Origin of the sequence: Streptomyces sp. AM 2-1-1 (genome assembly GCF_029167645.1) — a bacterium.
Lineage (GTDB): Bacteria > Actinomycetota > Actinomycetes > Streptomycetales > Streptomycetaceae > Streptomyces.
On the sequence record NZ_CP119147.1, the window covers coordinates 3,862,501 to 4,087,078 of the forward strand.

Consider the following 224,578-nt stretch of genomic DNA (forward strand, 5'->3'; position numbering starts at 1 on the left):
AAGCCGTAAGGCGATGTATACGGACTGACGCCTGCCCGGTGCTGGAACGTTAAGGGGACCGGTTAGCTGACTTTCGGGTCGGCGAAGCTGAGAACTTAAGCGCCAGTAAACGGCGGTGGTAACTATAACCATCCTAAGGTAGCGAAATTCCTTGTCGGGTAAGTTCCGACCTGCACGAATGGCGTAACGACTTCTCGACTGTCTCAACCATAGGCCCGGTGAAATTGCACTACGAGTAAAGATGCTCGTTTCGCGCAGCAGGACGGAAAGACCCCGGGACCTTTACTACAGTTTGATATTGGTGTTCGGTTCGGCTTGTGTAGGATAGGTGGGAGACTTTGAAGCGGCCACGCCAGTGGTTGTGGAGTCGCCGTTGAAATACCACTCTGGTCGTGCTGGATGTCTAACCTCGGTCCGTGATCCGGATCAGGGACAGTGTCTGATGGGTAGTTTAACTGGGGCGGTTGCCTCCTAAAGAGTAACGGAGGCGCCCAAAGGTTCCCTCAGCCTGGTTGGTAATCAGGTGTTGAGTGTAAGTGCACAAGGGAGCTTGACTGTGAGACCGACGGGTCGAGCAGGGACGAAAGTCGGGACTAGTGATCCGGCAGTGGCTTGTGGAAGCGCTGTCGCTCAACGGATAAAAGGTACCCCGGGGATAACAGGCTGATCTTCCCCAAGAGTCCATATCGACGGGATGGTTTGGCACCTCGATGTCGGCTCGTCGCATCCTGGGGCTGGAGTCGGTCCCAAGGGTTGGGCTGTTCGCCCATTAAAGCGGTACGCGAGCTGGGTTTAGAACGTCGTGAGACAGTTCGGTCCCTATCCGCTGTGCGCGTAGGAATATTGAGAAGGGCTGTCCCTAGTACGAGAGGACCGGGACGGACGAACCTCTGGTGTGCCAGTTGTCCTGCCAAGGGCATGGCTGGTTGGCTACGTTCGGAAAGGATAACCGCTGAAAGCATCTAAGCGGGAAGCCTGCTTCGAGATGAGTATTCCCACCCCCTTTGAGGGGTTAAGGCTCCCAGTAGACGACTGGGTTGATAGGCCAGATGTGGAAGCCCGGTAACGGGTGGAGCTGACTGGTACTAATAGGCCGAGGGCTTGTCCTCAGTTGCTCGCGTCCACTGTGTTGTTCTGAAATAACAATCCGCTGTGTTTTTCCGGTTGGTTGATTTCATAGTGTTTCGGTGGTCATTGCGTTAGGGAAACGCCCGGTTACATTCCGAACCCGGAAGCTAAGCCTTTCAGCGCCGATGGTACTGCAGGGGGGACCCTGTGGGAGAGTAGGACGCCGCCGAACAATTTTTCCGGGAGACCCCCGTGCCTTGTGGCACGGGGGTCTTCTGCGTTCCAGGGCCGAATCGGCAGCGGGCACCTTCCCCTCCGCGCGGGAATGTCCGCGCCGGCGGGAATCCCGTTGAGGGCGCCGGCACGCGCGGGCAGCATGAGTCCATGAGAAGTAGTGATGTGGTGCGACGGGTTCGGGCTGCGGAGTGGCAGTCGGCCAAGGAGCTCCGGCTCGACGCCCTGCGGGATCCGGCGGCGCCGGTCGCCTTCCTGGAGACGTACGAGAGCGCCCTGGAGCAGCCGGACGTCTTCTGGCAGGAGCGCACCGCCCGCGGGGCGGAGGGCGACGAAGCCGCCCAGTTCGTCGCCGAGGCCGCCGACGGGACGTGGGCGGGCACGGTCACGGTCCTCGTCGAGCGGCCCGATCGGGCTGCCCGTTTCGGCGGTGCGGTGGATGCCGTGCAGGGGCACCTCGTCGGTGTCTTCGTACGTCCGCAGGCGCGGGGGACCGGGCTCACCGACGCGCTCTTCCGGACCGCTGTGGAGTGGTCCTGGGCCCTCCACGACCCGTTTCTCACGCGGTTGCGGCTCTTCGTCCACGAGGAGAACCCGCGGGCCGCCGCGTTCTACCGGAGGTTCGGCTTCGTACCCACGGGCAGCACCGTGCCGGGGCCGGCCGGGCCGGACGGCGCTGCCTCGCTCGAGCTGGAGCACGTCCTGGAGCGGGGCTGATCCGGTCGGCGGCCGTGTGCGTTCAGATCACCGGGGGTGTGGTGAGCGGGGTACGCCAGCGAGCGGCCGCCTGTTCGGGAGACCGCAGGAGTGCCAGTGTGGCGAGACCCTGGGTCTCTCCGGTCCTCAGCAGCTCGGGGAGACACGGCAGGGGAGCGACGGCGGCGACGTCGTCGAGGACGAGCGTGAGTGGTGGGTCGAGCCGACCGTCGGTTGACCGTGCGGCCATGCGGCGGCCGTGCTCGACCACGTGCGAGGCGAGCGCGGTGAGCAGGGGCATCGCGCCCGGGTGGTGGCGGGGGTCCTCGATGGACTCGCCGACCACATAGAGGGTTCCCCCCTCGGTGGCGAAGGAATCCAGCGCGGCGGCATCGGTTCGGTTCGGTGCGCACGCCTCGCGGATGTGGACCGTGCCCAGCGCGCCCAGCGCCCGCGCCGTCAGCTCCTGTGCGGCGCGGCGGCGTTCGGGGTGAGCGGTGAGGGCCGACTCGAGCAGACCGGCGAGACCGGACGCCGCCTTCGGGTGGGTGCGGAGCAGCCGTACGCCGTCCTGGGCGTTGCCGCCCTGTGCCCAGCGGTGCACCTGGCGGAACGGCCGTCCGTCCACGGCCGCGGCGTGCAGCCAGCACTGCAGCAGGGTCTGCGCGGTGTCCGCGGTCGCCTCGTCGAGGCGGGCCCGCGGCCGTACCGGTGCGAGCAGGGCCTCGGCCCGGGCCGCGGCCACCTCGGGCTGTTCACAGCCGGAGACGGGCGACCAGTGCAGCCGGGCCGGGGTGTCGCAGAGGTGGCCAGGGTCGTAGACGAGGACGGGCCCGAGCTTGCTGCGGGCGTCCTTGGTCGCGGCCCACACCGCGGGGTCGGACGTGACCACCAGGGCCCCGCCGGAGGCGTTCCGTACGGCCTCGACGGCGGTCTCCCGTCGGGCGTCGGCAGCGGCGTAGAGGAGAGCGGGGGTGGCGTGTGTCCGGGGGGAAGGGAGCAGCGGGGGCGGTGTGACCGGGTACGGGGGCGCGGGATCCGCCGGGGACGCGGGCGGGGCCGCGTACCCGGGCGCGGTGAAGGCAACGGACGCCGGTGCGGGGACAGCGGCCGGTGGGGGGTACGGCGCGGGGGCGGGGGGCGTGAGGGCGGCCAGGCGCTCCTCGCGGGCGCGACGGCGTACGGCACGGCCCCGGGTCACGACGCCCAGCAGGAACACGGCGAGGACCACCAGGATCAGCAGTTCGCTGATGAGGATGCCCCAGAAGAGGCCGTAGCCGGAGAGCTGGTCCGGTGGGGTGGCGGGCCAGGCGCCCGGGAGGTCCTGCGGTGCGGCCGCGAGCTCGCGGAGGGCGCCGGGGGTCCGGGGGAGGGACACTCCTCGGGGCCAGGCGCCATGGGCGAGCAGGCCGCCCAGGCCGGCGGCCGTCCAGGCCAGCACCGTCGCCCCGAGGAGGAAGGCGAGGCCACCGATCAGCAGACCGTCGGGAACACCGCCTCTCTCCTCGCGCCGGACGGGCGGCCGTCCGAAACCGGGACCGGGTCCCGGAGAGGTCGGCGCCATCTCAGGCCACCGTGGACTCGGACGTCTCACCGAGCCGCTGTTGCCGTTCGATGCGGGCCGCCCGCTGTGCCGTCTCCCGCTCGGCCTCGCGCGCGTACTCGGGCAGCAGGCCGTCCAGGTCGTCGTCGGGGTGGGCTGAGGACTCCGTCATCGCGCGGTCGGTGAAGACGAGCGGGCGTTCCGCCTCGGTGATCAGGTGTTTGACCACCTGGACGTTGCCGTTGACGTCCCACACCGCGATGCCCGGGGTCAGTGTCGGGATGATCTCCACGGCCCAGCGCGGGAGTCCGATGACCCGGCCCGTCGCCCGTGCTTCGTCGGCCTTCTGGGCGTAGATCGTCCGGGTGGAGGCCATCTTGAGGATCGCCGCCGCCTCACGCGCCGCCGCGCCGTCCACGACGTCGCTGAGGTGGTGCACGACGGCGACGAAGGAGAGCCCGAGCCGGCGGCCGAACTTCAGCAGGCGCTGGAAGAGCTGGGCGACGAAGGGCGAGTTGATGATGTGCCAGGCCTCCTCGACGAGGAAGATGCGTTTCTTCCGGTCCGGCCTGATCCAGGTGTGCTCCAGCCAGACCCCGACGATCGCCATCAGGATCGGCATGGCGATCGAGTTGCGGTCGATGTGCGAGAGGTCGAAGACGATCAGCGGGGAGTCGAGGTCGATGCCGTCGGTCGTCGGCCCGTCGAACATGCCGCGCAGGTCACCGTCGACGAGCCGGTCCAGGACGAGCGCGACGTCGAGCCCCCAGGCCCGTACGTCGTCCAGGTCGACGTTCATCGCCTCGGCCGACTCGGGCTCGGGGTGGCGCAGTTGCTCGACGATGTCCATCAGGACCGGCTGGCGGTCGGTGATGGTCAGGTTGACGTAGGCGTGGGCGACCTTCAGGGCGAAGCCGGAACGCTCGTCGAGACCATGGCCCATGGCCACTTCGATGATCGTGCGGAGCAGGGCGAGCTGGCCGGTGGTCGCGATCGCGGGATCGAGCGGGTTGAGCCGGATGCCACCGTTCAGGGCGGCGGTGGGGTCGAGCCGGACGGGGGTGATCCCCAGCTCCTCGGCGATGAGGTTCCACTCACCGTGCCCGTCCTCGCCCTGCGCGTCGAGCACCACGACCTGGCGGTCGCGGAAGCGGAGCTGACGGAGGACGTACGTCTTCTCCAGCGCAGACTTGCCGTTGCCGGACTCGCCGAGCACCAGCCAGTGCGGCGCCGGCAGCTGCTGCCCGTACAACTGGAAGGGGTCGTAGATGTACCCCTTGCCGGAGTACACCTCGCGCCCGATGATCACTCCCGAGTCGCCGAGACCGGGCGCCGCGGTGGGCAGGTAGACGGCCTGGGCCTGGCCCGTGGACGTACGTACGGGGAGGCGGGTCGTCTCCACCTTGCCGAAGAGGAACGCGGTGAAGGCTTCCGACAATGCGGACAGTGGGTCGCGCATGAGGTGGCTGCCCTCTCTCTCGACTGCTTCCGGTCGCCCGGAGGTGGGTGGTGCGGAGCGCTTGTCGCGCGGAGCGGTCCGTGGCTTTCCTGGAACGTGGCGGTGATGTCCGGGTGCTCACCGAGAGCCCCGCGCGGGGTTTCTCCCCCGGCCCGCCCGGCCCGGGGATCCCGCGTCAGCGGCGGATCCCGGTCGCGAACGGCAGGGTGTTCACGAAGGCGCGGTGATGCTCGCGGTCGCACCACTCCAGCTTCAGGTACGACTTGCCGGCCGAGGCCCGGATCGTCCGCTTGTCCCGCGCGAGTGCCTCGGGGGAACGCGACGACACGGTGATGTACCCGACGAGGTTCACTCCCGCCGCGCCGCTCGCGAGGTCCTCACCGCGCTGGTCGAGCCTGCCGTGGGCGGCGATGTCACGCGGGTCGACCGTGCGGTTCATCTTGGCCTGGCGGCTGGCTTCGGCGTCGTCGTTGGTCTTCTCGGTCAGCATCCGCTCGATCGCGAGCTCGGTGGGTTCGAGATCCATCGTGACGGCGACCGTACGGATGACGTCGGGGGTGTGGACGAGGAGCGGGGCCAGGAAGTTGACGCCCACCGGCGTCATCGGCCACTCCTTCACCCAGGCCGTGGCATGGCACCACGGTGCGCGCGTGGTGGACTCCCGGGTCTTCGCCTGCAGGTAGGTCGGCTCGACCGCGTCCAGCTCGGCCGGCCACGCGTTCCGCTTCGTCATCGCCTGGATGTGGTCGATCGGGTGGTCGGGGTCGTACATCGAGTGCACGAGCGAGGCCAGCCGGCTCTGACCCAGCGGCTGGCGGACCCGGATGTCGGCCTCGGCCAGGCGGGCGCAGATGTCGGTGAGCTCACGGGCCATCACGACGGCCAGCCCGCTGTCGCGGTCGAGCTTGCGGCCGCCCTGGGGGCGTGCCGCGCGGGCCATCGCGTTGGCCTCGGCACCGAGCTCGCGGCTGTGGTGCATGCAGGCGACGAGGTACGCGCGGTGCTGTTCGCTGGAGGTGGAGACCATCGACTGCAACTGGTCGTACGAGTCCTGGAGCCAGCGCGGCGCGTGGTGGTCGCCCCGCTGGGCCACGTCCTTGGCGTGCGCGTCCGGGTCGGCGGGGAGGGTGCGGGCCAGCATCTGGATGCGGGTGACGAAGCCGTCGCCGTTGGCCACGTGCTTGAGCAGCGTCCCGAAGCGGTCGACCAGGGCCTCCTGGTCCTCGCTGTCGCGCAGCCCCACACCGGGGCCCTCGATCTCGATGGCGGCGGTCACGGTACGGCGGTCGGCGTGCAGGAGGACAGCCATCTCGTCCGGCCCGAACGGGGCGGAGAGCCAGCTGATCCGTCCGATCCCCGGAGGCGGCCCGACCTCGACCTCCCGGCCGTCGCCCCGTACGCCGGCCTCCATCACGGAGGACCGGTAGGCGGTGCCGCGGCGCAGAGACCGCTTGAAGCTGCGGTTGATCTCGAACCACTTGTAGAAGGTCCGGTGCTTGTACGGGAAGTACACGACGGCCAGGGCCAGCATCGGGAATCCGGTGAGCAGCACGATGCGCAGCGAGAGCACCGGGACGAGGAGACCGCTCATCATCCCGAGGAACGCGCCGACGATGATGAGGGCGATCTCGCCGGTCTCGCGGTTCTTGCCGACGATCGCGTTCGGCCGGGCGCGGCCGATGAGATACGTGCGGCGGGGCGCGATCGGGTGGGACTGGATCGTCACCGCCCTCCACCTCCTGTGCTCGGATTACCTGTGCTGCCGGAACCGCCCCGCGGGGAGCGGCTGCTGTGGGGGGTCCCGGAGGTGGGACCGGAACCGCTGCGGGGTGCGGGGGCGGCCCCTCCGCCCCCGGTGCCCCGGGAGCTGTGGGCCGCGACACCGCCGCTGACCGGGTTGGCGGGGCGTCCGCCGCCTCCGCCGCCGCTGTTCTGGTCGTTGCGGCCGCTGTGCGTCTTGATGCCCTGGGAGACGAGTGCGGCGGGCGAACTGACCAGGGCGGCGGCCTGGGAGCCGTCGGTCGCCTGCTTGCGGTTGGTGCGCGCACCCTGAATCTCGTCGCCGAAGCCGGGGACGAAGCGGTAGATCATCGCCGAGGCGAAGATGGCGAGCAGGATGATGGAGAGGCCGGAGACGACGGCGGAGAGCGCGTCGGGGCCGTCGTCGGCGGAGAGCGCGCCCGCGAGGCCGAGGACGATCACGATCACCGGCTTGACCATGATCACCGCGATCATGATGCCCGCCCAGCGGCGTACGTGGCCCCACATGTTCTTGTCGACCAGCCCGGCGTACACCACCACGCCCAGCAGCGCACCGACGTAGAGGAGGGCCGCCCGGATGACCAGCTCCAGCCAGAGGATGCCGGCGGCGAGGAGGGAGACGAGGGAGACGACGATCAGCATGATCGGGCCGCCGCCCATGCCGTCGCCCTTCTCCAGCGCCTCGGCGAACGAGCCGAAGAAGACGTCGGACTGGCCGCCCGTGGCGGACGAGATCACCTCGGTGACCCCGTCGGTGGCCGAGACGACGACGTACAGGATGAGCGGCGTGAAGGCCGAGGCCAGCACGGTGAGCCAGAGGTACCCGACGGCCTCGGAGAGCGCGGTGGTGAAGGGGACACCGCGGATGGCCCGCTTGGCCACGGCGAACAGCCAGAGGACGAGGGTCAGGATGGTGGAGGCGGCGAAGACGATCGCGTACTGCTTGCGGAAGGACTCGTTGGTGAAGTCGACGGTGGCGGTGCCCTCGACTGCCTTGCTGAGCTGGCCGATGAGGTAGGACGCGGCATCGGCGCAGCCGTGGGCGAGGGAGGTGAGGGGGTCCAGGGGGTCGTCGGTGGTGTCGGGAGGCGTGGTGCGTGCGCCGGTGTCGCCTTCGCAGTAGTCCTTGGCGGGGCCGACAATGAGCTCGCACTTACTGTCCCCACTCGGGGAGGGGGATGGCGTGGGTGAGGGCGATGGTGCTGCGGCAGCACGTGCTGCGAAAGTCAGCAGCGTCCCTTGAAGAATCGCGAGCGCGATGCCTGCTTTAGCCGCCAGGCGGGAGCTAACGGGCATAAGTGAACCCTCCGTACTCCTCGACTGCCTTGGCGATTTCATCGGCGCTCGCGGCGGTGCGATCCGTATTCACCGGCGCGGGGCCGTCTTTCTGAGTGAAGCTGTCGACTTTCCACTCGTCGGCCACCCAGTGAAGTTCGAACGTCATGGTGAACCAGTCGTTGCTTACCGGGTTGGTCGAGCTGACCCCTGCGGTGCCGAAGACGCCCGTGCACCACACCTCGACTCTGGCGGAGGAATCCGCGTAGCTGGTCAGCTTCGTTCCCACCGGCGCGGTTCGTGAGACGTACGTGAGGCCACTGGGCGCATTGCCGCTCTTGTCCAGACCGAGCTTGTTCAAAAAGCTCTCGTTGTAGGACTGGTCGAACTTGGCCGCCAGCTCCCCGGCGCGCTCGGCGGTGAACACCTGGCTGATGATCTGCGCTCGTCGGTCCGGCTTGAGAATGTCGGCGGATACCAGAGCCACCGCATAGTTCGCCGCCGCGCTCTGGGCCCCCTGCTCGTCGTGGGCGAAGCCCGAGGCGATGGTGCCGTTCTTGCCGGTGACGGGGTCGGTGCCGGTGGGGGCGGTCGGGGCGGTGCCTCGTGTCGTGTCCGAGCCGCCGTCGGCCGAAGTGCCGGAGGTGGTGGGCGCGGCGTCGTCGCCCTTGTCACCACCGAGGTTCGCGAACGCGATGGCGGCGACGAGCAGCACCACCACGCCGACAGCCATGACCAGCGAGCGGGAGTTGCGGGCGGGCCGCCGGCCGTGGGGCGCGCCGGGGTTGCCTTCGGGGAGGCGGGTGCGCGTCTGGCGGGTGCCGCCCAGCGTGCTGTACGCGCTGTCGTCCCGGCCGCCGGAGTCCCTGCTTCCGTAGCCCTGCTCGTCGTCGTAGCTCATGCCGCGTACGTCCCCTCAGCCGTGTGCGGACTGCCGTCATATGACGGTAGCTCTGCTGGGCGCCTCGCGGGTGCGGTGCGGTGACTCGACATGGGATGACTCGACCTCAGCCGGGGGCGCGACGGACGGATGGTGGTGGGGAGACGGCGGACGACGGCATCCCTGGTGCCGACGGGCCGTCAGACCGCCATGCCGTACACGATGGTGAAGAGGGTGCCGAGGGAGCCGATGATGAAGACGCCGGTCAGACCCGCGACGATCAGGCCCTTGCCTTGTTCCGCGCTGAAGGTGTCGCGCAGGGCAGTCGCGCCGATGCGCTGCTTGGCCGCGCCCCAGATCGCGATACCGAGGCAGAGCAGGATGGCGACCGCCATCACCACCTCGATCATGATGCGCGCCTCGTTGCCCAGCGTTCCGAACGGGCCCCAGTTCGGCGCGATTCCGCCGATGATGGTGGTGATGTCGCCCTTTTCAGCTGCCAGGATCATGTAAGTCACCGCCCCAGTTGGGTACTTCGCCGCCCGCGCCGGCCGGTGCGGGTCATGCCGTCTATCTTCGCTGATGAAACCGCCGTCGTACGACGCCTTCACGGGTCTCTTTACCCGGATCTCGCACACATGACCGGAACCACCGCCCTGACCTGCGGTGCGCTCCGGACCGGCGGCGATACCGCACGATCACTCTGTGTATCACGCTCCGTGACGATGGGCAATGAGGATGGGTGCGGCATTCTGGCGCGATCGCAGCGCTCGTCGGGCCGCCCGTGTTCGGATGCGCTGTTCGAGAGCGGGTCGTACGCCGTCGCGTTCGCCACGGGGGTGACGCAACGTCATGTCCACCTGGGTCACGAGCGCTCGGTCGCGAAGGAGTGCAGAAGCTCACGGCTCCCGGATGCGTCCAGGGCGAGTGACTCGAGACGGTCCAGCACGTGGCGGTAGGTCCGGAGAGGTGCTTCGGCATCCAGCTGCGTCAGGCCGTGCGGCTGTTCCAGATGCACGGTGTCCAGCTCCGGGACGGATCCCCTTACGTACGTGATGGGTTGTCCGGTCACCGGCTGACCGCCGGAGGCGAAGGGGATGACGCGGAGGGTCACGGTCTCCCGCTCGCTCATCGCCAGAAGGTGGCGCAGTTGCGGGCCGGCGATCCGGGGGCCGCCGAGACCCATGTGCAGGGCGGCCTCGTGGATGACCGCGCGGAACGGCACCGCGTCCGTGCGGAAGACGACTTCCTGCCGTCTGATGCGGAAGGAGAGCCGGCGCTCGACTTCGGGTGGGGAGAGTTCGGGAACTGCCTGCGCGAGGGAGTCCCGGGCGTATTCGACGGTCTGCAGCAGGTCGGGGACGGTGCAGGTGGTGGCGGCGCGGAGTGCGGTGCCGTGGTGTTCGAGTTCGGCGAGGTCGAGCAGCCCGCCAGGCAGGTCGCTCCGGTACTCCTCCCACCAACCGCTGCGGCGTTCGCCGGTCATCGCCGCCAGCGCCTCCACGAGAGCGCGGTCGGTGCACGCGTAGTGGCGTGACAGGGCCCGGACCCGGTCGGCGCTCACGCCGTACCGGCCGGCCTCGATGTTGCTGATCCGCGCCTGGTTGCCGCCGAGCAGGACAGCGGCCTCCGTGGCGGTGATGCCGGCGCGCTCACGGAGCTTGCGCAACTCCGCGCCGAGTCGTCGCCGACGTGCCGTGGGAGTCGAGTTGGTCGCCATCGGCCTCCCTTCGCCCAGTCACTCGTACGGGTGTTATAGGGCATGCATTACCCCGAGTGGAGGGAATGTATTACATGGCCCCTCTACCGTGATCGTGGGACAGGTGCCCGCGACGAGCCCGCAGGTCGGCCGGTTCGGACGTCGGGTGCCGTACGGGGCCCGCCAACCGCACCGAACGAACGGGGACTTCCATGCACGCACCCACCGTATCGCCGCCGTGGGCGTACACCCTTCAACTGCCGCACGATCCGCGTTCTCCGGGCGTCGCCCGCTCGGTCCTGCGGGTCGTGCTGCGGGCACACGGGATGACTGGTCTGGCCGACACGGCCGAGCTGATGGTCAGTGAGCTGACGACCAACGCCTACCAGCACTCCTGGGGCTCGTACTCGCTGCGGATGTGCGGCGCCGGCCAGGGGCGGATCCGGCTCAGCGTCTGGGACAGCAATCCGGAGATCCCGCCCCCCTTCCGGGACTCGGGGGAGCACGGAAGCACCCGAGGCGCCAGGGGTCCCGAAGCGTACGTACCGGCGCAGCAGACCTCGCTCACCGAGCGGGGCCGTGGTCTGGCTCTCGTACAGATGTGTGCGGACAGCTGGGGTGGACTCGCTCTGCCGGGCGCCCCGTCGGGCCAGGGCGGCAAACTGCTGTGGGTGGTGTGCGGAGAGAAACCGGAGTGAGCGCGTCCCGTCACCACCGCTCGGGTGGTACGGGTTGACGGTCCGCCCTTCATTCGGGTGAAACCGCAGCCGGATCCACCCGTGTACGCCCCCGGGATACCGGGCCCGCGCCAGGTTGGGTCGAGGAAGGGCGGCGCGTCGCCCTTCCATGATTTGGCACAGTGCTGCCGCTCCACGATCTGAGATCAAGGAACGGGGTGAGGGCGGTGTCCGTGATCGGACAGCCGCAGGGGCGGCAGACACTGAGAGACCTGGCCGAGCAGCCGGTGCACGGCCACGACACGGACGGTCCGGCCGATGGGCCAGGGCCGGGCCGGGGGCCGGGAGGCTCTGTGTCCGGCCACGCGCGGTTGCAGCACAGCGACGGCCCATGGGTCAGGGCCGCGGGTGGTGCGGAGGCGCTCCACACCCATCTCGCACCGGCCCGCGCCGAACTGGAGAAGTCGCACGAAGGGCTGCTGGCCGGCGAATCCGCGGGTCACTTCGCGGTACTGCGTGAGCTCGCGGCCGTCCGTGAGTCCTGGGTGCGTCGCGTGGGGACGGCGCAGGGTGAGTGCGGAAGCCTCGCCGGCAAGTTGCGGGCCGTCGCGCGGGAACAGGGCGCGACGGACCAGGCGGTGCGGGAGAGCTTCGGCCCGCGGACGGACGTCCCGGCGCAGCCGTCGCCGGTACCGCACCTCGCCCCGTCGCCACCGGCCTCGGGGCCGACGCCCCCCTCTGCGCTGTACTTCCTCGGCGGGAGTGACACGTGAAGGGGGAACTGACGTGGTCGGCGCTCCTCTCCGTACCGTGCGGGGAGCTGGACGGCGCGGCCGACGGCTGGGGCCGCCTCAGCGGCAGAGCGGACGCGGCGCGCGACCGGATCGACCAACAGATCATCATCGGCCTGCGGGACACACAGGAAGGTGAGGCGGCGGACGCCGCCCTCGACCGCCTGCGACAGCTGGCCAGGAACTTCCAGTACGTCTATACGGAGACCGGGCTCGTACGCACGGCGCTCAACAGCCTCGCGCACGAGGTGCGCGCGCACCAGAAGTCGGTCCGCGAGGCGTTGGCGGACGCTGCGGGTCTGCAGTTCACCGTGCACCCGGACGGCTCGGTGTCCTACCCGGAGAAGGCCGGCCTGATCGCGGAGACGCCGCTTCCGGGGGGAAGGACCGTCGCCGGCAGCGGATTCCCTGATCTGAGAGGGCCGTCGGGTGCCCTCACCGCTCCCAATCCTCATGCGGCCACCGCGCAGGGCATCGCCGACCGGATCGCCAGGTCGGTGACGATGGCTGCCGACGCGGACGTGCGGTACGCGCGCATCCTCCGTGACCTGAAGGCCGAGGACGGCCTGAACGTCCCGAACGCGGCGTGGACCGACGCTGCGGCCGACATGGCATCCGTGCGGGCGGCCGCTCGGGCCTACCTGAACGACCACATCCCGTACCAGGCGACGGCCGCCGAGCGTAAGGAATGGTGGGCCGGCCTCCCGCAGGAGCTTCGTGACGAGTACCTGGCGACCTACCCGGACATCATCGGGAACCTCGACGGAATCCCCGCTCTTGTACGCGACGCCGCCAACCGGGACAGCCTCCAGCTGCTGATCGGCAAGTTGGAGGGGGTGGGCGGTCACGACGCGGCGGAGAAACTCGAGGCGCTGCGCTTGATCGACGAGCAATTGCAGGCGCCGCTCAAGGCGGGCGACCCGCCGATGTACCTGCTCGGCATTGGCGACGAGGGGAACGGGCGCGCGATCGTGGCCTATGGAAATCCGGATACGTCGAGGAATGTTGCGACCTACGTGCCCGGGCTAAATACATCATTGGACACAAAGTTTTTTACGTCGGATGTTAAGAGAGCCAGGGATACTGCCGTTGCGGCGCGAGAAATCGATGGGTCTAGTTCGGTCATTGTTTGGCTGGGCTACGACGCGCCGCAATCTCCTGACTGGTTCCATTCGTTTGAGGTGGCGGGATCTGCGTCGGCGACAGAGGGTGGAGCTGCTTTGGATGGATTCATGGATGGGATGCTCGTTGCGAATGAGAATGATAATCCGCATCTGACCGCCATTGGCCACTCGTATGGTTCTCGGACCGTAGGCGCTGCCTCGCAACTTGAGGGCGGCATTTCGGGCGTCGACGACATCGTCCTAGTAGGCAGTCCAGGAGTTGGCGTGGATCATGCTAGTGACATGTCGGTGGGTGCTGATCACGTCTTCGTCGGTGCTGCCGATAATGATTTTGTAACCACGTTCCCTTCAAAGACTGAAGTAGCGGCGAGTGTGGTCGGATTCCTTGCCGGTGGGCCAACTGGATCTGTCATCGCAGCCAAGGTTGCTGACCCAAATTCTGACGAAGGATGGTTTGGTAGGGATCCAGCTAGTGGGGCCTTCGGAGCACGGCGGTTCTATACGTCAGACGGTCCGTCCTTCCTTGGGTTCGGATCCGTTGCCTCGCATTCCCAATATTTTGACCCGGATTTGGATAGCGTGAGCGCAGATAATATTGCACTGATTGCTGCTGGCCAGTCCGCGAAGATCAAAACGAAGGATCCTCGTTGATGAGTAGGAAATGCGCAATTTTAATCGCGGTGCTCGTAGCGTTGTGCGGATCGGCATGCTCCCGAGAGTGGCGGCAAGATATGGATATGCAGGAAGCTGCGCAGTACGGTGACAACGCGCTTGATGCCGTTTTCCAAGATATTAAGCCTGCCGTTCATTGGACTCATGGTCCCACAAGCATCGGTAGTTGTGAGGTATCGCGCAGGCGGACAGTCATGACTGTCATTTCGGAAGCGAGGCGTGGCAGTTTTTTGGGGGTCGTAGATCGGTTTTGGCGAAAAAGTGGATATGAAATCACGGCGATCAATAATGATGAAACGTTCCCCGCGATTTATGCGAGGACGCAGGAGAGTTTTACCTTGGTGTTGCGATTCGGAGGATCCGGACAAGCATTTTTCCGCGTAGACAGTCCGTGTGTTGAAAACTCCGAGGTCGTCGATTCAAAAAGCAAGCCCAACACCCCCAGTTACGAGGGCATGGAAAACATTCCGCGCCCCAACATTCACTCCGACTTCTGGTCGGCCACATCCGGAAGTTCGCCGGCCTCCTGAGGCAGTGACCGGGTGGTGGCCGCCGTGAAAGCCTCGTCGGTCAACTGACCTTTCCTGGAAGCTATTTGAGTCCCGGTTTGGGTCCTGGGGCCCATGCCTTGGGCGGCAGGGGTGTGGTCCTCTACGTGCGGTGGCTGGTCTGCCACCGCACGTACTTGTGAGCTGGAGGACCCCCACGTGTCTGGCATACGAGAACTTGCGGTTCCGGGGGGTGGTGCGACGGGCGCCACTCGGCTGGCGGATGGTGGACGCCGCAGACCAAGGGCGTTACAGGCCTGCTTAGTTCTCGTACGACTGGTTTTCGCGAGCACTGTCCTGGGCGTGATCAACGTGCTCGCGTTGGCGTCCTCGGTGGATGCGGTGGACGGGCGGCTACTGGGGTGGCTTCTGTATGCCGCGCTGCCGGGATCCGTCGGTTTTCTGCTCTCGCTCTACGCGCGTATCAGCGGGCGCGGAGTGTGGCTCGGGCTGCTGGGGATGCAGGTCTGGCTCCTGCTCGGTTCGCTGGCGACGTTGGGTCACGCGGGCGCAGGGACGGGAGGCCTTCCGCAACTGGTGCTGCCCGTAGTCGTCATGGTGCTGCTGTGTCGGCCGGCGGTGCGGGGATGGTTCCGGACGCCTGTTGCGGAACGGGAAAAGGGGCCGCGCTTCAGCGTGGGCGGTATTTTCGCTGCTCGCCGGGACAGCGGTCAGAGCGCGATGGAGTACCTCGGCCTCGTGTTGATCGTGGTGGCCTTGGTCGGGGCGATCACGGCGACGTCCGTCGGTACCCAGCTCACCGGCGAGATACGCGGTGCCATCTGCCAGTTGACCGGGAGCGCATGCTCCTCGGCAGGCGGCGACGTGGTCGCCGGAGGAGAGAACGAGAGCCGTACGGCCGGATCTTCCGGCGGGCCCGGCGCTGACGGTGGAAGGCAAGGCGGCACGGACGGCGGGGTGTCCACCGCATCCGGCGGGGGCTCGAACATAGGCGGAAGCGCCGCGACCACTGCCGGCGGCACCGCAACCGGTGCGACCAACGGCGATCAGGGCACCGTTACCGCAGGCGGGACCGGTGAAGGCTCAGCAACCGAAGGCGCCACCACCGAGCGCACCGCCCCGCAGCACGCGCAAGCAGCCGGCACGTCCGGCGCATCCGGGTCGTCGGGCACATCCGGGTCGTCCGGCACATCCGGCTCCCCCACCACCCCCGCAGCCCCCACCACCCCCGCAAGCCCCACCCCCCGCCCGAGCCACGGCGGGTTCTTCCATGGCCTGGTCACCGATGGGCTCCTGGGGGATCTCGGAGGTGCGGCCAGGGCCGTACGGCACCCGCGGGAGAGCATCGCCCGGCTCGGCGACCCGTGGTCCGGGAGGGCCGGGGGTGCCGGGGCCGAGAAGGCGTCGGGGGACTGGGCCGGGGCGATCGGGGCGTGGGCCGAGGCGTCCGGGGGCGTCGGGGTCGGGGGGATGGGGTTGCCCGGGTCCGGATCCCGGGTAACGGCGGCGGTCCGCGAGGACGAACGGCGGTTCCTGAACGACCGGATCCCGGTGAACGCCCCGGCGGCGGCGCGCAAGGCGTGGTGGGACGGGCTGAGCGCGGCCGAGCGTGCGCGGTACCTGGAGGTGTCACCGGAACGGATCGGCAACCTGGACGGGATCCCCGCCTCGATCCGGGACCGAGCCAACCGGCAGAACCTCCAGACCCTGATCACCCGGCTGGAAGGCCGCGGCGACACGAAGTCCAAGAGGATGCTGGAGGGGATGAGGGAGATCGACCGGCAGGTGAAGGAGGGCTCGCAGCCACCGATGTTCCTCCTGGGGATCGGTGACGAGGGCAACGGCCGGGCGATCGTCTCGTACGGGAATCCGGACCTGGCGCAGCACGTGTCGGCGTACGTGCCGGGGCTGAACACCTCGCTGGACAAGGAGTTCGCGCAGAACGACCTGAAGCGGGCGCGGGACACCGCGATCGGGGCGCAGGGGTACGAGACGTCGAGCGCCGCCGTCGTCTGGCTGGGGTACGACGCCCCGCAGTTGCCGGACGGCGACGGGATTGCCGGGTACTTCGCCATCATGGGCACCGGGCGGGCGGTGAAGGGTGGGGCCGCCTACAGCGATTTCTGGGCCGGGCTGACGGCGACGAACACCCACGCGGACCCGCACTTCACCGCGATCGGCCACTCCTACGGCTCCCGGACGGTGGGCGCGGCCACCCAGCGGGAGGGCGGGATCCCCGGCGTCGACGACATCGTCCTCGTGGGCAGTCCGGGGGTGGGCGTCGACCAGGCGGTGGATCTGGGGGTCGGCGCCCGGCACGTGTTCGTCGGCGCGGCGGCGAACGACCCGGTGACCAAGCTGCCGTCGAAGACCCAGGCGGTCGTGGGGTCGCTGGGACTGCTGGCCCTCGGTCCGGCGGGGGCCTACTTCGCGGGGGACCTCGCGGATCCGGGCGACGACGACCTCTGGTTCGGGAAGGATCCGGCGAGCAAGGCGTTCGGGGCCGTCCGCTTTCCGGTGGACCCCGGGCCGCCGTTGATCAGCGGGCACGGCATCAGCGCGGAGGCGCACTCGCAGTACTTCGACCCGGTGCGGGACGCCATGTCGGCCGACAGCATCGCCCTGATCGTCTCGGGGCATTCCAGCAGTCTGAAGATGGAGGAACAGCGATGAGGCGGAGGGTCCGGACAGCGGGCGCCCTTCTGGCGCTCGGTGTCGCGCTGGTCGGCTGCGGCGGGCAGCAGGCGGGGTCGGCCGGTTCCGGCCCCAACGGCCTCAGCAGCCCCAGCGGGAACACCACGGCTCCGAGGGCTGCGGAGACGGGGGCCACGGCGACGAGCGGGAGCACGGAGAGTGCCATGAGCGCGATGGACATGCAGGGTGCCGCCGAGCGCGCCGACGACATGCTCGACCTCACGCTGGGGGCCATCGAGCCCGCGGTCCGGTGGGCGCACGGCCCGACCACGACCGGTTCGTGCGACGTGACGCGCCGGCGCACGGTGATGACGGTCGTCGCGCCCGAGCGGCGGCAGGAGTTCCTGGACAGGGTGGAGTCGTTCTGGCGCGAGCGCGACTACCGGATCAAGGCGGTGAACACCGACGAGGAGTTCCCCGCGGTGTACGCGCAGGCGGAGGGGTTCGGCATCAGCGTGAGCGTACGGGGCGGGGGGCAGGTGTTCTTCGAGGTGGACAGCCCGTGCGTACGGGAGTCGAAGGTGGCCGCGTCCGCGTCGAAACCGAACGGACCCTCGTACGAAGGGGTCTACCCCCTGCCGCGGCCCGATGTGGAATCCCCGTACTGGTCCGAGGGAGCCTCCTGAGCGGGATGTCGCGGAGAGGTGGAGCACCGGTGCGGCCGTCCTGACAGTGCGTCGGGCGGCTTCCCCTGGACGAGTCCCGCAGGTCCGCCCGGGACACAGCCCTCGGACGGCGTCCGGCAGACTCAGCCGCGAACACCGTCCGGCGAACACCGTCCCGCGAACACCGTCCCGCGAGACGCCGTCCGGCGGGCGCCCACTGCCGGGCACCGTCCCGGAGAGCCACGCCCACAGGGGGCCGGGGCGGAGGGCGGGCGCTGGGGGCGGAACGCGGAGGACGTCGGTCGGGGGGAGCACTCTGCGGAGGAGTCAGAGGTGCGTGTGCTTCGGTTGACTCGTACACACCCTCGAAAGGCCATGTGAACCACGGCTCGGTAGGGGATGGTTGAGGGGTGCGGAAATACTGGGTGTTCCTCGGCGGCGGGATCGGGCTGTGCCTCTGTTTCGTGGGGCTGCTCGTGGTCGGTACGTACTCCGCCGCCGCGGGCATCGCGGGGGCGGGCGGGGCGGTCGGGCTGGCCAAGGGAGCGGTGCCCGCGCGCTATCAGCCGCTCGTGGAGAAGTGGGGCACGCTCTGCGCCGCGATCAACCCGGCGCTGCTCGCCGCGCAGCTGTACCAGGAGAGCGGGTGGAATCCGCGGGCGCAGAGCGCGGCGGCCGCCCAGGGCATCGCCCAGTTCATCCCGGGTACGTGGGCGACGCACGGCCTCGACGGCGACGGTGACGGTGACCGGGACGTGTGGGACCCGGCGGACGCCATCCCCTCGGCGGCTTCGTACGACTGTGAGCTCGCCGGATACGTGAAGGACGTGCCGGGCGATCCGACCGACAACATGCTCGCCTCCTACAACGCGGGCGCCTACCGGGTCATCCGGTCCGGCGGGGTTCCCGCGATCGCCGAGACGCAGAACTACGTGAAGATCATCCGGTCCCTGGAGAAGAGCTTCGCGAAGCCGGTCGGCCGGGTGGCGCCCTCGCAGCAGGCGGCCGGGGCGATCTACTACGCGCAGCAGAAACTGGGCACCCCGTACCTCTGGGGCGGGAACGGCACGGCCGAGCAGGGCGGGCGGTTCGACTGCTCCGGGCTGACGCAGGCCGCGTACCGGAGCGTGGACATCGAGCTCCCCCGGGTCGCCAACGACCAGTACAACGCGGGGGCGCATCCCTCGCGGGACGAACTGCTCCCCGGTGATCTGGTCTTCTTCTCCGACGACTTGACCAATTCGCGGGCCATCCACCACGTGGGGATCTACGTCGGTGGCGGGTACATGATCAACGCGCCGTACACCGGTGCGGTGATCCGGTTCGACTCGATCGACAGTCCCGACTACTTCGGCGCGACGCGGGTCACCAAGGACGGCGCGGCGGCGCTTCCCACCGCTCTCCCGCAGGCCTGAGGATCCGACGTGACCCGGGAGGTGGCGGTGGCCGGAACATGGCGGAAGGCCCGGGGTCTGAACTGCGACGACGAGTCACTCTTCGATAACGTCATGGTGATCATTCGGTGGAGGGCGGAACCGTTGCCACCGGTAAGCCGTTCCCTGGGGGTGGGACGGCCGGCGCACTGACCGTGCGGCGGGCGCCCCGTGCCGTGCCGCGTCGCAGGACGCCCCGGCACGCACGCGGTACCGGATCACACCGGATGCGGGGGGTTCGACCACAGGCGGCGCGCAAGGACGCGCGCCGCGGCAGCAGACAAGGCAAGGGGCCTCGGCAGATGGCTGGACTCGCACTCGATGGGTCGAACCCCGACGTCAGCCTGCTCTACGACATCAACGGGCTGGCCAAGTCCGCACCCACCTGGCTCGACCACGTCATGGAGTTCGTCGGTGAGTACGGGATCATGCTCGGCATGGCCCTGGTGGTCCTGTGGTGCTGGTGGAGCGTGCGCCGGCGCGGCACGGCCGAGGACTCGGTGGCCGGGGTCGCGGCGCTCGTCTGGGCGCCGCTCGCCGCGGGCATCGCCCTCCTCGTCAACATCCCCATCCGGGGATTCGTGGAGCGCCCCCGCCCGTTCAAGGACCACCAAGGGCTCGACGTCCTCGTCGACGGCAAGAACGACTTCTCCTTCGTGAGCGACCACGCCACCATGGCGATGGCCGTCGCCGTCGGGATCTTCGTGGCCGGCCGCAAGTTCGGCCTGGTCGCGCTGGGCCTCGCGTTCGCGGAGGGGTTCTGCCGCGTCTACATGGGCGTGCACTACCCGACCGACGTCATCGGCGGCCTCGCCCTCGGCACGGCCGTGGTGCTCCTTCTGGCCCCTCTGGCGACGGCGCTGCTGACTCCGTTGGTGGCCGCGGTGTCGCGGTCACCGCGGGTGGGCTTCCTCGTGCGGTCCCGGCGGGTGGGCCTCCCGGCCGCCGGCCTCGGCTCCGCGCTCGGTGTTCCCGAGCCGAGGACGGGCCGCGACGGCGGAACGAGCGACAAGGATCTCGCCGCCTGACGGAGCGTCGGGCACAGGCACGCACGGCACGCGGGCGCACACGGCGCACGCGACCCACAGCAGGGCGCCGGACGACTTCCCGCAGGGCGTCGGTCTCCGTCAGGGACCGGCGCCCTGTCGCGTACGGCCACGGAGCAAGGCTCCCGTAGCGGTCGGCGCGGACGGGACCGCTGTCCCAGCCGCGGCCGTCCCAGACCCAGCCACGGCCATCACACACCCAGCCGCCGCCACCGCCGTCCCCGCCGCCGCCACCTCCCTCACGGCGTCTGCGGGCCGGCGAAGAGCTGCCCGGGGTCGTACCGCCCGCGGAGTTTGCCGAGGCGGTCGGCCGAGGTGCCGAAGTAGGCGTGACGCCAGTCGGTCAGCGTGGGGTCGGCGTAGTTCTGGTACGCCTCCCCGGAGGCGTGGGGGCGCATCGCCGCATGGGTGTTTTTCAGCCATCCCTGTGCCACGCTGCCGGCGGTGTTCGGCGGCCAGGAGGCGAGGTACTGGGCGAGCATCCGCGAGTCGCGGTGCACGAAGGCGGTCGCGTCCCGGGCGACCCGGTTGACCGCCCCTCCCAGCGCGGTGAGGATGACCGATCCCTCCGAGCCCCCGGCGCCGGCGAGGCGGCTGAACGCCTCGGCGCGGCCGGTGAGGGCGCGGATCCCCTCCGGCGGCAGCGAGCGGCTGAAGAAGTCGGAGGCCGCCGCGTACGTCTCGCGCCCGAGGGCTCCCCGGGCGGTGCGCCCCGGGGTCGTACCGGGCAGGTGGCACTCCTCGGCGGTGAGGCCCGCGCAGCCGGCGTAGAGCAGCATCGCCTCCTCGTAGCCGCGCCGGCGCAGGGAGACGGTGGACGCGGAGGAACCGGCGCGGTCGGCGAGCCGGTCCACCGCGTTCTGGAGGTCGCCGTAGGTGCCGAGGCTGAACGCGGAGAGCGTCACGGTCGGTTCGGCGCCGCCCGGTCTCGCCGAGAGGTGGAGGGAGGACCAGATCTCGTCCGGTTGGTCGGGGCCCCACTCCTGCCAGGCGGCGAGCACCGCACCGGCCCGGGACCACGGCCAGCTGAGGTCGCAGACGACGGTCCGCGGGGCGGGGGAGGTACGGAAGCGGAGGCGGGTGACGACGCCGAAGCCGCCGTTGCCCCCGCCGCGCAGTGCCCAGAAGAGGTCCTGGTTCCGGACGGTGTCGGCGGTCAGGGTGGCACCGTCCGCGGTGACCAGGGTGGCGGAGGTGAGGCTGTCGCAGGTCAGGCCGTACGCGCGGGACGCGACGCCGTGGCCGCCGCCGAGGGTGAGGCCGGATATCCCGACGGTGGCGCAGGAGCCGCCCGGGATCGTGAGGCCGTGGGCGCCGAGGCCCCGGTAGACGTCACCGAGCCGGGCACCCGCGCCGATGGTGCCGTCCCGGTCGACTCCGGACAGGGCCGAGACGTCGACGACGAGGCGTCCGTCGCCGCCGGAGCGGCCCGTGTAGGAGTGGCCGCCGCTGCGGATCGCCACGGGGGTGCCGGTGCGACGGGCGAAGGCGAGGCACTCGCGGATGTCGTCCTCGTGCCGTACGTAAGCGACGGCCGCGGGCCGCTGGGTGTCGAAGCGGGTGTTGTAGACCCGGCGGGCGGTGGCGTAGGCGGCGTCGTCGGGCCGTACGAGCGAGCCGTCGAGGCTGCGGCCGAGCGCGGGCCAGTCCGCCGGGGCGCCGCCGGTGGGGGTGGCGGCCGGGCCGGGAGACCCCGTCGTGCGCGGACGGGGGGAGGCGGCGGAGGGGCGGGGTGCGCCGGGGCGGCCGTCGTCCGGGTCGCCCGGTGCGGAGCAGCTCGCGGCGGCAGAGGCGAGCGCGGCGAGAGCGCCGGCGACCAGCACGGTGCGCCGGGCCGACGGCGACGCCGCGGAGGGCGGAGCCGTGGGCCGCCGGGTCGCGGTCTCCGGGGCGGGGACGGTCCGGGCCGGGGGTACGACCGGGCGCGGGGGACGGGGCTGGTTCATCGGGGAGACCTCCGGGGCCCGGGGCGGTGGTGACACGGCCGACCGGGACGCCGGCGCCGCCGTGTGCGCGGCGGTCCGGTGCGCCGGCCGGGAGGGGGACGGCGGTACGAGGACGCGGTAAGGGGACATCGGACGTCGGTACGGGGACATCGGTACGCCTGGCCGGTCGGGTGGGCTCGGCGCGGTACGCCCGGCCGGTCCGGTGGGCCCGGCGCGGTGGGATCGGGGGGACGGGAGGCAGGGGCGGGGGACAGAGGCCGGGGATCGGGGGCGCGCGGCCGGTCAGGCGGCCGTGCGGTGACGTTCGGCGTCGGTTCGGGCCAGGTCGCGCGAGCGGCGGGCCGGTCCGGACCAGCCGCAGGTACAGCGGGCGAGGCAGAACGAGCCCCGCTCGGTGGTGCTGGTGGTGTGGTCCTGACCAGCGGGAACGGTGGGAGGCGGGGCGGCGGGGCCGTCCGGCCGGGCGGTGCGCGCCGGGGTGCGCCGGACGGGGGGAAAAGCTTCCTGATGCACGCGCCCACGGTACTGGCGGGGCCGTCCGGGCGGGAGGGGTGCCGGGGTGCCCGCCGCCGATCGGGGTGGCCCGCCGTGACGGGGGACGGGGGCCGTCGTTATGCGGAACGGGCGAGGGCCCGGTTCCGGCGTGAGGTCGTTGGGGATTGGCAGGCGATGGTGGTGCGGCAGCACAGGTGCGAAGGCGCGGCACTGGCTGTCCGCGCGCTGGCCGTGGCGGGGGCGCTCGCGGTGCTCGCCGGCTGCTCCGGTGGGGGGAGCGGGACCGTCGAGGGCGCTCCTGCGGGCGAGCCGCCCGGCCAGGTGCTCGACCGGGCCGCGGACGTGCTCGCCGCATCCGGTGGGGCGGAGACGAACACCTCGATGGAGACCTCGGCCGGTGGCACGCGGGTCACGATCCGGGGGCAGGGGGCGTACGACTTCGGCAAGCAGCTCGGCCGCATCAAGGTGGTGCTGCCGAAGGACGCGGCCGGATCGGACGAGCACCGGCCGATCACCGAGCTGCTGACGCCCGGAGCGCTCTACATGAAGAACCGGGGCGCGGGCGTCCCCGAGGGCAAGTGGGTGCGGATCGACACCACGGTGCTGGCGGACGGCAACCTCGTCACCGGCGGGGTCACCGACCCGATGGCCGCCGCCGAGCTGCTGCGCCGGGCGCGGGGCGTGACGTACGTGGGGCGGACGGAGCTGGCGGGCGTCGGGGTCCGGCACTACCGGGGGACGGCCGACATCGGCAGCGCGGCGGGGGCCGCCTCGTCGCTGTCGAAGGCGGCGCTGAACGCGGCGGCGGACGGGTTCCGTACGCACGCGGTGCCCTTCGACGCGTACCTCGACGACGAGGGCCGGCTGCGGAAGGTCCGTCACCGCTTCACCTTCGCGGCCGAGGGACCGGCGGTGACGGTCGTCTCGACGATGCTCCTGTACGGCTTCGGGACACCGGTCACCGTGGAGCTGCCGAACCGGGCGGACCTCTACACGGGCGAGATCCGGCAGAGCTGAGGCGGCGGTGGCGACGGCAGCCGGTGCGGCGGCGGCGACGGCGGCCAAGACACGGGTGGCGAAGGCGGCCGAGACACGGGTGACGACGGCGGTACGGACGGTGGCGGGAGCAGTGCCGGGGGAGCAGCGCCCCCGTCGCCGATGGCTGGTTCTCGCCGCTCGTTCCGTCGTCGGCGGGCCGATTTCCCTCGGCGCCGACCGGGTGCACGGGTGTTCGGCGGGGGAGAGCGGCCCCCTTGGAAGCGGCCGAAATGGCCCGTCCGTGTCATGCGCGCGGCGCTTGACGATCCCTAGGCTTGGAGCCTGTGCGCCAAGGGCCGGCGACGGCAGAGAGAGGTGACGCAGGTGGTGACGCTCAGCGCTCCGAACGCGCAGGAATACGTGGCTCTCGCCGAGATCGAGCTCTGCGGCGAGCTGATGATCGCCGCGGCGTCCAGCCCCGAGGACCGGCTCAGCCCGGACCGCATCGACGAGGTGCTCAACGCGGGCGAGGTCCCCGGCGCGGCCGACGTCCCGCGCCGGACGGAGCGCCGGACGGAGTTCCGGACCGAGCGCCGGACCTGACGGAGAGGGCCCGGCCCCGGATCCCGCGACCCGGGCCCGCGCACCCCGCGTGCACGTCGGGCCCCGGCCCGCTTCTCCGTACGCGGACCTCAGGTACGCAGCAGGCGGGCGATGGCCTTGGTGGCCTCCTCGACCTTCGCGTCGATCTCGTCGCCGCCCTTGACGGCGGCGTCCGCGACGCAGTGGCGGAGGTGTTCCTCCAGCAGTTGGAGCGCGAAGGACTGCAGCGCCTTGGTGGACGCCGAGACCTGGGTGAGTATGTCGATGCAGTAGGTGTCCTCGTCGACCATGCGCTGGAGGCCGCGGATCTGGCCCTCGATCCGGCGCAGCCGCTTGAGGTGCTCGTCCTTCTGATGGTGATAGCCGTGGATGCCCCGGTCATGGTCGGTGACGATCTCCGCCGGGGGCGCGGCCGGGCTCGTGGCGGTCTCCGGGGGCGTGGGTCCCGCGGGCCCGGGGGCCTCGGTGGCGGTCATGGGGTCCTCCCGTTGGTGTGCGAGTCCGGGCCAGCCGGCGGCCGTACGGGCTGACGTACCCGCTCCGACCGGCCCGGACGCGGGGTGGCCGACCCCAGGACTCTCAAGGGCCGGTATACCCCGGGTGGGTATATGGTAACGAATCGAGCCGAAACGTGACCCGGGGGCCGTGCTGATCACGCGGGTCGATGGGCGACACTGAATGACGCCGGTTAGCCGTGGCCGGATGATGCGCCTAGCATCAGCCTGACCGAATCCAAAGCACCCCGAGGACCCCACGTGCGCTTTCGTCTGACCCCCAGGGAGACGAGCTTCTACGACATGTTCTCCGCATCAGCGGACAACATCGTCACGGGCTCGAAACTCCTGATGGAACTGCTCGGAGCGGATTCTTCCTCCCGGGCCGAGATCGCGGAGCGCATGCGGGCGGCGGAACACGCGGGGGACGACGCCACCCACGCGATCTTCCACCAGCTGAACTCCTCCTTCATCACGCCGTTCGACCGCGAGGACATCTACAACCTCGCGTCCTCGCTCGACGACATCATGGACTTCATGGAGGAGGCCGTCGACCTGGTCGTCCTGTACCAGGTCGAGGAGCTCCCCAAGGGTGTCGAGCAGCAGATCGAGGTGCTGGCCAGGGCGGCGGAGCTGACCGCCGAGGCCATGCCGGGGCTGCGGACCATGGACAACCTCACCGAGTACTGGATCGAGGTCAACCGGCTGGAGAACCAGGCGGACCAGATCCACCGCAAGCTGCTCGCCCAGCTCTTCAACGGCAAGTACGACGCCATGGAGGTGCTGAAGCTGAAGCAGATCGTGGACGTGCTGGAAGAGGCGGCCGACGCGTTCGAGCACGTCGCCAACACCGTGGAGACCATCGCGGTCAAGGAGTCCTGAACCTCGTGGACACCTTTGCGCTGATCGTGACCATCGGTGTCGCGCTCGGCTTCACGTATACGAACGGCTTCCACGACTCCGCGAACGCCATCGCCACCTCGGTCTCCACCCGCGCGCTGACCCCGCGGGCGGCCCTGGGGATGGCCGCGGTGATGAACCTGGCCGGCGCGTTCCTCGGACAGGGGGTCGCGAAGACGGTCAGTGAGGGGCTCATCGCCACGCCCGAGGGCCAGAAGGGGATGGGCATCCTCTTCGCGGCGCTGGTCGGCGCGATCGTCTGGAACCTCGTCACCTGGTACTTCGGCCTGCCGTCCTCCTCCTCGCACGCGCTCTTCGGCGGCATGGTCGGTGCGGCGCTGGCCGGCGGCACGCTGGTGCACTGGGACGGAGTGCTGGAGAAGATCGTCATCCCGATGTTCCTCTCCCCGTTCGTGGGCCTGGTCGTCGGTTACCTGTTCATGGTCGCGATCATGTGGATGTTCCGGAGGTCCAACCCGCACAAGGCCAAGCGCGGTTTCCGGATCGCGCAGACGGTCTCGGCGGCGGCCATGGCGCTCGGTCACGGTCTCCAGGACGCGCAGAAGACGATGGGCATCGTCGTGATGGCCCTGGTCATCGCCGACGTCGAGGGCCCGAACGACGAGATCCCGGTCTGGGTCAAGATCGTCTGTGCGCTGATGCTCTCGCTCGGTACGTACGCGGGCGGCTGGCGCATCATGCGGACACTCGGCCGGAAGATCATCGAGCTGGACCCGCCGCAGGGTTTCGCGGCCGAGATGACCGGCGCGTCGATCATGTTCGGTTCGTCCTTCCTCTTCCACGCCCCGATCTCCACCACGCACGTCATCACCTCCGCGATCATGGGTGTCGGTGCGACGAAGCGGGTCAACGCGGTCCGCTGGGGTGTCGCCAAGAACATCATCCTGGGCTGGTTCATCACCATGCCGGCGGCGGCGCTCGTCGCCGCGGCGAGTTACGGCGTCGTCTACCTGCTCTTCGGCTGACGCCCGTAACGGCTGGGTCCGCGAGCGCTGAGCCCGCGAGCGCTGAGCCCGTGCGTGCTGGGCCCGTGAGCGCTCACCCCGTGGACGCCGACGCCGACGACCGCGGACGCCCGTACCGACGGGTTCCGGATGTGGGGCCGCCCCCGTTCTCCTCCAGGAGAACGGGGGCGGCCCCTTTTCCGCCTCGCGGTGGCACCGCCATGCAGCACCGCGAGGCAGTCTGGGGGAAGGCCCGCCGCCGGAGGTGTCCGGGGCGGCGGGGGTTCCGGTCTATCCGAAGCGGCCCGAGATGTAGTCCTCGGTGGCCTGGACCGACGGGTTGGAGAAGATCCGTTCCGTCTCGTCTATCTCGATGAGGCGGCCCGGCATGCCGACCGCGGAGAGGTTGAAGAAGGCCGTGCGGTCGGAGACGCGCGCCGCCTGCTGCATGTTGTGCGTCACGATGACGATCGTGAAGCGCTCCTTCAACTCGCTGATCAGGTCCTCGACCGCGAGGGTCGAGATCGGGTCGAGCGCCGAGCAGGGCTCGTCCATCAGCAGGACCTCGGGCTCGACCGCGATGGCGCGGGCGATGCAGAGCCGCTGCTGCTGGCCGCCGGAGAGGCCGGAGCCCGGCTTGTTCAGGCGGTCCTTGACCTCGTTCCAGAGGTTGGCGCCCTGGAGCGACTTCTCGACGACGTCGTTCAGCTCGTTCTTGCGGTACGTGCCGTTCAGCCGCAGGCCCGCCGCGACGTTGTCGAAGATCGACATGGTCGGGAACGGGTTGGGGCGCTGGAAGACCATGCCGACCGTGCGGCGCACGGTGACCGGGTCGACGTTCGAGCCGTACAGGTTCTCGTCGTCGAGCATCACCTTGCCCTCGACGCGGCCCCCGGGGGTGACCTCGTGCATCCGGTTCAGGGTGCGCAGGAAGGTGGACTTGCCGCAGCCGGACGGGCCGATGAAAGCGGTCACGGAGCGGGGTTCCACGGTCATCGAGATGTCCTCGATGGCCTTGTGGCTGCCGTAGTAGGCGGTGAGGCCGCTGATGTCGATGCGCTTGGCCATCTGAATCACTGCTTCTTTCTGTTGGCCGCGTCAGCGGCCGGCCACGCGGCGGAGCCGCATATTCAGTGCTGCGGGGCTTTCCAGCGGGCGATGCCGCGGGCCACCAGATTGAGGATCATGACGAAGGCGATCAGCACCAGAGCGGCGCCCCAGGCACGGTCGTACGACGCCTCGGAGCCGACCTTGTACTGCTCCCAGATGTAGAAGGGGAGCGACGACTGCGGACCTTCGAAGGGGTTCGTGTTGATCAGCTGGCTGCCGAAGACCAGCAGGATGATCGGCGCGGTCTCACCGGCGACACGGGCGATGGCGAGCATGACGCCCGTGGTGATGCCGCCGATCGCGGTCGGCAGGACCACCTTCAGGATGGTGCGCCACTTCGGGATGCCGAGGGCGAGCGACGCCTCGCGCAGCTCGTTGGGGACGAGCTTGAGCATCTCCTCGGTGGAGCGGACCACGACCGGGATCATCAGGATCGTCAGGGCGAGCGCGCCCAGCATGCCGGAGGGCCCCAGGTCGGTCATGAGCATGATCGACAGGATGAAGAGGCCGGCGACGATGGAGGGGATGCCCGTCATCACGTCGACGAAGAAGGTGACGGCCTTGGCGAGCGCGCCCTTGCCGTACTCCACCAGGTAGACGGCGGTCAGCAGGCCGATCGGGGCGGAGATGACGGTCGCGATGCCGACCTGCTCCAGGGTGCCGACCAGCGCGTGGTAGACGCCGCCGCCCGCCTCGGTGGAGAGCACCCCGGCCATCGAGTGGGAGAGGAAGTAGCCGTCGAGGACCTTCGCGCCCCGGCTCACCGTCGTCCAGATGAGGGAGGCGAGCGGGATGATCGCGAGGATGAAGCAGACCCAGACCACGCTGGTCGCGAGGCGGTCCTTCGCCTGGCGCTGGTTCTCCACCGCGGTGGTGGTGACGTAGGAGATCGCGAGGAAGAGCAGGGCGGAGATCAGGCCCCACTGCACGCGGCTGTCCAGGCCGGCCGCGGTGCCGATGCCGACACCGAGGACGATCGCGGCGACGGCGAACCCGAGCGGCGCCCAGCGCGGGAGGGCGCGGCGGCTGAGGTTGCCGGCGGACGGGGGCGTGGGCGTCGGACGGTCCTGGACGCCGGTCGGTGCGTGGCTCATGCGTTGGCCCCCGAGTACTCCTTGCGGCGGGCGATGATGAGCCGGGCCGCGCCGTTGACCAGCAGGGTGAGCACGAAGAGGACGAGACCGGAAGCGATCAGGGCGTCACGCCCGAGCTGGTTGGCCTCGTCGAACTTCGCGGCGATGTTCTGGGCGAAGGTGCCGCCGCCCGGGTTGAGCAGGTGGAACGAGATGAGGAAGCTCGGCGACAGGACGGTGGCGACGGCCATCGTCTCGCCGAGGGCGCGGCCGAGGCCGAGCATCGAGGCGGAGATCACGCCGGAGCGGCCGAAGGGCAGCACCGAGAGGCGGATGACCTCCCAGCGGGTGGCGCCGAGGGCCAGGGCGGCTTCCTCGTTCATCTTCGGGACCTGGAGGAAGACCTCGCGGCTGACGCTGGTCACGATCGGCAGGATCATGATCGCGAGCAGGATGCCGACGGTGAAGAGCGAGCGGGCGACGCCGACCTCGGTCTTCTCGAAGAGGTAGGTCCAGCCGAAGAACTGGTCGAGCCAGAGGTTGAGCCCCTCCAGGTTCGGGACCAGGACGAGGGCGCCCCAGATGCCGTAGACGATCGAGGGGACCGCGGCGAGCAGGTCGACGACGTAGGCGAGCGGCGCGGCCAGCTTGCGCGGCGCGTAGTGCGAGATGAAGAGGGCGATGCCGACGGCGATCGGGACCGCGATGACCATCGCGACGATCGAGCTGACGACGGTGCCGAAGAGCAGGACCGCGATGCCGAAGACCGGCGGGTCGCCCGCCGGGTTCCAGTCGAAGGTGGTGAGGAAGTTGCCTTCGTCCTTCGAGACGGCGAGTACGGCGCGGTAGGTGAGGAACACGGCGATGGACGCCATGATCACGAGCAGCAGGATGCCCGAACCCCGGGAGAGCCCCAGGAAGACTTTGTCGCCGGCGCGCCCGGTGGACTTCGCCGGAGGGACCTGACGGGCCGGCGGCGCCGGCGGACTGTCTATCGGTGTGGTGGAGGCCATGGTCTTTCCGGTCTGTGTGAGGGAGCGGGGCTCCCCTGGCGGCGGTGCACCGGATGGGATTGCGCGGCGGCCGGCGGCGGGCGCCCCGCGCGGGGCGCCCGCCGGACCGGGAGCCGGTCGTACGGGTCCGTGCGGCCCGGTCCGGCTGGGAGGACCGGACCGCACGGGGTTCCGCCGGAGCGGAGGTGTGGTTACGAGAGGGCGGCGATGGTCTCGCGGACCTTCGCGTTGATCTCGGCCGGGATCGGGGCGTAGCCGGCCTCGGTGAGGACCTTCTGGCCCGCGTCCGAAGCGGTGTAGGTCAGGAAGGACTTGACCGTCGGGAGGGTCTCGGCCTTGTTGCCGGTGTCGCAGACGACCTCGTACGTGACCAGGACGATCGGGTAGGCGCCCTCGGCCTTGGTGGTGTAGTCGAGGTCGAGCGCCAGGTCCTTGCCGGTGCCCTTGATCTTGGCGGCGGCGATGGCGGTGGAGGCGTTCTCCGAGGAGGCCTTGACCGGGGCGGCCGCGCCGGTGTTGATGTCGACGGTGGAGATCGACTGCGAGGTGGCGTAGGAGAGCTCGAAGTAACCGATCGAGCCGTCGACCTGCTTCACCTGGGTGGCGACGCCTGAGGAGCCGCTCGCGGCCTGGCCACCGGGGGCCGGCCACTTCTTCTCGGGCTCGTACTTCCAGTTGTCACCGGCGGTGGCGGCGAGGTACTTGCCGAGGTTCTGCGTGGTGCCGGAGTCCTCGGAGCGGTGGAAGGGCTGGATCGCCTTGTCCGGCAGGTCGACGCCCGGGTTGAGCTTGGCGATGGCCTCGTCGTTCCACTTCTTGATCTTCGTGTCGAAGATCTTGGCGAGGGTGGGGGCGTCCAGCGTCAGGCTGTCGACACCTTCGAGGTGGAAGCCGATCGCGATCGGACCGCCGACCATCGGGAGGTTGATGCCCTGACCGGTCTTGCAGATCTTCTTCGAGTCGGCGACCTCTTCCGGCTTGAGCGCGGAGTCGGAGCCGGCGAAGCCGACGGAGCCCTGGTTGAAGGCGATGATGCCTTCGCCGGAGGAGGAGGACTTGTAGTTGACCTCGACGCCGGGACAGGCGGCCATGTAGTTCTTGACCCAGAGGTCGACGGCGTTCTTCTGCGCGCTGGAACCGGAAGCCAGCAGCTGGCCGGTCGCGCCGTCGCAGGAGATGTCCGAGGCGGCGGGGGCCGAGGCCGCGCTGCTGCTGCCGCCCGTCGTGTCGTTGCTGGTGTTGTCGTCCGAACCGCACGCCGTGAGGACCAGGGCGCCGGAGACGGCGAGGGCACCGAGCGCGGTGGCACGAAGCCGGTTCTTGCGCTGAAGCTTCACTTTCGGGTGTTTCCTTCCAGAAGCCGCCGTGGTCGGTACGTTCTACGACGGCGTGCGATGAGGAGTGGTGGGTTGGCTGAGCGCCTCGCACCGTGTACGTCCGAAATTAGGCAGAACAGGTGAAGCCGCCTACGGGGCGGAGTGAACGGAAGGTGAACCGTGTCGGGCGGTGCGGGGTTGCCCGGGGCGTGCCGCACGCGACGGTACGCCCCGCGGCCCCGACGGCCGGGTGGGGCCGCGGGGCGTCGGGGCCCTGCGGGGCAGGGGCGCCGGTGGAGCGGCGGGCCGGGACGCGGGTCGCGTACCGCTCACGGGCCCGCTGTCCGGGTCAGGCGCCCGGGTCGGACACGGTCCGGGCGGCGCTGATCAGCGCGTCGAGGGGGACCCGGTCGGCGGGACGGGTCAGCCGGGCGCGTGCGGCGGCGGGGGAGAGCCAGGCGATGCGGTCGACCTCGTCGTTGGGCACGAACGAGCCGCCCGTGGCCGGGGCCTCCCAGTAGAGGACCTCCTTGGGGTGCCCGTTCACCTCGTACCGCAGGGTGGGCAGCGGGGTGCCGGGGGTGCAGTGGTGCCCGGTCTCCTCCAGTACCTCGCGGACCGCCGCGTCCCGTGCGTTCTCGCCGCGCTTCAGCTTGCCCTTGGGGTGCGACCAGTCGTCGTACCGCGGCCGGTGGACGAGGCACACCTCCAGCCCGCCGCCCTCGGGTGAGCGGCGCCAGAGCACGCAGCCGGCGGCGAGCACCGGCCCGGGGGCGCTCATGGCGCCGCCACGGCCGGGGCGTAGGGCCAGGTCTCGCGGAAGACGCAGCGGGCGGCGTCCACCTCGTGGCGCTGGTCGGCGTGGAGCACGCCCAGGGCGTACGCGGTGGCGGGGGCGATGCGCGGGGTGCGAGCCGCCGCCGAGGCGGCCGAGGCGGCCTCGGCGGCTTCCCGGTGCAGGTCGAGGGCGCGTTCCGGGCCGGTGAGGACCGGGTCGGGTCGGCCCGCGACCACTTCGCGGGCGTAGCGGTGCAGCCGGAGCAGCAGCCGGATCTGGTGCCAGTGCGCGTCGTGGGCCTCGTTGTAGACGTCGGCCGCGCCGGCGGCCGGCAGGACGTCGACCGCGCCGAGGAGGCGTTGCCGGGCGTGCTCGGCGGGGCCGTGGAGGGTCTCCGCGGCGGGGGCGCCGGCGTCGGGGGTCAGCGGTACCTCGGAGGCGAGCAGGGCGACGGAGTCGGCGACCGCGTGGAAGCGGGAGGAGCCGAGTGCCTGGAGGGCGGCCGAGTGGGCGCGGGTGCGGGCCAGGGTGAGCTGGCGTTCCAGCAGGGCTCCGGCGCGGGCGGCACCGACGTCCAGGGCGGCCCGGTCGGTGGCCGCGCCGCCGGTGGCGGGACCGGTCCCCGAGGCGCCGGCCTTGCCGGTGCGGGCGGCCGGGAGGTGGGCGCCGGAGAGCCGGTGGAGGGCTTCGAGCAGCCGCAGCAGCCGGGTGGAGCAGTCGTGCTCGCGCGCGAGGGTGCCGGAGAGCCAGGCGAGCTCGGCGCGGAGCTGGTCGGCCCAGCCGGGGTCGAGGAGCCCTCTGAACGTGTGCAGCGAGCCGCTGATGCGGCGGGCCGACCGGCGCAGTGCGCGGGCGGCCTCCTCCGCGCCCCGGGGGCCGGAGTCCGTGGGGGCACTCTGTTCGCGGTGCAGGCGCAGACTCCGCAGGAAGTCGGCCGCCTGGGCCCGCAGGTACGGCGCCAGGAGCGCCTCGGCGGTCAGTGCCGTGGCGGTACCGGGCATCTGCTGGTCAGGGCGTCGCACGCCTGCGCCTCCGTGCATCAATGAGCATTTCCTGTACGTGCCGCAGGGGCTGGCCGTCCGCGTCCGTGGAGTGGCGGGTCCACTCGCCGTCGGGGCCCAGGTGCCACGACGAGGTGGTGTCGGCCATGCCGGTCTCCAGGAGCCGGCTGAGTGCGGCCCGGTGGGCGGGGTCGGTGACCCGGACCAGTGCTTCGATCCGGCGGTCGAGGTTGCGGTGCATCATGTCGGCGCTGCCGAACCAGACCTCGGGCTCGCCCCCGTTGCCGAAGGAGAAGAGCCGGGAGTGTTCGAGGAAGCGGCCGAGTATCGACCGGACCCGGATGTTCTCGGAGAGGCCCGGGACGCCGGGGCGGATCGCGCAGATGCCGCGGACCCAGATGTCGACGGGGACGCCCGCCTGCGAGGCCCGGTAGCAGGCGTCGATGATCGCTTCGTCGACCATGGAGTTGACCTTGAAGCGGACGGAGGCGGGGCGTCCGGCGCGGTGGTGGGCGATCTCCTTGTTGACGCGGGCGACCAGCCCGTCGCGGAGCGACTTGGGGGCGACCAGCAGCCGGCGGTAGGTCTCGCGGCGGGAGTAGCCGGAGAGCCGGTTGAAGAGGTCGGAGAGGTCGGCGCCGACCTGGGGGTCCGCGGTGAGCAGGCCGATGTCCTCGTAGAGGCGGGCCGTCTTGGGGTGGTAGTTGCCGGTGCCGACGTGGGAGTAGCGGCGCAGGGTGTCGCCCTCCTGACGGACGACGAGCGACAGCTTGCAGTGGGTCTTCAGCCCGACGAGGCCGTAGACGACGTGGCAGCCGGCCTCTTCCAGCTTGCGGGCCCACTTGATGTTGGCCTGCTCGTCGAAGCGTGCCTTGATCTCGACGAGGACGAGGACCTGCTTGCCGGACTCGGCGGCGTCGATCAGGGCGTCGACTATGGGGGAGTCGCCGGAGGTGCGGTAGAGCGTCTGCTTGATCGCGAGGACGTCGGGGTCGCCCGCGGCCTGCTCCAGGAACGCCTGGACGGAGGTGGAGAAGGAGTCGTACGGGTGGTGGAGCAGCACGTCCCGTTCGCGGAGCGCGGCGAAGACGTCCGGCGCGGAGGCGGACTCGACCTCGGCGAGGTCGCGGTGGGTGCCGGCGATGAACTTGGGGTACTTCAGCTCCTGCCGGTCCAGCGACGCTATGCCGAAGAGTCCGGTGAGGTCGAGCGGGCCGGGGAGCGGGTAGACCTCGGCGTCGGTGACCTTCAGCTCGCGGACGAGCAGGTCGAGGACGTACGGGTCGATGGACTCCTCGACCTCCAGGCGCACCGGCGGGCCGAAGCGGCGCCGCATGAGTTCCTTCTCCAGGGCCTGGAGGAGGTTCTCGGCGTCGTCCTCCTCGACCTCCAGGTCCTCGTTCCGGGTGACCCGGAACATGTGGTGGGCGAGCACCTCCATGCCGGGGAAGAGCTCTTCCAGGTGGGCGGCGATGACGTCCTCGATGGGGACGTGGCGCTGCGGGGACGCCTCCAGGAACCGGGTGAGCAGCGGCGGCACCTTGACCCGGGCGAAGTGGCGGTGGCCGCTGACCGGGTTGCGTACGACGACGGCGAGGTTGAGCGAGAGGCCGGAGATGTACGGGAAGGGGTGCGCCGGGTCGACCGCGAGCGGGGTGAGGACGGGGAAGACGCGCTGGCGGAAGAAGGTGAAGAGGCGGGCCTGTTCCTTCTCCGTGAGGTCGGGCCAGCGGATCAGCTGGATGCCTTCGTCGGAGAGGGCCGGGGCGATGTCCTGCTGGTAGCAGGCGGCGTGCCGGGCCATGAGCTCGCGGGAGCGGGTCCAGATCTGTTCCAGCACCTCGCGGGGCTGGAGCCCGGAGGCGGAGCGGGTGGCGACGCCGGTGGCGATGCGGCGCTTGAGTCCGGCGACCCGGACCATGAAGAACTCGTCGAGGTTCGACGCGAAGATGGCGAGGAAGTTAGCCCGTTCGAGGAGGGGCGTCGTGGGGTCCTCGGCCAGTTCGAGAACGCGTTCGTTGAATGCGAGCCAGCTGCGTTCCCGGTCCAGGAAGCGGTCCGGGGGCAGGCCGCCGCCGTCCCGGCGCGGCTCGTAGGAGTCGGCGTCGGCGTCGAGGCCGGGGTCCAGGTCGGCGGAGGTGGAGAAGCCCGTCGCGCCCCGGGAACCGGAGGAGACCGCGGGCGGGCGGTGTGCGGCGAGCGAGCCGGCCGTCGGCTGGGCCGGCGGGGTCGACTGGGCGGGCTGGACCGGGACCTCGGCGCTGGGCTGCTGGCTCATGGACCCATTCTTCCCGCTGAATGGCCCTATGGGCGCGTCGGAGCCGGGAAAGATCGCGGAAGGTCCGGGAGGGCGCTGAGGCTTTCCGTTGCGGGGGGCGGGCACAGCTGGCTGCATTCCGTGAGCGTCGCAAGCGAGTCTGAATGGCTGGTAACGGCGACATGACATGCAGGGAGCGGTAGGGACGCGGGGTGGGGACGTGCGGGGGCGCCCGCGGGCCGGTGAGCGCCCCTCCCGGGTGACCTGTGCGTACCGGCGCGCGTCCCGTCCGTGCTCTCCCCCGTGGAGCCCGGACGGGACGGCGGTGGTCGCGCCGGATCAGGCGTGCGGGCGGCGCAGCAACCGGTACGCGGTGTACACGGCCAGGGCCGCGACGGCGAGCAGGACGCCGCTCTCGACGAGCTGGAGCGGCCAGCGGTGGGATTCCGGGTGGTAGTCCACGAAGCGGCCGGTGATGCCCAGCGCGTCCCGGCACGCCTCGCCGGCCCCGGAGTCGCCGACGCAGGTGCCGGCGGGCAGGCGCTCGCCGGTGGGGGTGAGGTAGCCGGTGTCCACCACCCACCGGTCCCGCTGGAAGCCGCCGGTCGAGGCGGTGGGATGGGTCGCCGTCACGACCGGCCAGAGGTGAGCGCGTACCGCGTCGAACCCGTACACCGCGATGCCCTGGGCGGCCAGCGCCGCGGCCATGGACCGGAGAGTGACGCGCAGCAGCAGTCCGGCGAGGGTGCCGACGGCCAGGGCGAAGAGCGCGTAGGCGAGGGGGAGCACCCCGGTCGCGCTGCGCAGCCCGTCGTACCAGCTGTCGGAGTACTCCTCCGCTCTTCCCGAGGCCCAGGCTCGCGCGGTCCCCAGGACGAGGGTCGCTGCCACGACCGCCGTCGCGGGGACGGCCAGCTTCGCGGTCAGCCAGCGGGCGGGCGACACGGACTGGGTCCACGCGAGGCGGTGGGTCCCGCTCTCCAGTTCCCGTCCGATCGCGGGGCCCGCCATGAACGCCCCGTACACGGCGGGCAGGAGCGTCAGCATCAGGGCGGCGCAGCGCTGTGCGCGGTAGAGGAGGAACTGGCTGTCCATGTGGTCACGGACGGTCTGCGCGCAGGTGAGGGTCGGGGTCGTGTCACCCGTCGGGCAGCCGGCGCGGGAGAAGACGTCGGCGTCGTGGCCGACCCACAGCGTCACGGCCACCAGCCCGGCGACGGCGAGGACGGTGAGGAGGGCCAGCAGGTGGAACGGGCGCCGGTGCTGACGGAAGACTGCCCGCGCGGGACCGCGCAGGCCCGGTGAGGTGGCTGGGGCGGCGGTTGCGGGTCGGGGCGGGGCGAGGGTGCTCATGGCGCGGTCACCGTCCGGGAGTCGTCGTGGCGGGCGCTGTCGCGGCCGGAGTCGGTGATCGTCAGGGCCGGGGCGTCGGGGGACCGGAGGTGGGCGAGCAGCAGTTCCTCCAGGGAAGGGGCGGCGACCGCCCAGGCGTCACGGTCCACCGGGCCTTCGGGCCTGACCAGTGCGGTGAGCTGACGGCCCGTGGTGCGCGACTCGACCACCGTGTGCGGGGCGAGGTCGGCGGCCTGCCCGGTGAGGACGGCGTGCGCCGCGAGGATCTCCTCGGTGCCACCGGCGAGCCGGATCCGGCCGCCGTCGACGAGGAGGAGGTGGTCGCAGGCGCCCTCCAGCTCGGTGAGAACGTGCGAGGACATGACGATGGTGGTCCCCCGGTCGGCGGCATCCGCCATCAGCAGCCCCATCAACCGGTGGCGCACCAGCGGATCGAGATCGGCCATCGGCTCGTCCAGCAGCAGCAGTTCGGGCCGCTTGCCGAGGGCGAGCGCGAGAGCGAGGCGGGTGCGTGAACCGCCGGAGAGCGTGCGCACCCTGGATCCGCGCGGGAGGTCTTCGACGAAGCGCCCGGCGGCCTTGGCGTCCCAGGTGCCGGGGTTGAGGTCGGCGCCCGTCCGCAGGGTCTCCGCCACGGTCAACTGTCCGTAGAGCGGCTTCTCCTGGGCCACGTACCCGATGCGTGCGCGGGCTTCGGCGGGGGTGGTGCCGAGCACCCTCAGCGTTCCCTCGGCGGGGCGGAGCAGCCCGGCGGCGAGGGCGAGCAGGGTGGACTTGCCGGCCCCGTTGGAGCCGACCAGGGCGGAGACCCGCCCTGCGGGCAGCCGGAAGGAGCAGTGGCGCAGGGCCCAGTGCTCCTTCCCGCGCCGGTAGGTCGTGCCGAGGCCGTCGGCCTCGATCGCGGCGACTGTCATGCGTTCGTTTCCCCCTCGAATGCGCTGTCCAGAAGCGTGCTGAAGAGTGCGCTCATGTCGTCCCGGTCCCAACCTGCGTCGCGTGCCTGGCCGACCCAGTCGGCGAGTGCGGAACGGAGCGGGGTGTCCACCGCGGCCGCCGCGCCGCCGCCCAGGGTGCGCCGCACGAAGGTGCCGAGGCCGCGCCGGGCCTCGACCAGCCCTTCGCGTTCCAGCTCGCGGTAGGCCTTGAGCACCGTGTTCGGGTTGATCGCGGTCGCTTCGACGACCTCGCGCGCGGTGGGCAGCCGGTCCCCCGGCTCCAGCACGCCCAATCGGAGTGCCTGTTTGGTCTGCTGCACGATCTGCAGGTAGGTGGCGATACCGCTGCGCCGGTCGATGCGGAACTCGACCGCTGCGGACCCTGCCATGCGTTCACCGCCCTTTCACTAATTAAGTAGTGAAAGACTGGTGGAAAAGAGGGGGCGGCGTCAAGTGACGCCGCCCCCGGGGCGGTTCGACAGCGCTGCGGACCGTCCGGCCGCCGCGCACAGGAGGTGATGGACCGCCAGGGCAGCGGGTTACGACTCCGTGCGGTACATCAGGTCCACCTCGTGGGTGGTGAAGCCCATCCGCTCGTACACCGTCACGGCCGCCACGTTGTCCGCGTCCACGTACAGCATCGCGACGGGCAGGCCCTCGGACGCCAGGTGGCGCAGTCCGGTGGCGGTCAGCGCCTTGCCGAGGCCGCCGCCCTGCGCGTCGGGCCGGATGCCGACCACGTACACCTCGCCCAGCTGCTCCTCGGCGTGCACCTTCGTCCAGTGGAAGCCGATGAGCTCACCGTCGCGCTCGGCCAGGAAGAAGCCCTTCGGGTCGAACCAGGACTCGGCCTTGCGGTCGTCCAGGTCCCGCTGGGTGAGGGCGCCCTGCTCCGGGTGGTGGGCGAACGCGGCGCTGTTCACCGCGAGCCAGGCGGTGTCGTCCTGGCCGGGCACGAAGGTGCGCACGGTGACGCCCTCGGGCAGCACCGGCTCCGGGACGTCGAGCGGGACCAGGGGGCGCCGGAGCTGGCGCAGTTCGCGGAAGAGGCTGAGCCCGAGCACCTGCGAGAGGTGGCGGGCGGCCGGGCCGCCGCCGTGCGCCCACACCCGCAGCCGCTTGCCGCTGGCTGCGAGCAGGGCGGCGCCCAGGGCCCGCCCGTGGCCGAGGCCGCGCTGTTCGGGGAGGACGACGAGCTCGGCGGCCGGGGCCTCCACGGGGTCGGTGTCCTCCAGCTGCGCGTACCCGGCCAGGACGCCGCCGCTGGTCAGCAACAGGTGGCGGACGCCGGGGCGGTGGCCGCCCCGGAGGTAGAGCCGTCCCTGTTCGGAGACCGCCTGCCGGCCGTCCGTCCGGGCGGCCTCCGCGAGCAGGTCGAGTACGGCGTCGGCCTGGCCGGGGGCGAGCACGTCCAGCGTCTGGATCTCGCGGCCGGGCGCGGGGAGGGGTACGTCAGTCGTCATACGGACGAGCGTACGGCGGACGGCCCGCCCGGTGGCGGTACGGGCGGGGTGACGGCCACCGGGGGCCGTCCCGGGCCGCCGGAATCCGATTGTCGTCGGTCACCGGTTCGGACAGGGAACCGGCATGGTGAGGGGGAGCGAGAACGGCCTCAGGGGCCGGCGCGCGGACAACCTCCCGGTTCCGCGGGCCGAGCTCCACGAGGACGCGGTCAACTCCCCGCGGTCCACCGGCGCCCCGTGGCGGCCGACGGTGACGGGACGTAGGACTCGCGGCTGGTGACGGTCGACGGGGGCGCGACGAAGGCGCCGTTCTCCGTGGTGGAGCTGGGCGGCGGCGCGCTGATCGGGAGTGCGGCGCTCCGGGGCCTCGACACCCACCACCGGAAGGCAACCAGCTCGTAACCTCGAAACCCTGTCGCGCTACGCGCGTTGACCCTAGGCTGCGGCACACACGGCACACGCATGTCAACACCACGCATGTCACCACCACGCACCTCACGCTGGACACTCACAAGGGGACCGATGTCAGCGACTGTGAAGAAGAACCGCGCCGCCCGGCGGCTGATGGCCCTGGCGGCCGGTGTGGCCACGGTGAGCGCGCTCGCCGCGCTGCCGGCCGGCGCCCATGACCGCGGGAACGGCCACGGAAACGGCTCCGGCCACGGCCACGGTCAGCCGTCCCGCACGGTCGACGTGCAGCTGCTCTCCTTCAACGACCTGCACGGCAATCTGGAGCCGCCGACCGGCTCGTCCGGCACGGTCTCCGAGATCCAGCCCGACGGCACCGTGAAGTCGGTGACCGCGGGTGGCGTCGAGTACCTCGCCTCCTCGCTGCGCACCGCCCGCCAGGGGCACCCGTACTCCGTCACGGCGGCCGGCGGCGACATGGTGGGCGCGAGCCCGCTGCTCTCCGGCCTCTTCCACGACGAGCCCACGATCGAGGCGCTCAACGGACTGGACCTGGACGTCACGGCGGTCGGCAACCACGAGTTCGACGAGGGCATCGGCGAGCTGACCCGCCTCCAGAACGGCGGCTGCCACCCGGTCGACGGCTGCTACGAGAAGGGCACGAAGTTCCAGGGCGCGGACTTCCCCTACCTCGCGGCCAACGTCACCGGCGAGAAGACCGGCAAGCCGGTCCTCAAGCCGTACTACGTGTGGAAGAAGAACGGCGTCAAGATCGGCTTCATCGGGGTGACCCTGGAGGGTACGCCGAACATCGTCACCGCCAACGGCGTCAAGGGACTCCGGTTCCACGACGAGATCGAGACGGTCAACAAGTACGCCAAGGAGCTGGACCGCCAGGGCGTCAAGTCGATCGTCGCGCTGATCCACGAGGGCGGGGCCCCGGCCTCCGGCTCGTACAACTACGACTGCGACAGCGCGGGTGCCGGCGCCGGTGTCTCCGGCCCGATCGTGGACATCGCCAAGGGCATCAGCCCGAAGGTCGACGCCCTCGTCACCGGTCACACCCACACCGCGTACGTCTGCACCATCCCCGACCCGGCGGGCAAGCCGCGCATGGTCACCTCGGCCGCGTCCTTCGGCAAGCTCTACACGGACACGACCCTCACCTACGACCGCCGCACCGACGACATCGTGCGCACGTCGGTGAAGTCGGCGAACCACGTCGTCAGCCGCAACCAGGCCAAGGCCTCCGACATGACCGCGCTCATCGCCCGCTGGAACGCGCTGGCCGCGCCGATCGCGAGCCGTCCGCAGGGCTACATCAGCGCCGACATCAACGGCCGCGGCTCCACCGCCCTGGAGAAGCCGCTCGGCAACCTGATCGCCGACGCCCAGCGGGAGGGTCTGGCCGCCGCCGACCAGGGCGGCGCGCAGGTCGCCTTCATGAACCCGGGCGGCATCCGCGCCGACCTCGTCCACGCCAGCGCCTCCGGCGAGGGCGACGGGGTGGTGACGTACGGCGAGTCGTTCACCGTGCAGCCGTTCACCAACATGATGAACGTCGTCGACCTGTCCGGCGCCAACCTGATCGCCGCGCTCCAGCAGCAGGTCAGCGGCTTGAACGAGGCCAGCCCGAAGATCCTCCAGATCTCGCGGGGCCTCACCTACACGCTCGACCTGACGAAGGCGGGCGCCGCCCGCGTCTCCGCGAGCAGCATCAAGCTGAACGGCGAGGCGATCGACCCGGCGAAGACCTACCGCGTCGCGATGAACGAGTTCCTCGCGGGCGGCGGCGACGGCTTCCCGGCCCTCGCCCTCGGCACGAACAAGCTGGTCGGCCCCTCCGACCTGGACCTGTTCAACGCCTACCTCGCGGCCCACTCCACGGCGGCCGCCCCGCTGGCCCCGCCGGCCACGGACCGGATCACGATCGTGCAGTAGTCCGCACGGAACGCTCCGGGGGCGGTGGGCCGAGGCCGGCCCGCCGCCCCTTTGTCCGTGCCGTCTTCAGACCCAGCGGGCCGGGTCACTGCCCCAGGGGGTCGGGGCCTGCCTCCACCTCCCGGGGGCACCGGCGTACTGGACCGGGGGCAGGGCGTGGGAGAGCAGTCCGTAGGACGACGGGGTCTCGGTGAGCCAGGGGGCGGGGTCGTAGCCGTGGCCTTCGGCGGGGACGGCGTCGATGCCGTGCAGCAGCCAGGACGCGGTGCCCGCCAGGGAGAGGCGGAGGTGGCGCCCACCGCCGTCGGCGCGGCGGTCGCTCAGCGCGCGCAGGACGGCGGCGGCGAGCAGGTAGCCCGTCGCGTGGTCCAGTGCCTGCGCGGGCAGTGCGCCGGGGCTTCCGTCGACCGTCGCCTCGACGGCGGCGATGCCGGTACCGGCCTGGACCAGGCTGTCGAAGCCGCGCCGCTTCGACCACGGACCACTCCATCCCCAGGCGCAGAGCTGGGCGACGATCAGTCCGGGGCGCCGGGCGAGGAGTGCGTCGGGGCTCAGGCCGAGCCGGTCGAGCGAGCCGGGCCGGTAGCCGGTGACCACCACGTCCGCCTCCCGGAGAAGCTCCTCGAAGGCCTGCGCGTCGGCGGGAGCCGCGAGGTCCAGCAGCGTCGAGCGCTTGCCCGGCCCGGTGTCGGCGTGCGCGTCCCGGTCCTCCTGGAGCCAGGGGGCGTCCACCCGCAGCACATCGGCGCCGAGCAGGGCGAGCGTGCGGGTGGCGACGGGGCCGGAGATGGTGCGGGTGAGGTCCAGGACCCGTACGCCGTCGGCCGGAAGGGCGGCGGGTGCCAGGGGCCGTGAGCCGCCTTCGCCGACGCGCGCCGTCTCGATCAACGGCAGCCCCGCCGGTGCGGGTTCGGGGGCCACGGCCACCGCGAGGCCACCCGCGGCGTAGACGGTCTCCTGGACCTCCAGCGACGGGCGCACGGCCAGGTCCTTCGCGACCACGTCCACGAGAGCCCGGTCCTGACCGGAGCCCGTGATGCCGAGCGCGCGGATCAACCGGGCCCGGTGGTGCGGGTAGTTGGCGTGCGTACGGACCCAGCCGTCGGCCGTCCGCCAGAACCGGGACAACGGGGCGAAGGAGGTGGGCGTGCGGCCATTGACCCGCAGGTGGCGTTCGCTGACGAACGCGGTCGCCACCGCCGCCTCGTCCACCCGTACGGCCGGGACCGGTATGCCGTTGCGGAGCGCGAGGAGTTCCGCCGCCGCGAGCGAGGCGCTTCCCACACTGGCGCGGGCGAGTTCGCGTACCGGCAGCCGGGACGGCAGGACCGCTCCGGCTCCCAGGTAGGAGACCCCCGGCACCAGTTCGCTCCGGCCCCCCAGTGCAGCCCAGGCATGTGCGGTCGCGGCGTCCTCGGTGTGCGTCATCGGGCCATTATGCGAGAGGGGGCGCGCCCGGAGGGAGGAGATCCTGACCGCCGTGCTCCCGCCCGGGGAGCGCGGCGGCGCACGCCGCAGGTGGGGCCGCGGGCCGGGACCCGACGCCCGGGAGCGGCGACCGCTGACCGACCGCGGACCGGACACGCACCGAGCCCTTCCCCGCCCGGATACCCGGAGGCGGAGGGGTTCGGGGGGCCGTACGATTCCGGGTGGGACGGGGCTCGTAGCGCAGCGGTTGTCGCGCCTTCACCACATGTGGGAGGACGCCGGTTCGAATCCGGCCGGCTCCGTCCCGCCTGCGTCCGGGGCCGTCGTGACGGTGCGGACACCGAGAGAGTGCCGCCGTCCTCGTGCGGCCCGGCGGGCCTCTCCGCTGCGGCGGAGGAGGCGGTCAGCAGCCGATCCCGGGAGGGGGCTGGGGCGCCCCGGGGAGGCGGATGACGGCCTCCGTGCCGTCGCCGTCCGCTGCCGGACGGAGGGAGACCTCGCCGCCGGACTGCTGGATCGAGCGGGCCACGATGGACAGGCCGAGCCCGGAGCCGGGGAGTTGCCGGGCGGAGGGGGAGCGCCAGAAGCGTTCGAAGACGTGCGGGAGGTCCTCGGCGGGGATGCCGGGCCCGTGGTCGCGTACCGTCAACTCGCCCCGGTCGAGGGTGACGTCGATGGTGCCCCGGGCCGGGCTGAACTTCACCGCGTTGTCGAGGACGTTGACGATCGCCCGCTGGAGCGCGGCCGGTTCGCCGCGTACGTACCAGGGGGCCAGTTCGGCGGTGATGGTCAGCTCGGGGCCCCGGAGCCGGGCGCGTCGCAGAGCGGTACGGGTGATGTCGTGGAGGCCCACCACCTCCAGCGGTCCGGGCTGGGCGGCGTCCGGGCGGGCGAGTTCCTGGAGGTCGCCGATGAGGGCGGCCAGCTCCGTCATCTGGGCGGTGACGGAGGCCATCAGGGCCTTGCGGTCGTCCGGCGGAATGGCCCGGCCGGTCTCCTCGCTCCTGGCCAGCAGCTCGATGTTGGTCCGCAACGAGGTCAGCGGGGTGCGCAGTTCGTGGCCGGCGTCGGCGATCAGCTGCGACTGGCGGTCGCGGGAGGTGGCGAGCGAGGCGGTCATCGAGTTGAAGGAGCGGGACAGCCGGGCGATCTCGTCCTCGCCCTCCACCGGGATGCGGACGGTCAGGTCCTCGGTGCGGGCCACGTGCTCGACGGCCAGGGTCAGTTCGTCCACCGGGCGCAGGCCTGAGCGGGCGACCCACGTACCGGCCGCTCCCGCGCCGACGACGCCGAGCCCGGAGACGGCGAGCAGCAGCCAGGCGAGCGCGGAGAGCGGGTCCGTCACTTCGCTCATCGGGCGGCCGATGGTGGCCGCCGCGTCGGTGGGGGGCCGGGTCAGCAGGTGGTAGGTGTAGACCCGCATGCGGACGCCGTTCTCGGCGGTCTCGGTGTGCAGGGCATCCCGCTCCCGGCCCTCGGCCACCGCGATGTCGGCGTCGGTGACCGGGAGCTCGGCGGAGTCGTCCGCAGCGCAGACGGCGCCGCTCGCATCGATGAGCTGGACGAAGACGCCCCCGACGAAGGGCGGCATCTGCTGCTGGCCGCCACCGTTGCAGGAGGCGACCAGACCGGCCACGGAGTTGTCGCTCAGCCGGGAGCCGCGCAGCGACTCGTCCATGCGGTGTTCCAGCTGCTGCTTGGTGACGAACCAGCAGGCCACCGCGACCGCCGCGACCGCGACGGCCACCGCGAGGGCGACCAGCAGGGCGAGGCGGGACCGGAGCGGCAGGGAGCGGAGCCGGCGTACCAGGCGCCTCACCCCTCACCGCCGGAGCGCAGGGCGTACCCCACCCCGCGCACGGTGTGCACGAGGCGGGGTTCGCCACCGGCCTCGGTCTTCCGGCGCAGGTACATCACGTACACGTCCAGGGAGTTGGAGCTGGGCTCGAAGTCGAAGCCCCAGACGGCCTTGAGGATCTGTTCACGGGTGAGGACCTGACGCGGGTGCGCGAGGAACATCTCCAGCAGGGTGAACTCGGTGCGGGTCAGCTCGACGGGGCGGGTGCCCCGGGTGACCTCGCGGGTGGCGAGGTCCATGCGCAGGTCGGCGAAGGAGAGCACGTCGTCGTCGGCGATGTCCGTGTTCGCCGCCGACGCGTAGTGGCTGCGGCGCAGCAGGGCGCGGATGCGGGCGAAGAGCTCGTCGAGTTCGAAGGGCTTGACGAGGTAGTCGTCGGCGCCCGCGTCGAGACCGGTGACCCGGTCGCCCACGGTGTCGCGGGCGGTGAGCATCAGGATGGGCGTGGTGGTCCCGGTGGCCCGGATGCGGCGTGCGGCGGTGAGGCCGTCCATCCGGGGCATCTGGATGTCCAGCACGATGAGGTCGGGGTGGTACGCCTCGGCCTTGGTGAGGGCGTCGTATCCGTCGACCGCGACCTCGGTGGCGTACCCCTCGAACGCGAGGCTGCGCCGGAGCGCCTCGCGTACGGCGGGTTCGTCGTCGACGATCAGGATGCGCTGCGGATCGTCTTCGGCGGGGCTCATCGCTCGGCGTCCTCTTCTCGGTGCGGACCTCGGGGTCGGGGTGTCGTGCGGATGTTCTCAGCCTCGCACGCCGGGCGGGCGGACCGGGGGACACGGCGGCGACCGTCGGCGGAGGCGGTCAGGAACCGTCGCCCGCGCGCAGGGTGTCCAGGTCGGCCTTGACGGTGTCGACCGGGATCGCGAAGCCGAGGCCGACGCTGCCCGCACCGGAGCTGCCGGTGCTGCTCGACGAGGCGGGGGAGTACATCGCCGAGTTGATGCCGACGATCTCGCCGTCCATGTTGATCAGCGCGCCGCCGGAGTTGCCCGGGTTGAGGGAGGCGTCGGTCTGCAGGGCCTTGTAGGTGGTGGTGCTGGAGCCGGTGTCGCCGTTGAACTGCCGGCCGCCGAACTCGAACGGCCACTGCTGTCCGCCGCTGCCGCCCTGGTTCCCGCTGCCGTCTCCGCCGAAGCCGTCCGCGCCGCCGGAGCCGGTCGAACCGCTCTCCTCCTTGGCGACGGTGACGTCCCGGTCCAGGGCGGAGATGATGCCGCTGGTGACGGTGCCGGTCAGGCCCTCGGGCGAACCGATCGCCACGACCTGGTCGCCGACCGCGACGTCGCCGGAGTCGCCGAGGGTGGCCGTCCTGAGGCCGGTGGCGTTCTCCAGCTTGATGAGGGCGAGGTCCTTGTCCGCGTCGGTGCCGACCACCTTCGCGGTGTAGCTCTTGCCGGTGGAGAGGGTCACCTCGATCTGCGAGGCGCCGGTGATCACGTGGTTGTTGGTGACGATCTCGCCGTCCGAGGTGATGACGACGCCCGAGCCGGTGGAGTCACCCGCCGTGGAGGTGGCGCCGATCTCGACGATCGCGGGGGAGACGGCCGCCGCGACGCCGGCGACGGTCCCCGCGCTGCCGGTGGAGACGGTGGTGCCGCTGACGACGCTGCTCGCGCTGGTGGTGCCGGTGCCGCCGTCGGCGAGTTCGCCGACCAGGGTGGCGGTGCCGCCGCCGATCGCGGCCGCCGCGATGGCGACCGCCGCGAGCAGTGCGTAGGGACGCCTCGCCTTCCGCGCCGGCCTCGCCGGGAGGGGTGCGGGGGCCGGGTGACCGGCGTACCCGGGGAAGTCCGTGAACCCTGCGCCGCCGCCGTCCCCGCCGCCCGGCCACACCGTGGTCCGGGAGTCCAGGGCGACCGGTCGCACCGGCTCGTACGCCGGGGGAGGCGGGTACGCGCCGCTGCCGGAGGGGGCGGTGACGGGGGTCCCGGCGGGGCTTTCCGCGGGGTGCGACTCGGTGCCGTACGCGTCGTTGCCGTACGGGGGAAACGTCGGGTACTCGCCGCTCGGGCGGGGGTTCTCAGTCATGGGGAAAGCGTGTCCGGGGAAGATGAGAAGAGGCTGAGTCCCCGCTGAGAAGCCCGGCAGAACCCCGCGGAGCACGTTTTCGAGGCCCTTCCGGGGCTCTCGTCCGCCGGCGGCCGGGGGTGCCGGGAGTGCTACGGCGTGTGCGGTGAGGGTTCCCCGCAGCCGCAGGAGCGGCGGACCACCAGGGCGGACGGGAACTGCTTCAGGCGTTCCCGGCGGGAGCCGGAGACCCGCAGCGAGTCGTCCAGCACCAGGTCCACCGCCGCCCGCGCCATCGCCGGGCGGTCCGAGAAGACCGTGGTCAGCGGCGGGTCGGTGAGCCCGGCTTCCTTCACGTCGTCGAAGCCCGCGACCGCCAGCTCACCGGGCACGTCGATGCGCAGCTCGCGCGCCGCCCGCAGCACCCCGATGGCCTGGTCGTCGGTGGTGCAGAAGATGGCGGGCGGCCGGTCGGGGCCGGCGAGGAGTCCCAGGGCCACCTGGTAGGCGTCGTAACGGTTGTACGGGGCCTGGAAGAGGCGGCCCTCGGTGGAGCGGCCGGACTCGTGCATCGCCCGGCGCCACCCCTCGACGTGGTCGGCGACCGGGTCGCCGACGGACGGGGTCGACTCCATGCCGCCGAGGCAGGCGACGTAGGCGTAGCCGTGTTCCAGCAGGTGGCGGGTGGCGAGTTGGGCGCCGCCGACGTCGTCGGTGACCACCGCGACGTCGTCGATCGCCTCGGGCCGCTCGTGGAGCAGCACGACCCGGGCGTCCCACGCCTCGATCTCGGCGGCGGCCCGCTCGCTGGGGCCCTGGCTGACCAGGATCAGACCGGAGACCCGCATGCCGAGGAACGCCCGGAGGTAGTGGACCTCGCGCTCGTCGCGGTAGTCGGAGTTGCCGACGAGGACCATCTTCCCGCGCTCGGCGGCGGCCTGTTCGACGGCGTGCGCCATCTCCGCGAAGAACGCCTGCCGGGCGTCCGGCACGATCATCCCTATGAGGTCGGTCCGCCTCGACGCCATCGCCTGGGCAACCCGGTCGGGCCGGTAGCCCAGCTCCTTGATGGCGGCGAGTACCCGCTCGCGCGTGGCCGGGGCGACCGGCCTGGGTCCGTTGTTGATGACGTAGCTGACGACAGCGGTCGACGTACCCGCCAGTCGTGCCACATCGTCCCGCGTCACCTTGGCCACGCGCGGCAGTCTACGCGGATGGAACTACCTCTTGACCGGCTCGACCACGGCTTCTTCGGTGACCTCCGCCGCAGCGGCCGGCTCCGCGGGGGCGGACTCCCGGGCCGCCGCGTCCGCGGCCGCCTTCTTCCGGTTCTCGCCGGACCGGTCGGCCTTCTCCGGGGCGACGAAGCGGTAGCCGACGTTGCGGACCGTCCCGATGAGCGCCTCGTGCTCCGGGCCGAGCTTGGCGCGCAGTCGCCGTACGTGCACGTCGACCGTGCGCGTACCGCCGAAGTAGTCGTACCCCCAGACCTCCTGCAGCAGCTGGGCGCGGGTGAAGACCCGGCCAGGGTGCTGCGCGAGGTACTTGAGCAGTTCGAACTCCTTGAAGGTCAGGTCGAGGACCCGGCCCTTCAGCTTCGCGCTGTAGGTCGCCTCGTCCACGGAGAGGTCACCGTTGCGGATCTCCATGGGGGAGTCGTCGGCGGTGATCTGCTGGCGGCCGGTGGCGAGCCGGAGCCGGGCCTCGACCTCGGCCGGTCCCGCCGTGTCCAGCAGGACGTCGTCGATGCCCCAGTCGGCGGTGACGGCCGCGAGGCCGCCCTCGGTGACGACCAGGATCAGCGGACAGCCGGGCCCGGTGGAGCGGAGCAACTGGCAGAGGGAGCGGACCTGCGGGAGGTCGCGCCGCCCGTCGACCAGGATGACGTCGGCACCGGGGGTGTCGACGAGAGCGGGTCCTTCGGCGGGGGCCACCCGCACGCTGTGGAGCAGAAGACCGAGGGCGGGGAGCACCTCCGTCGACGGTTGAAGGGCATTCGTCAGGAGCAGCAGTGAGCTCATCGCCGCTCACCTGCCTCGGTCGTCGGTCGATCGTGGTGCACGTTTCGCTCGCCCATTACGTCGGTCCTCCTCGTTCCCTGCGAGAGGGGCACTCCCGGGTCGGACCCGGGGGAGATGCGGCATCACTTCGTACGGTTGCGCTCCTGTACGACGGGGCCCTGCGGCATTCGTCATACAGGTTTTACGGGTGCGGCCCCGCGCCCTGGGGTCGCTGAGCTTGTTGAAACGTCTCCGTAACAACGCGCGGAAAGCACAAAAGGATCCGGGGGCTGCTCTGCCCGGATCCTCTTCGCAGCAGAATAGCCCACATGAGTTCACTCTCCGAGGGTCGATTCGTGAGTTCTTCTGTTCCCTTGATCACGCGAACCCCGCACCGGGCCACATTGCTCACCGATGACGGGGTGCCGGTGGAGGCGGTGTACGAACCGTGTACGGCCGGTGCCGGGTCCGGCGGGGACGGGGTCGGGGAGCAGACCGCGATCGTGGTCGCCCACGGTTTCACCGGGGCTCTCGACCGGCCGGCGGTGCGGCGCGCCGCAGGGGTGTTCTCGCAGCGTGCGGCGGTGGTGACCTTCTCCTTTCGGGGGCACGGAAAGTCCGGCGGAAAGTCCACCGTGGGGGATCGCGAGGTCCTGGATCTGGCCGCCGCGGTGGCCTGGGCGCGGTCCCTGGGACACCGCAGAATCGTTACGGTCGGGTTCTCCATGGGCGGCTCCGTGGTCCTGCGGCAGGCCGCTCTGTATACGAAAGAATCCGTAGCGAATGAGGGGGCCGTTCGGGGGGTGGTGAAATCCGCCGGCCGGGTCGGCGGGCCCGGCGCGGGGCCCGCCCACGTCGACGGGGTGATCTCGGTCAGCTCCCCGGCCCGCTGGTACTACCGGGGCACCGCGTCGATGCGCCGGCTGCACTGGGTGGTCACCCGTCCCACCGGCCGGCTGGTGGGACGGTACGGACTGGGTACCCGCATCCACGACGAGGACTGGGACCCGGTGCCCCTCTCCCCGGTGGAGGCGGTCCCGCTGATCGCCCCCGCCCCGCTGCTGGTGGTGCACGGCGATCGCGACCCGTACTTCCCGCTGGACCACCCCCGGATGCTGGCGGACGCGGCCGGGGGTGCGGCCGAACTGTGGCTGGAGCGGGGCATGGGACACGCCGAGAACGCGGCCGACGAGGCGCTGCTCGGGCGGATGGCCGCCTGGGCGGTCGGCGGGTGACCCATCATGGACAGCGCGCCGGGACGACCGGCGCGGGCGAGCGGGCTCGTGCGTGCGACACGCACGAGCGTGTGACGGAACGACGGACGGACGACGAGAGGGGTGCCGCCATGGCGGCGGGCACGATCCGCTACTGGGCCGCGGCCAAGGCCGCCGCGGGGACGGCCGAGGAGCCGTACGCGGCGACGACACTGGCGCAGGCGCTGGACGCCGCACGCCGACGGCACCCCGGAGAGCTGGTGCGGGTCCTCATGAGGTGCTCGTTCCTGGTCGACGGCGATCCGGTCGGCAAGCGGAACCATGAGACGGTACGCCTTGCCGAGGGCGGCACGGTCGAGGTGCTCCCGCCGTTCGCAGGAGGGTGAACCGGAGACGATGAGCAACGCACAGAACAGGGACCCGGGCGGCCCCCGGCCGCAGGGCCGGGAGCCGTACGCGTACCGCGACGGCGACCCGTACCCCGAGCACGCGTACCCGGACCGGCCGTACCCGAACGACCCGGCCGGAGCCCCGGCGCAGGGGCGGCAGCAGGGCTACGGGGACGGCCACCACGCCCCGTACACGGCTGGTCAGCAGGCCCCGGGACAGGCCCCGGGGTACGACGACCAGAGCGCCACGCAGACCTGGCAGGGGCAGACCTGGGACACCCGGTACCAGCCCGTGGTCCAGCCGCCCGCGCAGGGCCGGCAGCCGGTTCAGGACCAGCAGCAGCCGCAGTACGGGCAGCCGCAGCAGTACGCGCCGCAGCAGGCGCAGGCGTACGGACAGCAGCAGCCCCAGGGATACGGCCAGCCGCAGCAGCAGTCCCAGGGGTACGGACAGCCGCAGCAGCCCCAGGGGTACGGGCGGCCCCCGCAGGCGGCCCAGCCACACGCGCAGTACCCGCCCAGCGGCTACGAGCGGCCGCAGCAGCCCGCGCAGGCGTACGGCGAGCCGCGACAGCCCGCGCAGGCGTACGGCGAGCCGCAGCAGGCGTACGGGCAGCCGCAGCAGCCGCAGCAGGTGTACCACCAGCCGCTCCAGCCCCAGCAGGCGTACGGGCAGCCGCACCAGGCGTACGCCCCGCAGCAGGGGCCGCAGCAGGTCGTGCCCGACGCGGCGGAGACCGCCTTCCTGCCGCCGGTCGGTGGGGCGCCGGGGCACTCGGGGTCGTACCCGCTGCCGCCCGAGGTGCCGGTGGCGCCCGCGCCCGCTCCGGAGCGGCCCGCCGCGTCCGTACCGGTGGGGCCGGGGGGCGTACCCGGCGCGCCGCAGTCCGGCGCGGACGGGTACGGCGTGCCCACCACGCTCGGCAACACCCGGATCACCGACGCCCAGCGCGCCCGCGCCGAGGGCCGGTCGCCGATCATCGCGCCGGGCATGCGGCCCGCCGCCCTGACCGCCGTGCTCGGCCTGCTGCTCGCGGCCGGGGCCGCGCTCGGTCCGTACGCGCTGGCCGTGCCGCTGGTACTGCTGCAGGCGGTCACCGCGGCCGGATGGTTCCGGCTCAACGGCATGTGGCCGGCCCGGCAGGGCATCGCGCTCGCCTTCCTCGGCGGGTTCGTCGCGGACGTCGCGCTGCTCGCCGCCGGTCGGGAGCACGGACCGGCCGCTCTCCTCGGGACGCTCGGCGTCTGGGTCCTGCTCACCCTCGTGCTCCAGCTGCGGAGCCACGCGGGGGCCGACGAGCGGATGTACGGGTTGATGGCCACCGTCGTCTCGGCGGCCCTGGCCGTCCTGGCCGGCGGGCACCTCGCGGCCGATCCGGACGCGGTGGTCGTGGGCGGGATCGCGGTCGCCGTGGCCGTACTGGTCCGCGCGTTGCCGCTGCCCGGTCCCGTCTCCGTGGTCGCGGCCGCGGCGGCGGGCGCGGTGGGGGGCGGCCTCGCCGGTCCGGGCGGGGTGGGCGCGGCCCTGCTCGGCCTCGCGGCGGGTGGCTGTGCGCTCGTGGGCCTGCGGGCGGCCAGCTACGACTACCCGTCCCGGTTCGTCCACATGACGGCCGGGGTGGCCCTGCCGTTGACCGCCGCGGCACCCGCCGTCTATCTGGTCGGCCGGATGATCGGCTGACCGTTCCGGGAACCGACCGGGTGTCCCGCTTCGTCGCCCACTCCGGGCCTTCCGTAGCCGTCCACGGCTCTCGGGGGGCCCGGATTCCGTCGGTGGGAGTGAGAGAGGAACGGGCATGCGCGCACTGCGAATACTGCTGATCGTCGTGGTGGTGCTGGGGGGCCTGTTCGTGGCCGTCGACCGCGCCGCCGTCCACTTCGGCGAGAAGGAGGCGGCGGACCGCGTCAAGATCAGTGGCGCGACGGCCGCCTCGACCGACGTGTCGATCCACGGCTTCCCCTTCCTCACCCAGATCGCGGGCCGGGAGCTCGACCGCGTCGACGTCACGCTGAAGGGCATCCGGGCCGGCAGCGGCGACCGCACCATCCGGATCAGCGAACTGCGGGCCGAACTCGACCGGGTGGTCATCGGCGAGGGGTACTCCAGCGCCCGGGCCGGTCTCGTCACGGGCACCGCGCTGGTCAGCTACGCGGACCTGACGGCCGCCGCCGACGACGGCGTCACCGTGCAGTACGCCGACAACGGCAAGGTCAAGGTCACGGGCACCGTCCAGGTCCTCGGCAACGACCTCACCCGCAGCGTCATCTCCTCGGTCACCCTCGTCGACGGCCGCACCGTCCGCGTCCGCGCGGACGCGGTGCCCGGTGAGGGCATCCCCGGCCTGGAAGGGCTGGTGCGGACCCGTACGGACTTCGAGCGCAGTGTCGGCGGGCTGCCGGACGGCGTGGTGCTGAGGAAGATCGAGGCGCGGCCGGAGGGCCTGGAGATCTCCGTGCAGGCCAGTGACCTCGCCCTCACCGGCTGATCCCACGAGCGGGACGCACGGGGCCGGGGCGTGCGGGGCCGGGACGCCCGGGGCTGTGGTGCCCGGTCGGGACCCCGGCCGGGTCCCGACCGGACCCCGGCGGATCCCCGCAGCGGGATGGGACCGGATGGTGAGACCGGGTGTCCGTCCCGCAGATGGACCACCGGTCCTGGTCTGTTCCCGGGCCGGGTGGGGGCCGTCGGCCGCTCTCGTCGTCTCGCATCGCGGACGATACCGTCTCATCATCCGACATGCCGGTGACATCCCCGCCTCCTGCTCCCTACGATCGGACCCATGGAACGACAGGCGGACCTCACGAAGCGGCGGGCAGTAGACCTGTGCCGCGTCGCCGCCATGCTCTGTCGTACCGCCTGAGCAGGACGTTCCGTTCCCGTCCCGCTTCCGTCCGGCCCCTCGACCGTTGAACCGTCGGGGCCGGCCCGTGCCCCCGGTACACGCCCCACGCCCGGCGTCCGCGTGTACCCGCGGCACCACTCGCTCCGCACATCACCGCCGCAGACTGCCCCGGAGGAGAACACATGAGCCGCAGTGACGTACTGGTCGACGCCGACTGGGTCGAGGCCCACATCGACGACCCGCAGGTCGCCATCGTCGAGGTCGACGAGGACACCTCGGCCTACGAGAAGAACCACATCAGGAACGCCATCCGGATCGACTGGACGAAGGACCTGCAGGACCCGGTCCGCCGTGACTTCGTCGACCAGGCCGGCTTCGAGAAGCTCCTGTCGGAGAAGGGCATCGCCAACGACACGCTGGTGATCCTCTACGGCGGCAACAACAACTGGTTCGCGTCCTACGCGTACTGGTACTTCAAGCTCTACGGCCACGAGAACGTCAAGCTCCTCGACGGTGGCCGCAAGAAGTGGGAGCTCGACTCCCGCGACCTGACCGACGCCGTCCCGGCGCGTCCGGCCACGGAGTACAAGGCCAAGGCCCAGGACGAGTCGATCCGCGCCTACCGCGACGACGTCGTGGCGGCCATCGGCACGCTGAACCTGGTCGACGTGCGCTCGCCCGACGAGTTCAGCGGCAAGCTGCTCGCCCCGGCACACCTCCCGCAGGAGCAGTCGCAGCGCCCCGGCCACGTGCCCGGCGCCCGCAACATCCCGTGGTCGAAGAACGCCAACGACGACGGCACCTTCAAGTCGGACGACGAGCTCAAGGCCCTCTACGAGGGTGAGCGGGTCGACCTGTCGAAGGACACCATCGCGTACTGCCGCATCGGCGAGCGCTCCGCGCTGACCTGGTTCGTCCTGCACGAGCTGCTCGGCCAGGAGAACGTCAAGAACTACGACGGTTCGTGGACCGAGTACGGCTCCCTCGTCGGCGTGCCGATCGAGCTCGGCGCCAACAAGTAACCGCCGCGACCCCGCCATTCGCAGGACTCCCGACCCAGAAGGACTGAACACCATGTGTGGAGCACAGGCCGGCGGCCCCGACGCCTCGACCATCAAGCCCGGCGAGACGACGATCCAGGGCAGCGTGACCCGCGACGGCGAGCCCGTCACCGGCTACGTCCGTCTGCTGGACTCGACCGGTGAGTTCACCGCCGAGGTCCCGACCTCGGCGACCGGACAGTTCCGTTTCTACGCGGCCGAGGGGACCTGGACGGTCCGCGCGCTGGTTCCGGGCGGCAGCGCCGACCGCACCGTCGTCGCGCAGACCGGTGGCCTCTCCGAGGTGGCCATCGCCGTCTGAACGACATGAGCCGCCGATCGGTGCGGCGCCGGCGCGAACCGGTGCCGTACCGACGAGGCAGGGCCGGAGGGCCGTACCCCAGGGGGTTGGACGCCACCTGTGACTGAAGGGGTGCGGCCCTCCGTGCTGCCCGGCTCCGTGCCGCGCGGGCTCCGGTGCCGCCCGGACTCCGGTGCCGCCCGGGCTTCCGCTCGGCCCGGACCTCCCTGGTCCCGTACCGCCCGGGCGGCGGTCCGGGCGGCCGGAACGGGCCCTTCCGGCCTACCCTGGGGTCATGTACGCCCGGCGCCGGCGCGGCTACTTCTGGCTGATGGGCGGATGCGTCGTCCTCTTCGTGTCCGCCTGGGCCGTCGTGCGCCTGTGGTCGATGCCGGTCGCCGTCGGGATGTGCGTGGTCGCCATGGTCATCCCGCCGGTCGCGGCGATGGTCGCCAACCGGCGCGGCCCCGAGGACCGTTGGTGGGACGAGTACCCGTCCGGCGACCCGGAGTCCGACGCGTGGTGGGACGAGCTGGACGCCAGGAAGCGGCGCCGGCACGACCGTTGACCGTCCGGGGAGGCGGGTGGCGGTGCGTCAGTAGACGAGCGCCTGGGCGCCGTCGGCCATGGCCTCCTGGACGAACACCTGCGCCCCCGCGATCCGTACGCCCTCCAGGACGTCCCGCTCCGTGATGTCCCGCCGTGCCGCGCACTGGGTGCAGAGGGTGATCCGGCCGCCCGCCATGATCGACTCGATGAGGTCGGGCAGCGGTGCGGCGTGCGGGAGCTCGAAGTCGGCGGCGCGGCCGGGCAGGGCGAACCAGGCGGATTCGCCGGTCAGCCAGAGCGAGACCTCCACCCCGCTGGCGACGGCGACGGCCGCCACCGTGAAGGCCTGCGAGCACCGCTCGGCGGAGTCTGCCCCTGCGGTCACCTTGATCACGAGCTTCTTCGGCATATGCCGAACTGTAACCGTCCGCCGTGCGACTCCTCCGGTGCTCCGGGGGTCAGTTGGGTGCGCTGGTGAGGGAACCCGCGCCTCAGGTCTCTTATGGGGGGCCCTTTGGAACCGAAAGACACCGATTCCGGCGATACCGTCCAGCCGTCGGTGGTGCCGCCCGCCGGACGGCACCTCGTCCCGGATCTGCCTGCTCCAGTTCAACTCGGTGGCCCTCGCCACCGACACCGCCGACGAGCTGTCCCCGGTCGGCTTCGCGCCGGTGCTGCCCGCCGGCGTCACCGAGCTGGAGCTCGACGAGTCCTGGCCGGACACCACGTTCCCGGAGACCGTCCTGCCCACCGTCTTCACCGAGACGGAGCCGTACGGGAAGGAGCACGTCCGCATCGCGTACGTCACCGCCGGGGACGTCCTCGCGCTCGTCGTGCACTCCCGCGGCGGCGGTGAGGAGGCGGCAAGGGTGCCGTTCCAGCAGACGCTGAACCTCCAGGACCAGCTGCTGGGCTGAGAGCCCGTGCGGTGCCGCACGGCACCGCACGGACCTGAACGAGAGAGCCGGGCCCTCACCGACTAGGCTGGGGCCCGGCCCTGTATGGGCGCCATGGCCGTCATTCGCTCGTTACGAGGAGCTCCCGTGCTTGAGGCATTCTTCTCCACCCTGCTGGTCCTGGTCTGCGTCGGCGTCCTCGCCTTCGCCGCGGTGACCGTGAAGAAGCTCTACCAGGGCCAGCGCTGACCCTCGTCCCCCTCCGCCCCTCCCTCACAGATCGTCTGAGCCGCTCATGATCTCGATTCCGTCCGACCTTCACCGGGACCTCGTTCCGCTGGCATTCCTGCTGGGCAACTGGGCCGGCGCGGGCGTCGCCGACTTCCCCGGCGAGGAGAAGTGCAACTTCGGCCAGGAAGTCACCTTCAGCCACGACGGCCGCGACTTCCTCGAATACGTGTCGCACTCCTGGGTGCTCGACGCCGAGGGCAACAAGGTCCGGCCGCTGGAGTCCGAGTCCGGCTACTGGCGCATCGACGCGGACCGCAAGGTCGAGATCGTCATGGTCCGCGACCAGGGCGTGGTCGAGGTCTGGTACGGCGATCTGGCCGCGCAGAAGCCGCAGATCGACGTCGTCACCGACGCCGTCGCCCGCACCGCCGCCTCCGGCCCGTACAGCGGTGGCAAGCGCCTCTACGGTTACGTGAACAGCGACCTCATGTGGGTCGGCGAGAAGGCCACCCCCGACGTCGAGCTGCGCCCCTACATGTCGGCGCACCTCAAGAAGGTCGTCACGGCGGAAGAGGTCCAGGAGATGGCGAAGAGCCTCGGCGACCTCCCCGACGACGGCATCGCCTTCTTCAAGTAGGGGACGCCGCGCGCGGGCGCCGTACACTGGCCCCGTGGTGAGCACCGACTGGAAGACCGACCTCCGGCAGCGCGGTTACCGGCTCACGCCGCAGCGACAGCTCGTGCTGGAGGCGGTCGACGCACTGGAGCACGCGACGCCCGACGAGATCCTCGGCGAGGTGCGCCGGACCGCGTCCGGGGTCAACATCTCCACGGTGTACCGGACCCTGGAACTCCTGGAGGAGCTCGGGCTGGTCAGCCACGCCCACCTCGGCCACGGCGCCCCGACCTACCACCTGGCCGACCGCCACCACCACATCCATCTGGTCTGCCGCGACTGCTCGGACGTCATAGAGGCGGACACCGAGGTGGCGGCCGGTTTCACCGCCAAGCTGCGGGAGACGTTCGGCTTCGAGACGGACCTCAAGCACTTCGCGATCTTCGGCCGGTGCCGCCGCTGCACGGCCGTGGCGGAGCGCGAGGACGCCGGCGCGTAGGCCGGGGCTCCCGGCCCCACGTCCCCGGGGCGTGCGCCGTACGCTGGTCGCATGAAGAGCCCGCTGCTGTCCCTGCCCGGCGCCGTCCCCGCCGAAGGCCGCGACGAAGGTGTCGCCGCGCACTACGGTGACCTGTTCCGCGAGCAACGCGCCCTCGCCGACGGTGCCGGGTTCGCCGACCTGTCGCACCGCGGGGTCGTCACCGTGACCGGCGACGACCGGCTGAGCTGGCTGCACCTGCTGCTCACCCAGCACGTCACCGATCTCGCGCCGAACCGGGCCACCGAGGCGCTGATCCTCTCCGCCAACGGCCACATCGAGCACGCCCTGTACCTCGTCGACGACGGCACCACGGTGTGGATGCACGTCGAACCGGGGACCCGGGCGGACCTGGTGGCGTACCTGGAGTCGATGAAGTTCTTCTACCGGGTGGAGGTCGCCGACCGCACCGAGGAGTTCGCCGTCGTGCACCTGCCGGCCGGTTCCATCGCCGAGGTGCCCGAGGGCGTGGCCGTGCGCGAGGAGCCGCACGGCCGGGACGTGTTCCTGCCGCGCGCCGACCTGGAGGCGTACACCGCCGGGCTGGGTCCGGCGGCGGGCATCCTCGCGTACGAGGCACTGCGCGTGGAGGCGCACCGCCCGCGCCTCGGCTTCGAGACCGACCACCGGACCATCCCGCACGAGCTGGGGTGGATCGGCACCGCCGTCCATCTGCAGAAGGGCTGCTACCGGGGGCAGGAGACCGTCGCGCGCGTCCACAACCTGGGGAAGCCGCCGCGCCGGCTGGTCTTCCTCCACCTCGACGGCAGCGAGGTGCACCTGCCCGGTCACGGGACGCCGGTCCGGCTGGCCTCGGACGGGGCGGAGGGCCGTCAGCTCGGATTCATCACCACGTCGGCCCGCCACCACGAACTCGGCCCGATCGCCCTCGCGCTGGTCAAGCGGAACGTCGCGGTCGACGCGGAGCTGCTCGCCGGGGACACGGCCGCCGCGCAGGAGACGATCGTCGAGCCGTAGTCCCGGGACGGCCCGGGGACAGCCCCGGGGGACGGCCCCGGGACAGCCCGGGGGCGGCCCCTGCCGCGGGGGCGCGGGTTCTCAGATCTCGATGAGCACGGTGAACGGGCCGTGGTTGGTGAGCGTGACGCGCATGTCCGCTCCGAACCGGCCCGTCTCCACCCGTGCCCCGAGCGCGCGCAACTGCGCCACGACCTCGTCGACCAGCGGTTCGGCGACCTCACCGGGGGCGGCGGCGTTCCAGGTGGGCCGGCGCCCCTTCCGGGCGTCCCCGTAGAGGGTGAACTGCGAAATGACCAGAAGCGGTGCGTTCACGTCGGAAGCGGACTTCTCGCCTTCGAGGATGCGCACCGACCAGAGCTTCCGGGCGAGCTGTGCCGCCTTCTCCGGGGTGTCCCCGTGCGTGACTCCGACCAGCACGCACAGGCCCTCGCCCATGATCTCGCCGACGATTCCGGTCTCCGGGGCAGCTTCGGTGCCCTCGGACACGGAGACGCTCGCGCCGTCCACTCTCTGTACCACTGCACGCATACAGACCAACCTATCTTGGGCTGAACGGGTACAGAAGCCCTGCGTCGGCCCCGTACAGGGTGGCACGATGCACGATGTCGGTGTGCCGACGCACCGGCCGAGGGGACGGAACAGCATGAGTACCTATGGAACGGGACGATCTCCCGGTGCCGTACCGACGACGCCCACCACCATGCGGCCGCCCGTGCAGCGGAGCGTACCGGCACCGGAAGGAGCCCCCGGGGCGGGGGGCACCGCTGCTCCGGGCCGGTCACCGCTGGCCGCGTCGGCGGGTTCCGTGCCCGAGCAGGGGGCCGGCCATCCGCTTCCCGAAGCGCTGGCCGCGGTCCTGCCGCAGGCGGGCTTCGGCGGGCTCCGGCTTCCGGAGCTGCGGACGCTGCGCCGGGAGGCCCAGCGCGACGAGGCCGACCTCAGCTACGTCCGCCGGCTGGTCCAGGGGCGGATCGACATCCTGCGGGCGGAGCTGGCACGCCGTCGGGCCCCGGAGTCCCCGGTGGTGGACCGGCTTCCGGAGATCCTCGCGGACGCCCCGTCGCGGCACCGCACCTCCGCCCGGCACGTCACCCTCCGGACACCGCGCGGCGACGAGTACGCCCGGCTCGCCGCCGAGACGCTCGCCGAGGTGGAGCTCTCCGACCTCCAAGCGCGTACGGACGAGGAGCTGCACTCCGCGATGGGGCGGCTCGTCGGTTACGAGAAGCAGGTCTCGCGCCGCCGTCACCAGCTCCAGCGCACGGCGGACCAGTGCGGTGCGGAGATCGCCCGCAGGTACCGTGACGGAGAAGCACAAGTAGACGATCTGCTCGCCTGAGGTGATCCTTCCGGGAGCGGGTCCCGCCCCCGGAAGGCCCTCATGACCAGCAACGACGCCCCCGTCCCCTCCTCCGGCTCCGAAGGGCCCGACCCGGCCGTTCCTCCGGTGCTCGCCGAGGTCGTGCGGTCCGGCTTCCTGGAAGGCCGTCACCGGGGTTCGCTCGTGCTCCTGGCGGCGGACGGCAGCGTGGAGTACGCCCTCGGCGATCCGGCGGCGCCCGTCTTCCCCCGCTCCTCCAACAAGCCGATGCAGGCCGCCGCGATCCTGCGGGCCGGCCTCGACCTCTCCGGCGAGCGGCTGGCGCTCGCCGCCGCGAGCCACTCCGGGGAGGACTTCCACCTCGCGCTCGTCGCCACGATGCTGGCCGAGCACGGGCTGACCCCCGCCGACCTGCAGACCCCGCCCGATCTGCCGCTGGACCCGGTGGAGGCGGAGGCGTACCTCGCCTCCGGGCGGGTCCGGGAGCGGATCACCATGAACTGCTCGGGCAAGCACGCGGCGATGCTCGCCGTCTGTGCGCTCAACGGCTGGGACCGGGCGAGCTACCTCGACCCGGCGCACCCGCTCCAGCGCCTGGTGCACCGGGTGATCGAGGAGGCGGCGGGCGAACCGGTCGCCTCGGTCGGTACGGACGGCTGCGGCGCACCCCTGATGGCGATCGGGCTGACCGGTCTGGCGCGGGCCTTCCGCTCCTTCGTCCTGGCAGAGCCCGGTACGGCGGAGCGGCGGGTGGCGGACGCCATGCGTGCCCACCCGGAGTACGTGGCGGGCACCCGGCGTCCGGACACCTGGCTGATGCGGGAGCTGCCGGGCACCCTCTCCAAGATGGGCGCCGAGGCGGTGCAGGCGCTGGCCCTGGCGGACGGCCGGGCACTCGCCTTCAAGATCGAAGACGGCTCGACCCGCGCGCTCGGCCCGGTGCTGGCCCGCGCCCTCGAACTCCTCGGCGTGGACGCCCCCGTCGTCGCCCGCGTCGGCCGGGCGCCCCTGACGGGCGGTGCGGTGGAGGTGGGAGAGGTGCGGGCGGCGTTCTGAGGCGGCGGGGCCGGCCGGCCCGGCGGTCGGCCCCGGCCGGGAAACCCGGGCGACACGGCGAGGTCGGCCACTTAGCGTGGCCGTATGAGCCTGGACATACGCACCCTCACCGCGACCGACTATCCCGCCTGGCTGCGGGCCGTACGGAGGGGGTTCCTGCAGACCGTGCCGGAGACTCCGCAGGAGGTGGCGGAGAAGATGGCCCATGTCGATCTCGCCCGTGCGCAGGGCGCGTTCGAGGGCGGCCGGTGCGTGGCGACGTTCCGCTCGTTCGCCCAGGAGCTGACCGTCCCGGGCGGGGCGCGGGTGGCGGCCAACGCCATCAGCGCCGTGTCGGTCCTCGGGACGCACCGCCGGCAGGGGCTGCTGCGCCGGATGATGGCGAGGGACCTCGCGGCGGCGAAGGAGCGGGGTGAGGTGGCCGCCACGCTGATCGCCGCCGAGTACCCGATCTACGGCCGCTTCGGCTTCGGCCCCGCCACCACGCTCACCGAGTGGGAGGTGGACGTCCTCCGTTCCGGCCTCGACCGCCGCGCGCCGGTCCCCGCGGTGGGACCGGCCGGGGCCGACGGCGGCCGGATCGAGTTCGTGGAGGCGGAGGACGTGACGAAGCTGGGCCCGGAGATCCACGCCCGGCTCGCGGCGCACCGGCACGGCGTCGTCGACCGCCCCGCCCGCTGGTGGGACCTGCTCACCGGCGTGGGTGTCACGGCGGCCGACAAGTGGACCGAGCCCTTCTACGCCCTCTGCCGGTCCGCCTCCGGGGAGCCCGAAGGTCTGGTCACCTACCGCGCCGACGACACCTGGGACGACCGCAAGCAGCCGCGGAACACGGCGACCGTGGCCGATCTGATCGCGGCCACCCCGGCCGCCGAACGGGCGCTCTGGCACTTCGTCTGCTCGATCGACTGGATCACCACGGTCCGCACCGGCTACCGCGCCCCCGACGACCTGCTCCCCTCGCTGCTGCCCGACCCGCGCGCGGCCCGGGTGGTCAGCCAGGCCGACTGGCTGTGGGTGCGGGTGCTCGACACCGCGCGCCTGCTCGCCGCGCGTACGTACGGGCAGGAGGCGTCGCTCGTCCTCGACGTCCGGGACCCGGCGGGTCTCGCGGGAGGCGTCTTCCGGCTGGACGCCTCCCCACAGGGCGCGGTGTGCGCGCCGGACACCCGGAGCGCCGATCTGACGCTGGGGGTGGAGGAGCTGGCCGCTCTCTGCCTCGGTGACGCGTCGGTGGAGCGGCTGGTGGCCCTGGGCCGGATCGAGGAGAACCGTCCGGGGGCGGCGGCGACGGCGGACCACACCTTCCGTACGGCCCGCCGGCCGTGGTGCCCGGACGTGTTCTGACCGGGCACCCGGTGGCTCGGGTGGGGAGCCGGTCAGTTCGTGGCGGTGCGCAGCCGGACGAAGGCGGAGTTCAGACCCGTCTTCAGCAGCCGGGCGAGCGGGCGTTCCACGAAGCGGTGGATGACGTAGGCCAGGACGAGGAAGCCGGCGACGAGGGCCACGAGCAGCAGCCGGGGGTCCATGGTGTCCCGGAGCCGGTTGATCAGGGTGGTGCCGATCGCGTAGTGCACGAGGTAGAGCGGGTACGTCATCGTGCCGGCGGTGACCAGCCACTTCCAGCGGATGCGGTCGGTGAGGCCGAGGGAGACGCCCACCATGAGCAGCAGGAACGCGGTGAAGACGACCGTGCTGCCGCGCCAGCTGGAGACGTGCTCGACGAGGTCGATACGGTGCCCCAGCTCCAGCTGTCCCATCAGCCAGGCCATGGCCAGGATGCCCCAGAGCAGCAGGTCCTGTCCGAACCGGTGCATCAGGTAGAGGGCGAGCCCGGCGATGAAGTACCAGGCGCCGTCGGGCTGCGCGACGAGGACGAGCAGGGGGAAGTGAGAGACCGGCGCGAGCATCGCGACGGCGCCCCACAGGCAGCAGAACACCACGACTTTGCGGTAGGTCAGTCCGGTGGCGACCACGAGCAGGAAGAGCAGGTAGAAGCGGAGCTCCGACCAGAGGGTCCAGTAGACGCCGTCGACGTTGGGGACCCCGGAACCCGACTGCAGCATGGTGAAGTTGATCAGGACCTCGCGCAGCCTGAGCCGCTCCCAGACGCCGGGGACAGCCGCCAGGAAGCCGGTGGTGAGGATGATGGCGACCCAGTAGGCGGGGTAGAGCCGGATCACCCGCGAGACGAAGAAGTCCTTCGGGGTCCTGCCCCAGCACGACATGCAGATCACGAAGCCGCTGATCACGAAGAAGATCTCGACGCCGATCCAGCCGTACGAGGCGAAGCGGAACACCGTCGGCATCAGCTCGGAGGCCGAGCGACCCCAGATCACGTTGCCCGGCCGGTCGACGCGGGCGGTGCCGGCGTAGTGGTGGACGGCCACCATCAGGGCCGCGACCAGGCGGATACCGTCGATGGCGTACAACCGACGGCCCGCCCGGGCGGGGGCGGCTGCGTGCCTGCCGCCCCCGCCCGGTCCCTGCTGCGGGAGGCCGGTGGTGGTCACCGCCTCGATCCCGGCGAGCGGGGGAAGGGGATCCTGCAGCCGGCCCGTGACCCGCTGCCGTAGGGGTATCGACAATCCGCCGTCCGCGCCGCGCATCCGTATCCGACCATCCTCATCAGGGAACTCCGGGGCGGAGCGGCCACCGGACGGCGTCAGGCTACGACCGACTCATCGAACGGATGGGAACAGAATCCCGAGGGGTGACATGTTTCCCGCAGTGCCCGCCCGCACGTCCCGCAACGTTCCCCGAGTGTTCACCTGGGCTCGTCGGGGCGCCGGCGACAGGGGTGGAGGGGCGGCCGGGCAGCCGGAGCAGCGCGGCGGCCCTCTCCCCGGTCCGGCTCACGGGCCCGGACCGGGCGGGGCGGCTATCGTGCGGGCGTGAACGGTCCGGAGCTCCGCCCGCTGCTCTTCCTCGACGTCGACGGCCCCCTCATCCCTTTCGGGGCGACGGCGCGGGAGTACCCGGACGGGTACCCGGTGTACCGCTCGTCCTCCGGCCGGCCGAAGGACGTCGACAACCCGCTGCTGTCGAGGATCAACCCCGCGTTCGGGCCACGACTGGAGGCGCTGGGGTGTGAGTTGGTGTGGGCGACGACCTGGATGGCCGAGGCGAACCTCGTCGTCGCGCCGTGGCTCGGACTCCCCGATCTGCCCGTCGTGGACTGGCCCGAGGACGTGGACGACGAGGACGGGCGGGGTGGTCTGCACTGGAAGACCCGCACGCTCGTGGAGCTGGCGGCCGGGCGTCCCTTCGTCTGGGTGGACGACGAGATCACGGAGACCGACCGGCGCTGGGTGGCGGACCACTGCCACGGACGCCGGCTGCTCCACCGCGTCGGTCTGACGGACGCGGACTTCGCGACGCTGGCGGCGTGGGCGGGCGCGTGAGGACGCGGGGCCGCCCCGACCGAGCGGCGTCCTCTGCCGCGCGGGTGGCGGGTGCCCGACGCCTGCGGCCTGCCCGGACCCCGGTGGGGACGACAGAGGCAGGGAGAGAGCTCCCTGCCACTCTCAACGTATAGCGCACCGGGGGGCTTGCCACAAGGCCCCCGGTGTACCGCAGAATCGCCACCTCCACCGACGGGGCGTGTGTCCGCACGCCGCGACCGCCGGTGGTCCGGCCGGGAAGACCGGTGTCGTTCTCTCATTCAGTGGGGTGTTCATGACGGATGTGACCGTGGTCGGTGGCGGACCGACGGGCCTGATGCTGGCCGCCGAACTCCGGCTGCACGGCGTCCAGGTCGTGGTGCTGGAGAAGGAGGCCGAGCCGACCCGGCAGTCCCGCTCCCAGGGCCTGCACGCGCGCAGTGTCGAGGTGATGGACCAGCGCGGCCTGCTGGAGCGCTTCCTCCGGCTGGGCCGCCAGGTCGTCTCCGGCGGCTTCTTCGCCGGGCTCGGCACGGCCTGGCCCGCGCACCTGGACACCGCGCACTCGTACGTACTCGCCATTCCGCAGGTCACCACCGAACGCCTGCTGGCCGAGCACGCCGCCGAACTGGGCGCCGAGGTCCGGCGTGGCCACGAGGTGGTGGGGCTGGAGCAGGACGGCCAGGGGGTGACCGCCGTTCTCGCGGACGGTACCCGACTGCGCTCGCGCTACCTCGTCGGCTGCGACGGTGGTCGCAGCGCGGTGCGCAAGCTGCTCGGCGTCGGCTTTCCCGGCGAACCCGCACGGGTCGAAACCCTGCTGGGGGAGATCGAGCTGGACGCGACGCCGGAGGAGGTGGGCGCCGTCGTCGCCGAAGTGCGCAAGACGCAGCTGCGGTTCGGGCTGATGCCGCTCGGCGACGGCGTGTTCCGGGTGATCGTGCCGGCCGAGGGGGTGGCCGAGGACCGTGCGTCCGGGCCGACCCTGGAGGAGTTCAAGCAGCGCCTGCGGCACTTCGCCGGTACCGACTTCGGTGCGCGCTCCGCGCGCTGGCTCTCCCGCTTCGGTGATGCGACCCGCCTCGCCGAGCGGTACCGGACCGGCCGGGTACTGCTGGCCGGTGACGCGGCGCACATCCACCCGCCGACCGGCGGACAGGGACTCAACCTCGGCATCCAGGACGCCTTCAACCTCGGCTGGAAGCTCGCCGCCGAGGTGAACGGCTGGGCGCCCGAGGGGCTGTTGGACAGTTACCACGCCGAGCGCCACCCGGTGGCCGCCGAGGTGCTCGACAACACCCGCGCGCAGATGCTCCTGCTGTCGACCGAACCAGGCCCCCGGGCGGTGCGCCGGCTCCTGACGGAGCTGATGGACATCGACGAGGTGAACCACCGCCTGATCGAGAAGGTCACCGCGATCGGCGTCCGCTACGACGTCGGCGAGGGCCATCCCCTCCTCGGCAAGCGGCTGCGGGACGTGGGCCTGAAGCAGGGACGCCTCTACGCACTGATGCACGCCGGGCGCGGCCTGCTGCTCGACCGGACCGGCCGGCTCTCCGTCGACGGCTGGGCGGACCGCGTCGACCACGTCGTCGACGGCAGCGACGAACTGGACGTGCCCGCGGTACTGGTGCGGCCGGACGGCCACGTCGCCTGGGTCGGCGACGACCAGCGGGAGCTGGCCGGCGCGCTGATCCGGTGGTTCGGCGGTGCCGTGACGTCCGCCCCCTAGAGGACGCCGTCGCGGTCCATGCCGCTGAGGAGCCACCCGGCGCCTTCCCCCACCCCGGTACCGAGTTCAAGGATCGGGCCGAGCCGGGCCGGGCCCGGCCCGGCCGGGTGGCGGCGAGCGCGACGAGGAGGCTGCCGGTGCGCTCCTCGGCCGTCCGGGCCCGAGGGCGCCGGTGCCGCCGCCGGAAGGTCGTGCCGGCACGGGCGTACGAACGGCCGGACGGTGTCCTCCGCACGACACGTGCCACACTTTTGCAAGCATCCGCTTGCAATTGTTAGCGCTCATGTCGCACCATCGACTCATGGCATCACTCAACGTCGGCAATCTGGGCGAGTACCTCCGGGAGCAGCGTCGCAGCGCGCAGCTCTCGCTGCGGCAGCTCGCGGATGCCGCCGGGGTGTCCAATCCGTATCTCAGCCAGATCGAGCGCGGCCTGCGCAAGCCCAGTGCGGAGGTGCTCCAGCAGGTCGCCAAGGCACTGCGGATCTCGGCCGAGACGCTGTACGTACGGGCCGGGATCCTGGACGAGCGGGAGCGGGACGAGCTGGAGACGCGGGCGGTCGTCATGGCCGACCCGTCGATCAACGAGCGGCAGAAGAACGTGTTGCTCCAGATCTACGACTCGTTCCGCCGGGAGAACGGTTTCGTCCCCGATACGGACGCTCCCGCCGATGCCGATACGCCCCGCGGCGACGGGGAGGACGGTTCCACCACCGCCGCCGGTGATTCCCGTACGCCCCCTGGCAGCGATGCCGCAGACCCTCACCACGAACACTGATCCGGGAGGACCACAGTCATGGCCATCACCGATGACCTGCGCAAGACCCTCACCGACCCCACCCCCCTCTACTTCGCCGCCGGTACGGCCGAACTCGCCGTCGAGCAGGCGCGCAAGGTCCCGGGCCTGATCGAGCAGCTGCGGGCCGAGGCGCCCGAGCGGTTCGAGGCGGTACGCGGCACCGACCCCAAGGCCGTGCAGGAGAAGGTCTCCACGCAGGCGCGGGAGGCGCAGGCCAGTGTGCAGGCCAAGGTCACCGAGATGATCGGCTTGTTCGACACCGACCTGCGCAAGCTCGGTGAGACGGCGCAGGACTACGCGCTGCGCGGCATCGGCGTGGCCGCCGAGTACGCGGTGCGGGCCCGTGAGGCGTACGAGAAGGTCGCCGAGCGCGGCGAGCAGAGCGTGAAGACGTGGCGCGGCGAGGCGGCCGACGAGATCGTCGAGATCGCCGCCGTCGTGGAGGCGGACGCGCGGGCGGACTCCATGCCCGCGGCGAAGCCGGCTCCGGCCGCCGGGAAGCCGGCCGCCGCGCAGCCGGCCGCCGTCAAGCCCGTGACCACCGCCGCTGCTCCCGCCCCGGCCCCCGCCAAGCCGGCCGAGGCGAAGAAGGCGCCCGCGCCGCGCAAGGCGGCGGCGAAGAAGTCCACGCCACCCGCGAAGTAGCGGTGCGGTACGGGGCGGGCGCCGTGACGGCGTCCGCCCCGGCGCCGGGTGCGGACGGGAGCGCTCGCGCGCCGGTCGTGGACGGGAGCGCTCCGCCGACCGGCGGGCATCGTGACCGGTGGCCGGTCCGTCGTCCCGGTACGGTTGCGGCAGGCGCCGGAAAGCGCTCAACCACTACGAGGCGGTGCACCCCATGTTGCTCAGCGGATTCGGCACATTCATCCAGCTGCTGTACCTGCTCATGCTCGTCCTGGCCGTGGTGGCCCTGGTCTTCGCGTCCCTCGCGCGCGAGGACGCCTACCGTGCGGCCGACAAGAAGACCAAGAAGTTCTGGGTGATCCTCCTGGCCGTCGCCGTGGCGGTGAACCTCTTCGTGCCGATGCTCTTCCTGATCCTCGCGGGGACGGTCGCCTCCATCGTCTTCATGGTGGACGTGCGCCCGGCGATCAAGGCGGTCTCCGGCGGCGGCAACCGCCGCGGCGGCTCCAGCAGCGACGGCCCGTACGGCCCCTACAACGGCGGGCGCTGAGCAGGCACTCCCGGTACGACAGGCACCCCGGGCACGACGGGGAGGGCCGGGGCGGCGGGCGTGACCGCCGCTGACGGGACGGGGTGGGATCGCACGGCGATCCTGCCCCGTTCGTGTGTGCGGGCCCGGTCGCGCCGGCGGTCGCGGTCCTGCTCGCGGTCCCGGTCGCGGGAGAGCAGCAGGACCGCCACGTCGTCGGTGAGCTCGCCGCCGTTCAGCTCGCGCACCCGGGCGACGGCGGCGTCCAGCAACTCCTCGCCGCGCAGACCCCGGCCGAGCTGCTCGTCGACCATCGCGACCATGCCGTCCTGGCCGAGGCGCTGGTTGCCCTCGCCGATGCGGCCCTCGATGAGCCCGTCCGTGTACATCATCAGGTGCCAGGCGCCGCCCAGCTCGACCTGGCGGCGCGGCCACCGGGCGCGCGGCAGCAGGCCGAGCGCCGGTCCGCCGTCGTCGAACGGCAGGAGGCGGGCCGCGCGCCCCGCACGGGAGATCAGCGGCGCCGGGTGCCCGGCGAGGCAGAGCCCGGCGCGCCGCCCGTCCGGGGCGATGTCGACGGTGCAGAGCGTCGCGAAGATCTCCTCGCTCTCCCGCTCGTGCTCCAGCACCTGCTGCATCGTGGAGAGCAGTTCGTCCCCGCAGAGGCCGGCCAGCGTCAGGGCCCGCCACGCTATGCGCAGCTCGACGCCGAGGGCCGCCTCGTCCGGGCCGTGCCCGCAGACGTCGCCGATCATCGCGTGGACCGTGCCGTCCGGCGTACGGACCGTGTCGTAGAAGTCGCCGCCCAGCAGCGCGCGGCTGCGGCCGGGGCGGTAGCGGGCGGCGAAGCCGAGGTCGGAGCCGGCCAGCAGCGGGGTGGGCAGCAGGCCGCGTTCCAGGCGGGCGTTCTCCTGGGCGCGCAGGCGGGACTCGGTCAGCTGGTGCTGGGCGATGTCCGCCCGCTTGCGCTGCACGGCGTACCGGATGGCGCGGCTCAGCAGCCGGGCGTCGAGTTCGTCGCGGAAGAGGTAGTCCTGGGCGCCGACGCGCACCGCTTCGGCGGCCAGCTCCGCGTCGTTCTCTGCGGTGAGGGCGAGGACGGCGTGGCGCGGGGCGATCCGCAGCACGTGCAGGAGGACGGCCAGCTCCTCGGCGCGCGCGGAGTCGCTCACGGCGGGCACCGGGATGTCGGCTGCCCCCGCGGGGGCGAGGGAGCGTGCGCCGGCGCCGTCAGGCAGCGAGAGGTCGAGCAGGATGCAGTCGACGTCGTCGGTGAGGAGCCGCCCCGCCTCGGTGAGGTTGCGGGCGGTACGGACCCGGACCCGGGCGCCCGCCGCCGCGGGGAGATCCGGGAGGGAGAAGGTGCCCGTGGGGTCGTCCTGGATCACCAGCAGGGTGAGGTCGGCTCCATCGGCGGTCTCGGCGGCGGGCACGGCACGCTGCTGAGGTACGGGTGCGGGCATCGGTTCCGGGTTTCCTTCCCTCCCCCCGAGGGCGCGGGCGGGACGACGAGCGACGACCTGCCAGACCGGGACCATAGCGGTCGGCGGCCCGGGAGCGGAATGGCGCCCGAGGACGCGCCGCTGTCATATGCGCAGTCATATGCCGCGTCCTGGCACGGATCCGGCGCGGAGGACCGTCCCGGCCTCGCGGGAACGCCATGACAAACATCACGCGGGCGCGTGCGCGTGCGGGGAGGTGGGTCACACGCCCGCGCACCGGCCGGGGCGCGCGCCCCGGAGTGCGGCGGTCCTCCTCACTCCGGCGCGCCCGTACGGTGCGCGCGGGGCCGGTCGGGAGGGCCGGTGCGTCCCCGGGGACGACGCCTACGCGTCCGGGCGCACCACGCCGAGGATCTCCATCGAACCCGCCCCGGCCAGCGTGACGTTTCGCCCGGGGCGCGGTGCGTGCACCACCATGCCGTCGCCGACGTACATCCCGACGTGGGTGGCGTCGCTGTGGTAGATGATCAGGTCGCCCGGCCGCATGTCCCCGACGGCGATGTGCGGGAGCCGGGCCCACTGCTCCTGCGAGGTGCGGGGGATCGGCCGCTTCGCCGCCGCCCACGCCTGGGACGTCAGGCCGGAGCAGTCGTACGAGCCGGGTCCCTCGGCCCCCCAGACGTACGGTTTGCCGATCTGGGCGAGGGCGAACCGCACGGCGTTCCTGCCGCTCGGGCTCGCCGCCCGGTTGATGTCGTGGAGCGCGCCGGAGCTGAGCCAGGAGGACTGGGCGGCGGCCTGCGCCTGCTTCTCCAGTTCGAGGAGGCGGGCGCGCTCTTCCTCCTCCAACTGCGCTTCGATCGCCTTCGCCTCGTCGATCCGGGCGTTGATCTCCTTCTTCGCCCGCGCCTGTTCGAGGCGTCCGGCCTCCAGCTTCTCCCAGTTGACCTGCGCGTCCTCGGTGTACAGCTCCAAATCGGCCTGTGCGCGCGTCATGTCGGCCAGCACCGCGTCGGAGGCCTGCTGGCTCTGACGCATCTGGTTGAGGCCGTACAGGAAGAGCCGGGGGTCACTGCTGAGGGCGAGCTGGGTGCCCGGCGGCAGACCGGCGTTGCGGTACTGCTCCCGGGCCTGGGCGCCGGCCTGGTCCTTCAGCCGGGCGATCTTCTGCCGGCCCTCGTCGATGGCCCGGCCCAGCTCGTCCAGCTCGGCGGTCTGCTTCTCGACCTTCTCCTCGGCGAGGTTGTACGCGTCGGTCGCCGCCCCCGCCTCCCGGTAGAGCTGGTCGATCTCCTCGCGCACCTCGGCGAGGGACTTCCCGGCACGGGCCGAGGGGGCGGCCGCCGCCGAGGGGATCGGCGCGGGGGAGGCCCATGCCTGGACCGGCAGGGAGACCATCGCGAGCGCGCAGACCGCAGTGAGTGCGGCTGCCGCACAGTGACGTCGTTTCACGGACGAACTCCCCCTCCGGCACCTGGAGCAAAGGCCCGATAGCGCTCATGTGACTTACCGTCAGTAACCTCCCGACGACCTCGCGATCGTGCCACGCCGCCCCGGAAAGCAACAGGGGGGCCGGGGGAGGACGTGCCGGACCGGCGGAACGGGGCACTGCTTTCCCCGCGGATCCGGGTACGACGCACTCCGTACGCCCCGCGCACATGTCGGCGGCGCGCCCCGGGGTTCCCCGCGGGCGTCAGGCCCGGCCACCGCCCGGACGCAGGGCCTCCCAGGCCACCGTGAGTTCGCCCTGCCGCCAGCGGCGTACACCGTCGCACAGCGGCCAGTCGGCTTCGAGTGAGCGCGCGGCGGCGATCCACCGCTGACGCGCGCCGAGTGAGGAGTACGGGGCCGCGGCCGCCCAGGCCCGGTCGAAGTCGCGGAGGAAGGCGTGCACGGGTTCGCCCGGCACGTTGCGGTGGATCAGCGCCTTGGGGAGCCGCTCGGCGAGGTCCGAGGGCCGCTCCAGCGAACCCAGCCGCGCGGCGAACGTCACCGTGCGCGGGCCCTCCGGCCCGAGCGCCACCCACACGTGCCGCCGCCCGATCTCGTCGCAGGTGCCCTCCACCAGCAGGCCGCCCGGGGCGAGCCGGGCGCAAAGGCGCTCCCAGACCTCGGCGACCTGGCCCTCGTCGTACTGGCGCAGCACGTTCGCCGCCCTGATGAGGGCGGGCGGTTCGGCGAGCGGCACCTCGAAGCCGCCGTGCCGGAAGGTGAGCCCCTCGCGCGCGTACGGCTGCGCCGCCGCGACCCGCTCCGGGTCGATCTCGACGCCGACGACCCGGGTGCGCGGCGCTGCGGTGCGCAGCCGGGCGAGGAGTTCGACGGCGGTCCAGGGGGCCGCCCCGTAGCCGAGGTCCACCGCGACGGGGGAGTCCGCGCGCCGCAGGGCGGCTCCGTGTGCGGCGGCGATCCAGCGGTCCATGCGGCGGAGCCGGTTGGGGTTGGTGGTCCCGCGGGTCACGGTTCCGATGGGGCGCTGGGGCATGCGGTGAGCGTACGCGGCACGGACGGACGCCCGCCCGCGCGGGCGGGCGGCGGATCGGCGGAGGGACCGGACGGCCGGAGGACAGGAGCGGCGGGGACCGGGGGTGGCTGTCTTCGGCGGTCCGCGTGGACGAACCGCGAGGGCGCGCAGGTGCAGTGGACGAACCGCGCGGGCGCGCAGGTGCCATGGGTGCGCGGGCGTGCGTACGGACGGCGCGCGCGGGCGTGCGGTGTCGGTTGGGCATCCCCGGCGTCCCCGGCGTCCCCGCACCGGGTGCGCGCCGGTCGGTCCCGCCCCTCGGCGTGCCGGGACGACGGCGCTCGGCACGCCATGGCAATGATTTGGTAAAGCGGAAATGAATCGGCCGCGTATAGCTGTTTTGCCTGCGAGGGGATGCCCGTCCTCTCCATGGCATGCCCCGAGCGAGGAGGTCCGGACGACGTGAGTCGTGACGTCTCCCGCTCCGGCGGCGGCCGGGTGGCACCGCGCCTGCGTTTCCCCGTCGGCCGGGGCGGTGGTCTGACGGCCGGGTTCGCCGGCGGACACCGCAAGCCGCGCCGGGTCGCGATGCTCTCCGTGCACACCTCACCGCTCCACCAGCCCGGCACCGGCGACGCCGGCGGTATGAACGTCTACATCGTCGAGCTGGCCACGCGTCTCGCCGCGATCAACATCGAGGTCGAGATCTTCACCCGCGCCACCACCGGCTCGCTCCCCCCGGCGGTCGAGATGGCCCCCGGGGTCCTGGTCCGGCACGTCGACGCGGGGCCGTACGAAGGGCTGTGCAAGGAGGACCTGCCGGCCCAGCTCTGCGCCTTCACGCACGGGGTGATGCAGGCGTGGGCGGGCCACCGCCCCGGCTACTACGACCTCGTGCACTCCCACTACTGGCTCTCCGGCCAGGTCGGCTGGCTGGCCGCGCAGCGCTGGGGCGTACCGCTGGTGCACGCCATGCACACGATGGCGAAGGTCAAGAACGCCGCGCTGGCGGAGGGCGACACCCCGGAGCCGGCCGCCCGGGTCATCGGGGAGACCCAGATCGTGGACGCGGCCGACCGGCTCATCGCCAACACGGCGGAGGAGGCCGACGAGCTCGTCCGCTTCTACGACGCGGACCCGGCCTCCGTCGCCGTCGTGCACCCCGGCGTGAACCTGGAACGCTTCTGCCCGGGTGACGGGCGGGCCGCCGCGCGGGCCCGGCTCGGGCTGCCGCAGGACGCGCTGATCCCGCTCTTCGCGGGGCGCATCCAGCCCTTGAAGGCGCCGGACGTGCTGCTGCGGGCGGTGGCCGTCCTGCTGGAGCGCGATCCCTCGCTCCGGTCCCGGATCGTCGTGCCGGTGGTGGGCGGCCCCAGCGGTACGGGCCTCGCCAAACCGGAGGTCCTCCACAAGCTGGCGGCCCGGCTCGGCGTCGCCGACGTCGTACGGTTCCAGCCTCCGGTGGGACAGGACCAGCTCGCGGACTGGTTCCGGGCCGCGTCGGTGCTGGTCATGCCGTCGTACAGCGAGTCGTTCGGGCTGGTCGCGATCGAGGCCCAGGCGGTCGGTACGCCGGTCGTCGCCGCGGCGGTCGGTGGACTGCCGGTCGCGGTGCGGGACGGTGTCAGCGGCTTCCTCGTCGAGGGCCACGACCCGCAGGCGTACGCGCTGGCGCTCGAACGCTTCGTCCGCGCGCCGGAGCTCGTGGGCCGGATGGGCGCCGCCGCCGCCGCGCACGCGCAGTCCTTCGGCTGGGGCACCGCCGCCGCCGCGACCGCCGAGGTGTACACCGGCGCGATGCAGGACCACCGCCGCAAGGTCCGCTCCCGCCAGAGCTGAGCGGCTCCGCCGCCGTCGTCCCACCGCTGTACTCGCCGGTAGGTGCGCCCGCGTCCACTGTCGTACGCTCGCACCATGGCTGACGTAGCGGACGAAGCGACAGTGGCACGGATCATCGAGGCGACCCTCGCCGATGCGGACCTGGAGTGGGAGAGCCCCGGACCCGGCAACTACGTGGTGACGCTGCCCGGCACCCGCAAGCTCTCCACCACCTGCTCGCTGCTGGTCGGCAAGCACTCCCTCTCCCTCAACGCCTTCGTCATCCGGCATCCCGACGAGAACGACGCGGCGGTGCACCGCTGGCTGCTGGAGCGCAACCTCCGCCTCTTCGGAGTGAGTTACGCGGTGGACCGGCTCGGTGACGTCTATCTCGTCGGCAAGCTGCCGCTCAGCGTCGTCACCCCGGAGGAGTTGGACCGGCTGCTCGGCACCGTGCTCGAAGCCGCCGACGGCTCGTTCAACAGCCTGCTGGAGCTGGGCTTCGCGAGCGCCATCCGCAAGGAGTACGCCTGGCGGGTCTCGCGGGGCGAGTCCACCCGCAACCTCGACGCCTTCGCCCACCTGACCCGGCCGGCCGGGACGGAGTGACCCCGGCGACCGGGTAGCCCCCGGCGTCGCGACGCGGGACACGCCGCGCCGGCGACGTGTCATCTCCGGTCCACGGGGCAGATGTCGGTGCGTCCGACCCCTTCTGTCCGGAGCCCTCGCGTGCCCAGTCAGCCTCGTCCTGCCGCGCCGCGCGGCTTCCACTGTGAGCACACCCCGGGCGAGAGCCGGGTCCTCGCGCTCGTGGACCTCCCTTCCGGGCCTTCCTCCCTGCACGCCGTCCTGACCTGCCGGAGCCCTGAACTCGCCCACCGGGCGTCCTGCCTGCTCCAGCGCGCCCTCCACGTTCCTGCTGACGCGTGGGACTCCGGCCCCCTGGAGGAGCTGTGCGGGCGGCTCCCGGCCGCAGCGGGCGCCTCGCTGCGGACAGCGGTCGGCCACGCCCTCGCGGGCGTCTGGCCGTTGTCCGCGAGCAGTTCGCCGGACTGGGACGAGAGCGAGGTGCCGACGGGGGACGGGAGCGGTACGACGACGTGGGACCTGAGCGGCGCGCCGGACGAGGGCGCGGACGGAGGTGCCGGGCGGCCCCGGGCCCCGCGGGCACCGGTCGACGCCCGGCTCGCCGACCTCTCCGGCCCGGTTTTCCAGATCGCGATGCTGCGGGAGTTCCACGTCCACGACCCGCAGGCCCTGCTCAAGGCGGCCGCCGACGAGGGCTGGGAGCCGCTGCCGGCCGATCTCCTGCCGGTTCACGACCGGCAGGACCTCATAGGCGCCGTCCTCTGGCTCGCCGAACGCGGGGGCGAGATCGCCGGGGCGGACACCCTCGCGGACCGCAGCCAGGCGTACCGGCTGAGTGCCGAGGAGGACGACGAGGTCGCGAGCTGGACCACGGAAGCGGTGGTGGTGGACTTCGGCTCCGGCTGGCTCCGGGACGCGGCGGACCGACCGCCCCGCTCGATCGTGGAGCGGTCCTGGAAGCCGGACGGGCCGGGACCGGACGGGCCGGGACCGGAGCGGTCCGACACCGGACGCACGGGTCGCGGACGCCCGGACCGCCACCGCGTGGAGAGCGAACAGCCGGACTTCGCGGCGCTGTTCGAGGTGGGCAACGGCTACTGCGAGGATCTGGACTGCGAGGAGGAGCGCTGTCAGTGGCAGCTCACCCCCCGTACCGCCGCCGCCCTCCACGGCGCGCTGCGTCTGCTGGCCGACCGCGCCCGCGGCGAGGCGGAGGCGCTCGGCGACCGTCCCCTCGCGCCCGGGGGGATCGGCGAGCGAGCCGGCGTCTTCATCCGCCTGCCGAAGGTGACCTTCCGTGAGAACGCGGCGTGGCGTCGGCGCTTCGTACGGGCGATCGAGGACATCGCGGGCGATCTGGCGGACGGCTGGTGGCCGGAGCCCACCTGCACCGCGGAGGAGGTGGCCCTGCACCTGGCCGTCGTGGACGCGCGGGTCGTCCACGAGGCGTGGACCGCCACCGGCACCGCCGGCAGTACCGCTGCCGGCCCGGACGACGACTGCGACGGAGTGACGGACGACCCCGGTGGGGTCCTCCCTGCCCACCGCGACGACTACGACTTCGACGCGTGCGTGGAGGCGTTCTTCCAGGACACCGACGTGCTGATGCTCTACGACGCCGGCCTGGACGGCGTGGAGGACCCCGAGGGCGAGGCCAACCTCCGGCTCGGCATAGGCGACCTCCGGCCCACCGCGTGGTTCGAACCCTTCCTCAACGTCACCCCCCGCGTCAGCGAGGAGGAATACGGGGACGGCGGGGACGGCGACGGGGAGGGCGACGGTGACGGGGAGGAGGACGGCGACGGGGAGGGGCCGACGGCCGGGGACCGGCCCGGCACGTGAGTCCGCGCGCCCGGGCTCGCCCCCCGGGGTTCACGCCCGCGCGCGGGATCCTTCGTCCAGCTCCCTGAGCGCCGCCACGAGCCGGGGTGCGACCTGTGCCCGGAGCCACCTCAGATGCTCGTCGTCGTACCCGCGGGGTACGGCCTCCGTCAGCATGATCAGGTAGAGGTAGATCCGGTACTGCGCGAGCCGGAGCCGTGACGACGGGGTGAACTCCGCGGCACCGCCCCCGGCGGCGTACCCCGTGAGGAACGCGGTGTCCTCCTCCAGATCGCCGAGGAGCGCCAAGGACACGAAGTCGGCCACCGGGTCGCCCCAGAACATGCGCTCACCGTCGACGACTCCGCCCAGCCGCCGCTCCCCGGGACCGCCGTCCACCAACAGGTTGCCGTCCCACAGGTCGAAGTGGACGAGCGCGGGCCGGGTGACGTCGTCGAGTGCGGGCGCGGCGCCGGCCAGCACCGCGCGGATCCGTGCCGAGGGGGCCGGCAGCCACGCCCCGAAGGCGTCCGCGTCGGCCAGGACCGCATCCGTCATCAGCGTGAACGCCTCCCGCCAGGTCGCGGCCGGCGGGCCCAGCGGGGCGGCGGGGTAGCCGAAGCCGGCGGTGGAGGAGAGGGCGTGGAATCCCGCCACGAGTGCGCCGAGTTCGGTACGGAGCGCCTGCCGTTCGCCGTACGGGATCCGGCCGGAGAGCGAGGACCAGGGCCGTCCCGGGCAGGCGGTCATGATCAGGTGGGGTCCTCCCGGCGCGGCGGGATCGAACTCGGCGCGGACGACGCGGGGGACTCGCGGATCGTCGGCCGCGCGGTAGAAGGTCACCTCGTTGACCAGGAGGTCGCGTTCGTGACTCAGCCCCGAGGCGTACGAGGGCGGTGTCTTCACGACCCAGGTGCGGCCGTCGGTCAGCGTGACGCCGGTGACGGTGTTGTACGTTCCGCCGGCGAGAGGGCCGCGAGCGGAAATCTCCCGCGCGGTGACCCCGGCGGCCTCCAGGGCGGCCGTCGTACGCGCGGACACGTCTCCCCCGTGTCTTTCGTACCCCTCGGAAGGGCGCGGTCCGGGGCCGGTGGGGGGTGGATCCGGCTGGTCCGAAAGCTGACCGGGCATGAATGCTCCCTAAACGGACGGCTGCTTCCCCGGGTGATCACAGAGGAATCACAATCACACCAAGGGCCACAGCGAAACCACAGGCGAGCAAATTTTCGACCATAGAGTGACCCGAACTGCAATGATCCCGCCGAGATGCCGTGAGAACTGTGCGCAGGAAAAGGGTCGTTGCTCCCCGAATCAGGAGAGATGAACCATGCGCGCTGCTTTTGTCCGCCGATCCGCTCTCGTCGCTTCCGCGGCCTCCCTCGCCCTGCTGGTCACCGCTTGTGGCGGTTCCTCCGACGACACGGACACCAAGGGCAAGGCGGAGGACGCTCCGAAGTCCGCGTCGGCCGAGCCCGAGCAGAGCGCCGTCGAGGCGCTGACCGCGGCCGAGTTGGAGAAGGCCTCGCTGGTCGCCGCCGACCTCCCGAAGTACCAGGTCAAGAAGGCCGATGCGGCGGACGTCCTCAAGGCCGGCGCCGTCACCACGGACAAGCCGGAGTGCCTGCCGCTCGCGGAGGCGCTGTTCGGGGTGGCCCAGGGCAAGCCGGCCGCTTCGACGATGAACCAGGTCATGCAGGTGCCCGATGCCGAGCCGGTGGACCAGTCCGCGGGCACCTCGGAGGAGGACGTGGACAAGGCTCTCGAGAGCCTCGAGGACACGCTGGGATCGATCAAGGAGATGCAGTCCACGATGGTGGGCCTGTTCTCGTACGACGGCAAGGGCTCGGCCGACGCGCTCGCCGCCGTGCGCGAGTCCGCCACCGCGTGCACCTCGGGCTTCAGCGCCACGGCCGAGGGCGAGACGCAGAAGTTCTCCGAGATCACCGAAGGCAAGGCGACCGGCGGTGACGAGGCGGTCTCCTGGTCGCTCCTCGCCACGCAGGAGGGCGTCAAGGTGCCGTTCGAGCTCCTCGCGGTCCGCCACGCGGGCACCGTCGCCACCTTCTCCACGTTCAACATGTCCGGCATGTCGGGCGGGGCCGTCGCGAAGGTCGAGCAGCCGACCGAGGTCGTCGACGCCCAGGTGAAGAAGCTTTCCTGACGCACTGACGGCTGGACCCGACGGCCCGCCCGTGACGCCCGTACGCGTCGCGGCCGGGCCGTCCGGCTGTCCGGGAGGGGCCCGGGGGAAGGGTCCGCGGGAATGGCCCGGGAAGTGCCGGCCGCAAGTGTCCGGGAGGTGATTGTGGTCGCACCCCGTACGGCCGCACCCCGTCCGGTCGCACCCGTACGGCCGCACCGCGACCGGTCTCAGGGCAGCGGTACGAGCCGGACGACCGTGACGGTGAGCACCGAACCGGAGACGTAGTACAGGACGATCGCGCCCGCCACCGTCGCTTCGCGGCGGTCGCGTTCGCCCTTCACGGGCGTGGAGCCGTGACCGTACGGTTCCCGCCCCAGGGTGCGGGCCATCTCGTCACGGAAGGGTTCGACGTCCCGCATCTTGGCCAGGGTGTCGTCGGCCGGCGGGGCGTAGGAGATACGGAAGCTCAAGCCACGCTCCGCCTCTCGGCCTCGTCCCGGGCCAGCCGGTCCAGGATGCGTTCGGCTTCGGGATCGGGGACGGCCTCCAGCATCCAGTGCCGCATGACGGCGTGGATCTGGTGCACCCCCGCCTCGTTGACGGCGCGGTCGAACTCGTCGCGTCTCTCGTCGGGGAGCGCGGCGCGGATGGCCGGGATGCTGTTGGGCACCTCCACCTCGGTACCGTCGACGAAAGTCTTCAGAGACTCGCCCATGGTGCTCTCCCCGATCTCCTTGCTCTCGACGAGCATTGCCGGTCCCGTCGACCGGACCCGGCGCACGTCCGCGCGAGGGGCGCCAGGACGGGCGCCCCCCACGGTAGTGGCTGAGGGACCCAAGTACACGGGTGCGTCCACTCCTTCGGCGGTAGGACGGGCGGTGCGGCGGTCGCCCGCAGAGGCGGGCGGGACGGTCAGGCCGTCGTGACCTCCACCGACATCTCGTTGTCGAGCGTGTAATAGGTGCGCGCCGTAAGCCCGTTGAGAGTGACGGGCGGGTAGACGAAGACCTTCTTCCGGTCCGCGACGTCGTCGAGGAGCCGGGCCACCCGGATCGGCCGTGCGGTGGCGGAGGTACGGACGAGTACGTCCCAGATGCCGGGTCCGTCCCCCGGGATGCTCACCAACTCCCGCTGGGCGAAGGAGAACGAGACGTCGTGGGGGCCGTCGACCGTGAGCGCCGTCTCGCGGACCTCAGCGGGCTTCCCCCGCAGCCGCAGCAGAGCTGCGGACCCCTCGCCGGGCTCGGCGCCGAAGAGCCGCACCCGTACGGTCGTGGACGCGGCGTCGGCCTCGACCCGGCCCGCCTCGGCGTGCGCCGGGCGCAGCCACGTCCGGACCGCGAGGAACCCGTCGCCCGTCGCGTACGGGACGCGGACCGCGAGGGGGAGCGGCGTCCGCGCCGGGTCGCGGTCGGCGAGCAGTGCCCGCAGATCGCGGGTGCCGGGCGTCAGCCGGATACGTTCCGCGCCCGGCGAACTCAGGTAGTAGAGGTCCCACCGGCCCTCCTCCAGGGCGGGCTCCGGATCGAGCACGGCCCGCCGGCGCCGGGCCGGCCGCCGCGATCCCCCGACCGTCCCTGCGGGCTGCGGGTCGGATGCGGCAGGCCCGTCCGGCCCGTCCGGCCCTTCGGGCTCCGGCGCGTCCGGCTCCGGCCCGTCCGGGCCTTCCGGCTCCAGGTCGATCATGCGCGTGATCGACTCCGGCTTCCCCTTGGGCGGGCGCAGCCGCATGAGGAGTCGGGGACGGTCGGCCGCACCCGGCGCCAGCCGTACGACCATGCGGCCGTCGCGGTCCACCGTGCAGTCGGCACGCAAGGGCCGGTCCGGGTCGGGCGCGGGGTGGGGCGCATCGACGGCCCGGTCCCAGTCGTTCGCCGGTTCCGTCGTCGTCATCGCTTCGCCTTCCGTACGGTCCTCAGCAAGGTGCCGGCCGCCGCGAGGGCGGTGTCGCGGGCCGCGTACCCGCGGGGGGCCAGTCCGAGGGCGCCGGCGGGGGCCGGGGCGGCAGGGCGGCCGGCGGCCCGGGCGGCGGCGAGCTCCGTGAAGAGCGCCTCGGCCTGTTCGACGACCGGGCCGGGACCGTACCGGCTGGAGTTCTCCAGCGCGGCACCGCCCATCCGGCGCCGGAGGCCGTCGTCCCGGACGAGGTCCAGCAGGGCGGCTGCCAGCGCGTCGCGGTCCCCGTTCGGCACGAGCCGGCCGTCCGTGCCGTCCCGGACGATCTCGGCGGGACCGTACGGGCAGTCGGTGCTGACGACGGGGAGACCGCACCGCATCGCTTCGACGAGCGTCATGCCGAAAGGCTCGAAGCTGGAGGCGGACGCCGCGATCGAGCCCTTGACCCACTCGGCTTCCATCGGGGTCGCCGTGCCCATCAGGAACACGTTGTTGTGCAGGCGGAGCCGGTCGACGAGGCGCCGCAGCCGGTCGTGCTCCTCGCCCCCTCCGTAGATCCGCAGCTGCCACGCGGGGTGCTCCGCGGCCACCGTCGCGAACGCCTCGATGAGCAGGTCGTACCGCTTCACCCGCACCAGCCGCCCGGCGGCGACCACGACCCGCGCGTTCCCGTCGGCGGGCGGGAGCGAGGGGTCCGGCACGCTGTTGGGCAGCGCCCGCACCCGTACGCCGGGCAGCCGCATCGTGCGCCGGTAGGCGGCCGCGTCCGCCTCCGTGACGGTCGTCAGCGCGTCCAGCCGGGGGTACGCGTGACGCATCGCGCGCCGCAGCGCCGGCGGATGGTTCTCCACGGTGAGGTGCTCCTGCCCGACCCTGACCGTGCGGTCGGGAGCCTGGAGCGCCAGGTGCACGTTGAGTCCGGGCCGCGTACCGATGGCGACGTCCGCGTCGGTCGCCGCCAGGAACTCACCGATCCGCCGGTCCGACAGCTCGCTGTACTGCCCGTACCGGTACTCCGCCCGCGGATACACCTTCGCCGGCCGCCCGAACGACGGGTGGTCCTTCTCGTGCCGCAGATCCACCAGCGGCCGCAGCCGGATGCGCGGATCGAGGGTGAAGGCGGGCGTCTCACGGTGCCGGTTGACGGAGACGATCTCCACCTCGTGCCGTTCGGCCAGCGCGTGAGCCAGGTTGAACGTGGTGGAGATCGTCCCCCCGATCCCGTACGCGTTGTGGATGAGGAAGGAGATCTTCATGAACGTCAAGACTGCTCCGGGGTGGGGGTAGTTGCGGCCGTTACTCCTTCGTGAGAGAGGGATGCGCCCGACTGGCTCATACGCGGGAGCTGTGGCGGGTCCGGGGGACATGGGAAGCGGGGTGCGGCATCCCGTACGAGCGCCGGGGCTCGCCCACGCCCTCGGACCGGCCCGGCACGCGAAAGTGCCCCGCCCCACGCGGTGAGCGCGGGACGGGGCACGATCGTGAGGACTACTTCTTCTTGCCCTGGGTCTTGCGGTAGATCTCGGTGGCCAGGGTTTTTGCAGGTGGGGCCGCTGACCGACGCCGGGTGAGTGGTCGCCATTGGTCGTCATCGGGTGCCGTTGAGCTACCTCGGACGGCCCAGAGACGGCCCAGGCAGACAACCGTCGGCCTAGGAACTGATGGGCAACTCGCGAGCTCGCTGGCGCGCTTGGGTCCGCAGCTCCTTCAGGCGGCTGTGGAATGCGTTGTGGCGGTTCTGGTCGAGGTTCAGAGGAAGGTCGAGTTGGGAGATGAGCTGTGACTCCAGCTCCCACGGTTCGTCCTGCTCTGTCCAGCACACTCGTGCGTTGTCCGCCATCCACTGGCTCAGAGCGGCTTCGCCTGCCTTGCCGAAGGTCATCCGCTTACCGCTGCCCACGCGACGCAGCTCATGTCCTAGCAGGCACCCCAGAGTGAGTCGCAGCGTCGAGCCGGCCGCGTTGCCCCGGTAGTGATAGCGCACCCGCTTGCGCACGTTCTGGGTACTGGTCCGGTTCGCCATGTACCGCGGGGCTATACCGATGTAGAGCAAGCGCCCGGCGTCCAGGTCAGGACGCGGTGGCTGCTTGAAGTGCCACCCGTAGACCCCTGCTGCAGCTGGGAGAGGGCTCGGGCGCACTAAGACCTCTTGTGCCGACCACAACCGGTTGGGATTGACGAGAGGGGTAGCTTCCACGAAGCCTTCAAGCATGGCTGATCGTCGAAGATTACCGGTAGCCGCTGGCATTGCCTTGGTCCGCGTGGGATCAGTTTGAGCGGCATTGGTGATCCAGCGTGGAACGTGCCAGCGGACGGGATGACAGGGAGTGGTACCCCAGGAGGCCAGCCAGGCCGCAGCTCTCGTTGACCGCTGCTCAACGTATGTGGTGCCATGGCTCTGGCGCGGCTGCCTTCTGATCCGTAGCTCTAGCCGGATCGGTCAGTGACGGTCATACCTGCCGCTACGAGGGTCCGGCGAGACGGCAGCGGGCGGGGGCGGTTGCTGCGGTTGCGGTACTCCGCTGCTGTACAGCAGCCCCAGCCACAGGCGGCCCTTCGGATTCACGTCACCCTCGTCATCGCTCGGTTTTGGGCCAACGGGTAATCGGCGGCAACATTTCCCCCACCTCGTCAAGGCGGCTCGCTCCGCTCACCGCGCGCGGCACGGCCCCCCGCCAGGCCTGCGCTCCTGCCTTCGCCCCGCTCCAGCCCGGCTGGCGCCCGTGCCGCGCTCATGGCGATCAGCCGCCTGGACTCAGAGAAGAGCACGGGCGACCTCGTCCTGGGCCGCGATGGCTGGGGGATCGGCTCCACGAGTTTAAGCAGCCACCTTGGCGCGACTCAAAGCCGCTACTCCGACCTTGCCGCCAGCGTCAGCGCCGAAAGTTCTGACAAACCCATACTCGAGCAGGTGCAAGCGATCTACAGTTCCCTCATCAACTTCGGGCAGAAACGACCAACGAGGTGAACCCGCGTAGTGGCGAGTCAGTCTGACCAGACCCCCCTGTTCGACGATGCCGAGGAGGAAGACGTGACTGCGGAGCAGTCAGAGCCCCTCTCGGTGCCACTAGAAGAGCGGCGACTCGTCACCCAACCGTACGACTTGTCACTCTCCACTCTGGTAGATGACATCGAGAGAGAACGACTCCTCTTGAGTATCGAGTACCAGAGGAAATACGTATGGGATAGGTCGAAAGCCAGTCGACTCATTGAAAGTTTCATGCTGAACATCCCCGTCCCTGTCTGTTATTTCGCAGAAAACGAGGATGGATCCTACGAGGTAATTGACGGGCTTCAGCGAATCCAAACAATTAAGGATTTCCTCAGTGGAGAATTTGCACTACGAGGAGTCTCGGTCGTTAGCGAATTCGAAGGCCTCCGCTACAACGAACTCCCAATGAAGGAGCAGCGAAGGCTGAGTAACAGGACAGTTCGATGCATCGTCATCACCGACGACTCCCACCCTGATATTAAGTTTGACGTCTTTGAGCGCCTAAATACAGGGTCGGCAATGTTGGCCGCCCAGGAACTCAGAAATTGCATCTACCGGGGGAATCTGAACACCTTCCTTAAGGAAGTGGCAGAGGATCCACGCTTCTCCCGCATCCTCGGCGGACTTAAAAATAGCCGGATGGCCTACGAAGAACTCGCTTTGCGCTTCTTCTCCTTGCATGAGGATCTGGAGGGATATCGCCCCCCATTGAGGCAATTGCTGAACAAATACATGAGGAAGCATCGCACGGGAATTCCGGATGACGACGCTGTACGCGTATTTGTTGAGACTTGTGAGGTGGTTTACCAAATCTTTGGGTCTGAAGGCTTCAGGCTAGTCAGGGACGGAAAGCTCGGCGCCTTCAATAAGGCACTTTTTGACTCCATCATGCTGCCTCTTGCCTATGCAGATAGAGGCGCTGCTGTAAGCAAGGCAGGCGAGATTGTAGAGCTGCGAACCGAGCTGCTGGATCGCGAGAGCTTTCAGACCGCCATCGGTCGGGCAACAGCCGACCGAACCCGTATGCACGGGCGGATCACAGCGTTCGCCAGAGGGCTGACAAAGCTCGGCGTACGCTGCGATCTCCCCAAGCTTCCGGACTAGGCGGAAGCATGGCCGAAAATTCTCTCGGGGCTCTTCAAGAATTCATCGATAGCCTAGGCGAGGTCGAAACTCTACTTGCCGCAGCACCGTCACAACCGCTGGGTGAGGGCGGAATCTCCGTCCAATCCCAGAATCGCGATTTAGTAAACGCAGTCAATCGCTCTGCCATGGTGATGCTAGTCTCACATTTTGAGGGATTTGTGAAATCCGCCCTCACGGAGTTGATTGACGAGATTTGCGAAGTGCAGCCGCCAACTCGCCGCATCCCGGAAGGCTTGCTCGAGCTGCACACTCGCGAGCGGATACAAGAAATCTTCGGCACGACAGGGCCTGAGAGAATTCACAAAACCCGCAAGCTATTCTCCGCATACGCACCTCTCTGGGATACGGATCGGACGATTAATCCACGGATTCTTTCGGCCCGAGTATTGACGCGACAATTCACCAATGCTCGACCCGAGGTTTTGGATAGCGTTTTCTCCCTCCTTGATGTTCAGGACATCGTGACCCAAATGGAAAGTCACGTGAACCAGGCCATTTCAGACCGCGGGGATGACGCAACGCGAATCAAGGTGAGTGTCAAGCTTGAAGAAATCGTAAGTAGGCGAAATAAGATAGCGCACGGCGACAGATCGGAGAAGCCAACAAGATTTGAGGTGGAGGGCTATCTAATCTTCCTCAAGGATATTGCGGAATGCCTCTCTTCCGTTCTTCAGCAGACGATTTCTCGTTGTTGCTCACTGCGATGATTCCAGGCATCCGTATCCAATGGTGTAAATACGCGTCAGCATCGACCGCCATAAGGTGGCGGCTTAGAGCTCGTAACACGATCTTGCTGAATCGTCCTGGTAGGCCGTTACCGGTGTGATGATTCGGCCGTTCGTGAGGGTGTGGGTACCCGACCGTGGATCGTGGACGATGAGTTGTGGGCTCTGGTCGAGCCGTTGCTGCCGCCGTGGCCGGAGCGGTCGCCGGGGCCCAGGCCTGTGTCGGATCGGCTCTGCCTCCAGGGCATCCTGTTCGTCCTCTACAACGACATTGCCTGGCAACTCCTGCCGCTGGAGCTGGGGTTCGGCTCGGGACAGACATGCTGGCGCCGGCTGGACCGGTGGCAGGAGGCAGGAGTCTTCGACCAGTTGCATCGGGTCCTGCTCGCCGAGCTGAATGCGGCCGGCGAACTCGACTGGTCACGTGCGTGTGTGGACGGTCCCCAACATCCGCGCGACAACAGGGGCGCCGACACCGGTCCGTCGCCGGTCGACCGACGGAAGACCGGCAGCGAGCGTCACCTGATCTGCGACGGACGCGGCACCCAGCTCAAGGTGTCATCACGACCGCGGCCAACGTCAACGACGTCACACCCTCGCCCTGATCGAGGGAACCCCACCCGTCGCAGGCCGAACCGGCCGGCCCCGCCGACGACCAGAAGCCCTCCTCGGCGACAAAGGCTACGACTCCAACGCCCACCGCAACGAGCTCCGTCGTCGACGAAATTCTGCCCGTCATCTCCCGCAAGGGATCACCGAACATCAAGGGCATCGGCAAGCTGCGTTACGTCGTCGAGCAGACCTTCGCCCTGCTCCACCACTTCAAACGACTCGCCGTCCGCTGGGAACGCCGCACCGAACTCCACGACGCCTTCATCTCCCTCGCCTGCAGCCTCATCTGCTACCGACGCCTCAAGAAGACCCGACCATGATCGTGTTACGAGCTCTAAGGGCTGTCAGGGTTGACAGATAAAGCCCGCAAGGTGGACGCCCACCTTCCCGGAATAGACCTCTAGGGCTGGAGGCACTCGACAATGAGAGGAGAGGCCACCACCAGCCTTGATGGGCGGCTAGAACCCATATCCAGGAAGATTCGATTGGTGCAGTCGAAAGTCGCCAGCACCTGAGCGTAGCCGGACAGCCTCGGGAAACTAAGACTCTGCTGCTCGACCCGTTCAGCCATTTTGATTACACCTTCACGGAAACCTGTCATGCCAGCCAAAAGAGTCTCGTCATCCTCTGCTGCCACTGCTTGAATCATAGCAATCAGGCTGTCGTGAGCGGAGTCTAGCTCTTGCACTTCCACCCCCTACTCGAACTCCAGGGGGAGTAGTTAGGTTGCTTGGATTCCCGTAGAGTAGGAGGGCCCCACTGCAGTCTGAGAATCCGAGAGTATCCGATGGTGCCTGGATTCAGTTTGATACAAGGCTAAGCGTTGTCCCGTAAATGATCTCTGAGCGACCTCGTGCATGGTGGACTGCTGCACGGCGGGTGGTCTATCCGGCGAGGGCGAGGTTGTGCATCCGTGCGATGCCGAGCATGGCGTCGTGGACGCCGTCGCCTTTGAGACGGCAATCGCGGAGAATCTTCCAAGTCTTCATGCGAGCGAAAGCGTGCTCGACGCGGGCGCGGACCTGCTTTTGGGACTTGTTGTGGGCCTGCTTCCAGCCGGGCAGCTCCTCGCCCTTTCGGCGCCGGTGCGGCATCACGAGCCCGGTGCCCGGATAGCCACCGTCGGCGATGGTCGTCGTCGTGCCGACGGCGGCCTTCGCCCCGGATTCCTCCCACGCCTTGCAGTCGTTGCGGTTGCCGGGCAAGGGCCGGCCGACCATCACGACGAGGCGGGTGTCGGCGTCGATGACCACCTGGTGGTTGGTGGAGTATCGGTAGTTCTTCGACTGCTCAGCGACGGTGTGGTCGCGGGTGGGCACCAGGGTGCCGTCCACGATGAGCACAGCGTCCTTCGCGAAGCGCTTGCGGGGCTGAAGGGCGAGCATCGGCCCGAGGTGATCGATGATCCGGTCCGCCGCCGACTTGGAAACCCCGAACAGTGGAGCAAGCTGCCGCATGGTCAGATTGGTGGGCCAGTACGTCGCGACCAGCAGTGTCCGATCCTCCAATGACAGGCTCCACGGCCGGCCCCTGCGGGCCGCATCCGCGCCCTGACGCCGCAAAACCGTCACGAGCTTCCCGAACTGCCGCTGACTCAACCCGGTGAAAGGGGCTATCCAAGAGGGCTCCGACGCCGTGATCACACCAGCCACAACAAGATCATCTCATCCGTGGCCAAAGAGACAGCTCAGGTGCGAAGGCTCAACCGCCGGCTGAGCAGGTGGCGTAGACGGGCAGAGGCGCCACGGAGGTTGCCGAGCTTCCTCACTTCGTCCGCCGCAAGTTCCAGCCGGTCTGCGAGAGCTAGCACGGCGGCGTAGGGCCGTTCGCCCTCTTCGAGCTTCGCGGCAACGGCACCGAGGACAGCTCGAAGAACGACGGGGTTCGCGCCGGGATGTTTCGCCAGCAGGCAAAGGAGCCTGTTGTCGTTCCAGACGCTGTCTCGGGCCGTGCTCAGCTCCTGCAGGGCGACGGGCGGGGTGTGGGGATTGGCAGCCAGGGCCTGCCAGACGAAGGGGTACGGACATTGCGCGAGACGCTGCAGCACGACGCTGTCCTTCTCGGCATGCGCCAGTGCGAGGTAGTCGGCGGGCGTGGGCACGAAGATGACCTCTCAGGAGCGTCGAAGCCGTCATCTTGCCACTGGACCTTGTCGCGCCTGCCTCCACCATCATTTACGGGACAAGTCTTAGCCCAAGCCCTCGTGTGGGCCGACGATTTCCGAATGCTCTTCTTCGGCCCTCACCCTCAATCCACCGACGAGGCTCGTCGCGGTCCGGGTTGGAGTCGTAGCCTTTGTCGCCGAGGAGGGCTTCTGGTCGTCGGCGGGGTCGGCCCTGCGACGGGTGGGATGCCGTCGACCAGGGCGAGGGTCTTGTGACGTCGTTGACGTTGGCCGCGGTCGTGATGACCTTGAGCGGGGGTGCCGCGTCCGTCGCAGATCAGGTGGTGCTTGCTGCCTGTCTTCCGCCGGTCGACCGGCGACGGACCGGTGTCGGCGCCCCCTTTTTCGCGCGGATGTGGGAGCCGTCCACACACGCACGTGACCAGTCGAGTTCGCCGACCGTGTTCAGCTCGGCGAGCAGGATCCGGTGCAACTGGTCGAGGGCCTTGACCCCGAATCCTGAAAACGGGTTATGCAGCTTGTGTCAGCGTAGTTGGTGTGAGGTGGAGGGCGTTCTCGAAGGCGATCGGTGATCGTTGTCCGAGACGGGAGTGCCGGCGCCGGGTGTTGTAGCGGTGGAGCCATTGGAAGGCGTCGCGTCGGGCCTGGCGCTCGGTCGGCCAGCTCTTTCGCCCTTGCAGGGTCTCGCGTTTGAAGGTCGCGTTGAAGGACTCGGCGAGTGCGTTGTCCGCGCTGGACCCGACCCCGCCCATGTTTCGCCGAACCCCTGCTGACCGGCAGGCTTCGGCGAAGATCCTGCTCGTGTACTGGGCTCCGTGGTCGGTGTGCATGATCGATCCGGCGAGACTGCCGCGGGTTCGGACCGCCGCGGCCAGGGCGTCGGTGACCAGGTCCGCGCGCATGTGGTCGGCGATCGCCCAGCCGGCCAGACGGCGTGATGCGAGGTCGATGACGGTCGCCAGGTAGCAGAACTTCCCGCCCTCGATGGGCAGGTAGGTGATGTCGCCGACGTACTTCGTGTTCGGCCTGTCGGCAGTGAAGTCGCGGCCGATCAGGTCCGGGGCCTTGAGGCCGGGTCAGAGACGGTGGTGCGGTGCCGGCGGCGCAACCGGACTCCTTCGATCCCGGACGCCCGCATGATCCTGGCGACCCGCTTGCGGTTGACCGCCTCACCGCTGCTCTCGCGGAGCTCGGCGGTGATTCTCGGGGCTCCGTAGGTGCCGTCCAATTCCTGGTGCACCGCCCGTATCCGGGCGGCCAGGCGGGCGTCGGCCACTGCCGGGCGACCCGGTCCGCGGCTGTCCGGCGCCAGTAGTAGAAGCTCGAGCGGCTGACGCCGAGGATGCTGCAGAGCCGCTTCACGCCGTGACGGCGGTGGAGGTCGTCGACACACTGGAAGCGGTTCACCAGCGCGTCTCCCCGGCGAAATACTTCGCCGCTTTGCGCAGGATCTTCCGTTCCTTCTCCAGCTCACGGACCTTCTTCCGCAAGGTGGCGTTCTCCGCCTCGAGCGGGGCCGGCGGCAGGGCTGGTTCCTGTGTCCGCCGTCCTCGGGGACGGCTCACCCCGGCTGCCCGGACCCAGTTCCGCAGCGTCTCCGGGTTGATCCCCAGATCGGCGGCGACCGACCTGATCGTCGCCTCCGGCCGCGACTCGTACAGCGCGACCGCGTCCGCCTTGAACTGCGGCGGGTAGTTCTTCATGACCACGAGATGTCCGTTCTCAGATCCTCAAGATCCAGTGTCTCGTGTGTTCAACATTCACGGTCAAGGCCCCAAGTTGAGCCGCAGCAAGCCGGTCTTTGCTCCGCCCAAGGGCGGCGAGCTGCGGGACGTGCCGCTCCCCGGCCCGGTTCGCTGACGCACTGCGGGCCCACATGAAGCAGTTCCCGCCGGTCGAGATCACGTTGCCGTGGAAGGTCGCGGGCGGCCCGCTGGTAACCAAGCGGCTCATCTTCACGGGCCCACGCAGTGGTCATGTCTGGCGCACCTCGCTGAACGAGGAGGCGTGGAAACGGGCTCTGGCCTCGGCCGGAGTCATCCCGGCCCCGGCGGCCGGAGCTCCGCACGCCGAGTCACGCGAGAACGGCATGCACGCGATGCGGCACTTCTACGCCTCGGTGTTGCTGGACGCCGGGGAGAACGTCAAGGCGCTCGCTGAGTACGTCGGGCACTCGGATTCTGGTCTGACGCTGCGGGTGTACGCGCACCTGATGCCGTCGAGCCAGGAGCGCACGCGTAAGGCTGTGGCCGCAGTCTTCGACACGGCATGATCCAGCACCTGACGGCCCAGACACGGCCCAGCGCACCAAGAAGCCCCCCGCCTCGCGGAGAACCCGCAGGTGGAGGGCTTTTTGGTGTCGCGTTACTTCTTCTTGCCCTGGTTCTTCACGGCCTCGATGGCGGCCTTCGCCGCGTCCGGGTCGAGGTACGTGCCGCCGGGCTTGAGCGGCTTGAAGTCGGCGTCGAGCTCGTAGACGAGCGGGATGCCGGTCGGGATGTTGAGGCCCGAGATCTCCTCGTCGGAGATGCCGTCCAGGTGCTTGACCAGGCCGCGGAGGCTGTTGCCGTGGGCGGCGACGAGGACGGTCTTGCCGTCGAGCAGGTCCGGGACGATGCCGTCGTACCAGTACGGCAGCATGCGGACGACGACGTCCTTGAGGCACTCGGTGCGCGGGCGCAGCTCGGTGGGGATCGTCGCGTAGCGCGGGTCGGCGCTCTGCGAGAACTCCGTACCGTCCTCGAGGACCGGCGGCGGGGTGTCGTAGGAGCGGCGCCACAGCATGAACTGCTCCTCGCCGAACTCCGCGAGGGTCTGCGCCTTGTCCTTGCCCTGGAGCGCACCGTAGTGGCGCTCGTTCAGCCGCCAGGAGCGGTGGACGGGGATCCAGTGGCGGTCGGCGGCCTCCAGCGCGAGCTGCGCCGTGCGGATGGCGCGCTTCTGGAGGGAGGTGTGCAGGACGTCGGGGAGGTACCCGGCGTCCTTGAGCAGCTCACCGCCGCGCACCGCTTCCTTCTCGCCCTTTTCGGTGAGGTTCACGTCCACCCAACCGGTGAACAGGTTCTTCGCGTTCCATTCGCTCTCGCCGTGGCGGAGGAGGATCAGCTTGTACGTCGCGTCGGCCATGAGCCCGAGCGTAATCGAACCCGTACCCCCTCCGCGCGTCCGGCCACTGGACGGACAAACAGGTACACAGGCGAGCGGCGGCGGGCCCACATGAGGCGTCCTCCCGGCTGAGCGGCGGCCGACGATTGACGGCAGCCGTCAATCGGGTGGCGGCCGGCGCGGACCTCTTCGTAATGTTCGTTCAGCCGCCGTACCACTTACCCGTGATGCCTGCGCCGGCTCACCCGCACCGCACCCGTTCCGCACCGCACCGCACCCGTTCCGCACCGCCCTGGGGGTACCCGCATGTCTGTCGCCGGTCTACGGAGAGCCGCACGGGACACGGTCTCCGGGATGCCCCGGGAGTTCTGGTGGTTGTGGACCAGCACGCTGGTCAACCGCCTCGGCGCGTTCGTCGCCACCTTCATGGCGCTCTACCTGACCCTGGACCGGGGGTACTCCGCTTCGTACGCGGGCCTGGTGGCCTCCCTGCACGGCCTCGGCGGGGTCATCTCCTCGCTCGGCGCCGGGGTGATGGCCGACCGGCTCGGGCGGCGGCCGACCATGCTGATCGCCCAGGTCTCGACGGCGCTCTCGGTGGCCGTGCTCGGGTTCATGGAGAGCCCGGTCGCCATCGCGGGCGTCGCCTTCGTCGTCGGCATGGCGAGCAACGCCTCGCGGCCGGCGGTCCAGGCGATGATGGCGGACATCGTCCCGCCGAAGGACCGGGTGCGGGCCTTCTCCCTGAACTACTGGGCGATCAACCTCGGGTTCGCGGTCTCCTCCGCCGGGGCGGGCTTCATCGCCGAGTACAGCTACCGGATCGGCTTCCTCGTGGAGGCGCTGCTGACCCTGTGCTGCGCGGTCGTCGTCTTCCTGAAGGTGCCGGAGTCCCGGCCGGACCACGCCCCGGCGGTCCCTGCCGGGGGCGCTTCCGGTGCTTCCGGCGGCGGGGCCGCGAAGCCGGCCGGGATCCGGCTCACGGACGTGCTGCGGGACGGACGGTTCATGGGGGTGGTCGGGCTGTCGTTCCTGGTCGCGCTGATCACCCAGCAGGGGTACGTGGGTCTGCCGGTGGCGATGGGCGCGGACGGGCTCACCAGCTCGGACTTCGGCACCGCGATCGCCGTCAACGGAGTGCTGATCGTCGTCCTCCAGATCCCCGTCACCCGGTTCATCGAGCACCGCGATCCGCGTCAACTCCTGATCGTGTCCACGCTCTTCGCGGGGTACGGATTCGGGTTGACGGCCTTCGCCGGGTCGGTCGCGGGCTACGCGCTGACGGTCTGCGTCTGGACCCTGGGTGAGATCGTCAACGCCCCGACCCAGTCCGGCCTGGTGGTGAAGTTGTCACCGGCGCACGGACGCGGGCGGTACCAGGGGATGTACACGATGTCCTGGTCGGTGGCGGCGCTCGTCGCCCCCCTGATGTCCGGTGTGGTGATCGACCACTGGGGCGCGGCCTGGCTCTGGGTGACCTGCGCGCTGCTCGGTACGGTGACCGCCCTCGGTTACTGGCTGCTGATGCGGAGCCTCACGGGCGACGAGGAGCCCGGGACGGAAGCGGCCGGAGGCGGCCTGCGGGGCACCGACGCAGCCCGTCCGGCCACCGCCGTTTCCGCCCCTGCCCCCGTCGCCGCCCGTGTCCCCGCCTCTGCCTCTGCCCCCGCTCGTGTCCCCGCCCCCACCGGACCGGTACCCGCCGAGGCGGCCGCCGCGCAGGAGTGACCGGATCCTAGGCCCGGGCCGCCCGTCGCACGTGCGACGGGCGGCCCGGGGCCGGTCCGGATCGGGGCCGTTCAGCCGCCGCACTGACACGGCGAGCCGGACTGGCAGCCGCAACCGCAGCCCGAGCCGCAGCCGCAGGCGCCGAGCACGGTCAGGCGCACCACTTCGGTCGGGGTCTCCTGCTCGGGGTCGGGCAGGGGGGAATCGGCGGCATGTGCCATGAGGTCCTCCTCAACGCGTACCACCGGCCGGCGCACGGGAGCCGCCTCCGGTGTCGTGCACCCGGTGCGCACGACGAGGGCGTACGGGATCGGTCCCAGGCCCCTGTCCATTGGATGCCCAGCCCGGCGGGCGCATCAACGGCGCATGCGTGCAGAGATCCCCGTACGCCGCCCGCACGCTCCGGAGCGCCCCCGCGCGCCGGAGCGGCCGGACCGGAGAGCCGTCCGCACGCCCGGGGAGCCGTCCGCGCGCCCTGCCGCCGCCCGGGGAGCCGTCCGCGCGCCCTGCTGCCTACGCGCCCTCGACCGAGGACGCCGACTGGAGGTCGTCGGCGTGCTCGCCGGTCACCAGGTAGACGACGCGCTTGGCGACCGAGACCGCGTGGTCGGCGAAGCGCTCGTAGTAGCGGCCGAGGAGCGTCACGTCGACCGCGGTCTCGATGCCGTGCTTCCAGCGGTCGTCCATCAGGTGCTGGAAGAGCGCGCGGTGCAGCAGGTCCATGTCGTCGTCGTCCTGCTCCAGCTGGAGGGCCAGGTCGACGTCCTTGGTGATGATCACCTCGGCGGCCTTCGCCATCAGCCGCTGCGCCAGCTGCCCCATCTCCAGGATGGTGGCGTGCAGGTCGTGCGGGACGGCCTTCTGCGGGAAGCGGAGCCGGGCCAGCTTGGCGACGTGCTGGGCGAGGTCGCCCGAACGCTCCAGGTCGGCGCTCATGCGCAGCGAGGTGACCACGATCCGCAGATCGGTCGCCACCGGCTGCTGCCGGGCGAGGAGGGCGATGGCGCGCGCCTCCAGTTCGTGCTGGAGTTCGTCGACCCTCTGGTCCGCGGCGATGACGGTCTCCGCGAGTGTGAGGTCGGCGTCGAGCATGGCCGTGGTGGCCCGTCCGATCGCCGACCCGACGAGCCGGGCCATCTCGACCAGGTCCTCGCCGATCGAGTCGAGTTCCTCGTGGTAGGCGTCGCGCATGGAAGTCCCTCTCCAGTCCTCATGGCCGGGGTCTCTGGCTCGACCCCCACGCTCCCACGGTGGGGGGAGAACGCGTCGGTATCCGGCCGCAGAAGTGAACCGGCCCCATACCCTCGGTGAACTCTGGGCGACGAGTGTTCGAGGAGGCACTCGTATGGCTGGGAGGGGGTGTGCATCGACGCATAACCTGGACGACATGGACGTGAACGCGGCGGTCGCCGCAGTAGCCGGTACCGCCGGGTTGTGCACCGGTGTGATCGCGATGCTGGCGTTCCGCTGGAGCGAGCGCGAACTGAAGAAGCCGACGCGTGCCTCCGTGCGGCCCGAGAGCAACGCCGGTCTGCCGGGCGGAGTGGACACCGTCCTCTCCGTCCTCAGCTCGTCCGCCGTCGTGCTCGACGAGAGCGACGGCGTGGTGAAGGCAAGCTCCGCCGCGTACGCGCTGGGGCTGGTCCGCGGCGGACGGCTGGCCGTCGACGCCATGCTGCAGATGGCGCGGGACACCCGGCGGGACGGCGAGATACGCCAGGTCGAACTGGAGCTGCCCCGGCGGGGTACGGGCCGGGGCGACGCCCTCGCCGTCTCCGCCCGGGTCGCCCCGCTCGGCTCCAGGCTGGTGCTGCTGCTGGTCGAGGACCTGACGGAGTCCCGACGTATAGAGGCGGTACGGCGCGACTTCGTCGCCAATGTCAGCCACGAGCTGAAGACCCCCACCGGGGCGCTCTCCCTGCTCTCCGAGGCGGTCCTGGAGGCGTCCGACGACCGGGAGGCCGTCGAGCGCTTCGCGGGCCGCATGCAGATCGAGGCGACCCGGCTCACCAACCTCGTCCAGGAACTGATCGATCTCTCCCGGGTCCAGAACGACGACCCGCTGGAGGACGCCGAGGCCGTCCGGGTGGACGAACTCGTCGCCGAGGCCATCGACCGCTGCCGCCAGCCGGCCGGGTCGAAGGAGATCACCATGGCCTCCGGCGGAACCCATGACCTCTCCGTCTGGGGCAACCGCGGACAGCTCGCGGCAGCCCTCGGCAATCTGGTCGAGAACGCCGTCAACTACAGCCCCGCCCGCACCCGGGTCGGCATCGCCGTCCGCCGGGTGACCGGCCAGGGGCGCCCACTGATCGAGCTCGCCGTGACCGACCAGGGCATCGGCATCTCCGAGAAGGACCGGGACCGGGTCTTCGAACGGTTCTACCGGGTCGACCCGGCCCGCTCACGAGCCACCGGCGGCACCGGCCTGGGGCTCGCCATCGTCAAACACGTGGCCGCCTCGCACGGCGGGGAGGTCACCGTGTGGAGCTCAGAGGGACAGGGCTCCACCTTCACCCTGCGGCTGCCCGAGACGGGCACCGTACGGGACCGCACCAGTGCCGGCGGACCACTCCTCGTCAACGGTGACGACAAGGGACCGTTCGCGACAGCTACTTTTGAACCCTTTCCTGCCCCGGAGGCTCTTCCGTGACCCGAGTGCTTGTCGTCGAGGATGAGGAATCCTTCAGCGACGTCCTGTCCTACATGCTGCGCAAGGAGGGTTTCGAGGTCGCCGTGGCGGCGACGGGTCCCGACGGGCTCGACGAGTTCGACCGCAACGGCGCCGATCTCGTCCTGCTCGACCTCATGCTCCCGGGTCTGCCCGGTACCGAGGTCTGCCGCCAGCTGCGCAACCGCTCCAACGTCCCGGTGATCATGGTCACCGCCAAGGACAGCGAGATCGACAAGGTGGTCGGTCTGGAGATAGGAGCCGACGACTACGTCACCAAGCCGTTCTCCTCCCGCGAGCTGGTGGCGCGCATCCGCGCGGTGCTCCGCCGCCGGGGCGAGCCGGAGGAGATCACGCCGGCGGCCCTGGAGGCCGGCCCGGTCCGCATGGACGTCGACCGTCACGTGGTCACCGTCTCCGGCGGCAAGGTGGACCTCCCGCTCAAGGAGTTCGACCTCCTGGAGATGCTGCTGCGCAACGCGGGCCGGGTGCTGACCCGCATGCAGCTCATCGACCGGGTATGGGGCGCCGACTACGTGGGCGACACCAAGACCCTCGACGTGCACGTCAAGCGCCTGCGCGCCAAGATCGAGCCCGACCCGGGGGCCCCGCGCTACCTGGTGACCGTGCGCGGTCTGGGCTACAAGTTCGAGCCGTAAACCGGTGGCCGGCGGGACCTCCCCAGGCTGTCTGCGACGGCCTGGGGTGTGTGTTCCGCGCACCCGTGGACGAAGGGCGCCTCCCCTCGGGGAAGCGCCCTTCGTCCATGCACGCGGTCGCGCGGCTCCGCGCCGGGGTTCACTCCGGCGCGGGTCGCGCGCGGTGGGTCACTCCGCGGCGGCGGACTCGCCGTCCGACGGGTTCGCCGAGTCTTCGGCCGAAGCGGAGTCGGACGGGCTCGCCGATGCGTCCGGCGAGGCGGAGGCGTCGGCCGACCCGGAGGCCTCCGGGGAGGCGGCGTCGGAGGGCAGCGCGCTCGGCCCGAAGCCCTCGAAGTACGAGAGGGACGGGACGACGGTGGCGCCGAGGCTGATGTCACCGCTCTCGCTGAGCTGGAAGACGACCTGCTCGACGTTGCCGTCCTGGGTGGCCTGACGGCCGTTCTCGATGACGGCGGAGGCGTTGCCCTCGCCACCGAGGAGCACCTGGCCGCCGGCCGGGACCACGAGCGGCCCGTCACCCTTGGCGGGGTGCAGCTTCACCTCGGTGTGGGACCGGGGCAGCGTGATGCTTTCCAGGGTCTCGTCCTCGGTTCCCTGGTTGAACACGGCTCCGGTGACCACGGCGGGGCCCTCGGCCTGCTCGGGCTGCGTGACGACGTTCACGTTCTGGATCTTGATGTCGCCGACCGAGGTGGCGGCATTGTCCGGCCTGACCTGGAGCGTTGCCGCGTCGTTGCCCGCGGCGCACGCGGACAGCGAGGCGATCGAGATCACGAGGGCAGTGGCGGCGAGAGCGCCGTGTCGAAGGCTGCGGCTCACGGCGGCGGCAACTCCTTGAACGATCGGACTGCGGACTTCGGACGTTGTGCTCAGGTGCACTGCACGACCCGCGCGGGGCGGCGGAACCCAGTGAAGTAAAGCCGCCCTAAGGGTGTGTCAGCGGCCTTAGGCTACCGAGCCGCCGCTCACGCCCCGCACCCGACCCGCCCCTTTCCGCCGCGGCTCTTCACCGGGACCCGGACGGGCCGCCCGGAGCCGCGCCGGTAGCCGCACCGTGAAGGGCTGCGGGAGGGCCGGCGGGCCGGTGCCCGCAACGGTGCGCACGGGCGGCGTGGGCGACGGTGGGCGGGCGGCGTGGGCGACGGAGCGCGGGCAGCGTGGTCGGCGGCGGGCGCTGCGGCCCGGAGCCCGCGTACGCCGCGCCGGAGCCGCGCCCGGGCGTCGGTCGGGTGTCGGCCGGCGTCGTCCGCGGGCCGTCGTTCGCCGGGAGGATCACGCGGCCCCGGGCGGCGCGGCCCGCATCCGGAGTCCCCATAACGCGAATGATCAATTCTCGCGGGTGATGGCGCATTTCGTGGCGGGAAAGTGCACAGGGACCGTTGTCGGAGGCCGGTTGATCAATTCCAATGGATCGGCGAAAGTTCCGTCGATCGTGTGATCGATCTCCGAACGTCTGGGGGAAAGCGCGACTCCTCGAAACCGGCAAAACGGGATCTTTAACCCGTTCGGACAAGGTTCGCGCGCGCGGGAGCGGTGCGTTTCCGGCCGGTCGTACAACGGCTCCGACCTGCGAATACCGTCTCGGCGCGGGCCCGCGCAGCACGTTCCGGATGCTGTTGTCAAGCCCCGAGATATGCCCTGACCTGCGAAAACGCCATTCAGGAGGAGCCGTTCTCGTGTTACCCTGGATAGCCACGGAAGGGGTACCTGTCACATGACGTTCAAGGTTGGCGACACCGTGGTCTATCCCCATCACGGGGCCGCGCTGATCGAGGCTATCGAAACTCGCCAGATCAAAGGCGTGGACAAGACCTACTTGGTGCTCAAGGTCGCTCAGGGCGACTTGACGGTACGTGTGCCGGCGGACAATGCGGAGTTCGTAGGCGTGCGCGACGTTGTCGGGCAGGAGGGGCTGGACCGGGTCTTCGAGGTGCTGCGCGCACCGTATGCGGAAGAGCCGACGAACTGGTCCCGCCGCTACAAGGCAAATCTGGAGAAGCTCGCTTCTGGCGACGTGATCAAGGTCGCCGAGGTAGTACGCGACCTGTGGCGTCGTGAGCGCGAGCGCGGACTCTCCGCCGGAGAAAAGCGCATGCTCGCCAAGGCCCGCCAGATCCTGGTGAGTGAGCTCGCTCTCGCGGAGAACACGAACGAGGACAAGGCCGAAGCCCTGCTCGACGAGGTTCTCGCGTCCTGATCCGGCTCACGCCGGTTGTTTGAACATCGCCGCGGTGCCCGCTGACCAGCCGTCTTGCACGGCGCGTCTCCGGGCACCGCGGCATGTTCGTCTCCGCGTGCCTCGTCCCCTCCGCGCGCACGACTCATCAGCACGCCGTGCGCGCGAGCGGAGCCGCGGCTCCACCGGGGGACGGACCTGTCGTCCGTCGCGCTGTGTGTCTTCTCGCCCACCACGTCTTCTGCTCGCGTGGGCGCTGTTCATGTCACGCAGTCCGGGTTTCCGGAGACCGGTACGGCAGGTTTCCGATGCGGCGGCAACCAGCCGCACCGGCACCGCGTGCGGGGAGCGGACGCGTGGGCGTCCGGCGCTTTCCAAGATTCTTTTTCGGCCACCCGGATACGGCTGAATTCGGCCGGATACCGGGTGGTGGTCGCGCCGGCCCCGGTGCGGCTAGCGTCCCCCTCGGCCGGTCAACGCCCCGGCCGCCCCGCGCCGCCGCCACGACTCGCTCGACCGGGTCACGGAAGGGGTCCGGACCGAGGCAGGCCGTTGGACGGCGGCTCGCTCCGGCCCCTACCCACGACGGCCGTGGCAACAAACCTGTCGAAGCTTCGGAGTGCAACCGATGTCACCCGTGTCACCGCCCGCCATGTCGTCGCCCGACGGACCGCGACCTCCCGCGGGCGCCCAGGCGCCCGCCACGCCCTCCGCATCCGGCGGTCCGGCCCGGCCCGCCCGTACCGCCGTCGTCATCCCGGCGGCCGGCCGGGGTGTCCGGCTCGGACCCGGTGCGCCCAAGGCGCTCCGGACCCTGAGCGGCACGCCCATGCTGATCCACGCCGTACGGGCGATGGCGGCCTCCCGGGCCGTCTCGCTCGTCGTCGTGGTCGCTCCGCCGGACGGCGCGCACGAGGTGAAGAACCTCCTCGACACGCACGCCCTGCCCGAGCGCACCGACTACGTGGTGGTGCCCGGCGGCGGGACCCGCCAGGAGTCCGTCAGCCTCGGCCTGGGGGCGCTGCCCGAGGACGTCACCACGGTCCTGGTGCACGACGCGGCCCGCCCCCTGGTGCCGGTCGAGACGGTGGACGCGGTGATCGAGGCCGTACGCGGCGGGGCCCCGGCCGTGGTGCCCGCCGTCCCGCTCGCCGACACGGTCAAGGAGGTCGAGCCCTCGGCGGTCCCCGGTGACCCGGAGCCCGTGCTCGCGACCCCCGTCCGGGCGAGGCTCCGGGCCGTGCAGACGCCGCAGGGCTTCGACCGGGACACCCTGATGCGGGCCCACGCGACCGTGACGCTCGACGGCGAGGGAGCCACCGACGACGCGGGCATGGTGGAACGCCTCGGTGAGCCGGTCGTGGTGGTGCCCGGCCACGAGGAGGCGTTCAAGGTGACCCGGCCGCTCGATCTCGTGCTGGCCGAGGCGGTCCTTGCACGCCGGAGGGCGAACGATGGCTTCTGACCCGCACTCCCCGCCCCCTCCCGTGATTCCGCGGGTCGGCATCGGGACCGACATCCACGCCTTCGAGGAGGGCCGCGAACTCTGGTGCGCGGGCCTGCGCTGGGAGGGGGAAGGTCCCGGCCTGGCCGGCCACTCCGACGCGGACGTCGTCGCGCACGCCGCCTGCAACGCCCTCTTCTCCGCCGCCGGACTGGGAGACCTGGGGCAGCATTTCGGCACTTCCCGTCCGGAGTGGTCCGGCGCGTCCGGGGCCACCCTGCTGGCCGAGGCCGCGCGCATCGTACGGGCGGCGGGGTTCGAGATCGGCAACGTCGCCGTCCAGGTCGTCGGGGTGCGGCCCAAGATCGGCAAGCGCCGCGAGGAGGCGCAGCGGGTGCTGTCGGACGTGGTCGGCGCCCCCGTCTCGCTCTCCGCCGCCACCTCGGACGGCCTCGGCTTCACCGGCCGGGGCGAGGGCATCGCGGGGATCGCCACCGCGCTGGTGTACCGCGCCTCCTGAGGGCCGCCCAGGGCCCGCCGCCGTGCGGTCGCGGGCCCCCGGCGGGCCGGACCCGCGACCGCACGGTCACGGGCCCGTCAGGGGTTCAGGTCCGGGCGAGGCCGGTTTTCACCCTTCCGGTCGGGGTGTCGGGAAGCAACGGGGCGACGGCGCGGTTGCGGGGTAGGGGTGGCAGATCACCCACCGTCAGAGCCCGTCACGGCCACTCGCAGGAGGACGCAGGTTATGAGCGCCGCACTTTCCGATGAGATCAAGAAGCTGCTGGACACCCCCGTGTTCGTCAACATCGCCACCATCCAGCCGGACGGCAGCCCGCAGGTGTCCCCCGTGTGGGTGACGCGGGACGGTGACGACGTGCTGATCTCCACCACGGTCGGCCGCCGCAAGGAGAAGAACCTGCGACGTGACCCGCGGGTCACCGTGCTGCTCCAGCCCTTCGACGCCCCGTACTCGTACGCCGAGATCCGCGGCGAGGCGACACTGTCGACCGAGGGCGGCCAGGAGCTGATCGACCAGCTGTCGCGGAAGTACACCGGCAAGGGGTACGCGGAGTTCAACCCCGACTCCGTGAACGACGCCGAACGGGTCGTCGTCCGGATCACCCCGCGCAAGGTCGTCGGCCGCATCTGACCGGAGGGCCCGCGTCCTACCCGGGGCCCGTCTCCGATCCGGAGCCCGCATTCGACCCCGGGCCCGTATCCGACCCCGGGCCCCTATCCGACCCCGGTCCGCCTCCGCCCGCGCCGGAACGGGAATCCGCGCGGGCGGGCCCGGCCGGGACCGACCGCGATGCGCGCGCCCCAAGGGCCTCACCAGCACCCCACGCCCCATGAAGGAGCCGCCGGGACGCCTTCCGGAGGGCCGTATAGCAGAAAAGTTACCCCGCACCTCCCCGGAGGTCGCGGGGCACTGGTGCGGGCCTACTACCCTGGAGCCGTGACTATTCGCCTGTACGACACCAGCGCCCGGCAGATCCGTGACTTCGTCCCGCTCACAGCGGGCTGTGTCTCGATCTACCTCTGCGGCGCTACCGTCCAGGCCGCACCGCACATCGGGCACATCCGCTCCGGTCTGAACTTCGACATCATGCGCCGCTGGTTCGCCTACCGCGGGTACGACGTGACCTTCGTCCGGAACGTCACGGACATCGACGACAAGATCATCCGGAAGTCCGAGGAGCACGGCCGCCCCTGGTGGTCGATCGGGTACGAGAACGAGCGCGCGTTCAACGACGGCTACGCCGCGCTCGGCTGCCTGCCGCCCACCTACGAGCCCCGCGCCACCGGTCACGTCCCCGAGATGATCGAGATGATGCGCGGTCTCATCGAGCGCGGCCACGCCTACGCGGCGGACGGCAACGTCTACTTCGACGTGCGCTCGTTCCCCGGGTACCTCGAGCTCTCCAACCAGAACCTCGACGATCTGCGCCAGCCGTCCGGCGAGGGCGAGACCGGCAAGCGCGACCAGCGCGATTTCGCCATGTGGAAGTCCGTGAAGCCGGGCGAGCCCAGCTGGGAGACCCCCTGGGGTCGCGGCCGGCCGGGTTGGCACCTGGAGTGCTCCGCGATGGCGCACAAGTACCTCGGCACCGCCTTCGACATCCACGGCGGCGGCATCGACCTGATCTTCCCGCACCACGAGAACGAGATCGCCCAGTCGAAGGGGTTCGGCGACGCCTTCGCGGCGTACTGGGTGCACAACGGCTGGGTCACCATGGCCGGCGAGAAGATGTCGAAGTCGCTGGGCAACTCCGTCCTGGTCAGCGAGATGGTCAAGGCGTGGCGGCCGATCGTGCTCCGCTACTACCTCGGCAGCGCGCACTACCGCTCGATGATCGAGTACAGCGAGGCGTCCCTGCGGGACGCGGAGTCCGCGTTCGCGCGGATCGAGGGTTTCGCGCAGCGGGTCACCGAGAAGACGGGCGAGACGGTCGAGCCCGCCTCCGAGGTGCCGCCGGCCTTCGCGGAGGCGATGGACGACGACCTGGGCATCCCGCAGGCGCTCGCGATCGTCCACACCACCGTGCGCCAGGGCAACTCCGCGCTCGCCGCCGACGACAAGGAAGCGGCGATCGCCCGTCTCGCCGAGGTCCGCGCCATGCTCGGCGTCCTCGGCCTGGACCCGCTCGACCCGCACTGGGCCGGTGAGGGGGACCGGGGCGAGGACCTGCACGGGGTCGTCGACACGCTGGTGCGGCTGGTGCTGGACCAGCGGCAGTCGGCCCGCGAGCGCAAGGACTGGGCCGCGGCCGACGCGATCCGCGACCAGCTGAACCAGTCCGGGCTGATCATCGAGGACAGCGCGAGCGGTCCCCGGTGGACGCTGGGACCGCGCTGAGCCCTGCTCTCCGCACCGCGCCCACCGGCGCGAATGTGCCGCCCGGCCGTCCGGGCGGCACACTTTCACTTGTAGACGCATGTCTGAAGTAATTCCTGAAGCAATTTCTGAAGCAACGAAACAGGTAGGTCATGGCCGGGAACAGCCAGCGCAGGAACCGCCGCACGTCCAACAAGAAGGGCGCGCAGGTCGGCAGCGGTGGCCAGCGACGCCGTGGCCTCGAAGGCAAGGGCCCGACGCCGCCCGCCTCCGCCCGTAAGGGACACAAGAAGAACCGCATCGCCGGCGCCCAGGCCAAGCAGGCCGCGGCGCGCCGTCCGGCTCCCCGGCGCGGCGGCGTCAAGGGCACCTCGGAGATGGTCGTCGGCCGCAACCCGGTCTACGAGGCCCTGCGCGACGGCGTCCCCGCGGTGACGCTCTACGTCCAGCAGTTCATCGACAACGACGAGCGGGTCCGTGACGCGCTCAAGCTCGCCGCCGACCGGGGCAACGTCAACCTCATGGAGGCCCCGCGCCCCGAGCTCGACCGGATGACGAACGGCCTGAACCACCAGGGCCTCGTCCTCCAGGTCCCGCCGTACGAGTACGCGCACCCGGAGGACCTGACGGCCTCCGCGTACGACAACAACGAGGACCCGCTGATCGTCGCGCTCGACGGGGTCACCGACCCGCGCAACCTGGGTGCCATCGTTCGCTCCGTCTCGGCGTTCGGCGGCCACGGCGTGGTCGTCCCCGAGCGGCGTGCGGCCGGCATGACGGCGGGTGCCTGGAAGTCGTCGGCCGGTACGGCGGCGCGCACCCCGGTCTCCCGGGTCACCAACCTGACCCGCGCGCTGGAGGGCTACCAGAAGGCGGGCCTCACGGTCGTCGGTCTGGCCGCCGACGGCGAGCACACCGTGGAGGACCTGGAGCAGCTCTCCGGTCCGGTCGTCATCGTGATCGGCAGCGAGGGCAAGGGCCTCGGCCGCCTCGTCGGCGAGACCTGCGACTACCGCGTCCGCATCTCGATGCCGGGTGGCGCCGAGTCGCTGAACGCCGGTGTCGCCGCCGGCATCGTGCTCTACGAGGTGGCCCGCCGCCGCGCGTGACCGCGCCCCGTGACCACCGGCCCGGTACCACGCGCCCGGGTCGGTAGGTACGAAGAACGGCCCCGGCATCCCCGCTCGCGCGGGTGGTGCCGGGGCCGTCCCCGTGCCCCGTACCGCCTTGGACCAGGGCGCGGAACCGGGCGGCGGCAGGGCGCTGCCCGGCACCGGACGGGAAGGCCCGGGGTGGAGGGGGCGCCCCGTCGTGCGCCCGGCGCACGCTCCCCGGAGCATTGACCGGGTCCACCGCCGAGACCACCGCCGGGTGCCGCGAGAACGGGCGTGGTGGGAGCCCTTGCCCTTCTGACCGCACGGCTGCTCGGGCTGGGCATTTGGGACACCATGCTCCGGAACGGCGCATTCCCACCCGTCTGTTGACGGTTCTCGGACACAGAGGCGAGGTCGAGGCAGTGTCCTAACGTCACGTCACTCGGTTAGATGAGTGTGGACACCAGAACGCCTCGGTTCGACGATCAACCCGCCCTGAGCATGACCAAGGTGGACAGCGACCCCGCGCAGGTCATCGTCAACCACGCCAGCTTCCGGGTGCGGCTTCCCCCGGGCCAGCGCGCACGGCTGCGGGGCACGCCTCCGGTCGGCGCCGCACGCGTCCCGGCGATGAGCGGAGCCGGAGGGCGCCGGCGGGCCCCGGTCGTCTGGAGCGGGAGGTCCGAGCCCGGCGACCCGGGGGCGACCGGCCTGCTCCAGGCCGTACGCAACTCCACTGCCGGAAAAGCGGCCGCCCCCGGCTCCGAGGGGTACGCGGACCTCCGTACGGCCTCCGGTGCCACGCAGCTCATCCCGCGCCTGGACGAGACGCAGCCCAACCCGGTGCTGCCCTCCCCGCAGCGGGGCGGCCCGCTCCTCCCGCCCATGCGGCAGGCGGTCGGCGCCTACGACTCCGCCGGCCCCGCCCACGAGGGCCCTGCGGGCGGGTACGACGGCAGCTTCGACGGCCGGTACGGAGACGGGTTCGACGACGGGTACGACGACGAGCCGGAGGAGGGCTCCGAGGTCCGCGACCGGAAGCCGTCCGTCGACTCGGTCCGGCACGCCTACTACCCGGGCCGCCGCATGAACCTCGGCGTCGTCCTCTTCCCGCTCCGCCTCTTCCTCGGCTTCCTCTCCATCTACGCCGGCATGGGCAAGCTCTGCGACCCCGTCTTCTTCGACGGCGGCGAGCGCGGCTCCATGGTCAAGTGGCTCCACTCGCTCCACCCGTGGGCGGCGGCCGAGCCGCTGCGCGACGCCGCCCTCTCGCACCCGGTCGGCGCGGGGCTCACCGTCGCCTTCCTCCAGGTCGTCGTCGGTGTGCTCACCGTTCTCGGCCTGTGGCAACGCGTCGCCGCGGCCTTCGGGGGGCTGCTCTCCGCCGCCCTGCTGGTGACGGTCAGCTGGCATACGGTCGCCGTCTACGACGCGCCGGACATCATCTTCCTCGCGGCCTGGAGCCCGCTCGTCATCGCGGGCGCCCCGGTCTACTCGGTCGACGCGCGCCTGGCCGGTGAGGCGTGGCGCCGGCTCGGCCCGCGCTCGGAGATCTGGGACCTCCGCCGCCGCGTCCTGCGGCGCGGATCTGTCCTGGCGAGCGTGGTCGTCGGGCTCACCCTGCTCGTCGGCTCGGTCCTGGGCGGCGCGGTCCGTTCCACCCAGGTCGTGACCGTACCCGGCCCGAACGAGAAGCCGACCAACCAGCTTCCCGGCGTTCCGCTTCCCGAGGAGACCCCGACGAAGCCCGCGGAGCCGAAGAAGCCGGTCCGGGAGACGACTCCCGAGCCGACCCGGTCCGTCGCCCCGACGACCCCGTCCGCCGAGCGCACCGCCCCGAGCACCCCGGGCGGCGGGGCCGGCGCCGGACAGACCTCCGGTACGGGCGCCGAGCCGAGCGCGACGCAGGGCACCGTCCAGGAGCCCCCGCAGCGGGAGACGACCCCGCAGGAGCCCCCGGCCGCCACCTCCGGCCCGACCTCCTCCGGCTCCACCACCGGCGGCGGAGGCGACGGCGGCGGTGCCACCGGCGGGGACACCTCCGACCCGTCCGGCGGCTCCACCGGCTCCACCGACTCGACGTCCGGCGGCGGCCGGAACCCGCTCGGCGGCCTCCTCGGCTGAGGAGCGCCGGGCGGGCGCGGTGAGCCCGCTCCCTGCGCCGCACCCGTAGGCCGAGAAGAGGTCCCCCGGACGACTCCGGGGGACCTCTTCTCGTGCTCGGGTGCTCGGGTGCTCGGGTGCTCGGGTGCTGGCGTACTGGGGTACTGGGGTGTTCAGGGACCTCCTCCGTGTGCCGCGTGGAGGGGTGTCCGGCGCGGGGTCAGTCCTCCCCGGTGCCCAGCTCCCTGGCCGCCTCGGTCAGGTCCTTCGCCGTGTCGATGGCCCGCCAGTAGGCGCCCTGCGGCAGCGGGTACCCGGCGAGCAGCCGCTCGCGGGCCAGCCGGGGGAAGGTGGTCCGCTCATGGTCGCCCCGGTCCGGCAGCAGCCCCGTGAAGGCCGGGGAGAACACGTACACACCGGCGTTGATCAGGTACGGCGACGGCGGTGACTCGATGAAGTCGGTGATGTGCCCGAACGCGTCCGTCTCCACGGCGCCCCACGGGATGCGCGGCCGGGCCAGGGCGAGCGTGGCCGTCGCGTCACGTTCGGCGTGGAAGGCGGCCATCTCGCGCAGCGAGAAACGGGTCCAGATGTCACCGTTCGTGGCGTACCAGGGCTGCTCCGGATCGGGCAGCCGGGCGGCGGCGTACTTCAGCCCACCGCCGCGCCCCAGCGGCTCGGACTCGACGACCGTCGTCACGTTCAACGGGAGAACGGCGGAATCCAGCCACTCCTGGAGCACCTCGGCAAGATGGCCGCACGAGATCACGGCGTCGGTGACGCCCTCGGCGGCCAGCCAGGAGAGTTGATGGCCGATGATCGGGGTCCCGGTGCCCGGGATCTCGACCATCGGCTTGGGACGGTCATCGGTGTACGGGCGCAGTCGCGACCCCTGGCCACCGGCCAGGACCACGGCCTGCGTCGGATACGTTTGCATGCCAGGCACGATATGCGGTGCCGGCGCGGTGGTTCGTACCGCGTGACCGGTCGTGCCGGGCGGCGCGCGGTCAGCTGAACTGGGCGACGCCCGAGGCGAAGGACGTGTCGCAGACCGGCCGCGAGAAGCGGTGCGCACGCGTCGGGCCGTACTGCTCGACGGCGGCCTTGCCGAGCGCCTTGGCGATCGACATGCAGTGGCGGGCCAGCGACGGCGTCTCCTCCACCGCTCGCTGAAGGTCCGTCAGGGCGACGGCGGGGTCCTTCTCCTTGAGCTCGACGAGCAGCTTGTCGCGCAGGATGTCCTGCGGGGCAGCGGGCTTCGCCGTCTTCGACACGGTGGCCGAGGCCGTGGTCAGCAACTGGGTGTCGGTGTTCGGCGCTGCCCACGGCACGCGGGTGACGGCGAGGGTCCCGGACAGGACCATGACGACGGGCAGGACGAAGGCGAGAGTTCGGCCGATTCGGCGCGCGGTGTGGGTCACGCAGCGAGCGTAGCGTTCCGTGAGGATTCGACGACCTTCCGTCACTCTCGTGGGGGAGAGTTCGAGGGGACTTTTCGAATCCCAGGTTGACGAAGAGGCTGAATTGCCCCGACTGGGACGGTTATTCACCGCTGCGTCGGCTCGCCGGTGCGGTGAGCGCCGAACCTCTGCGGGCGGAGGGGCGGTCGTGCGGGCGGCGCACGGGCAGGCCGAAGGGCCGGAGGGGCGCGTACGGCGACGGCCCCGCCTCCTCGGAAGGAGACGGGGCCGCCGGTGTGTCCGGGTGCTGGGGCGGTCAGGCGCCCGAGCGGGGGACGGTTCCGCGGTGGAGCCGGCGGAACGGATGGAGCGGTGGTGCCGCGGAGCGGGTGGAGTCCGTGATGCGGTGGAGCGGGTGGTGCCGTGGTGCCGGTGCGATCCGGTCAGCCGACGAGGCGCTCGCCGGTCGAGGTCGCGAAGACGTGCAGCTCGTCCGGGCGCGGGACGACGTGCAGCGTGGTGCCCTTCTCCGGGACGGCGCGGCCACCGACGCGGACCACGAGGTCCTTGTGGTGGTCGCCGACCTGGGCACCGCCGTAGACGAAGCCGTCGGCGCCGAGCTCCTCGACGACGTTGACCGAGACGGCGAGGCCGGCCGGGGCGTCGGACGAGGCCTTGGAGAGGCCGGTCGCGGCGGCGCCACCGTGCTCGACGATGTCGAAGTGCTCCGGGCGGATGCCGACCGTGACGGTGGTGTCACCGCGGTTCGCGGCGGCGGTGAGCGCCTCGCGGGAGACCGGGACGACGCTGTTGCCGAACTTCACGCCACCGTCGGTGATCGGGACCTCGACGAGGTTCATCGCGGGAGAGCCGATGAAGCCGGCGACGAAGAGGTTCGCCGGGCGGTCGTACATGTTGCGCGGCGAGTCGACCTGCTGGAGCAGACCGTCCTTGAGGACCGCGACACGGTCGCCCATGGTGAGGGCCTCGACCTGGTCGTGGGTGACGTACACGGTCGTGATGCCGAGGCGGCGCTGCAGCGAGGCGATCTGCGTACGGGTGGAGACACGGAGCTTGGCGTCGAGGTTCGACAGCGGCTCGTCCATGAGGAAGACCTGCGGCTCACGCACGATGGCACGGCCCATCGCGACACGCTGGCGCTGACCACCGGAGAGCGCCTTCGGCTTGCGGTCCAGGTAGTCGGTGAGGTCCAGCATCTTGGCGGCCTCTTCGACCTTCGCCCGGATGTCGGTCTTGTTCACGCCGGCGATCTTGAGCGCGAAGCCCATGTTGTCCGCGACGGTCATGTGCGGGTACAGCGCGTAGTTCTGGAACACCATCGCGATGTCCCGGTCCTTCGGCGGCAGGTGCGTGACGTCGCGGTCACCGATGCGGATCGCGCCGCCGTTGACGTCCTCGAGACCCGCGAGCATGCGCAGGGAGGTCGACTTGCCACAACCGGAGGGGCCGACGAGGACGAGGAATTCGCCGTCCGCGATGTCGATCTCGAGCTGGTCGACCGCCGGCTTGGTGGAGCCGGGGTAGACGCGGGACGCCTTGTCGAACGTGACACTTGCCATGCTGATGCTTCTCCTTCACCGGCAGGAACGTGCCGGACGATCCGAGTAAGGGAGTGGATGAGTCCACTCGGGTGAACCCGATGTGACGCTACCTGGCGTTTTAGGTTCTGTCAGTAGTCCACGGCACGTGATTTTCACGTCCTGGACACACGCCGCATTGGTTACACTGCACGGGCACACGCCCACACCCGCCTCCTTAGCTCAGTCCGGCCAGAGCAACGCACTTGTAATGCGTAGGTCGTCGGTTCGAATCCGACAGGGGGCTCGGTGAAACCCCAGGTCACATAGCCCGTGACCTGGGGTTTTCTGCTGTCTGAGGGCGTGACGTGGAGGTGCCTGGGACGGTAGGGGATCGCTTGCGTGAGCGCTGCGTGAGCGGCGGGTCGGCAGGCCCTGCTTCGCGAGCCTCTTCGGCTTCGGCTTCTGCGCCGTCGAGGCCTGAGCTTTTTTGGCGCGCCGGCCCTTCTTCCGGGCCTTCTCCGCCTTGCGGGCGGCTTCCTCCGCCTCGATTTTCCGTTGGAGCGGGACCAGCTTGGCGGTTGCCTCGCCCGCGCTCCTGCCGACGTGGGGGAGGACACTCTGGTAGATGTCCCGGGTGATGCGGGTATCGCTGTGGCCGAGGGTGCCGGAGACGATCTTGACGTCGATGCCGGCGGCGAGCATGAGAGTGGAGCTTGAGGACGGTGGTGTTCTCTACGCCCGAGAGACGATCCAACCGTCGCAGAACTGCACGATTCGGTTGATCGTGCTGAAGGACGGCGGCTCAGCAGCCGCCCGGCAGACCGTGCTGGAGACCTTCCACCGCCTTGGCGCGACAGGCGAGGACATCGAACGTTTCCGCATGGTGGCTCTCGATGCCCCCGGGAAGCCGACCTGCCGAAGATCCGCAAGCTCCTGGAACACGGTGCGTCAAGGAAGTGGTGGCACTGGGAGGAAGGTGTGTCACCCCGCTTGGCACGATGCCGTCTGAGCCAGCAAGGGTCGTGCCCTTGGGGTGGGCGAGCCCATTGCGCCGTCCTGCGGGGCTCTCACGGGCTCGTGGCCAACTCCCGATCGTTTAGGCGATGTTCTTTGTGATCTGCGGTCGCCGAGAGAATCCTTGCCCGCCCCAGCGCGGGGTAGCGTTTCCATGAGGTCGACGGAGAGGACGCTCGCAACCATGCCGATGCCCGCCGGTACCCCCGAACCCACTGCCCCGCGCGGGCTCATCCTGGACTTCGCCGGAGTGCTGACCGCCGATCCCCGGCCGACCCACCGTCTGTGGGCCGAGTCGGAGGGCCTGCACGCGGAGGCGTGGCGCGCCACCCTCAACGACACCGCCGAAGGGCGACGCCTGTATACGGCGCTGGAGATCGGGCAGCTCGGTCAGGTCGAGTGGAACGCCCAGACAGCCGCTCTGCTCGGTGCGGACGTCGACCCGGTCAACCTGATGGGCCGCGCCTGGTTCCACGTGCCGCCAGCAGCACGCATGGCGGCCCTCGCCCGCACGGCCAGGGAGGCGGGCTACCGACTCGCCCTCCTGTCGAACAGCTTCGGCCTCGACCCCTTCAACCCGTACGAGCACGTCGGTATTTGGGACCTCTTCGACGTGCACGTCATCTCCGAAGCGGTCGGCATGGCGAAGCCGGACCCCGCGATCTACCAACTGACCTTGGACCGCCTCGGCCTTCCCGGAACGGCGTGCGTGTTCGTCGACGACCATCCGGTCAACCTTCCGCCCGCCGAAGCTCTCGGGATCACCACCGTCCTCGCGACGGACGAGGACTCCGCAGTCGCCGAGCTGGAGCGCCTGCTCGGGCTGACGGCGACCGTCGCCGTGCAGAGCTGATTCCAGCCACACCTACGGGTCCCCTTTTGGAGAAGGGGTGTTGGCCCTCCTTTAGCTATGGGTACGGTCAACTCCTGGCGGACCGGAAGAGGACGTGGCTGGCATGCAGTGGTCGGAGTACACCACCGCCGAGAGACTCAAAGCGCTCCGCAACGGCATGACGCAGGAGCAGTTGGCCGAGGCCGCCGAGGTGTCGGTCGGCGTCGTAAGGAAGCTGGAACGCGGCGGCACCGCCTCCCTTCCTTCATTGCTCTCCATCGCCTCCGCCCTCGGCACCGACATCGCTGTGCTCTTCGGGCAGCAGGCGCCTCGTCGCTCCATGGACCGCGACGAGCGAGCCGCCCTGCGGTCCCTGTCCGGAGCCACCCACGACGCTGCCCTCGGTATCCCGGCCGAGGTCGAACCGGGGACGGTCGACGAGCTGCGGGCCGTCGTCCAAGACGCCGACGCCGCCTACTGGGCGGGTCGGTACACCGAACTGGGGGTTCTGCTCGGCGCGCTGCTGCCCGAGGCCCGCGCACGGTACGACGCATCGAACACTGATGAGAGGACGGCCGCCGCGGGCGTTCTGGCCGACGTCTTCCAGACCGCCGCCATGGCCGCGAACGTATGGGGCTCGCGGGACCTCGCCTACGCGGCGCTCACCTACGGCCGACAGATCGCCGTCCAGGCGGGCGACGACCTTCGTGACGCGCACCTCGCCGCCACCACCGCATGGGTCAACCTCCGCGACGGTCGGACCGCGCAGGGGTTCTCGTTGGCCGCCACCCAGGCGGACCGGATCGAGCCGAAGATGTCGGAGCACGACCCGGACCGGCTGGCGGTCTACGGCCAACTCGTCACCAACGCGGCAGTGGCGGCTTCCCGAGGTGGCTCCTCCGCCGAGACCGCCCGCGAGTACCTTTCGCAGGCTCACGCCGTCGGTGCACGGCTCGGCTCCGAACACGCCCGTGGAGGACACGCGCAGCCCGACGGCCCCCTCTACGCAGCCACCCAGGCCATGAGCATCGCCGTTGCTCTCGGCGATGTCCCTGGAGCGCTGCGCCTGATGGATACCGTCAAGCTCGACGACACCGTCCCTCTCGCCACCAGGGCCCGATACGGGCTCGATGTCGCCCTGACCCACGTGGAATGCCGACGCTGGGACCGGGCCGCCGACACCCTTGAAGACGTGTGCGGTATGGCGCCCGGCTGGGTGCAGCACCAGATGCTGCCTGGCGTGATCATCTCCCGCCTGGCCGGCGTGTCAGTCGGCCGCCTGCGGGGACTGGCCCATGCCGCAGGAGTACCCCTGGGCGTCCGCTGACTGCCATGACCCGTAGCAGTGGGGCAAGCAGGAGGCGTGAGTGTCACCACGCTTGGTGGCACCGGTCCGCTCCACCAGGAGCCACGGCGGCTACGTGACGTGGCAGCACCCGCCCTTGCGACACGCTCGACAGCCATAGAACGTGCCTGTTCCGTACGGACCGCCGCCAGCACGCTTGGGGCATGCCGAACATCGCGCCCGGCGGCCTCGGACATGTGCCGGTAGCCGTCTACTCCTGCGCCACCTCCACTCATGCCGTAAGCGAGGCCGAACGCCGTGCCCGCCACTACGCCGATGCCCGCCATTGGCACGTGGCCGGTGCGTGGACCGACCGAGACCCGAGCGCGCTCCTGGACAGCCGCCTAGGCTGGCAGGCCATAACGGGCGCTCTGTCGACCGGCCTCGTGCGCGGCGTCGTGGTGGCGGCAATCTCCCAGGTAGTGCTCGACGCGGCGCAGTTCGCCGCCCTCGGCGTACTGGTCAGGGACCGCGGTGGCTTTCTCGTGGAAGCGACTTCCGGGCCGCCGCACCGCACCTTGGGCCAGTCCGAACACCGCCGCACTCTCTTCGAGGGGACCGCCGGACGGTTCTCGTACGGTCACCTTGGGTCAGAGACGTCGTGGTGAGCGTGAGGCGGGCCGAGGTCGGCGACATCGTGGAGGACGCCGAAGGCAGGCAGGCGATCGTGACGGACATCAGGCGGGGCGCGACCTGGGTCCTGCGCCCCAGGCGGGGACCGGCGACGGTCCAGTGGGACACATCCGACCCCGATTCTCTCCGCGTCGTGAAAAGTCGCGCCTCCCGCCTCGCCGAAGAACACGACCTCTGGTGACTGAGCGCGCCCTGCTCGTCGAACCGAGCGATCAGTACACACGCCTACCCCCTGAACGGAAGGAGGCACCCGTGCACGCTTTCGGCCTGCGCACGGACCAGAACCACCTCTCGCCCTGCCTGGTGATGATCGCCGCACTGGCGGACAGCTTGGCCCCGAGGGCCCACCAAGGCGCGATCCCGCGCATCCTCGCAACCGGTCCGGCCCCCGCCCGCGCCGTGTTGTCGGCCCACTCCGCCGTGAAGACCGGCTTCGGGTCCATCGGCGTCGCGCGCCGTACGCCGCTCCGCCCGTCGCGCATGGCGGAGAAGGCTGGCCGATGAGTCCGCGCGCGGTCGTTCGGTTCCACCAGTGGACGCTGCAGCCCGACCGGGAGCCGGACGCCGAGCCGACCAGCTACGCGATGCAGTGCGCGGTGTGCGGAGAGATCTCGCCCACGGACACTGAATTCACGGCCTCCCAGGACTGGGTGTTCGCGCACGGCGGGCGCAATCCGACGCACCACACGTACCGGGAGATCATCACCCGCCCGTGGAGGGCGTGGTGGAAACCGTGACAGGCCGCATCGACGCCCAAGTTGCCGCCAGAGTCACCCGCTACATCGGATCGCTGCTCATCGTGCTCGTGTCCGCCTTCTGCGGCTTCGTGATCGGTGGGGCCGCTTCGACCGTACAGATCACGCACTGACCTGCGCTGAGCGAAGAGACCGATCAGCCCGGGGAGCCCTGGACGTGTCCCCGCACTCGACCCCGCACATCCGACCCGTGGAGGTCCCATGACCGCAATGAGTACCCACACCCAGGAGCCGAGGAGCGGACCGGTTCCGCACCTGGTGGCCAGCCCGTTCCTCGCCCAGTACCTGCTCGTCCAGCCCGGCCGGGCGGCTGGTGTACGCATTCCGGAAGTCCGTTACGAGGAGCTGCGGACTGCCAGCACGGAAGGCATGCCCGCCCCGGCCTGGCTGGCCGACGCGGTGAAGAGGGCATGGGGCGCCGAGCTGCCCGAGGCGCCGCTCGGTGACATCGTCCTGGTCCGCGATCGGTCCCGGTACGGGTACGGCAAGGCGTCCTGGGAGATCAACCTTGGCTGCGACTACGACTGCGAGTTCTGCTACCTCGGCGAGAAGCGGTTCGAGGGCCTGGACTGGGCGGGAAAGCAGACCTTGCTCCGGACGCTGAGGGATGCCGGGGTCCTGTGGTTACAGATCACCGGCGGCGAGGCCCTGATCGACCGGGAGTTCGGCGCGGCCTACGAGTACGCCCACCAGCTCGGGATGATGGTGCAGGTCTCCTCGAACGGCTCCTCTCTGCGCAAGCGACCGATCCGGGACCTCTTCGCCCGCCACCGGCCCTACCGGCTGACCCTGAGCGTCTACGGCGCGACTGCCGAGACGTACGACAAGGTCACGCGGAACCGCGGGGCGTTCGGCCGGTTCATCCAGGGCCTGGACGCCGCCCGCGAGGACCGACTTCCGGTCCGCCTGAACGTGATCGTCTCGGGCGACAACGCTCATGAGACCGACGCGATGGTGCGCCTCGCGGAGTCGTACGGTTTCCCCAACCAGGTCTTCACGAACATTTCGCCGACGATCGACGGCGAGGCGAACCCGCTGGCCACGCAGGCGGAGAGCCACCTCACAGCCCGCAGCGTCTTCACCGGCTGCAACGCGGGCCACACGTTCTTCCACGTCAACCCGCACGGCATCGCGTCGATCTGCAAGGTCGGCCGCGACCCGAGCGTCAACCTCATCACCGAGGGCGTCGAAGCCCTCCCCCGACTCGGCGCGATCGCCGAGTCCCTACAGCTCCGCACCGGTGGATGCTCCGGCTGCACGAAGGTCGGCACGTGCCGCACGTGCCGACCGCTGGCCAAGCTCTACCAGGACGCGGGGGACCGCCGAGAGCTCTACTGCCAACATGGAGGCTACGGAACATGACCCCTTCCACCGCAACCCTCACCCCGCCGCGCGAACCCGTGCTGCTCACCCTCGGACAGCGACCGGCCGCCGGCCGCGTCGGAGTCCTGCCGGTGCCGCTGACCGTCACACCGATCAAGGACGACGAGATCCAGATCATCGCCGACCTGGATGAGGCTGCCGAAGGCGCCGAGTGCAGCTGCTCGGCAGGCGACGACCAGCCTTACTAGACGCACCGCGGGCGGCCCCGGCACTGCCCGTTGCGCCCCTTGAGTGCCGCCCCGGCCGTACCCTGGCCGGGGCGGCATTTGCCCTACCTGAACACCCGAGGAACCGCGCTTGTCCATGTCCCGCATCCCCTTCGAGCAGCTCCCCGACGACGTCCGACAGGCAGTCGTCGACAAGACCGGCCCCGTGCACGCGGCGCGGACCGTGCAGGGCGGCATGAACTCCGGCATCGCCTCCGTGCTGGAGACCGAGACCGGCAGTGTCTTCGTGAAGGGCATCCCGGCCGGTCACCCGCAGGCCGGCGCGCAACGTCGCGAGGCGGCGATCGCCCCGCACTTGCCCGCGTCCTGCCCGCGTCTGTACTGGCATCTGGAACTCGACGGCTGGTCCCTCCTCGGCTACGAGGTCGTCGATGGCCGCCATGCGGACTACACGCCAGGCTCGCCCGATCTGCCGCTCGTGGAAGCCGCACTCACTGAACTGCAAGGAGTTACGGCGCCGCCCGACATCGAGATCAGGGACGCCATGGATCGGTGGGCAGAATACGCCCCACCAGGGGCGTTGCATTATTTCGGTGGCGATTCACTGCTTCACACCGACTTCGCCCCAGACAACGTCCTGATCATCGGCGAGCGGGCGCGGCTCGTCGACTGGGCGTGGCCGACGCGGGGTGCGGCCTGGATTGACCCGGGGGCGCTGGCGCTGCGACTGATGGAGGCCGGGCACTCGGTGGAGTCGGCGGTGGCATTTGCGCGGCGGTTCCCGTCGTGGCATGGGGCCGAGCCGCCGGCTCTGGCAGCGTTCGGGGCGGCTACCGCAGCACTGTGGCGTGAGATCGCCAAGGAGGGCGGGACAACGTGGAAGCGAAGGATGGCGAAGCAGGCGGCCACCCTCTGGCACATCCTCGAAGGGAAGTTGTAAAGCCGCTTGGTCTGTGTCGTAACAAGCGTGGGCCTGCAGCGAGAGCAGTAAACGGGTCCGCAGCGCCCTCTAGCGTTCGGCATAACGCAGGAACTGCCAGCCCAGTACAGCTAGGGCAAGCGTCTGCACGATAGAAACGATCAAGAGCAGCGGATGGACCGCGTGAGAGCACCAGAACGCGATCACGCAGGTCATCGGCAATGCCAAGTAGGTGAGCAGATCGACAGCCGCTTGCAGGCGCTTGCGGGTGGGGCGGTTTAGATCACTGCGGTGGTAGAGCTCCCAACCGAACGCAGTGCCACTGGGCGTACCGCTGAGTTCGGCTAGCCTCGGGCCGAGCTGGTCGCGGACGTAGCGGCCGATCGCCGAAATCTTCTCGTCGTTGACCAGGTAGGTCCAACCTAAGACTATGCAGATCACGGGTACGACGAGCACGAGTTGAGCGTGCCTGTTTTGGACAGTGATCGCCAAGACCGCAGTGGAGGCGGCGAGCGTGAAGTAGAGCAGATTGTCCCGGAATCCGATCCGAGCCTTCTGCTCCTCTTTGATGCGGTCATACTCGGCCAGCAGCAGCCGGCTCTCTGTGACGTCCTCGGTGGCGGCCACGGCAGCCCTCCTCTGAAAATATGAGCGGGATCGCACGGATGCCTAATTTTCTTGCCTGTTAGTAGCGTTGTCCGACCCTGGAGTTACGCTATGACCCGTGCCCCGGGTGCATCGGTGAAGGATTTCACGGTCACTCGGGGAGGCAAGCCATCCTCGCGAGGTGCTACGTGCGTTCGTTCAGCGGAAAGATCGTTGTCTTCACCGCGCTACCCCTGGAGTATCGAGCCATGCGGGCGCGGGTTCAGGGGCCAGAGCGTATCGATCATGAGTCAGGGACGATCTTCGAGCGCGGCCGGATCCCAGGGACGAACTGGGAGGTATACCTCGCTCGAGTTGGTCAGGGAAACCAGGGCGCAGCCATTCTCACTGAGCGCGCTATTCAGATGATTGGCCCGGATGCCGTCTTCTTCACAGGCATCGCCGGCAGCATGAAACACGACATCGCGCTGGGTGATGTGATCGTCGCGACCCGCGTTTTCGCGTATCACGGAGGGAAACAGGAGGAAACTTTTAAGACCCGGCCCGAGACGTGGCCAGCATCGCACCGCCTCGAGCAGGCAGCCCACTTCGCCGTGCTGGACCCTCACTGGGCGCAGGCTCTACTGCCTGCGGACCGAGAAACCCCCGAAGTCCACTTCAAGCCGATCGCTGCTGGCGAGGTGGTGGTGAACGCCCAGACCTCCATGCTGCAGGATCTCCTAGACGTGCACTACAACGGCGTCGCGGCAATTGAGACGGAGGGAGGGGGCTTCGCAGGCGCCGCGTCTATGGCCGACCAAGTTCCGGCACTGGTCATCCGAGGAATTAGCGACCGAGCTGACGGCAGCAAGCAGAGCACGGATAGAGGCGGCTTCCAGCTCATCGCTGCCGACAACGCCGCGGCTCTGACGATTGCCGCCATCCAGGCGCTGACCTACCCCGAGCCAGTCGGGGTCGAGTTGCCAGCTTCACGCTCCGGCACCACGGGCACCCCTCCCATCGCCAGGGCTCTCGTCGGGCATCCGCTTGAAGAGCCTCTGTCGGTCGCCTGGCGCAAAGAGTTGCTACGACCATGGTCAAGTGAAAGCGCCACGATGGAAGTTCACCTACTTCCGGAGGGCAGCCTGCGATTGCCCGTGCGACAGATGAACCAGCTCCGGGACGAGCTTGTCTCCCTGGGGCGGTCGGAGGGGTTCTTCACAGCCACCGAAGAAGTGTCCAGCGTTCTCGAAACCGACTTCGCCGCTGCCTATGTCCGTGACTCAAGGCAGGGGCGCTGCGTCGGTCTGGCAGTTACTCGGTCCGGTCAGCGAAGCTGCTGGGAATCACTGCCTCGATCGAGCGGCATGCACATGCCAGTCCTTGATCCAGACCACACCCAGAAGCGTGTGGCTGAACTGCTTCAGCTCCTGCTGTGTCTCCACGATCTCCCGGGAACCAAATTTGCGCCCGCAGTCGCCCTCGACCCCGCCGAGCTCCTGACCGTGATGAGCCTAGAAGCCGCCAGGGCCTCCAACAGCGCTGTCCTAGCGCGCAACGGCGGCGGTGGCCCAGTGCAAGTCCTGCCCGACGAGGTCTGGGACGCCGCGATCATTGGCGCCGCGGTGCCGATAATCGCTGAGGAACTCACCCTGCGGCTCATGCATCATTTCCGGAGTCCGCACAATTCCCGGTAGTTCTGGGTCCAACTTCTCCCCTAGCCGCGGACGCAAGCCAGATCGGTTCAAAGCCGTTGGCGGGGAACTCACGGGCACCGCTGGCGCCCTCCGTTGCCATCTCGGCTGCGAGCCGAAGCCCTCTTCCCTGAAAGTTCGGCGATGAGCGAGCGACGCGGCTCCGCAGCGCGCCGAACCTGGTCGAGGGCTGCGAGGGTGGGCAAGAGACCTGGATGACGCCCGTCCGACGCTTGATCCGATCGAGCGTCCAGTGGTCCGACAAGCTGTGCGTATCCGGCCTCTTGGCCAGCTCCTGCTCCGGCACGGCGAACAGTGCCTCGCATCAGGTGCAGACCGCGTCGAGAGCAGTGGTGAGGGCAGCTGCCAATGTGAGGGTCGCCCCGAAGGCGACGGCCGCACGTGTCACAGCCTGCGGATAGGTGGCACTGTCGCGGCGGGCCAGATATCCAGCCGCCCCGGCGACCAGCACAGCGACAAGTGCAGTCAGGGTGCAACAGACCACGATCATTCCTGCCCGAACAGACATAGAGGGACTCCTTTTTTACGGCGGTGAGGGCTCCGGTGTCGTGGTTCAACCTGCTCCAGAACGTGTTCGCAAGTGTTCGGCGCGGAGAAGATGAACACCTGCGAACGTCGGACTACCTCAAGCATCGATAAGGGAGTGAGCGTGACCTTGGACGGTCCATCCGAGGGGACGGCCGCGCGCCAGCGGTTGCAGGCGTTCCTGGAAGAGGGCTTGGCCGCCACACGGATGAGTAAGTCTCAGCTGGCGGTGCGCGTGGGTTTGGGACGAACGACCGTAAGCCAAGCGTTCAGCAGCACCGCGCCTCTGCCGTCAGCGCAAACTGTGGCTGTGATGGCGCGTGCTCTACGTCTGGAGGTGCGTCCTCTACTGGACTTGCGTACCGCCGCACTTCATGCGGAATCGGCACGCACGCCGATTCCGGAGATCGCCGGCACCCCGCTCCCTCTGGGAAGCCCCATCCACCACTGGGATCCATACGACTTGGGGGTGCAGCCGACCTCTGACGTGGCGAACGACCACGATTCCTGGGAGTCCAGCGAACCACCCATTTCCCGGCGGCCGGGCGCGGGAAGCATGCCTATCTATGTCAGCCGCGCGCATGACAGAGGGCTAGCCGAAGTGGTGAGGGCCGCAGCTGAGGGGGACAGCGCGATGGCTGTGGTGGTGGGTTGGTCCTCAACAGGGAAGACCCGGGCGTGCTGGGAGGCCGTACGATCGTTGAGCGACGGTGAATGGAGACTGTGGCGGCCCGTTGATCCGATCGAAGCCGAAACGGCCCTCGCTGAATCTTCGCGCGTCGGTCCTCGCACGGTGGTGTGGCTGAATGAATCCCAGCGTTTCCTGGACGCAGGCGGTGGACGGGGCGAGCGTATCGCCGTAGGTCTTCGTCGCTTGCTCAGCGCCCCGGAGTGCGCTCCCGTGTTGGTGCTCGGCACTTTGTGGCCAGTGCACGCCAATCGGTACAGCGCAGTGCCTCAGCACGATGCCGGCGATCTGCACGCACACGCAAGAGAGCTGCTAGCAGGGCGATTGCTCATCGTGCCGGACCAGTTTGATCATGCTGCAATGGGCAAGGCCGAACGACTGGCCGCCGACGGCGATCAACAGCTTGCCCACGCTCTACGGCACGTCACCGGTGGGCAGCTGACTCAGTTTCTGGCTGGAGCACCAGAACTTGTGCGCCGGTATCGCAGCGTCTCGCCGAAAGCGCGGGCCGTGATTCATGCCGCGATCGACGCTCGCAGGCTCGGTACAGGCCAAGATCTCCCCCTAGCCTTCCTCGCGCAGGCGGCCGAGGACTACCTCACAGACGCGGAGTACGACCTGCTGGATGACGACTGGGTCGATCAAGCCGTAACTGAGTCAACGGGGCACGTCCGCGGCTATCTTGCCCCGCTGCGTGTGATGCGGCCTCGTCGAAGCGGCTACACCACCGAGGAACAGCAGTCCCCGCCCGACGTGCACCTGCGCTTGGCGGACTACCTCGAGCAGATCGGTCGACTGGAGAGATGGCCCCTTTGCCCACCCGAGTCATTCTGGGCGGCGGCACATGGCCTCCTCACAAATGCAGATGATCTAGCACAGCTCGCGAACGCCGCCGCAAACCGGCACCGAAGCTACTGGGCCACACAACTGTTGGTCCAAGCGGGCTCTCTCGGTGAGCCCAGCGCACTTCTGCACTTCGCGCACGCACTCAGGAGATCGGGACGCCACGACGTTGCGGAAGAGCTCTACTCGAAGGCCGCACAAACAGGTTTCGAGTACGCCCAGGCGTCGGTGGTCGAGAACCGTGAACAGGCAGGTGAAGCCAGCGAGGCTGAGCGCTTGGCGAGGATATCCGCGTCAAGAGAAGGGGCCATGGCTCTGGAGCGACTCGCGATACTGCGGGGCGAGAAGGGTGACATCGTGGGCGCCGTGCGTTTGGCACGTGAGGCCGCGACGATGGGCCATACGTATGGGTTGGTATCGGTGTCAGCGATGTGCGAGAGGGGCGGGGACAGTGATACTGCCGAGGTTCTTGCATGGGAGGCTGCTGCGATCGGCGAGCCTGCTGCTCTCGTCAGCCTAGTGACACAACGAGTGGAGACCAGTCGCGACGACGAAGCGTATCGCCTGGCTTGTCAGGCCGCCGAGACTGGCGAGCCCGCATGCATGATTATTCTGGGGTTGTTTTGGGCGGAGGCGGGTCATCGTGCTGCAGCACGCGAGTTGTACGAGCAGACGCTGCGCATGTGTCCAATCGGCGTCGGCACTTCAGCACTTCAGCTGAACATCCATGCCACCATGCTGACGGCTCTCGGAGAGTCTGACCAGGCTGAGGAGCTGTACGAGCAGGCTGCCGAACTGGGGCACAGGGACTCTCGGTACAGTCTGCTGGCGATACGTGAGAGATCCGGCGACCACGCCGAGGCCGAGGCAATGGCGCGGCAGGCTGCTGAAGCCGGTGACCCCGGCTTTCTGCTCGACCTCGCAGAACTTCGGGGCGCTGCTGGCGACAGCATCGCGGCTGAAGCCCTCGCCTGGGAGGCAGCCGGATACGGCTATCCGTTGGCTCTGGCCCATTTGGCTCGCATGGCAGAAGGAACCGGTGACACCGCCGAGGCAGAGAGTCGGGCGTTGCTGGCCACCAACGCTGGGGACGTCAACGCCATCCGCTTCCTCAGAGAGACCCGGGCCCGGTTTTGGCCCCATGGCCTGGAGCCCGACGGTACTCCCTCCGGCCCGTGGTGATCATTCATGCAGCCCGGTGCTCAATCGCCTGCACAGCGCCCAGGGGTAGACGCAACTGGAGGGAGTGCCGTATGAGACCGGTTCATCGGTTTGGGCAGCGGTAGCTGGCAGGTTTGGGGAATAAGCGCACCGACCGGTCACCCAGTGCACTAATCAGGGCCTCTGGCCAGCCGGAACGCAGACTTGCTCTGGTCGCATTTCTGGTTACATTCGCCTCTCTACGGCACGGCACGGCACGCCCGCCCGCAAGCTGGATGCGTGCCGCAGGTCAGAACGCTTTTGGTCATTCCCGCACCGCCAGACGACCATTTGAAAGCGTGTGGCTGCAAAGCGGTCATGGGCCCGGAGTGCGTGAGCGCTGCGTGAGCGGACGGGGCGGCACCGGATGGATCGGGTGATACGCGTAGCGAGCGGTTCAGGTCTCCTACCTGGGGAAACGGGATTCACAGGCACTGCACAGCACCACCCGGGATGATCTTGCAGGCCCTTGTAATGCGTAGGTCGTCGGTTCGAATCCGACAGGGGGCTCGGTGAGAAGCCCAGCTCAGACACTGTCTGAGCTGGGCTTCTCCCTTTTCGGCTGCATCTCCGCCGCGATCACCGCAGGCTGGGAGGAACCGCCTGCCGGGTCTCGTCGGGCTGAGGAGCACCCCTATTGCGGGGACATAGTCGGGACGCATCCGGACAACGCCCCGCGCCCCCTCCCGCCGCCCGCGACCGAGCGGCCGCGAGCGGCTGCGGCGGTGTCAGGCGAGCTTGTGGCGGCCGCCGCCCTCGACGTGGATCGTCTCGCCGGAGACGAACCCGGCGCGCAGGAGCCACATCACCGCGTCCACGACGTCGTCGCTCGTGCCGTGTCGGCCGGTCAGGGTCGTCGCGGCGCTTCTGCTCAGCAGGGCGGCCTTTCCTTCGCCCAGGCGGTCCCAGGCACCCGAGTCCACGACACCGGGCGATACGGCGTTCACGCGTACCGGGGCCAGATCGGCCGCCAGATGACGCGCGGCGTACTCGACCGCACCGTTGGTGGTCCCCTTGACGAGGGATCCCGGCCCCGGGCGCCATCCGACCACGCCGGAGAACAGCACCATCGACCCGGTCGGGCGCAGTACCGGTGCGAAGTGCTTGGCCACCAGCATCGGACCGATCACCTTCGCCGTGAACGCGGCCAGCAGCTTGTCGTGGTCCAGCTCCCTCGCGCGCACGTCGTGCGGTGCCGAACCCGTCGTCACGATGTGGTCGACGCCGTCCTTCAACAGCTCCGCCGCGGCCGCGAGCGTCGATTCGTCCTGCAGGTCGCACCGCACGGCTGTGGCGCCGATCTCCCTGGCCGCCCCTTCGGCCGCGGTCAGGTCGCGGGCGCCCACCACCACCTCGAAACCGTCCTTGACCGCACGCCGCGCGATCGCCGCGCCGAGTGCCCGTGCACCGCCGATGACCAGGATCCGCTCCATGGAACACACTCCTTCTCGTGGGGACGGATCCGACGGTATAGATTTGATACCGGTATCTTCAACGCAACCGGAGGCGGCCATGGGTAGGGCGTACGACGTGATGGCGGCGACATGTCCCAGCCGCACGGTGCTGCACCGGATCGGTGCGCGCTGGACCGTGTTCGTCGTGAACGCCCTGGACGGTGGGCCGCGCCGCTTCACCGAACTCAAGGGGCACATCCGCGGCATCACGCCGAAGGCCCTGACCGAGACCCTGCGCTCCCTGGAGGCCGACGGTCTGATCAGCCGTCATGATTTCGGGGAGAACCCGCCCCGTGTCGAGTACGCCCTGACGCCTCTGGGCGACTCCCTGCTCGTGCCGCTGCGCGCGGTGCGGAGCTGGGCCGAGGAGCATGTCCCGGAGATCGAGCTGGCCCGGTCCCGACGGTCGGACGCCGAGACGGGTACCGGCTGAGAGAAGCGTTCCCTCAGTCTTCCGGCGCCTGAGATCCCGTGAGGTCCCCTTTCAGGTCGGCAGCGCCGCGTCCAGGTACTCCCGCACCGGCTCGAAGAGCGCGTACGGCACGTACGCCGGGATCTCCGCGTGGGTGACCCAGGCCACCTCGGCGAGTTCCTCGGGGTCCGCGACGTGGGCGATGCCGTCGACCACGGTGCACGCGGTGTACGACATCAGCCGGCCGGTCTGCGGGTGGACCCGCTCGCCGAGCGGCGTCACCGCCGCCACGGTCAGCCCGGTCTCCTCCCGGGTCTCGCGTACGGCGGCGTCCTCGCGGGTCTCGCCGGGTTCGACCGCGCCGGCCGGGAACTGCCAGGAGAGCGGCCCCTCGCTGACCCGGCGGCGCACCATCAGTACGCGCCCGCCGTCCACCACGACGGCGGCGGCGACGCCCGGACGCCCGTCGGTGCCCTGCTGCTGCGTCACGTCGGCTCCCCGGCTCCCTGGCGTGGCCGTTCCCGCGCGGCACTCCTACCGCTACGCCACTCCATCCCTGCGCCGACCCGCGGCGCGCGAAACGCGAAGGGTGCCCGGCGCGGGGTATCACCCGCGCCGGGCACCCGGAGGCTGATCGCCGAGCGGCCGGTCGACCGGCTACACCACCCCGACCCAGACGTCCGCGCCGAGGCTGCCCTTGATGTCGGAGGCGACCTGGGTGGGGTCGACCTCGAAGCCGAGGGCGTAGACGACCGTCTTGCCCGGGCCCTGCACCTGGAGGCGTACGGGGCTGTCGCCCTTGTGGGCGGCGAGGATGCGCTTCAGCGTCTGGATGGTGGGCTCGTTGATCCGGTGCGAGCGCAACTGGAGGCGGACGGGGGGCTTTCCGCCGCTCTCGGCGGACGACACGTCGAGCACTTCCAGCTCCTGGCCGGCGATGCTGATCGTGCCGTCGCGGTCGTTGAGCCGGCCGGCGACGGAGACGACGCTGTCCGGGATGAGCGCGTGCTGCACCAGCGTGTACGAGGCGGGGAAGTAGAGGACTTCCATCTCGCCGTCACGGTCGGCCAGGTTGACGATCGCCCAGGCGTTCCCCTGCTTGGTCATGCGGCGGTCGACGCTCGTGATGAGGCCGGCGAGCTTGACGATGCCCTCGGTCCGCCCGGATCCGAGGAGTTCGCTGATCGTGGTGTCCCGGTGGCGGGAGAGGATGTGCTCGGTGCCGTCCAGCGGGTGGGCGGAGACGTACATGCCGAGCATCTCGCGCTCGGTGGCGAGGAGTTGCTTGCGCGGCCACTCCGACTCGTCGATCTTGAAGTCCAGCCCGAACGCGGGGGCTTCGTCGCTTCCGCCGAGGTCGCCGAAGAGGTCGTCCTGTCCGATCGCGGCCTGCTTCTTGACCGGGATGACGGAGTCGATCGCCTCTTCGTGGACGGCGGACAGCCCCTTGCGGGTGTGGCCGAGCGAGTCGAAGGAGCCTCCCTTGATCAGGGATTCCACGGCCCGCTTGTTGAGGGCGCCGATGTCGGCCTTGTCGAGGAAGTCCGCGAAGGAGGTGAACTTCCCCTGGGCCTTGCGCGTGGCGACCAGGGACTCGATCACGTTCTCACCGACGTTGCGGATCGAGCGCAGGCCGAAGCGGACGCTGTCGCCGATGGCGGTGAAGTTGCCGATGGACTCGTTCACGTCCGGGGGGAGGACCTGGACGCCCATCTTGCGGGCGTCGGCCAGGTAGATGCCGGCCTTGTCCTTGTCGTCGCCCACGGAGGTGAGGAGGGCCGCCATGTACTCGGCCGGGAAGTTGGCCTTGAGGTAGGCGGTCCAGTACGACACGAGGCCGTATCCGGCGGTGTGACTCTTGTTGAACGCGTAGCCCGAGAACGGGAGCATGACGTCCCACAGGGCCTTGATCGACTCCTCGGAGTACCCGTTGTCCCGCATGCCGCCGTGGAACTTCTCCCACTCGGCGGCCAGCACCTCGGGCTTCTTCTTACCCATCGCCCGGCGCAGCAGGTCGGCGCCGCCGAGGGTGTAGCCGGCGAGCTGACGGGCGATGGCCATGATCTGCTCTTGGTAGATGAGCAGGTGGAAGGTGTTGCCGAGGATGGGCTCCAGCGCCTCGCGCAGCTCGGGGTGGATGGGCGCGATCTCCTGGCGGCCGGTCTTGCGGTGCGCGTAGTTGGTGTGCGCGTTGGCCGCCATGGGGCCGGGCCGGTAGAGGGCGAGGGCGGCCGCGATGTCTTCGAACCGGCTCGGTTCCATCAGCTTCAGCAGGGTGCGCATACCGCCGCCGTCGAGCTGGAAGACGCCGAAGGTGTCACCCCGGGCGAGCAGCTTGTACGTGGTGGCGTCGTCCAGCGGGATTGGCTTGTCGCCGTTCTGCGGGACGGTGTCCGTGGTGATGCTGAGGCCGCGGTTCTCGCGGACGTTCTGGAGCGCCTGGTCGATCACGCCGAGGTTGCGGAGGCCGAGGAAGTCCATCTTGACCAGCCCCATGTTCTCGCAACTGGGGTAGTCGAAGCCGGTGATCTTCACGCCGTCCTTGGCGCGCATGTGCAGGGGGATGCGGTCGGTGAGCCGCGTCTTGGAGAGGATGACCGCGGCCGCGTGCACGCCGGTGTTGCGGATCAGGCCCTCGACGCCCTTCGCGCCGTCCACGACCCTCTTGACGTCGGGCTCGTTCTCGTAGAGGGCCCGGATCTCCCCGGCCTCGCCGTAGCGCGGGTGCGAGGAGTCGAAGATGCCGTTGATGGGGATGGACTTGCCCATCACGTCCGGCGGCAGGGCCTTCGTGATGCGCTCACCGTGGCTGAAGGGGTATCCCAGCAGGCGGGAGGTGTCCTTGATGGCGTTCTTGGCCTTCAACTTGCCGAAGGTGTTCACCATGGCGGTGAACTCGTCGCCGTACTTGTCGACGACGTAGCGCACCATGCGGTCGCGGTGGCGGTCGTCGAAGTCGAGGTCGACGTCCGGCGGGTTGATGCGCTCGGGGTTGAGGAACCGTTCGAAGAGCAGACCGTGTTCGAGCGGGCAGAGTTCGGTGATGCGGGTGGCGTACGCGACGATCGAGCCGGTCGCGGAACCTCGGCCGGGGCCGACGGGGATCTTGTTGTCGCGGGCGTACTGGCAGATGTCGGCGACGACGAGGAAGTAGCTGCTGAAGCCCATCGGACCGATGACCTTCATCTCGGTCTCGAACCGCTCCATGACCGGGTCGGGGATGGGAGAGCCGTACCGCATCTCCAGGCCCCTGATGCACTCGCGGCGCAGGTAGCTCTCCTGGGACTCGCCCTCCGGGACCTCCGGGTACTGCGGCATCTCGTCCTCGGGAGCGAACACCTCCTCGTACGACTCGATGCGCTCGGCGATCAGGAGCGTGTTGTCACACGCCTCGGGGAGCTCCGAGAAGAGCTGCCGCATCTGCTGGGCGGTCTTGAGGTAGTAGCCGGTGCCGTTGAACCGGAATCGGCCCGGGTCGTCCTTGTTCTTGCCCACGCCGATGCACAGGAGGTTGTCGTGCGCGTCGGCGTGCTCCTCCAGGACGTAGTGCGCGTCGTTGGTGGCGAGCAGCGGGATGTCCAGGTCCTTGGCGAGCCGGAGCAGGTCGGCCCGGACGTTGCGCTCCAGGTCGAGGCCGTGGTCCATCAGCTCCAGGAAGTAGTTCTCCTTGCCCAGGATGTCCTGGTAGGAGGCCGCCACCTCCCGGGCCTCGTCGTACTGGTTCAGCCGCAGCCGGGTCTGGATCGCTCCGGACGGGCAGCCGGTCGTACCGATGATCCCCTCGGCGTGCTCGGAGATCAGCTCCATGTCCATACGGGGCTTGCCGGCGGGGAACTGTCCCGTGTAGCTGGCCTCGGTCGACAGGAAGAAGAGGTTCCGCAGTCCCTGGACGTTCCGCGCCCACATGGTCATGTGGGTGAACCGGCCACCGCCGGAGACGTCCTTCGAGCCCTCGCCGTCGGCCGACATGGCCCTGACGCCGCCGGGTCCCCAGAACTCCTGCTTACGGTTGCGGCGCGAGGAAGGCGCGACGTACGCCTCGATGCCGATGATTGGCTTCACGCCATCGAAGCCCTTGGCCACCTGCTGGAACTCGTACGCACCGAACATGTTTCCGTGGTCGCTCATCGCGATGGCGGGCATGCCCTGGCGGGAGACCTCCTCGAACATCGGCTTGAGCCGCTGGGCCCCGTCGAGCATCGAGTATTCGGTGTGATTGTGCAGGTGAACGAAGGAATCAGGCACCGGGTGCGCACCTCCAGAGAGGGATGGGGAAGAGCCCAGTTTATCCAGAGGGGCACCTTCCACGGCGGCTCCTCGTCCTCTCGCCGAGGGATCGGACCAAGCGAAACCGTGACCTCCCGGTATGACTCAAAGTCGCTTTCTCCCTCCCTTCAGTAGTGTGTGCGCGGCCACGCGCAGCGCGCTGGACGAGGCCCCGCGCATCCCGTAGGAGGGGGCGCCCGCCCGCGGGATGCGGCGGCCGTCCGGCCACTGATTTCCACGCCGGAGAGTGACCGGGGGCCGGCCAGGAGTCGCGGGCCTCGGCGCGTGGGTGGGCCGTCCTACGTACGCGTCGCCCGGCCGCACTCCGTGGCCTCGCCCCGGTCGGCGGGGAGGGGGGAGCTCCGGTCGTACGGGTCCACCTCGGGCCCGCGGCCCTCGTGCCCGGTGGCGCGCTCGGCGGCGAACTCGGGGGTGAGGTACCCGGTGCCCGCCGTGCAGCCGCCGTTGGCGGTGTCCACGGAGTAGGAGAGGAGGGAGAAGGTCCCCGGCTCGATCAGCACCTTCGCCGGGTCGTCCCAGCTGACGACGGTGCCGCGGCGCACGATCGTACGGGCGACCTCCTCGCTCCCCGCGGCGGCGCGTACCAGCGGGTAGACGAAAGTGACGTCCGCCGTCACTTCGAGGGCGCCGCGCTTCCCCTCCGTGAAGGTGAGCTGCCCGCGGGTCTTGACGACGTCGCCGGCGGGGCGCACCTCGGAGGGGCGGAAACGGCTGAAAAGCAGGAGCGGGTCGGTCTTCTCGCCGGGCGTCCGCAACGAGCTCGCCACGTACTGCCGGATGTCCGGCTGCCGGGGATTGATCAGCGCGATGGCGGCGGTCGGCCGCTCCCCGCGCAGCACCGCCGGATCGAGGTTGGAGGCGGCGAGGAAGTCCCGTGTGCGCTCCAGTGCGTCGGCCACCTGGGCCCGGGTCATCCAGCCGGTCGCCTTCGCGTCGGGCAGGTGGATGCCCGCCGTTCCGTCCTTCCACGCGACCGCCGGCGATCCCCTGAACGGCTCGTCCAGTGTGGGGTGTTCGCCGATCGGGCTGTCCGGGGGCGGGCCGGTCGGTCGGGCGGTCTCGGCGCCCGGCGGCGTGACCGCGACGTCACCGCCGCCGCTTCCGGAGACCCAGTCGACGACCCGGCCCGGGGCGAGGGCGACGAGCGTCAGGGCGACGGCCAGCAGGATTCCGACGGCGTACCGGCCCTTCCGGCTGCGCCGGGTGGCCGGTTGGTACGAGCGCCAGGCGGCCGGCGGCTCCGGGGCTTCCTTCAGCCGCCGGGTGACCATCCGGGCCCGCGCGGACGGCTCCTGGGGGGCGTCCCGCGACCCGGCCCCGGACTCCCGCAGGAAGCGTTCCCACTCCTCGTCCGGTATGGATGCCCCGTTCTTGCCCACGCCGCTCTCCCCCCCTCGCGCCCCGGTCCCCCCGGAGCCGCTTCCGATGCCCGCGCATCATCACACGGAGGAGTGACAGCAGAATTTTCCGTCGGGCGGTGGTCCGGGGAGCGGACGGGTGGGCGGGACGCGGGGCAGTTCCCTGTTCGGTCGGGCGCGTGCGGTGTCCCGCCCGGTCAGGCGCGGACGGGGGTGGCGGTGAGGTAGTCGGCCAGGGCGTCGAGCAGGCGGTCGGCGTCCTCCTCGCTGCTGTACGGCGCCAGGCCGACGCGCAGCCCGCCGCCGTCGCCGAGGCCGAGGTGGCGGCTGGCCTCCAGGGCGTAGAAGGAGCCGGCGGGCGCGTCGACCCCGCGTGCGGCGAGGTGGCGGGAGGCGTCCGCGGCGGAGCGGCCGGGGAAGGTGAGCAGCAGGGTCGGGGTGCGCAGGGCCGCGCGGGAGCGCACGGTGATGCCGTCGAGTGCGGCGAGGCCGGTCTCGATGCGGACGCGCAGGGCGTCCTCGTGGGTCTCGATCGCCTCGAAGGCGGCGGCCAGGCGCTCGCGCCGGGAGGCGGTGGCGGGGGTGGCGGCGGGCGCGAGGGTGGCGAGGAAGTCCACGGCGGCGCGGGCGGCGGCCAGCGACTCGTAGGGCAGGGTGCCGAGTTCGAGGCGTTCGGGGACCGCGTCGGTCGACGGCAGCAGCTTGTCGGGGTGGAGGGTCTCCAGCAGCTCGGGCCGGCTCGCCAGGACGCCGAGGTGCGGGCCGAGGAACTTGTACGGGGAGCACACCAGGAAGTCGGCTCCGACGGCGGCGAGCTCGACCGGGGCGTGGGCGGCGAGGTGCACGGCGTCCACGTGCAGCAGCGCGCCCGCGCGGTGCACCAGGTCGGCGATCGCGGGCAGGTCGGGGCGGGTGCCGACGAGGTTGGAGGCGCCGGTGACGGCGACCAGCCGGGTGCGGTCGCTGAGCGCGTCGGCGACGTGGTGGGCCGTCAGTTCTGTGCTGTACGGGTCGAATTCGGCCCACCGGACGCTCGCGCCCACCGCTTCCGCGGCCTGGATCCACGGGCGGATGTTGGCGTCGTGGTCGAGGCGGCTGACCACCACCTCGTCCCCGGGGCCCCAGTTCTTCGCGAGGGTGCGGGCGAGGTCGTAGGTGAGCTGGGTGGAGCTGCGTCCGAAGACGATGCCGCGCGGGTCCGCCCCGAGCAGGTCCGCGAGTGCGGAGCGGGCACCGAGGACGATGGCCTCGGCGTTGCGCTCGCCTTCGTTCTGGGTGCCCCGTACGGCGAGCGGGTGGGCCAGCGCGTCGACGACTGCGTCGATCACCGGCTGCGGGGTCTGCGTACCCCCGGGGGCGTCGAAGCGGGCCGAGCCGGACTTCAGGGCGGGGATCTGCGCGCGGACCGCGTGGACGTCGTAGGACATGCGTACTCCGGTGGGTGGGGCGGTGGGCGACGGGCCCGCTGGGCCCGGGGGCGGCGTACGGGTGGCGCCCCGGACATCGATGGTGCCTGGTGGGGGCGGGGTCCGCGCGGGCGGGTCGGCGGCGCCCCCCGGGAGCTGCCATCCTGACCTGCGGAACATCTGAGCGGGAGGGGCGGCGCCAGTGGTGACCGACGAGGGGCGGGCGATCGGCGATGCGCGAGGAAGCGGAGCCGGAGACGGAGCCGCGGACGGGCGGGCGACCGGCAGGGCGTGCGGCGCCGGGGGAGAACCCACGGGGGCGGCGGGACCGCGTACGGGCGCCGATCCGCACGCCCTCGTGCCGCCGACCCGGGCCCGCGGCACGGTCGTCCTGCTGAACGGGGCCTCCAGCTCGGGCAAGTCGAGCATCGCCCGCGCGCTCCTCGCCTCGCTCGACGGGAGCTGGTTCCACCTGCCGGTGGATGCCTTCCACGCGATGCGCGGCGGCAGCCCCCTGGCGGCGGAGGACCTTCCGGCGGAGATCGACCGGACCGTCAAGGGGTTCCACCGCGCGGTGGCCGGGATGGCGGCGGCGGGGAACAACCTCGTCGTCGACCTCCCCCTCAGCCGTCGCTGGCGCCTGCTGGACCTGCTCGCGCTGCTGGTGCCGCAGGACACGGTGCTGGTGGCGGTCCGCTGCCCGCTGCCGGAACTCGAGCGCCGGGAGGCGGCGCGCGGCGACCGCACGCCGGGGCTGGCGGCGCTCCAGTTTCCCGTCGTCCACGCGCACGGTCCGCACGACCTCGACGTCGACACCGAGGCGTACGGCCCCGAGGAGTGCGCCCGGCGCGTCCGTGACTTCCTGCTGGTCCGCCCGCGCCCCACGGCCTTCGAGAGCCTGCGGCGTACGTACCTGCCCGGGCCGGCGCCGACCGGACCGGCTCAGTAGCCGGCGGCCAGCAGCGCCGGCAGGGCGCGCATGTCGTCGAAGACGACGGTGCCGGGGCCTTCGAGGCGGGCCGCCGGGGTGAGCCCGCCGCTGTAGCCGAAGGACCGCATGCCGGCGGCGCGGGCGGCGGCGACCCCGTACGCGCTGTCCTCGATCACCGCGCAGCGTGCCGGGTCGGCGCCCAGGGTGCGGGCCGCGTGCAGGAACAGGTCGGGGGCGGGCTTGCCCCGGGCGACGTCGGCGGCGCTGAAGACGCGGCCCTCGAAGTGGTGGCCCAGGGCGGTGGTGGTCAGGCTGCGGCGGATGGAGCGGTGGGAGCCGTTGGAGGCGAGGCAGTACGGGATGGTGAGCGCCGCCAGTACCTCGGGAATGCCGTCCACCGGGGTCAGTTCGGCGAGCGCCGCGTGGTAGAGGTGCGTGTAGGGCTCGTCCCAGTCGTCGGCGAGCGTCCTGCCGAGCCGTTCCTCCAGCGCCGCCCGCAGCACCTCCACCGAGGAGCCCACGAACCGTTCGATGATCTCGGCCTCGGTGAACGGCGCGCCCAGCTCCGCCATGACGGCCGCGTCCACCGTGACGTAGATGCGCTCGCTGTCCACCAGGACGCCGTCGCAGTCGAAGATCACCAGGTCGAAGGGGTTCGTGGTCATGGCGGCAGCCTACGGCCGCCCCCGGCGGCCGCCCAGGCTCTCCCCGCGACAGGAATCGCGACAGGAATCGCGACAGGGATCGCGAGAGGTCGGAGCGCGACAGGGATCGCGGGAGGTCGGAGCGCGAGCGCGGATCGGACACCCGTGCGGCCCTTCACGACCTCCGGCCCCTCACCACCGCCTCCGGCCCCTCACCACCGCCTCCGGCCCCTCACCACCGCCTCCGGCCCCTCACCACCGCCTCCGGCACCTCACCACCGCCTCCGGCACCTCACCACCGCCCTCGGCCCTTCACCCCCGCCCCGGGCACCTCACCATGCCCGGGGCTTACCCCACCGCCCCCGGCACCTGACCACCCCCGGACCTTCAGCGCACCCCCGCGATCCGGTCCGCCACCCGCGCCAGCGGGTCCGAGTCCGCGCGTGAGGTGGCGGTCTCCCGGCGGTCGGCGGCGCGCCGGGCCGCGTCCGCTCCGTGGACGGTGAGCCAGCGCAGCGGTTCGGGCTCCCAGCGGCGGACGCGGTGGTTCACCCACGGCAGCGCGGTCAGGCCGGTCGGGCCCGCCTGGCCGGAGTCCTGCTGGATCAGGTCGCGCAGGGTGCGGGCGGCGAGGTTGGCGGTGGTGACGCCGGAGTCGACGTAACCGCCCGCCCAGCCGAGGCCGGTGGAGCGGTCCAGGCCGACCGACGCGCACCAGTCGCGCGCGGCGCCGGTCACGCCCGACCAGGCGTGGTCGACGGCGGCCCCCGCGGTGGCGGGGAAGAGGCGGACGAGGTGTCCGCGCAGCGCCTCGACGGTCGCGGGCCGGGTGCGCCCGTCGTCGTCGGTGCGCGAACCGTAGCGGTACGGCACGCCGCGGCCACCCAGCGCGATGCGATCGTCGGCGGTGCGTGTGGCGTGCGGGCCGGTGTGGGCCAGGTCGCCGAGGATTTCGCGGCCCTCCCAGCCGAGCGTCTCCCAGAGGGCGGCGGGCAGCGGCTCGGTGACGATCATCGAGGAGTGGAGCGGGATCCAGGTGCGCCGGTGGCCCTTGACGCCGGCGGTGTACCCCTCGGTGCAGCGCAGGACGTACGGGGCGCGGACCGTGCCGTAGGGGGTCACGGCGTGCTTGGGCCGGATCTCGGTGACCGGCGTCGACTCGTGGACGGTGACGCCGAGCGCCTCGACGGCCGCCGCGAGGCCGGTGACGAGCTTCACCGGGTGGAGGCGGGCGCCGTGCGGGGTCCAGGTGGAGCCGACCGCGCCCCTGACCCCGATCCGTCCGGCGGTCTCGCGGGCGCCGCGCAGCACCCGGTCCCGCTCGCCGAAGGCGATCTCGACGGAGTGGTGGTCCTTGAGCCGGGCGAGCTGGGCGGGGGTGTACGCGACGTCGAGGGCGCCGCCCCGGTGGACGTCGGCGTCGATCTTCTCCTCGGTGACGTCCCGGACGACCTCACCGACCGTGTCGTTCATGGCCCGTTGGAGCCGTACCGCCGCGTCGTGGCCGTGCAGTCGCGCGTAACGGTCGCGGCCCGCGACGCCGTTGGAGAGCCGTCCGCCGTGACGGCCGGATGCGCCGTAGCCGCAGAACGCGGCTTCCAGCACGGTGATGTGGAGGAAGGGGACGGCCTTCTTCAGGTAGTACGCCGTCCAGAGCCCGGTGTAACCGCCGCCGACGATGCACACGTCGGCGTGGGTGTCGCCGGGCAGGGGTTCGCGGGGGGCGGGGATGCCCGCCTGTGCGAACCAGAACGATATGCCGCCGTCGGTGGTCTCCCGGCGGGGCTCGGCGGATCTGCCGCTGCTCATGTTGCCTCTGCTGTCCGTGGAGTTGGGGGAGAGAGGGCCGGCGGCGCGGGGTGGCCGCCTCGCCACCCGCCCGGTGCGGTGCGCCGCTCGATGCGGGACGTTACTGCGCCGGGGCCCGTCCCGTCTCGGGGGCCCGCCGGGTCAGCGGGTAGCAGGCCAGGCCGGCGAGGGCCGCCGTGAAGCGGGCGAGGTCGGTGACGTCGGGGCCGGCGCCCAGCGGCACCCCGCAGAAGACGAGGACCCCGAAGGCGTACGCGTACCGCCAGACGCGCGGCAGCCGGTAGGTGAGCACCGCGGCGACGCCCGCGAGGCCTTGATCGGAGGCGTACACCAGGGAGTTGGTGGCCGAGGGGGGTGCGTGGCCGTGGCGTGCGGCCCAGAGCAGGGCGGTCTCGGCGAGCAGTCCGGCGGGCACGTACGCGGCGGCGACCGCGGCGCACCACCGCAGGGTCCCCAGCCAGTGTTCGGCGGGTGCGTGGAAGAGGGTGAACAGCACCGCGCAGAGCACCCAGTGGCCGCCCTGCGGCAGCCACAGCAGGCCGGCGAGGAAGATGCGGAACGGCCGGTCGGCGAGGGCGTCGAGGCCGGTGGGCGCGGGCAGCCGGACGTACTCCTCGGCGGCCGGGAGCAGCGGGCCCAGCAGGTGGGTGGTGACGAGGAGGACCGTCAGCCAGACGTACGTGCCCGGGGCTCGGGCGATCCAGCGGCCGGCCGCGGAGGCGACGGCTGCTGCCGGGCGGTTTCGCTCCATGGTGCCGATTGACGCACGGTCCTACGATCGTCGGCGTGATCGACATCCCCGAAGAGCTGATCGCCACCCAGACCATGTTCCGGGGGGCCGCCGGAAAGGCGTTCACCGATGCTCTCCCCGGGCTCGCCGCCCGCTACCTGCGGGAGTGGGGGCTGCGGACCGACGGGGCGCCGATGTACGGGATGTGTGCCCTGGTCCTGCCGGTCGTCCGGGAGGCGGACGGCCTCCCGGGCGCGCTCAAACTCCAGTTGCTGGACGAGGAGTCGGCGGGGGAGGCGTGGGCACTGCGGGTGTGGGGCGAGGCGGGGGCCGGGACGGTCGCGCTGCTCCGCCACGACCCGGAGACCGGCGCGATGCTGCTGGAGCGCCTGGACGAGAGCCGTCCGCTCTCGGCGGTGCCCGACGCCCGGGAGGCGGTGGGCGTCCTCGCCGAGGTGCTGGCCCGGCTGGTGGCGGTTCCCGCGCCGCAGGGGCTGCGCACGCTGGGGGAGATGGTCGCGCGGATGCTGGAGGAGACGCCCCGGGCGCTCGCGGTCCTCGCCGACGAGCGGGAGCGGCGGCTGGTCGCGGACTGCGCGGCCGCGGTGCGGGAGGTGGCCGGCGAGCCGGGCGACCGGCTGCTCCACTGGGACCTGCACTACGACAACGTGCTGGCCGGCCGCGCCGGCACGGACCGCGCCCACGCGTGGGTCGCCCTGGACCCGAAGCCGCTCGCGGGCGACCCGGGGTTCGAGCTCTTCCCCGCTCTCGACAACCGCTTCGACCCGGCGGAGATCCTCTGGCGTTTCGACGCCCTCAGCGAGGCGCTCGGCCCCGCCTGCGACCGGGAGCGGGCGCGCGCCTGGACCCTGGGCCGGGTCCTGCAGAACGTGCTGTGGCACAGCAGGGAGGGCACGCACACCCTCGCCCCGGACCATGCCGAGATCGCCCGGCGGTTGCTGGGCCGGTCGTAGCGGGCCGTGCGGGTCGTAGCGGGTCGTGCAGGTCGTAGGGGGGCGTGGCGGGTTGCGGACGCGGGCGGGACGGCAGGTCGCAAGCCCGGTGGGGAGCGGTCGGGCCTTCCCCGCGCGGCCGACTCCCGCGCGGGCAGCGGGCCTTCCTCCGCACCCGCACCGAACTGCGTTCATCCGTCGCACCGTTATGGACACCGTGCGGGGGGCCGTGTTCTGCTGCACACCGAGCAGAGATTTTGCAACGTGAGAAAAAGGGTCGGTGCGGCAGGGACGAGCCGCGGGCCGGCGCAGAGGAGAAGGGAGTCGCGTGTGAGAACCGCATCGATGAGCCGGGGCGGCAGCCCACGGCGTGCGCGCCGGAGAGTGGGTGCCGTCGCCGCGCTGGCCGTGGCCGCGTCGACGACCCTGACCGGTACCGCCACCGCCACCGCCACCGAGAGCCACGGCGCCAGGATCCCGACGGTCACCTCCGGGAACGCCCGCTTCGAGATCCTCTCGCCGACGCTCGTCCGTACCGAGTACGCCGGCGACGGCGCCTTCACCGACGCCCCCACCTTCAACGCGATCGGGCGCGACGGGTTCACCCCGACCGCCTACACCGCGCGGACGGAGGACGGGTGGCTGACCGTCCGGACGAGCGCCATGACCCTGCGCTACCGGGTCGGCTCCGGGCCGTTCGACGCGGAGAACCTCTCCGTCCGGCTCGACGCGGGCGAGCGGCCGGTGACCGCAGCCCCCTGGCAGCGGCTCGTCTGCGCGCTGGGCGCGCTCTGCGAGGCGGAGGATCTCCGGCTCGAAGGGCTCGGGACGGCGTCCGACCACCGCGACCACACCGGCGCCGCCTTCGCCGCCGGCTTCGAGGCCACCGGCAGTTCGGTCGCCGCTGACATCGATGTCAAGGCAGCCGGGAGCTACCGCTTCGCCCTGAAGTACGCCAACTCCACCGGCGGCGACGGCAAGACGGAGACCCGCACCCTCTCGCTCTCCGTGGACGGCGGTGCGCCGCGGAAGGTGGAGCTCCCCGCCACCGCGAACTGGGACACCTGGGCCGAGGCCACCGCCCAGGTGGAGCTGGGCGCGGGGCAGCACACCGTCGCGCTGACCCGGACCGCCGCGGACTCCGGCTCGGTGAACCTCGACAGCGTCGCCCTGCTCCGCGCGGACGACGACACCTACCCCTCCGCCACCACCACCGCCATCAAGGACTGCCGTTTCGGGACGAGTTGCGAGGCGGAGTCCGCCCGGATCGCCGGCACGGCCACCGGTGCACTGGACCACCCGGGGTACGCGGGCCACGGCTTCGTCGCCGAGCTCAACCAGCACGCGAGCCTGACCACGCACCTGGTCGGCGTCCCCGCCGACGGCGTCTACACGCTCCGGGTGCGGTACGCCAACGGGCAGGGCGGCGACGGCCTGCACCGGACGCGCACCGCCTCCGTGACGAGCACCGGCACGGACGTGACGAGCGGCGGCAGGGACCTGACGAGCACCGGCCCGGACGTGACGAGCGCCGGCCCGGACTCCGCCCCCGGCTCCACCGCCACCCTGGAGCTGCCCGCCACGAAGGACTGGAACGACTGGCAGGAGGCGGCGGTCCCGGTCAGCCTCCGGGCGGGCGCCAACGACATCACCCTGGGCTGCCCCGACCCGGCCAGCTGCCACGTCAACGCCGACACCCTCTCCGTGGCCTCCCCGGAGTCGGCCGCCCCGCAGCCGCACCTCGCGCTCGGCGGGTACCGCCGTGGTCTGGACGGCGTCTCCGGCCAGGGCAACGACCCCGTCACCACGCCGGGCCTGCTCAGCCGGGACGGCTGGTACCTCCTCGACGACACCCCGTCCGCCCTGTACGACCCGGAGTCGAAGAAGGTCCGCCCCCGTCCCGCCCGGGGCGGTGCTCCCTACCAGGACGGTTACCTCTTCGGGTACGGCCACGACTACAAGCGGGGCCTCACCGACCTGGCCACCCTGACCGGACCGCCCGCCCTGCTGCCCACCTGGGCCTACGGCGTCTGGTACTCCGAGTACATCGACCGGACGGCCGCCGACTACCAGGACGAGATCCTGCCCGCCTTCCGCGCGGAGGGGGTCCCGCTCGACGTCCTGGTGACCGACACCGACTTCAAGGCCGGTGACACCTGGCGCGGTTGGGAGATCGACCCGGCCAAGTTCCCTGACGCGAAGGGCTTCTTCGACTGGTCCGAGGCGCAGGGACTGCACAACACGCTCAACACGCACCCGAGCATCCAGGGCTCCGACCCCCAGTTCGCGCGGGCCCAGGCGACCGCCAGGGGCAAGCTGGTCAAGGGCGGTTGCCGTGCCGACTGCTACGTCTTCGACTTCGGTGACGCGGACCAGCTCAGGGCGTACATGGATCTGCACCGGACCATGGACGAGCAGGGCGTCGACTTCTGGTGGCTCGACTGGTGCTGCGACGCCTCGCAGTCCTCGCTCGCCGGCGTGACCCCGGACGCGTGGATCAACCAGCAGTACGCCGACGACTCCGCCCGGGCCGTCGGCCGGGGCTTCGTCCTCTCCCGTGCCTACGGCTCGCTCCAGGCCGGCGGGTACAGCGGCCAGCAGGCCCTGCCGACCGGCCCCTGGGCCGACAAGCGCTCCACCGTCCACTTCACCGGCGACACCGCCTCCACCTGGGGCACCCTGCGCTTCGAGGTCGGCTACACCCCGGGTGAGTCCGCGGCGACCGGCATGGCGTCGATCACCCACGACATCGGCGGCCACAACGACACGACGGGTCTGCCCGGTGCGGAGGAGGGCACCCACAAGCTCCCCGACGACCTGTACGCCCGGTGGGTTCAGTTCGGCACCTTCCAGCCCGTCGACCGCCTGCACAGCAACCACAGCGACCGGCTGCCGTGGCAGTACGGCCCCGCGGCCCGGAAGTCCGCCGACGCCTTCCTCAACCTCCGCGAGAACCTGGTGCCGTACACCTACACCCTCGCCGAGGAGGCGAACCGGACCGGCGTACCGATCGTCCGCCCCGCCTACCTGGAGTACCCCGAGGAGCAGGCGGCGTACGCGGCCGCCGGCAGCGAGTACTTCTACGGCTCCGACGTCCTGGTCGCCCCGGTGACCACCCCCGGTGAGTCCGCCACCACCCCGGTCTGGTTCCCGCCGGGCCGGTGGACCGACTACTTCACCGGCGCGACCTACACGGGCGGGGAGGGCGGCACCACGCGGGACGTCACCACCACCCTCGACACGATGCCCGTCTTCATCAGGTCCGGCGGCATCATGCCGACCCGCAGCGAGAACGTCACCGACAACGCCCGCAATCCGCTGACCGACGTCACCCTCTCCGTCGCCGCCGGCGCCTCCGGTTCGTACACGCTGTACGAGGACGACGGCACCACGGCGACGGGGAAGGTCCGGAGCGCCACGACGGCCGTCTCCTACCGGGAGAAGGGCTCGCTCAGGACCGTGACCGTCGCCGGGACCAAGGGCTCCTACGACGGCCAGGTGAAGAACCGCCGCTGGACCCTCTCCCTCCTGGGCACCACCCACGCCCCCACCGAGGTGACCGCACGCGGCAAGCGGCTCGCCCGCGACGCGTACACCTGGGACGAGGCGACCGGCGTGCTCACCGTCACGCTCCCGAAGCAGTCGGTGCGCACACCGGCCGTGGTGACCGTGCGGTAGCCGGTAGCCGGAATCCGGCACCCGGAAGGCGGTGGGGCGGTGGGGCGGGGGCCCACCGCCGCCCGCACCCGTCCGGGTGCGGGCCCTCCACCCGCCGCGTCTACGCTGCCCCCATGATTCGTACCGCCACCGCAGCAGACGTCCCCGCCCTCCACGCCATGGTCCGTGAGCTGGCCGCGTACGAGAAGGCGCTCGACGAGGTGCGGGCCACCGAGGCCCAGTTGCACGAGGCCCTCTTCGGTGAGCGGCCCGCCGCCTACGCCCACGTCGCCGTCTCCGACGAGGACGGCGAGACCGTCGGCTTCGCGCTGTGGTTCCTCAACTTCTCCACCTGGCGCGGTGTCCACGGCATCTACCTCGAAGACCTCTACGTGCGCCCCGAGCGCCGCGGCGGCGGCCACGGCAAGGCCCTGCTGACCGAGCTCGCCCGGATCTGCGTGGACCGGGGGTACGGCCGCCTGGAGTGGTCGGTGCTCGACTGGAACACCCCCTCCATCGCCTTCTACGAGTCCCTCGGCGCCCGCCCGCAGGACGAGTGGACCGTCTACCGGCTCACCGACGACGCGCTGGGGCGGCTGGGCGGCGTGCGGTAGCCGACCCCGTCGGCGGTCTGGCCCGGGACGGCCGACCGCCGTGCGGACGCGTGGCTGTCGGACGCGTACGACACGATGGGCGCATGGCAACGAGCGCGGGCAGGGGCAGGGGCAGGACCACCGGCAAGCCGAAGGACGTGGCACCGGCGAGACGGCCGCAGGTGCGGCTGCCACCGCTCGTCCCGTACGCGGACGCCGGGCTGGAGGCGGACGGGGACTACGACGGGCTGCGGTTCGAGGCCGTGGACCTCGCCGACCAGTCGGGGCGCGGCGCCCGGTTCATGGACTGCGCGCTGGACGGCTGCGCCCTGGACCGTACGGAGCTGGTGCGGGCCCGCTTCCTCGACTCGGTGCTGACCGGCGTGCGGGGTGTGGCGACCGAGCTGGCCGAGGCGTCGCTGCGCGACGTGGAGATCGTGGACGCACGGCTCGGCGGGGTGCAGATGCACGGGGCGGTGCTGGAGCGCGTGGTGGTGCGCGGCGGGAAGATCGACTACCTCAACCTGCGCGCCGCCCGCCTCACCGACGTCGTCTTCGAGGGCTGCGTGCTCGCCGAACCGGACTTCGCGGACGCCCGGCTGGTACGGGTGGAGTTCCGCGACTGCGTGCTGCGGCGGGCCGACTTCACCAACGCCACCATGGATGCGGTGGATCTGCGGGCCGCCGCCGAACTGGACATCGCCCGGGGTGTGGAACGCCTGGCGGGCGCGGTCATCAGCCCGGTGCAGCTGATGGAGCTGGCCCCGGCGTTCGCGGCGCAGATCGGGGTGCGGGTGGAGGCGTGAGACCGGTTGGACCCCCCCGCGCTCAGACGCGGGGGAAGCGCGCCTGGAGGTCCCAGATCACCGGGTTGTCGGCGAGTCCGTCGTGCAGGTCCGAGAGGTCGGCGATCAGGTCCTGGAGGAAGTCGCGGGCCTCGCGGCGCAGCAGGGAGTGGCCGAAGGTGAGCGGCGGCTCGTCGGCGGCCATCCAGTCCGCCTCGATGTCCACCCATCCGAAGCGGCGGGCGAAGAGCATGCGGTCGGCGGACTCGGTGAAGTCCAGCTCGGCGAAGTGCTCGCGGCTGGAGCGGTTGCCGCGCGGGTCCTTGTCCAGCTGCTCGACGATGTCGCAGAGCGCCCACGCGAAGTCGAGCACCGGCACCCATCCCCAGGCCGTGGAGACTTCGCGGTCCGCCTTGGTGTCCGCGAGGTACACGTCACCGGAGAACAGGTCGTGCCGCAGCGCGTGGACGTCCGCGCGGCGGTAGTCGGTCTGCGGCGGGTCGGGGAAGCGACGGGAGAGGGAGTAGCCGATGTCGAGCACGGTTCGATGGTGTCATGCCCGGGGCGGGCGCCGGTACGGACGGCCGCCCGGACCGGGGTGACCTGCGGCACCGGCCGGGCGCCGGGCCGGCCGCCCCGGTTCAGGGCAGCAGGCGTTCCTCGTTGGCTTTGGCGACCGCTCCGGCACGGGTCTCGACGCCGAGCTTGTCGTAGATGCGTCCCAGGTGGGTCTTGACCGTCGCCTCGCTGATGAAGAGCGCGCGGGCGATGTCCCGGTTGCCGAGCCCCCGGGCGAGCTGCCCGAGGATGTCCCGCTCGCGGTCGGTGAGGACGGGCGCGGGCGTACGCAGGCGGGCCATCACCCGGTCCGCGACGGGCGGCGAGAGCGTGGTGCGGCCCACCGCGGCGGCCCGGATCGCGGCGAACAACTCCTCGGGGCGCTCCGCCTTCAGCAGGTAGCCGGTGGCTCCGGCCCCGATCGCCCGTGTGATGTCGGCGTCGGTGTCGTACGTCGTGAGGACGAGGACGTGCGGCGCCGGCCCGCGTTCTTCCGCGCCGTCTCCGGCCGCGTGGGCGGTGATCCGGCGGGTGGCTTCGACGCCGTCGATGCCGGGCCCGAGCTGGAGGTCCATCAGGACGACGTCCGGGGCGAGCCGGGCGGCCAGTACCACCGCCTCCTCGCCGCTGCCGGCTTCGGCCACGACGTCGAGGTCCGGTTCGCTGCCGAGGAGGGCGAGCAGCCCGGCGCGCACGACGGCGTGATCGTCGCAGACCAGGACGCGTACGGTACGGCGGTTCATCCGGACTCCTGTGGGGTGACGGGTTCCCGCGTGAGGGCGGACCGGGTGCCCGGCAGCGGGATCTCCGCCGACAGCACGGTGCCCTCGCCGGGGGACGACTCGATGGTCAGCCGTCCGCCGAGCTGCCGTACCCGGGCGCGTATCGCGGGCAGCCCGTGACCGCGGCCGGACACGGTGCCGTCGGGTGCTCCGCCCGCCGCCGGGCCGTCCGTGGCGAAGCCGCGACCGTCGTCCGCGACGTCGAGGACGACCCGGTCGTCGAGGTGGGTGAGGGTGAGCCCGGCGGTGGCCGCACCGGCGTGCTCGGTGACGTTGGCCAGCGCGCCCTGGGCGATGCGCAGCAGCGCCGACTGCACCCGGTCCGGCAGGGGGCTCCGCGCGGATCCCTCCACGTGGCAGCGCACGGCCGGCCCGCCCGTCGCGGTGGTCCGGGCGGCGAGCGCGCCGAGGGCCGCCTCCAGCCCTTCGCCCGCCGCGAGGTCGGCCGGTGCCAGGTCGTGGACGAAGCGCCGGGCCTCGGCGAGGTTGCGGGCCGCGATGCCGGCCGCCGTACGGACGTGGGCGCGGGCGGTGCCCGGCTCGGTCTCCCAGGTGCGGTCGGCCGCCTGGAGCAGCATCCGCTGGCTGGAGAGACCCTGCGCGAGGGTGTCGTGGATCTCCATGGCGAGCCGCTGGCGCTCGGCGAGGGTGCCCTCGCGGCGTTCGGTCGCGGCCAGTTCGCGCCGGGTCAGGACCAGGTCGTCGATGAGTTGGCGCTGGCGTACGGCGAGTTCCTGCTGCCGGTCGGCCTGGCGGCGTACGTGGACGAGCACGGCGGTCGCCACGGCGGCGACGGCGGGCGGCGCCAGCACGAGGTTGGGGTCGAAGCCGGTCGCCAGCCGCAGCTGTGCGGCCACCACGAACGCGGTGAGCAGGGTGACCAGGACGAGTGCGGCGCGGGGCGGGAGCAGTCGCAGCCCGGTGGAGAAGAGCGGTACGGCGCACCACGCGAAGCTCGGCGCCAGGACGACCAGCACCATCCAGACGGCGACGAGCCCCGCGAGCCAGGCGAACCGGCGCGGGGTGGGCCGCGAGCCGAGCACCGGGCCGAGGGCGTACACGAGGGCGAGGGCGGCGGAGAGCCCGACGATCCACGGCGTCCGGGCCTCCCCGGGATGGCGCATCAGGAACCGGGTGAGCGAGGCGCCCAGCAGCAGGAAGAAGGCGGCGTGCAGCAGCAGCGCCAGCCACCGGGCATCGGGGTCCGGGGTGTGCGCCACGGACGATCCGGGTCCGCGCGGGTCCGCCGCGAGCCTCTCCGCCGGGCTCTCCCGCCCCGGGACGTCGTGCGCCGGGCCGTCGTGCGCCGGGCCGTCGCGCTCCGGTTCCCCGTGCGCCGGGCCGCCTCTCCGCCGCACCGTCCACCTGCCTCGCGCTCGCTGCCCTCGGTGCTCCCGGCCGTGTGCGGCGGCTCGTGCCGCCTACGCCGTGAGCTGGGCGGATGCGCCCATGCCCTCCATGGTGGCCCGGGCGGGCCACCCCCGCATCAACCGATCGGCCGACAGCGGGGTCCACCGGGTGGCACCGCGGTGCGAGCCGGTCCGACGACCGTACGGGCCGGGTTCCGGCCGGAGCATCGATACAGGAGCGCCACCGCCGACCGGCCGGGCGCCACGATCCCCCCGGAGGAACCCGCCATGAACGTCACTCCCCCCGTCACCCCCACCCCCTCGTCCTCCGCTCCCACCGGCCGCGGGTTCTCGCTGCGGGCCCGGGTCCTGACCGGCGCGGTGGCCGTCGCCGCACTGGGGGCGGGCACGTTCGGCGCGGTCTCCGCCAGCGCCTCGGCTCCCACGTCGTCGGCCGCCGCCGTCTCGGCCGACACCGCGGACCGGAATCTCCGGCAGAGCACCCACCTCACCGTCGCCGCCGCCACGAAGGCCGCGCAGGCCGTGCTCGACGCCGCGCGGAAGGAGAACCAGCGGGTCTCGGTCGCGGTCGTCGACCGCGACGGCACCACGATCGTCAGCCTGCGCGGCGACGGCGCCGGGCCGCAGGCGGCCGCCTCCGCCGAGAGGAAGGCGTACACGGCGGTCTCCTGGAACGCCCCGACCTCCGAGCTGGTCGAGCGCCTGGACGGGGCCCCCACGCTGAAGGACATCCCCGGCACGCTCTTCCTCGCGGGCGGCGCCCCGGTCCGGGCCGAGGGCGCCCCCGTCGCGGCGGTCGGTGTCGCCGGCGCCCCGAGCGGCGACCTGGACGAGAGGTTCGCCCGCGCGGGGGTGGCCGCCCTCACCCGGTGACCGCGGCCCCCCACCCGCCCCGCGCGGTACCCGGCCCGCCCCGTGCTCGGTACATAGGATCGGCGCCGTGAAACCGCGCCTCCCCGTACGCCGACGGCCCTCCCGACTACGGTTCCCGGCCCGCCCCGGCCGTGCCGCCGCATCCCTGCTCGCCTGCGCCGTTCTCGGTTCCACCGCGTCGGCCTGCACGGGCGGGGGCGCGGAGGCGGGGGCCGGGGCGACCGGGACACCGGGTGCGGCCGGGGTGGGCGATCCGTACTTCCCGAAGCTCGGGAACGGCGGGTACGACGTCACCCACTACGACCTCCGGCTCGCCGTCGACCGGAGCGCAGACCGCCTGACGGGTACGGCGACGATCACCTCCCGGGCCACCCAGGACCTGAGCGCCTTCGACCTCGACCTCCTCGGGCTCGACGTCGCCGGGGCCACCGTCGAGGGGCGGCCCGCCGCCGTGAGGCGGACGGGCGGCGAACTCGTCCTCCGCCCCGACGCGGAGGTGGCCGACCACCTCCGCGGGGGCCGGACCTTTACGACGGTCGTGCGCTACTCCGGGGCGCCCCGCACCCTGACGGACGCGGACGGCTCCCGCGAGGGCTGGGTGCGGACGGCGGACGGGGCCGTCGCCCTCGGCGAACCGGCGGGCGGTCCGGCCTGGTTCCCCGGCAACCACCACCCGAGCGACAAGGCGACCTACACCGTCGCGGTCACCGTCCCCGAGGAGCTGACAGCCGTCTCCAACGGCGAACTCACCTCCCGCCGCACCGGCGGCGCTCCTGGTTCCCGCACCACCACGTACACCTGGCGCACCGCCCAGCCCATGGCGAGCTACCTCGCGACGGTCGCGATCGGCCGCTTCCGTACGAAGGAGTCGCGCACCGGCGACGGCCTCACGGTGTTCACGGCCGTCGACTCCGAGGTGGCCGCCGAGGCGGAGCCCCGACTCGCCCGGATTCCGGAGATCGTGGCGTGGGAGGCCGGGAAGTTCGGTCCCTACCCGTTCCGTTCGACGGGCGCGATCGTCGACCGGGCGGAGGATTCCGACTACGCCCTGGAGACCCAGAACCGGCCTTACTACCCGGGGCCGCCGACACCCGGGCTGCTCGTCCACGAGATGGCGCACCAGTGGTTCGGTGACTCCGTCACCCCGGCCGACTGGCGGGACATGTGGCTGAACGAGGGGTTCGCGACGTACGCGGAGTGGCTCTGGAGCGAGGAGAAGGAGGGCGTGCCGGCGGAGCGGAGCTTCGACGAGGCGTACGCCGACGACGCGAACTGGGCCTTCCCGCCCGCCCGCCCCCCGGATGCCACCGACCTCTCGCAGCCCCCGGTGTACGGGCGCGGCGCCATGGTCGTGCACCGGCTGCGCCGCGCGGTCGACGACGACGAGGCGTTCTTCGCGCTGCTCGCGGGGTGGACGGGGGCGCACCGCTACGGCAACGCCTCGACGGCCGACTTCACGGCCTACGCGGAGAAGGCGACGGGCCTGGATCTCTCCCGGCTCTGGTCGGTCTGGCTGTACGGCGACGGCCGCCCGGAGGACCCGGCGGCACCGGACCTGCCCGCCCGCTGAGGGACTGCCCGCCTGCTGAGAGACCGCCCGCCCGCTGAGGGACTGCCCGCCCGCCGCAGGGCCCGCCCGCGTGCTGAGGGACCGCCCGCCCGCCGGAGGGCGCGTCCCCGCACACCGGAGAGCCGCCCGCACGCCGGAGAACGCGCCCGTACGCCGGGAGACGCTCCCGCACGCCGGAGCACGCGCCCCGTACGCCGGACGCCGCGCCGCGCGGAGAAGAGCCCTCGCGCGGCGCAGGGCCCCGGCCGCGTGTGCGGCCGGGGCCCTGCGCTCGGGTCCCACCCATCCGGCGTCGGAGGGCTGCCGTCAGGCTGCCGCCCCGGTGTGCGCCGGGCGCGCGGGATGTGGCGCGCTCGGTCAGAGGTTGACGCCGAAGTCCTGCGCGATGCCGCGCAGACCCGAGGCGTAGCCCTGGCCGACCGCGCGGAACTTCCACTCGGCGCCGCTGCGGTAGAGCTCGCCGAAGACCATGGCGGTCTCCGTGGCGGCGTCCTCGCTGAGGTCGTACCGGGCGATCTCGGTGCCGCCGGCCTGGTTGATGATGCGGATGAAGGCGTTCCGCACCTGGCCGAAGTTCTGGCTGCGGTTCTCGGCGTCGTAGATCGAGACCGGGAAGACGATCTTGTCCACGTCGGCCGGCAGGCCCGCCAGGTTGACGTTGATCTGCTCGTCGTCGCCCTCGCCCTGGCCCGTGACGTTGTCACCGGTGTGGACGATGGTCTGGTCCGGCGTCGACTTGTTGTTGAAGAAGACGAAGTGGCCGTCGGAGACGACCTTGCCCGTCGGGTTGACCGCGATCGCCGAGGCGTCGAGGTCGAAGTCGGTGCCGGTGGTGGTGCGGACGTCCCAGCCGAGGCCGACCGTGACGGCGGTCAGGCCCGGTGCCTCCTTGGTGAGCGAGACGTTGCCGCCCTTGGACAGGCTTACTGCCATGGGAAGTCCCTTTCCTCGTCGTGTGCGGGCTTCGTGCCATCACGAAAGCTACCGTCACCCGTCCTAACGCGAGGGGGAGGCCACGAGGTTCCAGGTCCCTTTACTTTCTTTGCCGAACTTTCGTCCCGGTACGTCCCCACGGCCACGGGGCACCGTACTCAGGGGGTACATACCACCTGAAAACACCCTCCTGGCCTCCCTGCCCCCGGACCGCCGTCAAAAGAAGGTGACGGGCGGTCCGGGGGGCGGGGAGACTGGGTGTCATGTCCGGGCCCTATGTCATCCGCGGTGCGGTCTCCCTGCCGGAGGCCGAGCTCATGTGGCGTTTCTCGCGGTCCTCCGGGCCCGGGGGGCAGCACGTCAACACCAGCGACACCCAGGTGGAGCTGCGCTTCGACCTCGCCGCGACCGACGCGCTGCCCGAGGTGTGGAAGGACCGCGCGCTGGAGCGGCTGGCGGGACGCTTGGTCGACGGCGTGGTCTCCGTACGCGCCTCGGAGCACCGCTCCCAGTGGCGCAACCGCGAGACGGCCGCCGTACGGCTGGCGGCCCTGCTGGCGGAGGCGACGGCGCCGCCGCCCGCGCCGCGCCGCAAGCGCAAGATCCCGCGGGGGATCAACGAGCGCCGGCTGCGGGAGAAGAAGCAGCGGGGCGACACCAAGCGGGGCCGCTCCGGCCGCGACTGGTGAAACGGTCCGGCCGGAGCCGGGTGACGGGGGCGGTCCGGCCGTCCGGCCGGCGGGGCCGTGAGCGCCGGACCTCAGCCCAGCGTCCGGTAGTTCCCCTTGAAGTACAGCAGTGGCTCGCCGTCGCCCGTCGGCAGTGCTGCGGTGAGCACCCGCCCGATCACCAGGGTGTGGTCGCCGGCCACCACCCGCTGCTCGGTACGGCACTCCAGCGTCGCGAGCGCCCCGTTCACCAGCGGTGCCCCGGAGACCTCGCCGCGTACGTGCGGGAGGTCCGCGAAGAGCAGCCGGTCGCTGATCCGGCCCTTCATCGAGAACCGGGACGCGATCTGCCGCTGCCCGGCCGCCAGGACGGAGACGGCCCAGAGCGGCTGCTCGGCCAGCAGGTCGTCCATGCGGGAGTCGTTGCGCAGGCTCACCAGCACCAGGGGCGGGTCGAGCGACACCGAGAGGAAGGCGGTCGCGGTCATCCCCGCCTCCTCGCCCCGCTCGTCCGGGTCGTCGGTCGGCTCCTCGGCGGTGACCAGCACCACACCTGCGGCCAGCCGCGCGAGAGCGGCCCGGAACTCGTCGTTGCTCACCCCCTCAGCATGGGGGACGGCGTCGGGGCGTGGGGTGGGGGTCTTCGTCTGGGGCACACGGGCACGCTAGCCGCGGCGGGTGCGGGCCCGCATCGGGCCAGGGGACCAGCCGCGACCTAGGTCTCCGGGCCGAGAAGGTGCATAGCCCACGTATTGCCCTGCGGATCCCCCGCGTATCCGCGCACGTATCCGCCTGCGTGCCCTCCCGCGCATCAGTACGGCCCCGTCCCGCCGGGAGAGTCCGGGTGCGCCGGGCGTGCGCCGGAGCGGATGGGACACCATGGGGAATGATCTGACATACCTTCACGTTCTGTTGTGACATGACTCACAGAGAGCGATATTTGTTGACCCTGTGTACCGGCCGCACAGCTCACTGTGATTCAGTGGCGAGGACACTGCGATAAGTACGTCGATATGACATCTGGAGTTGCTGTCGAGGTCTCGGGGAGAGCGAGCAATGGAGGCCGAGTCGGAGCCCTACGTCCGTCTTGCGACCATGCGGCAGCTGCACCAGGCCGTCGCTGATCTCAATTCGGCGCGCAGTCTTGCCGACACGCTGCAGACCGTGGCGGACGGAATCGTCAACGGTCTCGGCTACGAGCTGGGTTGTGTGAATCTGGTCCAGCCGGACGGTGACCTCGTCGTGGCCGCCTTCGCGGGCAACAACGCCGCCGAGGCGCTCATCACCGGCCGCACCGGCTCCCGCGACGCCTGGGAGCGCCGGCTGAACATGGGCGAGGCGTGGGAGGACCTGCGGTTCATCCCGTACACCGAGGGCTGGGTCCTCCTCGACGACGACGTCCCGCAGTGGCACACCGAGGGTCCCGAACCGCGCTTCGAGGACGAGTGGCACCCGTTGGACCGCCTCTACGCCCCGATGTACGCCAACAGCAACGGCCGGGACTCCCGGGACCGGCGCGACCTGCTCGGGGTGCTCTCCGTGGACCGCCCGCGCAACGGCCGCCGCCCCGGCGCCTGGGGCCGGGAGGCGCTGCGGATGTACGCCTCGCAGGCGGCGATAGCGATAGGCAACGCCCGCCTCCGCGCCAACATGCAGCGCGCTCTGGTCCGCCTCGAACGCGAGCAGCAGGCGCTGAGGGCCAGCGAGGAATCGTTCCGCCAGGCCTTCGAGTACGCGCCCAGCGGGATGGCCATCGCGGAGGTGGGCGGCGAGCAGCACGGGCGGCTGCTCCGCACCAACGACGCGCTCTGCCGGCTGCTGGGCCGCCCGGCCTCGGTGCTGCGGCGCCACTCCTTCGCCGATCTGGTCCACCCCGAGGACATCGGCACCCTGCTCCGTACGTCCGCCGAGGGCGGCCGGGCCGAGCTGCGGCTCGGTCGGCGGGACGGCACCTACCTCTGGGTCTCGCTCCGCAACTCCGTCGTCGCGGACACCGCCGACGGGCCGCGTTTCCTCCTCACGCACGTCGAGGACATAGAGGAGCGCAAGCGGCACGAGCTGAACCTCGCGCACCGCGCCTCGCACGACGCCCTCACCGGCCTGCCCAACAGCGCGGAGCTCCGCTCCCGGCTCAGTGAGCGGCTCTGCGAGCGCCCGCACGCCGCGGCGGCCACCGCGATCGAGGCGCTCGACGCGGCGTACGGCGACGGGGAGGCCCGGGGGCACGGCTACGACCTCGATCCGGGGTCCGGCGGGATCCCGTACGACCACCACGTCCACACGGCGGCGCCGGACCCGGCGCGCGACGACGGGGCGAAGGGCCTCGCGGTCCTCTTCTGCGACCTCGACGGCTTCAAGTCCATCAATGACCGGTTCGGCCACACCACGGGTGACGAGGTGCTGATCGAGGTGGCGCGCCGTCTCAGCCAGTGCGTGCGCGACGGGGACACGGTCGCCCGGCTCGGGGGTGACGAGTTCGTCGTGCTCGCCGACGGGCTCGGCGCCGCGGACGCCGCCGACCTGGCGGTGCGGCTGCGGAACGCGATCATCCCGCCCATCCGGGTGGACGGCAGGGCGGTCCGGGTCGGTGCGAGTTTCGGCATCGGCTGGGCGGAGTGCGGGATGAGCGTGGAAGAGGTCCTGGCCTCGGCGGACCAGCGGATGTACGTGGAGAAGCGGTCGCGGGCGAAGGTTCACCGCAGGGCCGGATGACGTTCACGCGCCGGTTCCCGGCCCCTCGCCGTACGGGGCGCGGGCGGCCGGCGGTGACCGCCTCACCGTCGGCGGATGCTCCGTACGAGGTAGGCTCGCCCGGTCGGCGACGGCTGGCGACATGGTGAGGAGTGACCCAGGGATGACGGCCGGAAACAACGGCGAGAGCAAGCCCGAGGACGACGATCCGTTCGGCTATCTGTACGCGGACGGGCAGGCGGCAGGCGCCCAGGCGCCCGGGCAGGGCGGCTACGGCTACCCGGGACCGGCCGCCCAGCCGGGGGTGCCCCGGACCTCCTACAACCAGGTGCGGGCCGTCGGAGAGCGTCAGTACGGGCAGGTGCCGCAGCAGTACGGCCAGCCGCAGCCGCCCTACGGTCAGCAGCCCTCCCAGCAGCCTTACGGTCAGCAGCCCTACGGCCAGCCCCAGCAGCAGCCCTACGGCCGCCCCCACACCCAGTACGCGGCTCCGGAGACGCTCCCCGGCGGTGCGTCCGCCGTGACGGCGTCCGGTTCGGTCGGCCACGGGGGCGGTGGTTCGGGACGGGCCGGCAACGGCGGCCACGGCGGGCGGGGCGGCCCCAACACCAAGGCCATTCTCGGTGGCGCGATCGCGGTCGTCGCGGTGGTGCTGATCGGTATCACCGCCGCCCTGACCACGGGCGACGACGCCGACGGGAACGACAAGAAGAACGAGGCGTCGGCCTCGTCGTCCCCCAGCTCCGACACCGGCGGTTCCGCGTCGCCCAAGCCCACGGGACCGGCCGAGCCGGCCGAGCTGCCGAAGCAGGACGCGGCGGCGCTCACCCTCGGTGGTACGGCCGCCGTGGAGAACTCCGTCAAGGGTGCCGAGGGGACGAACGAGTCGTACGTCGCCGGGTTCAACCAGGTCGGTTCGTCGGTGACCTGGCAGGCGAAGATGGAGAACGGGGGCTCGTACCGCCTGACGGTGCGGTACGCGATCCCCGCCGCGGACGCCGATGCCACGCTGACGGTGAACGGGAAGCAGAACACGCAGCCCATCGGGCTGAAGAACTTCATCAGCTCGTCCGACCCGGACCTGGCCAAGAACTGGCAGACCACGTGGGCCCCGGTCACCCTGCAGAAGGGCGAGAACGAGATCAAGCTGTCGTGCGAGACCGGTAACCAGTGCAACGTCATCCTCGACTGGGTCGAGGTCACCGCGTCTTCCTGACGTACCCGTGTCAAGAAGCCCCCTGCCCCGGAGATCCCGCGATCCGGTGAGATCCCGGCAGGGGGCTTCCGCACGGCCGGGGAGCCGCGGGAGCCGTGGGGCGGGTGGCGCGGACGGTCTCAGAGCCTCAGGTGCATGATGTGCAGCCCGACGTACCCCTCCTTCGGATGGCGGAAGCCCTCCGGCAGGGTGCCGATGACCTCGAACCCGAGGGAGCGGTAGAGCGCCACGGCGTGGACGTTGGTCTCCACCACCGCGTTGAACTGCATCGCGCGGTACCCCTCGGCGCGCGCCCACTCCACGCTGTACGCGCACAGCGCGCGGCCCACGCCCCGTCCGGAGTGCGCCGGGTCGACCATGTAGCTGGCGCCCGCTATGTGCGAGCCGTTGCCCTGGTGGTTGCGGTTCATCTTGGCGGTGCCGAGCACCCTCCCTGCTCCGTCCACGGCGACCACCGTGCGGTAGGGGCTCGGCAGCAACCACCAGTCGCGGCCCTGCTCTTCGTCGAGGTCGGTCGGAAAGGTGAAGGTCTCCCCGGCGGCGACGACGGTGTGGAAGAAAGGCCAGATGGCCGGCCAGTCCTCTGCGGTGGCTTCCCTGATCAGCATGGGAACAGCGTCGCGCACGGTCGCGGCGCCGCCAACGGTGTTTCGCGGTCAGCGATGTTCCGTCACCGGTACGGGTGGTGCGGGTGTGCGGCGCGCGCCGCGGGCGTGGACGCGCGCCCCCGGCTCACGCCCCCTTGGGCTCGACGACCCACTCGCCCTTGCGCATGACGCCCTTGAGGGCGAACGCCTCGTCCAGCACCACCAGGTCGGCGTCCTTGCCGGTCTCCAGCGAGCCGATCCGGTCGTAGAGGCCGAGCAGCCGGGCCGGGTTGACGGAGATCGAGCGGACGACGTCCTCGACGGGAATGCGGTCGATCGTGACGGCCCGCCGGAACGCGGTGTCCAGGGTGAGCGTGGAGCCGGCGATCGAGCCGCCCTCCACCAGCCGGGCCACCCCGTCCTCGACATCGACCGCGAGGGGGCCGAGCTGGTACCGCCCGTCGCCGAAGCCGGCCGCGTCCATCGCGTCGGTGATCAGCGCGACCCGGGCGGCGCCCGCGTGGTGGTAGGCCATCTCCAGCGCCGCCGGGTGCAGATGGGTGCCGTCGTTGATCAGCTCGACGGTGATCCGCTCGTCCTCCAGCAGGGCCGCGATCGGGCCGGGGGAGCGGTGGCCGAGGGCGGGCATCGCGTTGTAGAGGTGGGTCGCGACGGTGGCGCCCGCGTCGATCGCCTCGACGGTCTGCTCGTAGCTGGCGTCGGTGTGGCCGATCGCGGCGATGACGCCCTGGTCGGCGAGGAGCCGCACCGAGTCGAGTCCGCCGGGGAGTTCGGTGGCCAGCGTCATCATCTTCGCGGTGCCGCGCGCCGCCTTGAGCAGGGCACCGACGGCGGCCGGGTCGGGATCGCGCAGCAGCCCCTCGCTGTGCGCGCCCTTGCGGCACGGGGAGATGAAGGGGCCCTCGAAGTGGATGCCGGCGATCTCGCCCTGTTCGGCCAGTTCGGAGAGGACCCCCGCCCAGCGGCCGAGGAATTCCAGGCTGTCGGTCACGGTGGAGGCGACGACCGTGGTGGTGCCGTGCTCGCGGTGCGTCCGTACGCCCGTCAGTACCTGGTCCACCGAGCCCGCGGTGAAGGACGCGCCGCCGCCGCCGTGGTTGTGCAGGTCCACGAAGCCGGGGACGACCCAGTGGCCGGTCAGGTCGATGGTCCGGGCGTCCTCGGGCGCCCCGTCGGCGATCCGTGTGCCCGTGACGGCCAACCGGCCGTTCTCCTCCGTGCCCCCGGGCCGTACGACCCGGGCACCGGTGAGAACTGTGCTGTCTGCGCGTCCGGCCATCAGACGGATACCTCCGTGGCGAGTAGATCCCAGGCGAGCAGCCCCGCGCCCAGGCATCCGGCGGTGTCCCCGAGGGCCGCCGGGACGATGTGGGGCAGCTTCTGGAACGTGACGCGTTCCTCGACGGCCGCACGCAGTGGTACGAACAAGGTTTCCCCCGCCTCGGCGAGACCGCCACCGATGATGAGCGTGCGCGGGTCCAGCAGGGTGATCGCGGTGAGGAGCCCGGCGGCCAGGGCGTCGACGGCGTCGGCCCAGACGCGCAGGGCGGCCGGATCGCCCGCCTCCACGGCCCGCGCGCAGTCCGCCGCGTCCTGTGCGGGGTCGCCGCAGGCGGCGGCCCAGGCGCGGCTGACGGCGGCGGCGGAGGCGAGTGTTTCCAGACACCCGCGCTGGCCGCAGCCGCACTCCGGGCCGTCCGGCCGGACCACGACGTGCCCGATCTCGCCGGCGTTGCCGTGCGCACCCGCCTCGATGACCCCGTCGATGCCGATCGCCCCGGCGATGCCGGTGCCCAGCGCGAGGAAGAGGAAGCGGTCGGTGCCGCGTCCGGCCCCGCCGCGGCCCTCGGCGAGCCCTCCGGTACGGACGTCGTGGCCGAGCGCGACGGGGATGGAGCCGAGCCGTTCGCCGAGCAGGTCGCGCAGCGGCAGGTCGCGCCAGCCGAGGTTGGCGGCGTAGACCGCGATGCCCCGCTCGGCGTCGATGATGCCGGGGACGGCCACCCCGGCCGCGACCGCGGCTTCGCCGAAGTGCTCCTCGCCGTACGCGCGCAGCTCGGCGGCGAACGCGAGGATGGTCTCGACGACCGCTTCGGGACCGCGTTCCCGGTCGGTGGCCCGCCGCGCCTCGTGCAGGAGGGTGCCGTCGGCTCCGACCAGTGCGGCCTTCATTCCTGTGCCGCCCACATCGAGGGCGATGACATGTCTCACGGGGGACAGTTTCGCCCGCCGGGCCCAAAAGGTCTAGTCCACTATTCCGCTTTGTTTCGTGTGCATACAAAAAGGTGCGGGGGCCGTGGCGGCCCGGTGGCACTGTCCGGGGTGCGCGTTAGGTTGGTCGACATGACCGCCCCCGAGAACGGAAACGGAACCGCCGACGACGAGCCCACCCCCGCCGACGCGAGCGACGGGGGCGCCGGCGGTGCGGATGGCGGCGCGGACGGCGGCACTCTATCCGGCCGGGACCGCGCACTGCTGGCCCTGGAGCGGCGTTCGTGGGCGGGCCCCGGGGCGAAGGAACGGGCCATCCGCGAGGAGCTGGGACTCTCGCCGGTGCGCTACTACCAGCTGCTGAACGCCCTGATCGGCGACCGCCGCGCCCTCGCCGAGGACCCCGTGACCGTCAACCGCCTGCGCCGCGTACGGGAGGCCAGGCGGGAGCGGCGCTGAAGCGGTGGCCCGGGCCGTAACGTCCGGCGCCGGTCACCCGCACGAGCTACCGGTACGCGGCTCCGCGCGGATTCACGGCCGGGGCCAGGGCCGCCCCGACAGCCGCTCGATGTCCGTGTTGAACCGTTTGAGGTAGCCGGCGAAGGTCTCCACGTCCTCCCGGGACCACGCGTCCATCACCTGCCCGAGCCCGCTCGCGTTCTTCTCCCGCTCCTCGTCCAGGCGCTGCGCACCCGCCGCCGTGATCCGGAACTTGCGGGCCATGCCCCCCGACGGGTCCGGGATGCGCTCCACCAGCCCGGCGTGCATCGCGGCGGCGGTCTGCCGGTTGAGGGTGGACGCGTCGAGCCCGAAGGCGTCGCTCAGTTCCTTGATGGACATCGGGCCCTGGACGCGGATGCGACTGAGCAGGACGTAGGCGCTCCGCTCCAGTACGTCGTCCTTGCGTCGTCCGTTCGCGGTGCGCAGGAAGATGTGGCGGCTGAGCAGCATCTGTTCGTACTCGACCTGGTGGATGGGGTCGTCCATGCGTCTCGCTCCTCGTCACAGTCCCTCGGTCCGAGCGTACGGGGCCGCCGCCGGGGCCGGGCCCCGGGCCGGGGCACCGGCGGGAGCGGCCTCGGCACGGCCGCCCCTCCCCCGTTAGGGTCGGAGCATGGGCAGCCAGAAGAACCACGTGCCGACTCCGACCACCGAGGCGGGCCGCGCCGGCCTCGCCGCGATCCTGGCCGATCCGGGCCGCGCCGTCGTGGCGGTCGACTTCGACGGCACCCTCGCCGACATCGTGCCCGACCCCGAGCAGGCCCGGGCCCACGCCGACGTGCTTCCCGCACTCGCCGCGCTCGCCCCGAAGGTCGCCTCCGTCGTGGTGATCACCGGCCGTCCCGCCGCCGTCGCGGTCGCGCACGGCGGTTTCGCGGGGGTTCCCGGCCTGGAGCACCTGGTGGTGCTCGGCCACTACGGCGCCGAGCGCTGGGAGGCGGGCTCGGGCGAGGTGGTCGCGCCACCGCCGCACCCCGGCCTCGCCGCGGTCCGCGCGGAACTTCCGGCCCTGCTGGACGGGCCGGCGACCCTGCTGGGCACGTGGGTGGAGGAGAAGGGGCAGGCGGTCGCGGTCCACACCCGCCGTGCCGCCGATCCGCAGGCCGCCTTCGAGCTGCTGCGCGAGCCCCTCAACCGGCTCGCCGACCGCCACGGGCTGATCGTCGAGCCGGGCCGCCAGGTGCTGGAGCTGCGTCCGCCCGGGGTGGACAAGGGCGTCGCGCTCACCGCGTACGCGGCCGAGGTGGGGGCCGGGTCGCTCCTCTACGCGGGCGACGACCTGGGTGACATCGCGGCCTTCGCGGCCGTCGAGAAGCTGCGCTCGGGCGGTCCGGGCGCGGTGCCGGGCCTGCTGGTGTGCAGCGGGGGCGCCGAGGTGCCGGAGCTCGCCTCGCGCGCCGACCTGATCGTGCCCGGTCCGGCCCAGGTCGCGGCGCTGCTGGCCGCGGTGGCCGCGAGCGTCTGAGAACGGGAGGGCCTCACCCGCGGCCGGCGCCGGGAGGGGTGAGGCCCTCGGGGATCACCCCTCCCGCAGCGCGTCCAGCTGCTGGAGGAACCACTCCTGCGGCGGCAGCGCGGTGGCTGCCTCGGCGAGCCGCGCCGACCGCTCGGCCCGCTCCGTGTCGTCCATGGTCAGTGCCTCGTGCAGGGCCTCGGCCGTGGCGCTGACGTCGTACGGGTTGACCACCAGCGAGTCGGCGCCCAGCTCCTCGTACGCGCCGGCCTCCCGGGAGAGCACCAGGGCGACCCCGTGGTCGGAGACGACCGGGACCTCCTTGGCGACCAGGTTCATGCCGTCTCGGATGGGGTTGACCAGGGCCACGTCGGCGAGCCGGTAGGCGGCCAGCGAGCGGGCGAAGTCGTCCCTCACGTGCAGGACGACCGGCGTCCAGGTGTCGGAGCCGTACGCCTTGTTGATCTCGTCGGCCAGCTCCCGCACCGCTGCCGTGTACTCGCGGTAGACCGCGAGGTCCTGGCGCGAGGGGTAGGCGAAGGCGACGTGCACGACGCGTTCGCGCCACTCGGGGTGGTTGTCGAGGAGGGCGCGGTAGGCGTGCAGCCCGCGCACGATGTTCTTGGACAGCTCGGTGCGGTCCACCCGGACGATCGTCTTGCGGCTGCCGTCGCCACCGATCTGCTCGCGCAGCGCGGCCATCCGCTCGTCCACGTCCGGTTCGTGCGAGCGGGCGAGCAGGAAGTCGCCGTCCGCGCCCAGGCCGTGCACACCGATGCGCGTCCCACTCGTGCCGCCGAGGATCTCGGTGCAGCAGCCGATGAAGGCGTCCGCCCAGCGGCGGGTGAGGAACGCCGCCCGGTCCGCGCCGAGGATGCCGCGCAGCAGCTGCTCGCCGATGTCGTCCGGCAGCAGCCGGAAGTAGTCCACCGGCGCCCACGGGGTGTGCGAGAAGTGGCCGATGCGCAGGTCGGGCCGGAGCTCGCGGAGCATCCCGGGGACCAGCGCCAGGTGGTAGTCCTGCACCAGCACGGCGGCGCCCTCTCCCGCCTCCTCGGCCAGCGCCTGGGCGAAGGCCCGGTTGTACGTCTCGTACGCGGCCCACTGGCGCCGGAACTCGTCGTCGAAGACCGGCTCCACCGGGGTCTGGTAGAGGAGGTGGTGGACGAACCAGAGCACGGAGTTGGCGATGCCGTTGTACGCGTCGGCGTGCACCGAGGCGTCGATGTCGAGCATCCGGACGCCCTCTTCGCCGACCCCGCGGCGGACCGCCTCGCGGTCGCCGTCGCCGAGTGCGGCGCAGACCCACATCTTGTCGTCGACGGCGCTCAGCCCGGAGACGAGCCCGCCCCCGCCCCTGCGCGCGTCGAGGGAACCGTCCTTGTTCAGCGTGTACGAAACGGGGCCGCGATTGGACGCGACGAGAACCTGGGCGGCGTGCTCGGAGACCATGTAGCGGAACCTAGCCCGATACGTAACCCTCCAAACGTGTCCGAGCGCAGCCCGCCGGGCACTCCGTGCGCTCGGTGGCGGCGTCAGGCCGCCGACCGGGCCGCGTACTCCGCGATCTCCCGCACCGGGGGCCGCTCTTCGGTGTCCACGGCGTAGGTGCGTGGCCGGAAGCCGTCCTCGTACCGCTCGAACTGGGTCAGCTCCGGGCGTACCAGGTGGCCCCGGGAGAGCCGTAGCTGCGCGGTCCGGTAGATCGTGGCGGCCATCCGCCCGAGCGCCTGCCCGTCCTGGTGGCGGTGGCGGCGGACCCCGACGTCCACCTGGGCCAGCGCGTCGAGCCCCACGGTGTGCAGCGCGTCCACGAGGAGACCCAGCTCGACGCCGTACCCGACGGGGAAGGGCAGCTGCTCCAGGAGGGGGCGGCGGACCGCGTACTCGCCGCCCAGCGGCTGGACGAAGCCGGCCAGTTTCGGCCAGTGCAGATTGAGCAGGGGGCGCGCGACCAGTTCGGTGACGCGGCCGCCCTGGGCGGGGGTTCCGGCGGGGACCTGGCCGTCCGCCGTCTCCAGCGGCCGGTCGTACATCGCCTTGACGAAGTGGACGTCCGGGTCGGTGAGCAGCGGGCCGACGATGCCGGAGACGAAGTCGGCGGAGAAGTCCTTGAGGTCCGCGTCGACGAAGCAGACGATCTCGCCACTGGTCACGAAGAGCGACCGCCACAGGACCTCGCCCTTGCCGGGCAGGGCCGGTATGCGGGGGAGGATCGCGTCGCGGTGCACCACCCGGGCTCCGGCCGCGCGGGCCACCGCGGAGGTGGCGTCGGTGGAACCGGAGTCGATGACCACGAGTTCGTCGACGAGCGGCACCTTCTCCATCAGCTCGCGGCGGATGGTGCGCACGATGTCGCCGACCGTCTCCTGCTCGTTCAGCGCGGGGAGCACGACGCTCACGGAGGAGCGGCGGGGGTCCCGGGCGCGGGCGGCCAGGAGCCGTTCCAGAGGGCGGTCACCGGCACCCCAGGAACGACTGCTCAACCAGCTGTCGACCTCTTCCAGCACGGGCGAACTCCCTGTATGTGATCCATCTCGCGGGTCGGACGACTGCCTCACCCGTCGGGTGCTTCGGTTACAGTCTTGAACAACGCTCGCCGCCTTCGCATCTCGGGGTCGGGGGGCGGACAAACGCCTGGACCGCACGGTCCAGTGCCATAGCGCTCATCCAGAGGGACTGAGGGAACGGCCCGTTGAAGTCCCGGCAACCCTCCCGCCGGCCGCGAGGCCACGGTGGGGAAGGTGCCAATTCCGTCTTGCGGCGAAACGCGTCGCGAGGAAGATGAGGAGAAAGGGCCTCCGCCATCATGGCTGTTCAGACCGTCGCAGCTTCTTCCGGAACCTCTGTGGACCTCGGTCCCGCCACGGCACTCTCCTGCCGCGAGTGCGGTGAACGCTTCGCACTCGGGCCGATCTTCGCCTGCGCGTCGTGTTTCGGGCCGCTCGAAGTGGCCTACGACCTGCCGAGCGGCTCCCCGGACGAGCTGAAGAAGCGCATCGAGGCCGGACCGGACAACATCTGGCGCTACGCGCCGCTGCTGCCGGTCCCCGCCGACGTCGCCGACAAGCCCAACATCAACCCCGGCTTCACCAAGCTGGTCAAGGCCGAGAACCTCGCCCGTGAGCTGGGCGTCACCGGCGCCCTGTACGTCAAGGACGACTCCGGCAACCCGACGCACTCCTTCAAGGACCGCGTCGTCGCGATCGCCGTCGAAGCCGCCCGCGCATTCGGCTTCACCACCCTCTCCTGCTCCTCCACCGGCAACCTCGCCGGCGCGGTCGGTGCCGCCGCCGCGCGGGCCGGCTTCCGCTCCTGCGTGTTCATCCCGCACGACCTGGAAGAGGGCAAGGTCGTCATGGCCGCGGTCTACGGCGGCGAGCTCGTCGGCATCGACGGCAACTACGACGACGTCAACCGCTTCTGCTCCGAGCTGATCGGCGACCCGCTCGGCGAGGGCTGGGGCTTCGTCAACGTCAACCTCCGCCCGTACTACGGCGAGGGCTCGAAGACGCTCGCGTACGAGATCTGCGAGCAGCTCGGCTGGCAGCTCCCCGACCAGCTGGTCATCCCGATCGCGTCCGGCTCCCAGCTCACCAAGATCGACAAGGGGCTGCAGGAGCTGATCAAGCTCGGCCTCGTCGAGGAGAAGCCCTACAAGATCTTCGGTGCCCAGGCCGAGGGGTGCTCCCCGGTCTCCACCGCCTTCAAGGCCGGTCACGACGTGGTCCGTCCGCAGAAGCCGCACACGATCGCCAAGTCGCTCGCGATCGGCAACCCGGCCGACGGCCCGTACGTCCTGGACATCGCCCGCCGCACCGGCGGAGCGGTGGAGGACGTCGACGACGAGCAGATCGTGGACGCGATCAAGCTGCTCGCCCGCACCGAGGGCATCTTCGCGGAGACCGCGGGCGGCGTGACCGTCGGCGTGACGCGCAAGCTGATCGAGGCCGGTCTGCTCGACCCGGCGCTGACCACCGTCGTCCTCAACACCGGCGACGGCCTCAAGACCCTGGACGCGGTCTCCCCGACGACCGGTCTCACGGCGACGATCCGCCCGAGCCTGGACGCGTTCCGCGCCGCGGGCCTCGCGGCCCACTGACCACCCCAGAACCGAGGAAGGCAACCCCCATGAGCGTCAAGGTCCGCATCCCCACCATCCTGCGCACGTACACCGGCGGCCAGGCCGAGGTCCCGGCCGAGGGCACCGTTCTCTCCGAGGTCATCGAGTCCCTGGAGAAGGACCACCCGGGCATCGCCGCGCGCGTCCTGGACGACCAGGGCAAGCTGCGCCGCTTCGTCAACGTGTACGTCAACGACGACGACGTCCGCTTCGAGGGCGGTCTCCAGGCGGCCACGCCGGACGGCGCCGGCGTCTCGATCATCCCGGCCGTCGCGGGCGGCTGCTGACCCGTTCGCCGGGTGAGGGTGCCCGCCGCACGCCGACGGCCCCGACAGCCTTTCCTCCGCACACCGTTGCCCCCTCCGCGTCAGACGCGGAGGGGGCAATTTCGCAGGGTTGAGCGCGGTACAGTTGGGGAAGCCCCCTCCGCTGCCCGAGCCGCGCGCCTACGAGATCGCGCCGCGGCGCGACAAGATGCAGCCAAAGTACGGATGCCCTCTGCGCCTTAAGTGGCCTTTGTCTGGCCCGGCTTGCCCAGGAATCTCAGCAAATACTCATGTTCGGGCGTTCCGGCACGCCCAGATTTATCGCCCGATTGCCCTGTTGCAGAGGGCAGTTGGGCAGATACATTCGGCCGCGGTCGACGCGTTCCGGCGCACGCACCCTCTCCTGTCGGAGGGTGAGTTCTGACCCGGGTCCGCGAAGTGCGGGCCTGTGCAGGGGCCAGAAATAGGGGAGTTAGGCATGGCTCAGGGCACCGTCAAGTGGTTCAACGCGGAGAAGGGGTACGGCTTCATCGCGGTCGACGGTGGTGCGGATGTTTTCGTCCACTACAGCGCGATCCAGATGGACGGGTACCGCACCCTCGAAGAGGGTCAGCGAGTTGAATTCGAGATCTCGCAGGGCCAGAAGGGGCCGCAGGCGGACATGGTCAAACTCGCCGTCGGCTGAGGTCGGACGCGGTCGGCAACGACACTACTCACGCACGCAGGGCCCGTCCCCGTCAGGGGTACGGGCCCTGCGTGCGTGGGCGTCCGGGGGGCTCCGAGGGCCGGTGGACGGCTCGGAGCTTGTCCGAGCTTGTCCCCAGGACGAGGGAGACGCTTGCACTCGCAGGGGTCGAGTGCTAATCATTGGCGTTAGCACTCTCCAGGTGAGAGTGACAGAAACTTGGACCGGGCCGGTGAGGCCCGCAGGCGCGGCGGGGCAAGGAACCGCCGGGCAAGCAGGCCGTCCGTCGCGGGCGCCTCCCGGTCCGGAGCAATCCACCCCGTCCGGGAGGACCACTTCACATGGCTAAGATCATCGCGTTCAACGAAGAGGCGCGGCGCGGTCTCGAGCGCGGGATGAACCAGCTCGCAGACGCCGTCAAGGTCACCCTCGGCCCGAAGGGCCGTAACGTCGTCCTCGAGAAGAAGTGGGGCGCGCCCACGATCACCAACGATGGTGTTTCCATCGCCAAGGAGATCGAGCTCGAGGACCCGTACGAGAAGATCGGTGCGGAGCTGGTCAAGGAGGTCGCCAAGAAGACGGACGACGTCGCCGGCGACGGTACGACCACCGCCACCGTTCTCGCCCAGGCGCTCGTCCGCGAGGGTCTGCGCAACGTCGCCGCCGGTGCCAACCCGATGGCCCTCAAGCGGGGCATCGAGAAGGCCGTCGAGGCCGTCTCCGCCGCTCTGCTGGAGCAGGCCAAGGACGTGGAGACCAAGGAGCAGATCGCTTCGACCGCCTCCATCTCCGCCGCCGACACCGAGATCGGCGCCAAGATCGCCGAGGCGATGGACAAGGTCGGCAAGGAAGGCGTCATCACCGTCGAGGAGTCCCAGACCTTCGGTCTGGAGCTGGAACTCACCGAGGGCATGCGCTTCGACAAGGGCTACATCTCGGCGTACTTCGCCACCGACATGGAGCGTATGGAGACGTCCTTCGACGACCCGTACATCCTCATCGTCAACTCGAAGATCTCCAACGTGAAGGACCTCCTTCCGCTGCTGGAGAAGGTCATGCAGTCGGGCAAGCCCCTGCTGATCATCGCCGAGGACGTCGAGGGCGAGGCCCTGTCGACCCTGGTCGTCAACAAGATCCGTGGCACCTTCAAGTCCGTCGCCGTCAAGGCTCCGGGCTTCGGTGACCGCCGCAAGGCCATGCTCGGCGACATCGCCATCCTCACCGGTGGCACCGTCATCTCCGAGGAGGTCGGCCTCAAGCTGGAGAACGCGGGTCTCGACCTGCTCGGCTCCGCGCGCAAGGTCGTCATCACCAAGGACGAGACGACGATCGTCGACGGAGCCGGTGAGAGCGACCAGGTCCAGGGTCGCGTCAAGCAGATCCGTGCCGAGATCGAGAACTCCGACTCGGACTACGACCGCGAGAAGCTCCAGGAGCGTCTGGCGAAGCTGGCCGGCGGCGTGGCCGTCATCAAGGCCGGTGCCGCCACGGAGGTCGAGCTCAAGGAGCGCAAGCACCGCATCGAGGACGCGGTGCGCAACGCCAAGGCCGCCGTCGAGGAGGGCATCGTCGCCGGTGGTGGCGTGGCTCTGCTCCAGGCGTCCGTCGTCTTCGACAAGCTCGACCTGACGGGTGACGAGGCCACCGGCGCCAACGCCGTCAAGCTCGCGCTCGAGGCTCCGCTCAAGCAGATCGCCGTCAACGGTGGTCTCGAGGGTGGCGTCGTCGTGGAGAAGGTCCGCAACCTGCCGATCGGTCACGGCCTCAACGCCGCGACCGGCGAGTACGTCGACATGATCGCCGAGGGCATCATCGACCCGGCGAAGGTCACGCGCTCCGCCCTGCAGAACGCCGCGTCCATCGCCGCGCTCTTCCTCACCACCGAGGCCGTCATCGCCGACAAGCCTGAGAAGGCCGGCGCGGGCGCCCCGGGTGGCATGCCGGGCGGTGACATGGACTTCTGATCCCCGCCAGGGATCGGTGGTTCCACCCCCCGCAGCGTCAGCTGTAGCTTCGGCCCCCGGGATTCTTCCCGGGGGCCGAAGTGTTTTCGGTGTGTGGGTGCGCTTGGTGCGCGCGTCGCGGGGTGCGGGCCGCGGGTGTGCGGTCGGCGCGTCGCCGGTGTACGGGCCGCGGGTGCGGGCTCCGGGCCTACCCCTCGTCGAGCGTCGTCAGGTGGCGGACGAGGTCGTCGACGATCCGGCCGAGCAGGCGGCCCGGTTTGCGCCGGTCCTCCTCGGACCAGTCGGCGAGCGCGCCGCCGAACCAGCCGAGCAGGGTGCGCATGCAGCGGTCGGCCCCGGCCGTTCCCCGCGGGGTCGGTTCGATGAGCCGGGTGCGCTGGTCGTCCGGATCAGTCACCCGGCGGACCGGCCCATGGCCGGACAGACCCTCTGCCCGCGCTGCTCGACGGGCCGGGTCGGGCTCGTCGGCGACGCCGCGTACGCACCGTCCTTCTTCTCGGGGCGGGGTTCGGGCATCGCGCTGGTCGGCGCGTACGTCCTGGCCGGCGAACTGGCCGAACGGGAGGACCACACGGCCGTCTGCGCCGCCTACGAGAGCGGGCTGCGGCAGTTCGTCGAGGAGAACCAGGCCCTTCCCCACAGCGGGCTCGCGGTCCTCGCGCCGCGCACGGCGGAGGAGCTCGCGGCGCGTAACGAGGCCCTGGCCCGGGCGACGCTCGCCTCGGGCCGGGAGGGCCGGCCGCAGCGTCAACGCCTCGCTCCGGCTCCGCGCCTACTCGGCGGGGGCGGGGTCACCAGCCTGACCGTCGGGGTGGGCGGGGGGCGTGGTGGATGAGAGGTGCGTGGTGGGGGCGGTCCGCGGCGCCGGGGTGGGGTGTGCGGGCGGCGTGGGGTGGGGGAAGGAGGTGGGCCGCAGCGGCTTGGGCGAGCGACGGACGGTCACCCCCGCACGGCCCCGGGGGCGGTCCTGGCGGGGGATCAGGCCCGCACGGACCTGGGACATGCGGCTGCGGACGTCGTCGTGGGGGATCGCGCCGGAAGGGTTGTCCGGGAGGGCGAGTTCGCCCCGGCAAGGGCGGCAGAGCCCGTCGAGCAGGGCGCCTTCGGGGCCGGGAGCCCGGCATTCACGGCACTCGGCGGTCAGCGGCGCGGGCGTCGCCGACGGGGGCGGCGGGGCGAACCGGACGGGCGGCACCTTGTCCCTCAGACGGGCTGCGACGAGGGAGGCCGGGGAGTGGACGACACTCGGCAGCCCGGCGGTGAGTGCGTGGAGCAGCTCGTTCTCGTCGGCGCCACGCTCGAACCACTCGGCGACCTGCGGTTCCAGCCGCGCGCAGTCGGCGGCCGACAGGGAGAGCGCCGGGTTGGCGCGGCCGAGTGCCGCGAGCAGGATGAAGGAGCGTGAGCGCGTCGGCCGTCGGTGTTCCACCGGAGCCTCGCCCCGGGCGAACGTGCTCCACCACTCGGCGTCGCGCGCGGTACGGGAGAAGTGGGTGCGCGTCACCCAGAGCAGGGTGGTCTCGTTCGCGACGACGATTTCGTCCCGGTGCAGGTGCCCGGCGGCCTGGAGGCGCCTGAGCGCGGTGCCCATGGCGCACTGGCCGTAGGGGAGCACCCGGGCGAGCGTCTTCACGGAGATGTCGGAGCCGTCCGGCAACTGGTCGATGTAGGCGGCGATGGCGGCCTCGCGCGGCGGCAGATGTGCGAAATCACGTGCGGAAGACGGCCTTTGGTTCGGGGCGGAGCGCTTGCCGTAGCCCGGATTGGACATCGGGTGCGCGGTGCGCGCCGAGGAGACGTGCGGGGTACGAGGGGCAGCATTAAGCTGGCCGACAGCCATGGGGATCGCTTCTTTCGATCTTCGTTGGTCAGACCCCTGGTGGTGTGGGAAGCACCGTCAGGGGTCAACTTGTGTGGTCTGGGTGAAGCGAACGCTAGATCTTCACCACCCTGCGTGGCAAGTCGGTCACGAACTGTCAACTTCGCGAGTGAAACGGGCTGCTGGGTTGACGCGGAGGGGCACCGAGTAACCGGCGCCTGGGCGGCGCGCGGGGGCCGGCGGGTCCGTCGGAACGCTTGGTGAGCGCCGGGGAAGGTGCTCGGTCGCGTGGCTGCTGGGGCAGCCGGTCGGGCGGTTCGCCGGGCCGCCGTCCGGGCGTCCGATCTCCCTGCTGGAGGGGCGCCGACGGGGTGGCTGGTGGGGTGCCGTCGCGGCGGGAAACCGGCGGCAGGGCATGGGCGGCTCTTTGCGAATGGCTCTTTGCTGGGAACCGTTCGGGCGGTGGCTTCCTCGTCGCTGTGGCTGTGGCTGTGGCTGTGGCTGTGGCCGTGACAGCGGTGCCGGTGCCGGTGCCGCCGCCGTCGAGTTGCGCCGGAGGGTGGCTGCGAGGGCGCGTGGCGTGCGTGGCGGGTCGGCTCTCAGGGTGGGTGGGTGGGAAAGAAATCCCTTCCGCCCATTCCAAGTAAAGAGCGCTCGAATCTCGACGCTTGAGCTCCGGGGCGGAGGTGCGGAGGTGTGGAGGTGCGGAGAACCGTCTCCCCCGATCGGAGCAGCGCACAACGGGGCGAACGGAGTGCGCGGGCGCTGGCGTGGGCGGGGGGCGCTGTCGGCGCGCACGGGTCGTCTCTGCGGGGGTTGAGAGAGAAGCCCGGAATCATCAGATGGGGGCCATTTCACGGAGAGTTATGGTGACTCTATGGAGTTGCTTGCTACGTTCTGTCATCAGGAGCTGCTGCTGGGCAGCTCGGCGGCGCGTCAGCAGGAGGTGGGTCATGCGGGGCATGCGGGGCGGCGAAGACACGCGGGGTGGCGAAGACACGCGAAACGGCGTGGTCGGGGCGCGGGCGCTTGAAGCGGGCGGGGCGGGACCTGCCGGTGGAAGGGCATCTCCTGCCCGTCCGGAGTCGTCGCGGTCCCTGGCGAAGGGGTCTCCGCCTCGGGGGCCTCCCGATGAAGACCGCACTGGGCAACGCGTCGGAAGCGCCCGGCGCTCGGCGCACCGCTCCCCGGCAGCGAACGGGGCGGCCGGATCACCGCGGCGAGCCTCAGCCACCCTGATGAGCTGTACGCCTGCATCGGCGTCAGTTCGGCCGCGCCGACCGAGGACCGGCGACTGATCCCAGCTGCGCGGCAACGACGGTCTCCGCCGCGTTGACCCGCCGGGTGCTCGTCGCGCTGAGACCGAGCAGGCGCAAGGCCGTCCCGGGCCCGAGCACTGGGTTTCTCGGGTCCCGGGTCTCGGGTTCCGAGCACCGGGGTCTTGGGTCTTGGGTCTCGGGCCCCGGGTTCCGGGTTCCGGGTTCCGAGCACCGGTGCTCTCGGGTCTCGGGTCTCGGGGTCCGAGCACCGGTGCGGGCGATCCGTTGATCCGGCGCTCGGGTCCCGGGTCTCGCGTCTCTGGACCCAGCGCTCGGTCCGTGGCGCCCGGTTCGTGGACGCCGTGCGTCGAGAACCGGTCTCGGCCGGCTCCGCAGGAGAGCGGGTTCACTGCCCGCCCGCGCCACCTACCCGCACGACCCGGAGAGGCAGACTGACCGTCATGACAGCAGCGGAGAACGACGTCCGGGCCGCCTGGCACCGTGTGGGCAGATGGCTCGCGGCCCACCTCCCCGCACGCGCGGCCAGACCGACAACCGATGAGGCGCGCCTGGACGCGTTCGAGGCGGACCTCGGCCTTCCCCTGCCGGCCGACCTGCGGGCGTGGTGGCTGCTGCCCGACGTCGACGCGGGCTTCTGGATCCCGGGCACCTTCGCTCCTTGCTCTCTGGAAGAGGCGCTGGAGACCCACGAGATCTGGTTGCTGGTCGCGGAAGAGGAGGGGGAATCCCTCGACGAGCACGGGCACCCTGAGGCCCGCTACCTACGCACGTTCCTGCCGATCGCGCTCAGCCCCGGCGGTGACGGGCTGATCGTCGATCTCCGGCCCGGTGACACCCACGGCTCCGTGTTCCTCTGGGACCACGAGACCTGGGACCTTGACGTTCCCCAGTGGGCTTCGGTCACCTCGATGCTTCACGACATCGCCCACGCGCTGGAGACCGGGACACCGGCTCTCCTGGACCACGCGTCCCTCGGCGGCTCCGCACCGCCCCGCACGGCCTCGGTCGAAGACGCCCATGACCTCACGTGGCGGACCACCGGCCCAGGGAAGTGATCGGTCCCGCCCGGGGACCCCGGAACGCGACGTTCGCGCAGACGTACGGCTCGGACCGACGGCCCGGCGGGAGCAAGGCGCCCGGTGCGCCACTTGGGCGCTACCGCTGCCTGGGCGCTACGGCTACCTGGGCTCCGCTCCCGCCGGGCCGGGCACCCAACCCCCGCTCCCTCCGGGCCCGGCACTCCAACCTCCGCTCCCTCCGGGCCTGGCACGCCGGTCCCGTGCCGGCCTCGCTTTTCAGCCCAGTCCGCCGGTGGCGCGGATGTTCTGGCCGGTGATCCAGCGGCCCTCGTCCCCGGAGAGGAAGACGATCACGGCCGCGATGTCGGCCGGCGTACCGAGGCGCCCGAGCGGGGTCATGGCCGGGATCGTGGCCACCGCCTCGGCCGGGTTGGTGCCGCGCAGGAGGTCGGTGTCGGTGGCGCCGGGGGACACCGTGTTGACGGTGATCCCGCGCGCCCCCAGCTCGGCCGCAGCTCCTGCGGTGAGCTGCTCCAGGGCACCCTTGCTGACCAGGTAGGGCACGATGCCGGGCGCCGGACGCAGGGTGTTGAGCGTCGAGATGTTGATGATGCGGCCACCGTCCGGCATGTGCCGGGCCGCGTACCGCATGGTGAGGAACGCGGCCTTCGTGTTCACCGTGAGCGCCTGCTCGAAGACCTCCTCCTCGATCGCGGCGAGCGGTGCCGGGGTGAAACTCAGCGCCGCGTTGTTCACCAGGATGCTCACGCCCCCGGACGACTGCTCCTCCGCGGTCTCCATCAGCTTCTCGGCCGTCCCGGCCTCCGCCAGGTCCAGCCTCAACGCACGGGCCCGGCCACCGGCTTCTTCGACGGTACGGACGACGTCCTCGGCCGCCTCGGTGTTCCGCGCGTAATTGAACACGACCTGGGCGCCCTCGCGCGCGAGCCGTTCCACGATGCCCCGGCCGATTCCCCGTGAGCCTCCTGTGACGACGGCGGTTCTGCCTTCCAGCGTTCCCATGGTGGTCCCCTGCCTCCCCCGCACTTCGGACATTGCAGTTCAGTGGTCCGAAGCTAAGGTCGTGCCACCGCCCCGGAGCCGGGTCACGCCGACAGCGAAACGCCCCGCACCGCCCAGCGGAACCTGATGCCGGCACCGCGAACCGGCACGTCGGAGCCCCCACGCGCCCCGAAGACCGTGCGGGCGGGGCGGAGGAGGCCGACAGGGTCAGGAGGGGCTCCGGAGAAGGGCCGGCGAGCCGTCGTCGGACCACATCGAGGAGCGCGCGCGAAGGGGATGAGGCGACATCTTTCACTCGTTCGTGTCGTGGAGGGAGGGCGCGTTCGAGGGTGGTGTGTCGGTCCTCCCCGCCCAGCCCGCAGGGCACTGGGCGTGGTCAGCTGACATGGGCGGTGAACACGCGGCCCGAGTACGGAGGGGAGGCCGCTGTCGACCGTGCGGCGCCGCCGACCGGTGGCGCTCCGCCGGCCATTGCCGATTCGTCCGGCCGGGTGGGCCCACAGCGGAAACGTGACCCCCGTCAGCTCCTCGGAGACGGTCCGGAGCGGCGGGCGGCGCTGCACCCCTGCGTCGTAGGACGCCTGGCCGGCCACCTGCCGGAACTCGGCTACGGCGCACAGGCGTTCTGCCCGCACGCCATGGTCCTGGCCGGCGCGCTCTCCTGCCTCCTGCCCGCCCTCGGCTGCCGTGCTCGCCGTGTACGAGGCCGACCCCTCACCGGCGGCCCTGGGCCACGACCTGCGCGACGCCCTGGGGCTCTCCCTCCACGCGGCGCTGTGGGGCGCTCTGCCCCGAGCCGACCAAGGCAAGTGCCGTAAGCGGACGTTGGGCTTGGCGAGTCCATGAAATTACTCAACTGTCGAAGTCGTTGCTCCCTTCATGACCCAACGACCAGCACCTCGCCCCCTGTCCGACGAAGCCCTCTCCACGTTGCTCGGCCGGCAGCAGTTCGGCACGCTCGCCACCATCAAGCGCAGCGGTCACCCCCACCTGACCACCATGGTGTACGGATGGGACCCCGAAGCCCGCATCGTGCGGTTCTCGTCCACGGCCGACCGGGTCAAGGTCCAGCACCTGCGGCGCAATCCACGGGCGGCGCTGCATGTGCAGGGCGGGGACGTGTGGTCGTTCGCCGTCGCCGAAGGCGAGGCCACCGTCTCGGAGAGTACGACGGTGCCGGGGGACGCGGTCGGGCAGGAACTGCTCGGGATGATCCCGAAGGCAGCAAGACCCGGAGACGAAACTGCGTTCCTGGAGGAGTTGGTCACCGAGCGCCGGGTGGTCATCCGGCTGAAAGTGGACCGCCTGTACGGCACGGTGCTCGACGTGGACGGCTAGGAAGTACCGGGTCCGTGGTGGTCGCAGCCATTCGTTGATGACCGCGACCAGCACGGTCGCCTCGTAGCGCACAGCGAGTCTGTCGTGCCTCGTCGTCACGGGCCGGTGCCGCTTGAGGCGGTTCGTTCCGTGCGTCCGCCGGTGTCCCTGTTGTGACGCCCCGGTCGCGCGACGGGCCGTTCCGCAGCCGCAGCCTCTTCGGACCCTGAGGTCAGGTCGAGGCGGTCGTCGGGCGCCGGGGTGTCCGGCGGGAGGCCGACGGATGCGAGGACCGGTCTCTTCGCGAGGCGCTGCACGCGCGGAGCACCGACCGGCAGCGGTCCGGTGATGCCGGGGGTGAGCCGGTCAGCCGAGGTGTCTCGGGCTGTAGCTGCCATCCGTCAGGTGGGCGACGACGTCGCTGAAGGTGTGGAAGACCATGGAGTCTCCCTCTCCCGTCCACCAGAAGCGCTCCAGCGTGTCATCCCCGTGGTGGAGCATCAGGACGCCGGCCGAACCGCCGCAGTCGACGTACATCGGGAAGACGCGTGTTCCTTCCGGTAGCCCGCTCTCGGCCAAGGGATCGTCGGCCATGGTGTCGCGGAAGGCCGTGGCCCATCCGCTCAGCTCCGGGTCCTCCCAGTCGCGACACCCGAGGAGCGGCATCGAAAGCTGGAATCCGTCGAACCCGTCGGTCAGGGAGAGAAAACTCCGGTACTCCGGGTCCAGCGGCTGACCCGCGAAAGCCTCGAGGCGATCGATCTGCGCCTGAGTCGCCGGGGCTCGGAGTCCGGGCATCGTGAGCGGCTCCAGGGGTGAGCAGGAGAGGTACTCACGCGTTCTCGCCCGCATCAGTTCGCCGAGGAGCATCCACGTGGTCACGAGCGGTTTCTCCCTGAGCAGGATGAGGAAACAGCTCACGATACGGGGGCCGTCGGCGCCTCGTTCGGCTGCTCCTCAGTGCGCGATGGAATCGATCAGTTCCCGGGCGCCCTGGCGGAGGAGGGTGACCGCGACCGAGGTGCCGAGGGTGGCGGGGTCGAGCGGGCCGGCCCACTCGTGGGCGTTCAGCACGGTCTTGCCGTCCGGGGTGAAGACGCAGGCCCGCAGGGAGAGTTCGCCGTTTCCGCGAGCGGTGGCGTACCCGGCGATCGGGCTGTTGCAGTGGCCCTGAAGCACGTGGAGGAACATGCGCTCCGCAGTCATCTCCCGGTAGGTCCCCGGGTGGTTGAGGCCGCTGACCGCGTCGATCGTGGCGTGGTCGTCCTCGCGGCACTGGAGCGCGAGCACTCCCGCTCCGATCGGCGGGCACATCGTCTCCGCGGACAGCACCTCCGAGATCACGTCGGAGCGTCCGATCCGGGCCAGCCCCGACGCGGCGAGCAGCAGCGCGTCGGCCTCGCCCGCCGCCAGCTTCTCCAGCCGGCGGTTGGCGTTCCCCCGGAACGGTACGCACTCCAGATGCGGGTGCGAGGCCGACAACTGCGCGATGCGTCGTACGGACGACGTGCCGATCCGCGTACCTGCCGGAAGCTCGTCGAGCGTGAGGCCGTCCAGGTGGACCAGGGCGTCGCGTACGTCGTCGCGCTTCAGGAACGCCGCGAACACCGTCCCGGTCGGCAGCGGCCGGTCCGCCGGTACGTCCTTCACGCAGTGCACCGCGAGATCGGCCTCCCCGGCGAGCAGCGCCGCGTCGACCTCCTTGGTGAACGCGCCCTTCCCCTCCACCTGGGAGAGGGCACCCATCCACTTGTCCCCGGTCGTCTTCACCGGGACGACCTCGGTGGCGATGCCGGGGTGCAGGTCCGCCAGTTCGGCCCGTACGCGCTCCACCTGGGCGAGGGCCATCGGCGAGTCGCGGGAGACGATACGGATGAGTTCGGGAGTGGCCATGCTTTCACGATAGACCCGCCCGACGGCCTGCCGGAGCACGACGCGTAAGGGCGCGGCGCCCGGCCCCGCGGTGCCGGAGGGCCTCGGTGGCCGGATTCAGCCGGCCTTGAGATCGGTGACGAACGCCGCCCACACGTCGGCACGGAAGACGAGGACGGGGCCGCCGCCCCTCAGCTTGGAGTCGCGGACGGGAACGACGCCGGGGTGCTGGTCGGAGGTCTCCAGACAGTCGCCGCCGCTGGCACCGCTGTAGGTGGACGTGCGCCAAGTGGTGGTGGTCAGGTCGTACTCAGTCCTGAAGATCTTCATGGCTGTAATCCTCCGCCACCGACTCGACCATGGCCAAAGACGCATCCGGTGACATCGCGCTGGCCGCCAACAGATCGTAGGTCAGTTCGTATTGGCGCACAGCGGCTGGGCTGTCCTCCAACCGACCTGTGCCGAGTCCCTGGAGATAGGCAAGCGGTGGTGCATCGGCGAAAGACATGAGCTTGAGCGATCCCTCCAGTGCGGTGTGCGACCCGGCAGAGAACGGCAGGACCTGAACGATGACGCGGTTCGTCCGTGCAAGCGTCACCACGTGCCGGAGGGCCTCTGCCATGACCGCACGACCGCCGGTTTCTCTCCGGAGAACCGCCTCATCGAGAATCGCCCAAAACAGTGGGGTTGTTGGATCGTCCAGCAGTGCGGAGCGTTCGAGCCTGGCCCTTACGAGATGGTCGATCCGTTCCTGAGGTGCCGTGGGCAGCCCACCACGGAAGACGGCATACGCGTATGCCTCCGTCTGGAGAACCCCCGGGATCAGCAGAACCGCGTACTCCCTGATCTCCACCGCCACAGCCTCCGCCTCGGCGGCCTCCGCGAAGTGGTCCGGGTACTTCGACTTCTGGAGCGCCGCGCAGTTGCGGGCGAAGAAACCGTCCTTCGTGAGGATCTCGTCCAGCCGCCGGGCCTGGTCGAGCTGCATGCGCCGGGTGCCCGATTCGAGCTGGCCGATGAACGAGCCGGAGACGAAGAGCGGGGCGCCCAGATCCTCCTGGGTCAGGCCCGCCGCCTCCCGCCGGTGGCGGAGTTCCGCGCCGAGGAAGGCGCGGGGTGAGGACGACGGGTCGAGCCTCTTGGGACCGGGCATGGCAACTCTCCGTCACACACGTGAGGTTGTTGGGGCGGCGCGGCTACCAGGCTAGCCGCGCCTCGGACACTCTGGGTGTGCAATGGCATGACACAGCGTAGGAGTGTGGAAGGAATGAGCCCATGACGGTGACGGAACAGCGCAAGGCTGCCGAGGGGAACATGCGGGTGGCCGAGGAAGCCGTGGCGCGGCTCAAAGCCGGGTTGGCGGGTGTGGGTGCCACGCTGCCGTCGCTCCGGATCGACCTGGTGTCCTGCGCGGGCGACGCTACGCCGCCGCTCGTCGACCTCGGCCGGTGCACCGTCGAAACGGCGCTGCGGCTCAGTGAGGCGCTGGAACGCGTGAAAGAGGAGCTGGACGGGGAGAACGCCCAGGTGAAGGAGGGTGTGGAAGATGCCGGTCGAAGGGCTTGAGCCGTGTGTGCCGGAACGTGGGTCGTTCGCGATCGACGCCCGGTCGGGGAAGGTCGGGCGCGTGATGGGCCGGGTCGGCCCGAATGTTCAACTGAGGCCGCCGGGGGGCGGCCTGGAGTGGGACTGCCCGCCCGATGCCGTACGGCCGGCGTCACCCGGGGTGGTGCTCCGCGCACGGGTGACGGAGATCAACCGGGAAGGTCAGCTGCCCCGTTGAGGGACCGTCCGGCGGCCGCCGTGCCCCGTCGCCCCACCACCCGCCGCTCGTCACCGCGTGTGACGTCGGGCCGTACGCAGAGGGCTCCCGCAGCCGCCTGAGCGGTTCGCGGGCGCACGCGTCGCGGGGCGAACCCTCTTCGGGCCCGCCCCGCTCTGTGCGACGTGCTCTGTTCGTTGCGCTGTACCGCTTCTGCTCTTCACACGGTGGTGGTGATCGGAGGCGTCAGATCAGACGGTGCATTCCGTAGTAGGCGGCCAGGTCCGTGTAGTAGGCCGGGTCGCCCGAGTGCGTCCGGCGTTCGAACTCCGGCGCTCCCTTGATCTGCTCCTTCGTCAGGTTCACGTGGACCTGACGCTCCTCCGTGTCGATCCGGGTGACCGTGCCCGCGGGCAACAGGATCTCCCGTCCGAAGATCCACACTCCGGTGTCCACCAGCAGATGGGCGGAGCCCACCTCCTCCGAGTGGCTGTCGACCTTGCCGACGTGCCCGTCGGTCGCTTCGACCGCGAATCCGGTCAGGTCGATGCCGGACATGTGGCCGCTGGCAGGGTGGTAACCCCACGGGTCGGTGCTCATGGGTCGCTCCTCACTCGGCGGTCCTTCGGTGGCGCTTCCCGACCGGCCGTTCGAGCTACCGGGGAGATGCGCTCTCCAGTTCGCCTGCCCGCCCTCCCCGGCTTCACACACCCGTGTCCGGACGGCCGGGGCTGCGGGGGAGCGGACCGTCCGAACGCGGCTCCGCCCCCTCCCCGTTGACGTGCGGTCCGGGCTGCCGGTCTCATGCCGCCATGAGTGAACTCCGTGTGGATCACGTCGACGACGACTCCCGGGCCGAGGAGTGGCGGTACGTCCACAACCTCGTCATCCCGACCGCGCCCCTCACCGCCGACGAGGTACGGGAGCGGCGGACCCGTAACCGGCTCTTCGTCGCCCGCGCGGCCGGCGTGCTCGTCGGGTGCTCCACGGTGCGCCCGCCGACCGGCGAGGACGGGGTGGCCACGGTCATCGCGCGCGTCCTTCCCGACCACCGGAGGAAGGGGTACGGCACCGAGTTGTACCGGCACGGGCTGCTCGTCGCACGGGAGTGGGGGGCGGCAGAGGTGGAGACGGTCGTGTCGGGCAGCAACCCGGAGGGGCTGGAGTTCGCGCGGGCGCGGGGGTTCGTGGAGGTGGAAACGTATTTGCTGCCGGGGGACACGGTCCCGTTCACCGATCTCCGCCTGGCGGAGCGGGCGGCCGGCTGAGCCGGGTCCCCCCGTGTCCGGGTCCCCCCCGTGTCCGTCCGGGTCCCCCCGTGTCCGGGGCCGCTTACTCAGTACGTGATGAGCATTCGTGCTCATGTTCGGGACGCTCACCCCGGCGAGTATCGGTGCAACGGCGCAGTCGAAGGCGCCGGTCCCGCCGACCCGATGATGGAGACCTCCCATGTCCCGACGTATCGCCCTGTCCGTAGTCGCCGGTGTCGTCGCCCTCGGGGGTGCCGGAGCCTTCGCCCTCGCGTACGCCGGCGAACCGCAGGCGCCCACCCTGACGCACAGCGAGGCGCGTTACGTCGCCCCGGCCGGCGACCGCGACGGCTCGCTGACCTTCACCACGGACGTCTCGTCGGGCACGAAGGTGAAGAGCGTGAAGGTGCTGGCCTGGCCGGAGGACTCGTCCTTCGCACGGCAGAGGCTGACCGAGAAGGACATGGCCGCCGTCGAGTCGGCCGTCTGCGTGCCCGCCGGTAAGGACACCGTGCGCTGCTCCTACGGGGCAGCCGTCACCCGCGACGACGCCGAGGGCTCCCCGCGCGGTCTCTGGCACTTCGCGGTCATGGCCACCACGACGGACGGGACCCGGACCCTGGACACGGAGGCCGCCGACTTCACGATCGGCTGACCCGCCGCACCCTCCCCGCAGACCACGAGCCGCCCTTCACGGAGAAGGGCGGCTCGTGGGCGTGAGGGGGCTGGTCCGGGGCCGGCCTCAGACCTTCGCGGGCGCGGGCGGCCGCTGCCCCGGGTCTGTGGAACCCGGGTCTGCGGAGCCCGGCTCGGCGCTACCCGGCTCGGCGGTACCCGGCTCGGCGGTACCCGGCTCGGCCGGGGACGGTGAGCCCGCCACCACGGTGCTGCCGGCCGCCGCCTCCTGGGACACGTTGAACTCCGCCAGCAACTCCTTGCCGAAGCCGAAGCAGTAGGTGGCGACGAAGCCGGCGACGTATCCGACGAGGAGCCCGCCCGCGTAGATCGCGATCGTTCCGCCGAGACCGTGGTTGCCGTCCAGCAGCGGGAAGAGGGCCCAGCCGGACGGCCCGATCGCGGTCGAACCGACCGAGGTGCCGAGCTGGTTGAAGAGACCGACGAAGCCGCCGCCGAACGCGCCGCCGACGCACGCCGTGATGAACGGGCGGCCCAGCGGCAGCGAGACGCCGTAGATCAGTGGTTCGCCCACGCCCAGCAGACCGGCGGGGAGCGCCGACCTGATGGTGCGGCGGATCGACTGGTTACGGGGGAGGCGCACGTACACGGCCGCCGCAGCGCCGACCTGGCCGGCGCCCGCCATGGCAAGGATCGGCAGCAGGACGGTGTAACCCTGCTGCTCGATGAGGGTGGTGTGGATCGGGATCAGCGCCTGGTGCAGGCCCAGCATCACCAGCGGCAGGAAGAAGCCGCCGAGCAGGAACCCCGCGCCCGCGCCGCCGTGGGAGAGCAGCCAGTCGGCCGCCGTACCGATCGCGGAGGAGACCTCACCGGCGACGTACATCAGGCCGAAGATGGTGACCAGTCCGGAGATCAGCACCGTGAGCGTCGGAGTGACCAGCACGTCCAGCGCCTCGGGCACCCAGCGGCGGCACCACTTCTCCACGTACACCGCGAGCACCGCCGCGCCCAGTGCGCCGAGCACGCCACCCTGGCCGGGCGAGAGCTCCTGCCCGAACGCGGTGATGCGGGCGACCCCGGGGAACACGATGATCGCGGCGACCGCACCTCCGAGAATGGGCGTGCCGCCGAACTCCTTCGCCGTGTTGTAGCCGACGAAGACCGCGATCAGGGCCATGAACCCGGAGGCGATCGAGGCCAGCGCGGGCGTCACCCCGGGCAGCAGCCCGAGGTTGACCAACAGGCCGTTGAGCCCGGCGATGATGCCGCAGCCGATGAGCGCCGGGATCAGCGGGACGAAGATGTTGGCGATCTTCCGCAGGAAGAGCTTGAACGGAGTGGCGTTCTTCGCCTTGCGCGCCGCCTTCAACTCCGCACCCTGAGCGGCGAGTCCATCGGCGCCGACGGGGACGGGGGTGACGGGTGCGGGGGCGCCGGGCGCGGGCGCGGCGGGTGCCGTGGAGGCGGCGGCCGGGGCGGCGGACCGGGCGGTGGCCACCATCGCCTCGAACTCCGGGGTGACCCGGGCGACGGTGCCCGGGCCGAGGACGATCTGGTACGTGTCGTCCTCGACCACGCCCAGGACGGCGGGCAGCGCCTTCAGCGCCTCGTCGTCCACGAGGGAAGGGTCGAGCAGACCCAGCCGGAGCCGGGTCATGCAGTGGGCGACGGTACGGACGTTGGCCGCGCCACCGACGAGCGGAAGGATCGCGGCGGCGGTGGCGCGGTGCTTGTCATCAGTTGCCATGGTGCGTGGCGCCTTGCTGTGCGGGGGTGGGGGGAGGGGTCCCCCGGCGTGGGGCCGGGGGGAGGGGTGGGAATCAGGGGGAGGGGACGGCCGCGAGCGCGGCGCGCAGATGACCGTCCGCATCGGCCAGCAGGGCGGTGGCCGTCGGGCCGTCGACCTGGCCGAGCAGGGTGAGGATCGCGGGCTTCACCTCACCACCCGTGGCGGCGAGGGCTTCCTCGATCTCCTGGTCGGCGGCTCCGGTGGCGAGCGCGACGATCCGGCGCGAACGGGCGTGCAGCTTCTCGTTGGAGGCCCGCACGTCGACCATGAGGTTCCCGTACGTCTTGCCCAGCCGGATCATCGTGAGCGTCGAGATCATGTTCAGCACGAGCTTCTGCGCCGTACCGGCCTTCAGCCGGGTCGAACCCGTCAGCAGCTCCGGGCCGGTGACGACCTCCACGCCGTGCTCGGCGGCGGCGGCCAGCGCCGAGCCCGCGTTGCAGGAGAGGCCGACGGTGAGCGCGCCCCGGGCGCGGGCGTGTTCGACGGCGCCGATCGCGTAGGGGGTACGGCCCGAGGCGGAGATGCCGACGACGGTGTCCTCGGCGGTGAGGCCGAGCCCGTCCAGGTCGGCGGCGGCCAGTTCCTTGCTGTCCTCCGCGCCCTCGACGGCGGTCACCATCGCGGTCGGGCCGCCCGCGATCAGCCCGACGACCTCGTCCGGGTCGGTGTTGAAGGTGGGCGGGCACTCGCTCGCGTCCAGCACCCCCAGGCGCCCGGCGGTGCCCGCACCCAGGTAGATCAGCCGGCCGCCCCGCGCCATGCGTGCCGCGATCGCGTCGATCGCGGCGGCGATCCGCGGCAACTGCGCGGCGACGGCGTCGGCCACGGAGCGGTCCTCGCCGTTCATGAGCCGTGCGATCTCCAGCGTGGGCAGCCGGTCGATCTCGGCCAGCTCGGGGCGGAACTGCTCGGTGGTGAGAGTGGCGAGCTGGGCGAGGAGGTCGTCGCGGTCGGCGGCGGAAGAGGAGGAGGACATGAGGTGCGGCTCTGCTTTCTCGTCGTGCTCGTGCGGAGTGCGGGAGGTGGGGAGGCGGGGACACGGACGGCGGGACAGGGATGGCGGGGGTGGCGGGGAAACGGACGGAGGTGGCCCGGACGGCGGCGACGCGGACGCCGGTGACCCCGACGGCGGGATCAGCGGCGGCGCTGGGTGTGGCGGTGGGCGAGTGCCTCGTACGACGCGGAGAGGGCGGGCGCCGCCGTCTCGTAGGTGCGCTGCGCGACGCCTATGAACAGGCAGTCGACGACGAGCAGTTGGCTCGTCCGGCTGGACATGGCGGCCGGGCGCAGCTCGCTCTCGCGGGAGGTGGCGGTGGTCAGTACGTGGTCGGCGTACTGGGTGACCGCCCCGCCGGGGCGGCCGGTGATGGCTACCGTGGTGGCGCCCCGGTCGAAGGCGGCCCGCAGCGGTTCGATGACGTCGCTGGTCGAACCGGAGTGGGTGATCGCGATGGCGAGGTCCCCGGGGCGCAACTGCACGGCGTTGGTGACCGCGAGGTGCGGATCGGCGTGGGCGTGCGCGATGAGACCGATCCTCAGCAGCTTCTGCGCCAGGTCCTGACCGACGAGCGAGGAGGCGCCCGCACCGTAGATGTCGATCCGGCGGGCGGAGGCCGCGGCGGTCACGACGGCGGAGAGCTGCCCGGTGTCGAGCCCGGCGGCGGTGTCCGCGAGGGTCTGCTGCTCGTCCTGGGCGAGCTTGGCGACCACGTCGGCGAGCGGGTCGTCCACGGCTATGTCGGCGGTGACGGCGGGGGCCCGGCCCGACTGCTGGTGGGCGGCGAGCCCGGCGAGGGCGAGGCGCAGATCGCGGTAGCCCGGGTAGCCGAGCAGCCGCGCCGTGCGGACCACGGTGGCCTCGCTCGTACCCGTCCGCTCGGCGAGACCGGTGACGGTGAGAGCGGCGCATCCGGCGGGGTCCCCGGCGACGGTCTCGGCGACGCGTTGCATGGAGCGGGTCATGGAGGGGGCGAGCGTACGGACCTTGGCGGCGAGGGCGGCCGGAGCGGGTGGAGAGTCGCCGCTGAAACTTTCCTTCAGTTCACTGGTCACTCCTGAAAGGTATTTTCATCACACTCGCCCGTCAACCCCCCATTGATCCCGCTTCCGTGTGTCGTCCGTGCGGGCGTGGACGCACGAGAACGGCTCCTCCTCCGGACGGAGGGGGAGCCGTTCTGTGGTGCGGTCGCGATCCGTGGCCCGGGGGCCGCCGGATCAGGCGTGGCGGTGCGAGTGACGGTTGCCGACGACCACCCGGTAGATGGCCAGCAGGATCACCGAACCGATGATCGCGGCGATCCAGGTGGACAGGTCGAAGAAACCGTCGATCGAGTCGACGCCGAAGAGGACCTTGCCGAGCCAGCCGCCGAGGAGGCCACCCGCGATACCGATGAGCATCGTGATGATGATGCCGCCCGGGTCCTTGCCCGGCATGAGTGCCTTGGCGATGAGGCCAGCGAGCAACCCTATGAGGATCCAAGCGATGATGCCCATGATGCGTCTCCTACCTCGTCGTATATAAAGCCGGTGTCAAAGCTTCGTATTTACCGGTTCGGCCGGACCAAACCTGCTTGTTTCCAGGGAACTTCGCCCGGCAGAACCTTGTCTTCGAAGGGCATACGGACGGTGTGGCGGGGCATACGGGTGCGCCCCGCATGCCCGGGCGGGCGTGCGGGGCGCGGGCTGTTCCGGACGACGTCAGACGGAACGGACCTGCTCGGCCTGCGGACCCTTGGGGCCCTGCGAGGTCGAGAACTCCACCCGCTGGTTCTCGTCCAGCGAGCGGTATCCGGAGGAGTCGATCGCGGAGAAGTGCACGAAGACGTCCGGAGTGCCGTCGTCCGGCGCGATGAACCCGAACCCCTTCTCCGAGTTGAACCACTTCACAGTCCCCTGAGCCATGCCATGCCTTTCCTGGTGGGCGCCGGACACATGATCGTGTCGGCGATGCGGCGATCCTCTCCCAGCCGACGGGAGGAAAAACGGATCGGCACGCGCGGCACACGGACGAGTGACCGGCCCCGCGCACCCTTCCGGTGGCCCGTCCGGTCCACCGGCCCGCGGCCCCCGACGCCTACCGCGCGGAGTCGCGGTCGGGGCGGTGGGCGCCGTGGGAGGGGTTCAGCGGGTGGGGTGACAATGGAGCCATGGAGCCGAACCCCCTGGAACAGGCGTTGCACACCGCCCGAGCCCTCGTCGTGGCCGACCTGGCGGCGGGCGACGTCGCGGACGCCGACATCGTCTCCCTCGTGGAGGACGCGGTGACCCAGCGGCGCTGGTGGGTGGAGCAGTGGCCGGACGGCATGGACTTCCTCGTCGGGCTGATCGCCCAGGACGTCCAGGACGCCCTGCTCGAACGGTACGGACGGTGGCCGCTCTGCCCCGTCTGCGACGAGGGCGGCCCGCACGCGCTCGACGTCGAGCCCGAACTCGGCGCCGACCCGCACTGGGTCTGCACCCGCGCCACCGTCTCCGTGGCCCCGGTCGGCGCGCTCGCCGGAGTGCTGCGACGGTGACCGTCTACATAGACCCGCCGACCTGGCCGGGCCACGGCCGGCTCTGGTCGCACCTGGTCAGTGACGAGTCGTTCGACGAGCTCCACGCCTTCGCCGCCGCCATCGGCTGCCCGCCCCGCGCCTTCGAACGCGACCACTACGACGTCCCGCAGACGCGTTACCAGGACGCGGTGCGCGCCGGAGCACGGGAGATCGGCTCCAAGGAACTGGTCCGCCGCCTCACCGAGGCCGGCCTGCGCCGCCCGAAGGGCCGCCCCGCACCGGGCCCCGCGGCCACGGCCTGAACGTAAGGCGAACGTACGGCCGGCCCGGACGCGAGACCGCCCCCGGAGGACGGGCGTCTCCGGGGGCGGCTTCCCGCGTGCGGGCGGGCTCAGGCGCAGGGGGAGTCCGCGCGCTCGCCCGTGCGCTCGTCCGCGAGCGCGGCCCGGGGACGTACGACCGTCACGCTCTCCACCGGCACCGGCACCGGCACCGGCCCCCCGCCCGTTCCCGCTCCCGCGACCACGCGGGAGCGGGAACCACCGCGCTGGACGCGGAGGGCGAGGGCCACCGCCGCCAGGCCGGCGACCAGCATCGCGGCACCTCCCCAGGCGGGGGAGGCGTAGCCGAGGTCGGCGTCGATCACCGCGCCGCCGAGCCACGGGCCCGCGGTGTTGCCCAGGTTGAACGCGGCGGTCGCGGTCGCGCCGGCGAGCGTCGGCGCGGCACCGGCCACGTCGAACATGCGGGCGTTGAGCGCGGGGGCCGTGTAGAACGCCGAGAAGCCGAGGAGGAAGGCGATGAGGACCACGGCGACCGGGCTCGACGCGAAGAGCGCGAGCGCCACCAGGAAGACCGTGGAGGCAGCGATGCCGCTCAGCAGCACGCCGAAGAGGTGGGCATCGGCGACCCGGCCGCCGACCGTCGTACCGACCAGAGCGCCGGCTCCGAAGAGCGCCAGCACCCACGGCACCCACCCCGAGCTCAGCCCGGCGACGTCGGTCAGCAGCGGGGAGAGGTAGCTGAACGCGCAGAAGACGCCCCCCGCGGCCAGCGCGGTGATCACGATCGCCAGCCACACGTGACGGTCGCGGTAGATCGCGAGCTCCTGCCGCAGCAGCGGGCGCTGTTCCGGTACGGGGATGCGGGGAATCTTCAGGACCACGCCGACCAGCGCCACGGCGGACGCGGCACCCACCGCCCAGAACGCCGACCGCCAGCCGAGCCCCTCACCGAGGAACGCTCCGAGCGGTACGCCCATCACGTTCGCGATGGAGAGTCCGCCGATCATCACGGCCATCGCCCGGGCCCGGGCGTTCTTCGGCACCATCGCGATCGCCACCGCCGCGCCCACCGCCCAGAACCCGGCGCAGGCGAGCGCACTCACCACCCGGGAGATGAAGAGCACCTCGTACGTCGGTGCCAGCGCGCCCGCGACCTGGCCGAGGCCGAAGACGGAGATCAGCGCGATGAGGGTGGTGCGCCGCGGCAGGCGGAGCGTGGCCACGGCGAGCAGCGGGGCACCGACGACCATGCCGATCGCGAACGCCGATATGAGGAGGCCGGCCCGCGGAATCGATACGCCCATGTCGTCGGCGATCGGCGGGAGCAGGCCGGAAAGCATGAATTCGCTGGTGCCGAGAGCGAAGACCGAGAGGCCCAGGATGTATACGGCCAAGGGCATACGGAGTCGGCCGGTGTCGGTTTCAGGCATGACTGTGCCCAACGGGCGCCCGGCCCCGCACATTCCCGTACGTGAGTGTTGATCCACGTTTGTTATCACGGCGTTCACGCCGGACGCCGGAGGTGTGCCTCGATGTGCCGCGAACGGCTCGCGGGGTTCTCGTGGGGTTTGAGATCGCGCGGGGCGGTCACACGAACACTGTTCCTGAAGTCGAGCACAGCAAGGTGGGAGTGATCATGGCTGCCGATGAGAAGACCCAGGCCAAGGTGGAGCAGACCAAGGGCAAGGTCAAGGAGACGGCCGGCCGGACCGTGGGCAACGAACGCCTCACCGCCGCGGGCCGCGCCGACCAGGCCAAGGGCGATGCCCGCGAGGCCAAGGAGAAGACGAAGGACGCGTTCAAGCACTGAGCGTCCCCCGGAGACCCGCATCGAGCGGATCTCGCGCAGTGAGTGCCCTCCGTGCCGCACCCCTTCCCCCCTCAGGTGTGGCGCGACCGTGGCCCGGCCGATACGGCCGGGCCACACGCACGCCCACCGGGCGGGGTTCCTCGGAGGGTGCTCGCATGGAAGAGGACGTGCAGGCCGACCGAAGGAGTACGCGTGGGCACGATCGCCGGCCCCCCTCAGCAGTCCGCCCCCGGGATACCGGAAGCACCGGACGGCGCCGCGCTGCGCGCCGTCGCGGCCGAGCGCTTCGCGTCCTGGGTGCGCGACAGCGCGACGGAGGTCCCGCTGCCCGGGTCCGGGCGCACCTGGGAGAGGTTCCAGGCGCTGCACGGACTGGGCCGGGAGGATCTGGCCCTGGCCCGGCTGGCGGAGGGCCACGCCGACGCGGTGGCCATCCTCGCCGAACTCGGCGCGACCGCCCCGGCCCCGGGTGAGCGCTGGGGCGTGTGGGCCGCCCAGCCCCCGGGCGCCCGGCTGACGGCACGGCCCCGCTCCGACGGACTCTGGTCGCTGGACGGGGTGAAGCCCTTCTGCTCGGGCGCCCACAGCTGTACCCACGCGCTGGTCACCGCCGACACCGAGGAGGGCCGGCGGCTCTTCGCCCTCGCCACGGCCGTACCCGGTTACGCCCCGGTGCCCGGCACCTGGCAGGCGATCGGGATGGCGGGCAGCGACACACCCGACGTGCGGTTCACCGACGTGCCGGCCGTGCCGGTGGGCGAGGTCGACGCGTACGTCCGGCGGCCCGGGTTCGCCCACGGGGGCATCGGGGTGGCCGCCTGCTGGCTGGGCGGTGCGCGCGGGGTCGCCGACGCCCTGTTCGCCTCCGCCGGCCGCCGCGCACCCGACCAGCTCGCCGCCGCCCACCTGGGCGCGGTGGACGTCGCCCTGCACGGGGCGGAGTGCGTGCTGCGGGTCGCCGCCGCCGAGATCGACGCCGATCCTGCGGACCGCGGCGGCGACGCGGCGCTGCGCGCCATGCGGGCCCGGGCGGCCGTGGAACGGGTCGGCGCTCTGGTGCTCGACCACGTCGGACGGGCGCTGGGTGCCGGACCGCTCTGCCACGACGCCCGGCACGCCCGGCGGGTCGCCGACCTCACCGTCTACCTGCGTCAGCACCACGCGGACCGCGACCTCGCCGCCTTGGGCACCGCGCTGGTCGCACCGGAAGGGAGCGCGGGCCGATGACCGCCCCGACCGGCCCCGGCACGGGGGCGGCGCCGAGAACCGGCCCGGACGCGGCGGCCGGACGGGAACGGGCCGCCGCCCTCCTCCGCGCCGACGGCACCCCCGAGGCGGAGTGGGCGCGGTGGGACGGCTGGAAGACGATCGGTACCGCTCCGCGGATCGAGGGGCCGGTGGTCGTGGTCGCCGCCCACCCCGACGACGAGGTGCTGGGGGTCGGCGGCACCCTGGCCCGGCTCACCGCAGCCGGTACCGAGGTGCACGTCGTCACCGTCACCGACGGCGAGGCGTCCCATCCGGGCAGCCGCCGCGTACCCCCGGACGCCCTGGCCCGCCTGCGCGCCGGGGAACTCGCCGTCGCCCTGGACGACCTGGGCGTCGACCGGGGGCGGCGCACCCGCCTCGGAGTGCCGGACACCCGGGTGGACGCGTACGAGGACGAGGTCGCCGGGCGTCTCGCGGACGCGGTGCGGGCCGGCGGGGCCCGGCTCTGCCTGGCGCCGTGGACCGGCGATCTGCACGCCGACCACGAGGCGGCGGGCCGGGCGGCGCGCACGGCCGTACGGGACACCGGGGCCGCGCTCTGGTACTACCCGGTGTGGACCTGGCACTGGGCCGCGCCCGGTGACGACCGGGTGCCCTGGGACTCCGTGCGCCGCCTGCCCCTCACCGCCGGCGAGCAGGCCCGCAAGGCGCGGGCGATCAGCCGGTTCCGCACCCAGACCGCCCCGCTGGCGGACGATCCCGACGACCCCACCGTCATCCTGCCGCCGGCCGAACTGCTCCACCACCGACGCCCCTTCGAGGTGATCCTGCTGTGACGTCCGACCCGACCGGACCGGACACCGGGGCGGCCACCGGACCCGACGTCTCCACGCCGGCGTCGTACTTCGCCCGGATGTACACCGGCACGGCGGACCCCTGGGACCTCGCCGGGCGCTGGTACGAACAGCGCAAGTACGCGCTGACCCTGGCGGCACTGCCCCGCCGCCGCTACCGCAGGGCCTTCGAACCGGGCTGCTCGGTGGGCGTCCTGACCCGGCTGCTCGCCGACCGGTGCGACGCGGTGCTCGCCACCGACCGGGTGCCCGCCGCCGTCGCCGAGGCCGCCGCCCGCACCCGCGACCTGCCGCACGTGGAGGTACGCGCCCTCACGGTGCCCGAGGAGTGGCCCGAGGGCACCTTCGACCTGGTCGTCCTCTCCGAGCTGCTCTACTACTTCGACGGGGCCGCGTTCACCGAGATCCTGACGCGCACGGTCGGCTCGCTGGAACCGGGCGGCACCCTGGTGACCGTGCACTGGAACCACCCGGTGCCCGAACACCGGCTCACCGGCACCCAGGTGGCGCCCCTGCTGCGGGAGGTGCCGGGCCTGGTCGCCGGGCCGGAGTTCCACGACCCCGACTTCGTCCTCACTCTCCACCACCGCCCCCTGGCGGACGGTTCGGCGCCGCCCTCCCCGGCCCGCGCCGAGGGGCTGGTGTGAAGCGGCGCGTCACCGGGCTGGTGGTCGCCATCCCGGCGCACGACGAGGCGGAAGACCTGCCGGAGGCGCTGCGGGCCGTCCGGGCGGCCGACGCCCACGCCCGCCGGCGCCTGGCGGGCGTACCGCCGCTGACCCTGATGGTCGCCGCCGACGCCTGCTCCGACTCCACCGCGGCGGTGGCCCGCCGGGAGGGCGCCGAGGTGGTGGTGACCGGCCACCGCTCGGCCGGCGCGGCCCGGGCGGAGGCCGTCGCGCGCGGGTTGCGGAAGGCGGACACGCCCGCCGCGCACACCTGGATAGCCACCACCGACGCCGACAGCCGGGTCCCGGCCGACTGGCTCGCCCACCAGCTGACCTGCGCCCGCGACGGCTGGGACTGCGTGCTTGGTACCGTCCGCCTCGCCCCGCCCCGCTCACTGGAGGAGTCGGTCGTACGGGACCTGCACCGCGCGCACTACTTCGCCGAGCGCCCGGCCGGCACCGGACGCGACTGGGAGCACCCGCACGTGCACGGTGCCAACTTCGGAGTCGCGGCCGCCGCCTACCTGCGCGCCGGGGGCTTCCCCGCCGTGCCGCACGGCGAGGACCACGCGCTGGCCCGTGCGCTCGCCGACGGCGGAGCGCGTGTACTGCGGACGAACGCCTGTGCCGTGGAGACCTCCGGCCGGCTGACGCCCCGCGCCCCGCACGGCTTCGGCGCGTTCCTCCACGCGCTCCGGACCGGGGCGGCGCTCGCGGGCGACGCGGTGGGAGAGCCGGTGCGCCCCGGAGGCGGCTGAGCCCTCCCGGCCTCCGCGCGGGTCCGGCCCCCCCCGGGACGGTGAGGTGCTGTCCCGGGGGTCCGGCGTGCGGGGGCCCGGCGTGGTCGGCGCCCAGGTCGGTGCGGGGCCGGAGGGGGACCGGTGCGTGGTCGGCGTCGACGCGCGCCGGGTTCGTTCGCGGGGCGGGGCGGGGCGGGGCGGGGGAGCGTGGCGCCGCCGGGCGCTACTTCGCGCTCAGCGAGAAGGCGCCCGAGGGTGTCAGGGAGACGGCGCCGGTCGGGACCGGCGAGAGGGCGTTCGCAGGCGCGGTGGAGGTGGTGCCCGCCGGGGCGGGGGCCGCAGTGGTGCCCGCCGGGGCCGGGGCGGTTCCGGTCGCGGTCTCCCCGGCGTGCTCGACGGGGCGGAAGTCCGGGTTGGTGACGCAGCCCAGGTTCTCGTAGACGTCCACGTTCGTCTGCGGGTTCTGCCCCGCCCAGTGGTACTGGCACGCCCCCTCGATGAAGCGGCCCTGGATCCCGCCGGGGAAGTCGATCTCCTTGTTCCACAGGTACTGCGACTGGATACCGGTCATCCGCGCGGTGGCGTTGACGTCGATGCCGCCCGGCGCCTGGATGGCGTAGACCCAGCCGTTCTTCCCGCCGCCCGTGGCGAAGCCCTGCGCCACCCAGCGGTCGCAACTGGTGCTCAGGTGCGCGGTGTTCTGCCCGCCACCGCCGATGATCCACTTCGACAGCGGGGTGAGGTCCGTCCCGAGGGGCGTGAAGCCGCTCCGGAAGATCGCCCGGGGGTCCGGCCGGGTGTCCCCGCGCCACAGCGTGTTGTCGTCGTGGCGCCAGTACCAGCCCTCGCTGATCGCGGTGGTGTCCACCTGCGCCCGGAGCGCGCGGTTCGTCGTCGTCCGCTCCCAGTCCGACGACCGGTAGCCGCCGGTCGGTCCGCAGGGACCGGTGTCGCGGACCTGCTCCGGGGTGCCGGGGAGCGGGTCGGTGTCGGCGTTCGCCGAGGAGGCGAAGGTCAGCGAGGTGACGACGAAGCAGGCGGCGGATGCGATCCGCAGCGCGGTCTTGAACATGGTCGGGGCAGCCCCTCAGTCGGCGTACACGGCCCACGTTTCATAGCCCGGACCCAGGGTCCGGGCGGGCGAAGACCGGGCCGACCACCCCACCGGTACCGCGTGGTTCACCCGTCCGGCGCAGACCGGCGCGGGTTTCCCGCGGGGGCCCGCGCGCGTGCCGGTCAGGCGGGCGCGCCGGGCGCCTCCGCGTCCCCGGGGACGCCCGCACCCGTCCGCCCCGGCGACGGGACGAGCCGGTGGGCGATGTCGCGGGCCACCTCGGCGATCTCGGCGTCGGAGGCCTCCAGCCCCTGGGAGGCGAGCAGTGCGACGTTGACGCTGAGCAGCGCGGACCGCAGCCGGAGCTGCTCCTTCTTCGAGGCGCCGGGACCGCCCATGATGCGGCTCAGCTCGCCGAACCTCTCGAGGGCGCCCTCCTTGTCGGGGCGCAGATCGCGGATCACGCGGTGGTTGGCGGTGGCGAACCGCATGGCGGGCATGCCCTCGGCGATGACGACGTCGACCATCCGGTCGACGATCCGGTTGGCCAGGTCCGGACCGGGAGGCTGCTCCCTGGCCCACTCCACCAGGTCCGCGACGGCGTCCAGATAGGTGGTGAAGAGGGAGCGGACGATGTCGTCCTTGCTCTTGAAGTGGTAGTAGAGGGCGGCCTTGGTGATTCCCAGCCGCTCGGCGATCTCCCGCAGCGAGGTCGCCTCGTACCCCTGCTCGGTGAAGAGCTCCAGGGCGACCGCTCGGATCTCGGTGCGCGTGTCGATGCCCCGTCGGCGTCCTGCGGCTGTCATGGTTGCGCGTTCCTCTCGCTCCGGGTGTCCCGGCCCGGGAGCGCCCTGCGTCGATCGTGGTCCGCCCGGCCCCCTTTGCCAACTTACCGTACGGCAAGTAATCTACTGACCGGCCGGTAAGTGGGTGGAGATCGTCCGCCCTCCCGTCGTACCGATGACCCGCCGTCGCTCGACGTGGGTCCCCGCCCCGTACTGTCCGGGTCCGCGTGCGACCCGTCCCCTTGACCGAAAGGCATGCGCCGTGACGCAGACCTCCCCCGAAGCGGCCGCCGCGGAGGCGACCCCGGAGCCCTCGCGCTTCACCCACCGCGAGATCATGGTGACGATGAGCGGTCTCGTCATCGCGATGCTCCTCGCGATGCTGGACAACATGATCGTGGCGCCCGCGCTGCCCACGATCGTCGGTGACCTCGGGGGGCTCAAGCACCTCGCCTGGGTGACCACCGGCTACATCCTCGCCTCCACCGTCGCCACCCCGATCTGGGGCAAGCTCGGCGACCTGCTCGGTCGGCGCGTCACCTTCATCGCCTCGATCGTGATCTTCCTCGTCGGCTCCGCGCTCTGCGGGCTCTCGCAGAACATGGGCGAACTGATCGGCTTCCGCGCGATCCAGGGCCTCGGCGCCGGTGGCCTGATGGTCGGCGTGATGGCCGTGCTCGCCGAGATCGTGCCGCCCCGCGACCGCAGCAGGTACCAGGGCGTGATGATGGCGGTCATGCCCGTCGCCATGATCGGCGGCCCGCTCGCCGGTGGCTTCATCACCGACAACCTCAACTGGCGCTGGGCCTTCTACGTCAACCTGCCGCTGGGCGTCGTCGCCCTGGTCGTCTGCTGGTTCGTCCTCGCCAAGCTCCCGCGCAAGACCGCCGCCAGGGTCCGCATCGACTGGACCGGGACCGCGCTGCTGAGCGTCTGGATCACCACCCTGGTCCTGATCACCAGCTGGGGCGGGAGCGAGTACGACTGGGACTCGGGCGTGATCCTCGGCCTGATCGCGGTCACCGTGACCGCCTTCGTCGCGTTCGTCCTCGTCGAGCGCCGCGTCGACGAGCCGATCATGCCGCTGTCGGTCTTCGCCGACCGCAACTTCAGCCTCGCCGGCGCGCTCAGCTTCATCGTCGGCTTCGCCATGTTCGGCGGGATCACCCTGCTGCCGCAGTTCCAGCAGTACGTCCAGGGATCCTCCGCCACCAACAGCGGCCTGCTCCTCATGCCCATGATGCTGTCCGCGATGGTGCTCTCCCTCGCCGGCGGTGCCTACATCAGCAAGACCGGGAAGTACCGCGTCCTGCCCATCGTGGGCAGCGCCTTCATGGCCGTCGGCCTCGCCCTCTTCGCCACCATGGGACCCGACACCACCCGCTTCACCACCGGGCTCTACATGGCGGTGCTCGGCCTCGGCATGGGCGGCCTGATGCAGACCACCATGCTCATCGCCCAGAACAGCGCCCCCCTGCGTGACATGGGGGCGGCCACCGGCGCGGCCACCTTCCTGCGCAACATGGGCGGTTCGCTCGGCGTGTCCCTGCTCGGCACCCTCTACGCGAGCACCCTCACCGACTCCTTCACCACCTCGGGCGCCGCGGCGGGCGGAGCGTCCGGAGCCGGATCCTCCATCGCCGGCATGACCCCCGACGCGCTGCGGTCGCTGCCCGCCGCCGTCCGGCACGCCTTCGCCGAGGCCGTCAGCGACGGCATCGACACCGCCTTCGCCTGGGCCGCGGGCGCCGCCGCCCTCGGCATCGTCATCGCCCTCTTCGTCCGCCAGGTCCCGCTGCGCGGCTTCACCGCCGACGAGGCCGGGAAGACGGACGTCACCCCCGGGGGTGCCGGTACGGCCGCCGCCCCCGTGGCGCTCCGGACCGCCGAGTGACCGACCGAGGCCTCCCCGCCCCATGACCGCATGACCGCACCCCGTACGGAGAACCTCCGTACGGGGTGCGGCCGTCCCGGGTGCCGTCCCGTCAGGGCAGGGTGGCCTCCAGCAGCTCCAGCTCCGTCGTCAGGTTCCGCCGGGCCCTGCTCTCCCACTCGGCGGCCCCGTACGGGGTGCGGAACAGCCGGGGCAGCCCGAGCAGTTGCCGCAGCACCCCGGCCCGGCCCTCCCGGAACGCCTCGTCCGGGACGAAGCCGTACTCCTCGCGCACCAGGGCCGTGTAGTGCGCGTACTCCTTCGGCCCCCCGGCCAGGATCGCCAGATCGGCGTCGCACAGCACCTCGCCGTCGCGGTCGCCGTCGTCCGGGTCGTGCGTCTCGGTGAGCCGCACCAGCCGCGCCACCTCGGCGGTCGCCCCGGCCGGGACACCCGCCTCCGGCAGCGCCCGTTCGGCGAGAGCGGCGCTGCGCTCCTCGTTCTCGGAGCGGTCGGGCCGGTAGACCGCGTCGTGGAACCAGGCGGCGAGCCGGACGAGCTCCGGCGCCCCGGCGTGTCCGGCGAGGACGTCGATGCCGTCCAGCACCGCCGTCAGATGGGCGGTGGTGTGGTACTTGCGCTGCGGCTCGGCCCACCGCTCCAGCAGGTTCTCGGCGTACGGGAGCGGGTCGGGGCCCGACGCGCCGCCCCGGGCGGCCACCAGGGCCTCGTGCCAGCGGATGCGGAGGTCGGGGGTGTGCGCGCTGTCGGACATGGAGGCACTGTAGAAGCTCCACCGGGCCGCGGACACCCCCGGGCCCGGTGCGCGGGCGGGTCGCGGCGCTACGGTGACCCCGTGACCATGGACCTCAACGCCGATCTCGGCGAAGGCTTCGGCCGCTGGACCCTGACCGACGACGAGGCGCTGCTCTCCTGCGTGACCAGCGCCAACGTCGCCTGCGGCTTCCACGCCGGCGACCCGGCGGTGATGCGCCGCGTCTGCGAGGGCGCGGCGGCCCGGGGCGTACGGATCGGCGCGCAGGTCTCCTACCGGGACCTGGCGGGCTTCGGACGGCGCTCGATGGACGTGCCGGCGGCCGAGCTGACCGCCGAGATCGCGTACCAGATCGGCGCGTTGCGGGTGTTCGCGGAGGCGGCCGGCTCCCGCGTCTCGTACGTCAAACCGCACGGCGCGCTCTACAACCGCGCGGTCCACGACGACGCGCAGGCGCACGCGGTGATCGAGGGGGTGCTGCTCGCCGGCGGTGACCTCCCGGTCCTCGGACTGCCCGGCTCCCGGCTGCTCGCCCGCGCTCGCGAGGCCGGACTGCCCGCCGTGCACGAGGCGTTCGCGGACCGCGCGTACACCCCGCGGGGCACGCTGGTGCCGCGCGGCGACACGGGCGCGGTGGTGGAGGACCCGGACGAGGTCGTCCGCCGGGGGGTCGGCATGGCGGTGGAGCGGACGGTCGTCAGCGCCGACGGCACCCGCATCCCGGTCGACGCCCGCTCCCTGTGCCTGCACGGCGACACCCCCGGCGCCGCTGCGCTCGCCCGCCGGGTGCGGACCGCACTGGAGGAAGCGGGCGTCGACGTCCGGGCCTTCACGTGAGCGGTGTCGCCCCCGCGGCGGACGGCGCCGTGCGGGTGCTGCCGGCCGGGCGGGACGCGCTCCTGGTCGAACTGGACTCCGGGGAGGCGGCCGAGGCGTTCCACGCCGAGGTGCTGCGCCGCCGCGACCGGGGCGAACTGCCGCCGGTGCGCGAGATCGTCCCCGGTGCGCGCACGGTCCTGCTCGACGGGATCGGGGACACCGACGCGCCGGACACCCGGCCGGCCCGTCCCGGCCGCGCCGTCGGCCCGTCCCGCGCCGGCCGTCTCGACCGTCTCGACCGCTTCGCGCGCGAGCTCGCCGGCTGGACCGTGCGGCCGCTGCGCGTGGCGGACGGCCCCGCCGTCCGGGTCCCGGTCGTCTACGACGGCCCGGACCTGGAGGAGGTCGCCGCGCTCTGGGGCGTCCCCCCCGGGGAAGTGGCCGCCGTGCACTCCGGCACGGCGTTCCGCGTCGCGTTCTGCGGGTTCGCCCCCGGCTTCGGCTACCTCACCGGGCTGCCCGAGCGCCTGCACGTACCCCGGCGGGCGACCCCGCGCACCCGGGTCCCCGCGGGGGCGCTCGCGCTGGCGGGCCCGTACACCGGGGTCTACCCCCGTGCCTCGCCCGGCGGCTGGCGGCTCATCGGCCGGATGCCGGACCCGGACCGGCTCTGGGACCCGGCGCGCGACCCGGCGGCGCTGCTGGTGCCGGGGGCCCGGGTGCGGTTCGTGCCGGTGCGGGCCGGAGACACGGAAGCTGCGGGGGAGCGGGCGTGAGCGGACTGCTGCGGGTGGTACGGGCCGGGGCGCTGACCACCGTCCAGGACGCCGGGCGCCCCGGCCGGGCGCACCTCGGCGTCCCCCGGGCCGGTGCGCTGGACGGACTGGCGCACCGCCTCGCCAACCGGCTGGTGGGCAACGGTCCGGCCGCCGCCGTCCTGGAGACCACCGCCACCGGCTGCGCGGTCCGCCCCGACCGGCCCGTGGTCGCGGTCGTCGGCGGCGCGGTCTGCCGGGTCACGGTCGACGGCCGCCCGGCGGCCTGGGGCACCCCCGTCCGGGTACCGGCGGGCGCGGTGCTGGAGGCGGGACCCGCGCTCAGCGGGCTCCGGAGCTACCTGGCGTTCGCGGGCGGCCTGGAGCCGGACGCGGTGCTGGGCAGCCGTTCGGCCGACCTGCTCTCCGGCCTCGGCCCGCCGCCGCTGCGCGACGGCGACACCCTCCCGCTCGGCGAACCGGCCGCCGCGGGCCCGGCGCTCCCGGCCGCCGTGCCCTGGCCCGCCGCACCGGCCGCGCCCGGCGGCCTGGTGCTGCCCTTCCGCCCGGGGCCCCGGCACGCCTGGTTCACCGAGAGCGCCCTGCGGACGCTGACCACTGCGGTGTACTCCGTCTCCCCGGCGAGCAACCGCATCGGGCTGCGCACCGAGGGCCCCGCGCTGGAACGGGCGGTGCACGGCGAACTCCCCAGCGAGGGGATGGTGCTCGGCGCGGTCCAGGTCCCGCCGGACGGGCGGCCGGTGGTCTTCCTGCACGACCACCCCACCACCGGCGGCTACCCGGTCGTCGGGGTGGTCCCGGCCCACGCCCTCGCGGCGGCCGCCCAGGCGGTCCCGGGGACGCCGCTCCGGTTCGTCCGCACGTGAGGCGCACAGGTCCCCGGGCATGCGGGCATGCGGGCATGCGTGCATGCGGGCATGCGTGCATGCGGGCATGCGGGCGTGCGGGCATGCGGGCGTGCGGGCGTTCGGGTGGATGTGGGGGGTTCATGGGGGTGGGCGGCCGTGCACCGGGCTGGGCTCCGGGGTACGCCGGTCACCCGCAAGGCCTCGGAGGGCTGCGCCGACGCATGATCGACCGTAGGCTTCCCTATTGGCCTAGACCTCTTGACGTCATCCTGTTGGCGCCAATCCCGAGAAGTGGGGACACATGAGCAACCGCGCACTCCTGGAGGTGATCGCGCTCGACGCCCAGGACGCGGTCGCGGCCCAGGCCGGTGGAGCCGACCGGCTGGAACTGGTCGCCGACATGGCCGCCGACGGCCTCACGCCGTCCCGGGAGACCTTCACCGCCGTCCGCGCGGCCGTGGACCTCCCGCTGCGCGTGATGCTCCGGCAGGAGGACGGGTTCGCCACCGGGGACATCGACCGCCTCCTCGGGCGCCTGCACGAGCTGCGGGAGGCGGGGGCCGACCAGTTCGTCTTCGGCTTCCTCGACCCGGACGGCCACGCCGACCTGGTCGCCGTCGAACGCCTCGTCGCCGAGCTGGACGACTGCCCCTGGACCTTCCACCGTGCGATCGACCGGGCCACCGACCGGGGCACGCTGCGCAAGCAACTCGCCGACCTGCCCGGACTCGACACGTACCTGACGGCGGGCGCGGCGACCGGCGTCGACGACGGCGTCCCGACCCTCGTCGACGAGGCCGCCCGCTCGCGCGAACCGGGGTACGAACCCCGCATCCTGGTCGGCGGCGGCCTGCGCCTCGACCACCTGCCGCGCCTGCGGGCCGCCGGACTCGACGCCTTCCACATCGGCGGTGCGGCCCGCCCGCACGGCTGGTCCGGCGCGGTCGACCCGGCGGCGGTCCGCACCTGGCGCGAGACGATCGACGCGTAGCAGCGGGGGTACGGGCGGCACCCGGGGTCCTGACGCGCACCGCCCGCCCCGCCCCGGGCCGTCCTGGCCGCGGGCCGCCCCCGGTCTCAGCCCGCCAGGGCCTCGGGCAGCGGGGCCGCGTGCACGACCGCCAGGCCCGAGACCGCACGGGTCAGCGCCACGTACAGCCGGCGCAGCCCGGTGCGCTCGTCGGGTTCGCCGTCGACCACGGCCGCCGGCTCGTCCAGCACCACGTAGTCGTACTCCAGGCCCTTCGCGAGCGAGGCGGGGACCAGCGTCAGCCGTGACGCGGCGCTCGTCTCCTCACCCGGCGACAGCACCGTGTGCCCGGCCGCCGCCAGCGCCCCGGCCAGCGCGGGGATGCGGGCGTCGGCGGCGATCAGCCCGATCGACCCCTCCTGCTCCAGCGCCTCCTCGCACGCCGCGACGGCCGCCGCCGTCAGCGCCCCGGCGTCCGCCACCCGGCGGACCGCGAGCGAACCGGGCGACTCGCGCACCGACTCGACCGGTGCCAGCCCCGGAGCGATGGAGGGCAGCAGCCGGGAGGCGTACGCGATCACCTCGCGCGGCACGCGGAACCCGGCGGTCAGCTCCTCCACCACCGCGTCCCCCTTGCCGAGGTGGCCGAGCGCGTCCGCCCAGCTCCGCGTCGACCAGGGCGTCGTGCCCTGCGCGAGGTCGCCGAGCACCGTCGCCGAACCCGTCGAACAGCGCCGCCCCACCGCCCGGTACTGCATCGGGGAGAGGTCCTGCGCCTCGTCGAGCACCACATGGCCCAGCGAATGCGTACGCTCCACCAGGTCCCGGGCCTCGTCGATCAGCACCGCGTCGGCCGCCGACCACCTCGCCGACTTCACGCTGCGGACCGGCTTCGCCCACACCACCGCCTTCTGCTCGTCCTCGGTGAGCAGTCCTTCCGCGTGGACGGCCAGGAACTCCGGGTCGGAGAGGAGCCGCAGCACCAGCTTCGCCGGATCGACGGCCGGCCACACCGCCTTCACCGCCGCCTTCACCGCGGGGGTGCGCGCCACCGCGTTCTGCACCCGGTCGTCCGGCGCCTCCCCCGCCTCCTCCATCCGGACGAGCACCCGGTGCGCGATCCGCTGCGGCAGCGCCTCGTGGGCGGCGCCGTACCGCATCCCGCGCGCCAGCAGTTCCTCGACCAGCTCCGCCACCTCGTACGCCGGGACCCGCCAGCGACGCGAACCGCGCACCACGACGATCTCCTCCGCGGGCGTGCCCACGTGCGAGCGGACCGCCCGGCGCAGCACCTCCGCCATCCGGGCGTCGCCCTTCACCAGCGCGGCGGACGCCTCGTCCACCCCGCGCACCTCGACGCCGGCGGTGACCAGGTCCTCCACGGTCGCCTGACGCACCTCCATCTCGCCGAGGGCGGGGAGCACCTGCTCGATGTAGTGGAGGAACGACCGGTTCGGCCCGATGACGAGCGTGCCCGTACGGGCGAGCCGCTCCCGGTGCGCGTAGAGCAGGTACGCGACACGGTGCAGGCCCACCGCCGTCTTGCCGGTGCCGGGGCCTCCCTGGACGCAGATCGTGCCGCCCAGCTCACCGCGGACGATCTCGTCCTGCTCCGGCTGGATGGTCGCGACGATGTCCCGCATCGGACCGACGCGCGGCCGCTCGATCTCCGCCTGGAGCAGCTTGCTGGTGGTCCCGGCCCCGGCGGCGTCGGCGGGGGCCGTCAGGTCCTCGTCCTCGTACGCGGTGAGCTCGCCCCCGGTGTACCCGAAGCGGCGGCGCAGCCCCACGTCCTGGGGGTCCAGCCGGGACGCCCGGTAGAACGCCTGTGAGACCGGCGCACGCCAGTCGATGACCATCGGGTCGCCGCCGGCGTCGTGGACGTGACGGCGGCCGATGTAGAACCGCTCCCCCTCCGCCCCCTCGGCGCGTTCCGCGCCGACCGGGTGCCGGAAGTCGAGCCGGCCGAAGAAGAGCGGGGTGTGCGACAGGTCGGCGAGCGCCTTGATGCGGTCGTCGATCTGCGCCTGGAGCACGGCGGCGTTCACCCAGTTCGCGGTGACGTCGCGGATGTCGAGGGCCTGGACGTCCTCGCGCATGGCGCGCAGGGCCGCCCGGGACGCGGCGAGATGACCTCGCTCGCGGCCCAGTGGATCGGTGGGGGTGTCACTCTCTGCGGTGTGCGGCGCGGACACGGGTGTTGCCTCCGACAGTTCGACGCAGGGCGACGGCCGCACGGCGCGAAAGGGCGCACGGCCGGGTCCCGGTGGGCGATCACGAGGGGATACGCGCGAAGGGCGCGCGTACCGGCCGCGCACGCGGTGGCGCGCACGGCAGTCGGCCGGTTTCCGTCCGGTCGGCGGCACTCCCCCGGCTGCCGGCGGACGAGGCCGGTACCACGGTGCGGGAGGGCGGGGCAGACCGGAGAGTGTATCCACGGGAGGGGGCACGGGCGAACCGCACGCCGCGGACCGCGGATCCCGGGGGTCGGTGGATCACGCGGTGAGGGTCCGCCGGGGCGCGGGTCCGCCGGGTCGCGCGCTCGCCCTCCTGGCCCGCACCCGCGTGCGAGGAGCACTCTGGAGAGCATGAGCACCGCGATCCTGAACCCCCGCAGGACCGGCCCCGCGCACGGCGCGACCGCGGCCACCGGTCACCTCCGCCCCCACCCCCTCGGCGACGCGCTGCGCGCCGTCCGCGTCTGGATCACTACCGCCTTCGACGTCGTCGTCCTCGGGGAGTACTCCGCCGACTCCGGCATTCGCCGCGCGCGCTGATCCACCGCGCGTTGATCCACTGCGCGCTGACCCAAGGCGGACATTGATCCACCGCGCGCCGATCCCGTCCTGTGCCGGTCCCGTGCGCCACTCCCGCCGTGTGCCACTCCCGCCGTGCGCGCAGGACGCCCACGGGGGAGCCGTGCGGTCTGAGTACGGGGAGAGCGCCGGATGAGTACGCGCCCGGAGTGATCGGCTCCGTTTCCGCGATGGGCTGGGCACATGCCGTCGAGCCGTCGTCCTTCCCGCCCTGCGGGCGCCTCCCGCACCGCCCGTGTCGTCCGCACCGCCCGTGCGGTACGGGCCGCCCATGCCGTCCGTACTGCCACCCGGCCGTCCCGCCGGGGTCCCGTACGCGCTCCGCGCCTCCTCCCCGGCGGCCGCTGGATCGGGCCGGTCCCGGTGGGTTCCGGACCGGCACCGCGCTGGGCCGTCCCGGCGGTCGCCACGGCGCTCGTCCCGCACGTGGCGCCCGTGGTGACCGGCCTGCTCCGGGTGGCCCTGTTCGTGGGTGCCGACTGCGGTGAGGGGTGCGAGCCCGCCCTGCGGGGCCCGCTGCACGTGGTGTCCCTCGGCCACTCGCTCAGCCTCACCCTCACCCCGGCGGCCCTCGTCCTCTGCTGGCTGCTGGTGGTCCGCCGCTCGTGGTCGACGGCGCGCTGGATCGCGGCGGGCCTCGCGTTCGTACCCCCGGCTATGATCGCGATGGGCGTCATGCTGCTCTTCGTCCCCCGGCCCGGGCCCTGACCACCCGCCCCCGTCGTGCGGGGGCCACCGACGCCGCACGGAACGGCCCGGGCCGGACGCCGCACGGGCGGGACACCCGGTGAAGGGTGTCCCGCCCGTGCGGGGGGTGGGGACGCTGGTGCGCCCAGGGCATCGCGGCGCGCGCGGCCCGCTCAGTTCTCGGTGGTCTCCGTGCTCCCCGGACTCCCCGTGCCCTCGGGGTGCTCGGTGAGCAGCTCGTCCGCGTCGACGATCCGGTACGCGTACCCCTGCTCGGCCAGGAACCGCTGCCGGTGGGCGGCGAAGTCCTGGTCGATGGTGTCGCGGGCGACGACCGAGTAGAAGCGGGCCTCGTGCCCGTCCGCCTTCGGCCGCAGCACCCGGCCGAGGCGCTGTGCCTCCTCCTGGCGGGAGCCGAACGTGCCCGACACCTGGATGGCGACGGTGGCTTCCGGCAGGTCGATGGAGAAGTTCGCGACCTTCGAGACGACCAGCACGCTGATCTCGCCCTGCCGGAACGACTCGAAGAGCTTCTCGCGCGTCGAGTTCGGCGTCTCGCCCTTGATGACGGGTGCGCCGAGGTGCTCACCCAGCTCGTCGAGCTGGTCGATGTACTGCCCGATGACGAGCGTCTGCTCGCCCGCGTGCTTGCGCACCAGCGCCTCGGTGACCTTCCGCTTGGTCACCGTGGTGGCGCAGAAGCGGTACTTCTCCTCGGGCTCGGCCGTGGCGTACGCGAGCCGCTCGTGGTCGGTGAGGTTGACCCGCACCTCCACGCAGTCGGCGGGCGCGATGTACCCCTGCGCCTCGATCTCCTTCCACGGGGCGTCGAACCGCTTCGGGCCGATGAGCGAGAACACGTCCGATTCCCGCCCGTCCTCGCGGACCAGCGTGGCGGTGAGACCGAGCCGGCGGCGCGCCTGGAGGTCGGCGGTGAACTTGAAGACGGGCGCGGGCAGCAGGTGCACCTCGTCGTAGATCACCAGGCCCCAGTCGCGGGAGTCGAAGAGCTCCAGGTGCGGGTAGATGCCCTTACGGCGGGTGGTGAGCACCTGGTAGGTGGCGATGGTGACCGGGCGGATCTCCTTGCGGGTACCGCTGTACTCGCCGATCTCCTCCTCGGTCAGCGAGGTGCGCTTGATCAGCTCGTGCTTCCACTGCCGGGCCGAGACCGTGTTGGTCACCAGGATCAGCGTGGTGGCCTTCGCCTCCGCCATCGCACCGGCGCCGACCAGTGTCTTCCCGGCGCCGCAGGGGAGGACGACGACACCGGAACCGCCGTGCCAGAACCCCTCGACGGCCTGCTTCTGGTACGGCCGCAGCGACCAGCCGTCCTGGGCCAGCTCGATCGGGTGCGCCTCGCCGTCCACGTAACCCGCGAGGTCCTCCGCGGGCCACCCGAGCTTGAGCAGCGTCTGCTTGATCTGGCCGCGCTCCGAGGGGTGCACGGCGACGGTGTCCGGGTCGATCCGTGCCCCGACCAGCGGCGCGATCTTCTTCGACCGCAGGACCTCTTCGAGGACCGGCCGGTCGGTGCTGGTCAGCACGAGACCGTGCACCGGGTGCTTGGACAGGGTGAGACGGCCGTACCGCGCCATCGTCTCGGCGATGTCGACGAGGAGCGCGTGCGGCACGGGGTAGCGGGAGTACTCCACCAGCGCGTCGACGACCTGCTCGGCGTCGTGCCCGGCGGCCCGGGCGTTCCACAGCCCGAGCGGCGTCACGCGGTAGGTGTGGATGTGCTCGGGCGCACGCTCCAGCTCGGCGAAGGGCGCGATCACCCTCCGGCACGCGTCCGCCAGCTCGTGGTCGACTTCCAGCAGAAGTGTCTTGTCGCTCTGGACGATGAGGGGTCCGGTCACTCGCTGCGGCCCTTTCTCCGGGGTACGGCCGCGCACGCGGCCAAACGTCCAGTGTGCATCATCGCCGCGCCGCGCGGGGGTGGCGGCGGGTGTGAGGTGAGGTGCGGTGCTCGGGCGCGGGCCGGGGGCGCAGGCGTACGGGATGCCGGGACCCGGACCGTCCCCCCGTTCCCACGGCTCCGCGCCGTGCCCCGCGAACCGGTCGGGCATCCCGCCCTCGCTCTGCCGGCGCGCGGGCAGCAGCGGCGAGTCGTCCCCGTCGAGCGAACCGGCCGGGGCGTGACGCGGGCGTCACGGTCGAACCGGAACACGGACCATGGCTTGTACGGGGCGGCTCCGCCCGGCCGAGCCGGTGGAGCTCAGGCTCCCGGTGACGCTCAGGGGCATGAGGTTGGAGAAGACCGCCGAGCGGCATCTACGGCTCGAAGACGACACCGGCGCGCTCGTCGCCAGCGCCCCGGCGCCCCGGATGTGGGGCACTGGCACGGATTCTCGCTCGGGTGATCCGGTCAAGAGCGCCGAGATAGCCACCACCGTGGAGGAGACGGCCGACGGCACGGTCATGGTGCTCAAGCCGAGCCAGGAGTTCCTCGCGGATCCGGCGGTGATTTACCCGGTCACCATCGACCCGACCACCACGCTCGCAGCCTCGACCGACACCTGGGTCGCCACCAACTACCCTGATTCTCAACGGGGTTCGACAGAGCTGAAGGCAGGAACCTACGATGGGGGCACCACCCGGGCCCGCTCCTACGTCAAGTTCGATGTCGCCAAGTATTCCGGCAGGCACATCCTCAGCGCAGAGCTGCGGCTTCACTCGTACTGGTCTTCCACTTGTGCCACGGACGGCTCAGGGGTTGAGGTGCGCCGGATCACGGGCAATTGGGACCCGAGCGGGGTGACATGGGGTGTACAGCCCGCCACCACGACGACGGGATCCGTGGTCTCCAAGGCCGCCTACGGCTTCAGCTCGGCCTGCCCGGCCAACTTCATGCGCTGGAACGTCAAGGACATCGCCCAGTCGTGGGCGAACGGCGAGGCCAACAACGGCCTGCAGATCCGGGCTGTCGACGAACAGGATTCGAAGAGCTGGCGGAGGTTCCGGTCGGCGAACTACGTCGACGGCTCTCAGGGACCGACCGAGCCGGCCCTGTCGGTCACGTACAACACCATGCCGGGTGCCGCGAGTGCGGTGAGCCCGGCCGCGGGCGCCTTCACCGCGGACACCACGCCGACGCTCCAAGCCAAAGCGACGGACGCCGACGGCAACACCGTGCGCTTCGGCTTCGAGGTATGGAACTCCGCCGGCACCATCAAGGTTGCCTCCGGCACCTCCGGCTTCGTCGCCTCCGGCACCACCGGCAGCTGGACTGCCCCCGTCTTGGCCTCCGGGGCCTACAAGTGGCGGGTCAACGTCTACGACGGCGCTGACTGGAACAGCACCTGGTCCGCCTGGCGCAACCTGACCGTGGACACCTCCGTCCCGGCCGCGCCCACGCTCACGTCGACGACGTATCCCGCGGACGGCCTGTGGCACGGGGACGCGGGGACGGCAGGATCGTTCGTCCTCGTCGACCCCACAGGCAGGGCGGCTTCCGCCGAATATCGCCTCGACGAGGGCCCGGCGCAGACGACGACTCTGGCTTCGGGCAAATCGACGCTCACGCTGACGCCCGTGACGCGCGGCACGCACATCCTGAGCGCACGGGTCAGGAACGCTGCCGGCATCTGGTCGGACTGGGCCGAGTACACCTTCCGGGCCGGCACCATCACCGGAACCCTGCCCGTCCCCTTCGTCAACGAGATCGCGGAGACCCACTTCGCGGACCTACTGCACCCCGCCGACGGGATCGAGGAGACCGACGAACTGGACGAGGAGATCGCGGACGAGGACGACACCCCTGCCGGTTACGTCGAACAGGAGGATCCGGAGAAGCCGGAGACCGAGGACTCCGCGGTCGAGACGGCCACGACGGAGCTGCCGTCGTCCTCCGTCGGCAGTCTGACGGGCAACAGCGCCGACGGAGCAGCTCGGACGCTGATCGACCTCCCGGTGGCCTCCTCGACGACCGCCGAGCTGAGCGAAACAGGTCTGGTGATCTACGCCAACACCCAGACCGACGCCGACACCGTCGCTGTTCGTGGCAGTGCCAGCCAGGTCGAACTCTTCCACCTGCTGCGCAGCGCCGCCGCGCCGAAGACCTTCGTCTACAGCGTCGATCTTCAGCCGGGCCAGGAGATGTCAGCCGTCGCCGACAACACCCTGATGGTCGCCGACGCCAACAGCGACCTGGCCACCTTCCTCAGTGCCCCGGTCGCCGTCGACGCCAAGGGCGCCACGGTGCCCGTCACGATGGAGGCGGACGGATCGGACGTAGAGGTCTCCCTCGCCCCGGCGAACGGCCAGACACTCGCGTACCCGGTATTGCTCGACCCGAGCGGCTCCAGCTACACGGTGACACCGGCCGAGCGCAGTTACTGCTTCTGGAACCCGTACGACTGCTCCAAGGCCCGGGAGATGGCGGGTACCGCCCTCAAGTACGCCCAAGACCTCTACCCGGACAAGACCCTCTTCCAGGGGACCGGCGACGCCTTCCGGCACTGCTACTGGAACGCGTTGATGGAGGTCTTCGTCGATCATGAGACAGCCTTCGAGGTGGCCACCCGCCACGAATCACAGTCCAAGGGCGTGGACAAGGAGATGGACCTCAGGAACAACAAGAAGGGCCGAGAGATCGGCCGATACTACAAAGCGCACTACTCGAAGGCCGAGGCGTGGAAGAAGACCCGGAGCTCGTGCAAGAGTCATGTCACGAAGGGCAAGTTGTGGATCATCAGGAGCGGCCGTCTCGTGAAGAGCAACGCATGACGACTCTGTTTCACCGTCGGGTCGTTCCGGTGCTCCTGCTCGCCCAGGTCGCGTATGTCGCCCTGCTCGAGTTCGCGTTCACCTTCCTTGTGCCCGACACCGCGGAAATCGACCACACCGATCCCGATACCTCCGGCACCGTGCTCTACGCGGTGCTGGTCGTCGCCGCCGTCCTGGTCATGGCGGGCGGCGCCGCCCTGCTGGGCTCGGCGCGAGTCAGCAACAGAACACCTCGCACGGTGCGCGCCGGCTGGCTCGCCCTGCTCGGGCTCGGTGAGATGGCCGCCGTCGTGATGTTCCTGAGAGTGGTCGTCACCGGGGCCTCCGGCCCGGACACCCTCATCGGCGTACTTGCGGGCGTGGCCGGCTGCGCAGTCGCACTGTCGTGTCTGACCGAGGCGGCCACCGGGCTGCGGGGCACTCCGGCCTGAGGCGCGCCGGGCGGAACCGACACCGGCTCCGCCCGACCTGCCGGCTCGTGGTGAACGACGGATGGCCTGGTCCCGCCGCGCGGGACTGGAACAAGCCGACATCGGTCGCGGCGCCTGCCTGCCGGAAACGGCCGGACACGGCCCGGCGCCGCCCCGACCTGCCTTTGATCACGGCTGCAGCAACGCGCCCACAGGTCTTCCCGCCGCCTCCGCCGCCGGTCGGGAGACGTACAGCGCGGTGTGGAAGGAGCCCTCGCTCTCCTTGCCCTCCGGGTCCTCGCCGGCGGCGAGGGTCGCGGCGATCGCGTACCGCTGCTCCTGTTCGCCGGTGAAGCGGCGTTGCGGGTAGGTCTGCGCGGTGTGCTTCTCGGTGGTCAGGCCGTGGGTCGCCAGGGCGCCGGCGATGGGCCCGTAGCCGCCGGTGCGCAGGACGAACGCGGCCACCCACAACGGCTCTTCCGCAGCCGCCAGCAGCGGGGTGAAGGTGTGCCCGGAGAGGAAGCTGGCGCCGCCGGTGACGGTGATCAGGCGGACGTCCCGTGCGGCGCGCAGCAGGGCGGGGCTCGGCGCGCCCGTCTCCAGGTTCTCGGCGAAACCGTCGTCCAGCATGCCGACCGCACGGGCGTAGGCGATGGCGCGGGGGGCTGCGTCGAGGCCGAGGACGGGGACCGCGTCGGGACGCCGGTGCGAGGCGTAGAACTCCTTGTCCCAGGCCATGAGTTCGTCGGTGCTCGACGCGGTGGCCCGCTCGGACGTGTAGTGGGTGTAGAGGTCGCTCAGGGTGAGGTGGTGGTTGAGCAGCGCGGCGTTGATCCCGTACGAGCAGCAGATGTCCAGCACGGTGGGCGCGGGCGCCTCCGGCGATCCGGTGCGCAGGGCGGTGAGCAGGCGGCGGAAGACGCTCTGCGCGTGGTGGGGCGTCTGGTAGCCCCAGGGGCCCAGATCGCGGAAGTACGCCCGGGGATCGGGCTGGTTGTACGCGTCGTCGAACGGGGTCATCGTGTCGGCCGGCTGGGCAGAACTCATCAGGCGTCCCTTCCCGAGCGTGCTCCCTCGCGGCTCCGCGCCGCCGCCGTCCGGCGCGGTCGCCCGCGCCGGGAGCGGTGCGGACCCGGCTTCGTTGCGGGCGAGTCAACGCCGGGAGCGCCCCGCTGGGAACAGGGCGGGGACGAATCCGGCCACGGGCCGCCGGGCGGTCTCCGGGGTAAGGGGCGGGACGGAATCGGCCCGGCCACCCGCGGGGCGGGTGGCCGGGGGAGAGCGGGGCGGCCGTTCCCCGTGCCCGGCCGGGCGCGGGGAACGCGGTCGGCCGGGTGCGAGGAACGCGGTCGGTGCCGTCAGGCGCGGCGGCCTTGTGCGCGCACCGTACGGACCAGCCAGACACCGAGCGCGAGCACTGCGGCGGCGGCGGCCAGGCGGCGGACCCGGGCCGGGTCGGCGCCGAGCGGGACGAGGTCACGGGCGCGGTCGTACGCGCTGAGCGGTACGCCGAGTACGACGTTGCCGGGCGGGCGACGGGGCACCGCCGGGTGGGGGTGGGTGGGAGCGGTGCGGCGGACGGCCTCCCACGCGGCGCCCAGACGCCGCAACTCCGCCGTGTCCAGGGCTTCCTGGAGCCGGGGCAGCAGCAGGTCCTCCTCGTCGCGGATGTCCTGTCTGATCAGGTCGAAGGCCCGGGCGACGACGGCGTGGCGCGCGGGAGCACCCACGGCCGTGCGCTCGATCCCGGCGATGAGCTCGTTGATCTGCTGGTGTTCCTTCTCCACGCGCGCCGTGAGCTCCTCACCGTCCGGGGCGAGACGGCGCAGGGCCGGCCACAGCACGGTCTCCTCCGCGAAGGCGTGGCTGAACGTGAGCTGGACGATCTCCTTGAGCGTGCGGCGTCGCTCCTCGTCCGAGCCGCCGGCGGACTCGTAGGAGCGCATCATCCGGTCCAGCTCGGCGTGGTCGCGACGCTGACGGACGAGAATGCTGTCGTCGCCGCCGAGCGCCTCGTAGCTCTGAGCGGTGAGGGAGGTGGGCATGGCACCTGTTCCTTCCGGGTCTTCGGCCCGGGTGGTACGGGCCGGTACGTCGGGTGTGTGAGCGGGTTCGGTGTGTCGGCGGGGGCGGGCCCCGGGCGAGGCGCGCGGCAGGCCGCCCGGGGGTGTCCGGGTGGTCGTGCGGCCGGGCTGCCAGTGGTCAGGGGGGCCCGCGTCTTCGGGGGGTCACCGGGGCGTCACCCGTCCAGCGGCCTGGCGAGGAAGGGGGCGAGGAGCGCCCGGTAGCTGCTGGAGGGGGCGAGCCCGAGCTCGGTACGCAGGCGGTGACGGTAGAGGTCGTAGTGACGCAGGGCCTCCGCGACATTGCCCTCCGCGAGGTGCGTCTCGGTGACGGCGCGGTGGGCGCTCTCCCGCAGCGGTTCGGCCCGGAGCGCGGTCATGGCGCACTCCATGGCGGCCGTGTTGGCGCCCGCCCGCACGAGATGGCGGCTGAGGGATTCGAGCGCGTGCAGGCGGGTCTGGTGGAAGTGCTCGCGCGCCAGGACCAGCCGCTCGTCGGACCAGCCGGGCAGCAGGTCCTCACGCAGTTCCGCGGGCACGGTGTCGGGAGGTTCGGCCGGTGGTCGCGTCGCGAGCCGGTGGGCCTGGGCCGCGGCGCCGTGCAGGTCCACCCGCACCGCTCCGTGCAGGTGGAGCAGGGAGTCGCCCGCGCCGGTCTCGACCAGGCGCTGACCGCTGCGGCGGGACAGGCGCCACAGGGTGGAGCGCAGGCTGGCCGCCGCGTGCCGGTCGGTGAGGTCGGGCCACAGGAGTCCGGCGGCCCGGGTGCGCGCCACCCCGTCCTGGTGCAGGGCCAGGAGGGCCATGAGGCGCTGGGCCGTGGGAGGCAGGAAGACGTGGTCCGTCCGGGCGAAGAGGTGGAAGTGCCCGAGAAGGCCGAGGTGGGGGCCGTGTGCTGTGAAGTGCTGCTGTTCCATCGGGGCGTCCGCTCGTCGGAGGCGTTCCTACGCCAGGATCCCCGTGGTCCGCCCGGGAGGCATCTCCGGCGGGCCGCGATGGGCCGCGGAACGGTGACGGCGCGAAGACACCGGCGGCCTAGCGTCGTGGAGGTGGCGGAGCCGGCCGGAAACTCCGGACGGCTCCGGGCCCGGATCCTCCGGGTGCCCACCCCGCAGTTCCGAGCGAAGGAGACCCTCGTGTTCGAGCACACCCAGCGCTTGCAGTTCGAGGCCAAGCCGGAGAAGCCCGACCCCGTGTACGCGCACAAGCTGCAGGAACTCGTCGGCGGTGCCTACGGCGAGATGTCGGTGATGATGCAGTACCTGTTCCAGGGCTGGAACGCGCGCATCCAGGGCAAGTACAAGGACCTGATCATGGACATCGCCACGGAGGAGATCGGCCACGTGGAGATGCTGGCCACGATGGTCGCGCGCCTCCTGGAGGGCGCGCCCGCCACGGCCACGACCAAGATGGCCACAGCCGACCCCGCCATCGGCGCCGTGCTCGGCGGCATGGACCCGCAGCAGGCCATCATCGCGGGCGGTGCGGCACTGCCCGCCGACAGCAACGGCTACCCGTGGAACGGCCGCTACGCCATCGCCAGCGGCAACCTCCTGGCCGACTTCTACGCCAACGTCGCGGCGGAGGCGCAGAGCAGGCTGCAGACCGCTCGTCTGTTCAACATGACGGACGACCCGGGGGTGAAGGACATGCTGCGCTTCAACCTCGCCCGCGACACCGTGCACCAGAACCAGTGGCTCGCGGCGATCGAGCAGCTGCGCGAGGACGGCCTGGAGAACGTCGTCGTCCCGGGCGGCCTGGAGGAGGAGGAGTACCGCCAGCACGCCGGAGAGCTCTGGCACCTCTCCGACGGGGACGCGGCGTCCCAGGGGCTGTGGGCCGCCGGGCCGACCCCCGACGGGGAGCACGAGTTCAGCGTGGTGGAGAACCCGCAACCGCTCGGCGGCCTCGCCACCGTGCCGGCGCCCGACCCGAAGCTGTTCGCCACCTACGACGGCAGCAAGGGGGCGCCCAAGGGGCCGGTGCTGGGAACGGAGACCGGCCTCAAGGGCAAGATCAAGGACAAGCTCACCCCGGACGAGTGAACCTGCCGCCGGAGCCCGCCGACCCGTCCGGGGCCGGGCGGCGGGCCCCGGAGGGGTCGGGCCCCTGCCCCGGAAATCCCCGGCCCCAGACGCCCCCCGGCTGTCGAAGTCCCCGGGCCCCCGATGTCCGGCCCCGGCCCTCACCCTCACGGCCCGCCGGCCCGGTCGGCCCTTCAGCCTCCATCCGCCTCCTCCGTACGGAGAGGAACACGCGATGACCAGCACGTCCCATTCGCCCGGCAGGCCCGCTGTCCGTCCGACCGTCCGCGTGGTGACCGGCCTCTACGTGTTCGCCGCGGCGGTCGGGCTGCTCCTGGGAGGCCCGGTGGAGCAGTGGTGCGCCGCCGCCCTGATCGCCGTGGTGGGTCTCCGGCTCCTGCCGTCCCTCCGCAGAACGCCGTCGGGGCGCGGTGACGACGGGGAGGAGGACCGCGGTGTTTGACGCTCGGGCCTACCGGCGTGTCCCGCAGGGTGTCCTCTCGCCTCCCACGGGGGACGAGGCGCCCGGCCGTCCGCCCGCCGAGGGCGCACCCGCGGCCGCACCGGAGGCCCCGCCCGCACCCGAGGCGTCACCGCTGCCGGCGGGCGCGCGGTCCGCGGCGCCCGCTTCGGAGGCGACACCGGCTCCTGAGACGGCACCGCCGCCGTCGGCCGCACCGCCCCGCTCCCGGCCGGGGGCGCTGCGGGTGAAGCTGCTCCTGGCCATGCTCGGGCCCGCGCTCGTGGTCTCCGTGGCCTATGTGGACCCCGGCAACTACGCGACCAACATGACGGCCGGGGCGCACTACGGGCCGCTGCTGCTCTGGGTGGTCGCCCTGGCGAACGTCCTCGCCGTCTTCGTGCAGTACCTCGCGTGCAAAGCGGGGGTCGCCACCGGGCAGGACCTTCCGCAGCTGTGCCGTGCGCACGCCCCCCGGGGCGTCACGCGGGCCCTGTGGGTCCAGGCCGAACTGGTCGCCATGGCGACGGAGTTGGCCGAGTTCGTGGGAGGTGCGGTGGCCCTGCACCTCCTCATCGGCGTGCCGATGTTCCCCGCCGCGTGCATCGTGGCCGGCTGTTCCCTCGTGCTCGTCGTCCTCGCCCCCGAGGGGAGGCGGCGGTTCAACCTCGTCATCGCCTCCCTGCTGCTGGTGATCCTGGCCGGGTTCGTCTACCAGTCCCTGGTCTCCGGCTCCTGGGGCGGTGCGATCGAGGGCATGCGGCCCCGCTTCGCCGACAGCCAGAGCATCCTGCTCACCACGGGCATGGTCGGCGCGACGGTGATGCCGCACGTCATCTACCTGCACTCGTCCCTCGGACGCTCCGCGCCCGGCGCCGCCCCGGCGGAGAAGCGCCGTACGCTGCGCGCCCACCGGGCCGCGATCGTCCTCGCGCTCGGCGTCGCCGGGCTGGTCAACGCCAGCATGCTCACCATCGCGTCGGCGGCCCTCCACGGAGGGGGCGGGGAACGGACGGAGACGCTGGAGGGGTTCCACCACGGGCTCGGCCAGGCCTTGGGCCCGGCCGCCGCGCTCGCCTTCGCGCTGGCCCTGCTCGCGTCGGGCCTCGCCTCCTCCGGCGTGGGCACGTTCGCCGGGCAGGTCATCATGAGCGGCTTCCTCCGCCGGCGTGTCCCGATCACCGTGCGCCGTCTCGTCACGATGACACCACCGCTGCTGATCCTGGCCCTCGGCGTCGATCCGACGCTCGCTCTCGTCCTGAGCCAGGTGGTGCTCTCCTTCGGCATCCCCCTGGCCCTGGCTCCGCTCCTGGTCTTCACGGCGCGGCGCAGCGTGATGGGTGGCCTCGTCAACCGTCCGGTGACCACCGTCGCCGCGGCCGTCGTGGTCCTCGTGATCAGCAGCCTCAACATCTTCCTCGTCGTCCGCGTGGTCGGTGGCTGACGGACGCGGTCCCCGAACGCCCGTCGCGGGAACCGCGACGGGCGTTCTCCGGTCAGGAGGGGAGAGAGCCGCGCCGTCCGTCGCGGCGGCGCGTTCCCCGAGGAGGTACCCGCGTGCGAGAAGGCCCCGCCCCGGCCGGAGCCGCCTCCGAGGACGAGCTCCCGGACGGCCCTTCGCCGGCGGACGCGCCGCCCTGCGCCCCAGGGTGCGGCGGGTACCCGGTGGCGCACCTCGTCGCCGCCGCCGGGGTGTACGCGGCCACCGTGCGGGTGGCGGAGGCGTGGGAGGAGTGCCCGCTCGGGAACGACGCGAGCGGCAACGCCGGACTGACCGTGACGATGACGGCCGTCTGGTTCTGCGTGGCCCTGCTGCTCGGTCTGCTCCAGCTCACCCTGCGCCGGTGGCCGCTGCCGGGCGGGCGGCCCGTCCGGTGGATCGCGCCGCTCGTGGCCGCCGTCGCGCTCCCGGTCCTCTACCGGGCCGGGATGGAGTGGCCGTACCACCCGCCCGGAGGCGACTGCGTGGACGGCTTCCCGGTCTTCCCGTTCACGGGGAAGACCGGTCCGTACTCCGCCGGCTGAGCACCGCCGGGGCCGCCCCCGCGACGCCGGCCGGCCCGGCGCGCCCTACTCGTCCGCCAGTTCGGCCACGCCCGTGATGCGGTGCAGCGGATAGGTGCGGACCTCGTCGGCCGTGTGGTCGTACGCGGTGACGAAACCGCCCTCCACCCGGACCGGGGCGATCACCCGCTGGCTCGCGGAGCCCTCCGCGTTGACGTAGCCGATCCAGAGCGTGGAGCCCGTCATCGCAGCCGCCTGGACGGTCGCGAGGGTGTCCGCCGGCGTGGTGCGGGGGAGCGTGCCGGGGGCGGAGGGGGCGCCCTGTGCGCCGGGTTCCTTGCGGACGACCGTGGCGGCCGTGTCACCGGCCCGGATCGCCCGTACCGCCGCGCCGAGCAGCGTGGCGTCCGGTACCGGCGGTCCTTCGGGTACGGGGACGGGGGCGGCGCGCGGCGGGGTGCGGCGGGCGCCGGCGCGGGTGATCAGCACGTCGCCCTCGGCGGACTCGGCGGCCGGGGCGTACCCGAGGTCGCGCAGCCCGTCGAGCAGCGAGGAGGGGTCGGTCTGCGCGGCGAGGACGGTCGGGGCGAGCCGGCGCAGCCGCAGGACCGCCGAGCGCTTGTCGGCGAGGATCTCGTTGAGCACGGACGCGTCGTCGCAGCGCACGTACGCGGACGCGGCGCCGATCCGGAGGTGGCCGTGGCGCCGGGCCACGTCGTCGATCAGGTAGGTCAGCGGCTGCGGGACCGGGGTGCGGCTATGCGCGGCGAGGAAGGCGTGCAGGTCGGAGGCGCTCTGCCCGGCGTCCAGCGCGCGGCGTACCGAGCCCGGGGTGAAGCGGTAGACCGTCGCGCCGCCCTTGGACTCGACGTCGGCGAGGACCGAGAGGACGTCGGCGAGTGGGCGTTCCAGCGGCCCGGGGGCGACGGCGGTCAGATCGGCCTGGAGCAGGACGTGGTCGAGCGGTTCCGGGAGCAGCGGGGCGAGCAGGGCGGCGGCCTCGGCCGCGCTCCCCGCGCCTTCCCCGGTCCTGGGGGAGGCCGGGAGGAGTGCGCGTGCCTGCGAGGAGAGCGCGCCGCGGCCGGTGATGCCGAGGAGTTCGGCCTCGTTGACCGTCCAGAGTGCGATGCGCGACCGCAGGTCGGCGCTGTCGGCGAGGGCGCCGGCGCTCTCCGGCCGCGGGTGGACGTCACCGCGCGAGCCGCCGCGCAGCGGGCGTTCCCAGCGCAGCCGGTCGAGCAGGGTCGCGGGGTCGGGCGCGGTGCCGGGCGGCAGTGCGGCGAAGAGGGCGAGCACCCGGCGGCGTACGTCGGGTGCGGTGGAGCGGTCCAGTTCGGGGCCGAGCGCGGAGAGCGCCCGCCCTTTGGCGTCCTGGCCGCCGACCAGCCCGGCGGTGCGGGTGGCCGCCAGCCAGGCGAGCGCGAGGCGCGTCCACCGCTGGGCGGCGGGGAGTTCGAGCCAGTCGTCGGACGCGGGAGTGGCGGCGTACCGTTCGTCGCTCTCGCCGTTCGCCGCCAGCAGCCCGGTGGCGTACGCGAGTTCGACCCAGAACGCGGCCACCGGCTCCGTCGTGTCGAGGGCGCTCGCGACGCGCTTCAGCTCCCGCACGCTCAGTCCGCCGGAGCGGAGCACGGTGGGACCGCCGCCGTTCCAGAGCTTCAGCAGGTCCTCGACGGTGGAGAGGGCGAGGAACGCCTGTCCGGCCGCCGCTCTGTCCACAGCCTGTGGATCGCGTTCGGCGACCGCCTGGACGACCGGGGGAAGCGGTTCCGGTACGCGGTGGGCCCGCCCGGCCCGCAGGTGCAGCGCGGCCTCCCGGGGCAGCACGACCGTGCGGGCCGACACCGGGAGCAGCAGCCCGCGGTCGCGCAGCCAGCGGACGGGCGGGGTCGGGTTCGGTGTGATCTCGCCGTACGGCGGCCCCCACACCAGCCGGTCCAGCACCGACAGCGCTTCCACGGGGGCGGAGTCCAGCAGTTCCGCCATCCGCGTCCGGTCGGTGAAGAGCGAGGTCAGCGCGGCCACGGCGGAGACCGGGTCGTACGTGGCGGGGAGCCCGGCGGCGGTCAGGATCTCCTGGAGGCGGCCCGGCGACATCCCGGCGGTGGCCTCGGCGACGGTCGGCCCGAGCCCGGTGGGGGAGGGGTGCTGCGGGGACGGCGCGAGCAGTTCCCGGGCGGTGCGCACCAGGTGCAGCCGCTCGTCCTCGCCCCACACCAGGGCCTGTTCGCGCAGGGTCGCCAGGGCGCCCGGCAGCGCCGCCGTGATCGCCGCCCCGGTGTCGTCGTGCTGCGCGCCGTCGTCCAGCCCGTCACCGGTCAGCAGGCGCAGCAGCGTGTCGTACGGGGCCGGGTCGGGTGCCACCGCGAGGGCCTCGGCGGTCTGCAGCGCGAACCGGTCGAGGTGCTCCAGCGCGCGCACCACGGAGGCCCGGGTGCCGGCCCGGGTGGCGAGCTGGGTGATGTCGCCCGGCACCGGCGTGAGCAGGTCGGGGCGGGCGCGCAGCAGCTCGGCCAGCGCTTCGTCGCCGCGTGCGCGCAGGGCTTCGGCGAGCGTGCGCGGTGGTGTGGTCGTCCCCATCCGTCCCACGGTAGCCCCTGGAACGCTACGGTCGGAGCAGGTCAGCCGGAGGGAACCGAGGGGACGGGTCACGTGGGGATCGAGAGCGACCAGCTCGTCTACGAGTATCTGAGCCGTGTCGGGGACCTGGCGCAGCGACAACAGCTGTCCTCCGGGGCCCGGATGAAGCTCGTCGGCCGGGTGCGCGACGAGATCGAGAGGCAGCGCACGAAGGCCGGTGCCGACTCGCCCGCCGCGGTGCGGCGCATCATCGGACGGCTGGGCGAACCCGGCGAACTGGTCGCCGCCGCCGCCGAGTCGGCCGGCGGCGGGGAGTCCGCACCGCCCTCGGCGCCGCTGCCGCCGCCGCGTTCGGCAACGCCCGCGCGGGACACGGCGGACGGGCCCGGTGACGCTCCGGCAGATCCGGTACCGGGGCCCCGGCGCGGGGTGTTCCGCCCCCGGTCCGCCGCCCCCGTGGCCGAGGGGGCGGAGGAGTCGGCGGAAGAGCCCCGCGAAGAGGGTGCGCGGCGGGGCGCGTCGCCGTTCCGCAAGGAGCGGGAAGACCGGGAGACCCGGGAGGGCCGGCGAGCGGGACGACCGCACAAGCCCCGCGCGCCCCGTGAGCCCCGCGCGCCCCGTGAGCCCCGCGCGTCCCGTGAGCCGCGCGCGTCCCGTGAGCCGCGTGCGGTGGACGGGGCGGACAGGGCGGAAGGGAAGGTCGGGGCGAAATGGGCGGAAGGGGCGGAAGGGGCGAGCGGGGTGGACTGGGCGCAGGAAGCCACCGGTGACACCTACTGGCCCGATCCGTCCGCCCCGCACGTGATCGGCCTGGACCGGCTCGGCGGCCCGGGCGGCGGTGACACCGGCGCGGACCGGGAGTGGTGGCGGGTCGAACCGGGGCCGTTCGGCGAGTTCGGCGACGGCGTGCGGGTACCGGGGTTCGTCGGCGGGATCGAGATCCCCGAACTGCTGCGGCCCCCGCTCCGCCCGCGCGAGGAGGACGACCCCGCGGACCCGGACGCGGCGAAGCCCGGCGCACCCGCCGGTCCCGCGCCCGCCGGTCCCGCGGCCGCCGCGGAGAAGGCGGCCACCCCTCCCGCACCCGCCCGCAGACGCCTGCCGCTGCCCCGGATGCGCCGCCGCGCCCCGGCCCCGGTGGCCGCCGCCGTGGCCGACCCGGTGCCGGCCGGGCGCCGGCTGGGGCACCCCCTGCTGCTCCTCGCCGCCGCGCTCCTGGTCGCCGGCGCCGTGATCGGCTCGTGGCCGGCCCTCGCGGGCGGCTGGCTCCTCGCGTACAGCTCCCGCGCGCTCTCCCGGGCCGAGGCGAAGTGGGTCGCCCTGGGGCTGCCCGGCGCGGTCGCCGCCGGGGCGGTGGTGTGGGTCTGGGGCCGGATGCGCGGGCGCTGGGGCGAACCGATCGCGGAGGGGGCGATGGGTGACGCGCTGACGGACCTGTGGCCGGTGGTGCTCCGCACGGCGGCGGTGGTCTCGGCGCTCTACCTGGTCCGGCGGGCGCGCCGCGTCCGGGGGTGAGGCACCCGCGGACGGGGCCGGAGCAGGGTCACCCGGCCGGTGCGGGGGCGGCACACACCGCCCCCGGCCCCGTTCACGGGCCCGCGGCCCCCGCCCCGACACGGAGTGCGGCCGGGTCGGCACAATGGCGGGCATGGCTTCGCACACTCTGACGGTCGGGTTCGACCTCGACATGACGCTCATCGACTCCCGGCCCGGCATCAAGGCCAACTATCTGGCGCTCTCGCGGGAGACGGGGGTCTCCATCGACGCCGACCTGGTCGTGAGCCGGCTGGGGCCGCCCGTCGAGGACGAGCTGGCCAACTGGTTCCCGGCGGACGTGGTGGCGGCGACCGCCGACCGGTACCGGGAGACCTACCCGCGCCACGCGATCACCCCGACCACCGCCCTCGCCGGGGCGCGGGCCGCCATCGAGGCCGTGCAGGCCCTGGGCGGCCGGGCGATCGTCGTCACCGCGAAGTACCAGCCCAACGCCGAACTCCACTGCACCCACCTCGGCCTCACCCCGGACCTGGTCATCGGGGACCTCTGGGCGGAGGGGAAGGGCGGGGCGCTGCTCGCCGAGGGCGCGCAGGTCTACGTGGGCGACCACGTCGGGGACGTACGCGGCGCGCAGGTCGCCGGGGCGCTGCCGGTCGGCGTCACCACGGGCCCGTGCGACGCCCGGGAGCTGCGGGCGGCGGGCGCCCAGGTGGTCCTCGCCGACCTCACGTACTTCCCGGACTGGCTCCAGGGGTACGAGGCCGGGCGCACCGCCTGAGACCACCGCCGCCGCCCCCGCACCGGGGTGCCCGGCGTCGGGTCAGGGGCGGCCCGCCGCCCTGCGCGGGGAGTTCGACCACACCGAGCGGACGACGCCCGCGGCGGCGATCAGGAAGCCGGCCCCCATGAGCATGCAGACCGCGTACGCGATCGACGGAAAGGGTTCGGTCCCGAGGAAGAGGGGGGCCACCGTGACCAGGGTGGCCAGTGCGCCGACGAAGAAGACGATCGCGCCGATCCGGACCAGCTGGTCACCCGCGCCTGAAGGAGTAGTGCTCACTCCGTAAGGGTAAGGCCGTTCCACGCCCGGTTTCCGCTGCGGGACATTGGCCCGGCGACGTCTTGTCCCGGGCTCGGGGGCCACTAGCCTGAGAAGCGGCGGGTCCTCGCGACCCGCTCTCCTGCTGTCCGGGGCCGTTTCCCGGCGGCTCCCCACGCATCGACGAGCGACGAGGACGAGGACGAAGTGCCCACCGGCAAAGTCAAGTGGTTCAACAACGAGAAGGGCTTCGGCTTCCTCTCCCGGGACGACGGCCCGGACGTCTTCGTCCACTCGTCCGTCCTGCCCGCCGGGGTCGACGAGCTCAAGCCCGGCCAGCGGGTCGAGTTCGGTGTGGTCGCCGGGCAACGCGGTGACCAGGCGCTTTCCGTGACGATCCTCGACCCGACGCCCTCCGTCGCGGCGGCCCAGCGCCGCAAGCCCGACGAACTGGCGTCGATCGTGCAGGACCTGACGACGGTCCTGGAGAACATCACGCCGGTGCTGGAGCGGGGCCGCTACCCCGACAGGGCGGCCGGCGCGAAGATCGCCGGTCTGCTGCGCGCGGTGGCCGACCAGCTCGACGTGTAGCCGCCGCCCGCCGGACGTCCTCACGCCCGGCGCCCGGTACACCCCTCACCCCGCGACACCACCGACGGCGGCCCCGCTCCGGGGCCGCCGTCGGCGTGCGTCTGGCCGGAAACCGCCCCGGCGCGGCGAGGAGCCGGGAGGACCGGGGTGCGGGGCCGGCCGGGAGCGGGCCCGGGGACACGGCTCAGGGGAAGGCGAGCGCGTCCGGGGACACGGCTCAGGGGAAGGCGAGCGCGTCCGGCGCGAGGGCCGGGACCAGCCCTTCCGCCGCCGCCCGCGTGAGCAGCCCGCGGATCGCCGCGTACCCGTCCTCGCCGAGGTCGGCCGTGAACTCGTTGACGTACAGCCCGATGTGCTGGTCGGCGACGGCCGGGTCCATCTCCTGGGCGTGCTCCAGGACGTAGGGGCGGGAGGCCGTCGGGTCGTCCCAGGCCATCCGGACCGAGGTGCGGATGGCGTCGGCCAGCGCGTGCAGGGTCTCGGTGCCCAGCGAGCGCTTGGCGATGATCGCCCCGAGCGGGATCGGCAGCCCGGTGGTCGACTCCCAGTGCCGGCCCATGTCGGCGAGGTTGTGCAGCCCGTAGTTCTGGTAGGTGAAGCGGGCCTCGTGGATGACGAGTCCGGCGTCCACCTTCCCGTCGCGCACGGCCGGCATGATCTCGTCGAACGGCATGACGACGACCTCGCCGACCCCGCCCGGCACGGTCTCGGCCGCCCAGAGGCGGAAGAGCAGGTAGGCGGTGGAGCGCTCGCTCGGTACGGCCACCGTCCTGCCGGTCAGGTCGGCGCCCGGCTCGCGGGTGAGGACGAGCGGGCCGCAGCCGCGGCCCAGCGCGCCGCCGCACGGCAGCAGCGCGTACTCGTCCAGGACCCACGGCAGCACCGCGTAACTGACCTTCAGCACGTCGCCCTCGCCGCGCTCGGCGAGGCCGTTGGTGATGTCGATGTCGGCGAAGGTGACGTCGATCGGGGCGGCGCCGGGGACCCGGCCGTGCGCCAGCGCCTCGAAGACGAAGGTGTCGTTGGGGCAGGGGGAGAAGGAGATCTTCAGCGCGGCGTCCGTGCCGGTGGCGGTGGCGCCGTCAGTCGTTGCGGTCATGGTGGGTCCAACCTTCCAGTACGGGGATGAGCTTCCCGAAGGCCCCGGTGAGCGCGGTCAGCGCGTCGCCGATGCGCCAGGCGTCGCGGTCGCGCGGGCCGACGGGGTTCGACACGGCCCGGATCTCCAGTACCGGCACGCCGAGGGCGCCGGCGGCCTCGGCGACGCCGAACCCCTCCATCGCCTCGGCGAGGGCGTCGGGGTGCGCGGCCCGCAGGGCGGCGGCGCGCTCCGCGCTGCCGGTCACGGTGGACACGGTCAGCACCGCGCCGGTCGCCGCGCCGGTGGCGGCGGCGGCCTCGCGGACGAGCCGGGCCGGCGGGGTGTGGCGGTCCCGGCCGAAGCCGAGTCCGGTGACGGGGACGAAGCCCTCGGGGGTCTCGGCGCCCAGGTCGGCGGCGACGATGCCGCCCGCCACGACGAGCGAGCCGACGGGAGCGGCGGGTGCGAACCCGCCCCCGATCCCCGCCGACACGACGAGGCCGTACGGCCCGGAGGCCAGGGCGTACGCGGTGGCGGCCGCCGCGGCGGCCGGCCCGACACCGCCGGCCAGTACGTCCAGCGGGCCGGTGCGGTGCAGTTCGGCGCCGGGCACGCGGCGCACCTCGCAAGCGGCCCCGGACGCGCGTGTGACCGCGTCCCGTTCGGCGGGGACAGCGGTCACGACGAGCACGCGCACGGGCGGGAAACCTCCGGCCCTCCGCCGGGCGGAGGGGGTGGGACGGGTGGAGAAGCGGATCAGCTGCTCTTCTTGAGCTTGAAGTGCCAGACGCCGATGAGCTTGGAGCCGTCGGTCTCGACCACGCTGACCTGGGTCTCGTTGCTGGTCTCGCCGGTCTGGCTGGAGAAGAACGCGCTGCCGGTGATCGACCGGTAGGTGTTCTTGTACGGCTCCTGCTCGGCCTGCTGGCCGTCGATGAAGAGGGTCCAGCCGTGGTCCGCGACCTCCGGGTCCACGCCGAAGCGCACCCGGTCGTCCATCTCGACGTCGACCGTCTTGTCGGCCTTCTTGTTGAGGCATCCCTGGATGAGGGATTCCTTCAGCGGATCGCCGTCGTTGTAGCAGGCGGCCTCGGTCGACACCGAGGTCGTACCGACCGTCACGGTGGCGAGCGGCGTCGGCTTGTCGCAGGCGGACAGGACGAGGAGTCCCGCGGACACGGCACCAAGAGCGACGCCGATTCGACGGCTCTTACCTGAGAAGAACGCAACGGTCATGGGCCGAAGGCTATCGGTCGCTCCGCTTCACGCCACGCGGGGGTGCGGTGAGCCGCGCCGCGCGGAGGTCAGGAGACCCCGTACGGACGTCGCCGCACCGAGCGCGAGGATTCCGGCGGCGACCGACATGCCCAGCACTCCGTTGAGCGGGAGCGCGATGCCGATGCCGCCGCCGACCACCCACGCCATCTGCAGGATCGTCTCCGACCGGGCGAACGCGGAGGTCCGGACCTCCTCCGGCACGTCGCGCTGGATCATCGCGTCCAGCGACAGCTTCGACAGCGCCTGGGTGAAGCCGGCGACCGCCCCGAGCACGGCGACGAAGACCGTGGAGAAGAAGAGCGCGGCCAGCACCGCGGCGCCCAGCGCCATCGCCAGCACCGTCGCGATGATCACCTCGGGGCCGCGCGCCCGGAGCAGCGAGCCCACCGCCGTACCGCAGGCGTTGCCGGTGCCGGCCGCCACACCGACGATGCCGAGCGAGACGGCCGCGCTCTGGCCCGACAGAGGCTCGTTCCGCAGCAGGAACGCGAGGAAGAAGATGAGGAAGCCGGAGAGCGCGCGGTGCGCGGCGTTGGCCTGGAGGCCGTGCAGCACGGAACCGCCGACCGACCGGAGCCCGGGCGGGCGCTCCCGCTTCTCCCTGGTCCGCTGCCCGTCCACCCCCCGGCGCCCGGTGCGCCGCGCACGGAGCAGGGTCGAGCCGGTCCGGCCTCCGCGGCAGCGGGCGGCGGGGGCGGGACCGGGCGCGGCGGGGGCGGGCGTGGCCTGCTCCTCGGCGAGGCGGGCCCGGCGCTCGCCCTTGGCCGAGTCCACCTTGGGCGGCAGGGTGAAGGCGAGGAAGGTGCCGCCGAGGAAGATCGCGCAGGCCCCGTAGAGCGGCCACGCCGATCCGATCATCTGGAGCCCCGCGCCGATCGGGGCCGCCACCCCCGTCGCCAGCAGCCCGGCCAGGGTGACCCTCGAATTGGCCTTCACCAGGGAGAACCGGGGTGGCAGCAGCCGCGGCACGACCGCGCTGCGCACCACCCCGTACGCCTTCGAGCAGACGAGCACCCCGAGCGCCGCCGGGTACAGCTCCAGGCCCCCGGTGGCGACCGCCGCGGACATGGCGACCGCGAGGACCGCGCGCGCCAGCATCGCGCCCGCCATCGCCGCCCGGCGGCCGTGCGGCAGCCGGTCCAGCAGCGGACCGATGACCGGGGCGAGGAGGATGAAGGGGGCCATCGTGATCGCCAGGTAGAGCGCGACCCGGCCCCGGGCCTCGTCGGTGGGGACGGAGAAGAAGACGGTGGAGGCGAGGGCCACGGTGATCATCACGTCGCCCGCGCCGTTGACGGCGTGCAGTTCGATCAGCTTGCCGAGCCCGGACTCACCGGCGCCGTGGGCGTGCGTCACCCTGCGCAGGGACCGGCCGGTCCCGAAGAACCCCGTGTGCAGCGCACGGCTCATCGACCGGCCCGCTCTGCGGAGGGGGCCGGAGACGTCGTGCGACCGGACAGAAGCCACTTCGTCATACTGCCCCAACCTCTCCGGGACGAACCGACGACCGCGCCCGGTCTCGTCCACGAGGGCGCGGACGGCGGTACGGGACGGGCGTACGGCCCCTCCGGAGCCGGGAACGGACGCGGTGGCCCGGGCCGGAATCCTCCCCGTCACGCATCGAACAGGTCCCGTTTGGGGCGGGCAGGTGGGCGCGGGGCGGTGGAGAGGGTAGCGTGCGTTACGCGCCACCGGCGGTCGGTCCCGGCCGCGCGCCTCTCCGCGATCCCGCAGAATGGGTGGCGAGAAGCACGCCCGAGGCAGGCAACAACGGGTGTGGACGTCGACGCGGTCCTCTGGTCCGCTCCGCCCACAGCCGTGATGGCTGTCATCGGACATCGATGGAGCCACTGGCGCGCTCGTGAGACTGCGTAGGAGAGAAGCGAGACCTGTGAGTGCTGCGACGACGAGTGCTGCGACGACCCGGAGCCGTACGGCCCGTACCCCTGTCCCCGACCGGCTCTGTGCCGAAGCGGTAGATTTCGCGCGCGCCGCGGCCGAGGAGGCGGCGGCGCCCGGCGAGGTCGGCGAGCACGTGGCCGTGGTGTCCGAAGGGGACCGGGTCGTCACGCACTACTTCGAGTGCGAGATGTTCGGCTACCGGGGCTGGCGCTGGGCGGTGACCGTCGCCCGGGCGTCCCGCGCCAAGAACGTCACGCTCGACGAAACGGTGCTGCTGCCCGGTTCGGACGCCCTCCTCGCCCCGGAGTGGGTGCCCTGGAGCGAGCGGCTGCGCCCCGGCGACATGGGCCCCGGCGACCTGCTGCCCACCGAGGCGGAGGACCTCCGCCTGGAGCCGGGGTGGACCGGCGAGACCATCGAGGAGACGGACGAGGACGCCACCGCGGTACGCCTCTCCGGCGAACTGGCCGACCTGGTCGACACCGAGGACGCCGAGCTGACGAGCCGGCCCTCCGCGATCGGCCGGGGCTCCATCGCCTCGGTCGCCGAAGAACTCGGCATGCGGCGTGCGCGGGTGCTGTCCCGGTACGGGCTGCACGCGGCGGCCGACCGCTGGGACGAGGAGTTCGGCCCCAAGACGCCGATGGCCCAGGCCGCCCCCGCGACCTGTGTGAGCTGCGCCTTCCTGGTCCCGCTGACCGGCTCACTGCGGCAGGCGTTCGGCGTCTGCGCCAACGAGTTCGGTCCGGCGGACGGCCACGTCGTCTCGTTGGCGTACGGCTGCGGCGGGCACTCCGAGGCGGCGGTGATGCCGAAGCCGCCGACCCGCGCCCCGCACGCGCTCGACACCATGCGGGTGGACTCCTACCGGCTGCACCCCGAGCGGGACGGCGGCTCCGCACCCGACGGGGCCGACTCCCCCACGGACGACCTCGGCCACTCCTGACCCTTCCGCCCGGCCGGTCGCCCTCCCCACCGGGGAGGCGCCCGGGGCGCCGGCGCGTCCGGCGTCCCGGCCACCCGCCCCCCGGCACCCGCTCCCGCGGCCCGCGCCCGCGTCCCGGCGCGGTACGTTCGGGCGCACACTGGCGGCAACGGCCAGCGGCCGACGGGCAACCGGAACAGAGCGGAGTCACAGGGTGAGCATGAAGGCGACCGAGGGGGCCGATCCGTTCGGGACGGCACGGCTGCGGCGCGGCGTGCTCGACGCCTGGGGAGCCGGGCCCGCCCGGTTCCGCGAGGACGCCAACGCCGAGGAGGACCTCGCCCTCGGCGGCTACCGGGACCGCCTCGTCGTCGAGCTGGCGCAGAACGCCGCCGACGCCGCCGCCCGTGCCGGGGCCACCGGCCGGCTCCGCCTCACCCTGCACCCGGGCACCCCGCAGACTCCCGCCGTGCTGGCCGCCGCCAACACCGGCGCCCCGCTCGACGCGACCGGTGTCGAATCGCTCTCCACCCTCCGCGCCTCCGCCAAGCGCGAGGGCCACGAGTCGTCGGTGGGCCGCTTCGGCGTCGGCTTCGCCGCCGTCCTCGCGGTGAGCGACGAACCCGCCGTCCTCGGCCGCCACGGCGGAGTCCGCTGGTCCCTCGCCGAGGCCCGCGTCCTCGCCGAGGGCGCGGCCGTCGGCAGCCCCGGGCTCGGTGACGAACTCCGCCGCCGCGACGGCCACGTACCGCTGCTGCGCCTCCCGCTGCCCGCCGAGGGCACCGCGCCCGAGGGGTACGACACCGTGGTGGTGCTGCCGCTGCGCGACGGGGTCGCCGAGGACCTGGTGGAGCGGCTGCTCGCCTCCATCGACGACGCGCTCCTCCTCACCCTGCCCGGACTCGACGAGGTCGTCGTCGAAACACCCTCGGGCGTGAGGACGCTGCGGCGCTCCGCCGCGGGCCCGTACACCCACGTCGAGGACTCCGCGCACGGCACCACCCGCTGGCGGACCGTCTTCCACCACGGGCCCGTCGACCCCGCGCTCCTCGCCGACCGGCCCGTCGAGGAACGGCTGCGGCCGCACTGGTCCGTCACCTGGGCCGTCCCCGTCGACGAGGACGGCTCGCCCCGCCGCCCCGGCACCACCCCCGTCGTGCACGCCCCGACACCCACCGACGAACCCCTCGGGGTGCCCGCCCTCCTCATCGCCTCGCTGCCGCTGGACCCCACCCGCAGGCACCCCGCGCCCGGCCCGCTCACCGACTTCCTGGTGGAGCGCGCGGCCGACGCGTACGCCGAACTCCTCGCCGACTGGCACCCCGTCTCCACCGGCACCCTCGACCTGGTGCCCGGCCCGCTCGGGCAGGGCACCGTGGACGGGGCCCTGCGCGGGGCGATCCTGGAGCGGCTGCCCCGCATCGCGTTCCTCGCGCCCGCCGTACCCGCCGACCCGGCCGCCGCCCTCGCCCCGGCCGCCGCCGACTGGGCCGACGACTGGGCGGAGCCGGAGGCCCCGGACGCCGCCCGCCGGCGGGACTCCGCCGCGCTGCGGCCCGTGGAGGCCGAGATCGTCGAGGGCGCCGGCGCCGAGACCGTGAAGGTGCTCGCCGAGGTGCTGCCGTGCCTGCTGCCCGCCGGTCTGGAGCGCCGCGCCGAGCTGCGCACCCTGGGCGTGGGCCGGGTCCCGCTGACCGAGGCGATCGACCGGCTCGCCGGTCTGGAGCGCGCACCGCACTGGTGGCGGCGGTTCTACGACAGCCTCGCCGGGGTCGACCCGGACCGCCTCTCCGGGCTGCCCGTCCCGCTGGCCGGATCGCCCGACGCGCCCGAGGGGCAGCCGCCCCGCACCACGATCGGCCCGCGCCAGGTGCTGCTGCCGCTGCCCGACGCGCTGACCGGCCCGGTCCTGGCGCGCCTCGCCCGGCTCGGCCTGAAGGTCGCCCACCCGGACGCGGCGCACCCGCTGCTGGAGAAGCTGGGCGCACTGCCCGCCACCCCGCGTGCCGTACTGACCACTCCCCAGGTACGAGCGGCCGTCGCGGGATCGCTCGACGCGGGGGAGATCTGGGACGAGGACGCGCTGGACGGCGACGAACTCGTGGAGACCGTCCTCACCCTGGTGCGCGACGCCGAACTGAACCCCGGCGACGAGCCCTGGCTCGGCGCCCTCGCGCTGCTGGACGAGGACGGCGAGCCCGCACCCGCCGGGGAACTCGTCCTGCCCGGGAGCGAGTTCGCCGAGATCATGCGCGAGGGCGAACTCGCCCTCTGCGACGAGGAGCTGGCCGCACGCTGGGGCGAACAGCCCCTCACCGCCTGCGGGGTGCTCGCCACCTTCGCCCTCGTGCGGACCACCGACGTGGTGCTCGACCCGGACGAACTCGACCCCCGTGACGGCGACTTCGCCGAACCCGACGACGCGGGCCTGCTGGACGCCGTGGACGTCTGGTGCGAGGACCTGCTCGACCAGCTGCCGGACACCCCGGTCCCGCCGGTCGCCACCGAGATCGTCGCCGTGCGCGACCTCGACCTCGTCGACGACGACGCCTGGCCGCAGGCGCTCGCCATGCTTTCCCGCCCTCCGTTCCGCGACGCCCTGACCCAGCCGGTCCGGGTGCTGCTCCCGGACGGGACGACCCGCTCGGTGCGCCCGTACACGGCGTGGTGGCTGCGCGACCACCCGGTGCTGGACGGCCGCCGCCCGGCCGGGGTCCGCGCGGAGGGCGGCGACCCGCTGCTCGCCGGTCTCTACGACGCGGTGGACGCCACCGGCTTCGACGACGCCCAGGTGCTCCGCGCCCTCGGGGTCCGCACCACGGTGGAGGCCCTCCTCGACGAGCCGGGCGGCGCCGCCGAACTGCTGGGACGCCTCGCCGACGAGGACCGCCCGGTGACCGCCGTACAGCTGCACGCGCTCTACACCGCGCTGGCCGGTCTCGACCCCGAACAGGTCACCCTCCCCGACGACCTGCGGGCCGTCGTGGACGGCGAGGTGGAGGTGGTCGACGCGGCGGACGCCGTCGTCGCGGACGCCCCCGACGTGCTGCCGCTCGCCGGCGGCGTGCCGCTGCTGCCGGTCGCCCCGTCGCGCGCCGCCGAGCTGGCGGAGCTGTTCCAGGTGCGGAGGCTCGGCGAGAGCGTCGAGGCGGAGGTGGAGAGCGAGGGCGAGGAGCGCCGGGTGCCCGAGCCGGTCCGCCTCCTGCTCGGCGACCGCACCCCCGGTACCTACGTCGAGCACGAGGAACTCCACGCGGGCGGCGTCGCGCTGGACTGGCGCCGCGCTCCCGACGGCACGGTGCACGCCTCGACCCTGGAAGGGGTGGCCGCCGCACTCGCCTGGGCGGCGGGCCAGTGGCCCCGCCGCTTCGAGGTCGCCGCCCTGCTGGAGGACCCCTCGCGCACCGAGGAGCTGGCGCGGGACCGCTGGTTCGACTGAGCCGCGGCGACCGGGGCCGCCGCTCACCCGCCGCTCACCCGGCTTACCCGGCTCACGCGCCGAAGCGGCGGCCCACCAGGCGCCAGACGTACTCCAGCAGCACCGAAGCCGCAGCGGCGACGGCGACCGCCGCCCACGGCATGGTGGTGCCCACCAGCCTGAGCGCGAAGAAGTGCTGGAGCCACGGCACCGCGAGCACGATCAGGAACGCCACGCCCATCGAGGCGACCAGCAGGATCCGCCACCAGGTGTACGGCCGGGCGATGATCGCGAGCACCCACATCGACACCAGGAACAGGGTCAGCGTTGCCGCGCTGGTCTCCGCGTCGAGCGCCCCGGCACCGGAGTAGTGGTTCCCCGCGAGCCTGTACGTGAGGAAGGTCGCCGCGCCCGCGATGAGCCCGGACGGGATCGCGTACCGCATCACCCGGCGGACGAAGTGCGGCTGGGCCCGCTCCTTGTTCGGCGCGAGCGCCAGGAAGAACGCGGGGACGCCGATCGTCAGGGTGGAGAGCAGCGTCAGGTGCCGGGGGAGGAACGGGTACTCCACCTGGAAGCAGACCACCAGGATCGCCAGCAGGACCGAGTAGACGGTCTTCGTGAGGAAGAGGGTCGCGACCCGGGTGATGTTGCCGATCACCCGGCGGCCCTCGGCGACCACCGACGGCAGGGTGGCGAAGCTGTTGTCCAGCAGGACGATCTGCGCCACCGCCCGGGTCGCCTCCGACCCCGAGCCCATCGAGACGCCGATGTCCGCGTCCTTCAGGGCGAGCACGTCGTTGACGCCGTCGCCGGTCATCGCGACGGTGTGGCCGCGCGACTGGAGGGCGGCGACCATGTTCCGCTTCTGCTGCGGGGTGACCCGGCCGAAGACCGTGTTCTCCTCCACCGCGGTCGCCATCGCGTCCCGCTCGGCCGGCAGCCGGCGGGCGTCCAGGGTGTGCTCGGCGCCCGCCAGACCGAGCTTTCCGGCCACTGCCCCGACCGAGACGGCGTTGTCCCCGGAGATCACCTTCGCGGCGACCCGCTGGTCCGCGAAGTAGCGCAGCGTCTCCCCGGCGTCCGGCCGCAGCCGCTGGTCCAGGACGACCAGCGCGGTGGGTACGGACCCGGCGGCGGCGTCCGGTCCGTCCAGGGCGCCCTTCGCCCGGGAGAGCAGCAGGACACGCAGCCCCTGTTCGTTCAGGTCCTCGATCGAGGCCAGCTCGGGGTCGCCGTCCGGGAGCAGCACGTCGGGCGCGCCCAGCAGCCAGACGGAGTCGGTGCCGGTGCTGCCGGTGCCGTCCCGGGGGTCCTCCTCCCGGAAGGCGGCGCCGCTGTACTTGCGGGCCGAGGAGAACGGCAGGGTGTCCGTGGTCCGCCAGCCGCCGGGGTCGGGGAAGGCGTCCACGATGGCCCGGAGGCTCGCGTTCGGCCGGGGGTCCGAGCCGCCGAGGGCGCCGAGCACCCGGGAGACGTACGCCTCGTCGGCGGAGCCCAGCGGCCGCACCTCGGTGACGTCCATGCCGCCCTCGGTGAGGGTGCCGGTCTTGTCGAGGCAGACCACGTCGACCCGGGCCAGGCCCTCGATGGCGGGCAGTTCCTGCACGAGGCACTGCTTGCGGCCGAGGCGGATGACGCCGATCGCGAAGGCGACGGAGGTCAGCAGCACCAGCCCTTCGGGGATCATCGGCACGATGCCGCCGGCCGCACGGGCGACGGAGTCCTTGAAGTCGTTCTCCTTGACCACCAGCTGGCTGATGACGAGGCCGACCGCGGTCGGGACCATCATCCAGGTCACGTACTTCAGGATCGTGGAGATGCCGCTGCGCAGTTCGGACTCGACGAGGGTGAAGCGGGACGCCTCCTCCGCCAGCTGGACCGCGTACGCCTCGCGTCCGACCTTCGTCGCGGTGAACGCGCCGCCGCCCGCGACGACGAAGCTGCCCGACATCACGGGGTCCCCGGCGCGCTTGATCACGGGGTCGGCCTCGCCGGTGAGGAGGGATTCGTCGATCTCCAGGTTGTCGGCCTCGCCGAGGGTGCCGTCCACCACGACCTTGTCGCCGGGGCCCAGCTCGATGAGGTCGCCGAGGACGATCGCGGAGACGGAGATCTCGGCGGCCGTCCCGTCGCGCCGCACGGTGGGTTTCGCCTCGCCGATGACGGCGAGCCCG

Annotated in this window: 209 protein-coding genes, 2 tRNA genes, 2 rRNA genes, 5 pseudogenes and 1 riboswitch (2 of these 219 running past the window's edge); of the genes and pseudogenes, 118 read left to right on the plus strand and 100 right to left on the minus strand. The window is 71.8% G+C overall.

The window, feature by feature from the left end; genetic code table 11:
• The 3 genes from PZB77_RS16770 to PZB77_RS16780 all read left to right on the plus strand — a co-directional run.
• Window positions 1–1,109 (plus strand): 23S ribosomal RNA (locus tag PZB77_RS16770); it begins 2,016 nt to the left of the window's first position.
• Between the two features lie 74 nt (window positions 1,110–1,183).
• Window positions 1,184–1,300: ribosomal RNA gene (rrf, locus tag PZB77_RS16775) — 5S ribosomal RNA — on the plus strand.
• Between the two features lie 152 nt (window positions 1,301–1,452).
• Complete coding sequence (locus PZB77_RS16780) at window positions 1,453–2,019, plus strand: GNAT family N-acetyltransferase (protein ID WP_275493407.1); 567 nt, start codon at window positions 1,453–1,455, stop codon at window positions 2,017–2,019.
• 22 nt (window positions 2,020–2,041) lie between these two features.
• Here the strand turns inward: PZB77_RS16780 and PZB77_RS16785 are convergent, their stop codons facing one another.
• From PZB77_RS16785 to PZB77_RS16815, 7 genes are all read right to left on the minus strand, one after another.
• Window positions 2,042–3,562 carry a type VI secretion protein gene (locus PZB77_RS16785; RefSeq protein WP_275493408.1) on the minus strand — a complete coding sequence of 507 codons (1,521 nt, stop codon included), beginning with the start codon at window positions 3,560–3,562 and terminating at the stop codon, window positions 2,042–2,044.
• Between the two features lies 1 nt (window position 3,563).
• The gene (locus PZB77_RS16790; RefSeq protein ID WP_275493409.1) at window positions 3,564–5,000 is read right to left on the minus strand and encodes an ATP-binding protein; all 1,437 of its coding nucleotides are present in this window, start codon (window positions 4,998–5,000) and stop codon (window positions 3,564–3,566) included.
• Between the two features lie 175 nt (window positions 5,001–5,175).
• The gene (locus PZB77_RS16795) at window positions 5,176–6,726 is read right to left on the minus strand and encodes an SCO6880 family protein (RefSeq protein ID WP_275493410.1); all 1,551 of its coding nucleotides are present in this window, start codon (window positions 6,724–6,726) and stop codon (window positions 5,176–5,178) included.
• Window positions 6,723–8,057, minus strand: a complete 1,335-nt coding sequence (locus PZB77_RS16800) for a hypothetical protein (RefSeq protein ID WP_275493411.1) — start codon at window positions 8,055–8,057, stop codon at window positions 6,723–6,725. The genes PZB77_RS16795 and PZB77_RS16800 overlap by 4 nt, the downstream gene beginning before the upstream one ends.
• Window positions 8,047–8,937: a hypothetical protein gene (locus tag PZB77_RS16805; protein WP_275493412.1), complete on the minus strand. Its 891-nt coding sequence runs from the start codon at window positions 8,935–8,937 to the stop codon at window positions 8,047–8,049. Before PZB77_RS16805 ends, PZB77_RS16800 begins: the two co-directional genes overlap by 11 nt.
• A gap of 179 nt (window positions 8,938–9,116) precedes the next feature.
• Window positions 9,117–9,425, minus strand: coding sequence for a hypothetical protein (locus PZB77_RS16810; RefSeq protein WP_014047394.1), 309 nt, complete (start codon window positions 9,423–9,425; stop codon window positions 9,117–9,119).
• A gap of 356 nt (window positions 9,426–9,781) precedes the next feature.
• Entirely contained in the window at window positions 9,782–10,636 is an 855-nt protein-coding gene (locus PZB77_RS16815) for a helix-turn-helix transcriptional regulator (protein WP_275493413.1), read from the minus strand.
• A gap of 191 nt (window positions 10,637–10,827) precedes the next feature.
• Here PZB77_RS16815 and PZB77_RS16820 point away from each other — a divergent pair, with 191 nt between their 5' ends.
• The 8 genes from PZB77_RS16820 to PZB77_RS16855 all read left to right on the plus strand — a co-directional run bounded on the left by PZB77_RS16820 (window position 10,828) and on the right by PZB77_RS16855 (window position 20,148).
• Window positions 10,828–11,313, plus strand: a complete 486-nt coding sequence (locus tag PZB77_RS16820; RefSeq protein WP_275493414.1) for an ATP-binding protein — start codon at window positions 10,828–10,830, stop codon at window positions 11,311–11,313.
• Between the two features lie 332 nt (window positions 11,314–11,645).
• On the plus strand, window positions 11,646–12,065 hold the full coding sequence (locus PZB77_RS16825) for a hypothetical protein (protein WP_275493415.1): 420 nt from the start codon (window positions 11,646–11,648) through the stop codon (window positions 12,063–12,065).
• Window positions 12,062–13,858, plus strand: a complete 1,797-nt coding sequence (locus PZB77_RS16830) for an alpha/beta hydrolase (protein ID WP_275493416.1) — start codon at window positions 12,062–12,064, stop codon at window positions 13,856–13,858. The genes PZB77_RS16825 and PZB77_RS16830 overlap by 4 nt, the downstream gene beginning before the upstream one ends.
• Window positions 13,859–13,938: 80 nt before the next feature.
• Entirely contained in the window at window positions 13,939–14,409 is a 471-nt protein-coding gene (locus tag PZB77_RS16835; RefSeq protein WP_275493417.1) for a hypothetical protein, read from the plus strand.
• Window positions 14,410–15,252: 843 nt separating this feature from the next.
• Window positions 15,253–17,061, plus strand: a complete 1,809-nt coding sequence (locus PZB77_RS16840; RefSeq protein ID WP_275496092.1) for an alpha/beta hydrolase — start codon at window positions 15,253–15,255, stop codon at window positions 17,059–17,061.
• Window positions 17,058–17,708, plus strand: coding sequence for a hypothetical protein (locus PZB77_RS16845; RefSeq protein WP_275493418.1), 651 nt, complete (start codon window positions 17,058–17,060; stop codon window positions 17,706–17,708). The genes PZB77_RS16840 and PZB77_RS16845 overlap by 4 nt, the downstream gene beginning before the upstream one ends.
• Window positions 17,709–18,097: 389 nt before the next feature.
• On the plus strand, window positions 18,098–19,102 hold the full coding sequence (locus tag PZB77_RS16850; protein WP_275493419.1) for a bifunctional lytic transglycosylase/C40 family peptidase: 1,005 nt from the start codon (window positions 18,098–18,100) through the stop codon (window positions 19,100–19,102).
• A 320-nt stretch (window positions 19,103–19,422) separates the two neighbouring features.
• Complete coding sequence (locus PZB77_RS16855; RefSeq protein ID WP_275493420.1) at window positions 19,423–20,148, plus strand: phosphatase PAP2 family protein; 726 nt, start codon at window positions 19,423–19,425, stop codon at window positions 20,146–20,148.
• 257 nt (window positions 20,149–20,405) lie between these two features.
• Here PZB77_RS16855 and PZB77_RS16860 read toward each other — a convergent pair whose 3' ends face one another.
• Both PZB77_RS16860 and PZB77_RS16865 read right to left on the minus strand, forming a co-directional pair.
• Window positions 20,406–22,112, minus strand: a complete 1,707-nt coding sequence (locus PZB77_RS16860) for an FAD-binding oxidoreductase (RefSeq protein WP_275493421.1) — start codon at window positions 22,110–22,112, stop codon at window positions 20,406–20,408.
• A 282-nt stretch (window positions 22,113–22,394) separates the two neighbouring features.
• Window positions 22,395–22,625, minus strand: a complete 231-nt coding sequence (locus PZB77_RS16865; protein ID WP_275493422.1) for a hypothetical protein — start codon at window positions 22,623–22,625, stop codon at window positions 22,395–22,397.
• Window positions 22,626–22,781: 156 nt separating this feature from the next.
• On the opposite strand from PZB77_RS16865, the gene PZB77_RS16870 reads away from it, so the two are divergent.
• Window positions 22,782–23,624: a hypothetical protein gene (locus tag PZB77_RS16870; RefSeq protein WP_275493423.1), complete on the plus strand. Its 843-nt coding sequence runs from the start codon at window positions 22,782–22,784 to the stop codon at window positions 23,622–23,624.
• A 336-nt stretch (window positions 23,625–23,960) separates the two neighbouring features.
• Complete coding sequence (locus tag PZB77_RS16875) at window positions 23,961–24,188, plus strand: hypothetical protein (RefSeq protein WP_275493424.1); 228 nt, start codon at window positions 23,961–23,963, stop codon at window positions 24,186–24,188.
• A gap of 89 nt (window positions 24,189–24,277) precedes the next feature.
• Here PZB77_RS16875 and PZB77_RS16880 read toward each other — a convergent pair whose 3' ends face one another.
• A complete protein-coding gene (locus PZB77_RS16880) occupies window positions 24,278–24,664 on the minus strand; it encodes a metal-sensitive transcriptional regulator (protein ID WP_275493425.1) in 387 nt (128 codons plus the stop codon).
• Window positions 24,665–24,943: 279 nt separating this feature from the next.
• On the opposite strand from PZB77_RS16880, the gene PZB77_RS16885 reads away from it, so the two are divergent.
• The gene (locus tag PZB77_RS16885) at window positions 24,944–25,564 is read left to right on the plus strand and encodes a DUF47 family protein (RefSeq protein WP_275493426.1); all 621 of its coding nucleotides are present in this window, start codon (window positions 24,944–24,946) and stop codon (window positions 25,562–25,564) included.
• A gap of 5 nt (window positions 25,565–25,569) precedes the next feature.
• Window positions 25,570–26,568: an inorganic phosphate transporter gene (locus PZB77_RS16890; protein ID WP_275493427.1), complete on the plus strand. Its 999-nt coding sequence runs from the start codon at window positions 25,570–25,572 to the stop codon at window positions 26,566–26,568.
• Window positions 26,569–26,838: 270 nt separating this feature from the next.
• Here PZB77_RS16890 and pstB read toward each other — a convergent pair whose 3' ends face one another.
• The 11 genes from pstB to mshD form a co-directional block, all read right to left on the minus strand.
• Complete coding sequence (gene pstB / locus PZB77_RS16895; protein ID WP_275493428.1) at window positions 26,839–27,615, minus strand: phosphate ABC transporter ATP-binding protein PstB; 777 nt, start codon at window positions 27,613–27,615, stop codon at window positions 26,839–26,841.
• A gap of 62 nt (window positions 27,616–27,677) precedes the next feature.
• Window positions 27,678–28,751, minus strand: coding sequence for a phosphate ABC transporter permease PstA (gene pstA, locus PZB77_RS16900; protein WP_275493429.1), 1,074 nt, complete (start codon window positions 28,749–28,751; stop codon window positions 27,678–27,680).
• Window positions 28,748–29,743 (minus strand): phosphate ABC transporter permease subunit PstC, encoded by a 996-nt coding sequence (gene pstC, locus PZB77_RS16905; RefSeq protein ID WP_275493430.1) that lies wholly within the window; start codon window positions 29,741–29,743, stop codon window positions 28,748–28,750. Before pstC ends, pstA begins: the two co-directional genes overlap by 4 nt.
• Before the next feature lie 191 nt (window positions 29,744–29,934).
• Window positions 29,935–31,080 (minus strand): phosphate ABC transporter substrate-binding protein PstS, encoded by a 1,146-nt coding sequence (gene pstS / locus PZB77_RS16910; protein WP_275493431.1) that lies wholly within the window; start codon window positions 31,078–31,080, stop codon window positions 29,935–29,937.
• 328 nt (window positions 31,081–31,408) lie between these two features.
• Window positions 31,409–31,840, minus strand: coding sequence for an NUDIX hydrolase (locus tag PZB77_RS16915; protein ID WP_275493432.1), 432 nt, complete (start codon window positions 31,838–31,840; stop codon window positions 31,409–31,411).
• Window positions 31,837–32,877 (minus strand): CHAD domain-containing protein, encoded by a 1,041-nt coding sequence (locus PZB77_RS16920; protein WP_275493433.1) that lies wholly within the window; start codon window positions 32,875–32,877, stop codon window positions 31,837–31,839. The genes PZB77_RS16915 and PZB77_RS16920 overlap by 4 nt, the downstream gene beginning before the upstream one ends.
• A complete protein-coding gene (locus tag PZB77_RS16925) occupies window positions 32,846–35,116 on the minus strand; it encodes an RNA degradosome polyphosphate kinase (protein ID WP_275493434.1) in 2,271 nt (756 codons plus the stop codon). Before PZB77_RS16925 ends, PZB77_RS16920 begins: the two co-directional genes overlap by 32 nt.
• A 318-nt stretch (window positions 35,117–35,434) precedes the next feature.
• The gene (locus PZB77_RS16930; RefSeq protein WP_275493435.1) at window positions 35,435–36,448 is read right to left on the minus strand and encodes an ABC transporter permease subunit; all 1,014 of its coding nucleotides are present in this window, start codon (window positions 36,446–36,448) and stop codon (window positions 35,435–35,437) included.
• Window positions 36,445–37,362, minus strand: a complete 918-nt coding sequence (locus tag PZB77_RS16935) for an ABC transporter ATP-binding protein (protein ID WP_275493436.1) — start codon at window positions 37,360–37,362, stop codon at window positions 36,445–36,447. The genes PZB77_RS16930 and PZB77_RS16935 overlap by 4 nt, the downstream gene beginning before the upstream one ends.
• Window positions 37,359–37,772: a GntR family transcriptional regulator gene (locus tag PZB77_RS16940; RefSeq protein WP_275493437.1), complete on the minus strand. Its 414-nt coding sequence runs from the start codon at window positions 37,770–37,772 to the stop codon at window positions 37,359–37,361. The genes PZB77_RS16935 and PZB77_RS16940 overlap by 4 nt, the downstream gene beginning before the upstream one ends.
• A 150-nt stretch (window positions 37,773–37,922) precedes the next feature.
• Window positions 37,923–38,846: a mycothiol synthase gene (mshD, locus tag PZB77_RS16945; protein ID WP_275493438.1), complete on the minus strand. Its 924-nt coding sequence runs from the start codon at window positions 38,844–38,846 to the stop codon at window positions 37,923–37,925.
• Between the two features lie 276 nt (window positions 38,847–39,122).
• On the opposite strand from mshD, the gene PZB77_RS16950 reads away from it, so the two are divergent.
• Window positions 39,123–39,248 carry a hypothetical protein gene (locus PZB77_RS16950; protein ID WP_275493439.1) on the plus strand — a complete coding sequence of 42 codons (126 nt, stop codon included), beginning with the start codon at window positions 39,123–39,125 and terminating at the stop codon, window positions 39,246–39,248.
• 120 nt (window positions 39,249–39,368) lie between these two features.
• A complete protein-coding gene (locus PZB77_RS16955; protein WP_275493440.1) occupies window positions 39,369–41,195 on the plus strand; it encodes a bifunctional metallophosphatase/5'-nucleotidase in 1,827 nt (608 codons plus the stop codon).
• Window positions 41,196–41,261: 66 nt separating this feature from the next.
• Here PZB77_RS16955 and PZB77_RS16960 read toward each other — a convergent pair whose 3' ends face one another.
• Window positions 41,262–42,623 carry a CoA transferase gene (locus PZB77_RS16960; protein ID WP_275493441.1) on the minus strand — a complete coding sequence of 454 codons (1,362 nt, stop codon included), beginning with the start codon at window positions 42,621–42,623 and terminating at the stop codon, window positions 41,262–41,264.
• Between the two features lie 228 nt (window positions 42,624–42,851).
• On the opposite strand from PZB77_RS16960, the gene PZB77_RS16965 reads away from it, so the two are divergent.
• Window positions 42,852–42,925 (plus strand) — tRNA-Val (locus tag PZB77_RS16965).
• Window positions 42,926–43,026: 101 nt separating this feature from the next.
• On the opposite strand, the gene PZB77_RS16970 is transcribed toward PZB77_RS16965, so the two are convergent.
• From PZB77_RS16970 to PZB77_RS16990, 5 genes are all read right to left on the minus strand, one after another.
• Entirely contained in the window at window positions 43,027–44,442 is a 1,416-nt protein-coding gene (locus tag PZB77_RS16970; RefSeq protein ID WP_275493442.1) for a HAMP domain-containing sensor histidine kinase, read from the minus strand.
• Entirely contained in the window at window positions 44,439–45,167 is a 729-nt protein-coding gene (locus PZB77_RS16975; protein WP_275493443.1) for a response regulator transcription factor, read from the minus strand. Before PZB77_RS16975 ends, PZB77_RS16970 begins: the two co-directional genes overlap by 4 nt.
• Before the next feature lie 118 nt (window positions 45,168–45,285).
• On the minus strand, window positions 45,286–46,512 hold the full coding sequence (locus tag PZB77_RS16980; RefSeq protein WP_275493444.1) for a trypsin-like peptidase domain-containing protein: 1,227 nt from the start codon (window positions 46,510–46,512) through the stop codon (window positions 45,286–45,288).
• A gap of 131 nt (window positions 46,513–46,643) precedes the next feature.
• Window positions 46,644–47,687, minus strand: a complete 1,044-nt coding sequence (locus PZB77_RS16985; RefSeq protein ID WP_275493445.1) for a LacI family DNA-binding transcriptional regulator — start codon at window positions 47,685–47,687, stop codon at window positions 46,644–46,646.
• 24 nt (window positions 47,688–47,711) lie between these two features.
• Window positions 47,712–48,512: a response regulator transcription factor gene (locus PZB77_RS16990; RefSeq protein WP_275493446.1), complete on the minus strand. Its 801-nt coding sequence runs from the start codon at window positions 48,510–48,512 to the stop codon at window positions 47,712–47,714.
• Between the two features lie 308 nt (window positions 48,513–48,820).
• On the opposite strand from PZB77_RS16990, the gene PZB77_RS16995 reads away from it, so the two are divergent.
• The 7 genes from PZB77_RS16995 (at window position 48,821) to PZB77_RS17025 (ending at window position 54,846) form a co-directional block, all read left to right on the plus strand.
• Window positions 48,821–49,726, plus strand: a complete 906-nt coding sequence (locus PZB77_RS16995) for an alpha/beta fold hydrolase (RefSeq protein WP_275493447.1) — start codon at window positions 48,821–48,823, stop codon at window positions 49,724–49,726.
• 110 nt (window positions 49,727–49,836) lie between these two features.
• A complete protein-coding gene (locus PZB77_RS17000) occupies window positions 49,837–50,091 on the plus strand; it encodes a MoaD/ThiS family protein (RefSeq protein ID WP_275496093.1) in 255 nt (84 codons plus the stop codon).
• A gap of 10 nt (window positions 50,092–50,101) precedes the next feature.
• Window positions 50,102–51,775 (plus strand): hypothetical protein, encoded by a 1,674-nt coding sequence (locus tag PZB77_RS17005; protein ID WP_275493448.1) that lies wholly within the window; start codon window positions 50,102–50,104, stop codon window positions 51,773–51,775.
• Window positions 51,776–51,890: 115 nt separating this feature from the next.
• Window positions 51,891–52,580: a DUF2993 domain-containing protein gene (locus PZB77_RS17010; RefSeq protein ID WP_275493449.1), complete on the plus strand. Its 690-nt coding sequence runs from the start codon at window positions 51,891–51,893 to the stop codon at window positions 52,578–52,580.
• Between the two features lie 539 nt (window positions 52,581–53,119).
• Window positions 53,120–53,959 (plus strand): sulfurtransferase, encoded by an 840-nt coding sequence (locus PZB77_RS17015; RefSeq protein ID WP_275493450.1) that lies wholly within the window; start codon window positions 53,120–53,122, stop codon window positions 53,957–53,959.
• Window positions 53,960–54,011: 52 nt separating this feature from the next.
• Window positions 54,012–54,299: a DUF1416 domain-containing protein gene (locus PZB77_RS17020; protein WP_030590573.1), complete on the plus strand. Its 288-nt coding sequence runs from the start codon at window positions 54,012–54,014 to the stop codon at window positions 54,297–54,299.
• Between the two features lie 274 nt (window positions 54,300–54,573).
• Window positions 54,574–54,846 (plus strand): DUF3099 domain-containing protein, encoded by a 273-nt coding sequence (locus tag PZB77_RS17025; protein ID WP_275493451.1) that lies wholly within the window; start codon window positions 54,574–54,576, stop codon window positions 54,844–54,846.
• A 27-nt stretch (window positions 54,847–54,873) separates the two neighbouring features.
• On the opposite strand, the gene PZB77_RS17030 is transcribed toward PZB77_RS17025, so the two are convergent.
• Window positions 54,874–55,236 (minus strand): DsrE family protein, encoded by a 363-nt coding sequence (locus tag PZB77_RS17030; protein ID WP_275493452.1) that lies wholly within the window; start codon window positions 55,234–55,236, stop codon window positions 54,874–54,876.
• 208 nt (window positions 55,237–55,444) lie between these two features.
• Between PZB77_RS17030 and PZB77_RS17035 the strand changes: the two genes are divergently transcribed.
• From PZB77_RS17035 to PZB77_RS17050, 4 genes are all read left to right on the plus strand, one after another.
• Window positions 55,445–55,744 carry a hypothetical protein gene (locus PZB77_RS17035; protein ID WP_275493453.1) on the plus strand — a complete coding sequence of 100 codons (300 nt, stop codon included), beginning with the start codon at window positions 55,445–55,447 and terminating at the stop codon, window positions 55,742–55,744.
• 274 nt (window positions 55,745–56,018) lie between these two features.
• Window positions 56,019–56,591: an FABP family protein gene (locus PZB77_RS17040; protein ID WP_275493454.1), complete on the plus strand. Its 573-nt coding sequence runs from the start codon at window positions 56,019–56,021 to the stop codon at window positions 56,589–56,591.
• A 34-nt stretch (window positions 56,592–56,625) separates the two neighbouring features.
• Window positions 56,626–57,069, plus strand: coding sequence for a transcriptional repressor (locus PZB77_RS17045; RefSeq protein WP_275493455.1), 444 nt, complete (start codon window positions 56,626–56,628; stop codon window positions 57,067–57,069).
• 51 nt (window positions 57,070–57,120) lie between these two features.
• Window positions 57,121–58,086, plus strand: a complete 966-nt coding sequence (locus PZB77_RS17050) for a glycine cleavage T C-terminal barrel domain-containing protein (RefSeq protein ID WP_275493456.1) — start codon at window positions 57,121–57,123, stop codon at window positions 58,084–58,086.
• An 81-nt stretch (window positions 58,087–58,167) separates the two neighbouring features.
• On the opposite strand, the gene dtd is transcribed toward PZB77_RS17050, so the two are convergent.
• Complete coding sequence (dtd, locus tag PZB77_RS17055) at window positions 58,168–58,617, minus strand: D-aminoacyl-tRNA deacylase (protein ID WP_275493457.1); 450 nt, start codon at window positions 58,615–58,617, stop codon at window positions 58,168–58,170.
• A gap of 115 nt (window positions 58,618–58,732) precedes the next feature.
• On the opposite strand from dtd, the gene PZB77_RS17060 reads away from it, so the two are divergent.
• From PZB77_RS17060 to PZB77_RS17070, 3 genes are all read left to right on the plus strand, one after another.
• Window positions 58,733–59,428 carry an ABC transporter substrate-binding protein gene (locus PZB77_RS17060; RefSeq protein WP_275493458.1) on the plus strand — a complete coding sequence of 232 codons (696 nt, stop codon included), beginning with the start codon at window positions 58,733–58,735 and terminating at the stop codon, window positions 59,426–59,428.
• Window positions 59,429–59,470: 42 nt separating this feature from the next.
• Window positions 59,471–60,466, plus strand: coding sequence for an asparaginase (locus PZB77_RS17065; RefSeq protein ID WP_275493459.1), 996 nt, complete (start codon window positions 59,471–59,473; stop codon window positions 60,464–60,466).
• A gap of 84 nt (window positions 60,467–60,550) precedes the next feature.
• Window positions 60,551–61,813 (plus strand): GNAT family N-acetyltransferase, encoded by a 1,263-nt coding sequence (locus tag PZB77_RS17070; protein ID WP_275493460.1) that lies wholly within the window; start codon window positions 60,551–60,553, stop codon window positions 61,811–61,813.
• A gap of 32 nt (window positions 61,814–61,845) precedes the next feature.
• Here the strand turns inward: PZB77_RS17070 and PZB77_RS17075 are convergent, their stop codons facing one another.
• Complete coding sequence (locus PZB77_RS17075) at window positions 61,846–63,075, minus strand: acyltransferase (RefSeq protein WP_275493461.1); 1,230 nt, start codon at window positions 63,073–63,075, stop codon at window positions 61,846–61,848.
• Between the two features lie 285 nt (window positions 63,076–63,360).
• On the opposite strand from PZB77_RS17075, the gene PZB77_RS17080 reads away from it, so the two are divergent.
• The 5 genes from PZB77_RS17080 (at window position 63,361) to PZB77_RS17100 (ending at window position 67,554) form a co-directional block, all read left to right on the plus strand.
• Window positions 63,361–63,870 (plus strand): HAD domain-containing protein, encoded by a 510-nt coding sequence (locus PZB77_RS17080; RefSeq protein ID WP_275493462.1) that lies wholly within the window; start codon window positions 63,361–63,363, stop codon window positions 63,868–63,870.
• A gap of 274 nt (window positions 63,871–64,144) precedes the next feature.
• The gene (gene rox, locus PZB77_RS17085) at window positions 64,145–65,581 is read left to right on the plus strand and encodes a rifampin monooxygenase (protein ID WP_275493463.1); all 1,437 of its coding nucleotides are present in this window, start codon (window positions 64,145–64,147) and stop codon (window positions 65,579–65,581) included.
• A 301-nt stretch (window positions 65,582–65,882) separates the two neighbouring features.
• Entirely contained in the window at window positions 65,883–66,359 is a 477-nt protein-coding gene (locus PZB77_RS17090) for a helix-turn-helix domain-containing protein (protein WP_275493464.1), read from the plus strand.
• 18 nt (window positions 66,360–66,377) lie between these two features.
• Window positions 66,378–67,025 (plus strand): hypothetical protein, encoded by a 648-nt coding sequence (locus PZB77_RS17095; RefSeq protein WP_275493465.1) that lies wholly within the window; start codon window positions 66,378–66,380, stop codon window positions 67,023–67,025.
• Between the two features lie 193 nt (window positions 67,026–67,218).
• Window positions 67,219–67,554, plus strand: a complete 336-nt coding sequence (locus PZB77_RS17100) for a DUF2516 family protein (RefSeq protein ID WP_275493466.1) — start codon at window positions 67,219–67,221, stop codon at window positions 67,552–67,554.
• Here PZB77_RS17100 and PZB77_RS17105 read toward each other — a convergent pair.
• From PZB77_RS17105 to PZB77_RS17115, 3 genes are all read right to left on the minus strand, one after another.
• Entirely contained in the window at window positions 67,536–68,996 is a 1,461-nt protein-coding gene (locus PZB77_RS17105) for a response regulator (protein WP_275493468.1), read from the minus strand. The genes PZB77_RS17100 and PZB77_RS17105 overlap by 19 nt on opposite strands.
• Window positions 68,997–69,359: 363 nt before the next feature.
• On the minus strand, window positions 69,360–70,427 hold the full coding sequence (locus tag PZB77_RS17110) for an NlpC/P60 family protein (protein WP_275493469.1): 1,068 nt from the start codon (window positions 70,425–70,427) through the stop codon (window positions 69,360–69,362).
• Window positions 70,428–70,668: 241 nt separating this feature from the next.
• The gene (locus PZB77_RS17115) at window positions 70,669–71,460 is read right to left on the minus strand and encodes a class I SAM-dependent methyltransferase (protein ID WP_275493470.1); all 792 of its coding nucleotides are present in this window, start codon (window positions 71,458–71,460) and stop codon (window positions 70,669–70,671) included.
• A gap of 441 nt (window positions 71,461–71,901) precedes the next feature.
• Here PZB77_RS17115 and mshA point away from each other — a divergent pair, with 441 nt between their 5' ends.
• The 3 genes from mshA (at window position 71,902) to PZB77_RS17130 (ending at window position 75,687) form a co-directional block, all read left to right on the plus strand.
• The gene (mshA, locus tag PZB77_RS17120; protein WP_275493471.1) at window positions 71,902–73,278 is read left to right on the plus strand and encodes a D-inositol-3-phosphate glycosyltransferase; all 1,377 of its coding nucleotides are present in this window, start codon (window positions 71,902–71,904) and stop codon (window positions 73,276–73,278) included.
• A 75-nt stretch (window positions 73,279–73,353) separates the two neighbouring features.
• Window positions 73,354–73,866, plus strand: a complete 513-nt coding sequence (locus tag PZB77_RS17125) for a YbjN domain-containing protein (RefSeq protein ID WP_275493472.1) — start codon at window positions 73,354–73,356, stop codon at window positions 73,864–73,866.
• Window positions 73,867–73,986: 120 nt separating this feature from the next.
• On the plus strand, window positions 73,987–75,687 hold the full coding sequence (locus PZB77_RS17130) for a hypothetical protein (RefSeq protein WP_275493473.1): 1,701 nt from the start codon (window positions 73,987–73,989) through the stop codon (window positions 75,685–75,687).
• A 30-nt stretch (window positions 75,688–75,717) separates the two neighbouring features.
• Here the strand turns inward: PZB77_RS17130 and PZB77_RS17135 are convergent, their stop codons facing one another.
• The gene (locus tag PZB77_RS17135) at window positions 75,718–76,707 is read right to left on the minus strand and encodes an aminoglycoside phosphotransferase family protein (protein ID WP_275493474.1); all 990 of its coding nucleotides are present in this window, start codon (window positions 76,705–76,707) and stop codon (window positions 75,718–75,720) included.
• A 286-nt stretch (window positions 76,708–76,993) separates the two neighbouring features.
• Here PZB77_RS17135 and PZB77_RS17140 point away from each other — a divergent pair, with 286 nt between their 5' ends.
• Entirely contained in the window at window positions 76,994–77,827 is an 834-nt protein-coding gene (locus PZB77_RS17140) for a hypothetical protein (protein WP_275493475.1), read from the plus strand.
• 209 nt (window positions 77,828–78,036) lie between these two features.
• On the opposite strand, the gene PZB77_RS17145 is transcribed toward PZB77_RS17140, so the two are convergent.
• The 5 genes from PZB77_RS17145 to PZB77_RS31265 all read right to left on the minus strand — a co-directional run bounded on the left by PZB77_RS17145 (window position 78,037) and on the right by PZB77_RS31265 (window position 81,953).
• Window positions 78,037–78,279 (minus strand): hypothetical protein, encoded by a 243-nt coding sequence (locus tag PZB77_RS17145; protein WP_275493476.1) that lies wholly within the window; start codon window positions 78,277–78,279, stop codon window positions 78,037–78,039.
• Window positions 78,276–78,524: a hypothetical protein gene (locus PZB77_RS17150; RefSeq protein WP_275496094.1), complete on the minus strand. Its 249-nt coding sequence runs from the start codon at window positions 78,522–78,524 to the stop codon at window positions 78,276–78,278. The genes PZB77_RS17145 and PZB77_RS17150 overlap by 4 nt, the downstream gene beginning before the upstream one ends.
• Before the next feature lie 197 nt (window positions 78,525–78,721).
• Window positions 78,722–79,702, minus strand: coding sequence for a transferase (locus PZB77_RS17155; protein ID WP_275493477.1), 981 nt, complete (start codon window positions 79,700–79,702; stop codon window positions 78,722–78,724).
• On the minus strand, window positions 79,699–80,961 hold the full coding sequence (locus PZB77_RS17160) for a glycosyltransferase (RefSeq protein WP_275496095.1): 1,263 nt from the start codon (window positions 80,959–80,961) through the stop codon (window positions 79,699–79,701). Before PZB77_RS17160 ends, PZB77_RS17155 begins: the two co-directional genes overlap by 4 nt.
• A 395-nt stretch (window positions 80,962–81,356) precedes the next feature.
• Complete coding sequence (locus tag PZB77_RS31265; protein WP_343299868.1) at window positions 81,357–81,953, minus strand: GIY-YIG nuclease family protein; 597 nt, start codon at window positions 81,951–81,953, stop codon at window positions 81,357–81,359.
• A 783-nt stretch (window positions 81,954–82,736) separates the two neighbouring features.
• Between PZB77_RS31265 and PZB77_RS17170 the strand changes: the two genes are divergently transcribed.
• The 3 genes and pseudogenes from PZB77_RS17170 (at window position 82,737) to PZB77_RS17180 (ending at window position 85,500) form a co-directional block, all read left to right on the plus strand.
• A complete protein-coding gene (locus tag PZB77_RS17170) occupies window positions 82,737–83,801 on the plus strand; it encodes a DUF262 domain-containing protein (RefSeq protein WP_275493479.1) in 1,065 nt (354 codons plus the stop codon).
• An 8-nt stretch (window positions 83,802–83,809) separates the two neighbouring features.
• Entirely contained in the window at window positions 83,810–84,550 is a 741-nt protein-coding gene (locus PZB77_RS17175; RefSeq protein WP_275493480.1) for an MAE_28990/MAE_18760 family HEPN-like nuclease, read from the plus strand.
• A gap of 141 nt (window positions 84,551–84,691) precedes the next feature.
• Window positions 84,692–85,500, plus strand: a pseudogene (locus tag PZB77_RS17180) (IS5 family transposase).
• Window positions 85,501–85,580: 80 nt separating this feature from the next.
• On the opposite strand, the gene PZB77_RS17185 reads toward PZB77_RS17180, so the two are convergent.
• The 4 genes and pseudogenes from PZB77_RS17185 to PZB77_RS17200 all read right to left on the minus strand — a co-directional run bounded on the left by PZB77_RS17185 (window position 85,581) and on the right by PZB77_RS17200 (window position 89,014).
• Window positions 85,581–85,817 carry a hypothetical protein gene (locus tag PZB77_RS17185; protein ID WP_275493481.1) on the minus strand — a complete coding sequence of 79 codons (237 nt, stop codon included), beginning with the start codon at window positions 85,815–85,817 and terminating at the stop codon, window positions 85,581–85,583.
• Window positions 85,818–86,064: 247 nt separating this feature from the next.
• The gene (locus PZB77_RS17190; protein ID WP_275493482.1) at window positions 86,065–86,832 is read right to left on the minus strand and encodes a transposase; all 768 of its coding nucleotides are present in this window, start codon (window positions 86,830–86,832) and stop codon (window positions 86,065–86,067) included.
• A gap of 35 nt (window positions 86,833–86,867) precedes the next feature.
• A complete protein-coding gene (locus PZB77_RS17195) occupies window positions 86,868–87,281 on the minus strand; it encodes a hypothetical protein (protein ID WP_275493483.1) in 414 nt (137 codons plus the stop codon).
• A gap of 533 nt (window positions 87,282–87,814) precedes the next feature.
• A pseudogene (locus PZB77_RS17200) lies at window positions 87,815–89,014 on the minus strand (IS3 family transposase).
• Window positions 89,015–89,081: 67 nt separating this feature from the next.
• On the opposite strand from PZB77_RS17200, the pseudogene PZB77_RS17205 reads away from it, so the two are divergent.
• Window positions 89,082–89,577, plus strand: a pseudogene (locus PZB77_RS17205) (tyrosine-type recombinase/integrase); the annotation flags it as partial.
• A 92-nt stretch (window positions 89,578–89,669) separates the two neighbouring features.
• On the opposite strand, the gene PZB77_RS17210 reads toward PZB77_RS17205, so the two are convergent.
• Window positions 89,670–90,431, minus strand: a complete 762-nt coding sequence (locus PZB77_RS17210; protein WP_275493484.1) for a phosphoglyceromutase — start codon at window positions 90,429–90,431, stop codon at window positions 89,670–89,672.
• 285 nt (window positions 90,432–90,716) lie between these two features.
• On the opposite strand from PZB77_RS17210, the gene PZB77_RS17215 reads away from it, so the two are divergent.
• Window positions 90,717–92,138, plus strand: coding sequence for an MFS transporter (locus PZB77_RS17215; RefSeq protein ID WP_275493485.1), 1,422 nt, complete (start codon window positions 90,717–90,719; stop codon window positions 92,136–92,138).
• Window positions 92,139–92,209: 71 nt separating this feature from the next.
• On the opposite strand, the gene PZB77_RS17220 is transcribed toward PZB77_RS17215, so the two are convergent.
• Both PZB77_RS17220 and phoU read right to left on the minus strand, forming a co-directional pair.
• Window positions 92,210–92,359 carry a hypothetical protein gene (locus PZB77_RS17220; protein WP_266705998.1) on the minus strand — a complete coding sequence of 50 codons (150 nt, stop codon included), beginning with the start codon at window positions 92,357–92,359 and terminating at the stop codon, window positions 92,210–92,212.
• 292 nt (window positions 92,360–92,651) lie between these two features.
• Window positions 92,652–93,329 (minus strand): phosphate signaling complex protein PhoU, encoded by a 678-nt coding sequence (gene phoU, locus PZB77_RS17225; protein WP_275493486.1) that lies wholly within the window; start codon window positions 93,327–93,329, stop codon window positions 92,652–92,654.
• Window positions 93,330–93,525: 196 nt separating this feature from the next.
• Between phoU and PZB77_RS17230 the strand changes: the two genes are divergently transcribed.
• Together PZB77_RS17230 and PZB77_RS17235 are read left to right on the plus strand one after the other, a co-directional pair.
• Window positions 93,526–94,791 (plus strand): ATP-binding protein, encoded by a 1,266-nt coding sequence (locus PZB77_RS17230; RefSeq protein ID WP_275493487.1) that lies wholly within the window; start codon window positions 93,526–93,528, stop codon window positions 94,789–94,791.
• Complete coding sequence (locus PZB77_RS17235) at window positions 94,788–95,468, plus strand: response regulator transcription factor (RefSeq protein ID WP_275493488.1); 681 nt, start codon at window positions 94,788–94,790, stop codon at window positions 95,466–95,468. Before PZB77_RS17230 ends, PZB77_RS17235 begins: the two co-directional genes overlap by 4 nt.
• A gap of 168 nt (window positions 95,469–95,636) precedes the next feature.
• Here PZB77_RS17235 and PZB77_RS17240 read toward each other — a convergent pair whose 3' ends face one another.
• Complete coding sequence (locus PZB77_RS17240; protein WP_275493489.1) at window positions 95,637–96,290, minus strand: DUF461 domain-containing protein; 654 nt, start codon at window positions 96,288–96,290, stop codon at window positions 95,637–95,639.
• Between the two features lie 895 nt (window positions 96,291–97,185).
• On the opposite strand from PZB77_RS17240, the gene PZB77_RS17245 reads away from it, so the two are divergent.
• The 7 genes from PZB77_RS17245 (at window position 97,186) to PZB77_RS17275 (ending at window position 105,145) form a co-directional block, all read left to right on the plus strand.
• Window positions 97,186–97,668 carry a CarD family transcriptional regulator gene (locus PZB77_RS17245; RefSeq protein WP_006380568.1) on the plus strand — a complete coding sequence of 161 codons (483 nt, stop codon included), beginning with the start codon at window positions 97,186–97,188 and terminating at the stop codon, window positions 97,666–97,668.
• 631 nt (window positions 97,669–98,299) lie between these two features.
• Entirely contained in the window at window positions 98,300–99,112 is an 813-nt protein-coding gene (ispD, locus tag PZB77_RS17250; protein ID WP_275493491.1) for a 2-C-methyl-D-erythritol 4-phosphate cytidylyltransferase, read from the plus strand.
• Window positions 99,102–99,611: a 2-C-methyl-D-erythritol 2,4-cyclodiphosphate synthase gene (ispF, locus tag PZB77_RS17255; RefSeq protein ID WP_275493492.1), complete on the plus strand. Its 510-nt coding sequence runs from the start codon at window positions 99,102–99,104 to the stop codon at window positions 99,609–99,611. The genes ispD and ispF overlap by 11 nt, the downstream gene beginning before the upstream one ends.
• A 225-nt stretch (window positions 99,612–99,836) precedes the next feature.
• Window positions 99,837–100,241 carry a PPOX class F420-dependent oxidoreductase gene (locus PZB77_RS17260; RefSeq protein WP_275493493.1) on the plus strand — a complete coding sequence of 135 codons (405 nt, stop codon included), beginning with the start codon at window positions 99,837–99,839 and terminating at the stop codon, window positions 100,239–100,241.
• A 306-nt stretch (window positions 100,242–100,547) separates the two neighbouring features.
• Entirely contained in the window at window positions 100,548–101,948 is a 1,401-nt protein-coding gene (gene cysS / locus PZB77_RS17265) for a cysteine--tRNA ligase (protein ID WP_275493494.1), read from the plus strand.
• A 131-nt stretch (window positions 101,949–102,079) separates the two neighbouring features.
• Window positions 102,080–103,036 (plus strand): 23S rRNA (guanosine(2251)-2'-O)-methyltransferase RlmB, encoded by a 957-nt coding sequence (gene rlmB / locus PZB77_RS17270; RefSeq protein ID WP_275493495.1) that lies wholly within the window; start codon window positions 102,080–102,082, stop codon window positions 103,034–103,036.
• 435 nt (window positions 103,037–103,471) lie between these two features.
• Window positions 103,472–105,145, plus strand: a complete 1,674-nt coding sequence (locus PZB77_RS17275) for a DoxX family membrane protein (protein ID WP_275493496.1) — start codon at window positions 103,472–103,474, stop codon at window positions 105,143–105,145.
• Between the two features lie 199 nt (window positions 105,146–105,344).
• On the opposite strand, the gene PZB77_RS17280 is transcribed toward PZB77_RS17275, so the two are convergent.
• The 3 genes from PZB77_RS17280 to ugpC all read right to left on the minus strand — a co-directional run bounded on the left by PZB77_RS17280 (window position 105,345) and on the right by ugpC (window position 108,104).
• The gene (locus tag PZB77_RS17280) at window positions 105,345–106,061 is read right to left on the minus strand and encodes a nucleotidyltransferase family protein (protein ID WP_275493497.1); all 717 of its coding nucleotides are present in this window, start codon (window positions 106,059–106,061) and stop codon (window positions 105,345–105,347) included.
• A gap of 70 nt (window positions 106,062–106,131) precedes the next feature.
• Window positions 106,132–106,545: a hypothetical protein gene (locus tag PZB77_RS17285; RefSeq protein ID WP_275493498.1), complete on the minus strand. Its 414-nt coding sequence runs from the start codon at window positions 106,543–106,545 to the stop codon at window positions 106,132–106,134.
• 422 nt (window positions 106,546–106,967) lie between these two features.
• The gene (gene ugpC, locus PZB77_RS17290; RefSeq protein WP_275493499.1) at window positions 106,968–108,104 is read right to left on the minus strand and encodes a sn-glycerol-3-phosphate ABC transporter ATP-binding protein UgpC; all 1,137 of its coding nucleotides are present in this window, start codon (window positions 108,102–108,104) and stop codon (window positions 106,968–106,970) included.
• Window positions 108,105–108,294: 190 nt separating this feature from the next.
• Here ugpC and PZB77_RS17295 point away from each other — a divergent pair.
• A tRNA-Thr gene (locus PZB77_RS17295) sits at window positions 108,295–108,369 on the plus strand.
• A gap of 197 nt (window positions 108,370–108,566) precedes the next feature.
• Here the strand turns inward: PZB77_RS17295 and PZB77_RS31270 are convergent.
• A pseudogene (locus PZB77_RS31270) lies at window positions 108,567–108,779 on the minus strand (site-specific integrase); the annotation flags it as partial.
• Between PZB77_RS31270 and PZB77_RS17300 the strand changes: the two are divergent.
• The 11 genes from PZB77_RS17300 (at window position 108,766) to PZB77_RS17350 (ending at window position 115,134) form a co-directional block, all read left to right on the plus strand.
• Window positions 108,766–109,074, plus strand: a complete 309-nt coding sequence (locus PZB77_RS17300; protein WP_327270638.1) for a DUF4265 domain-containing protein — start codon at window positions 108,766–108,768, stop codon at window positions 109,072–109,074. The pseudogene PZB77_RS31270 and the gene PZB77_RS17300 sit on opposite strands and share 14 nt — an antisense overlap.
• A gap of 189 nt (window positions 109,075–109,263) precedes the next feature.
• On the plus strand, window positions 109,264–109,932 hold the full coding sequence (locus PZB77_RS17305) for an HAD-IA family hydrolase (RefSeq protein WP_275493501.1): 669 nt from the start codon (window positions 109,264–109,266) through the stop codon (window positions 109,930–109,932).
• 103 nt (window positions 109,933–110,035) lie between these two features.
• Window positions 110,036–111,238: a helix-turn-helix transcriptional regulator gene (locus PZB77_RS17310; protein WP_275496096.1), complete on the plus strand. Its 1,203-nt coding sequence runs from the start codon at window positions 110,036–110,038 to the stop codon at window positions 111,236–111,238.
• 182 nt (window positions 111,239–111,420) lie between these two features.
• Complete coding sequence (locus PZB77_RS17315; protein ID WP_275493502.1) at window positions 111,421–111,864, plus strand: hypothetical protein; 444 nt, start codon at window positions 111,421–111,423, stop codon at window positions 111,862–111,864.
• Entirely contained in the window at window positions 111,861–112,070 is a 210-nt protein-coding gene (locus tag PZB77_RS17320; RefSeq protein WP_275493503.1) for a hypothetical protein, read from the plus strand. Before PZB77_RS17315 ends, PZB77_RS17320 begins: the two co-directional genes overlap by 4 nt.
• A gap of 71 nt (window positions 112,071–112,141) precedes the next feature.
• Window positions 112,142–112,393 (plus strand): hypothetical protein, encoded by a 252-nt coding sequence (locus tag PZB77_RS17325; RefSeq protein ID WP_275493504.1) that lies wholly within the window; start codon window positions 112,142–112,144, stop codon window positions 112,391–112,393.
• Entirely contained in the window at window positions 112,390–112,626 is a 237-nt protein-coding gene (locus PZB77_RS17330; protein ID WP_275493505.1) for a hypothetical protein, read from the plus strand. The genes PZB77_RS17325 and PZB77_RS17330 overlap by 4 nt, the downstream gene beginning before the upstream one ends.
• The gene (locus tag PZB77_RS17335) at window positions 112,614–112,757 is read left to right on the plus strand and encodes a hypothetical protein (RefSeq protein ID WP_275493506.1); all 144 of its coding nucleotides are present in this window, start codon (window positions 112,614–112,616) and stop codon (window positions 112,755–112,757) included. The genes PZB77_RS17330 and PZB77_RS17335 overlap by 13 nt, the downstream gene beginning before the upstream one ends.
• An 88-nt stretch (window positions 112,758–112,845) precedes the next feature.
• The gene (locus PZB77_RS17340) at window positions 112,846–114,006 is read left to right on the plus strand and encodes a radical SAM protein (protein ID WP_275493507.1); all 1,161 of its coding nucleotides are present in this window, start codon (window positions 112,846–112,848) and stop codon (window positions 114,004–114,006) included.
• Window positions 114,003–114,215 (plus strand): hypothetical protein, encoded by a 213-nt coding sequence (locus PZB77_RS17345; RefSeq protein WP_275493508.1) that lies wholly within the window; start codon window positions 114,003–114,005, stop codon window positions 114,213–114,215. Before PZB77_RS17340 ends, PZB77_RS17345 begins: the two co-directional genes overlap by 4 nt.
• Before the next feature lie 115 nt (window positions 114,216–114,330).
• Window positions 114,331–115,134 carry an aminoglycoside phosphotransferase gene (locus PZB77_RS17350; protein WP_275493509.1) on the plus strand — a complete coding sequence of 268 codons (804 nt, stop codon included), beginning with the start codon at window positions 114,331–114,333 and terminating at the stop codon, window positions 115,132–115,134.
• A gap of 69 nt (window positions 115,135–115,203) precedes the next feature.
• Here PZB77_RS17350 and PZB77_RS17355 read toward each other — a convergent pair whose 3' ends face one another.
• A complete protein-coding gene (locus PZB77_RS17355) occupies window positions 115,204–115,740 on the minus strand; it encodes a hypothetical protein (protein WP_275493510.1) in 537 nt (178 codons plus the stop codon).
• Between the two features lie 167 nt (window positions 115,741–115,907).
• Between PZB77_RS17355 and PZB77_RS17360 the strand changes: the two genes are divergently transcribed.
• Window positions 115,908–117,395: a 5'-methylthioadenosine/S-adenosylhomocysteine nucleosidase gene (locus PZB77_RS17360; RefSeq protein ID WP_275493511.1), complete on the plus strand. Its 1,488-nt coding sequence runs from the start codon at window positions 115,908–115,910 to the stop codon at window positions 117,393–117,395.
• A 1,591-nt stretch (window positions 117,396–118,986) separates the two neighbouring features.
• The gene (locus PZB77_RS17365) at window positions 118,987–120,651 is read left to right on the plus strand and encodes a hypothetical protein (protein WP_275493512.1); all 1,665 of its coding nucleotides are present in this window, start codon (window positions 118,987–118,989) and stop codon (window positions 120,649–120,651) included.
• Window positions 120,652–121,397: 746 nt separating this feature from the next.
• On the opposite strand, the gene PZB77_RS17370 is transcribed toward PZB77_RS17365, so the two are convergent.
• Window positions 121,398–122,102: an SDR family oxidoreductase gene (locus PZB77_RS17370; RefSeq protein ID WP_275493513.1), complete on the minus strand. Its 705-nt coding sequence runs from the start codon at window positions 122,100–122,102 to the stop codon at window positions 121,398–121,400.
• A 79-nt stretch (window positions 122,103–122,181) separates the two neighbouring features.
• On the opposite strand from PZB77_RS17370, the gene PZB77_RS17375 reads away from it, so the two are divergent.
• Window positions 122,182–122,556 (plus strand): helix-turn-helix domain-containing protein, encoded by a 375-nt coding sequence (locus PZB77_RS17375; RefSeq protein WP_275493514.1) that lies wholly within the window; start codon window positions 122,182–122,184, stop codon window positions 122,554–122,556.
• A 51-nt stretch (window positions 122,557–122,607) separates the two neighbouring features.
• Here the strand turns inward: PZB77_RS17375 and PZB77_RS17380 are convergent, their stop codons facing one another.
• The 4 genes from PZB77_RS17380 to PZB77_RS17395 form a co-directional block, all read right to left on the minus strand.
• A complete protein-coding gene (locus PZB77_RS17380; RefSeq protein WP_275493515.1) occupies window positions 122,608–123,024 on the minus strand; it encodes an NUDIX hydrolase in 417 nt (138 codons plus the stop codon).
• A 168-nt stretch (window positions 123,025–123,192) separates the two neighbouring features.
• Entirely contained in the window at window positions 123,193–126,780 is a 3,588-nt protein-coding gene (gene dnaE, locus PZB77_RS17385; protein ID WP_275493516.1) for a DNA polymerase III subunit alpha, read from the minus strand.
• 320 nt (window positions 126,781–127,100) lie between these two features.
• Window positions 127,101–128,201, minus strand: coding sequence for a hypothetical protein (locus tag PZB77_RS17390; protein WP_275493517.1), 1,101 nt, complete (start codon window positions 128,199–128,201; stop codon window positions 127,101–127,103).
• A 176-nt stretch (window positions 128,202–128,377) separates the two neighbouring features.
• On the minus strand, window positions 128,378–129,607 hold the full coding sequence (locus tag PZB77_RS17395) for a cysteine desulfurase-like protein (protein ID WP_275493518.1): 1,230 nt from the start codon (window positions 129,605–129,607) through the stop codon (window positions 128,378–128,380).
• Between the two features lie 181 nt (window positions 129,608–129,788).
• On the opposite strand from PZB77_RS17395, the gene PZB77_RS17400 reads away from it, so the two are divergent.
• Window positions 129,789–130,535: an AAA family ATPase gene (locus PZB77_RS17400; protein WP_343299869.1), complete on the plus strand. Its 747-nt coding sequence runs from the start codon at window positions 129,789–129,791 to the stop codon at window positions 130,533–130,535.
• On the opposite strand, the gene PZB77_RS17405 is transcribed toward PZB77_RS17400, so the two are convergent.
• The 3 genes from PZB77_RS17405 to PZB77_RS17415 form a co-directional block, all read right to left on the minus strand.
• On the minus strand, window positions 130,529–131,182 hold the full coding sequence (locus PZB77_RS17405; protein WP_275493519.1) for an HAD family hydrolase: 654 nt from the start codon (window positions 131,180–131,182) through the stop codon (window positions 130,529–130,531). The two genes, PZB77_RS17400 and PZB77_RS17405, sit on opposite strands and share 7 nt — an antisense overlap.
• A gap of 366 nt (window positions 131,183–131,548) precedes the next feature.
• The gene (locus PZB77_RS17410) at window positions 131,549–132,970 is read right to left on the minus strand and encodes an FAD-dependent oxidoreductase (RefSeq protein ID WP_275493520.1); all 1,422 of its coding nucleotides are present in this window, start codon (window positions 132,968–132,970) and stop codon (window positions 131,549–131,551) included.
• 100 nt (window positions 132,971–133,070) lie between these two features.
• Window positions 133,071–133,721: a rhomboid-like protein gene (locus PZB77_RS17415; protein ID WP_275493521.1), complete on the minus strand. Its 651-nt coding sequence runs from the start codon at window positions 133,719–133,721 to the stop codon at window positions 133,071–133,073.
• A gap of 35 nt (window positions 133,722–133,756) precedes the next feature.
• On the opposite strand from PZB77_RS17415, the gene PZB77_RS17420 reads away from it, so the two are divergent.
• From PZB77_RS17420 to PZB77_RS17435, 4 genes are all read left to right on the plus strand, one after another.
• Window positions 133,757–134,674, plus strand: coding sequence for an aminoglycoside phosphotransferase family protein (locus PZB77_RS17420; RefSeq protein WP_275493522.1), 918 nt, complete (start codon window positions 133,757–133,759; stop codon window positions 134,672–134,674).
• A 324-nt stretch (window positions 134,675–134,998) separates the two neighbouring features.
• Window positions 134,999–138,331, plus strand: coding sequence for a TIM-barrel domain-containing protein (locus tag PZB77_RS17425; protein WP_275496098.1), 3,333 nt, complete (start codon window positions 134,999–135,001; stop codon window positions 138,329–138,331).
• Window positions 138,332–138,444: 113 nt separating this feature from the next.
• Window positions 138,445–138,924, plus strand: a complete 480-nt coding sequence (locus PZB77_RS17430; RefSeq protein WP_275493523.1) for a GNAT family N-acetyltransferase — start codon at window positions 138,445–138,447, stop codon at window positions 138,922–138,924.
• Window positions 138,925–139,007: 83 nt separating this feature from the next.
• Window positions 139,008–139,709, plus strand: a complete 702-nt coding sequence (locus PZB77_RS17435; protein ID WP_275493524.1) for a pentapeptide repeat-containing protein — start codon at window positions 139,008–139,010, stop codon at window positions 139,707–139,709.
• A 22-nt stretch (window positions 139,710–139,731) separates the two neighbouring features.
• Here the strand turns inward: PZB77_RS17435 and PZB77_RS17440 are convergent, their stop codons facing one another.
• The 3 genes from PZB77_RS17440 to PZB77_RS17450 form a co-directional block, all read right to left on the minus strand.
• The gene (locus PZB77_RS17440; RefSeq protein WP_275493525.1) at window positions 139,732–140,229 is read right to left on the minus strand and encodes a hypothetical protein; all 498 of its coding nucleotides are present in this window, start codon (window positions 140,227–140,229) and stop codon (window positions 139,732–139,734) included.
• A 100-nt stretch (window positions 140,230–140,329) separates the two neighbouring features.
• Window positions 140,330–140,989, minus strand: a complete 660-nt coding sequence (locus PZB77_RS17445; RefSeq protein ID WP_275493526.1) for a response regulator transcription factor — start codon at window positions 140,987–140,989, stop codon at window positions 140,330–140,332.
• Window positions 140,986–142,248: a sensor histidine kinase gene (locus PZB77_RS17450; protein ID WP_275493527.1), complete on the minus strand. Its 1,263-nt coding sequence runs from the start codon at window positions 142,246–142,248 to the stop codon at window positions 140,986–140,988. Before PZB77_RS17450 ends, PZB77_RS17445 begins: the two co-directional genes overlap by 4 nt.
• Before the next feature lie 417 nt (window positions 142,249–142,665).
• Here PZB77_RS17450 and PZB77_RS17455 point away from each other — a divergent pair, with 417 nt between their 5' ends.
• Together PZB77_RS17455 and PZB77_RS17460 are read left to right on the plus strand one after the other, a co-directional pair.
• The gene (locus tag PZB77_RS17455; RefSeq protein WP_275493528.1) at window positions 142,666–143,271 is read left to right on the plus strand and encodes a heme-binding protein; all 606 of its coding nucleotides are present in this window, start codon (window positions 142,666–142,668) and stop codon (window positions 143,269–143,271) included.
• A gap of 67 nt (window positions 143,272–143,338) precedes the next feature.
• Entirely contained in the window at window positions 143,339–144,841 is a 1,503-nt protein-coding gene (locus PZB77_RS17460) for a M1 family metallopeptidase (RefSeq protein ID WP_275493529.1), read from the plus strand.
• Window positions 144,842–145,198: 357 nt separating this feature from the next.
• Here PZB77_RS17460 and PZB77_RS17465 read toward each other — a convergent pair whose 3' ends face one another.
• Window positions 145,199–145,774 (minus strand): TerD family protein, encoded by a 576-nt coding sequence (locus tag PZB77_RS17465; RefSeq protein ID WP_275493530.1) that lies wholly within the window; start codon window positions 145,772–145,774, stop codon window positions 145,199–145,201.
• Between the two features lie 263 nt (window positions 145,775–146,037).
• Here PZB77_RS17465 and arfB point away from each other — a divergent pair, with 263 nt between their 5' ends.
• The gene (arfB, locus tag PZB77_RS17470; protein ID WP_275493531.1) at window positions 146,038–146,463 is read left to right on the plus strand and encodes an alternative ribosome rescue aminoacyl-tRNA hydrolase ArfB; all 426 of its coding nucleotides are present in this window, start codon (window positions 146,038–146,040) and stop codon (window positions 146,461–146,463) included.
• A gap of 71 nt (window positions 146,464–146,534) precedes the next feature.
• On the opposite strand, the gene PZB77_RS17475 is transcribed toward arfB, so the two are convergent.
• Window positions 146,535–147,041 carry a flavin reductase family protein gene (locus PZB77_RS17475; protein WP_275496099.1) on the minus strand — a complete coding sequence of 169 codons (507 nt, stop codon included), beginning with the start codon at window positions 147,039–147,041 and terminating at the stop codon, window positions 146,535–146,537.
• Between the two features lie 457 nt (window positions 147,042–147,498).
• Between PZB77_RS17475 and cdgB the strand changes: the two genes are divergently transcribed.
• Window positions 147,499–149,154: a diguanylate cyclase CdgB gene (gene cdgB, locus PZB77_RS17480; RefSeq protein WP_275493532.1), complete on the plus strand. Its 1,656-nt coding sequence runs from the start codon at window positions 147,499–147,501 to the stop codon at window positions 149,152–149,154.
• 142 nt (window positions 149,155–149,296) lie between these two features.
• Window positions 149,297–150,349 (plus strand): CBM35 domain-containing protein, encoded by a 1,053-nt coding sequence (locus tag PZB77_RS17485; protein ID WP_275493533.1) that lies wholly within the window; start codon window positions 149,297–149,299, stop codon window positions 150,347–150,349.
• Between the two features lie 119 nt (window positions 150,350–150,468).
• Here the strand turns inward: PZB77_RS17485 and PZB77_RS17490 are convergent, their stop codons facing one another.
• The 3 genes from PZB77_RS17490 to PZB77_RS17500 form a co-directional block, all read right to left on the minus strand.
• Entirely contained in the window at window positions 150,469–150,957 is a 489-nt protein-coding gene (locus tag PZB77_RS17490) for a GNAT family N-acetyltransferase (RefSeq protein ID WP_275493534.1), read from the minus strand.
• 124 nt (window positions 150,958–151,081) lie between these two features.
• A complete protein-coding gene (gene nagA, locus PZB77_RS17495) occupies window positions 151,082–152,236 on the minus strand; it encodes an N-acetylglucosamine-6-phosphate deacetylase (protein ID WP_275493535.1) in 1,155 nt (384 codons plus the stop codon).
• On the minus strand, window positions 152,236–153,168 hold the full coding sequence (locus tag PZB77_RS17500; protein WP_275493536.1) for an ROK family protein: 933 nt from the start codon (window positions 153,166–153,168) through the stop codon (window positions 152,236–152,238). Before PZB77_RS17500 ends, nagA begins: the two co-directional genes overlap by 1 nt.
• A 102-nt stretch (window positions 153,169–153,270) precedes the next feature.
• On the opposite strand from PZB77_RS17500, the gene PZB77_RS17505 reads away from it, so the two are divergent.
• Window positions 153,271–153,627: a DUF3263 domain-containing protein gene (locus tag PZB77_RS17505; protein ID WP_275496100.1), complete on the plus strand. Its 357-nt coding sequence runs from the start codon at window positions 153,271–153,273 to the stop codon at window positions 153,625–153,627.
• Window positions 153,628–153,699: 72 nt separating this feature from the next.
• Here the strand turns inward: PZB77_RS17505 and PZB77_RS17510 are convergent, their stop codons facing one another.
• Window positions 153,700–154,155 carry a MarR family transcriptional regulator gene (locus PZB77_RS17510; RefSeq protein ID WP_275493537.1) on the minus strand — a complete coding sequence of 152 codons (456 nt, stop codon included), beginning with the start codon at window positions 154,153–154,155 and terminating at the stop codon, window positions 153,700–153,702.
• Window positions 154,156–154,282: 127 nt separating this feature from the next.
• Here PZB77_RS17510 and otsB point away from each other — a divergent pair, with 127 nt between their 5' ends.
• Window positions 154,283–155,134, plus strand: coding sequence for a trehalose-phosphatase (gene otsB, locus PZB77_RS17515; protein ID WP_275493538.1), 852 nt, complete (start codon window positions 154,283–154,285; stop codon window positions 155,132–155,134).
• Window positions 155,135–155,188: 54 nt separating this feature from the next.
• Here otsB and PZB77_RS17520 read toward each other — a convergent pair whose 3' ends face one another.
• Together PZB77_RS17520 and PZB77_RS17525 are read right to left on the minus strand one after the other, a co-directional pair.
• Window positions 155,189–156,574 (minus strand): trehalose-6-phosphate synthase, encoded by a 1,386-nt coding sequence (locus PZB77_RS17520; protein WP_275493539.1) that lies wholly within the window; start codon window positions 156,572–156,574, stop codon window positions 155,189–155,191.
• Window positions 156,575–156,657: 83 nt separating this feature from the next.
• Window positions 156,658–157,632 carry a glucosyl-3-phosphoglycerate synthase gene (locus PZB77_RS17525; RefSeq protein ID WP_275493540.1) on the minus strand — a complete coding sequence of 325 codons (975 nt, stop codon included), beginning with the start codon at window positions 157,630–157,632 and terminating at the stop codon, window positions 156,658–156,660.
• 153 nt (window positions 157,633–157,785) lie between these two features.
• A riboswitch (SAM riboswitch) is annotated at window positions 157,786–157,913 on the plus strand.
• Between the two features lie 18 nt (window positions 157,914–157,931).
• On the opposite strand from PZB77_RS17525, the gene thrC reads away from it, so the two are divergent.
• The 4 genes from thrC (at window position 157,932) to groL (ending at window position 162,160) form a co-directional block, all read left to right on the plus strand.
• Window positions 157,932–159,224, plus strand: a complete 1,293-nt coding sequence (gene thrC / locus PZB77_RS17530) for a threonine synthase (protein ID WP_275493541.1) — start codon at window positions 157,932–157,934, stop codon at window positions 159,222–159,224.
• A gap of 29 nt (window positions 159,225–159,253) precedes the next feature.
• Complete coding sequence (locus PZB77_RS17535; RefSeq protein WP_275493542.1) at window positions 159,254–159,532, plus strand: MoaD/ThiS family protein; 279 nt, start codon at window positions 159,254–159,256, stop codon at window positions 159,530–159,532.
• Between the two features lie 457 nt (window positions 159,533–159,989).
• Entirely contained in the window at window positions 159,990–160,196 is a 207-nt protein-coding gene (locus tag PZB77_RS17540) for a cold-shock protein (RefSeq protein WP_003967346.1), read from the plus strand.
• Between the two features lie 341 nt (window positions 160,197–160,537).
• On the plus strand, window positions 160,538–162,160 hold the full coding sequence (groL, locus tag PZB77_RS17545) for a chaperonin GroEL (RefSeq protein ID WP_275493543.1): 1,623 nt from the start codon (window positions 160,538–160,540) through the stop codon (window positions 162,158–162,160).
• Between the two features lie 187 nt (window positions 162,161–162,347).
• Here groL and PZB77_RS17550 read toward each other — a convergent pair whose 3' ends face one another.
• Window positions 162,348–162,557 (minus strand): hypothetical protein, encoded by a 210-nt coding sequence (locus tag PZB77_RS17550; protein WP_275493544.1) that lies wholly within the window; start codon window positions 162,555–162,557, stop codon window positions 162,348–162,350.
• 15 nt (window positions 162,558–162,572) lie between these two features.
• On the opposite strand from PZB77_RS17550, the gene PZB77_RS31275 reads away from it, so the two are divergent.
• On the plus strand, window positions 162,573–162,995 hold the full coding sequence (locus PZB77_RS31275) for a hypothetical protein (protein ID WP_343299870.1): 423 nt from the start codon (window positions 162,573–162,575) through the stop codon (window positions 162,993–162,995).
• A gap of 126 nt (window positions 162,996–163,121) precedes the next feature.
• On the opposite strand, the pseudogene PZB77_RS17560 reads toward PZB77_RS31275, so the two are convergent.
• Window positions 163,122–163,931 (minus strand): annotated as a pseudogene (locus PZB77_RS17560) (hypothetical protein); the annotation flags it as partial.
• Between the two features lie 1,768 nt (window positions 163,932–165,699).
• Here PZB77_RS17560 and PZB77_RS17565 point away from each other — a divergent pair.
• The gene (locus tag PZB77_RS17565; protein WP_275493545.1) at window positions 165,700–166,314 is read left to right on the plus strand and encodes an SMI1/KNR4 family protein; all 615 of its coding nucleotides are present in this window, start codon (window positions 165,700–165,702) and stop codon (window positions 166,312–166,314) included.
• A 240-nt stretch (window positions 166,315–166,554) separates the two neighbouring features.
• Here the strand turns inward: PZB77_RS17565 and PZB77_RS17570 are convergent, their stop codons facing one another.
• Window positions 166,555–167,301 (minus strand): SDR family oxidoreductase, encoded by a 747-nt coding sequence (locus PZB77_RS17570; RefSeq protein ID WP_275493546.1) that lies wholly within the window; start codon window positions 167,299–167,301, stop codon window positions 166,555–166,557.
• An 879-nt stretch (window positions 167,302–168,180) separates the two neighbouring features.
• Between PZB77_RS17570 and PZB77_RS17575 the strand changes: the two genes are divergently transcribed.
• The gene (locus tag PZB77_RS17575; protein WP_275493547.1) at window positions 168,181–168,639 is read left to right on the plus strand and encodes a TIGR03618 family F420-dependent PPOX class oxidoreductase; all 459 of its coding nucleotides are present in this window, start codon (window positions 168,181–168,183) and stop codon (window positions 168,637–168,639) included.
• 345 nt (window positions 168,640–168,984) lie between these two features.
• Here the strand turns inward: PZB77_RS17575 and PZB77_RS17580 are convergent, their stop codons facing one another.
• The 4 genes from PZB77_RS17580 to PZB77_RS17595 all read right to left on the minus strand — a co-directional run bounded on the left by PZB77_RS17580 (window position 168,985) and on the right by PZB77_RS17595 (window position 171,643).
• Entirely contained in the window at window positions 168,985–169,500 is a 516-nt protein-coding gene (locus tag PZB77_RS17580; protein ID WP_275493548.1) for an SMI1/KNR4 family protein, read from the minus strand.
• A gap of 75 nt (window positions 169,501–169,575) precedes the next feature.
• Complete coding sequence (hemC, locus tag PZB77_RS17585; protein ID WP_275493549.1) at window positions 169,576–170,511, minus strand: hydroxymethylbilane synthase; 936 nt, start codon at window positions 170,509–170,511, stop codon at window positions 169,576–169,578.
• A gap of 96 nt (window positions 170,512–170,607) precedes the next feature.
• Window positions 170,608–170,820: a DUF397 domain-containing protein gene (locus PZB77_RS17590; RefSeq protein ID WP_275493550.1), complete on the minus strand. Its 213-nt coding sequence runs from the start codon at window positions 170,818–170,820 to the stop codon at window positions 170,608–170,610.
• Window positions 170,801–171,643: a helix-turn-helix transcriptional regulator gene (locus tag PZB77_RS17595; RefSeq protein WP_275493551.1), complete on the minus strand. Its 843-nt coding sequence runs from the start codon at window positions 171,641–171,643 to the stop codon at window positions 170,801–170,803. Before PZB77_RS17595 ends, PZB77_RS17590 begins: the two co-directional genes overlap by 20 nt.
• Window positions 171,644–171,765: 122 nt before the next feature.
• On the opposite strand from PZB77_RS17595, the gene PZB77_RS17600 reads away from it, so the two are divergent.
• Together PZB77_RS17600 and PZB77_RS17605 are read left to right on the plus strand one after the other, a co-directional pair.
• Complete coding sequence (locus PZB77_RS17600; RefSeq protein WP_275493552.1) at window positions 171,766–172,056, plus strand: hypothetical protein; 291 nt, start codon at window positions 171,766–171,768, stop codon at window positions 172,054–172,056.
• Entirely contained in the window at window positions 172,037–172,273 is a 237-nt protein-coding gene (locus PZB77_RS17605; RefSeq protein WP_275493553.1) for a hypothetical protein, read from the plus strand. The genes PZB77_RS17600 and PZB77_RS17605 overlap by 20 nt, the downstream gene beginning before the upstream one ends.
• 225 nt (window positions 172,274–172,498) lie before the next feature.
• On the opposite strand, the gene PZB77_RS17610 is transcribed toward PZB77_RS17605, so the two are convergent.
• Window positions 172,499–172,852, minus strand: a complete 354-nt coding sequence (locus PZB77_RS17610; RefSeq protein ID WP_275493554.1) for a PRC-barrel domain containing protein — start codon at window positions 172,850–172,852, stop codon at window positions 172,499–172,501.
• 212 nt (window positions 172,853–173,064) lie between these two features.
• On the opposite strand from PZB77_RS17610, the gene PZB77_RS17615 reads away from it, so the two are divergent.
• Window positions 173,065–173,520: a GNAT family N-acetyltransferase gene (locus PZB77_RS17615; protein WP_275493555.1), complete on the plus strand. Its 456-nt coding sequence runs from the start codon at window positions 173,065–173,067 to the stop codon at window positions 173,518–173,520.
• 181 nt (window positions 173,521–173,701) lie between these two features.
• Window positions 173,702–174,157 (plus strand): DUF5707 domain-containing protein, encoded by a 456-nt coding sequence (locus PZB77_RS17620; protein ID WP_275493556.1) that lies wholly within the window; start codon window positions 173,702–173,704, stop codon window positions 174,155–174,157.
• A gap of 87 nt (window positions 174,158–174,244) precedes the next feature.
• Here PZB77_RS17620 and PZB77_RS17625 read toward each other — a convergent pair whose 3' ends face one another.
• From PZB77_RS17625 to PZB77_RS17645, 5 genes are all read right to left on the minus strand, one after another.
• Window positions 174,245–175,888: a PTS transporter subunit EIIC gene (locus tag PZB77_RS17625; RefSeq protein ID WP_275493557.1), complete on the minus strand. Its 1,644-nt coding sequence runs from the start codon at window positions 175,886–175,888 to the stop codon at window positions 174,245–174,247.
• A gap of 73 nt (window positions 175,889–175,961) precedes the next feature.
• Window positions 175,962–176,909, minus strand: coding sequence for an N-acetylmuramic acid 6-phosphate etherase (murQ, locus tag PZB77_RS17630; RefSeq protein WP_275493558.1), 948 nt, complete (start codon window positions 176,907–176,909; stop codon window positions 175,962–175,964).
• A gap of 158 nt (window positions 176,910–177,067) precedes the next feature.
• Window positions 177,068–177,985: a MurR/RpiR family transcriptional regulator gene (locus PZB77_RS17635; RefSeq protein ID WP_275493559.1), complete on the minus strand. Its 918-nt coding sequence runs from the start codon at window positions 177,983–177,985 to the stop codon at window positions 177,068–177,070.
• A 162-nt stretch (window positions 177,986–178,147) separates the two neighbouring features.
• Entirely contained in the window at window positions 178,148–178,426 is a 279-nt protein-coding gene (locus tag PZB77_RS17640; RefSeq protein WP_275493560.1) for a GlsB/YeaQ/YmgE family stress response membrane protein, read from the minus strand.
• A gap of 204 nt (window positions 178,427–178,630) precedes the next feature.
• Window positions 178,631–178,834 carry a cold-shock protein gene (locus PZB77_RS17645; RefSeq protein ID WP_275493561.1) on the minus strand — a complete coding sequence of 68 codons (204 nt, stop codon included), beginning with the start codon at window positions 178,832–178,834 and terminating at the stop codon, window positions 178,631–178,633.
• Window positions 178,835–179,079: 245 nt separating this feature from the next.
• Between PZB77_RS17645 and PZB77_RS17650 the strand changes: the two genes are divergently transcribed.
• Window positions 179,080–179,448 carry a hypothetical protein gene (locus tag PZB77_RS17650; RefSeq protein ID WP_275493562.1) on the plus strand — a complete coding sequence of 123 codons (369 nt, stop codon included), beginning with the start codon at window positions 179,080–179,082 and terminating at the stop codon, window positions 179,446–179,448.
• The gene (locus PZB77_RS17655; protein WP_275493563.1) at window positions 179,445–179,732 is read left to right on the plus strand and encodes a DUF4031 domain-containing protein; all 288 of its coding nucleotides are present in this window, start codon (window positions 179,445–179,447) and stop codon (window positions 179,730–179,732) included. Before PZB77_RS17650 ends, PZB77_RS17655 begins: the two co-directional genes overlap by 4 nt.
• Before the next feature lie 89 nt (window positions 179,733–179,821).
• Here the strand turns inward: PZB77_RS17655 and PZB77_RS17660 are convergent, their stop codons facing one another.
• On the minus strand, window positions 179,822–181,114 hold the full coding sequence (locus PZB77_RS17660) for a Cmx/CmrA family chloramphenicol efflux MFS transporter (protein ID WP_275493564.1): 1,293 nt from the start codon (window positions 181,112–181,114) through the stop codon (window positions 179,822–179,824).
• Window positions 181,115–181,350: 236 nt separating this feature from the next.
• Between PZB77_RS17660 and PZB77_RS17665 the strand changes: the two genes are divergently transcribed.
• The 5 genes from PZB77_RS17665 (at window position 181,351) to PZB77_RS17685 (ending at window position 185,013) form a co-directional block, all read left to right on the plus strand.
• Window positions 181,351–181,524: a CsbD family protein gene (locus PZB77_RS17665; protein ID WP_275493565.1), complete on the plus strand. Its 174-nt coding sequence runs from the start codon at window positions 181,351–181,353 to the stop codon at window positions 181,522–181,524.
• Between the two features lie 261 nt (window positions 181,525–181,785).
• Window positions 181,786–182,751 carry an acyl-CoA dehydrogenase family protein gene (locus PZB77_RS17670; protein ID WP_275496101.1) on the plus strand — a complete coding sequence of 322 codons (966 nt, stop codon included), beginning with the start codon at window positions 181,786–181,788 and terminating at the stop codon, window positions 182,749–182,751.
• Window positions 182,748–183,569 carry a PIG-L family deacetylase gene (locus tag PZB77_RS17675; RefSeq protein WP_275493567.1) on the plus strand — a complete coding sequence of 274 codons (822 nt, stop codon included), beginning with the start codon at window positions 182,748–182,750 and terminating at the stop codon, window positions 183,567–183,569. Before PZB77_RS17670 ends, PZB77_RS17675 begins: the two co-directional genes overlap by 4 nt.
• 77 nt (window positions 183,570–183,646) lie before the next feature.
• A complete protein-coding gene (locus tag PZB77_RS17680) occupies window positions 183,647–184,234 on the plus strand; it encodes an SAM-dependent methyltransferase (protein ID WP_275496102.1) in 588 nt (195 codons plus the stop codon).
• The gene (locus PZB77_RS17685; protein WP_275493568.1) at window positions 184,231–185,013 is read left to right on the plus strand and encodes a glycosyltransferase; all 783 of its coding nucleotides are present in this window, start codon (window positions 184,231–184,233) and stop codon (window positions 185,011–185,013) included. The genes PZB77_RS17680 and PZB77_RS17685 overlap by 4 nt, the downstream gene beginning before the upstream one ends.
• Before the next feature lie 205 nt (window positions 185,014–185,218).
• Here the strand turns inward: PZB77_RS17685 and PZB77_RS17690 are convergent, their stop codons facing one another.
• The gene (locus PZB77_RS17690) at window positions 185,219–186,067 is read right to left on the minus strand and encodes a hypothetical protein (protein ID WP_275493569.1); all 849 of its coding nucleotides are present in this window, start codon (window positions 186,065–186,067) and stop codon (window positions 185,219–185,221) included.
• Window positions 186,068–186,231: 164 nt separating this feature from the next.
• Entirely contained in the window at window positions 186,232–186,855 is a 624-nt protein-coding gene (locus tag PZB77_RS17695; protein ID WP_275493570.1) for a TetR/AcrR family transcriptional regulator, read from the minus strand.
• Window positions 186,856–187,096: 241 nt separating this feature from the next.
• Between PZB77_RS17695 and PZB77_RS17700 the strand changes: the two genes are divergently transcribed.
• On the plus strand, window positions 187,097–188,728 hold the full coding sequence (locus PZB77_RS17700; protein ID WP_275493571.1) for an MDR family MFS transporter: 1,632 nt from the start codon (window positions 187,097–187,099) through the stop codon (window positions 188,726–188,728).
• A gap of 91 nt (window positions 188,729–188,819) precedes the next feature.
• Here the strand turns inward: PZB77_RS17700 and PZB77_RS17705 are convergent, their stop codons facing one another.
• Window positions 188,820–189,482 carry a hypothetical protein gene (locus PZB77_RS17705; protein ID WP_275493572.1) on the minus strand — a complete coding sequence of 221 codons (663 nt, stop codon included), beginning with the start codon at window positions 189,480–189,482 and terminating at the stop codon, window positions 188,820–188,822.
• An 87-nt stretch (window positions 189,483–189,569) separates the two neighbouring features.
• Between PZB77_RS17705 and PZB77_RS17710 the strand changes: the two genes are divergently transcribed.
• The 4 genes from PZB77_RS17710 (at window position 189,570) to PZB77_RS17725 (ending at window position 192,916) form a co-directional block, all read left to right on the plus strand.
• Window positions 189,570–190,319 (plus strand): 5-oxoprolinase subunit PxpA, encoded by a 750-nt coding sequence (locus PZB77_RS17710; RefSeq protein ID WP_275496103.1) that lies wholly within the window; start codon window positions 189,570–189,572, stop codon window positions 190,317–190,319.
• Window positions 190,316–191,077, plus strand: coding sequence for an allophanate hydrolase subunit 1 (locus PZB77_RS17715; protein ID WP_275493573.1), 762 nt, complete (start codon window positions 190,316–190,318; stop codon window positions 191,075–191,077). Before PZB77_RS17710 ends, PZB77_RS17715 begins: the two co-directional genes overlap by 4 nt.
• Window positions 191,074–191,943 (plus strand): biotin-dependent carboxyltransferase family protein, encoded by an 870-nt coding sequence (locus tag PZB77_RS17720; protein ID WP_275493574.1) that lies wholly within the window; start codon window positions 191,074–191,076, stop codon window positions 191,941–191,943. The genes PZB77_RS17715 and PZB77_RS17720 overlap by 4 nt, the downstream gene beginning before the upstream one ends.
• A gap of 283 nt (window positions 191,944–192,226) precedes the next feature.
• Window positions 192,227–192,916, plus strand: coding sequence for a copper homeostasis protein CutC (locus PZB77_RS17725; protein ID WP_275493575.1), 690 nt, complete (start codon window positions 192,227–192,229; stop codon window positions 192,914–192,916).
• A gap of 86 nt (window positions 192,917–193,002) precedes the next feature.
• Here the strand turns inward: PZB77_RS17725 and PZB77_RS17730 are convergent, their stop codons facing one another.
• Window positions 193,003–195,090 carry an ATP-binding domain-containing protein gene (locus PZB77_RS17730; protein WP_343299871.1) on the minus strand — a complete coding sequence of 696 codons (2,088 nt, stop codon included), beginning with the start codon at window positions 195,088–195,090 and terminating at the stop codon, window positions 193,003–193,005.
• A gap of 393 nt (window positions 195,091–195,483) precedes the next feature.
• On the opposite strand from PZB77_RS17730, the gene PZB77_RS17735 reads away from it, so the two are divergent.
• Together PZB77_RS17735 and PZB77_RS17740 are read left to right on the plus strand one after the other, a co-directional pair.
• Window positions 195,484–195,672, plus strand: a complete 189-nt coding sequence (locus tag PZB77_RS17735) for a hypothetical protein (protein ID WP_275493576.1) — start codon at window positions 195,484–195,486, stop codon at window positions 195,670–195,672.
• A gap of 402 nt (window positions 195,673–196,074) precedes the next feature.
• On the plus strand, window positions 196,075–196,419 hold the full coding sequence (locus tag PZB77_RS17740) for a hypothetical protein (RefSeq protein ID WP_275493577.1): 345 nt from the start codon (window positions 196,075–196,077) through the stop codon (window positions 196,417–196,419).
• 152 nt (window positions 196,420–196,571) lie between these two features.
• Here PZB77_RS17740 and PZB77_RS17745 read toward each other — a convergent pair whose 3' ends face one another.
• On the minus strand, window positions 196,572–198,260 hold the full coding sequence (locus PZB77_RS17745) for a DNA repair helicase XPB (protein WP_275493578.1): 1,689 nt from the start codon (window positions 198,258–198,260) through the stop codon (window positions 196,572–196,574).
• A 385-nt stretch (window positions 198,261–198,645) separates the two neighbouring features.
• On the opposite strand from PZB77_RS17745, the gene PZB77_RS17750 reads away from it, so the two are divergent.
• Entirely contained in the window at window positions 198,646–201,129 is a 2,484-nt protein-coding gene (locus PZB77_RS17750) for a DNRLRE domain-containing protein (protein ID WP_275493579.1), read from the plus strand.
• Complete coding sequence (locus tag PZB77_RS17755; RefSeq protein WP_275493580.1) at window positions 201,126–201,560, plus strand: hypothetical protein; 435 nt, start codon at window positions 201,126–201,128, stop codon at window positions 201,558–201,560. Before PZB77_RS17750 ends, PZB77_RS17755 begins: the two co-directional genes overlap by 4 nt.
• Before the next feature lie 168 nt (window positions 201,561–201,728).
• Here PZB77_RS17755 and PZB77_RS17760 read toward each other — a convergent pair whose 3' ends face one another.
• The 3 genes from PZB77_RS17760 to PZB77_RS17770 form a co-directional block, all read right to left on the minus strand.
• Window positions 201,729–202,586, minus strand: coding sequence for a hypothetical protein (locus PZB77_RS17760; protein WP_275493581.1), 858 nt, complete (start codon window positions 202,584–202,586; stop codon window positions 201,729–201,731).
• Window positions 202,587–202,897: 311 nt separating this feature from the next.
• Entirely contained in the window at window positions 202,898–203,584 is a 687-nt protein-coding gene (locus tag PZB77_RS17765) for a hemerythrin domain-containing protein (RefSeq protein WP_275493582.1), read from the minus strand.
• A gap of 194 nt (window positions 203,585–203,778) precedes the next feature.
• Window positions 203,779–204,519, minus strand: a complete 741-nt coding sequence (locus PZB77_RS17770; protein WP_275493583.1) for a BTAD domain-containing putative transcriptional regulator — start codon at window positions 204,517–204,519, stop codon at window positions 203,779–203,781.
• A 219-nt stretch (window positions 204,520–204,738) separates the two neighbouring features.
• On the opposite strand from PZB77_RS17770, the gene PZB77_RS17775 reads away from it, so the two are divergent.
• From PZB77_RS17775 to PZB77_RS17790, 4 genes are all read left to right on the plus strand, one after another.
• Window positions 204,739–205,647, plus strand: coding sequence for a manganese catalase family protein (locus PZB77_RS17775; protein WP_275493584.1), 909 nt, complete (start codon window positions 204,739–204,741; stop codon window positions 205,645–205,647).
• Window positions 205,648–205,861: 214 nt separating this feature from the next.
• Entirely contained in the window at window positions 205,862–206,089 is a 228-nt protein-coding gene (locus PZB77_RS17780; RefSeq protein ID WP_275493585.1) for a hypothetical protein, read from the plus strand.
• Window positions 206,082–207,530 carry an Nramp family divalent metal transporter gene (locus PZB77_RS17785; protein ID WP_275493586.1) on the plus strand — a complete coding sequence of 483 codons (1,449 nt, stop codon included), beginning with the start codon at window positions 206,082–206,084 and terminating at the stop codon, window positions 207,528–207,530. Before PZB77_RS17780 ends, PZB77_RS17785 begins: the two co-directional genes overlap by 8 nt.
• 113 nt (window positions 207,531–207,643) lie before the next feature.
• Window positions 207,644–208,111 carry a hypothetical protein gene (locus PZB77_RS17790; protein WP_275493587.1) on the plus strand — a complete coding sequence of 156 codons (468 nt, stop codon included), beginning with the start codon at window positions 207,644–207,646 and terminating at the stop codon, window positions 208,109–208,111.
• Between the two features lie 45 nt (window positions 208,112–208,156).
• On the opposite strand, the gene PZB77_RS17795 is transcribed toward PZB77_RS17790, so the two are convergent.
• The gene (locus tag PZB77_RS17795) at window positions 208,157–210,670 is read right to left on the minus strand and encodes a helicase C-terminal domain-containing protein (protein ID WP_275493588.1); all 2,514 of its coding nucleotides are present in this window, start codon (window positions 210,668–210,670) and stop codon (window positions 208,157–208,159) included.
• A gap of 72 nt (window positions 210,671–210,742) precedes the next feature.
• Between PZB77_RS17795 and PZB77_RS17800 the strand changes: the two genes are divergently transcribed.
• Both PZB77_RS17800 and PZB77_RS17805 read left to right on the plus strand, forming a co-directional pair.
• On the plus strand, window positions 210,743–212,185 hold the full coding sequence (locus PZB77_RS17800; RefSeq protein WP_275493589.1) for a hypothetical protein: 1,443 nt from the start codon (window positions 210,743–210,745) through the stop codon (window positions 212,183–212,185).
• 124 nt (window positions 212,186–212,309) lie between these two features.
• Window positions 212,310–212,945 carry an HAD hydrolase-like protein gene (locus PZB77_RS17805; RefSeq protein WP_275493590.1) on the plus strand — a complete coding sequence of 212 codons (636 nt, stop codon included), beginning with the start codon at window positions 212,310–212,312 and terminating at the stop codon, window positions 212,943–212,945.
• Window positions 212,946–212,987: 42 nt separating this feature from the next.
• Here PZB77_RS17805 and PZB77_RS17810 read toward each other — a convergent pair whose 3' ends face one another.
• Entirely contained in the window at window positions 212,988–213,227 is a 240-nt protein-coding gene (locus tag PZB77_RS17810; RefSeq protein WP_275493591.1) for a hypothetical protein, read from the minus strand.
• Window positions 213,228–213,413: 186 nt separating this feature from the next.
• On the opposite strand from PZB77_RS17810, the gene PZB77_RS17815 reads away from it, so the two are divergent.
• Window positions 213,414–213,797, plus strand: a complete 384-nt coding sequence (locus PZB77_RS17815) for a cold-shock protein (protein WP_275493592.1) — start codon at window positions 213,414–213,416, stop codon at window positions 213,795–213,797.
• A 217-nt stretch (window positions 213,798–214,014) separates the two neighbouring features.
• On the opposite strand, the gene PZB77_RS17820 is transcribed toward PZB77_RS17815, so the two are convergent.
• Genes PZB77_RS17820 through PZB77_RS17835 form a run of 4 tightly spaced genes read right to left on the minus strand, consistent with a single transcriptional unit; the run spans window position 214,015 to window position 217,623 of the window.
• The gene (locus PZB77_RS17820; protein ID WP_275493593.1) at window positions 214,015–214,896 is read right to left on the minus strand and encodes a 1,4-dihydroxy-6-naphthoate synthase; all 882 of its coding nucleotides are present in this window, start codon (window positions 214,894–214,896) and stop codon (window positions 214,015–214,017) included.
• Window positions 214,880–215,575 (minus strand): futalosine hydrolase, encoded by a 696-nt coding sequence (locus tag PZB77_RS17825; RefSeq protein WP_275493594.1) that lies wholly within the window; start codon window positions 215,573–215,575, stop codon window positions 214,880–214,882. The genes PZB77_RS17820 and PZB77_RS17825 overlap by 17 nt, the downstream gene beginning before the upstream one ends.
• 59 nt (window positions 215,576–215,634) lie before the next feature.
• Entirely contained in the window at window positions 215,635–216,114 is a 480-nt protein-coding gene (locus PZB77_RS17830) for a DUF2771 domain-containing protein (RefSeq protein WP_275493595.1), read from the minus strand.
• A gap of 27 nt (window positions 216,115–216,141) precedes the next feature.
• Window positions 216,142–217,623 (minus strand): MFS transporter, encoded by a 1,482-nt coding sequence (locus PZB77_RS17835; protein WP_275493596.1) that lies wholly within the window; start codon window positions 217,621–217,623, stop codon window positions 216,142–216,144.
• Window positions 217,624–218,047: 424 nt separating this feature from the next.
• Between PZB77_RS17835 and PZB77_RS17840 the strand changes: the two genes are divergently transcribed.
• Both PZB77_RS17840 and PZB77_RS17845 read left to right on the plus strand, forming a co-directional pair.
• Window positions 218,048–219,004 carry a DUF3027 domain-containing protein gene (locus PZB77_RS17840; RefSeq protein ID WP_275493597.1) on the plus strand — a complete coding sequence of 319 codons (957 nt, stop codon included), beginning with the start codon at window positions 218,048–218,050 and terminating at the stop codon, window positions 219,002–219,004.
• A 199-nt stretch (window positions 219,005–219,203) separates the two neighbouring features.
• Window positions 219,204–222,422 carry a molecular chaperone Hsp90 gene (locus PZB77_RS17845; RefSeq protein WP_275496105.1) on the plus strand — a complete coding sequence of 1,073 codons (3,219 nt, stop codon included), beginning with the start codon at window positions 219,204–219,206 and terminating at the stop codon, window positions 222,420–222,422.
• A 52-nt stretch (window positions 222,423–222,474) separates the two neighbouring features.
• Here PZB77_RS17845 and PZB77_RS17850 read toward each other — a convergent pair whose 3' ends face one another.
• Window positions 222,475–224,578, minus strand: the 3' portion of a protein-coding gene (locus tag PZB77_RS17850; RefSeq protein ID WP_275493598.1) for an HAD-IC family P-type ATPase. 341 nt of this gene lie beyond the right edge of the window; only the last 2,104 of its 2,445 coding nucleotides appear in the window; its start codon lies beyond the right edge, outside the window; it ends in the stop codon at window positions 222,475–222,477.

Coding starts and splice junctions, on each gene's coding strand:
- PZB77_RS16780 (WP_275493407.1), top strand. CDS start 1,453: ATGAGAAGTAGTGATGTGGTGCGACGGGTTCGGGCTGCGGAGTGGCAG.
- PZB77_RS16785 (WP_275493408.1), bottom strand. CDS start 3,562: ATGGCGCCGACCTCTCCGGGACCCGGTCCCGGTTTCGGACGGCCGCCC.
- PZB77_RS16790 (WP_275493409.1), bottom strand. CDS start 5,000: ATGCGCGACCCACTGTCCGCATTGTCGGAAGCCTTCACCGCGTTCCTC.
- PZB77_RS16800 (WP_275493411.1), bottom strand. CDS start 8,057: ATGCCCGTTAGCTCCCGCCTGGCGGCTAAAGCAGGCATCGCGCTCGCG.
- PZB77_RS16805 (WP_275493412.1), bottom strand. CDS start 8,937: ATGAGCTACGACGACGAGCAGGGCTACGGAAGCAGGGACTCCGGCGGC.
- PZB77_RS16810 (WP_014047394.1), bottom strand. CDS start 9,425: ATGATCCTGGCAGCTGAAAAGGGCGACATCACCACCATCATCGGCGGA.
- PZB77_RS16815 (WP_275493413.1), bottom strand. CDS start 10,636: ATGGCGACCAACTCGACTCCCACGGCACGTCGGCGACGACTCGGCGCG.
- PZB77_RS16820 (WP_275493414.1), top strand. CDS start 10,828: ATGCACGCACCCACCGTATCGCCGCCGTGGGCGTACACCCTTCAACTG.
- PZB77_RS16835 (WP_275493417.1), top strand. CDS start 13,939: ATGGATATGCAGGAAGCTGCGCAGTACGGTGACAACGCGCTTGATGCC.
- PZB77_RS16845 (WP_275493418.1), top strand. CDS start 17,058: ATGAGGCGGAGGGTCCGGACAGCGGGCGCCCTTCTGGCGCTCGGTGTC.
- PZB77_RS16855 (WP_275493420.1), top strand. CDS start 19,423: ATGGCTGGACTCGCACTCGATGGGTCGAACCCCGACGTCAGCCTGCTC.
- PZB77_RS16860 (WP_275493421.1), bottom strand. CDS start 22,112: ATGAACCAGCCCCGTCCCCCGCGCCCGGTCGTACCCCCGGCCCGGACC.
- PZB77_RS16870 (WP_275493423.1), top strand. CDS start 22,782: ATGGTGGTGCGGCAGCACAGGTGCGAAGGCGCGGCACTGGCTGTCCGC.
- PZB77_RS16880 (WP_275493425.1), bottom strand. CDS start 24,664: ATGACCGCCACCGAGGCCCCCGGGCCCGCGGGACCCACGCCCCCGGAG.
- pstB (WP_275493428.1), bottom strand. CDS start 27,615: ATGGCCAAGCGCATCGACATCAGCGGCCTCACCGCCTACTACGGCAGC.
- pstA (WP_275493429.1), bottom strand. CDS start 28,751: ATGAGCCACGCACCGACCGGCGTCCAGGACCGTCCGACGCCCACGCCC.
- pstC (WP_275493430.1), bottom strand. CDS start 29,743: ATGGCCTCCACCACACCGATAGACAGTCCGCCGGCGCCGCCGGCCCGT.
- PZB77_RS16915 (WP_275493432.1), bottom strand. CDS start 31,840: ATGAGCGCCCCCGGGCCGGTGCTCGCCGCCGGCTGCGTGCTCTGGCGC.
- PZB77_RS16920 (WP_275493433.1), bottom strand. CDS start 32,877: ATGCACGGAGGCGCAGGCGTGCGACGCCCTGACCAGCAGATGCCCGGT.
- PZB77_RS16925 (WP_275493434.1), bottom strand. CDS start 35,116: ATGAGCCAGCAGCCCAGCGCCGAGGTCCCGGTCCAGCCCGCCCAGTCG.
- PZB77_RS16930 (WP_275493435.1), bottom strand. CDS start 36,448: ATGAGCACCCTCGCCCCGCCCCGACCCGCAACCGCCGCCCCAGCCACC.
- PZB77_RS16935 (WP_275493436.1), bottom strand. CDS start 37,362: ATGACAGTCGCCGCGATCGAGGCCGACGGCCTCGGCACGACCTACCGG.
- PZB77_RS16940 (WP_275493437.1), bottom strand. CDS start 37,772: ATGGCAGGGTCCGCAGCGGTCGAGTTCCGCATCGACCGGCGCAGCGGT.
- mshD (WP_275493438.1), bottom strand. CDS start 38,846: ATGACGACTGACGTACCCCTCCCCGCGCCCGGCCGCGAGATCCAGACG.
- PZB77_RS16955 (WP_275493440.1), top strand. CDS start 39,369: ATGTCAGCGACTGTGAAGAAGAACCGCGCCGCCCGGCGGCTGATGGCC.
- PZB77_RS16960 (WP_275493441.1), bottom strand. CDS start 42,623: ATGACGCACACCGAGGACGCCGCGACCGCACATGCCTGGGCTGCACTG.
- PZB77_RS16975 (WP_275493443.1), bottom strand. CDS start 45,167: ATGAGCCCCGCCGAAGACGATCCGCAGCGCATCCTGATCGTCGACGAC.
- PZB77_RS16980 (WP_275493444.1), bottom strand. CDS start 46,512: ATGACTGAGAACCCCCGCCCGAGCGGCGAGTACCCGACGTTTCCCCCG.
- PZB77_RS16990 (WP_275493446.1), bottom strand. CDS start 48,512: ATGAGCTCACTGCTGCTCCTGACGAATGCCCTTCAACCGTCGACGGAG.
- PZB77_RS16995 (WP_275493447.1), top strand. CDS start 48,821: ATGAGTTCACTCTCCGAGGGTCGATTCGTGAGTTCTTCTGTTCCCTTG.
- PZB77_RS17000 (WP_275496093.1), top strand. CDS start 49,837: ATGGCGGCGGGCACGATCCGCTACTGGGCCGCGGCCAAGGCCGCCGCG.
- PZB77_RS17005 (WP_275493448.1), top strand. CDS start 50,102: ATGAGCAACGCACAGAACAGGGACCCGGGCGGCCCCCGGCCGCAGGGC.
- PZB77_RS17010 (WP_275493449.1), top strand. CDS start 51,891: ATGCGCGCACTGCGAATACTGCTGATCGTCGTGGTGGTGCTGGGGGGC.
- PZB77_RS17015 (WP_275493450.1), top strand. CDS start 53,120: ATGAGCCGCAGTGACGTACTGGTCGACGCCGACTGGGTCGAGGCCCAC.
- PZB77_RS17020 (WP_030590573.1), top strand. CDS start 54,012: ATGTGTGGAGCACAGGCCGGCGGCCCCGACGCCTCGACCATCAAGCCC.
- PZB77_RS17025 (WP_275493451.1), top strand. CDS start 54,574: ATGTACGCCCGGCGCCGGCGCGGCTACTTCTGGCTGATGGGCGGATGC.
- PZB77_RS17030 (WP_275493452.1), bottom strand. CDS start 55,236: ATGCCGAAGAAGCTCGTGATCAAGGTGACCGCAGGGGCAGACTCCGCC.
- PZB77_RS17040 (WP_275493454.1), top strand. CDS start 56,019: ATGATCTCGATTCCGTCCGACCTTCACCGGGACCTCGTTCCGCTGGCA.
- PZB77_RS17050 (WP_275493456.1), top strand. CDS start 57,121: ATGAAGAGCCCGCTGCTGTCCCTGCCCGGCGCCGTCCCCGCCGAAGGC.
- dtd (WP_275493457.1), bottom strand. CDS start 58,617: ATGCGTGCAGTGGTACAGAGAGTGGACGGCGCGAGCGTCTCCGTGTCC.
- PZB77_RS17060 (WP_275493458.1), top strand. CDS start 58,733: ATGAGTACCTATGGAACGGGACGATCTCCCGGTGCCGTACCGACGACG.
- PZB77_RS17065 (WP_275493459.1), top strand. CDS start 59,471: ATGACCAGCAACGACGCCCCCGTCCCCTCCTCCGGCTCCGAAGGGCCC.
- PZB77_RS17070 (WP_275493460.1), top strand. CDS start 60,551: ATGAGCCTGGACATACGCACCCTCACCGCGACCGACTATCCCGCCTGG.
- PZB77_RS17075 (WP_275493461.1), bottom strand. CDS start 63,075: ATGCGCGGCGCGGACGGCGGATTGTCGATACCCCTACGGCAGCGGGTC.
- rox (WP_275493463.1), top strand. CDS start 64,145: ATGACGGATGTGACCGTGGTCGGTGGCGGACCGACGGGCCTGATGCTG.
- PZB77_RS17090 (WP_275493464.1), top strand. CDS start 65,883: ATGGCATCACTCAACGTCGGCAATCTGGGCGAGTACCTCCGGGAGCAG.
- PZB77_RS17095 (WP_275493465.1), top strand. CDS start 66,378: ATGGCCATCACCGATGACCTGCGCAAGACCCTCACCGACCCCACCCCC.
- PZB77_RS17100 (WP_275493466.1), top strand. CDS start 67,219: ATGTTGCTCAGCGGATTCGGCACATTCATCCAGCTGCTGTACCTGCTC.
- PZB77_RS17105 (WP_275493468.1), bottom strand. CDS start 68,996: ATGCCCGCACCCGTACCTCAGCAGCGTGCCGTGCCCGCCGCCGAGACC.
- PZB77_RS17115 (WP_275493470.1), bottom strand. CDS start 71,460: ATGCCCCAGCGCCCCATCGGAACCGTGACCCGCGGGACCACCAACCCC.
- PZB77_RS17125 (WP_275493472.1), top strand. CDS start 73,354: ATGGCTGACGTAGCGGACGAAGCGACAGTGGCACGGATCATCGAGGCG.
- PZB77_RS17140 (WP_275493475.1), top strand. CDS start 76,994: ATGCGCGCTGCTTTTGTCCGCCGATCCGCTCTCGTCGCTTCCGCGGCC.
- PZB77_RS17150 (WP_275496094.1), bottom strand. CDS start 78,524: ATGGGCGAGTCTCTGAAGACTTTCGTCGACGGTACCGAGGTGGAGGTG.
- PZB77_RS17155 (WP_275493477.1), bottom strand. CDS start 79,702: ATGACGACGACGGAACCGGCGAACGACTGGGACCGGGCCGTCGATGCG.
- PZB77_RS17160 (WP_275496095.1), bottom strand. CDS start 80,961: ATGAAGATCTCCTTCCTCATCCACAACGCGTACGGGATCGGGGGGACG.
- PZB77_RS31265 (WP_343299868.1), bottom strand. CDS start 81,953: ATGCCAGCGGCTACCGGTAATCTTCGACGATCAGCCATGCTTGAAGGC.
- PZB77_RS17175 (WP_275493480.1), top strand. CDS start 83,810: ATGGCCGAAAATTCTCTCGGGGCTCTTCAAGAATTCATCGATAGCCTA.
- PZB77_RS17210 (WP_275493484.1), bottom strand. CDS start 90,431: ATGGCCGACGCGACGTACAAGCTGATCCTCCTCCGCCACGGCGAGAGC.
- PZB77_RS17215 (WP_275493485.1), top strand. CDS start 90,717: ATGTCTGTCGCCGGTCTACGGAGAGCCGCACGGGACACGGTCTCCGGG.
- PZB77_RS17220 (WP_266705998.1), bottom strand. CDS start 92,359: ATGGCACATGCCGCCGATTCCCCCCTGCCCGACCCCGAGCAGGAGACC.
- phoU (WP_275493486.1), bottom strand. CDS start 93,329: ATGCGCGACGCCTACCACGAGGAACTCGACTCGATCGGCGAGGACCTG.
- PZB77_RS17230 (WP_275493487.1), top strand. CDS start 93,526: ATGGACGTGAACGCGGCGGTCGCCGCAGTAGCCGGTACCGCCGGGTTG.
- PZB77_RS17245 (WP_006380568.1), top strand. CDS start 97,186: ATGACGTTCAAGGTTGGCGACACCGTGGTCTATCCCCATCACGGGGCC.
- ispD (WP_275493491.1), top strand. CDS start 98,300: ATGTCGTCGCCCGACGGACCGCGACCTCCCGCGGGCGCCCAGGCGCCC.
- ispF (WP_275493492.1), top strand. CDS start 99,102: ATGGCTTCTGACCCGCACTCCCCGCCCCCTCCCGTGATTCCGCGGGTC.
- PZB77_RS17260 (WP_275493493.1), top strand. CDS start 99,837: ATGAGCGCCGCACTTTCCGATGAGATCAAGAAGCTGCTGGACACCCCC.
- rlmB (WP_275493495.1), top strand. CDS start 102,080: ATGGCCGGGAACAGCCAGCGCAGGAACCGCCGCACGTCCAACAAGAAG.
- PZB77_RS17275 (WP_275493496.1), top strand. CDS start 103,472: ATGAGTGTGGACACCAGAACGCCTCGGTTCGACGATCAACCCGCCCTG.
- PZB77_RS17280 (WP_275493497.1), bottom strand. CDS start 106,061: ATGCAAACGTATCCGACGCAGGCCGTGGTCCTGGCCGGTGGCCAGGGG.
- ugpC (WP_275493499.1), bottom strand. CDS start 108,104: ATGGCAAGTGTCACGTTCGACAAGGCGTCCCGCGTCTACCCCGGCTCC.
- PZB77_RS17300 (WP_327270638.1), top strand. CDS start 108,766: ATGAGAGTGGAGCTTGAGGACGGTGGTGTTCTCTACGCCCGAGAGACG.
- PZB77_RS17305 (WP_275493501.1), top strand. CDS start 109,264: ATGCCGATGCCCGCCGGTACCCCCGAACCCACTGCCCCGCGCGGGCTC.
- PZB77_RS17310 (WP_275496096.1), top strand. CDS start 110,036: ATGCAGTGGTCGGAGTACACCACCGCCGAGAGACTCAAAGCGCTCCGC.
- PZB77_RS17315 (WP_275493502.1), top strand. CDS start 111,421: ATGCCGAACATCGCGCCCGGCGGCCTCGGACATGTGCCGGTAGCCGTC.
- PZB77_RS17330 (WP_275493505.1), top strand. CDS start 112,390: ATGAGTCCGCGCGCGGTCGTTCGGTTCCACCAGTGGACGCTGCAGCCC.
- PZB77_RS17340 (WP_275493507.1), top strand. CDS start 112,846: ATGACCGCAATGAGTACCCACACCCAGGAGCCGAGGAGCGGACCGGTT.
- PZB77_RS17345 (WP_275493508.1), top strand. CDS start 114,003: ATGACCCCTTCCACCGCAACCCTCACCCCGCCGCGCGAACCCGTGCTG.
- PZB77_RS17350 (WP_275493509.1), top strand. CDS start 114,331: ATGTCCCGCATCCCCTTCGAGCAGCTCCCCGACGACGTCCGACAGGCA.
- PZB77_RS17365 (WP_275493512.1), top strand. CDS start 118,987: ATGGGCAAGGCCGAACGACTGGCCGCCGACGGCGATCAACAGCTTGCC.
- PZB77_RS17370 (WP_275493513.1), bottom strand. CDS start 122,102: ATGGAGCGGATCCTGGTCATCGGCGGTGCACGGGCACTCGGCGCGGCG.
- PZB77_RS17375 (WP_275493514.1), top strand. CDS start 122,182: ATGGGTAGGGCGTACGACGTGATGGCGGCGACATGTCCCAGCCGCACG.
- PZB77_RS17395 (WP_275493518.1), bottom strand. CDS start 129,607: ATGTCCTACGACGTCCACGCGGTCCGCGCGCAGATCCCCGCCCTGAAG.
- PZB77_RS17405 (WP_275493519.1), bottom strand. CDS start 131,182: ATGACCACGAACCCCTTCGACCTGGTGATCTTCGACTGCGACGGCGTC.
- PZB77_RS17410 (WP_275493520.1), bottom strand. CDS start 132,970: ATGAGCAGCGGCAGATCCGCCGAGCCCCGCCGGGAGACCACCGACGGC.
- PZB77_RS17415 (WP_275493521.1), bottom strand. CDS start 133,721: ATGGAGCGAAACCGCCCGGCAGCAGCCGTCGCCTCCGCGGCCGGCCGC.
- PZB77_RS17425 (WP_275496098.1), top strand. CDS start 134,999: ATGAGCCGGGGCGGCAGCCCACGGCGTGCGCGCCGGAGAGTGGGTGCC.
- PZB77_RS17430 (WP_275493523.1), top strand. CDS start 138,445: ATGATTCGTACCGCCACCGCAGCAGACGTCCCCGCCCTCCACGCCATG.
- PZB77_RS17435 (WP_275493524.1), top strand. CDS start 139,008: ATGGCAACGAGCGCGGGCAGGGGCAGGGGCAGGACCACCGGCAAGCCG.
- PZB77_RS17445 (WP_275493526.1), bottom strand. CDS start 140,989: ATGAACCGCCGTACCGTACGCGTCCTGGTCTGCGACGATCACGCCGTC.
- PZB77_RS17455 (WP_275493528.1), top strand. CDS start 142,666: ATGAACGTCACTCCCCCCGTCACCCCCACCCCCTCGTCCTCCGCTCCC.
- PZB77_RS17465 (WP_275493530.1), bottom strand. CDS start 145,774: ATGGCAGTAAGCCTGTCCAAGGGCGGCAACGTCTCGCTCACCAAGGAG.
- arfB (WP_275493531.1), top strand. CDS start 146,038: ATGTCCGGGCCCTATGTCATCCGCGGTGCGGTCTCCCTGCCGGAGGCC.
- cdgB (WP_275493532.1), top strand. CDS start 147,499: ATGGAGGCCGAGTCGGAGCCCTACGTCCGTCTTGCGACCATGCGGCAG.
- PZB77_RS17485 (WP_275493533.1), top strand. CDS start 149,297: ATGACGGCCGGAAACAACGGCGAGAGCAAGCCCGAGGACGACGATCCG.
- PZB77_RS17490 (WP_275493534.1), bottom strand. CDS start 150,957: ATGCTGATCAGGGAAGCCACCGCAGAGGACTGGCCGGCCATCTGGCCT.
- nagA (WP_275493535.1), bottom strand. CDS start 152,236: ATGGCCGGACGCGCAGACAGCACAGTTCTCACCGGTGCCCGGGTCGTA.
- PZB77_RS17510 (WP_275493537.1), bottom strand. CDS start 154,155: ATGGACGACCCCATCCACCAGGTCGAGTACGAACAGATGCTGCTCAGC.
- otsB (WP_275493538.1), top strand. CDS start 154,283: ATGGGCAGCCAGAAGAACCACGTGCCGACTCCGACCACCGAGGCGGGC.
- PZB77_RS17520 (WP_275493539.1), bottom strand. CDS start 156,574: ATGGTCTCCGAGCACGCCGCCCAGGTTCTCGTCGCGTCCAATCGCGGC.
- thrC (WP_275493541.1), top strand. CDS start 157,932: ATGGCTGTTCAGACCGTCGCAGCTTCTTCCGGAACCTCTGTGGACCTC.
- PZB77_RS17535 (WP_275493542.1), top strand. CDS start 159,254: ATGAGCGTCAAGGTCCGCATCCCCACCATCCTGCGCACGTACACCGGC.
- PZB77_RS17540 (WP_003967346.1), top strand. CDS start 159,990: ATGGCTCAGGGCACCGTCAAGTGGTTCAACGCGGAGAAGGGGTACGGC.
- groL (WP_275493543.1), top strand. CDS start 160,538: ATGGCTAAGATCATCGCGTTCAACGAAGAGGCGCGGCGCGGTCTCGAG.
- PZB77_RS31275 (WP_343299870.1), top strand. CDS start 162,573: ATGGCCGGACAGACCCTCTGCCCGCGCTGCTCGACGGGCCGGGTCGGG.
- PZB77_RS17565 (WP_275493545.1), top strand. CDS start 165,700: ATGACAGCAGCGGAGAACGACGTCCGGGCCGCCTGGCACCGTGTGGGC.
- PZB77_RS17570 (WP_275493546.1), bottom strand. CDS start 167,301: ATGGGAACGCTGGAAGGCAGAACCGCCGTCGTCACAGGAGGCTCACGG.
- PZB77_RS17575 (WP_275493547.1), top strand. CDS start 168,181: ATGACCCAACGACCAGCACCTCGCCCCCTGTCCGACGAAGCCCTCTCC.
- hemC (WP_275493549.1), bottom strand. CDS start 170,511: ATGGCCACTCCCGAACTCATCCGTATCGTCTCCCGCGACTCGCCGATG.
- PZB77_RS17590 (WP_275493550.1), bottom strand. CDS start 170,820: ATGAAGATCTTCAGGACTGAGTACGACCTGACCACCACCACTTGGCGC.
- PZB77_RS17595 (WP_275493551.1), bottom strand. CDS start 171,643: ATGCCCGGTCCCAAGAGGCTCGACCCGTCGTCCTCACCCCGCGCCTTC.
- PZB77_RS17600 (WP_275493552.1), top strand. CDS start 171,766: ATGACGGTGACGGAACAGCGCAAGGCTGCCGAGGGGAACATGCGGGTG.
- PZB77_RS17605 (WP_275493553.1), top strand. CDS start 172,037: ATGCCGGTCGAAGGGCTTGAGCCGTGTGTGCCGGAACGTGGGTCGTTC.
- PZB77_RS17610 (WP_275493554.1), bottom strand. CDS start 172,852: ATGAGCACCGACCCGTGGGGTTACCACCCTGCCAGCGGCCACATGTCC.
- PZB77_RS17615 (WP_275493555.1), top strand. CDS start 173,065: ATGAGTGAACTCCGTGTGGATCACGTCGACGACGACTCCCGGGCCGAG.
- PZB77_RS17620 (WP_275493556.1), top strand. CDS start 173,702: ATGTCCCGACGTATCGCCCTGTCCGTAGTCGCCGGTGTCGTCGCCCTC.
- PZB77_RS17625 (WP_275493557.1), bottom strand. CDS start 175,888: ATGGCAACTGATGACAAGCACCGCGCCACCGCCGCCGCGATCCTTCCG.
- murQ (WP_275493558.1), bottom strand. CDS start 176,909: ATGTCCTCCTCCTCTTCCGCCGCCGACCGCGACGACCTCCTCGCCCAG.
- PZB77_RS17640 (WP_275493560.1), bottom strand. CDS start 178,426: ATGGGCATCATCGCTTGGATCCTCATAGGGTTGCTCGCTGGCCTCATC.
- PZB77_RS17645 (WP_275493561.1), bottom strand. CDS start 178,834: ATGGCTCAGGGGACTGTGAAGTGGTTCAACTCGGAGAAGGGGTTCGGG.
- PZB77_RS17650 (WP_275493562.1), top strand. CDS start 179,080: ATGGAGCCGAACCCCCTGGAACAGGCGTTGCACACCGCCCGAGCCCTC.
- PZB77_RS17660 (WP_275493564.1), bottom strand. CDS start 181,114: ATGCCCTTGGCCGTATACATCCTGGGCCTCTCGGTCTTCGCTCTCGGC.
- PZB77_RS17665 (WP_275493565.1), top strand. CDS start 181,351: ATGGCTGCCGATGAGAAGACCCAGGCCAAGGTGGAGCAGACCAAGGGC.
- PZB77_RS17675 (WP_275493567.1), top strand. CDS start 182,748: ATGACCGCCCCGACCGGCCCCGGCACGGGGGCGGCGCCGAGAACCGGC.
- PZB77_RS17680 (WP_275496102.1), top strand. CDS start 183,647: ATGTACACCGGCACGGCGGACCCCTGGGACCTCGCCGGGCGCTGGTAC.
- PZB77_RS17690 (WP_275493569.1), bottom strand. CDS start 186,067: ATGTTCAAGACCGCGCTGCGGATCGCATCCGCCGCCTGCTTCGTCGTC.
- PZB77_RS17695 (WP_275493570.1), bottom strand. CDS start 186,855: ATGACAGCCGCAGGACGCCGACGGGGCATCGACACGCGCACCGAGATC.
- PZB77_RS17705 (WP_275493572.1), bottom strand. CDS start 189,482: ATGTCCGACAGCGCGCACACCCCCGACCTCCGCATCCGCTGGCACGAG.
- PZB77_RS17710 (WP_275496103.1), top strand. CDS start 189,570: ATGGACCTCAACGCCGATCTCGGCGAAGGCTTCGGCCGCTGGACCCTG.
- PZB77_RS17725 (WP_275493575.1), top strand. CDS start 192,227: ATGAGCAACCGCGCACTCCTGGAGGTGATCGCGCTCGACGCCCAGGAC.
- PZB77_RS17735 (WP_275493576.1), top strand. CDS start 195,484: ATGAGCACCGCGATCCTGAACCCCCGCAGGACCGGCCCCGCGCACGGC.
- PZB77_RS17750 (WP_275493579.1), top strand. CDS start 198,646: ATGAGGTTGGAGAAGACCGCCGAGCGGCATCTACGGCTCGAAGACGAC.
- PZB77_RS17755 (WP_275493580.1), top strand. CDS start 201,126: ATGACGACTCTGTTTCACCGTCGGGTCGTTCCGGTGCTCCTGCTCGCC.
- PZB77_RS17760 (WP_275493581.1), bottom strand. CDS start 202,586: ATGAGTTCTGCCCAGCCGGCCGACACGATGACCCCGTTCGACGACGCG.
- PZB77_RS17765 (WP_275493582.1), bottom strand. CDS start 203,584: ATGCCCACCTCCCTCACCGCTCAGAGCTACGAGGCGCTCGGCGGCGAC.
- PZB77_RS17770 (WP_275493583.1), bottom strand. CDS start 204,519: ATGGAACAGCAGCACTTCACAGCACACGGCCCCCACCTCGGCCTTCTC.
- PZB77_RS17780 (WP_275493585.1), top strand. CDS start 205,862: ATGACCAGCACGTCCCATTCGCCCGGCAGGCCCGCTGTCCGTCCGACC.
- PZB77_RS17795 (WP_275493588.1), bottom strand. CDS start 210,670: ATGGGGACGACCACACCACCGCGCACGCTCGCCGAAGCCCTGCGCGCA.
- PZB77_RS17805 (WP_275493590.1), top strand. CDS start 212,310: ATGGCGGGCATGGCTTCGCACACTCTGACGGTCGGGTTCGACCTCGAC.
- PZB77_RS17820 (WP_275493593.1), bottom strand. CDS start 214,896: ATGACCGCAACGACTGACGGCGCCACCGCCACCGGCACGGACGCCGCG.
- PZB77_RS17830 (WP_275493595.1), bottom strand. CDS start 216,114: ATGACCGTTGCGTTCTTCTCAGGTAAGAGCCGTCGAATCGGCGTCGCT.
- PZB77_RS17845 (WP_275496105.1), top strand. CDS start 219,204: ATGAAGGCGACCGAGGGGGCCGATCCGTTCGGGACGGCACGGCTGCGG.